This window comes from Streptomyces sp. NPDC050732 (genome assembly GCF_040654255.1).
GTDB lineage: Bacteria > Actinomycetota > Actinomycetes > Streptomycetales > Streptomycetaceae > Streptomyces.
In genome coordinates, this window is record NZ_JBFAHP010000012.1 from 1 (window position 1) to 193650 (window position 193650).

175 protein-coding genes, 14 tRNA genes, 1 other RNA gene, 1 pseudogene and 2 riboswitches are annotated in these 193650 nt (G+C 71.4%); of the genes and pseudogenes, 88 read left to right on the plus strand and 103 right to left on the minus strand.

Annotated features, from left to right (window positions below; translation table 11 throughout):
• On the minus strand, window positions 1–1752 hold a 1752-nt coding region (locus tag AB0H82_RS13000; RefSeq protein WP_362992214.1), incomplete at its 3' end, for a BTAD domain-containing putative transcriptional regulator.
• 128 nt (window positions 1753–1880) lie between these two features.
• A complete protein-coding gene (locus tag AB0H82_RS13005) occupies window positions 1881–3968 on the minus strand; it encodes an asparagine synthase-related protein (protein ID WP_362991899.1) in 2088 nt (695 codons plus the stop codon).
• A gap of 823 nt (window positions 3969–4791) precedes the next feature.
• Here AB0H82_RS13005 and AB0H82_RS13010 point away from each other — a divergent pair.
• From AB0H82_RS13010 to AB0H82_RS13025, 4 genes are all read left to right on the plus strand, one after another.
• A complete protein-coding gene (locus AB0H82_RS13010; protein WP_362991901.1) occupies window positions 4792–6237 on the plus strand; it encodes an MFS transporter in 1446 nt (481 codons plus the stop codon).
• 174 nt (window positions 6238–6411) lie between these two features.
• The gene (gene lhgO / locus AB0H82_RS13015) at window positions 6412–7626 is read left to right on the plus strand and encodes an L-2-hydroxyglutarate oxidase (RefSeq protein WP_362991903.1); all 1215 of its coding nucleotides are present in this window, start codon (window positions 6412–6414) and stop codon (window positions 7624–7626) included.
• An 82-nt stretch (window positions 7627–7708) separates the two neighbouring features.
• Entirely contained in the window at window positions 7709–8527 is an 819-nt protein-coding gene (gene trmB, locus AB0H82_RS13020; protein WP_362992216.1) for a tRNA (guanosine(46)-N7)-methyltransferase TrmB, read from the plus strand.
• A gap of 43 nt (window positions 8528–8570) precedes the next feature.
• Complete coding sequence (locus tag AB0H82_RS13025) at window positions 8571–9917, plus strand: PrsW family intramembrane metalloprotease (RefSeq protein ID WP_362991905.1); 1347 nt, start codon at window positions 8571–8573, stop codon at window positions 9915–9917.
• A gap of 10 nt (window positions 9918–9927) precedes the next feature.
• Here the strand turns inward: AB0H82_RS13025 and AB0H82_RS13030 are convergent, their stop codons facing one another.
• The 4 genes from AB0H82_RS13030 to AB0H82_RS13045 all read right to left on the minus strand — a co-directional run bounded on the left by AB0H82_RS13030 (window position 9928) and on the right by AB0H82_RS13045 (window position 13829).
• Window positions 9928–10872 carry an aldo/keto reductase gene (locus AB0H82_RS13030; protein ID WP_362991907.1) on the minus strand — a complete coding sequence of 315 codons (945 nt, stop codon included), beginning with the start codon at window positions 10870–10872 and terminating at the stop codon, window positions 9928–9930.
• 62 nt (window positions 10873–10934) lie between these two features.
• A complete protein-coding gene (locus tag AB0H82_RS13035; RefSeq protein WP_362991909.1) occupies window positions 10935–11984 on the minus strand; it encodes a M23 family metallopeptidase in 1050 nt (349 codons plus the stop codon).
• A gap of 47 nt (window positions 11985–12031) precedes the next feature.
• Window positions 12032–12179: riboswitch (cyclic di-AMP (ydaO/yuaA leader) on the minus strand.
• A 221-nt stretch (window positions 12180–12400) separates the two neighbouring features.
• Complete coding sequence (locus AB0H82_RS13040) at window positions 12401–13486, minus strand: PP2C family protein-serine/threonine phosphatase (RefSeq protein WP_362991911.1); 1086 nt, start codon at window positions 13484–13486, stop codon at window positions 12401–12403.
• A gap of 269 nt (window positions 13487–13755) precedes the next feature.
• Window positions 13756–13829 (minus strand) — tRNA-Met (locus AB0H82_RS13045).
• 144 nt (window positions 13830–13973) lie between these two features.
• Between AB0H82_RS13045 and AB0H82_RS13050 the strand changes: the two genes are divergently transcribed.
• Complete coding sequence (locus AB0H82_RS13050) at window positions 13974–14519, plus strand: YceI family protein (protein WP_362991913.1); 546 nt, start codon at window positions 13974–13976, stop codon at window positions 14517–14519.
• Between the two features lie 57 nt (window positions 14520–14576).
• Here the strand turns inward: AB0H82_RS13050 and AB0H82_RS13055 are convergent.
• The 5 genes from AB0H82_RS13055 to AB0H82_RS13075 form a co-directional block, all read right to left on the minus strand.
• A tRNA-Lys gene (locus AB0H82_RS13055) sits at window positions 14577–14649 on the minus strand.
• A 146-nt stretch (window positions 14650–14795) separates the two neighbouring features.
• The gene (locus tag AB0H82_RS13060; protein ID WP_362991915.1) at window positions 14796–16889 is read right to left on the minus strand and encodes a LamG domain-containing protein; all 2094 of its coding nucleotides are present in this window, start codon (window positions 16887–16889) and stop codon (window positions 14796–14798) included.
• A 191-nt stretch (window positions 16890–17080) separates the two neighbouring features.
• The gene (locus AB0H82_RS13065; protein WP_362991917.1) at window positions 17081–19390 is read right to left on the minus strand and encodes a DEAD/DEAH box helicase; all 2310 of its coding nucleotides are present in this window, start codon (window positions 19388–19390) and stop codon (window positions 17081–17083) included.
• Window positions 19391–19614: 224 nt separating this feature from the next.
• Window positions 19615–20163, minus strand: a complete 549-nt coding sequence (locus AB0H82_RS13070; RefSeq protein ID WP_362991919.1) for a hypothetical protein — start codon at window positions 20161–20163, stop codon at window positions 19615–19617.
• Window positions 20164–20376: 213 nt separating this feature from the next.
• Entirely contained in the window at window positions 20377–20727 is a 351-nt protein-coding gene (locus AB0H82_RS13075; protein ID WP_362991921.1) for a metallopeptidase family protein, read from the minus strand.
• Between the two features lie 71 nt (window positions 20728–20798).
• Between AB0H82_RS13075 and AB0H82_RS13080 the strand changes: the two genes are divergently transcribed.
• The 4 genes from AB0H82_RS13080 (at window position 20799) to AB0H82_RS13095 (ending at window position 22714) form a co-directional block, all read left to right on the plus strand.
• Window positions 20799–22349, plus strand: a complete 1551-nt coding sequence (locus AB0H82_RS13080; protein ID WP_362991923.1) for a metallophosphoesterase — start codon at window positions 20799–20801, stop codon at window positions 22347–22349.
• Between the two features lie 80 nt (window positions 22350–22429).
• Window positions 22430–22502, plus strand: a tRNA-Glu gene (locus AB0H82_RS13085).
• 39 nt (window positions 22503–22541) lie between these two features.
• A tRNA-Asp gene (locus AB0H82_RS13090) sits at window positions 22542–22616 on the plus strand.
• A gap of 24 nt (window positions 22617–22640) precedes the next feature.
• A tRNA-Phe gene (locus AB0H82_RS13095) sits at window positions 22641–22714 on the plus strand.
• 497 nt (window positions 22715–23211) lie between these two features.
• Here AB0H82_RS13095 and AB0H82_RS13100 read toward each other — a convergent pair.
• The 4 genes from AB0H82_RS13100 to AB0H82_RS13115 all read right to left on the minus strand — a co-directional run bounded on the left by AB0H82_RS13100 (window position 23212) and on the right by AB0H82_RS13115 (window position 26589).
• Window positions 23212–24354, minus strand: a complete 1143-nt coding sequence (locus AB0H82_RS13100; protein WP_362991925.1) for an ABC transporter permease — start codon at window positions 24352–24354, stop codon at window positions 23212–23214.
• A 38-nt stretch (window positions 24355–24392) separates the two neighbouring features.
• A complete protein-coding gene (locus tag AB0H82_RS13105; RefSeq protein WP_362991927.1) occupies window positions 24393–25268 on the minus strand; it encodes a cytochrome c biogenesis CcdA family protein in 876 nt (291 codons plus the stop codon).
• Window positions 25265–26083 carry a DsbA family protein gene (locus AB0H82_RS13110; RefSeq protein WP_362991928.1) on the minus strand — a complete coding sequence of 273 codons (819 nt, stop codon included), beginning with the start codon at window positions 26081–26083 and terminating at the stop codon, window positions 25265–25267. The genes AB0H82_RS13105 and AB0H82_RS13110 overlap by 4 nt, the downstream gene beginning before the upstream one ends.
• Window positions 26084–26211: 128 nt before the next feature.
• Window positions 26212–26589 carry a hypothetical protein gene (locus AB0H82_RS13115; protein WP_362991930.1) on the minus strand — a complete coding sequence of 126 codons (378 nt, stop codon included), beginning with the start codon at window positions 26587–26589 and terminating at the stop codon, window positions 26212–26214.
• 83 nt (window positions 26590–26672) lie between these two features.
• On the opposite strand from AB0H82_RS13115, the gene hrpA reads away from it, so the two are divergent.
• The 3 genes from hrpA (at window position 26673) to AB0H82_RS13130 (ending at window position 31313) form a co-directional block, all read left to right on the plus strand.
• Complete coding sequence (hrpA, locus tag AB0H82_RS13120) at window positions 26673–30662, plus strand: ATP-dependent RNA helicase HrpA (protein ID WP_362991932.1); 3990 nt, start codon at window positions 26673–26675, stop codon at window positions 30660–30662.
• Between the two features lie 94 nt (window positions 30663–30756).
• A tRNA-Asp gene (locus tag AB0H82_RS13125) sits at window positions 30757–30831 on the plus strand.
• Window positions 30832–31040: 209 nt separating this feature from the next.
• On the plus strand, window positions 31041–31313 hold the full coding sequence (locus AB0H82_RS13130) for a DUF6274 family protein (protein WP_362991934.1): 273 nt from the start codon (window positions 31041–31043) through the stop codon (window positions 31311–31313).
• A gap of 432 nt (window positions 31314–31745) precedes the next feature.
• On the opposite strand, the gene bldC is transcribed toward AB0H82_RS13130, so the two are convergent.
• Together bldC and AB0H82_RS13140 are read right to left on the minus strand one after the other, a co-directional pair.
• Window positions 31746–31952, minus strand: a complete 207-nt coding sequence (bldC, locus tag AB0H82_RS13135) for a developmental transcriptional regulator BldC (RefSeq protein ID WP_003949541.1) — start codon at window positions 31950–31952, stop codon at window positions 31746–31748.
• A 490-nt stretch (window positions 31953–32442) separates the two neighbouring features.
• Window positions 32443–33276 (minus strand): hypothetical protein, encoded by an 834-nt coding sequence (locus AB0H82_RS13140; RefSeq protein WP_362991936.1) that lies wholly within the window; start codon window positions 33274–33276, stop codon window positions 32443–32445.
• Between the two features lie 152 nt (window positions 33277–33428).
• Here AB0H82_RS13140 and AB0H82_RS13145 point away from each other — a divergent pair, with 152 nt between their 5' ends.
• A complete protein-coding gene (locus tag AB0H82_RS13145; RefSeq protein WP_362991938.1) occupies window positions 33429–34505 on the plus strand; it encodes a Glu/Leu/Phe/Val dehydrogenase dimerization domain-containing protein in 1077 nt (358 codons plus the stop codon).
• A 295-nt stretch (window positions 34506–34800) separates the two neighbouring features.
• The gene (locus AB0H82_RS13150) at window positions 34801–35058 is read left to right on the plus strand and encodes a DUF3073 domain-containing protein (RefSeq protein WP_344522176.1); all 258 of its coding nucleotides are present in this window, start codon (window positions 34801–34803) and stop codon (window positions 35056–35058) included.
• 117 nt (window positions 35059–35175) lie between these two features.
• Here AB0H82_RS13150 and purM read toward each other — a convergent pair whose 3' ends face one another.
• Complete coding sequence (gene purM / locus AB0H82_RS13155) at window positions 35176–36249, minus strand: phosphoribosylformylglycinamidine cyclo-ligase (RefSeq protein ID WP_362991940.1); 1074 nt, start codon at window positions 36247–36249, stop codon at window positions 35176–35178.
• Between the two features lie 36 nt (window positions 36250–36285).
• Window positions 36286–37812: an amidophosphoribosyltransferase gene (gene purF, locus AB0H82_RS13160; RefSeq protein WP_362991942.1), complete on the minus strand. Its 1527-nt coding sequence runs from the start codon at window positions 37810–37812 to the stop codon at window positions 36286–36288.
• Between the two features lie 208 nt (window positions 37813–38020).
• Here purF and AB0H82_RS13165 point away from each other — a divergent pair, with 208 nt between their 5' ends.
• On the plus strand, window positions 38021–39457 hold the full coding sequence (locus tag AB0H82_RS13165) for a sulfatase-like hydrolase/transferase (protein WP_362991944.1): 1437 nt from the start codon (window positions 38021–38023) through the stop codon (window positions 39455–39457).
• A 35-nt stretch (window positions 39458–39492) separates the two neighbouring features.
• Here the strand turns inward: AB0H82_RS13165 and AB0H82_RS13170 are convergent, their stop codons facing one another.
• From AB0H82_RS13170 to purS, 8 genes are all read right to left on the minus strand, one after another.
• A complete protein-coding gene (locus tag AB0H82_RS13170) occupies window positions 39493–40365 on the minus strand; it encodes an META domain-containing protein (protein WP_362991946.1) in 873 nt (290 codons plus the stop codon).
• A 67-nt stretch (window positions 40366–40432) separates the two neighbouring features.
• Window positions 40433–41233 (minus strand): sterol carrier family protein, encoded by an 801-nt coding sequence (locus AB0H82_RS13175; RefSeq protein ID WP_362991948.1) that lies wholly within the window; start codon window positions 41231–41233, stop codon window positions 40433–40435.
• A gap of 10 nt (window positions 41234–41243) precedes the next feature.
• Window positions 41244–41882 carry a TetR/AcrR family transcriptional regulator gene (locus tag AB0H82_RS13180; protein WP_362991950.1) on the minus strand — a complete coding sequence of 213 codons (639 nt, stop codon included), beginning with the start codon at window positions 41880–41882 and terminating at the stop codon, window positions 41244–41246.
• A 5-nt stretch (window positions 41883–41887) separates the two neighbouring features.
• The gene (locus tag AB0H82_RS13185) at window positions 41888–42727 is read right to left on the minus strand and encodes a M23 family metallopeptidase (protein WP_362991952.1); all 840 of its coding nucleotides are present in this window, start codon (window positions 42725–42727) and stop codon (window positions 41888–41890) included.
• 40 nt (window positions 42728–42767) lie between these two features.
• Entirely contained in the window at window positions 42768–43274 is a 507-nt protein-coding gene (locus AB0H82_RS13190; RefSeq protein WP_362991954.1) for a helix-turn-helix domain-containing protein, read from the minus strand.
• A gap of 115 nt (window positions 43275–43389) precedes the next feature.
• Window positions 43390–45639, minus strand: a complete 2250-nt coding sequence (gene purL, locus AB0H82_RS13195; RefSeq protein WP_362991956.1) for a phosphoribosylformylglycinamidine synthase subunit PurL — start codon at window positions 45637–45639, stop codon at window positions 43390–43392.
• A complete protein-coding gene (gene purQ, locus AB0H82_RS13200) occupies window positions 45636–46316 on the minus strand; it encodes a phosphoribosylformylglycinamidine synthase subunit PurQ (protein ID WP_362991958.1) in 681 nt (226 codons plus the stop codon). Before purQ ends, purL begins: the two co-directional genes overlap by 4 nt.
• A complete protein-coding gene (gene purS, locus AB0H82_RS13205) occupies window positions 46313–46594 on the minus strand; it encodes a phosphoribosylformylglycinamidine synthase subunit PurS (RefSeq protein ID WP_362991960.1) in 282 nt (93 codons plus the stop codon). Before purS ends, purQ begins: the two co-directional genes overlap by 4 nt.
• 332 nt (window positions 46595–46926) lie before the next feature.
• Between purS and AB0H82_RS13210 the strand changes: the two genes are divergently transcribed.
• The 8 genes from AB0H82_RS13210 (at window position 46927) to AB0H82_RS13245 (ending at window position 51508) form a co-directional block, all read left to right on the plus strand.
• Window positions 46927–47244 (plus strand): Lsr2 family protein, encoded by a 318-nt coding sequence (locus AB0H82_RS13210; RefSeq protein WP_362991962.1) that lies wholly within the window; start codon window positions 46927–46929, stop codon window positions 47242–47244.
• 123 nt (window positions 47245–47367) lie between these two features.
• A tRNA-Gly gene (locus AB0H82_RS13215) sits at window positions 47368–47439 on the plus strand.
• Window positions 47440–47518: 79 nt separating this feature from the next.
• Window positions 47519–47594: transfer RNA gene (locus AB0H82_RS13220), tRNA-Gly, on the plus strand.
• A 140-nt stretch (window positions 47595–47734) separates the two neighbouring features.
• Window positions 47735–48724, plus strand: a complete 990-nt coding sequence (locus AB0H82_RS13225; protein ID WP_362991964.1) for an ABC transporter ATP-binding protein — start codon at window positions 47735–47737, stop codon at window positions 48722–48724.
• Entirely contained in the window at window positions 48721–49500 is a 780-nt protein-coding gene (locus AB0H82_RS13230; protein ID WP_362991966.1) for an ABC transporter permease, read from the plus strand. Before AB0H82_RS13225 ends, AB0H82_RS13230 begins: the two co-directional genes overlap by 4 nt.
• Window positions 49501–49523: 23 nt before the next feature.
• The gene (locus AB0H82_RS13235) at window positions 49524–50804 is read left to right on the plus strand and encodes a histidine kinase (protein ID WP_362991968.1); all 1281 of its coding nucleotides are present in this window, start codon (window positions 49524–49526) and stop codon (window positions 50802–50804) included.
• Window positions 50801–51409, plus strand: a complete 609-nt coding sequence (locus AB0H82_RS13240) for a response regulator transcription factor (protein ID WP_362991970.1) — start codon at window positions 50801–50803, stop codon at window positions 51407–51409. The genes AB0H82_RS13235 and AB0H82_RS13240 overlap by 4 nt, the downstream gene beginning before the upstream one ends.
• Before the next feature lie 23 nt (window positions 51410–51432).
• Window positions 51433–51508: transfer RNA gene (locus AB0H82_RS13245), tRNA-Gly, on the plus strand.
• Between the two features lie 58 nt (window positions 51509–51566).
• Here AB0H82_RS13245 and AB0H82_RS13250 read toward each other — a convergent pair.
• The 6 genes from AB0H82_RS13250 to ffs all read right to left on the minus strand — a co-directional run bounded on the left by AB0H82_RS13250 (window position 51567) and on the right by ffs (window position 60372).
• Entirely contained in the window at window positions 51567–52463 is an 897-nt protein-coding gene (locus tag AB0H82_RS13250; protein WP_362991972.1) for a phosphoribosylaminoimidazolesuccinocarboxamide synthase, read from the minus strand.
• 130 nt (window positions 52464–52593) lie between these two features.
• On the minus strand, window positions 52594–54075 hold the full coding sequence (locus tag AB0H82_RS13255) for a N,N-dimethylformamidase beta subunit family domain-containing protein (RefSeq protein ID WP_362991974.1): 1482 nt from the start codon (window positions 54073–54075) through the stop codon (window positions 52594–52596).
• Between the two features lie 350 nt (window positions 54076–54425).
• Complete coding sequence (locus AB0H82_RS13260; protein WP_362991976.1) at window positions 54426–56240, minus strand: hypothetical protein; 1815 nt, start codon at window positions 56238–56240, stop codon at window positions 54426–54428.
• A 338-nt stretch (window positions 56241–56578) separates the two neighbouring features.
• A complete protein-coding gene (purD, locus tag AB0H82_RS13265) occupies window positions 56579–57832 on the minus strand; it encodes a phosphoribosylamine--glycine ligase (RefSeq protein ID WP_362991978.1) in 1254 nt (417 codons plus the stop codon).
• A gap of 108 nt (window positions 57833–57940) precedes the next feature.
• Window positions 57941–60229, minus strand: coding sequence for a DNA polymerase III subunit gamma and tau (locus tag AB0H82_RS13270; protein ID WP_362991980.1), 2289 nt, complete (start codon window positions 60227–60229; stop codon window positions 57941–57943).
• Window positions 60230–60273: 44 nt separating this feature from the next.
• Window positions 60274–60372: signal recognition particle sRNA small type (gene ffs, locus AB0H82_RS13275), an RNA gene on the minus strand.
• A gap of 120 nt (window positions 60373–60492) precedes the next feature.
• Between ffs and AB0H82_RS13280 the strand changes: the two genes are divergently transcribed.
• Window positions 60493–60577, plus strand: a tRNA-Ser gene (locus AB0H82_RS13280).
• Window positions 60578–60645: 68 nt separating this feature from the next.
• Here AB0H82_RS13280 and AB0H82_RS13285 read toward each other — a convergent pair.
• From AB0H82_RS13285 to AB0H82_RS13330, 10 genes are all read right to left on the minus strand, one after another.
• Window positions 60646–61434, minus strand: coding sequence for a hypothetical protein (locus AB0H82_RS13285; protein WP_362991982.1), 789 nt, complete (start codon window positions 61432–61434; stop codon window positions 60646–60648).
• 184 nt (window positions 61435–61618) lie between these two features.
• Complete coding sequence (locus AB0H82_RS13290) at window positions 61619–61879, minus strand: hypothetical protein (protein WP_362991984.1); 261 nt, start codon at window positions 61877–61879, stop codon at window positions 61619–61621.
• Window positions 61866–62093 carry a hypothetical protein gene (locus AB0H82_RS13295; RefSeq protein WP_362991986.1) on the minus strand — a complete coding sequence of 76 codons (228 nt, stop codon included), beginning with the start codon at window positions 62091–62093 and terminating at the stop codon, window positions 61866–61868. Before AB0H82_RS13295 ends, AB0H82_RS13290 begins: the two co-directional genes overlap by 14 nt.
• A 28-nt stretch (window positions 62094–62121) precedes the next feature.
• Window positions 62122–62976 carry a peptidoglycan-binding protein gene (locus tag AB0H82_RS13300; protein ID WP_362991988.1) on the minus strand — a complete coding sequence of 285 codons (855 nt, stop codon included), beginning with the start codon at window positions 62974–62976 and terminating at the stop codon, window positions 62122–62124.
• 39 nt (window positions 62977–63015) lie between these two features.
• Complete coding sequence (locus tag AB0H82_RS13305; RefSeq protein ID WP_362991990.1) at window positions 63016–63651, minus strand: hypothetical protein; 636 nt, start codon at window positions 63649–63651, stop codon at window positions 63016–63018.
• Between the two features lie 54 nt (window positions 63652–63705).
• A complete protein-coding gene (locus tag AB0H82_RS13310) occupies window positions 63706–63879 on the minus strand; it encodes a hypothetical protein (protein ID WP_362991992.1) in 174 nt (57 codons plus the stop codon).
• Window positions 63876–66257 carry a hypothetical protein gene (locus AB0H82_RS13315; RefSeq protein WP_362991994.1) on the minus strand — a complete coding sequence of 794 codons (2382 nt, stop codon included), beginning with the start codon at window positions 66255–66257 and terminating at the stop codon, window positions 63876–63878. Before AB0H82_RS13315 ends, AB0H82_RS13310 begins: the two co-directional genes overlap by 4 nt.
• On the minus strand, window positions 66244–67068 hold the full coding sequence (locus AB0H82_RS13320) for a hypothetical protein (RefSeq protein ID WP_362991996.1): 825 nt from the start codon (window positions 67066–67068) through the stop codon (window positions 66244–66246). Before AB0H82_RS13320 ends, AB0H82_RS13315 begins: the two co-directional genes overlap by 14 nt.
• Before the next feature lie 45 nt (window positions 67069–67113).
• A complete protein-coding gene (locus AB0H82_RS13325) occupies window positions 67114–68226 on the minus strand; it encodes a hypothetical protein (RefSeq protein ID WP_362991998.1) in 1113 nt (370 codons plus the stop codon).
• Window positions 68227–68299: 73 nt separating this feature from the next.
• Window positions 68300–68854 (minus strand): hypothetical protein, encoded by a 555-nt coding sequence (locus tag AB0H82_RS13330; protein ID WP_362992000.1) that lies wholly within the window; start codon window positions 68852–68854, stop codon window positions 68300–68302.
• 27 nt (window positions 68855–68881) lie between these two features.
• Between AB0H82_RS13330 and AB0H82_RS13335 the strand changes: the two genes are divergently transcribed.
• On the plus strand, window positions 68882–69460 hold the full coding sequence (locus AB0H82_RS13335) for a hypothetical protein (RefSeq protein WP_362992002.1): 579 nt from the start codon (window positions 68882–68884) through the stop codon (window positions 69458–69460).
• Between the two features lie 26 nt (window positions 69461–69486).
• Here the strand turns inward: AB0H82_RS13335 and AB0H82_RS13340 are convergent, their stop codons facing one another.
• The 7 genes from AB0H82_RS13340 to AB0H82_RS13370 form a co-directional block, all read right to left on the minus strand.
• Window positions 69487–69885, minus strand: a complete 399-nt coding sequence (locus AB0H82_RS13340) for a hypothetical protein (protein WP_362992004.1) — start codon at window positions 69883–69885, stop codon at window positions 69487–69489.
• Between the two features lie 8 nt (window positions 69886–69893).
• Window positions 69894–70184, minus strand: coding sequence for a hypothetical protein (locus AB0H82_RS13345; protein WP_362992006.1), 291 nt, complete (start codon window positions 70182–70184; stop codon window positions 69894–69896).
• Window positions 70185–70331: 147 nt separating this feature from the next.
• Window positions 70332–70913: a phage tail protein gene (locus AB0H82_RS13350; protein ID WP_362992008.1), complete on the minus strand. Its 582-nt coding sequence runs from the start codon at window positions 70911–70913 to the stop codon at window positions 70332–70334.
• Window positions 70914–71021: 108 nt separating this feature from the next.
• Window positions 71022–71423, minus strand: a complete 402-nt coding sequence (locus AB0H82_RS13355) for a hypothetical protein (RefSeq protein ID WP_362992010.1) — start codon at window positions 71421–71423, stop codon at window positions 71022–71024.
• A 233-nt stretch (window positions 71424–71656) separates the two neighbouring features.
• A complete protein-coding gene (locus AB0H82_RS13360) occupies window positions 71657–71854 on the minus strand; it encodes a helix-turn-helix domain-containing protein (protein ID WP_362992012.1) in 198 nt (65 codons plus the stop codon).
• Window positions 71851–72396 carry a hypothetical protein gene (locus AB0H82_RS13365; RefSeq protein WP_362992014.1) on the minus strand — a complete coding sequence of 182 codons (546 nt, stop codon included), beginning with the start codon at window positions 72394–72396 and terminating at the stop codon, window positions 71851–71853. Before AB0H82_RS13365 ends, AB0H82_RS13360 begins: the two co-directional genes overlap by 4 nt.
• Window positions 72396–72803: a WhiB family transcriptional regulator gene (locus tag AB0H82_RS13370; RefSeq protein ID WP_362992016.1), complete on the minus strand. Its 408-nt coding sequence runs from the start codon at window positions 72801–72803 to the stop codon at window positions 72396–72398. The genes AB0H82_RS13365 and AB0H82_RS13370 overlap by 1 nt, the downstream gene beginning before the upstream one ends.
• Before the next feature lie 297 nt (window positions 72804–73100).
• On the opposite strand from AB0H82_RS13370, the gene AB0H82_RS13375 reads away from it, so the two are divergent.
• The 6 genes from AB0H82_RS13375 to AB0H82_RS13400 all read left to right on the plus strand — a co-directional run bounded on the left by AB0H82_RS13375 (window position 73101) and on the right by AB0H82_RS13400 (window position 77803).
• Complete coding sequence (locus AB0H82_RS13375) at window positions 73101–73457, plus strand: helix-turn-helix domain-containing protein (protein WP_362992218.1); 357 nt, start codon at window positions 73101–73103, stop codon at window positions 73455–73457.
• A 54-nt stretch (window positions 73458–73511) separates the two neighbouring features.
• Entirely contained in the window at window positions 73512–74129 is a 618-nt protein-coding gene (locus AB0H82_RS13380) for a hypothetical protein (protein ID WP_362992018.1), read from the plus strand.
• 107 nt (window positions 74130–74236) lie between these two features.
• Window positions 74237–75691 (plus strand): FG-GAP-like repeat-containing protein, encoded by a 1455-nt coding sequence (locus AB0H82_RS13385; RefSeq protein WP_362992020.1) that lies wholly within the window; start codon window positions 74237–74239, stop codon window positions 75689–75691.
• Window positions 75692–75749: 58 nt separating this feature from the next.
• Window positions 75750–76466 carry a hypothetical protein gene (locus AB0H82_RS13390; protein WP_362992021.1) on the plus strand — a complete coding sequence of 239 codons (717 nt, stop codon included), beginning with the start codon at window positions 75750–75752 and terminating at the stop codon, window positions 76464–76466.
• 45 nt (window positions 76467–76511) lie between these two features.
• Window positions 76512–77288, plus strand: a complete 777-nt coding sequence (locus AB0H82_RS13395; RefSeq protein ID WP_362992022.1) for an ankyrin repeat domain-containing protein — start codon at window positions 76512–76514, stop codon at window positions 77286–77288.
• Window positions 77285–77803 carry a GNAT family N-acetyltransferase gene (locus AB0H82_RS13400; RefSeq protein ID WP_362992024.1) on the plus strand — a complete coding sequence of 173 codons (519 nt, stop codon included), beginning with the start codon at window positions 77285–77287 and terminating at the stop codon, window positions 77801–77803. The genes AB0H82_RS13395 and AB0H82_RS13400 overlap by 4 nt, the downstream gene beginning before the upstream one ends.
• On the opposite strand, the gene AB0H82_RS13405 is transcribed toward AB0H82_RS13400, so the two are convergent.
• A complete protein-coding gene (locus AB0H82_RS13405) occupies window positions 77789–78385 on the minus strand; it encodes a GNAT family N-acetyltransferase (RefSeq protein WP_362992026.1) in 597 nt (198 codons plus the stop codon). The genes AB0H82_RS13400 and AB0H82_RS13405 overlap by 15 nt on opposite strands.
• A gap of 76 nt (window positions 78386–78461) precedes the next feature.
• Window positions 78462–80063, minus strand: a complete 1602-nt coding sequence (locus tag AB0H82_RS13410) for an ABC-F family ATP-binding cassette domain-containing protein (RefSeq protein ID WP_362992028.1) — start codon at window positions 80061–80063, stop codon at window positions 78462–78464.
• Window positions 80064–80305: 242 nt separating this feature from the next.
• Between AB0H82_RS13410 and AB0H82_RS13415 the strand changes: the two genes are divergently transcribed.
• The 5 genes from AB0H82_RS13415 (at window position 80306) to AB0H82_RS13435 (ending at window position 82898) form a co-directional block, all read left to right on the plus strand.
• The gene (locus AB0H82_RS13415) at window positions 80306–80911 is read left to right on the plus strand and encodes an HhH-GPD-type base excision DNA repair protein (protein ID WP_362992030.1); all 606 of its coding nucleotides are present in this window, start codon (window positions 80306–80308) and stop codon (window positions 80909–80911) included.
• A 95-nt stretch (window positions 80912–81006) separates the two neighbouring features.
• On the plus strand, window positions 81007–81342 hold the full coding sequence (locus tag AB0H82_RS13420) for a hypothetical protein (RefSeq protein ID WP_362992032.1): 336 nt from the start codon (window positions 81007–81009) through the stop codon (window positions 81340–81342).
• 71 nt (window positions 81343–81413) lie between these two features.
• Window positions 81414–81578, plus strand: a complete 165-nt coding sequence (locus AB0H82_RS13425; RefSeq protein WP_362992034.1) for a hypothetical protein — start codon at window positions 81414–81416, stop codon at window positions 81576–81578.
• Between the two features lie 250 nt (window positions 81579–81828).
• Window positions 81829–82125, plus strand: coding sequence for a type II toxin-antitoxin system VapB family antitoxin (locus AB0H82_RS13430; protein ID WP_003955420.1), 297 nt, complete (start codon window positions 81829–81831; stop codon window positions 82123–82125).
• Window positions 82126–82244: 119 nt separating this feature from the next.
• On the plus strand, window positions 82245–82898 hold the full coding sequence (locus AB0H82_RS13435) for a LytR C-terminal domain-containing protein (RefSeq protein WP_362992036.1): 654 nt from the start codon (window positions 82245–82247) through the stop codon (window positions 82896–82898).
• Between the two features lie 43 nt (window positions 82899–82941).
• Here the strand turns inward: AB0H82_RS13435 and upp are convergent, their stop codons facing one another.
• Window positions 82942–83577, minus strand: a complete 636-nt coding sequence (gene upp, locus AB0H82_RS13440) for a uracil phosphoribosyltransferase (RefSeq protein WP_362992038.1) — start codon at window positions 83575–83577, stop codon at window positions 82942–82944.
• A gap of 145 nt (window positions 83578–83722) precedes the next feature.
• Here upp and AB0H82_RS13445 point away from each other — a divergent pair, with 145 nt between their 5' ends.
• From AB0H82_RS13445 to AB0H82_RS13485, 9 genes are all read left to right on the plus strand, one after another.
• Complete coding sequence (locus tag AB0H82_RS13445) at window positions 83723–83893, plus strand: hypothetical protein (protein ID WP_362992040.1); 171 nt, start codon at window positions 83723–83725, stop codon at window positions 83891–83893.
• Between the two features lie 203 nt (window positions 83894–84096).
• Window positions 84097–84651 (plus strand): hypothetical protein, encoded by a 555-nt coding sequence (locus AB0H82_RS13450; RefSeq protein ID WP_362992042.1) that lies wholly within the window; start codon window positions 84097–84099, stop codon window positions 84649–84651.
• A gap of 72 nt (window positions 84652–84723) precedes the next feature.
• Complete coding sequence (tadA, locus tag AB0H82_RS13455) at window positions 84724–85155, plus strand: tRNA adenosine(34) deaminase TadA (RefSeq protein ID WP_362992220.1); 432 nt, start codon at window positions 84724–84726, stop codon at window positions 85153–85155.
• Between the two features lie 59 nt (window positions 85156–85214).
• Window positions 85215–85302: transfer RNA gene (locus tag AB0H82_RS13460), tRNA-Ser, on the plus strand.
• Between the two features lie 372 nt (window positions 85303–85674).
• Window positions 85675–85854 (plus strand): hypothetical protein, encoded by a 180-nt coding sequence (locus AB0H82_RS13465; protein WP_150169725.1) that lies wholly within the window; start codon window positions 85675–85677, stop codon window positions 85852–85854.
• Between the two features lie 55 nt (window positions 85855–85909).
• Window positions 85910–86203 carry a Dabb family protein gene (locus tag AB0H82_RS13470; protein WP_362992044.1) on the plus strand — a complete coding sequence of 98 codons (294 nt, stop codon included), beginning with the start codon at window positions 85910–85912 and terminating at the stop codon, window positions 86201–86203.
• 243 nt (window positions 86204–86446) lie between these two features.
• Window positions 86447–87289 (plus strand): RNA polymerase sigma factor SigF, encoded by an 843-nt coding sequence (locus AB0H82_RS13475; protein WP_362992046.1) that lies wholly within the window; start codon window positions 86447–86449, stop codon window positions 87287–87289.
• Window positions 87290–87533: 244 nt separating this feature from the next.
• The gene (locus tag AB0H82_RS13480; RefSeq protein WP_362992048.1) at window positions 87534–88397 is read left to right on the plus strand and encodes an RNA polymerase sigma factor SigF; all 864 of its coding nucleotides are present in this window, start codon (window positions 87534–87536) and stop codon (window positions 88395–88397) included.
• Between the two features lie 81 nt (window positions 88398–88478).
• On the plus strand, window positions 88479–89270 hold the full coding sequence (locus AB0H82_RS13485) for a hypothetical protein (RefSeq protein ID WP_362992050.1): 792 nt from the start codon (window positions 88479–88481) through the stop codon (window positions 89268–89270).
• A 269-nt stretch (window positions 89271–89539) separates the two neighbouring features.
• On the opposite strand, the gene AB0H82_RS13490 is transcribed toward AB0H82_RS13485, so the two are convergent.
• Entirely contained in the window at window positions 89540–89740 is a 201-nt protein-coding gene (locus tag AB0H82_RS13490) for a hypothetical protein (protein WP_362992052.1), read from the minus strand.
• A 175-nt stretch (window positions 89741–89915) separates the two neighbouring features.
• Here AB0H82_RS13490 and AB0H82_RS13495 point away from each other — a divergent pair, with 175 nt between their 5' ends.
• The 4 genes from AB0H82_RS13495 (at window position 89916) to AB0H82_RS13510 (ending at window position 94758) form a co-directional block, all read left to right on the plus strand.
• Complete coding sequence (locus AB0H82_RS13495) at window positions 89916–90419, plus strand: MarR family transcriptional regulator (protein ID WP_362992054.1); 504 nt, start codon at window positions 89916–89918, stop codon at window positions 90417–90419.
• A gap of 13 nt (window positions 90420–90432) precedes the next feature.
• Window positions 90433–93015, plus strand: coding sequence for an MFS transporter (locus AB0H82_RS13500; protein WP_362992056.1), 2583 nt, complete (start codon window positions 90433–90435; stop codon window positions 93013–93015).
• A 256-nt stretch (window positions 93016–93271) separates the two neighbouring features.
• Complete coding sequence (locus tag AB0H82_RS13505; protein WP_362992058.1) at window positions 93272–94093, plus strand: YceI family protein; 822 nt, start codon at window positions 93272–93274, stop codon at window positions 94091–94093.
• Between the two features lie 158 nt (window positions 94094–94251).
• Entirely contained in the window at window positions 94252–94758 is a 507-nt protein-coding gene (locus tag AB0H82_RS13510) for a DUF4232 domain-containing protein (RefSeq protein ID WP_362992060.1), read from the plus strand.
• Between the two features lie 133 nt (window positions 94759–94891).
• Here the strand turns inward: AB0H82_RS13510 and AB0H82_RS13515 are convergent, their stop codons facing one another.
• The 10 genes from AB0H82_RS13515 to AB0H82_RS13560 form a co-directional block, all read right to left on the minus strand.
• Window positions 94892–95668 carry a TetR/AcrR family transcriptional regulator gene (locus AB0H82_RS13515; RefSeq protein ID WP_362992062.1) on the minus strand — a complete coding sequence of 259 codons (777 nt, stop codon included), beginning with the start codon at window positions 95666–95668 and terminating at the stop codon, window positions 94892–94894.
• A 106-nt stretch (window positions 95669–95774) separates the two neighbouring features.
• Window positions 95775–97277 carry a DHA2 family efflux MFS transporter permease subunit gene (locus AB0H82_RS13520; RefSeq protein ID WP_362992064.1) on the minus strand — a complete coding sequence of 501 codons (1503 nt, stop codon included), beginning with the start codon at window positions 97275–97277 and terminating at the stop codon, window positions 95775–95777.
• Between the two features lie 93 nt (window positions 97278–97370).
• Entirely contained in the window at window positions 97371–99494 is a 2124-nt protein-coding gene (locus AB0H82_RS13525; RefSeq protein WP_362992066.1) for a glycosyltransferase family 39 protein, read from the minus strand.
• Window positions 99491–100786, minus strand: coding sequence for a bifunctional glycosyltransferase family 2/GtrA family protein (locus AB0H82_RS13530; RefSeq protein ID WP_362992068.1), 1296 nt, complete (start codon window positions 100784–100786; stop codon window positions 99491–99493). The genes AB0H82_RS13525 and AB0H82_RS13530 overlap by 4 nt, the downstream gene beginning before the upstream one ends.
• Window positions 100787–100812: 26 nt before the next feature.
• Entirely contained in the window at window positions 100813–102384 is a 1572-nt protein-coding gene (locus tag AB0H82_RS13535) for a HAMP domain-containing sensor histidine kinase (protein WP_362992070.1), read from the minus strand.
• Window positions 102381–103130: a response regulator transcription factor gene (locus AB0H82_RS13540; protein WP_362992072.1), complete on the minus strand. Its 750-nt coding sequence runs from the start codon at window positions 103128–103130 to the stop codon at window positions 102381–102383. Before AB0H82_RS13540 ends, AB0H82_RS13535 begins: the two co-directional genes overlap by 4 nt.
• Window positions 103131–103248: 118 nt before the next feature.
• Window positions 103249–103596, minus strand: a complete 348-nt coding sequence (locus AB0H82_RS13545; protein ID WP_362992074.1) for an antibiotic biosynthesis monooxygenase — start codon at window positions 103594–103596, stop codon at window positions 103249–103251.
• Between the two features lie 225 nt (window positions 103597–103821).
• The gene (locus tag AB0H82_RS13550) at window positions 103822–104703 is read right to left on the minus strand and encodes a DUF2797 domain-containing protein (protein ID WP_362992076.1); all 882 of its coding nucleotides are present in this window, start codon (window positions 104701–104703) and stop codon (window positions 103822–103824) included.
• A 93-nt stretch (window positions 104704–104796) separates the two neighbouring features.
• A tRNA-Arg gene (locus AB0H82_RS13555) sits at window positions 104797–104869 on the minus strand.
• 204 nt (window positions 104870–105073) lie between these two features.
• Window positions 105074–105164: transfer RNA gene (locus AB0H82_RS13560), tRNA-Ser, on the minus strand.
• 231 nt (window positions 105165–105395) lie between these two features.
• On the opposite strand from AB0H82_RS13560, the gene AB0H82_RS13565 reads away from it, so the two are divergent.
• From AB0H82_RS13565 to AB0H82_RS13575, 3 genes and pseudogenes are all read left to right on the plus strand, one after another.
• A complete protein-coding gene (locus AB0H82_RS13565; RefSeq protein ID WP_362992078.1) occupies window positions 105396–105827 on the plus strand; it encodes an SSI family serine proteinase inhibitor in 432 nt (143 codons plus the stop codon).
• A gap of 178 nt (window positions 105828–106005) precedes the next feature.
• Window positions 106006–110430 (plus strand): PAS domain-containing protein, encoded by a 4425-nt coding sequence (locus AB0H82_RS13570; RefSeq protein WP_362992080.1) that lies wholly within the window; start codon window positions 106006–106008, stop codon window positions 110428–110430.
• Window positions 110431–110478: 48 nt separating this feature from the next.
• Window positions 110479–111244: pseudogene (locus AB0H82_RS13575) on the plus strand (hypothetical protein); the annotation flags it as partial.
• Here AB0H82_RS13575 and AB0H82_RS13580 read toward each other — a convergent pair.
• From AB0H82_RS13580 to AB0H82_RS13610, 7 genes are all read right to left on the minus strand, one after another.
• Window positions 111231–112880 carry a long-chain fatty acid--CoA ligase gene (locus AB0H82_RS13580; protein ID WP_362992082.1) on the minus strand — a complete coding sequence of 550 codons (1650 nt, stop codon included), beginning with the start codon at window positions 112878–112880 and terminating at the stop codon, window positions 111231–111233. The pseudogene AB0H82_RS13575 and the gene AB0H82_RS13580 overlap by 14 nt on opposite strands.
• 141 nt (window positions 112881–113021) lie before the next feature.
• Window positions 113022–113603: a SigE family RNA polymerase sigma factor gene (locus AB0H82_RS13585; protein ID WP_362992084.1), complete on the minus strand. Its 582-nt coding sequence runs from the start codon at window positions 113601–113603 to the stop codon at window positions 113022–113024.
• A gap of 183 nt (window positions 113604–113786) precedes the next feature.
• Window positions 113787–114623 carry a glycoside hydrolase domain-containing protein gene (locus AB0H82_RS13590; protein ID WP_362992085.1) on the minus strand — a complete coding sequence of 279 codons (837 nt, stop codon included), beginning with the start codon at window positions 114621–114623 and terminating at the stop codon, window positions 113787–113789.
• 52 nt (window positions 114624–114675) lie between these two features.
• On the minus strand, window positions 114676–115842 hold the full coding sequence (locus tag AB0H82_RS13595) for a lipid-transfer protein (RefSeq protein WP_362992087.1): 1167 nt from the start codon (window positions 115840–115842) through the stop codon (window positions 114676–114678).
• A complete protein-coding gene (locus AB0H82_RS13600) occupies window positions 115839–116246 on the minus strand; it encodes a MaoC family dehydratase (RefSeq protein ID WP_362992222.1) in 408 nt (135 codons plus the stop codon). Before AB0H82_RS13600 ends, AB0H82_RS13595 begins: the two co-directional genes overlap by 4 nt.
• A 105-nt stretch (window positions 116247–116351) precedes the next feature.
• On the minus strand, window positions 116352–117278 hold the full coding sequence (locus tag AB0H82_RS13605) for a bifunctional MaoC family dehydratase N-terminal/OB-fold nucleic acid binding domain-containing protein (RefSeq protein ID WP_362992089.1): 927 nt from the start codon (window positions 117276–117278) through the stop codon (window positions 116352–116354).
• Window positions 117279–117593: 315 nt separating this feature from the next.
• Window positions 117594–117905 carry a hypothetical protein gene (locus AB0H82_RS13610; protein ID WP_362992091.1) on the minus strand — a complete coding sequence of 104 codons (312 nt, stop codon included), beginning with the start codon at window positions 117903–117905 and terminating at the stop codon, window positions 117594–117596.
• Window positions 117906–118313: 408 nt separating this feature from the next.
• On the opposite strand from AB0H82_RS13610, the gene AB0H82_RS13615 reads away from it, so the two are divergent.
• Together AB0H82_RS13615 and AB0H82_RS13620 are read left to right on the plus strand one after the other, a co-directional pair.
• Window positions 118314–119246: a bifunctional DNA primase/polymerase gene (locus tag AB0H82_RS13615; protein WP_362992093.1), complete on the plus strand. Its 933-nt coding sequence runs from the start codon at window positions 118314–118316 to the stop codon at window positions 119244–119246.
• A gap of 285 nt (window positions 119247–119531) precedes the next feature.
• On the plus strand, window positions 119532–120785 hold the full coding sequence (locus AB0H82_RS13620; RefSeq protein ID WP_362992095.1) for a hypothetical protein: 1254 nt from the start codon (window positions 119532–119534) through the stop codon (window positions 120783–120785).
• A gap of 95 nt (window positions 120786–120880) precedes the next feature.
• Here AB0H82_RS13620 and AB0H82_RS13625 read toward each other — a convergent pair.
• A tRNA-Ser gene (locus AB0H82_RS13625) sits at window positions 120881–120965 on the minus strand.
• Between the two features lie 54 nt (window positions 120966–121019).
• Window positions 121020–122471, minus strand: coding sequence for a trypsin-like peptidase domain-containing protein (locus tag AB0H82_RS13630; protein ID WP_362992097.1), 1452 nt, complete (start codon window positions 122469–122471; stop codon window positions 121020–121022).
• A gap of 219 nt (window positions 122472–122690) precedes the next feature.
• On the opposite strand from AB0H82_RS13630, the gene AB0H82_RS13635 reads away from it, so the two are divergent.
• The 3 genes from AB0H82_RS13635 to AB0H82_RS13645 all read left to right on the plus strand — a co-directional run bounded on the left by AB0H82_RS13635 (window position 122691) and on the right by AB0H82_RS13645 (window position 125305).
• The gene (locus AB0H82_RS13635) at window positions 122691–123530 is read left to right on the plus strand and encodes a glycerophosphodiester phosphodiesterase (protein WP_362992099.1); all 840 of its coding nucleotides are present in this window, start codon (window positions 122691–122693) and stop codon (window positions 123528–123530) included.
• A gap of 53 nt (window positions 123531–123583) precedes the next feature.
• Entirely contained in the window at window positions 123584–124201 is a 618-nt protein-coding gene (locus tag AB0H82_RS13640) for an ATP-binding protein (protein WP_362992101.1), read from the plus strand.
• Between the two features lie 123 nt (window positions 124202–124324).
• Window positions 124325–125305 carry a DUF5926 family protein gene (locus AB0H82_RS13645; RefSeq protein WP_362992103.1) on the plus strand — a complete coding sequence of 327 codons (981 nt, stop codon included), beginning with the start codon at window positions 124325–124327 and terminating at the stop codon, window positions 125303–125305.
• 240 nt (window positions 125306–125545) lie between these two features.
• Here the strand turns inward: AB0H82_RS13645 and AB0H82_RS13650 are convergent, their stop codons facing one another.
• Both AB0H82_RS13650 and AB0H82_RS13655 read right to left on the minus strand, forming a co-directional pair.
• A complete protein-coding gene (locus tag AB0H82_RS13650) occupies window positions 125546–126097 on the minus strand; it encodes a hypothetical protein (RefSeq protein ID WP_362992105.1) in 552 nt (183 codons plus the stop codon).
• Between the two features lie 55 nt (window positions 126098–126152).
• Window positions 126153–126830 carry a bifunctional DNA primase/polymerase gene (locus AB0H82_RS13655; RefSeq protein WP_362992107.1) on the minus strand — a complete coding sequence of 226 codons (678 nt, stop codon included), beginning with the start codon at window positions 126828–126830 and terminating at the stop codon, window positions 126153–126155.
• Between the two features lie 453 nt (window positions 126831–127283).
• Between AB0H82_RS13655 and AB0H82_RS13660 the strand changes: the two genes are divergently transcribed.
• Both AB0H82_RS13660 and AB0H82_RS13665 read left to right on the plus strand, forming a co-directional pair.
• Window positions 127284–128819, plus strand: coding sequence for a PP2C family protein-serine/threonine phosphatase (locus AB0H82_RS13660; RefSeq protein WP_362992109.1), 1536 nt, complete (start codon window positions 127284–127286; stop codon window positions 128817–128819).
• A 100-nt stretch (window positions 128820–128919) separates the two neighbouring features.
• Window positions 128920–130383 (plus strand): aminopeptidase P family protein, encoded by a 1464-nt coding sequence (locus tag AB0H82_RS13665; protein WP_362992111.1) that lies wholly within the window; start codon window positions 128920–128922, stop codon window positions 130381–130383.
• Window positions 130384–130459: 76 nt separating this feature from the next.
• On the opposite strand, the gene AB0H82_RS13670 is transcribed toward AB0H82_RS13665, so the two are convergent.
• Window positions 130460–130993 carry a carboxymuconolactone decarboxylase family protein gene (locus AB0H82_RS13670; RefSeq protein ID WP_362992113.1) on the minus strand — a complete coding sequence of 178 codons (534 nt, stop codon included), beginning with the start codon at window positions 130991–130993 and terminating at the stop codon, window positions 130460–130462.
• A gap of 41 nt (window positions 130994–131034) precedes the next feature.
• Here AB0H82_RS13670 and AB0H82_RS13675 point away from each other — a divergent pair, with 41 nt between their 5' ends.
• Entirely contained in the window at window positions 131035–132540 is a 1506-nt protein-coding gene (locus AB0H82_RS13675) for a PLP-dependent aminotransferase family protein (protein WP_362992114.1), read from the plus strand.
• Here the strand turns inward: AB0H82_RS13675 and AB0H82_RS13680 are convergent.
• Complete coding sequence (locus AB0H82_RS13680) at window positions 132503–132964, minus strand: ATP-binding protein (RefSeq protein WP_362992115.1); 462 nt, start codon at window positions 132962–132964, stop codon at window positions 132503–132505. The two genes, AB0H82_RS13675 and AB0H82_RS13680, sit on opposite strands and share 38 nt — an antisense overlap.
• Window positions 132965–133214: 250 nt before the next feature.
• Here AB0H82_RS13680 and AB0H82_RS13685 point away from each other — a divergent pair, with 250 nt between their 5' ends.
• The 9 genes from AB0H82_RS13685 (at window position 133215) to AB0H82_RS13725 (ending at window position 143210) form a co-directional block, all read left to right on the plus strand.
• Window positions 133215–134111, plus strand: a complete 897-nt coding sequence (locus AB0H82_RS13685) for a hypothetical protein (RefSeq protein WP_362992117.1) — start codon at window positions 133215–133217, stop codon at window positions 134109–134111.
• Window positions 134112–134254: 143 nt separating this feature from the next.
• Window positions 134255–134977 (plus strand): YcnI family protein, encoded by a 723-nt coding sequence (locus tag AB0H82_RS13690; RefSeq protein ID WP_362992119.1) that lies wholly within the window; start codon window positions 134255–134257, stop codon window positions 134975–134977.
• Between the two features lie 90 nt (window positions 134978–135067).
• Window positions 135068–135754, plus strand: a complete 687-nt coding sequence (locus AB0H82_RS13695) for an SCO family protein (RefSeq protein ID WP_362992121.1) — start codon at window positions 135068–135070, stop codon at window positions 135752–135754.
• 41 nt (window positions 135755–135795) lie between these two features.
• Window positions 135796–136248 carry a copper chaperone PCu(A)C gene (locus AB0H82_RS13700; RefSeq protein ID WP_362992224.1) on the plus strand — a complete coding sequence of 151 codons (453 nt, stop codon included), beginning with the start codon at window positions 135796–135798 and terminating at the stop codon, window positions 136246–136248.
• 14 nt (window positions 136249–136262) lie between these two features.
• Window positions 136263–138242 (plus strand): copper resistance protein CopC, encoded by a 1980-nt coding sequence (locus AB0H82_RS13705; protein WP_362992123.1) that lies wholly within the window; start codon window positions 136263–136265, stop codon window positions 138240–138242.
• 14 nt (window positions 138243–138256) lie between these two features.
• Window positions 138257–139501, plus strand: a complete 1245-nt coding sequence (gene efeB, locus AB0H82_RS13710) for an iron uptake transporter deferrochelatase/peroxidase subunit (protein ID WP_362992125.1) — start codon at window positions 138257–138259, stop codon at window positions 139499–139501.
• 57 nt (window positions 139502–139558) lie between these two features.
• A complete protein-coding gene (gene pheA / locus AB0H82_RS13715; protein WP_362992127.1) occupies window positions 139559–140494 on the plus strand; it encodes a prephenate dehydratase in 936 nt (311 codons plus the stop codon).
• Between the two features lie 617 nt (window positions 140495–141111).
• A complete protein-coding gene (gene serS / locus AB0H82_RS13720) occupies window positions 141112–142389 on the plus strand; it encodes a serine--tRNA ligase (RefSeq protein WP_362992129.1) in 1278 nt (425 codons plus the stop codon).
• On the plus strand, window positions 142386–143210 hold the full coding sequence (locus tag AB0H82_RS13725) for an HAD family hydrolase (RefSeq protein WP_362992131.1): 825 nt from the start codon (window positions 142386–142388) through the stop codon (window positions 143208–143210). Before serS ends, AB0H82_RS13725 begins: the two co-directional genes overlap by 4 nt.
• A 48-nt stretch (window positions 143211–143258) precedes the next feature.
• Here AB0H82_RS13725 and AB0H82_RS13730 read toward each other — a convergent pair whose 3' ends face one another.
• Genes AB0H82_RS13730 through AB0H82_RS13745 form a run of 4 tightly spaced genes read right to left on the minus strand, consistent with a single transcriptional unit; the run spans window position 143259 to window position 146798 of the window.
• A complete protein-coding gene (locus tag AB0H82_RS13730) occupies window positions 143259–143978 on the minus strand; it encodes an ABC transporter permease (protein WP_362992133.1) in 720 nt (239 codons plus the stop codon).
• Window positions 143979–143990: 12 nt separating this feature from the next.
• A complete protein-coding gene (locus AB0H82_RS13735; RefSeq protein WP_362992135.1) occupies window positions 143991–144902 on the minus strand; it encodes an ABC transporter ATP-binding protein in 912 nt (303 codons plus the stop codon).
• Window positions 144899–145816: an ABC transporter permease subunit gene (locus AB0H82_RS13740; protein ID WP_362992137.1), complete on the minus strand. Its 918-nt coding sequence runs from the start codon at window positions 145814–145816 to the stop codon at window positions 144899–144901. Before AB0H82_RS13740 ends, AB0H82_RS13735 begins: the two co-directional genes overlap by 4 nt.
• Window positions 145806–146798, minus strand: coding sequence for an ABC transporter ATP-binding protein (locus tag AB0H82_RS13745; RefSeq protein WP_362992226.1), 993 nt, complete (start codon window positions 146796–146798; stop codon window positions 145806–145808). Before AB0H82_RS13745 ends, AB0H82_RS13740 begins: the two co-directional genes overlap by 11 nt.
• A gap of 260 nt (window positions 146799–147058) precedes the next feature.
• On the opposite strand from AB0H82_RS13745, the gene AB0H82_RS13750 reads away from it, so the two are divergent.
• The 4 genes from AB0H82_RS13750 to AB0H82_RS13765 are packed head-to-tail and all read left to right on the plus strand — an operon-like array spanning window position 147059 to window position 151586.
• Window positions 147059–147910 carry a M24 family metallopeptidase gene (locus tag AB0H82_RS13750; protein WP_362992139.1) on the plus strand — a complete coding sequence of 284 codons (852 nt, stop codon included), beginning with the start codon at window positions 147059–147061 and terminating at the stop codon, window positions 147908–147910.
• Window positions 147907–149700: an SDR family oxidoreductase gene (locus AB0H82_RS13755; protein WP_362992141.1), complete on the plus strand. Its 1794-nt coding sequence runs from the start codon at window positions 147907–147909 to the stop codon at window positions 149698–149700. Before AB0H82_RS13750 ends, AB0H82_RS13755 begins: the two co-directional genes overlap by 4 nt.
• Window positions 149697–150602, plus strand: coding sequence for a metal-dependent hydrolase (locus AB0H82_RS13760; RefSeq protein WP_362992143.1), 906 nt, complete (start codon window positions 149697–149699; stop codon window positions 150600–150602). The genes AB0H82_RS13755 and AB0H82_RS13760 overlap by 4 nt, the downstream gene beginning before the upstream one ends.
• A 48-nt stretch (window positions 150603–150650) precedes the next feature.
• Window positions 150651–151586 (plus strand): MerR family transcriptional regulator, encoded by a 936-nt coding sequence (locus tag AB0H82_RS13765; protein ID WP_362992144.1) that lies wholly within the window; start codon window positions 150651–150653, stop codon window positions 151584–151586.
• A 125-nt stretch (window positions 151587–151711) separates the two neighbouring features.
• Here the strand turns inward: AB0H82_RS13765 and AB0H82_RS13770 are convergent, their stop codons facing one another.
• Complete coding sequence (locus tag AB0H82_RS13770; RefSeq protein ID WP_362992146.1) at window positions 151712–152623, minus strand: LLM class flavin-dependent oxidoreductase; 912 nt, start codon at window positions 152621–152623, stop codon at window positions 151712–151714.
• 120 nt (window positions 152624–152743) lie between these two features.
• Between AB0H82_RS13770 and AB0H82_RS13775 the strand changes: the two genes are divergently transcribed.
• A complete protein-coding gene (locus tag AB0H82_RS13775; RefSeq protein WP_362992148.1) occupies window positions 152744–153670 on the plus strand; it encodes a Cof-type HAD-IIB family hydrolase in 927 nt (308 codons plus the stop codon).
• Here the strand turns inward: AB0H82_RS13775 and AB0H82_RS13780 are convergent.
• From AB0H82_RS13780 to hisC, 6 genes are all read right to left on the minus strand, one after another.
• Window positions 153667–154740 carry a M23 family metallopeptidase gene (locus AB0H82_RS13780; RefSeq protein ID WP_362992149.1) on the minus strand — a complete coding sequence of 358 codons (1074 nt, stop codon included), beginning with the start codon at window positions 154738–154740 and terminating at the stop codon, window positions 153667–153669. The genes AB0H82_RS13775 and AB0H82_RS13780 overlap by 4 nt on opposite strands.
• 163 nt (window positions 154741–154903) lie before the next feature.
• Window positions 154904–156640, minus strand: a complete 1737-nt coding sequence (locus tag AB0H82_RS13785) for a GAF domain-containing protein (RefSeq protein WP_362992151.1) — start codon at window positions 156638–156640, stop codon at window positions 154904–154906.
• 78 nt (window positions 156641–156718) lie between these two features.
• Window positions 156719–160240, minus strand: a complete 3522-nt coding sequence (cydD, locus tag AB0H82_RS13790) for a thiol reductant ABC exporter subunit CydD (RefSeq protein ID WP_362992153.1) — start codon at window positions 160238–160240, stop codon at window positions 156719–156721.
• Window positions 160241–160310: 70 nt separating this feature from the next.
• A complete protein-coding gene (cydB, locus tag AB0H82_RS13795) occupies window positions 160311–161315 on the minus strand; it encodes a cytochrome d ubiquinol oxidase subunit II (protein ID WP_362992155.1) in 1005 nt (334 codons plus the stop codon).
• Window positions 161316–161340: 25 nt separating this feature from the next.
• The gene (locus tag AB0H82_RS13800) at window positions 161341–162879 is read right to left on the minus strand and encodes a cytochrome ubiquinol oxidase subunit I (RefSeq protein WP_362992157.1); all 1539 of its coding nucleotides are present in this window, start codon (window positions 162877–162879) and stop codon (window positions 161341–161343) included.
• A gap of 213 nt (window positions 162880–163092) precedes the next feature.
• Window positions 163093–164175: a histidinol-phosphate transaminase gene (hisC, locus tag AB0H82_RS13805; RefSeq protein WP_362992159.1), complete on the minus strand. Its 1083-nt coding sequence runs from the start codon at window positions 164173–164175 to the stop codon at window positions 163093–163095.
• Window positions 164176–164571: 396 nt separating this feature from the next.
• On the opposite strand from hisC, the gene AB0H82_RS13810 reads away from it, so the two are divergent.
• From AB0H82_RS13810 to AB0H82_RS13820, 3 genes are all read left to right on the plus strand, one after another.
• Window positions 164572–165693: a LacI family DNA-binding transcriptional regulator gene (locus AB0H82_RS13810; protein WP_362992161.1), complete on the plus strand. Its 1122-nt coding sequence runs from the start codon at window positions 164572–164574 to the stop codon at window positions 165691–165693.
• 242 nt (window positions 165694–165935) lie between these two features.
• A complete protein-coding gene (locus AB0H82_RS13815; protein ID WP_362992163.1) occupies window positions 165936–166991 on the plus strand; it encodes a metallophosphoesterase in 1056 nt (351 codons plus the stop codon).
• Between the two features lie 180 nt (window positions 166992–167171).
• Window positions 167172–168065, plus strand: a complete 894-nt coding sequence (locus tag AB0H82_RS13820) for a hypothetical protein (protein WP_362992165.1) — start codon at window positions 167172–167174, stop codon at window positions 168063–168065.
• A gap of 259 nt (window positions 168066–168324) precedes the next feature.
• On the opposite strand, the gene thiC is transcribed toward AB0H82_RS13820, so the two are convergent.
• Window positions 168325–170133, minus strand: a complete 1809-nt coding sequence (gene thiC, locus AB0H82_RS13825) for a phosphomethylpyrimidine synthase ThiC (protein ID WP_362992167.1) — start codon at window positions 170131–170133, stop codon at window positions 168325–168327.
• Window positions 170126–170281: riboswitch (TPP riboswitch) on the minus strand. Its footprint overlaps the gene before it by 8 nt.
• Window positions 170282–170352: 71 nt before the next feature.
• Here thiC and AB0H82_RS13830 point away from each other — a divergent pair.
• Complete coding sequence (locus AB0H82_RS13830; protein WP_362992169.1) at window positions 170353–171795, plus strand: YibE/F family protein; 1443 nt, start codon at window positions 170353–170355, stop codon at window positions 171793–171795.
• Window positions 171796–171943: 148 nt separating this feature from the next.
• Here AB0H82_RS13830 and AB0H82_RS13835 read toward each other — a convergent pair whose 3' ends face one another.
• The 4 genes from AB0H82_RS13835 to AB0H82_RS13850 all read right to left on the minus strand — a co-directional run bounded on the left by AB0H82_RS13835 (window position 171944) and on the right by AB0H82_RS13850 (window position 174250).
• Window positions 171944–172381 (minus strand): SsgA family sporulation/cell division regulator, encoded by a 438-nt coding sequence (locus tag AB0H82_RS13835; protein WP_362992171.1) that lies wholly within the window; start codon window positions 172379–172381, stop codon window positions 171944–171946.
• A 103-nt stretch (window positions 172382–172484) separates the two neighbouring features.
• Window positions 172485–173210 carry an IclR family transcriptional regulator C-terminal domain-containing protein gene (locus AB0H82_RS13840; protein ID WP_362992172.1) on the minus strand — a complete coding sequence of 242 codons (726 nt, stop codon included), beginning with the start codon at window positions 173208–173210 and terminating at the stop codon, window positions 172485–172487.
• Between the two features lie 257 nt (window positions 173211–173467).
• Window positions 173468–173689: a DUF5326 family protein gene (locus AB0H82_RS13845; RefSeq protein WP_362992174.1), complete on the minus strand. Its 222-nt coding sequence runs from the start codon at window positions 173687–173689 to the stop codon at window positions 173468–173470.
• 243 nt (window positions 173690–173932) lie between these two features.
• On the minus strand, window positions 173933–174250 hold the full coding sequence (locus AB0H82_RS13850; RefSeq protein WP_362992176.1) for a cupin domain-containing protein: 318 nt from the start codon (window positions 174248–174250) through the stop codon (window positions 173933–173935).
• Window positions 174251–174315: 65 nt separating this feature from the next.
• Here AB0H82_RS13850 and AB0H82_RS13855 point away from each other — a divergent pair, with 65 nt between their 5' ends.
• The 4 genes from AB0H82_RS13855 to AB0H82_RS13870 all read left to right on the plus strand — a co-directional run bounded on the left by AB0H82_RS13855 (window position 174316) and on the right by AB0H82_RS13870 (window position 177673).
• Window positions 174316–174696, plus strand: coding sequence for a phage holin family protein (locus AB0H82_RS13855; protein WP_362992178.1), 381 nt, complete (start codon window positions 174316–174318; stop codon window positions 174694–174696).
• 91 nt (window positions 174697–174787) lie between these two features.
• Entirely contained in the window at window positions 174788–175990 is a 1203-nt protein-coding gene (locus AB0H82_RS13860) for a cystathionine gamma-lyase (protein ID WP_362992180.1), read from the plus strand.
• A 238-nt stretch (window positions 175991–176228) separates the two neighbouring features.
• Window positions 176229–177134 carry a LysR family transcriptional regulator gene (locus AB0H82_RS13865; RefSeq protein ID WP_362992182.1) on the plus strand — a complete coding sequence of 302 codons (906 nt, stop codon included), beginning with the start codon at window positions 176229–176231 and terminating at the stop codon, window positions 177132–177134.
• Between the two features lie 59 nt (window positions 177135–177193).
• Window positions 177194–177673, plus strand: a complete 480-nt coding sequence (locus AB0H82_RS13870; RefSeq protein WP_362992184.1) for an NUDIX hydrolase — start codon at window positions 177194–177196, stop codon at window positions 177671–177673.
• A gap of 7 nt (window positions 177674–177680) precedes the next feature.
• Here the strand turns inward: AB0H82_RS13870 and AB0H82_RS13875 are convergent, their stop codons facing one another.
• Complete coding sequence (locus tag AB0H82_RS13875) at window positions 177681–179135, minus strand: globin domain-containing protein (RefSeq protein WP_362992186.1); 1455 nt, start codon at window positions 179133–179135, stop codon at window positions 177681–177683.
• Between the two features lie 401 nt (window positions 179136–179536).
• A complete protein-coding gene (locus AB0H82_RS13880) occupies window positions 179537–180169 on the minus strand; it encodes an HAD-IB family phosphatase (protein ID WP_362992188.1) in 633 nt (210 codons plus the stop codon).
• Between the two features lie 213 nt (window positions 180170–180382).
• Between AB0H82_RS13880 and AB0H82_RS13885 the strand changes: the two genes are divergently transcribed.
• Window positions 180383–181252 (plus strand): GNAT family N-acetyltransferase, encoded by an 870-nt coding sequence (locus AB0H82_RS13885; RefSeq protein ID WP_362992189.1) that lies wholly within the window; start codon window positions 180383–180385, stop codon window positions 181250–181252.
• Window positions 181253–181302: 50 nt separating this feature from the next.
• Here AB0H82_RS13885 and AB0H82_RS13890 read toward each other — a convergent pair whose 3' ends face one another.
• Both AB0H82_RS13890 and AB0H82_RS13895 read right to left on the minus strand, forming a co-directional pair.
• On the minus strand, window positions 181303–181734 hold the full coding sequence (locus tag AB0H82_RS13890) for a heme-binding protein (protein WP_362992191.1): 432 nt from the start codon (window positions 181732–181734) through the stop codon (window positions 181303–181305).
• An 82-nt stretch (window positions 181735–181816) separates the two neighbouring features.
• Window positions 181817–183025: an MFS transporter gene (locus tag AB0H82_RS13895; protein WP_362992193.1), complete on the minus strand. Its 1209-nt coding sequence runs from the start codon at window positions 183023–183025 to the stop codon at window positions 181817–181819.
• A gap of 139 nt (window positions 183026–183164) precedes the next feature.
• On the opposite strand from AB0H82_RS13895, the gene AB0H82_RS13900 reads away from it, so the two are divergent.
• The gene (locus AB0H82_RS13900) at window positions 183165–183623 is read left to right on the plus strand and encodes a MarR family transcriptional regulator (RefSeq protein WP_362992195.1); all 459 of its coding nucleotides are present in this window, start codon (window positions 183165–183167) and stop codon (window positions 183621–183623) included.
• 62 nt (window positions 183624–183685) lie between these two features.
• Complete coding sequence (locus AB0H82_RS13905) at window positions 183686–184138, plus strand: GNAT family N-acetyltransferase (protein WP_362992197.1); 453 nt, start codon at window positions 183686–183688, stop codon at window positions 184136–184138.
• 111 nt (window positions 184139–184249) lie between these two features.
• Here the strand turns inward: AB0H82_RS13905 and AB0H82_RS13910 are convergent, their stop codons facing one another.
• The 3 genes from AB0H82_RS13910 to AB0H82_RS13920 form a co-directional block, all read right to left on the minus strand.
• On the minus strand, window positions 184250–185626 hold the full coding sequence (locus tag AB0H82_RS13910) for a serine hydrolase domain-containing protein (protein ID WP_362992198.1): 1377 nt from the start codon (window positions 185624–185626) through the stop codon (window positions 184250–184252).
• A 58-nt stretch (window positions 185627–185684) separates the two neighbouring features.
• Window positions 185685–186149: a carboxymuconolactone decarboxylase family protein gene (locus tag AB0H82_RS13915; protein WP_362992200.1), complete on the minus strand. Its 465-nt coding sequence runs from the start codon at window positions 186147–186149 to the stop codon at window positions 185685–185687.
• Window positions 186150–186213: 64 nt separating this feature from the next.
• Window positions 186214–186705, minus strand: a complete 492-nt coding sequence (locus tag AB0H82_RS13920; RefSeq protein WP_362992202.1) for a MerR family transcriptional regulator — start codon at window positions 186703–186705, stop codon at window positions 186214–186216.
• Between the two features lie 71 nt (window positions 186706–186776).
• Between AB0H82_RS13920 and AB0H82_RS13925 the strand changes: the two genes are divergently transcribed.
• Together AB0H82_RS13925 and AB0H82_RS13930 are read left to right on the plus strand one after the other, a co-directional pair.
• Window positions 186777–187730, plus strand: a complete 954-nt coding sequence (locus tag AB0H82_RS13925) for an SDR family NAD(P)-dependent oxidoreductase (RefSeq protein WP_362992204.1) — start codon at window positions 186777–186779, stop codon at window positions 187728–187730.
• Between the two features lie 155 nt (window positions 187731–187885).
• The gene (locus AB0H82_RS13930) at window positions 187886–188620 is read left to right on the plus strand and encodes a dienelactone hydrolase family protein (RefSeq protein WP_362992206.1); all 735 of its coding nucleotides are present in this window, start codon (window positions 187886–187888) and stop codon (window positions 188618–188620) included.
• A gap of 1 nt (window position 188621) precedes the next feature.
• Here the strand turns inward: AB0H82_RS13930 and AB0H82_RS13935 are convergent, their stop codons facing one another.
• The 3 genes from AB0H82_RS13935 to dnaB all read right to left on the minus strand — a co-directional run bounded on the left by AB0H82_RS13935 (window position 188622) and on the right by dnaB (window position 191676).
• Window positions 188622–189500: an alpha/beta hydrolase gene (locus AB0H82_RS13935; protein WP_362992208.1), complete on the minus strand. Its 879-nt coding sequence runs from the start codon at window positions 189498–189500 to the stop codon at window positions 188622–188624.
• The gene (locus AB0H82_RS13940) at window positions 189497–190105 is read right to left on the minus strand and encodes a WHG domain-containing protein (protein ID WP_362992210.1); all 609 of its coding nucleotides are present in this window, start codon (window positions 190103–190105) and stop codon (window positions 189497–189499) included. Before AB0H82_RS13940 ends, AB0H82_RS13935 begins: the two co-directional genes overlap by 4 nt.
• A gap of 95 nt (window positions 190106–190200) precedes the next feature.
• Window positions 190201–191676 carry a replicative DNA helicase gene (gene dnaB / locus AB0H82_RS13945; protein WP_030780096.1) on the minus strand — a complete coding sequence of 492 codons (1476 nt, stop codon included), beginning with the start codon at window positions 191674–191676 and terminating at the stop codon, window positions 190201–190203.
• Window positions 191677–192136: 460 nt separating this feature from the next.
• On the opposite strand from dnaB, the gene AB0H82_RS13950 reads away from it, so the two are divergent.
• The gene (locus tag AB0H82_RS13950; protein ID WP_362992212.1) at window positions 192137–193474 is read left to right on the plus strand and encodes an MATE family efflux transporter; all 1338 of its coding nucleotides are present in this window, start codon (window positions 192137–192139) and stop codon (window positions 193472–193474) included.
• Window positions 193475–193650 lie beyond the last annotated feature (176 nt).

Here is a 193650-nt window from a genome sequence, read left to right on the forward strand (position 1 = left end):
GTCCCAGCTGCCCGCGAAGACGGACGCCTCGCGCAGCACGGTCCGCTCGGCGTCGTCCAGGAGGTCCCAGGACCAGTCGACGACGGCTCGCAGGGTCTGCTGGCGGGGCAGGGCCGTGCGGGCGCCGCTGGTGAGGAGGCGGAAGCGGTCGTCGAGGCGGTCGGCGATCTGGCGCGGGGTGAGCAGCCGCAGGCGGGCGGCGGCCAGCTCGATGGCGAGCGGCAGTCCGTCGAGTCGGCGGCAGATCTCGGCGACGGCCGCCGCGTCCTCCTCGGGGTCGAAGCCGGGCCGCACCGCCGTGGCCCGCTCGGTGAAGAGCCGGTGGGCGGGGTCGGGCGGGAGCGGCTCCACGGGGCGCACCGACTCGCCCGGCACGCCGAGGGGTTCGCGGCTGGTGGCGAGGATGGTGAGGCCGGGGCAGTGGGTGAGGAGGGCCTCGGCGAGCTCGGCGGCGGCACCGATGACGTGTTCGCAGTTGTCGAGGAGCAGGAGCAGGCTGCGCGGAGCGCAGTACTCGACGAGCAGGGCGATCGGGTCGTCCTGCGGGGCGGACAGTTCGCTGGTCATGAGCACGGTCTCGCGCAGACCGAGCGCGCTGACGACAGCGCCGGGCACCGCCTCCGGGTGGTCGAGCGGGGCGAGCTCGGCCAGCCATGCCTGCGGATGCCCGGCGGCGGCTTCCTCGGCGAGGCGGGTCTTGCCGGAGCCGCCCGGTCCTGTGAGGGTGACGAGGCGGGCCCTGTGCAAGTCCGAACGGATGGCCGCGAGTTCGGGTTCCCGGCCGACGAAGGATGTCAAGCGGGTGCGGATGTTCCCGTTCTGCTCGGTCCTGCCCGAGTGCCGGTGTGACGGTGACGGCTGTGACGGCGACGGCTGTGACGGCGACGGCTCGGGTGCCGCCGGTCTCTGGTCCGCCTGGGCTGGTCGCTCCGGCTGCCGCGGTGGGTGCGGCTGCTGTGACCACTGGGGCTGCTGAGGCTGCTGAGGCTGGGCCTGAGGCTGCTGGGGCTGCCCCACCGATCGCTCCGGTGTCTGCGACCCCGCCAGCAACTCCGCGTGCAGCGCCCGCAGCTCCGGCCCCGGGTCGGCGCCGAGTCCGTCGGCGAGGGACCGGCGCGCGTCCTCGTAGGCGGCGAGGGCGTCCGCCCCGCGCCCGGCGTCGCGCAGGGCGCGGATCAGCAGGGCGCGCAGTGTTTCGTCGTACGGCTGGGCGGTGGTCAGTTCCCGCAGCTCCGGTACGACGTCGGGGGCGCGGCCCAGGAGCAGGTCCGCCTCGATCCGCGCGCGGACGGCCTCGGCGCGCAGGGCCTCGGGGCGGGCCGCGGTGGTGCGGTCGGGCAGGTCGGCGAGGGCGGGGCCGCGCCACAGGGCGAGGGCGTCGCGCAGGGTGCGGGCGGCGAGGGCCGGCTCTTCGCGGTCCAGGGCCGCCCTGCCCTCGCGCGTGAGCTCCTCGAAGCGGTGCAGGTCGACGTCGGCGGGGGCGACGGCGAGGCGGTAGCCCCCGGGGGCCGACGCGACGGCGTCCTTGCCGAGTGCGCGGCGCAGACGGCCGACGAGGGCCTGCAGGGCGGCGGGGGCGTCGGCCGGCGGGTCGTCGGCCCAGACCTCGTCGATGAGGGTGCCGACGGTGGCCGTGCGGTTCGCGTGGAGCGCGAGGGCGGCGAGGAGGGCGCGCAGCCGCTGGCCCCCCACGGGCAGGGGGGCGCCTTGGTCGTCGTACGCCTCGGTGGCGCCCAGGATTCGGTACCGCACCACGTCATTCTCCCCGTACGGATGCGCGGGGGCGCGTGGTTTCTTTTCCGGCGCATGTCTCGGCGCACGTCTCGGCTTCCGGCGCACGTCGCCGGGCTCCGGACCGGGGCGAGTGCCCCCGCGTCCCGCTACCGCCCCGCTCCTAGGGCGCCCCTTTCCGGAACCACACTCCCCGTAGGGACGGCCCGCTGCCGTGCTGGAGTCCCCGTCCAGCACGTTCCTCTTCGCGACAGCAGTCGGCGCAGCCACAGTTCGGTGGAGACCAGGTCGGCCAGGCCGTCCAGCGGGAGCGGTTCCCCTTCGGCGGCCGCGCGCAGGGCCTTGCGGACGACGCGGGCCTCGACCAGGCCCGCCTGGGCGAGGAGCGGGGTGTCGAAGAGGGCGATGAGGTCGTCCACCGCCAGGCGGAGTCCGGTGCGGGCGGCGACCGCGTTCGAGGAGTGGGACGGGGTGCCCCAGCCGGCCGGCAGGTCGGCGACTCCGGCGCCTTCCAGGACGGTGCGCAGGATGGCGGCGCGCGCGCCGGGCTGCACGCGGAGGGCCTCGGGGAGTGCGCGGCAGGCGCGGACGACCTGGTTGTCGAGGAAGGGCGCGTGCAGGCGCTGGAAGCGCACCTCGGCCGCCTGTTCCAGGACGCGCAGGTCCGCGGCGTGCCGGGCGAGGGCCGCTCGCGCGCGGAACTCGCCGGGGCGCTGGCCGGGGCCGCCCGCACGCAGGGTGGTGTCCTGCAGACGAACCGATACTTCAGCGAGGGCCTCACCGGTGAGCCAGCGAGCGGCGGGTCCGGGCCTGGCCCACGCGAGGGCGGCGAGCGACGCCCCGACCGCCCCGCCCGGTTCGTCGAAGCGGCGGTGCAGCAGCCGGTCGGCGAGCGAGTCGACGCCGGCCCGGTGCGGCATGCGGGCGAGCTTGCGGGCGGCGCCGTACACGCGCGCGGGGACCAGCACCGACCCCCCGTCGGCCTTCGCCAGTGCCGCGACGGGGCGCACCATGTGGCGCCGTCTGCGGTCCATGAGGAGGTCGGCGAGGCGGGCGGGGTGGGCGTCGAGGACCTGCCGGGCGCCGTGGCCCGTGAAGTGGTCGGCGCTGCCCGAGGAGAGCCGCGCGCGGTGGCGCTGGGCGGTCACCAGGGTGGAGCTCGGCTCGTCCGTCAGCGGTCCTTCGAGGTCGGCGTAGGGCAGTGCTTCCTCGCCCGCGGCGACGACCACGTGGTGCAGGCGGGGGTTGGCCGCGATGGCGCCGGCCCGCTCCAGTTCGGCCTCGCGGCCGTTGACGGCCAGGTCGTTGAAGGTGACGGCGAGGAGGCGCTCGCCCGCGCCCGTGCCGTGCCCGAGGACCGTGCCGGGCATCCCGGGCAGACCGGCCGCGAGGAGAGCGAGGGTGCCCGAAGCGGGTCCTCCGGAGAGGTCGGCTCCGATGCCGGGCACCGGCATGCCACGCGCCGCGCGCCGTTCGGCGGGCCCCATGCCGGGCACCGGCCCCGGGTCGACGTCCATGCCCGGCACGTGGCGTGGGGCGGTGAGGCGGGCGCGTACCGCCTCGATGAGGGCGTCGCGTACGCCGTCCACGGCGCTGTCGGCGTCGGCCGTGGGCGCCGCGACGGCCAGCGAGGCCACCGGTTCGTACCCGGCGATCTCCCGTGCGCCCGCGCGCAGGATCAGCGCGTGCCCCGGTGGTACGCGTCGCACGCCCTGGTACGGGGTGGAGTCGTGCAGCGCCTCGGGGACGTCGGGGGCGGCGAGCAGTGCCGCGAGGTGGCCGATGTCCAGGTGGGCCTCGATGAGGTCGGCCAGCGGCAGCGCGGCCGTCGCGTAGGCCGTGCCGCCCGCCCAGGGGGTGAAGAAGACGGGGCGGGCGCCCGCGAGGTCGCCGGCGATCATGACGCGGCGGCCGACCTGGACGACCGCGGTGTAACTGCCGGACCAGGCGGTCAGATGGCGCAGGGCACCGCCCCGGGCGGCGAGGAGGCCGACCCGCAGCTCGTCGTCGGAGGCTCCGCAGACGCCGAGGACCGCGATGCGGGTCTGCTCGTCGGCCGTCACTGTGCGTACTTCGTCGGCCCGCCAGTCGCCGACCGCCCAGAGCGGATCCGGGTCGCCCCACAGGAGTTGGGAGCCCACGGGGTGCACGGTCTCGCCGTCGTCACCGGTGGCTCCGGCCGAGCCCACCACCGAGGGTCTCGCGGTGGTACTGCTCCACCCCACCAACCACCGCATCGCTGCCTCCACAGGCTGTGGACAGATCTGGGGGTCCCATGCTGCCACGAAGGAGGCGTGCGGGAAGGGCCGCGGGGCCGCTTGAGCGGCGGTGAATGCGCCCTGGGAGGGCGGTAGTTGAAGCCTAGAACGAAGGTGCTCTTCTTGGAGATGCCTTGGATATGCCTGGAGGGTGCCTTGAGCGTGCCTTGCGAGCGTCCTGTGCGCAGGGCGTACGCGGTCCTCACGAGGGTGGGCGCACTCCACGCTCGTGGGCGAAATGACCGTCCCTGTACAGGGATGCTTTTCGGCCAAATCGGCCTGTGATGGGCCCACGGCGGAACCGTTCGGAGGCAACACACAGCCCGGGAGGCGGTGTTCGCCTCCCGGACCGGTCCGCCGCCCGCGGGGATGGAGGCGGCGGTGTCCCCCAGCCCACTGACTCCAGCGCAGCGGGCCGACCCACGCATCGCCAATGGAAGCGCTCCCCCCATGGCCGGAGAAGAGCGCACACACGGGCGCACGGCCACACGGCGGGAGCACGCGGCGCCGTCGGCGCACCTCCGCACGGACAACAATCTCGCCATCCGGAACTGCGCCTCTTAACGCTTGGGATGCGGCGAACTACGCTGTGTGTGCTGATGTTTTCGCGGAGGCATATACCTGGAGGATCGGCCAAACGCTCTTGCGGCCGCCATTCCGGCCACCGCGCGCGGAGCCCGGGGCAGGACGCCCGGAATCGCGGCGCGCGACGGCTCGGGCCGGGCTGCCCCCGGGGGAACGCAGCACGAATGCCGTGCGGTCCAGTCACCGCCCGGCAGCCGTCTGTGTCGAGGGGTGGCGCATGTCCAGGGAGCAACGCGGGCCGAACGAAAAACTCGGCACCGTTCTCGCCCTCGCGGGAATCAGCAATGCGGGACTCGCCCGCCGGGTCAACGACCTCGGCGCACAACGCGGGTTGACGCTCCGTTACGACAAGACATCGGTGGCCCGCTGGGTGTCCAAGGGCATGGTGCCGCAGGGCGCCGCCCCGCATCTGATCGCGGCGGCCATCGGACAGAAGCTCGGCCGCCCGGTGCCGCTGCACGAGATCGGCCTCGCGGACGCCGACCCCGCGCCGGAGGTGGGCCTCGCCTTCCCCCGTGACGTGGGCGCGGCGGTGAAGTCCGCGACCGAGCTGTACCGCCTCGATCTGGCGGGCCGGCGCGCGGGCGGCGGGATCTGGCAGTCCCTGGCCGGCTCCTTCGCGGTCAGCGCGTACGCGACACCCGCGTCGCGCTGGCTGATAACCCCGGCCGACAGCTCCGTCGCACGCGACGTCTCGCGCGAGGCGCCCCGCGACGCCGTGCACGCCGACGACAGCGGCGCGCCGATGAAGGTCGGCCACAGCGACGTACTGAAGCTGCGGGAGGCCGCCGAGGACGCCCGCCGCTGGGACTCCAAGTACGGGGGCGGGGACTGGCGTTCCTCGATGGTCCCGGAGTGCCTGCGCGTCGAGGCGGCGCCCCTGCTGCTCGGCTCGTACTCCGACGAGGTCGGACGCGCCCTCTTCGGAGCGTCGGCCGAGCTGACCCGGCTCGCCGGGTGGATGGCCTTCGACACCGGCCAGCAGGAAGCCGCCCAGCGCTACTACATCCAGGCGCTGCGGCTCGCGCGCGCGGCGGCCGACGTCCCCCTGGGGGGGTACGTCCTGGCGTCCATGTCCCTCCAGGCGACGTACCGCGGCTTCGGGGACGAGGGGGTCGACCTCGCGCAGGCCGCCCTGGAGCGGAACAGGGGCCTGGCGACCGCCCGCACCATGAGCTTCTTCCGCCTCGTCGAGGCACGGGCACACGCGCGTGCCAACGACGCGCAGGCCGCGGGGGCGGCGCTGCGGGCCGCCGAAGGGTGGCTTGAGCGGGCCAGGGACGGCGACCACGACCCCACCTGGCTCGGCTTCTACTCGTACGACCGCTTCGCCGCCGACGCCGCCGAGTGCTACCGCGACCTGAAGGCGCCGCGGCAGGTGCGGCGCTTCACGGAGCAGGCGCTGTCCCGCCCCACGGAGGAGTTCGTGCGGTCGCACGGCTTACGCCTCGTGGTGTCGGCGGTCGCCGAGCTGGAGTCCGGGAACCTCGACGCGGCGTGCGAGCAGGGGACGCGGGCGCTGGAGGTCGCCGGACGGATCTCGTCCGCGAGGACCACGGAGTACGTGAAGGACCTCCTCCACCGCCTGGAGCCGTACGGGGACGAGCCGCGGGTGGTCGAGCTCCGCGAGCGGGCCCGGCCCTTGCTGGTGGCCCCGGCGTAGGCGGGACTCCCGCCGCCCGCGATGCCCGCGTGTCCGGGGTGCCCGCGGCGCGGGGTGAACCAGCGGCTGAGGCCGGGTGAACCGGCGCGGAGCGGTGGGGAAGCATCCGGCGCCCGGGGTTTGGCGGCGTTGTCAGTGGCGCAGGGCAGTATCTGTGGAGGGAGGTGAGGCGCGGTGAAGAAGGTCGCGTACGACTGCGACGTGCTGGTGATCGGCGGCGGCATCGTCGGGCTCGCGACGGCGTATGCGCTCACGCGCGGCGCTCCCGGCACCACGGTCACGGTCCTGGAGAAGGAGCCGGGCCCCGCCCGCCACCAGACGGGCCGCAACAGCGGCGTGATCCACAGCGGGATCTACTACCGCCCGGGCTCGCTCAAGGCGAGGTACGCGGTCCGCGGCGCCGCCGAGATGGTCAAGTTCTGCGCGGAGTACGGCATAGCGCACGAGGTCACCGGCAAGCTGATCGTCGCCACGGAGCGGGACGAGCTGCCCCGCCTGCACGCCCTCGTCCAGCGCGGCAGGGAGAACGGCATCCCGGTGCGCGAGCTGGGCCCCGCCCAGATAGTCGAGTACGAGCCGGAGGTCCGCGGCCTCGCCGCCATCCACGTCGGGACGACGGGGATCTGCGACTACAGCGCGGTGGCGCGGCACCTGGCCGACGCCTCCGGTGCCGAGATCCGGTACGGCGCGGCCGGTGAGGCCGTCCGCATCGACCGCCGCCCCGACCGCGGCGTCGCGGTCCGCACCGCCGACGGCTCCGTCGTCCGCGGCAAGGTCCTGGTCAACTGCGGAGGGCTGCACTGCGACGAGATCGCGCGGCTCACCGGCGACGACCCGGCCATGCGGATCGTCCCGTTCCGCGGGGAGTACTTCGAGCTGGCCCGCCCCGAGCTGGTGCGCGGCCTCGTCTATCCCGTGCCCGACCCGGCCTTCCCCTTCCTCGGCGTCCACCTCACCCGGGGCATCGACGGCGGCGTCCACGTCGGCCCGAACGCGGTCCCCGCGCTCGCCCGCGAGGGGTACGACTGGTCGGTCATCCGCCCCCGCGAGCTCGCCGGCACCCTCGGCTGGCCCGGCTCCTGGCACCTGGCCCGCCGCCACTGGCGGTACGGGGCGGGTGAGCTGCGCCGCTCCGCCTCCAAGTCCGCCTTCACCGACGCGGTGCGCAGGCTGCTGCCCGCGGTCCGCCCCGCCGACCTGGTCCCGGCCCCCGCGGGCGTCCGCGCCCAGGCCGTCCTGCGGGACGGCACACTGGTCGACGACTTCCTGATCCGGGAGGGACCCCGCACGGTCCACGTGCTGAACGCGCCCTCGCCGGCCGCGACGGCGTCCCTCCCCGTGGGCAGGGAGGTCGCCCGCCGGGCGCTGGGCGTGCTCCGGGGCGAGTGAGGCCCCCGGGGCCCGGTCGCGGGGCGCGACCCCACCCCCGCCCGCCCCGTAAAATTGCCGCACTGTGTCTGACTCTTCCCGTATCCCCGACGCCTCCGGCGGCCCCGGCAGCTCCGATGTCCCCCGGTCCGGCGGCCGGGCGCAGGCCGCGCCGCGGTTTCCCGGCGGTCCCTCGCCCGACCCCGCGGGCTCGCACCACGAGCGGCGGATCCGCAGCTTCCAGCCACGCCGCAGCCGGGTGACCACCAGCCAGGAGGACGCGCTGCGCCGCCTCTGGCCCCAGTGGGGCCTGGACATCGACGGGCTGCGCACGCTGGACCTCGCCGAGCTCTTCGGGGACGGCGAGACGCCGTCCGCCAAGCCCGTCGTCCTGGAGATCGGCTTCGGCATGGGCGAGGCCACCGCCCAGATGGCCGCCGCCGACCCGGACACCGGCATCCTCGCCGTCGACGTGCACACGCCGGGACAGGGCAACCTCCTCGCCCTCGCCGAGCGGGGCGGCCTGACCAACGTCCGCGTGGCCAACGGCGACGCGATCATCCTGCTCCGCGAGATGCTGGCGCCCGCCTCGCTCGACGGCCTCCGCGTCTACTTCCCTGACCCCTGGCCCAAGGCCCGCCACCACAAGCGCCGCCTCATCCAGCCGGAGTTCCTGACGCTCGCCGCGCCCTCCCTCAAGCCCGGCGCGCTGCTGCACTGCGCGACGGACTGGGAGCCGTACGCCGAGCAGATGCTGGAGGTGCTCACCGCGCACCCGGACTTCGAGAACACCCAAGCCGACGGCGGATACGCGCCGCGCCCCGACTTCCGCCCCCGCACCCGCTTCGAGGGCCAAGGCCTGGACAAGGGGCACGTCGTCCACGACCTGCTGTTCCGCCGCGTCGCCCCGTCGCAGGACTGAGGCACCGTCGCGGCCGCCCGCCACCCTCGTTAGGGTCGACGACGTGGCCATCAGTCCTCCGTATCCGATACCCCCCGAGGCGCCCGCCCCGGGGGCGCTGCGCCGCGTCCACTGGTGGCAGCGGCGCGCGATACGCGTGGCCGCGCTCGTCACCCTGCTCGCCCTCTCCGGCCTGGTGATCCTGGCCCTGGTCAGGGAGCAGACCGGCACCGAGGGCTTCCTGGTCGGGCTCGGCCTCGCGACCGTGCCGGTGCCGCTGCTCGTCGCCGCGTTCCGCTGGCTGGACCGGGTGGCACCGGGCCCCTGGCGGAACCTCCTCTTCTCCTTCTCCTGGGGCGCCTGCGCGGCCGCGCTCATAGCGATCGTCGCGAACAGCTTCGCGATCCGCTGGATAGCCACCGCCACCGCCGACCCCAGCAGCGCCGACACCCTCGGCGCCACCGTCATCGCCCCGGTCGTCGAGGAGAGCGCAAAGGCCGCGGCCGTCCTGCTCGTCTTCCTCTTCCGCAGACGCGACTTCACCGGCATCGTCGACGGCATCGTCATCGCCGGGGTGACCGCGACCGGGTTCGCGTTCACCGAGAACATCCTCTATCTGGGCAACGCCTTCGTCACCGACCAGCTCAGCCGCGAGAGCGGCCTCGCGTCGGTGACGGCCGCGACCTTCTTCGTCCGCGTCGTCATGTCCCCGTTCGCCCACCCGCTGTTCACCGTCCTGACGGGCATCGGCTTCGGCATCGCCGCGCTCTCGGCCGACCGCGGGCACCTGCGCCGCGTGCTGCTCCCGCTCACCGGACTACTGCTCGCGATGGGCGTGCACGCGCTGTGGAACGGCTCGACGGTCTTCGGGCAGTACGGCTTCTTCGCCGTGTACGCCCTCTTCATGCTCCCGGCGTTCGGCCTGCTGACCTGGCTGGCGATCTGGACCCGGCAGCGCGAACTTCGCATGATCCGCAACGAGCTGCCCGTCTACACGGCGGCGGGCTGGCTCACGCCGCCCGAGCCGTACGCGCTCGGCTCGATGCGCGCCCGCTCACTGGCCCGCGACTACGCCTCGTACACCTGGGGTAAGGCCGCGGCCCGCACGGTCACGGAGTACCAGACGTACGCGACGTCGCTCGCGTTCCTGCGCCACCGGGGCCGCCTCGGGCGGGCCGGGGCCGACTTCGTCGTACGCGAGCGGGAACTTCTCGAAAAGCTCTGGGAGCGCCGCGAACCGGCCCGCCCCGCGCTGGCGTACGCGGCCGGGGCGACGGCGCCGGTGAGGCCCCCGATGCCGTACGCGCCGTACGGCCCCGGCCCCTCCCCGTACGGCCCTCCCCCGTACGGGCAGCCGCAGCCCCACCCGGCGTACGGCTACCCGGCGTACAACCCCTACCGCGACGCCTGACCGCCGGGCGTCAGGCGGACGCGGCGGTCAGCGCCGCGACCTCCGCCTCCGTCAGCTCCAGGTCGCCGACCGCGAGCAGGGCGGGCAGCTGCTCCACCGTGCGCGCGGAGGCGATCGGCGCCGCGACGGTCGGCTGTGCCGCGAGCCAGGCGAGCGCCACGGTCGCGACCTGGGCGCCCCGCGCCCCGGCGATCTCGTCGAGCGCGGCGAGGACACGGTCGCCCCGCTCGCTCCCCACGTACTCCTCGACCCGGCCGCTCCGCGCGCTCTCCACCTTGGCGCCCTTGCGGTACTTGCCGGTGAGGAAGCCGGACGCGAGCGCGTAGTACGGGACGGCCGCGAGGCCGGAGCGGGAGGCGACCTCCTGGAGCGGGCCCTCGTAGGTGTCGCGGGAGACGAGGTTGTAGTGCGGCTGGAGCGCGACATACCGCGCGAGGCCCTCGCGGTCGGAGAAGTCGAGGGACTCCTGGAGCCGCTCGGGGGTGATGTTGGAGGCCGCGATCGCCCGCACCTTGCCGTCCCGCACCAGCCCGTCGAGCGTTCCGATGATCTCCTCGACGGGGACCGACGGGTCGTCGTAGTGGGTGTAGTAGAGGTCGATGTAATCGGTGCCGAGGCGGCGCAGCGAGGCGTCGACCGCGCCCTTGACGGTGGTCGCGGAGAGGCCCTTGTACTCGGGGTGGGCGCCGGCCTTCGTGGCGATGACGACGTCGGAGCGGTTGCCGCGCTCGGCCAGCCACTCGCCGATGAGGTTCTCGGACTCGCCGCCCCGGTTGCCCTCCACCCAGGCCGAGTAGACGTCGGCGGTGTCGATGAAGTTGCCGCCGGCCGCGGTGTAGGCGTCGAGGACGTCGAAGGACGCCGTCCGGTCGGCGGTCCAGCCGAAGACGTTGCCGCCGAGGGAGAGCGGGAACACTTCGAGGTCGGAAGAGCCAAGCTGGCGAAGAGAAGTCATACGTCCCTCAACACCGCCACCGGAAACCGAATTCCGTTCACCGGGCCGGCAGCGGGGTCACGTCAGGGGTTCAGGCCCTTGCTCCGCAGCCAGCCGAGCGGGTCGATCCCGGAGCCGCCGGGCGTGTGGACCTCCAGGTGGAGGTGCGGACCGGTGACGTTGCCCGTCGCGCCGACGCGGCCGATGACGTCGCCCGTGTTGACCTTCTGGCCCGCGCTGACGTTGAGCGAGGACTGGTGGCAGTACCAGACCTCCGTGCCGTCCTCCAGTTCGAGCACGGTGCGGTAGCCGTACGCGCCCGCCCAGCCGGCCTCCTTGACGGTGCCGGTGTGCACGGCCTTGAGGGGGGTACCCGTGGGAGCGGCGAAGTCCAGACCCGTGTGGTGCCCGGAGGACCACATGGAACCGGCGTCACCGAAGTGCGACGTGAGGGTGTACGAGGAGGTGGGGATGGCGTAGCTCTTGGCGAGCTTGGCCAGGCGCTCGGCCTCGGCCTTCGCCTTCCGGGCCTCCTCTTCCTTCTTCTTCTTGGCCGCGGCCTCGGCGTCCGCCGCCTTCTCGGCCGCCTTCTGCTGGTCGGCCGCCTCTTCGGCGGCCTTCTTGACCGCGGCCTCCTCGGCCGCCGTCCGCACGGCGGTGTCCGCCTGCTCCTGCTGGTTCTCGGCCTGCTGCATGATGCGGGCGCGCAGCGCCTCGCCCGCGTCGGTGGTGCCCTGCTGGGCGTCGGCGGTGCTGACACCGGCGGCGGTGAGCGGGGCGGCGGCCACGGCCGTGGTCGTCTCCGGCGTGTCGTCGGACATCAGGGACCCGACGCCCGGCAGGGACTCGGCGGCCGGCAGCGAGTCCGCGACGGCGCCCACGCCCGGCAGGTCGGGCAGGGATATGGAGACCGGCGGCTTGCCGTCCTGCGCGGTGGCGATGCCGCCCGCGCCGACAGCGGCGATGACGCCCACGCCGAGCACGGTGGAGCTGCGGGCGAGCCCGCCGCCGCTCTTCTTGTGCACGCGGTGCCTGCCGCGGACGGGACGGATGGACTCCTCGGTGGGGTTCCACTCCTCGAAGGATTCGAGGGGGCCCTCGTCGTACGAGCCGAAGTCGTCGTCATTCGGCACGTACACGGCTCGGGGGGCAGGCCGGTTGGACGCCACTGGGGCGCGCTCCTTTCCTTCCTTCTCGCCTACCGGGTTAGCTGACGGGTTCGGAGCAGGAAGGTCTCCTACGAACACCTGGCACGGAGGCACAGCTGCCCGATTCACCCCAAGTTGGTGGTTCCCCGGCTCCCTTGCGGGATTAGGCGCGTGCGCGCGGAGCCGTCTCTAGTGACGGCTGGGACGACCGCGCTGCGTTATCGAACGTTAATAGACAGGGGGTCCGTATTCCAAGCCGTTCGGGTTGATCGTTAACGCTCATCGGCCGTACGTACCGGGACACGAGGGTGCGGACCGGGTCGAGTTGGCCCCCGATCTTCAAACACCGGAGCTTTACATTTCCTTGATCGTGTGTCAGTTGTTATGCGGAGTGGTGCACTTCAGTCACCGGTGGTGACCTCCGGATCGCCGGTGGCGGGCCGCCGCACCGCGAGCAGCGCCATGTCATCCGTCATGGCGCCCCCCGTGTGCCGCCGCACCTCCCCCGCGAGGGCGGCGAGCAGCGCGTGCGGGCCGCCCCGGCCCGGGAAGATCCGCCCGCCGAGCCGCGCCGCGGGATCGTAGAACTCCCCCGCCGCGTCGCGCGCCTCCGACAGGCCGTCCGTGTAGAAGAGCAGCGTCGCGCCGGGCGGGAACTCCGACTCGTCCGCCCGGTCCGGCCAGACCCCCAGGTCGCCCATGCCGAGCGGCAGCGCGGGCTCGCTCGCCGACATGACGCACAGCCGCCCGTCGCCGCGCAGCAGCAGCGGCGGCGGGTGCCCGCGGTTGATCAGGCGTACGGAACCCTCGCCGTGCCGGATCTCCGCGAGGACGGCGGTGGTGAACCCCTCGAACGCGTCGAGACCGTCGCGCCGGGTCCCCTCGCGCGCCAGCGCCCGCTCCAGGCGCTGCGCCACCGCCTCCAGGGTGGCCTCCTGCTCGGCGGCCTCCCGGAAGGCACCGATGACGACGGCGACCGCCGCGACCGCGCCCATGCCCTTTCCGCGTACGTCGCCGACGATGAGCCGCACGCCGTGCGGGGTGTCCTGCACCGCGTACAGATCGCCCCCGATGAACGCGTCCGCCTGCGCGGCCTCGTACCGTGCCGCGATGTCGAGCCCGCCGATGCGCGGGTCCGGCGCGGGCAGCACGGCGCGCTGGGTGGCCTCGGAGATGGAGCGGGCGATGGCGAGCCGGTCGTTGCCGCGGCGCACGACACGGTTGATCACGATCGCGAGGGCGGCGACGGTCGCCACGGTGACCACTTCGGTGACGACCTCGACATGGCTGCTGACGCCGTTGCCGTAGTGCAGGAAGAGGACGGCGCCGGTGGCCGCCGCGCCGGTCAGGACGGTACTGAGCAGCGAGTAGAAGGGAGCGGCGATCAGCGGGGCGGCCGTGAAGAGCGGGGCGGCGGTGAACTCCGGCGGGGTCGCGGCGTCGTAGCAGACCCCGACGATGAGCAGCAGGAGCGGCAGGACCCGCACGAAGGCACGCTCGGGACCGGTGGCACCCCTGGCCCCCTTGGCCCCCCTGACCCTCCCGTCGTCGGGTCCTCCTCGCTGCCCCACCGCTTGTCTCCCGCCGACTCCGCGCCCATGACCGCGCTCCACCCAGGGTTCCCGCAGCGGGAGGAGGCTGCGACCTGGTGCGGGCCGGGCGGGTGACGTCACACCCGCGCCCGAACGAAACACCCGGGCCCGGAAAACACCCAGGGCCCGGAACCATGTTCTGGTTCCGGGCCCTGGGTCTTCAGTAGCGGGGACAGGATTTGAACCTGCGACCTCTGGGTTATGAGCCCAGCGAGCTACCGAGCTGCTCCACCCCGCGTCGGTAAACCCAACAGTACGCCATCCGGAGGGGTGCGTCGAACCACTTGACTCAGGGTGGGCCGCCGCTTGAGCAGCCCGAAGGGGTGCGGACCCCGGCGGTATGTTCGTGCCTCCACGACCCATCCACGGGAGTGACCAGGCAATGCCAACCATCAGCAAGCTCAGCGAACTGAGCGGCGAGTACGTCCTCGACACCGCCCGCACCCGGCTCGGCTTCGTCGCCCGGCACTCGGTCGGACCCCAGGTCCGCGGGCACTTCGAGGAGTTCGAGGGCAGTGCGCAGCTCGACGGCGACGATCCCTCGAAGTCCGGCATCCACCTCACGATCCAGGCGAAGAGCCTCCAGAGCCACAACAAGTTCCGCGACGACCCGGTACGCGCGAAGTTCCTGGACGCGGCGAACCACCCCGTCATCACCTTCGCCTCGACCGCGGTGGAGCAGGTCGACGGGACCACCTTCGAGGTGACCGGCGACCTGACGCTGCGCGGCACGACCAAGCCGCTCACCCTGACCGTCGAGACGACCGGCGGCGAGAACGACGCGCGGGGCGAGCTGCGCGTCGGCTTCAAGGGCAGCGTCCTGATCAACCGCAAGGACTGGGGCGCGACCGCGAACGCCGCGGACGTGCTGTTCGTCAGCCCGAAGGTGACGGTCGAGTTCGAGATCTCGGCACTCCGCCGCCCCTGACGGCCCACAACACACCGAAAGCCCAGCCGGAGACCTCTCCGAGCTGGGCTTTCCCTGTAGACCGTGTGGGACTCGAACCCACAACCAATGGATTAAAAGTCCACTGCTCTGCCAATTGAGCTAACGGTCCTCGTCGGTGCACCCCCGAGCATAGCGGGACGGGGCCCGCCAGCCGATCGGGTATCGCCGTCGAGGACCGGCGCGGTTACGGAACAAGAGGTTCCGTAACCTGCGGAAGCCTCCCGCGGAAGCTTCCGCAGGAGCTCCTGCGGCACGTCAACTCGACACGCGCAGCCTCGCCACCTCCTGCTCGCCGAGCACGCCCGCGTAGGCGTGCACGTCGTCCACGGCCCCGTGCAGGTACTCGCCCCGGCCGTCCGCCGTCGCGGCCCGGCCGACCTGGAGCCCGCCCGTGGCCTTCCACGCGTGGTGGAACGGCGCACGGGCCAGCACCGTGCCGTCGACGTACAGCAGCACCTCGTCGGCCCCGTCGTCGTACACCACAGCCAGGTGCTGCGCGTCACCCGGCGAGGCCCAGTCGTTCTCCGCCTTGAGCGTCGTCGTCTCCGCTCCCGCCCGGTCCTCGTGAGCCAGGGCCAGCTCCCATATCTGCCGCTGCGGCGTGTACCGCAGCGTGGCGAGGTCGTTGTGCTCGCCCGGCAGGGAAAGGACCGTCATCGTCCGGTCCGCGGCGGCCGGGTCGATCCGCACATGTGCGGCCAGCGAGAAACTGTCGCCGGTGTCCACGACCGGGGCGCCGGTCGCGGCGAAGTCACCGTCGCCGTCGAGGAGCAGCTCCCCCTCGCCCACCATCGCCGGGTTCCCAGGACCGCACGCCGGGTCCAGCGGGTCGCACGTCTGGTCGTCGCGGCGGATCTTCGCGTCCCCGCCCAACCGCAACGGCTGCCCGCCGTCCTCCTCGGGGCTCGCTCCCCCGGGCGCCTGGTCGAGCCGCCAGTGCCCCGCACGCACGGCCGCGCGCTCCGCGAGCTGCGCCGCTTCCGCCGGGACGACGACCCGGTTCCACGCGCGTACGTCGGCGATCCGGCCGGCCCAGTTCCCGCCCTGCCCGGACTCGCCCAGGGCCCGGCCGATCTGCGCGTCACCGGTTCCGCGGGGTGCCGGAGCGTTCTCCGCCTTGTCGACGAGGCGGCCGTTCACATACAGCCGGGCCGTCTTCTCCGCCGGGTCGTACACACCCGTCAGCTGCGCCCACTCCCCGCTCTCCGGAGTGCCGCCCTTCGCCCGTACGACAGCGCCTTCCGGCCCGCCCAGCGCGAAGGACCAAGCCCCGTCGCCGTCGGTCCCCAGCCGGTAGGCCGCCGCTCCGTCCCCGTCCTGGCTCACCGCGGCCATGCCCCGGCCCACCTCGTCCGGCCGTACCCAGGCGCTCACCGCGAAGGCCCCGCCGGTGTCCACGGCGGGGGCGCCCGGCGACAGATACGCGTCGGCCGAACCGTCCAGCCGCGCCGCCGACCCCACTGCCGTACGAGCCGGCCCTTCGGCGCCGAAGGTGACACCGGAACCCGCCCTGGCGGGCTTGCCGCCCGATTCGGCAGCGCCTTCGGAAGACCCCGCCGGGTCGGCGAGCTTCCAGTGGGCGGCCGGTGCGCTGCCCTTCTTCACGCGGAACCGGTAGCTCGTCGGCGCGCTCCTGTTCCCGGCACGGTCCTGCGCCTGGACGCTGACCGTCATCGGGCCTTCCCGCTCCGGCAGCCAGCTGAATTCGGCAGGCCCGCCCGGCCGTTCGGGCTCGACGGTCTTCGGCGTCCCCCCGATGAAGCTGTAGACGTAGGCCACGGTGTCGTCGGAGTCCGAGTCGACCGTGAACGTGCCGCGCACGCCGACCCCGTCGTGCCACACGTCGTCGTTCGGATACTGCGGCGACGCCACCGAAGGCTTCGCGGGCGCCTCGTTGTCGTACACGAACTCGCAGCCGCCAGGGGCCCCCTCAGCGCTCCACGGCCCCCACGCCGTACCGTCGAAGGCCCGCACCCGCCAGCTCACCTCGGTGAGCGCCGGCAGATCTTCGGGAACGGTCCAGCTGAACGACGAGCCACTCCTCTTGGACGTCGTCGACGCGGAGCGCACCTGCCGCTCCCCGTCCCCGCCCTGCCAGGACACCTCGAACTCCGCGGAGACCGGCTGCGCGTCCGGATCGCGGAGCACCGCTCTCAGCTGCGGCCGGGTACGGACATAGGGTCTCTCGGCGCCGGCGGCGCACTCCTTGTCACCGGTCTTCAGATCCGCCCGCGCCGGTTGCTCCGGCGCCCGGTTCTCCGCCGCCCCGGCCGCCCACGGTGTGGCGACGACGGCTGACGAGGCGAGTGCGGCAGCGACTGCGCAGCGCACGAAGGCATGACGAACCACGGGGTCCCCTCCCAGTCGGCCCGGCTCCCCACCGGACCACCATTTCCAACGTGCCCGAAGGTAACAGCGAGTACTGACATCGGTACGCGCTTTATGGCGGGGCGGTGCGGACACGCCGAAGGGCCCGCCCGACGCGTACGTCGGGCGGGCCCTTCGGTCAGAGTGATCTGGCTACAGATCCTGGCTGGAGATCAGCCGTTGCGCTTCCAGCGCGGCTTGTCGTCGCGGCGGCCGAACGAACCCGTGCCGGAGCCGGTGCGGTCGTCGCGGCGGTTGTACGACGGGCGGTCGTGGCCGCCGGGGCGGAAGCCGCCCGAGCCGCCGGAGGGGCGGTCGTCGCGACGGTCGCGGTTGAACGGACGGTCGCTGCCGCGGTGGCCGCCGGAGGGGCGGTCGTCGCGGCGGAAGCCGCCACCACGGTTGTCGTCACGACGGTCACGGTTGAAGCCGCCACCGCGGTTGTCGTCACGACGGTCGCGGTTGAAGCCACCACCGCGGTTGTCGTCACGGCGCTCGAACGAACGGCCGCCACGGTCGCCGCCGGACGGACGGTCGTCGCGACGGAAGCCGCCACCACGGTTGTCGTCACGACGGTCACGGTTGAAGCCACCGCCACGGTTGTCGTCACGGCGCTCGAACGAACGGCCGCCACGGTCGCCGCCGGACGGACGGTCGTCACGGCGGAAGCCGCCACCACGGTTGTCGTCACGACGGTCACGGTTGAAGCCGCCACCGCGGTTGTCGTCGCGGCGGTCGCGGTTGAAGCCACCGCCACGGTTGTCGCGGCGCTCGTAGTTGCCGCGCTCGTCACGCTGCGGGCGGCGGTTCTCGTAAGAGGAGGAACGCTCCTCGCGGACCGGGCGCTCGGAGCGCTCGGCGACCGGCTGCTCGGGGACCGACACGGCGGCCTCCACGACCGCCTCGGCGGCGGCAGCGGCCTCGGCGATCGCGGTCTCCGGGTCCTCGCCGCGCTCACGGGCGGCACGCGCGGTGAGGCGGTCGGCCTCCTCGCGCAGCTCGGCGGCGCGGCGCGTGGCGCGCTCCAGCTCCTTGGTGAGCTCCTTGACCTCGCGCTCGGCCTGGGTCGCGGCGTTGCCCGCGGAGTCGGCCTGCACCTCGGTCATCGAGCGGGCGCCGGTGATCTCGGCGACCTCCGGGTCGAAGGTGCCGCCGCCGTTGATGATGTGGCGCGTGGCGTCGACGCCCGCGTCCTCCATCAGGCGGAAGATCTGGCGGCGCTGGTGCGGGAGGGAGAGCGAGACGACCGTGCCGCTGCGGCCGGCTCGGGCCGTACGGCCCGAGCGGTGCAGGTAGTCCTTGTGGTCGCCGGCCGGGTCCACGTTCAGGACCAGGTCGATGCCGTCGACGTGGATGCCGCGGGCGGCGACGTCGGTGGCGACAAGGGCGTTGACGTAGCCCTTCTTGAAGTCCTCCAGGACGCGCGTCCGAGCGCCCTGCGTCATGCCGCCGTGCAGCGCGTCGGCCTTCACGCCGGAGTCGCAGAGCTGCTCGGCGATGCGGTCGGCGCCCAGCTGGGTGCGGACGAAGATGATCGTGCGGCCCTTGCGCGCGGCGATGGCGGCCGTGACGGGCGCCTTGTCGCGGGGCTTCACGATGAGGATGTGGTGCGTCATGGTCGTGACGTTGCCCTGGGCGCTGTCGACCTCGTGCGTCACCGGGTTGGTCAGGTAGCGCTTGACCAGCGTGGAGATCTCGTTCTCCATCGTGGCCGAGAACAGCATGCGCTGGCCGCCGGACGGCACCTGGTCGAGCAGCTCGGTGACCTCGGGCAGGAAGCCCAGGTCGGACATCTGGTCGGCCTCGTCGAGCACCGCGATCTGGGTGTTCTCCAGCGAGCAGGCGCCGCGGCTGATGATGTCGCGCAGGCGGCCCGGGGTGGCGACGAGGATGTCGACGCCGCGCTCCAGGGCGTAGATCTGGTTGCCCATCGACGTGCCGCCGCAGACGACCTTCATCTTCAGGCCGAGGACGTCGCCGTAGGGCTGGAGGGCGTCCGCGACCTGCATCGCGAGCTCGCGGGTCGGGGTGAGGATGACGCCGCGGGGCTTCTTCTTCTCGGTGCGGCCGCCCTCGGCGAGGGTCGCCAGCATCGGCAGGCCGAAGGAGAGGGTCTTGCCGGAGCCGGTACGGCCGCGGCCCAGGATGTCCTTGCCGGCCAGGGCGTCCGGGATGGTCGCGGCCTGGATCGGGAAGGGCGTGGTGACGCCGTTCTGCGCGAGCTTGCGGACGATGCCCTCGGGCAGACCGAGGTCCGCGAAGGTCATCTCGGGCTCGGCGTCAGCGTCGGCGTCGGCGTCGGCGTCGACAGCCGCCTCGGAGACGTCGGAGGCGTCAGAGGCCTGGGGGGCCTCGGAGGTGACCTCGGTGAGGTCCTGAGCCTCGGCGGACTCGACGATCTCGGCGGCGGCCACTACGGCCGCGTCGTTCTCGACGATCTCGTTCTCGGGCAGGACGGCGTGGTCAGAACTGAAAATGGACATGCGAAATGCGAAACCTTCCGGAGTCTCGGCACGCGCCCGTCAACTCCGTGATTTCGCAATGGACCGCCTCGATGCGGTCAGCCACGGCAAGGGAGAGTACGCGCCACGCGGCGCTCTTCTGTGTCGGCGCCGGGCAAATGGGATCAAACGATCTACCACCATACGCACCCCCCACCCCATATGGCAAACCGCCCCCGCGAAACCCCCTCTCACCTGCGCATTCTTCAGTGAGGGCCTGCCTGGGGCGACGGCTCGCGCTCCGGGATCTCCGCGTTCCGCCGCTGGAGCTGGGCCCCCTGCCCCGACCCCTCCGAGGACGACGGCTCCGGAGTGGTCGGATCCGGCGTCGGGGTGGGGGTGGGCTTCGGCGGATCCGGTGTCGCGCTGGTCCGCGTCGGGACCGGCTTCGGCCGGGTCGTGGTCGGCTGCCCCGGCCTGCCCGGCTTCGGCGGCTTCTCGGAGGCCGCCGCCGATGAGGACTCCGAGGGCTTCGCGTCCCCCGCCGCCCCGGCCCGGTCCGCACGCGAGGACCCGCCCTTGCCCTTCTTCTTGCCCTTGTGCCGCCCGCGGCCCGGCCCGTGCTCGTCCCCGGACGCCGCGTCACCGCTCTGCGTCACGGGGTCGCCGCCGGGCGCGGCCGCCCCGCTGCGCTGCCCCGCGGAACGGTCGGGCGCCGGAGCGTTTCCGTCGTCACCGATGCTCATGCAGCCCGCGGTCGCCGCTACGGCCACCGCGACCGCGGCCCAACGGACGGGAACGTACAACTGGCGCACGGCCGAGCACCTCCTGAGGCGCGAGAGCCTGTGTCGTCACCCCGGTCGGATCAGTGGGCGTCGTCCGGTGCGTGCCAGGCGGCGACCACCCGGCCGGGGTTATGACACAGGCTCTGGGAATCGAGACGCCCTGCCCAACTCCCGCGGCACGCAAGAGGACACGGACCCCGACCCCGGTCCGCCCGGCCCCGCACATCAGGGCGGCGCCCTCGCTCACCCGTACCCGAGCGCGTGCAGCCGGGCGTCGTCGATGCCGAAGTGGTGGGCCACCTCGTGCACCACGGTGATCTCCGTCTCGGCGACCACCTCCTCGCGCGACCCGCACATCCGGAGCGTCGGCCCCCGGTAGATCGTGATGCGGTCCGGCAGCACCCCGGCGTACCACTCGCCGCGATCGGTCAGCGGAGTCCCCTCGTACAGCCCGAGCAGCTCGGGGTCGTCGGACGGCGGCTCGTCCTCGACGAACACGGCCACGTTGTCCATCAGGCGTGTCAACTCCGGTGGAATCCGGTCGAGAGCCTCGCCGACCAGTTCCTCGAACTCCTCGCGCGTCATCTCCAGCACACCCCCATTGTCGGCCACGCCGTCCGCCCCGTCCCGGCATACCCGTACCCGCACTTGGGCATACGGGACCAATGGCACGCGGCTTCACAGTCGTTCTCCAGGGCGTACGACGGGCGGGCGGCGCCCTCGTGGGCCACTACCGCGCTCACCGCACCCACCCCACGACCGAGCTGATCAGCCCCCCGCACCCCTACGCCCGCGCCCTGGGCCTGATCACGGTCGTCGTCCTGGGCGCCTGGCTCGGCCTGCTCATCGTCGGCAGCGTGCGCGCGCCCGTCGGCCCGATGGACACCCGCATGACGCTCCGCCCGTCCGTCTCCGGCGGCACGAAGATCAACGTCTCGCCGCTCGGCGCCCTGGAGCTCCGCTCCCACGTGGCACCCATCCGCCTGGACGTCGACGTGGACCGCCTCGACCCGGTGCGCGCCCAGGCCCTGGTCGACCACCCCGAACGGCTCTCCGGCCTCCAGGAGGAGGTCACGGACGACGTCGGCCACGGCACGCTCGACCTCGCCGTACGCTCCTGCGTCGCCGTCGTCTCGGGCGCCACGGCCCTCGGCCTCGCCGTCTACCGCCGCCCGCGCCGCGCCCTCGCCGCGGGCGGTCTCGCCCTCGCCCTGCTCGCCGCGTCGGGGGCGGCCGCGTACGCCACCTGGAACCCGAAGTCCGTCCTGGAGCCGAAATTTTCAGGACTGCTCAGCAGCGCCCCCTCCGTCGTCGGCAACGCCCGCAGCATCGTCAGCGAATTCGACGTGTACCAGCAGGAGTTGGCACGCCTGGTCACCAACGTGACGAAGCTCTACGACGTGACGTCCACGCTTCCCGCGTACCAGCCGGACCCCACCACCATGCGGGTCCTGCACGTCTCGGACATCCACCTGAACCCGGCGAGCTGGAAGATCATTTCTTCCCTCGTCACCCAGTACGACATCGACGTCATCGTCGACTCGGGCGACACCATGGACCACGGCTCGGCCACTGAGAACGGCTTCCTCGACCCGATCGAGGACCTCGGCGCGCCCTACGTGTGGGTACGCGGCAACCACGACTCGCTCACCACCCAGCGCTACCTGGAGCGCTTCAAGAACGTCCACGTCCTCGACGAGGGCAGGGCCGCGACCGTCGCCGGCCTGCGCTTCGCCGGCATCGGCGACCCGCAGTACACGCCCGACCGCTCGGAGAAGGCCGAGGGCGACTCCGTGGAGCACATGGCGGGCATACGTCTCGCCTCCGCCCTGCGCGCCGAGCGGGCGGCCGGCACGCCGGTCGACGTGGCCGTCGCGCACAACCCGACGGCGGCGCGCGAGACGGACGGCGAGGTTCCGCTGGTCCTCGCGGGCCATGTCCACCACCAGGAGATGGAGGTCATGGACGGGGGGACGCGGCTGCGCATCGAGGGGTCGACGGGCGGCAGCGGGCTGCGCGCGGTCGAGGGCAAGTACCCCGACCCGGTCGAGGCGTCCGTCCTCTACCTGGACCGTACGACCAAGCGGCTGCAGGCCTGGGACGAGATCAAACTGGGCGGGCTCGGCCTCACGAAGGCCGAGGTCAGCCGCCACCTGCCCAAGGAGAACCGGCCCGGCGCACCCTCCTCGCCGGCCTCCCCGAGCCCCTCCGGCTAAACCGTTTTGGCGATAGCTCCCCGCATCCCATATGCTTCTCACGTCCCCGACGCGCTGCAAAGCGCCCAGGCGGGCCCTTAGCCCTCATCGTCTAGTGGCCCAGGACGCCGCCCTTTCAAGGCGGTAGCACGGGTTCGAATCCCGTTGGGGGCACGCAACACCTTGTGCGAGACTGGTGCTCGCACAAAGCTTGGTCCTGTGGAGCAGTTTGGAGTGCTCGCCACCCTGTCAAGGTGGAGGCCGCGGGTTCAAATCCCGTCAGGACCGCTTGCGATTCCACGCGGATCGCGTGGCTGGGTAGCTCAGTTGGTACGAGCGATCGCCTGAAAAGCGATAGGTCGCCGGTTCGATCCCGGCCCCAGCCACCTCTTCCAGAAGCCCCGCCCTTCCCGGCGGGGCTTCTGCCGTTTCCCCCCTCGCGCTCTCCCCCTCCCCCGGCTCCAAACAGGCCCGCCGCTCCGCGGCGGATGTATCCCACCCACCCACCCGTTCGCCCCGCACCGTCCAGCGGGAGTAGGGGCGGGTGGGTGGGGGGTGCCCTGCGGCGGCCTGCGGGAGTAGGGGCAGGTGGGCGGGGGGCCCTGCGGCGGCCTGCGGGAGTAAGGGCAGGTGGGTGGGGGGTGCCCTGTGACGGCCCGCGGGAGTGGGGGCGGGTGGTGGGAGTCCCCCACTGGGCCGCAGGCGCACGCGCTCGCGAGGGGACGTGGGGGTATGTGCGAACGGAGCACCGAGCCGGCTGTGGCGCCTTTGGACTTGAGGCGTGGCGCAGGGATGGCGAGTACGCACATACCCCCGCGGCCCCGCCCCACAGACGAAGCAAAGGCGCAGACCCCCGCCCCCAGACGGGCGTAAGGCTGAAGCGCTACCCCGCATGAGCGGGAGAAGACGCGCGGCCGCCCGGGTGGCGATGGCGCCAGACCCAGAAGACCGCGCTGGAGAGCAGCGCCCAGCCCCCCAGCACCAAGAACGGAAACGCGTGCTGGTGACCGCCGAAGTACACCGCCGTGTGCTGCGCGTTGACCGACGCCCCCGGCGGCAGCCACTGCCCGATGTGTCCGAGGACGGACGGAAGCAGCGGCCAGGACACCGCACCGCCCGACGACGGATTGCCGAGGAGCACCATCAGGCCCCACGTCGGCAGCATCGCCCACCGCCCGAACATCGTGTTGAACATCGAGAAGACCATCCCCGACGCGAACATCGTCAGCGCCAGGATCAGCCAGGACTCCACGAAGGGCAGCCGTACCGCCCCCAGCCACCAGTCCACGACCGCCGCGATGACGAACGCGCCCAGCAGGGCGTACAGCACCGTGAACCCGATCCGCTCCGCCGGATTCAGCCCGCGCGCGTGCACGCTCAGCTGAATGGCCCCCACGAAGCCGATGATCACGGCCGCCAGCGAGATGTAGAAGATGGCGAGCCCTCGCGGGTCGCCTTCCTGCAGCGGCTTGATGTCCTTCACCGCCACCGGCACACCGACCTTCTCGCCCACCTTGGGCGCGGTCTCCGCGAGCACCTGCGCGACGGACGCCCCGGACGCCCCGGACACGTCCAGCGTCACCTTGTCCCCGCCCCCGCTCCCGTCCCCGCCCCCGTCCCCGCCGCCGCGGGCCACGTCGAGGACCGCGAAGACCTTCTGTTCCTCCACGTCCCGCAGCGCCGCCGCCCGGCTGTCGTACCGGCGCACCTCCAGCGACGCGTTCAGCGCCTTCTCCATGCCGTCGAGGAACGCCTTGCCCCGCTTCGAGTCCGGCGCGTCGACCACCGCGGTGGGGATGTGGTGCGGGGTCGGGTTCGCCATGGAGTACGTGTACGAACCGGCGAAGAGCCCGGCTGCGGCCGCCAGGATGAAGACCAGCACGATCGCAGGCAGGAAGGGCGACTTCTTGAACGCGTCCCACCGCTCACTTCGGCTGGGAACACGCCCATGCGCTCCATGCGCGCCGTGCGCGCCCTGCTGAGGCTGCTCCCGCTGCTCCCGCTGCTCAGGCTCGTGATCAGGCATACGAACACGCTAAACCAAACACCCCATAAGCAGCCTTCTCACTCAGCAGGTGAAGCAGGCGGCGAATCCGGCGAAACGGACTCCCGGTCTCGCGTGTCACGCCTCCGCCACCCCCGCACCCCGAGCACCACACCCACCACCACGACCACACCGACCAGCAGCACCACGTCCGGCACCGCACGGCCGACCCCGCCCGCCCACTGCTCCACGGCGAACGAGTCGTCCACGTCCAGCAGACCGGGCAGCGCGGTCGTCCCGTCGTAGGCGAGGAACAGCGCCCCGAGCGCGACGAAGAACAGCCCCGACAGCAGCGACGTCGTGTGCAGCTCGAATCGCCCGATGCGGAACGTCCGGCCCCGCAGCCACCTGCGCCGCCCCAGGTCGAACCGCTCCCAGAGCAGCGCGAGCAGGAAGAGCGGCACGGCCATCCCCAGCGCGTACACGGCGAGCAGCAGCCCTCCGTAGACCGGGCTTCCGCTCACCGCCGCCACCGTCAGGACGCTGCCGAGGATCGGCCCCGCGCAGAACCCTGCGAGCCCGTACACCGCCCCCAGCGCGTACACGGAGAAGGCGGTGGTGGGCCGGATGCGGCCCGACAGCTCGGCCATCCTCCGCGAGGCGAACCCCATGCCGAGGATCTGCAGCACGCCGAGGCCGACGATCAGCCATCCGGCGGCGAGCACGAGCTGGTCGCGGTGGCCGAAGAAGAACCGTCCGGCGTAGGAGCCGGCCGCGCCGAGCGGCACGAGGGTCGTCGCGAGTCCGGCGTAGAAGATGCCGGTCCGCGCGACGAGGCGCGAGGCGGAGTCGATCGAGTAGGCGAAGAAGGCGGGCAGCAGGAGCGCGCTGCACGGGCTCACCAGGGCGAGCAGTCCGCCCAGGAACGCGGCGAAGTACCCGACGTCGGCGGTCACTCGGAGCCGCCCTTGCCCGCGTCGGCCTTGCCCTCGCCCTTCCCCTCGCCCGCCGGAGCCTTGCCCTTCGCCTGCCTGGCCGCCGCCTCGATCGCCTGGTCGAAGACCTGGTCCGGCTGGGCGCCCGAGACGGGCCGCCCGTTGATCAGGAAGGACGGCGTCGAGGCGGCGCCGAGGCCGTACGCCTCCTCCTGGTCCTTCTTCACCGCGGCCTCGGCGGCGTCGCTGTCCAGGTCCTTCACGAACCGGCCGACGTCCTTGACCCCGGCCTCCTTCGCCAGCTCCGTCAGCCGTCCCTCGCCGAAGCCCTTCTCCTTGGCGCCCTCGGCGTACGCGGCCTCGTGGAACTGCCAGAAGCGGCCCTGCCGCCCCGCCGCCCACGCGCCGCGCGCGGCCCGCTCGGAGTCCTCGCCGAAGATCGGGAAGTTGCGCCATTCGATGCGCAGGGTGCCCTCGTCGACGTACTTCTTCACGAGGCCGGGCTCGGTGTCGCGGGCGAACTTGCCGCAGAAGCCGCACTTGAAGTCGGCGTACTCGACCATCACGACGGGCGCGTCCGCGCGCCCCCGCGCGAGCGGATCCTTCGCGTCGCGCCGGGCGAGCTTCTCCAGCTCGGGGTAGACGCCGGCCTCCTGCTCCGCGGAGGGCGCGGCACCCGCGGCCGCCTCCTTCACGGTGCCGCCACCGGAGTCCGGCTTGGTCGCGGTGTACGAGGCGACGCCGAGCAGCACCGCTGCGACGGCGACACCCGCGCCGATGGCGATGTTGCGGCTCTTCTTGTTGTCGCTGTTGTCGTTGTTGACGTTCTTGGGCATGGCTGTGCTCTCTCGTGTCCTGCGTACGTCTCGTACGTCTCGTACGTCTCGTACGTCTCGTACGTCTCGTACGTCTCGTACGTGTTGTGTGTCGTGCGTCGTTGTAGGGCCCCTGCGTCAGGGGCCTCCTACACGCGCAGGACCGAGAGATCTATCGGTGAGGGCGGGGTGAGCGCGGGCGGCGCGCGGCCCGGTGTCTCCAGGAGCACGGCCTGGTCGGCGCCCCACGAGCCGGACCCCGCGCGGGCGTCGTACAGCGCGGGCAGCAGTTCGTACGCCGCTCCGGGGCGCTGCGGGGTGCCCGGTGCCTGGTCGGCGTCCCGGTCGGCGCCCTTGCCGCAGCCGGGCGGGCCCTGCGTGTCGGCGGCGACGGCCGCCACGGCACCCGCGGGCTCGGCCACCGGCTGCTGCGCGGCGGACGCGGGCCCGCAGAACATGCCGAGGCCGAGCACGACGAGGAAGACCACCGCGAGGGGGCTCCAGGGCGCGCGCGTACGGGTCGGCATGCCCGGAATCGTACGTGCCGGGCGGTGCCCCACCGGAAATCGGTTCGCCACCGCCGAGTCGCGGGTGAGATCCTTGACGGCGTATGTCTACGCAGCCCGCCCTCACCCTCGACGCCCTCGCCTCCCGCCTCTCCGAGCTCTCGCTGCGCGACGAGCACCGGATCGGCAGGCGGCTGGAGGGTGCGCGCCGGATCCGCAAGCCCGAGGCCCGTGCCGCCGTCCTCGCCGAGATTGCGGCGGATGTCGACAAGGGCGCGGCGCGGATGGCCGAGCGGGGCAGCCGGCTGCCCACGATCACGTATCCGCAAGAGCTGCCGGTCAGCCAGAAGAAGGACGACATCGCCGAGGCGATCCGCGACCACCAGGTCGTGATCGTCGCGGGTGAGACCGGCTCGGGCAAGACCACTCAGATCCCCAAGATCTGCATGGAGCTCGGCCGGGGCGTGCGCGGCATGATCGGGCACACGCAGCCGCGCCGCATCGCGGCCCGCACGGTGGCGGAGCGTGTCGCCGACGAGCTGGACACGCCGCTCGGCGAGGCCGTCGGCTGGAAGGTCCGCTTCACCGACCAGGTCGGCGCGGACACGTTCGTGAAGCTGATGACGGACGGCATCCTGCTGGCCGAGATCCAGACGGACCGCGAGCTGCGCGCGTACGACACGATCATCATCGACGAGGCGCACGAGCGGTCGCTCAACATCGACTTCCTGCTGGGGTATCTCGCCCAGCTGCTGCCGAAGCGCCCGGACCTGAAGGTCGTCATCACCTCGGCGACGATCGACCCCGAGCGGTTCTCGCGGCACTTCGGGGACGCCCCGATCGTGGAGGTCTCCGGCCGCACGTATCCCGTCGAGGTCCGTTACCGCCCCCTCCTCGAAGAGGAGGGGGACGACTCCGACCGCGACCAGATCACCGCGATCACGGACGCCGTGGAGGAGCTGCAGGCGGAGGGGAAGGGCGACATTCTCGTCTTCCTCTCCGGAGAGCGCGAGATCCGCGACACGGCGGACGCGCTGAACAAGAAGAACTACCGGTTCACGGAAGTGCTGCCGCTGTACGCCCGGCTGTCGCACGCCGAGCAGCACCGCGTGTTCCAGCAGCACACGGGAAGACGCATCGTCCTCGCGACGAACGTCGCCGAGACCTCCCTGACGGTCCCCGGCATCAAGTACGTGATCGACCCGGGCATGGCCCGCATCTCCCGCTACAGCCACCGCACGAAGGTGCAGCGGCTGCCCATCGAGGCGATCAGCCAGGCCAGCGCCAACCAGCGCAAGGGCCGCTGCGGCCGTACGTCGGACGGCATCTGCATCCGCCTCTACAGCGAGGACGACTTCCTCTCCCGCCCCGAGTTCACGGACGCGGAGATCCTCCGGACGAACCTCGCCTCGGTCATCCTGCAGATGACGGCGGCCGGCCTCGGCGACATCGAGAAGTTCCCCTTCATCGACCCGCCGGACCACCGCAACATCCGCGACGGCGTCCAGCTCCTCCAGGAGCTGGGTGCGCTGGACCCCGCCCAGAAGGACCCGAAGAAGCGGCTCACCCCGCAGGGGCGCAAGCTCAGCCAGCTGCCCGTCGACCCGCGCCTGGCCCGGATGGTCCTGGAGGCCGATAAGAACGGCTGCGTGCGCGAGGTCATGGTGATCGCGGCCGCGCTCTCCATCCAGGACCCGCGCGAGCGCCCGGCCGACAAGCAGACGCAGGCCGACCAGCAGCACGCCCGCTTCAAGGACGAGACGAGCGACTTCCTCGCCTTCCTCAACCTGTGGCGGTACGTCCGCGAGCAGCAGAAGACGCTCGGCTCATCGGCCTTCCGCCGTATGTGCAAGCGGGAGTACCTGAACTACCTCCGCATCCGCGAATGGCAGGACATCTATTCGCAGTTGCGTACGGTCGCGAAGCAGATGGGCATCAGCCTCAACGAGGACGACGCCCCCGAGCAGCACGTCCACATCTCGCTCCTGTCCGGCCTGCTCTCCCACATCGGGATGAAGGACGTGAAGGAGTCGAAGGAGAGCGGCAGGTCCGCCAAGGACGGCGACCCCAAGCAGCGCGGCGGGCGCAACGAATACATCGGCGCGCGCAACGCGAAGTTCGCGGTCTTCCCGGGTTCGGCGCTCTTCAAGAAGCCCCCGCGCTTCATCATGTCGGCCGAGCTGGTCGAGACCTCCCGGCTGTGGGCGCGGGTCAACGCGAGGATCGAGCCGGAGTGGGTCGAGCCGCTCGCCCAGCACCTCCTGAAGCGGACGTACAGCGAACCGCACTGGGAGAAGGACCAGGCCGCGGTCATGGCGATCGAGAAGGTCACGCTCTACGGCGTCCCGATCGTCACCGACCGCAAGGTGAACTACGGCCGCATCGACCCCGAGGTCTCCCGCGACCTGTTCATCCGCAACGCGCTGGTGGAGGGCGACTGGCGCACGCACCACAAGTTCTTCGCCGCCAACCGCAAGCTCCTCACCGAGGTGGAGGAGCTGGAGCACCGCGCGCGGCGCCGCGACATCCTCGTCGACGACGAGACGCTCTTCGACTTCTACGACCAGCGGGTGCCCGCGGACGTCGTGTCCGGGGCGCACTTCGACTCCTGGTGGAAGAAGAAGCAGCGGGAAGAGCCCGAACTGCTCGACTTCGAGCGGTCGATGCTGATCAACGAGAAGGCGGGGGACGTCTCCAAGGAGGACTACCCCGACTCGTGGCGTCAGGGGCAGCTGAAGTTCAGGGTGACGTACCAGTTCGAGCCGGGCGCGGACGCGGACGGCGTGACCGTCCACATCCCGCTCCAGGTCCTGAACCAGGTCACGGACGAGGGCTTCGACTGGCAGATTCCGGGGCTGCGCGAGGACGTGGTCGTCGAGCTGATCCGCTCCCTGCCGAAGCCGATCCGCCGGAACTACGTCCCCGCGCCGAACTTCGCGAAGGCGTTCCTGGAGCGTGCCGTGCCGTTGCAGGAGCCGCTGCACGTCACGCTGGCGCGCGAGCTCCAGCGGATGGTCGGCGTGCCGGTCACGCCGGACGCCTTCGACCTGACGCGGGTCCCCGACCACTTGAAGATCACGTTCCGCATCGTCGACGAGCGGCGCAAGAAGCTCGCCGAGGACAAGGACCTCGAAGCGCTGAAGCTGCGGCTGAAGCCGAAGGCCCGCAAGGCGCTCTCGCAGGCCGCCGCGGCGACGGCGGAGCGCACGGGCGGCTCCGCGGTGGAGCGCACGGGCCTGACGGACTGGAGCATCGGCACCCTCCAGCGCGTCTTCGAGACGCGCCGCGCCGGCCAGCCGGTGAAGGCGTATCCGGCGCTCGTCGACGACGGTGACACCGTTTCCGTACGCCTCTTCGACACCGAGGCGGAGCAGCAGCAGGCCATGTGGCGCGGCACCCGGCGCCTCATCCTGCGCAACATCCCGGTGAATCCGGCCAAGTTCGCCTCCGACAAGCTGACGAACCAGCAGAAACTCGCCCTGTCCGCCAATCCGCACGGCTCCATGCAGGCCCTCTTCGACGACTGCGCGACGGCCGCCGCGGACAAGCTGATGGCGGACTTCGGCGGGCCCGTCTGGGACGAGGAGTCGTACCGCAAGCTCTTCGACAAGGTGCGCGCGGAGATCGTCGACACGACCGTGCGCGCGGTCGGCCAGGTCCAGCAGGTCCTCGCCGCCTGGCAGGCCTGTGAGCGCCGCCTGAAGTCGACGAAGAGCCCGGCGCTCCTCCCCAACCTCGCGGACGTGCGGGAGCAGCTGAACTCCCTCATCAAGCCGGGCTTCGTGACGGAGACGGGGCTGCGCCGGCTGCCGGACCTGATGCGCTACATGGTGGCGGCGGACCGGCGCCTCCAGCAGATGCCGACCAACGTCCAGCGGGACACCTCGCGCATGGAGAAGGTCCGCGAGATGCGCGACGAATACCTGTGGCTGCTCGAACAGCTGCCGCAGGGCAGGCCCGTGCCGCAGGAGGCCCTGGACATCCGCTGGATGATCGAGGAGCTCCGCGTCAGCTACTTCGCGCACGCGCTGGGCACGGCGTACCCCGTCTCGGACAAGCGGATCGTGAAGGCGATCGACGCGCTGGCCCCGTGATCACCCGGGTACGCAGGGTGAGTTCGACCGCCGGGCCAGCACTGCTGTAGAGTCCTGTCTCGCAGCACAGCGCGCAAGCAAGTGCAGCGAGCAAGGTCCTGTGGAGCAGTTTGGAGTGCTCGCCACCCTGTCAAGGTGGAGGCCGCGGGTTCAAATCCCGTCAGGACCGCAGTAGAGACATGAGGGCCGCACCCAATGGGATGCGGCCCTCAGTCGTGTACGAGCAGTAGACATGAGGGCCGTACCCATCGGGTGCGGCCCTCGGTCGTGTTCGGCGGGCGCGTGGCGGGTCCGTGCCCGGGCGGCTTGACGGAGTCACATTCCGCCGGTACTCCGGACAGCAGGGGGGCCGGCGGGAGGCTCCCCAGGAGGTGACGCATGTCCGCTTCTTCGGCGTCCGCGCGGCACGAGACGCGCGCCCTGCTGCGCGCCCACCTCGCGGCGGCCACCGGCTACCGCCACGTGACCCGGCACTGCCCGATCTGCCACCGGCTGCTGAGACTCGCCCTGGAGGCCCCTCAGCGCGCTTCAGGCGAGCCCGAGGACCCCGAGGAGGGTTTCGTGCGGGAGAGCACCGCAGAAGCCGTGGCGGCCACAGACGACCCGGACGGCCCTCCCGGCACATGCCCGAAAGCGCAAGAGCCCCTCTAGCGCAGGGGAGTTGCCCACAACAAGATTCATGACGTGTGACGGGTGTCACCGAACTGGTTTAAGGAACCCCGGAACTTACACCCTTCCTACAACCAGCCAATTTAATATGTGCAATTGCACCACCCCCCAAGGCGCTCCCCGGGCATCCCTCCGACATCCCCCCGATGCCCCCCGAGTACCCCCAGGGCCGCCCACCTGCGCATCCTCGGCGCACACCTCGGCACACAAAAAAGATCGCGCTGGACCCGGCGGAGTCCAGCGCGATCGAACGACTCACCCATGTGTGTCAGGCGTGGCTCCCGTTGGGGCGGGACCCTCGTCGCGTGTAGCCATATGTCGGACGTACGGCCAGGTTGGGGGACCTGACAGCAGTGGTGCTCTTCGCCCGGGTTGTACGAGTTACTGCTGGTTGAGCGGTACTTCTGGCGTACGTCAGGCCTCGCTGCGCTGCTGCGGAATGCCCGCGAGCAGTGCGCGGACCTCAGCCTCGCGGTAACGGCGGTGTCCGCCGAGCGTGCGAATCGACGTGAGCTTGCCAGCCTTGGCCCAGCGCGTCACCGTCTTCGGGTCGACGCGGAACATCGTGGCGACCTCAGCCGGGGTCAGCAGCGGCTCGGCATCAGGGGTGCGAGCGGTCATGAGCGGCCTCCTCGGGAGAACCGAACCTTCTCGGTTCATTCCTCTAAATTCTGCACCTTGACCCGCGTTGCCCGAAATGGCGGACGCGAGTCGAGTCGGTTATAGGACGAACGGCTTGTCCTCGGCACTACAACTACACCATCCGTCCAGCCGCGTCGGCCAAACCGATGGAATTGCCCTCCCAGGTGTTCATCACCGACGGAAGCCGATGGACCATGCCATAGCGGACAGTCACGCCACAGTGACGATCAGTCACAGAGCGATCAGGAGTCAACAGACCCCCCATAGAGTGCAATGCTGAGCAATCCGCCCTTACTTGGGCGGAACGAGCCCTCCCCGGACTCGTTGTCCTATTTTGGCATGAGGAGGGGTGATGGGCGCAAGAGCCCCGAAAGTGCGGTCCATCACGCTTGAGGCAAAGGCCCGTATCGGGACCTACGTCCCGGCCCCGGGAGGCAGCCGGGCGACAGTGGCGGAAAACCGCCGCACCTCAGTTCGCGAACTGTAGGTCCCTGACCGCCCGCCACCGCTCCACGAGCCTCGCATACGCCTCGCCGGCCACCTCGCCGTCGCCGTCGCGCAGCGCCTCGATCCCCTCGGCCACATCCGCCGCGGAGTGGTCCTCGCCGAGTTCGTCGGCCGGCACCGCGTGCACGAGGCCTCCGTAGTCGAGTTCGACCAGGGAGCGCGGGTGGAACTCCTCCAGCCACCGGCCGACGTCCAGGAGCCCGTCGACGAGCGGCCCCTCGCCCAGCGCCTCCCGCAGCGTCTTCAGGCCGCGCGCGACCCGGCGCCGCGCCTGCACCATCGGGGTGCGGTAGCGCAGCACGGGCGGGTCGGCCTTCGTGTAGCTCCGCTCGTCGTCGGAGACGAGCACGAACCAGTGCAGCGGCACCTGCCACGTCGACGTACGGATCCAGGGGCGCGCGTCGGGGTTGCGGGCCAGCCACCGTTCGTAGTCCGCGGCCGTCTGGCGGCGCAGCACCGGAGGGAGCACCGCGTCGAGGACCGGCGCGGGCAGCTGCCCGGCCAGCTCCCCCATGGCCTGCCAGCCGCGCAGCCGGGTCCGCCAGGGGCAGACGCACAGCACCCCGTCGGCCTCCACGACGAACGCGTCGCCGCTCTCGTGCACCGGCACGGGCACGGGCGGCGTCGGCAGCAGGTCGGCGAGCGAGCGGCGGAGCTCGTCCTGGTACGAGGGAAGGTCCCGGCGGCGGGCGTAGCGCGCCCAGTGGCCGCGCTCCGGTTCCGGGAAGGCGGCCAGCGGCTCGTACACACGCAGATAGGACGCGTACGGGACCGTCACCGATGACACCTTGGGCACGGCTGCTCTCTCCCCCACGGGTGAACTCGAAAACGTGATCCTCGACTCCGGGCGGTCAAGGTCGGTGGACAGCCTTTAGTCTCATGCCCATCGGGCCCCGCCACCCGTACGGGAGCCCGCCCAACCGCGCCACTTGACCGGGAGTCACCACAGTGACCGAAGCAGACAACGGCGTCCTGCACACCCTGTTCCACTCGGATCAGGGAGGCCACGAGCAAGTAGTGCTCTGCCAGGACCGTGCCAGCGGCCTCAAGGCCGTCATCGCCATCCACAGCACCGCCCTGGGCCCCGCCCTCGGCGGCACCCGCTTCTATCCGTACGCGACCGAGGAAGAGGCCGTCGCCGACGTCCTGAACCTGTCGCGCGGCATGTCGTACAAGAACGCCATGGCCGGGCTCGACCACGGCGGCGGCAAGGCAGTGATCATCGGTGACCCCGAGCAGATCAAGAGCGAGGACCTGCTCCTCGCCTTCGGCCGCTTCGTCGCCTCCCTCGGCGGCCGGTACGTGACGGCCTGCGACGTCGGTACGTACGTGGCGGACATGGACGTCGTGGCGCGCGAGTGCCGCTGGACCACCGGGCGCTCCCCGGAGAACGGCGGCGCGGGCGACTCCTCCGTGCTCACCGCCTTCGGTGTCTTCCAGGGCATGCGTGCCAGCGCCGAGCACCTGTGGGGCGATCCTTCGCTGCGCGGCCGCAAGGTCGGTGTCGCGGGCGTCGGCAAGGTGGGCCACCACCTCGTCGAGCACCTCCTGGAGGACGGCGCCGACGTCGTGATCACGGACGTCCGTGAGGAGTCGGTGAACCGGATCCTGCACAAGCACCCGTCGGTGACGGCGGTGGCGGACACCGAGGCGCTCATCCGGACCGAAGGCCTCGACATCTACGCGCCCTGCGCGCTCGGCGGCGCGCTCAACGACGACTCCGTGCCGGTCCTGACCGCGAAGGTGGTGTGCGGCGCCGCCAACAACCAGCTGGCGCACCCCGGAGTGGAGAAGGACCTCGCCGACCGGTCGATCCTCTACGCGCCGGACTACGTGGTGAACGCCGGTGGCGTCATCCAGGTCGCCGACGAGCTCCGCGGCTTCGACTTCGACCGGTGCAAGGCAAAGGCGTCGAAGATCTTCGACACCACGCTCGCCATATTCACTCGCGCAAAGGAAGACGGCATTCCGCCGGCCGCCGCGGCCGACAGGATCGCCGAGCAGCGGATGTCCGACGCGCGCTGAAGGGCGTGCCGAGAGGCATGAAAGGGCCCCGCCGGCGCACTGGGAGAGACAAGACTCACCCCCGTCGGCGGGTCGCCCGGCAAGAAGAGGTTAAAATCGCAGTTGACCAGCGAGGACGGGGCTCCTCGAAGGTTGTGCGCCGAGGCGCGTCCTGCGGGCGACGTACCGTATGGCCGCAGGAGCAGGTACCGTGGAAGCCCTACGGACCGGTCTCTCCACGGAGAGTCCGTTCCAGATCATGAACGCGTGTCAAGACTCTGGGGCCGTCGAGCCCCGTATCCGAGGGGGTCGAGCCATGGGGCGCGGCCGGGCAAAGGCCAAGCAGACGAAGGTCGCCCGCCAGCTGAAGTACAGCAGCGGCGGGACTGACCTGTCGCGTCTGGCCAATGAGCTGGGCGCTTCGACTTCGCAACAGCCGCCGAATGGCGAGCCGTTCGAAGACGACGACGAGGAAGACGACCCGTACGCCCAGTACGCGGATCTGTATAACGACGACGAGGACGACGACTCTGCCGAAGAGTCCGGCCCCTCGTCTCAGCGCCGCGGCGCTTGACCTCGTTGCTTAAGCACCATTTATTGCCTACGCAGTATTCGCAGTTCTCATAGCAACTGCACTTCACCCGGTCCGGGGGCACCACCCCGGGCCGGGTTTTGTGCTGCTCCGCAGTTCCTACTTCGCGTAGTCGCCGATGAGCTCGGCGCCGGTCGCGTGGTCACCGCGGTCGGTGATCTCACCGGCGACCCAGGCCTCCACGCCGCGGTCCGCGAGGGTGGTGAGCGCCGCGTCCGCCGACTCCTCGGGGACGATCGCGATCATGCCGACGCCCATGTTCAGCGTCTTCTCCAGCTCCAGGCGCTCGACCTGTCCGGTCCTGCCGACCACGTCGAAGACCGCGCCCGGCGTCCACGTCCCGCGGTCGACGATCGCGTGCAGGCCGTCGGGGATCACCCGGGCGAGGTTGGCCGCGAGGCCACCGCCCGTGATGTGGCTGAAGGCGTGGACGTCGGTGGTGCGGGTGAGCGCCAGGCAGTCCAGGGAGTAGATCTTGGTGGGCTCCAGGAGCTCCTCGCCGAGCGTCCGGCCGAACTCCTCGATCCGGCGGTCCAGCGCCCAGCCCGCGCGGTCGAAGACCACATGCCGCACGAGCGAGTACCCGTTCGAGTGAAGACCCGAGGACGCCATGGCGATGACCGCGTCACCCTTACGGATGCGATCCGGGCCGAGCAGGCGGTCGGCCTCGACCGCGCCCGTGCCGGCGCCCGCGACGTCGAAGTCGTCCGGGCCGAGCAGGCCCGGGTGCTCCGCCGTCTCGCCGCCGACGAGCGAGCAGCCCGCGAGGACACAGCCCTCGGCGATGCCCTTCACGATGGCGGCGACGCGCTCGGGGTGGACCTTGCCGACGCAGATGTAGTCGGTCATGAAGAGCGGCTCGGCGCCGCACACGACGATGTCGTCCATGACCATCGCGACGAGGTCGTGGCCGATGGTGTCGTACACGCCCAGCTGCCGGGCGATGTCGACCTTCGTGCCGACGCCGTCGGTCGCGGAGGCGAGCAGGGGGCGCTCGAAGCGCTTGAGCGCGGAGGCGTCGAAGAGCCCGGCGAAGCCGCCGAGGCCGCCGAGGCCCGCGACCTCCGGGCGCTGGGTCTTCTTGACCCACTCCTTCATCAGCTCGACGGCGCGGTCGCCCGCCTCGATGTCGACGCCCGCGCTTGCGTAGCTGGCACCAGTGGTCTCAGACATGACGGTGAGAACTTTCGTGTCGTACTGCGTGGGGTCTTACGGGCGACGGATCGCGTCGGCGGCAGCGGTGCTCGCCGGGCCCGCGGCCAGTTCCGTCTCCAGGAGCTGCTTGCCGAGCAGCTCGGGGTCGGGCAGGTCCATCGGGTACTCGCCGTCGAAGCAGGCGCGGCAGAGGTTCGGCTTGTCGATGGTCGTGGCCTCGATCATGCCGTCGATGGAGATGTACGAGAGGGAGTCGGCGCCGAGCGACGTGCCGATCTCCTCGATGGTCATGCCGTTGGCGATGAGCTCGGCGCGCGTCGCGAAGTCGATGCCGAAGAAGCACGGCCACTTCACGGGCGGGGACGAGATCCGGATGTGGACCTCGGCGGCGCCGGCCTCGCGGAGCATCTTGACCAGGGCGCGCTGGGTGTTGCCGCGGACGATCGAGTCGTCGACGACCACCAGCTTCTTGCCCTTGATGACTTCCTTGAGGGGGTTCAGCTTGAGACGGATGCCGAGCTGGCGGATCGTCTGCGAGGGCTGGATGAAGGTCCGGCCGACATAGGCGTTCTTGACGAGGCCCGCGCCGAAGGGGATGCCGGAGGCTTCCGCGTACCCGATCGCGGCGGGGGTGCCGGATTCGGGGGTCGCTATGACGAGGTCGGCCTCGACGGGAGCTTCCTTGGCGAGTTTCCGGCCCATCTCGACACGCGAGAGGTAGACGTTCCGGCCCGCGATGTCCGTGTCCGGGCGCGCGAGGTAGACGTACTCGAAGACACAGCCCTTGGGCTTCGCTTCCGCGAATCGGGAGGTTCGCAGTCCGTTCTCGTCGATCGCGACGAACTCGCCGGGCTCGATCTCGCGGACGTAGCTGGCGCCGCAGATGTCGAGCGCCGCGGACTCCGAGGCGACGACCCAGCCGCGCTCCAGGCGGCCGAGGACCAGCGGGCGGATGCCCTGCGGGTCACGGGCCGCGTACAGCGTGCCCTCGTCCATGAAGATGAGGGAGAAGGCGCCCTGAACCTGCGGGAGGATCCTCATGGCGGCGTCTTCGATGGTCAGCGGCTTGCCGTCGCCGTCCACCTGGCCCGCGAGGAGAGCCGTCACCAGGTCGGTGTCGTTGGTCGCGGCGACCTGGGTCGCGCGGCCGTTCTCCTTCGGGAGTTCGGCGACCAGCTCGGCGAGCTGGGCCGTGTTGACGAGGTTGCCGTTGTGCCCGAGCGCGATGGAGCCGTGCGCGGTGGCACGGAACGTCGGCTGGGCGTTCTCCCAGACGGAGGCACCGGTGGTCGAGTAGCGGGCGTGACCGACCGCGATGTGACCCTGGAGCGAGCCGAGAGAGGTTTCGTCGAAGACCTGGGAAACGAGGCCCATGTCCTTGAAGACGAGGATCTGGGAGCCGTTGCTGACCGCGATTCCCGCGGATTCCTGGCCCCGATGCTGGAGGGCGTAGAGCCCGAAGTAAGTGAGCTTTGCGACCTCTTCGCCCGGAGCCCAGACACCGAAGACGCCGCAAGCGTCCTGGGGGCCCTTCTCGCCGGGAAGCAGATCGTGATTGAGTCGACCGTCACCACGTGGCACGCCACCGAGTGTAGGCGAGATCGACCACTGGTCCGAATTGGGGATACGACCCCGGCACGGAGGGTGAGCGCGGCCCGTCCGCCGCGCGAGTGCTTCAGTCGTACGACAGGGCTGTGAACTGCGACGACGGCTTTGTGAACAGGGGCGGCCGCGCGTTGACGCCCCTTCCGGCACCCCGCGAGGCTCCTGATCCATGCAGCCTCATGGATTGTCACGGTCTTCTCGGTTGTCCCGGCGCTCCTTCGCCGGCGGGGTGGCGGGCGCCGCCGTCGGCGTGGGTGCCGCGGGCGCCGCGACGCGGGCCGACGCCGCGCCCGGCGCCCCCGCCACGGCCCCCGCCGAGCGGCCCTTCACGGCCGCGCGCGGGCGGCACTCCCGGCGGCCCAACATCCTGTTCATCCTCGGCGACGACCTCGGTTGGGCCGATCTCTCCGCCTACGGATCGCCGCACATAAGAACCCCGAACCTGGACCGCCTGGCCCGCCAGGGCGTGCGGTTCACGGACGCCTACTCCGGGTCCGCGACCTGCTCTCCGACCCGCTTCAGTCTGTACACGGGGCGCTACCCGGGGCGTACGAAGGGCGGGCTCGCGGAACCGATCGCCGACAAGTCCGTGGGCCTCGACCCGACCCACCCCACACTCGCCTCGCTGCTGCGCGACGCCGGATACGCGACCGCGCTGATCGGCAAGTGGCACTGCGGCTACCTGCCCGACTACTCCCCCACCCGGTCCGGCTGGGACGAGTTCTTCGGGAACTTCGGCGGGGCCCTGGAGTACTACTCGAAGCTGGGGCTCGGCGGCGAATACGACCTCTACGAAGGCGGTGTCCGGGAGGGCGACGCCGAGTACAAGGACCTGCGGTACTACACGCGCATCCTGACCGAGCGGGCGAGCGAGTATGTCCGGCGGGACCACGGCGAACGCCCCTGGCTGCTCAACCTCAACTTCACCACCCCGCACTGGCCGTGGATCGCGGACGGGGACGAGGAGCAGAGCGCGGAGATCGTGCGGAGGATCAAGGCGGGCGAGAAGGGCGCGCTGTGGCACCAGGACGGCGGCTCCGTGGAGAAGTACACGGAGATGGTCGAGGACTTGGACCGCTCGGTCGGCGAAGTGCTGCGCGCGCTGCGGAAGTCCGGGCAGGAGCGGGACACGCTGGTGTTCTTCGCCTCCGACAACGGCGGTGAGCGCTTCTCGTACAACTGGCCGCTGTCCGGGAACAAGGGCTCGCTGAAGGAGGGCGGCATCCGGGTGCCGACCATCGTGCGGTGGCCGGCCCGGATCGACGGCGGGCAGGTCAGCGACGAGCCCGTCTACACGCCGGACTGGACGGCGACGCTCCTGGAGGTCGCCGGGGCCCGGCCGCACCCGGCGTACCCGCTGGACGGGACGAGCCTCGCCCCCTACCTCCTGAAGGGGCAGGCCGTCGCCGAGCGCGAGCTGTTCTGGCGGGTGCGCGGGGAGCGGGCGCTGCGCCGCGGGAAGTGGAAGTACTACCGCGGCAAGGGTGGCGCGGACCAGCTCTTCGACCTCGCGGCCGACCGGCGTGAGCAGGCCGACCGGGCCGCGGGCGAGCCGGAGCTCCTGGCCGAGTTGCGGGCGGCGTGGGAGCGGACGGACGGGGAGCTGCTGGCGTACGGCTGAAGCACCGGGGCCGTGCGGTTACTTCGGCCGTGTGACTACTTCGCCGGCTTCCCGGTGTCGTCCTTCTGGTCCGCGTTCGCCCTGATCACCGTGCCGTCGGCGGCGGTGATCTTCAGGTTGCCCCGCTCCACCTCGTAGCGTGCCGTGCCGTCGAAGATCTTCAGGAGCTTGCGTTCCGTGGTCATCGCCTCGCCCTGGCACAGCTTCCGGGTGGTGGCGGGGGCGCCGAAGGTGATGCGGCCGTCCTTCGCCTCGGCCTTGGCGGTGACGGAGTTGCAGCCGAGGCTGCCGCGGACCTTGCCGTCCTCGCCGAAGGTCAGGTGGACCTTGTCGGCCACGTCCTTCGGCAGGGACGCGGTGGTCTCGGCGTCGCCGACGGCGTCGACCCGCCACTTGGTGCCGGTGAGCGGGGCGTCGGGCTCGGCGGGCTGCGAGGTGAAGGCCACGCGGTCTCCCTTGGCGGTGGTGAGGGTCATGCGGTCGCCGGCGACCTTCGCGGTGAACTTCTGCTCGCCGAGGGTGCGCAGGGCGTTCTTCTCGAACGTCATGCGGCCGTCGTCCGCGCAGGCCCGCTTCGTCGTCAGCGGCTGCCCGAACTCCACGGTCCCGTCCTTGATCGTCACGTCGGCGCCGACCGAGTTGCAGCCGAAGCTGCCGCCGGCCCGCCCGTTCTCGCCGATCTTGAGGTGGGCGTCCCCCGGCGCGTCGTGCTTCTTGCCGCCCAGGGTGAGGCTCTCGACGTTCCAGCGGACGCCGGTGAGAGCCGCCTCGCTCTCCCCGGAGCTCTCCACGGAACGGCCGCCGGAGTCGCCTTCGGAGCCGGCCCCGGACTCGGTGCCGCATGCGGTGAGCAGCAGCCCGGCGGAGGCCAGCGCGGTCAGGGTGAGGGTCAGTCGCTGCGTGTGCATGACGATGTGACGGGACAAGTGGGGGAGTCGGTTCCATCCTTGTCCCCCGCCCGCGCCCCCACGTGCCTCAGCCCATGATCGGCAGCAGCCCCGACAGGTCCGCGCGCTCGCCGCTCGCGCTGACCCGTGCCGCGTCGAGCGCCGTCGCCCAGTCGGTGCGGCCGGTCGCGAGGCGGATCCAGGTGAGCGGGTCGGTCTCGACGACGTTGGGCGGGGTGCCGCGGGTGTGCCGGGGGCCCTCCACGCACTGCACGACCGCGTACGGCGGGACGCGCACCTCGGTCGACGCGCCCGGCGCCTTCACCGCGAGGGCGTCCGCGAGCAGCCGGGCGCAGGCGGCCAGGGCCTGGCGGTCGTACGGGACGTCGAGGCCCGGCACCGCGTCGTTCAAGTCGTCGGTGTGGACGGTCAGTTCGACGGTCCGGGTGACCAGGAAGTCGCCGAGGGTCATGGCGCCGAAGCGGGACGGCACGAGCCGCTCGTCGGGCGCCGCGGCCAGGGACTCCTCGATGCCGGCGCGCGTGCGCGTGAAGAGGTCGTCCAGGTCGGCGCCCGCGCTCTCGGCGATGGCGCGGGTGTCCTCGTCGACCTGGGCCGCCGCGGTGACGGTGGCGAACGGCCAGTCCATGAGCGGGACTTCGTGCTTCTCCGGCTCGGGCAGGCCGAGGTAGCGGTGGACGGTGCCGAGGACCATCGCGATGTGGGCCGCCAGTTCGTGCACGGTCCAGTCGCCGAGCCGGGTGGGGCGGGCCAGCTGCTCGGGGGTCAGGGTGCCCACCGCGTCCCGCACGTTCCCGAACTGGGCGAGGACGGCGGTGCGGATCTTGGCGGAGTCGTACGAGCGCGTGCGCTTCTTGGCCGGTGGCATGGGGCCGAGCCTAAGCGTTTTCGGGGTACCCCTGAAGTCCCTTTTCCACCAGATCGAAGGCGCGCTCGGCGGCCTCGGCGCAGTCCTTCGCGATCTCGTCGACCGGGTCGCCGGCGAGGGTGCGCTCGTGGTTCTGCATGATGAGCGCGTTCCGGGCGCCGATCAGCTGGGCGGCGGCGACCCGGGCGAGGAGCATGTCGCCGGTCTCCTCGGCGAGCTCGTCGGCGAGGAGCTGGACGCTGCGCATGTGGAAGATCACCACGCGGTGCGCGAGCGTCGGCGTCTCCTTGATGAGCTGGCGCACCTTGAGGGCGCGCGGGTCGCCGCTGAGGCCGATCGACGGGTCGCGGCCGGGGACCTGCGCCAGGAACTGGCGGCGCGCCGCCGCGACCGCGGACTCGCCGGGGCGCCGCTCGCGCACCGCGCGGGCCGGGTCCTCCGCGTGCTCCTCCATCGGGCCGACGATCACGTCTTCTTTGCTGCCGAAGTAGTTGAAGACGGTCATCTTCGATACGTCGGCCGCCTCGGCGATCTCCGCCACGGAGACGTGGTCGAAGCCCCGCTCGGAGCAGAGGTCCACAGCGACCTGCCAGATCCGCGCGGCGGTCTGCCGCTTCTTGCGCGCGCGCAGCCCCAGCTCCTCAGTCATGCAGGTCACGGTACCGGGGTAGTCTCTTCCCGCACGGTGAACGTCTCGCGGTTGCGGGGCACGCCGATCCCCCGCCAGCTGAACGGCACGCCCCGCGCGGTCTCCGGGTCGGGTCCGTCCATCAACTGGAAGTGGACGTGCGGCTCGGTGGAGTTGCCGGAGTTCCCGCAGCCGCCGATCCGCTGCCCGAGGGCGACCTTGTCGCCCGCCCGGACCGCGAGCGAGCCCTGCTGGACGTGCGCGTACAGGGCGTACGTCCCGTCGCCGAGGTCGAGGACGACGTGGTTGCCGATGACGCGGCGGGCCCCGCCGAGCGTCCTGCCGACGCCTTCGACCAGCCAGAAGTACAGCACTCCGAGGAGGGAGCTGCGGCTCAGGTGGTCGCGCTGGCCGTCCTCGGCGTGCACGACGGTCGCGTCGGCCACCGCGTACAGCGGCTCGCCGAAGGCGGGGTAGGCCCGGCCGTGCCGGGCGACGGGCCAGAACCAGACGGGGCGGGGGCGTGCGGGTCCGTCCTCCGGCTCGGCCGTGATGTCGATGGCGTATGTCTGTGCCAGGTAGTGCGTGCCGTGGCTCGGCACCTTGTCGGCGGGGCTGTTGAGCGCGGACCAGCGGCCGGCGACCGGGGGTGCGACCTCCACGGGGGCCGGGGGATCCGCTTCGATCCGCCGGCGGGCGGAGCGGGACAGCGTGGCGCTGACGGCGATCGCGGCGATCGCGGGCAGCCAGCTCAGCCAGTAGTCGTACGGCAGGTCCGTGAAGATCCTGACGACGAACTGGCCGAAGAACACGACCCACAGCATCCGATGGAGCACCGCGCCGAACTTGCGCAGGCCTATGGACATGACTCTCCCCCTCGTACAGCGGTATGCGGCTGAATGTCGGTCAGGTCACCGGGCGCGCGGCGGTGAGCACCACGAGCAGCGGCACCACCCGCCCGGCGGGGACCTCGTAACGGCCGCGTTCGGTGGTGTGCAGCCAGCCCGCGCCGGTCAGTTGGCGCAGGTGGTGGTAGATCTGGCCGGTCGTGCCGACGTCGTCGAGCGCGGCCAGCTCGGCGGCGGTGCGCAGGCCGCCGAGGATCTCCCGCAGCAGCCGCAGCCGCACGGGGTTGCCGAGGGCGGCGAACGACTCGGCGGCCTCGGTCCAGTCGCCCTCGAACACCGTCTCGGTGAGCAGGCCGTACTGCCAGTCGTACCGATGTCCGGTCGGCACCCGCACCGAGCCGGTGAACAGGACGGCGCCGTCCGCCTCCTGCGTCACGGGGTGCCGCGCCTTCAGTGCGTCGAGGGCCCAGAAATCGCCCTCTCCCACGGGGGGCGCGGCCGGACCCGCGCTCTCCAGTTCCGCCATGCGCCGTTCGAGCTCGGCGACGCGCTCTTCAAGATCCACGCCTACGACGTTACGTAATTACGTAATTTCTGGCAACCCTCCACGTGACCCGGAAACGACGAAACCCCCGTCCGGACCGGGTCCGGACGGGGGCTGTCGTGTCAGCCGAGGTGGATCAGGCGAAGAGCCCCGGCAGGGTCTCCTCGTGGGCCTCGCGCAGCTCGCTCAGCGGCAGCGTGAACTCGCCCTGCACGTCGACGGCGTCACCGTCGACGACACCGATGCGCCGCACGGGCAGACCCCGCGCCCCGCACATGTCGGTGAAGCGCAGCTCCTCGCTCCGCGGCACGGAGACGACCGCGCGCCCCGCCGACTCGGAGAAGAGGAAGGTGAACGCGTCCAGGCCGTCCGGCACGACGAGCCGGGCACCGCGGCCGCCCCGCAGGCAGGACTCGGTGACGGCCTGCACGAGACCGCCGTCCGACAGGTCGTGCGCGGCGTCGATCATGCCGTCGCGCGAGGCCGAGATCAGGATCTCGGCGAGCAGCTTCTCGCGCGCCAGGTCGACCTTGGGCGGAAGACCGCCGAGGTGTCCGTGGACCACCTGCGACCATGCCGAGCCGCCGAACTCCTCGTGCGTCTCGCCGAGCAGGTAGAGGAGCTGGCCCTCTTCCTTGAACGCCATCGGCGTACGCCGTGCGACGTCGTCGATCACACCGAGGACGGCGACGACCGGCGTCGGGTGGATCGCCGCCTCACCGGTCTGGTTGTACAGCGAGACGTTGCCGCCGGTGACCGGGGTGCCGAGCTCCAGGCAGCCGTCGGCGAGGCCGCGGACGGCCTCCGCGAACTGCCACATGACGTCCGGGTCCTCGGGCGAACCGAAGTTCAGGCAGTCCGAGATCGCCAGGGGCTTGGCGCCGGACGCGGCGACGTTGCGGTACGACTCGGCGAGCGCGAGCTGCGCGCCCGTGTACGGGTCGAGCTTCGCGTACCGGCCGTTGCCGTCGGTGGCGATGGCGACGCCGAGGCCCGTCTCCTCGTTGATCCGGATCATGCCGGAGTCCTCGGGCTGCGCGAGCACGGTGTTGCCCTGCACGAAGCGGTCGTACTGGTCGGTGACCCAGGACTTGGCGGCCTGGTTCGGGGCGGCGACGAGCTTGAGGACCTGCTCGCGCAGTTCGTCCCCGTTCGCCGGGCGGGCCAGCTTGTTCGCGTCGTCGGCCTGGAGGGCGTCCTGCCAGGACGGGCGGGCGTACGGACGTTCGTAGACCGGGCCGTCGTGCGCGACCGTGCGCGGGTCGACGTCGACGATCTTCTCGCCGTGCCAGAAGATCTCCAGGCGGTCGCCGTCGGTCACCTCACCGACGACGGTGGCGATGACGTCCCACTTGTCGCAGATCTCCAGGAAGCGGTCGACCTTGTCGGGCTCGACCACGGCGCACATGCGTTCCTGCGACTCGCTCATGAGGATTTCCTCGGGAGTGAGCGTGGAGTCGCGCAGCGGCACGTCGTCCAGCTCGACGCGCATGCCGCCGGAGCCGTTGGACGCCAACTCGCTGGTGGCGCAGGAGAGTCCGGCCGCGCCCAGGTCCTGGATGCCGACGACGAGCTTCTCGGCGAAGGCCTCCAGGGTGCACTCGATGAGGAGCTTCTCCTGGAAGGGGTCGCCGACCTGGACGGCGGGACGCTTCGACGGCTTGGTGTCGTCGAAGGTCTCACTCGCGAGAATCGAGGCGCCGCCGATGCCGTCGCCGCCCGTGCGGGCGCCGTACAGGATGACCTTGTTGCCGGGGCCCGACGCCTTCGCGAGGTGGATGTCCTCGTGCCGCATGACGCCGATGGCACCGGCGTTCACGAGGGGGTTGCCCTGGTAGCAGGCGTCGAAGACCAGCTCGCCGCCGATGTTGGGCAGGCCCAGGCAGTTGCCGTAGCCGCCGATGCCCGCGACGACTCCGGGGAGCACGCGCTTGGTGTCGGGGTGGTTCGCGTCGCCCATGCGCAGCGGGTCCACGACCGCGACCGGGCGCGCGCCCATCGCGATGATGTCGCGGACGATGCCGCCGACGCCGGTGGCCGCGCCCTGGTAGGGCTCGACGTACGACGGGTGGTTGTGCGACTCGACCTTGAAGGTGACCGCGTAACCCTGGCCGACGTCGACGACGCCCGCGTTCTCGCCGATGCCGACGAGCATCGCGTCGTTGGCCGGCACCTTCTCGCCGAACTGGCGCAGGTGGACCTTGCTGCTCTTGTACGAGCAGTGCTCGGACCACATGACGGAGTACATGGCGAGCTCGGCGCCGGTCGGGCGGCGGCCGAGGATCTCGCGGACGCGGTCGTACTCGTCCTCCTTCAGGCCCAGCTCGGCCCAGGGCAGCTTGACGTCGGGCGTCTCGGCCGCGTGCTTGACGGTGTCCAGAGTCATGCGTTGACCAGCTTCTTCAGGATCGAGGTGAAGAATCCGAGGCCGTCGGTGCGGCCGGTCCCGACCAGCGGCTCCACGGCGTGCTCGGGGTGCGGCATGAGGCCGACGACGTTGCCCGCCTCGTTGGTGATGCCGGCGATGTCGCGGAGCGAACCGTTGGGGTTGCCGTCCAGGTACCGGAAGGCGACGCGGCCCTCGGCCTCCAGCATGTCCAGGGTCCGCTCGTCGGCGGTGTACTGCCCGTCGATGTTCTTGAGCGGGATCCGGATCTCCTGCCCCGCCGTGTAGTCGGCGGTCCAGGCGGTCTCCGCGTTCTCCACGCGCAGCTTCTGCTCGCGGCAGATGAAGTGCAGGTGGTTGTTGCGCAGCATCGCGCCCGGCAGGAGGTGCGTCTCGGTGAGCACCTGGAAGCCGTTGCAGATGCCGAGGACCGGCATGCCGGCCTTCGCCTGCTCGATGACGGACTCCATCACCGGCGAGAAACGGGAGATGGCGCCGGCCCGCAGATAGTCGCCGTAGGAGAAGCCGCCGGGCAGCACCACGGCGTCGACCTGCTTGAGGTCCTTGTCCTTGTGCCACAGCGGCACGGCTTCGGCGCCGGCCACGCGGACGGCGCGCTGGGTGTCGCGGTCGTCGAGGGTTCCCGGGAAAGTGACGACTCCAATTCGAGCAGTCACTTCGCGGCCTCCTCGGCCTTCTGCGTCTCCTTGGCCTCTTCGACCTTTACGACGAAGTCCTCGATCACGGTGTTGGCGAGGAAGGTTTCCGCCAACTCGTGGATACGGGCGAGGGCCGACTCGTCGACGGGCCCGTCGACCTCAAGTTCGAAGCGCTTTCCCTGACGTACGTCGGAGATGCCCTGGAAACCGAGGCGCGGCAGTGCACGCTGCACCGCCTGGCCCTGGGGGTCGAGGATCTCCGGCTTGAGCATGACGTCGACTACGACGCGTGCCACTGGCACTCCCGGTGTGTGGTGCTGGCGTGTGCTGCTTGCACTGTGCTGAGCAGGTCTGCTGAGCAGGTTCCTTCAGACTACCGGCACAAAATTTCTACTCGCGTAGATTCGTAGCAACCTACGAGATGACGGTCACGTTCCGGGGTGCAAGCAGGTTTCGAACCGGGAACCTTCACGATGAATCCATGAAAGATCTAGCCACGCAATGCAGCAATACAATGCCGGGCACTGTACAAAGGAATTGGCAATAGCCGATACTTTGCCCAAAACATCCGTGCAGTCGGCATCACCGCATGTCAACGCGGTAGAGCCGCGCGAAGGGACCGATATTCGTGGCGCAACGTGTCGTGGTCACTCTCTTTGACGACATCGACGGCGGGGAAGCGGCGGAAACGGTCGCGTTCGGTCTTGACGGCAAGTCGTACGAGATCGACCTCAATCAAACCAATGCCAAGAAACTGCGCACGGCTCTGGCGCCGTACCTGGAGGCCGCCCGCAAGCAGTCGAAGTCCGGCGCCGTCTTCCGGCACACGGCGGTCTCCCCCGATCCGTCGGCGGTCCGCGCCTGGGCGCGCTCGCACCGGATGGACGTCCCGCCCCGGGGCCGCATCCCCAAGAAGGTGTACGAGGCCTTCGAAGCCGCCAACTGAACACCCGCCGCACGCCGTCCGGAGCCCCTCGCCGGCACCGACTTGCGCTGCACCCCTCCCGGTCGGCTAAAGTCTGGAGCACGCCGAGGGGCGAGGCCGAAAGGCCGGACCTCACGGAGTCTTGCGGGTGTAGTTCAGTAGTAGAACATCCCCCTTCCAGGGGGAAGGCGCAGTGTGCAATTCCTGTCACCCGCTCTGCATCGCTCACCGACCGGTCCGCCGGTTGCGGTAAGCTGGTGCCCGCGCCGGTCGGTGAAAGCCGATCGGAGGCCATGCGAACGTAGCTCAGTTGGTAGAGCGCAACCTTGCCAAGGTTGAGGTCGCGAGTTCGAACCTCGTCGTTCGCTCCATGTGAGAAGGCCCCGGTCATGCGACCGGGGCCTTCTTCGTATCCCCCGCCACCCATCTCCGAGGTGCTTCTGACATTTGTCATGCGGGCCGGTGACAGCGCGCACTGCCGACGGCTCCGCGGCCGGGAGACGCTCGACACATGACTGACCAAGTGATCGACGTGACCGACCTGCGGCGCGTGTATGGGGGAGATTTCGAGGCGGTACGGGGGATCTCCTTCGCCGTGGGACGCGGCGAGCTCTTCGCGCTGCTCGGCACCAACGGCGCCGGCAAGACGTCCACCGTCGAACTCCTCGAAGGGCTCGCGGCACCGGCCGCCGGACGGGTGCGGGTGCTCGGGCACGACCCGTACACCGAGCGGAGCGCGGTGCGCCCGCGCATCGGCGTCATGCTTCAAGAGGGCGGCTTCCCCGCGGAGTTGACCGTCGCGGAGACCGCGCGGATGTGGGCGGGATGCACCAGCGGGGCCCGGCCCGTCGGCGAGGCCCTGGAGCTCGTCGGGCTCGCCGAGCGGACCCGGGTCCGCGTGAAACAGCTCTCCGGCGGCGAGAAGCGGCGCCTCGACCTGGCCATGGCGCTCCTCGGCCGGCCCGAGGTGCTCTTCCTCGACGAGCCCACCACCGGACTCGACGCGGAAGGACGGCGCGAGACCTGGCAGCTGGTCAGGGAACTGCGCGACAACGGCACGACCGTGCTGCTCACCACGCACTACCTCGAAGAGGCCGAGAGCCTCGCCGACCGGCTCGCGATCCTGCACGAGGGCCGGATCGCCGCCGAGGGAACCGTCGCCGACGTGGTGGCCGAGCAGCCCTCCCACATCTCCTTCGAACTGCCCGCCGGGTACTTCGTGGGCGACCTGCCGCCGCTCGCCGGACTCGGCGTGACCGGGCACGAGACGGACGGCCGCCGCGTCCGGCTGCGCACCGGAGAGCTGCAACGGGCCGCCACCGGACTGCTGTTGTGGGCCCGTGACGCACGGGTCGAACTGACCGCGCTGGACGTGCGCGCGGCCACGCTGGAGGAGGCGTTCCTGCGGATCGCGCGGGACGCGCAGAGCGGAACGGGCGGGACGGGCAGGACCGGCGAGGCCGGCGAGCCGCGCCTCGGCGACAAGGAGATGGCGGCATGAGCACGGCGACCCTGACGACCCCGGCACGCCGGATGCAGGCACTGGCGCGCGCCGAGATGACGCTGTTCGGGCGGAACAAGGCGATGCTGTTCGCGGCGCTGTTCGTACCGATGGTGATCCCTCTCAGCATGCGGCAGGCGGCCGAGGGCATGGACCTTAAGGGCACCGGGCTCGACGTCGGCACCGTCGTCCTGCCCAGCGCGCTCGGCTTCTCCCTGCTGTTCGCCGTGTACTCCGCGCTGACCGCCGTCTACGCCGCCCGGCGCGAGGAGCTCGTGCTCAAGCGGCTGCGCACCGGCGAGCTCCGGGACCCCGAGATCCTCGCGGGCGCCGCGCTGCCGTCGGTCCTCATCGGCGTCGTGCAGTGCCTCGTGCTCTCCGTGGGCTGCGCGGTGCTCCTGGACGCCGGGGCGCCGAGCGCGCCGCACCTCGTCGTGCTCGGCGTCGCCGCGGGCCTCGTGATGTTCACCGCGCTTGCGGCCGTCACCGGAAGCTTCAGCAGGACCACCGAGTCCGCGCAGGTCATGAGCATGCCGCTGATCTTCGTGTCGATGATCGGCTCCGGCCTCTTCATCCCGTTGGAGGTCATGCCCGACGAGGTCGCCTCGGTCTGCGAACTGCTCCCGCTCTCCCCCGTCGTCGAGCTGATCCGCGGCGGCTGGGCCGGCACCCTCTCCGCCGGGGACGCGCTGGGCGCCACCGCCACCGCGGTGGCCTGGACCGCACTCGCGGTGTTTGCTGTACGGCGATGGTTCCGCTGGGAACCCCGGCATTGAACCCCGGCATTGAGGGAGGAGCCATGGTGATCGACCGCATGCGGGCCTGGCAGCGTGACTGGCACGGGCGCAGCAAGATCGAGAAGGTCGAGCTCCAGAGCCTCGCCATGTGGCACGCCATGCCGTGGATCTTCTTCCTCAGCTGGCTCTCGGTGCCGCTCGGCCTGAGCCTGCGCCCGGAGCTCGCCGCACAGCTCCTCGGCTGGTCGCTGATCGTGCTGGCGGCCGCGCAGTGCCTGCACGTCAACCGCACCCTGCGCCGGTCGATCGACCACTATCTCCGGCGGGCGCCCCTGCCGCGCCGCGACCTCGCCGTGGCCGCCGCCCTCATGGGCGCCACCCTGGGACTCGCCGTCGGCCTCCAGGCCGTGGACGGCGTGGACGGCGGAATGCTGGGCCTCACCACCCTGTACGTGACGATGCCGTTCGCCCAGGCGCTGGCCTTCTCCGTGAGCGTCCGGGGGTTCCTGGCCCGGATGGCGCTGGTCGACGCCGCGGCCGTGGCCGCCTTCGCGGCCGGCGGAGCCCGCGGCGGGCAGCTCGCCGTGGTCGGCGGCCTCATCGCCTTCGCGGGCGTCCTGGCGCTGGTCTCCACGCGCTGCGGCGCCTGGACGCTCTCCGTGATGTGGGAGGGCGACCGGGCCCGCGAGGTCGAGGCGCGGCTCGCGGTCGCCGAGGAGCGGCTGCGGTTCGGCAGGGACCTGCACGACGTGATGGGCCGCAACCTCGCCGTCATCGCGCTCAAGAGCGAGCTCGCGGTGCAGCTCGCACGCCGGGGGCGGCCCGAGGCGGTGGACCAGATGGTCGAGGTGCAGCGGATCGCGCAGGAGTCGCAGCGGGAGGTGCGCGAAGTCGTACGGGGATATCGCGAGGTCGACCTCGCGGTGGAACTCGCCGGTGCGCAGGGGGTGTTGGAGGCGGCCGGGATCGTGTGCCGGGTGACCGGGTCCACGGCGGAACTGCCCGCCTCGGTGCAGTCGGCCCTCGGATGGGTCGTGCGGGAGGCGGCGACGAACGTGCTGCGGCACGGTGACGCGGGACGCTGTGACATCACGCTGGCGGTGGACGAGGGGCGGGCGACGCTGGTGGTGGAGAACGACGGAGCGCCGGAGGCCGCGCAGGAAGGGCGGGGGTCCGGTCTCGCGGGGCTGCGGGAGCGGCTGGCCGCGGTGGACGGAGTACTGGACTCCGCGTCCGGCGCGGGCCTGTTCCGGCTCACCGTGGAGATCCCCCTGCCGCCGCCCGCGGCGAAGGACCCGGTGCCGGACCACGAGCGGAGCCGGAGCCAGGGGGTGGCCGCGTGAGTCTGCGCGTGCTGCTCGCCGATGACGAGCACCTGATCCGCGGGGCGCTCGCCGCGCTGCTCGCCCTGGAGGACGATCTCGTCGTGGTCGCCGAGGCCGCGTCCGGACCCGAGGCGCTCGCCATGGCGCGGGCCCACCGGCCCGATGTCGCCGTGCTCGATCTGCAGATGCCGGGCGCCGACGGTGTGAGTGTCGCCACATCGCTGCGGGACGAACTCCCGCACTGCCGCACCATGATCGTGACGAGTCACGGCAGACCGGGACATCTCAAGCGGGCCCTCGCCGTGGGGGTGCGCGGCTTCGTGCCGAAGACCGTGAGCGCCCAGCGGCTCGCCGAGATCATCCGTACCGTGCACTCCGGAAACCGTTACGTGGACCCGGAGTTGGCGGCCGACGCGATCTCCGCAGGGGACTCGCCGCTGACCGCCCGCGAGGCCGAGGTGCTCGAACTCGCCGCCGACGGGGCGCCCGTCGCGGAGATCGCCGAGCGCGCCGCGCTCTCCCAGGGAACCGTCCGCAACTACCTGTCGTCGGCGGCCACCAAGATCGGGGCGGAGAATCGTCATGCCGCGGTGCGTCTCGCACGCGAGCGAGGTTGGGTATAGTTGGTCTCGCGCTTCGGCGCAACGCGGACGTAGCTCAGTTGGTAGAGCGCAACCTTGCCAAGGTTGAGGTCGCCAGTTCGAACCTGGTCGTCCGCTCCAGATGAAAGGCCCCGGTCGTATCGACCGGGGCCTTCTTCGTGCGCCGGCTACGCGTCGGTCACCAGGACGTGCCGGTCAGCCGCTCGTACGCCTCGATGTACTTGCCGCGTGTGGCGTCCACCACATCCTGCGGCAGCGCCGGCGGCGGCTGCTCGCTCTTGCGGTCCCAGCCCGACGCCGGGGAGGTCAGCCAGTCCCGCACGAACTGCTTGTCGTACGACGGCTGGGCGCGGCCCGGCTCCCACTGGTCCGCGGGCCAGAAGCGCGAGGAGTCCGGCGTCAGGACCTCGTCGCCGAGGATGAGCGCCTCCCCGTCGAAGCCGAACTCGAACTTCGTGTCGGCGAGGATCAGGCCGCGGTCGCGCGCGATGTCCCGCGCCCGGCTGTAGACGGCGAGGGTCGTCTGGCGCAGCCGCGCCGCGGTGTCCGCGCCGACCTGGCGGGCGACTTCCTCGTACGACACGTTCTCGTCGTGCTCGCCGACCGCGGCCTTCGCGGCGGGCGTGAAGATCGGCGCGGGCAGCTCCGAGCCGTCGACCAGGCCCTCGGGGAGGGCGAGGCCGCAGACGGTGCGGGTGGCGTTGTACTCCAGGAGGCCCGAGCCCGTCAGATAGCCGCGGGCGACGCACTCGACCGGGACCATCTGCAGGGGCTTGCAGACGAGCGTGCGGCCCTCCCAGTCGGCGGGCGCGCCCTGCGGCACGTCCGTCGAGATCACGTGGTTCGGGACGAGGTCAGCGAGCTGGTCGAACCACCACAGGGAGAGCCGGGTGAGGACGCGGCCCTTGTCGGGGATCTCCGAGGGCAGTACCCAGTCATAGGCGGAGAGCCGGTCGCTGGCGACCATGACGAGCTCGCCCGCCTCGTTCTGGTACAGCTCGCGCACCTTGCCGGTGTGGAGGTGGACCAGACCCGGCACCTCAAGCGGCTCGGGCTTTTCTACGAATCCGGACACGGTTCCCTCCCGTGGTTCTGGCCAAGTGAGGTCGATTCTCCCGTATGGGAGGCGTGGTTTTGGCCATGGGGCGAGCGGGGTTGTGCGGTGGCGCGCACCGGTGCCGGGCCCGCCGCGCGCGGCGGCGGGGTCAGTCGCGCTTGCAGATGCGGTCCAGGAGGTTGGCGGTGGCGCGCTGGATGCGCGTGTCCACATGGCCGGGGCGGTCCAGCGCCGGGGACCAGGCGAAGGTGCCTGACGCGAAGACCAGGGCGCCGGACGGGGCGCGGTAGAGCGACGACTCCTGGTGGCGGGTGACGCCCTCGGTGTCCTCGTACGGCGAGTGGGCGAGCAGGATGCGGCCCTGGTGCTGGGGGAGCGCGGTGCGCGGAAAATAGCGGTCGGCCTCGCCGGCGACCAGGCCCTCGATCTCGTCGTTCTCGTGCGCCCCGGTGGCCTCCCACAGCCAGTGGTCGGCGTTGCGGACGACGAGGGGGCGCGGCTCGGGGACGCGGCCCGCGTACTGGATGCCGAGCAGCTGCTGCTCCGCCTTGTCCTGCTCGCGCCAGAGGGCCGGCCGCCCAGGACCGCGGCGCTTGCGGCAGGTGAGGAGGCGGTCCTCGACGCCGGACGCGGACGGGCCCAGCTCCACCTGCCAGTACATGGTGTTGGCGGAGAGGAAGACCAGGGAGGTGCCGTGCTCGCGGGCCAGCTCGGTGGTGCGGCGCATGCTCGGCGACCAGTACTCGTCGTGGCCGGGGAAGACCAGGCCCCGGTACCGGGTGGGGTCGATGCGGCCCGCGTGCAGGTCGCGGGCGTCGGCGTACGCCAGGTCGTAGCCGTACCGCTCGGCCCAGCGGATGAAGTCGTAGGCGTGGCCGACGTGCAGGGGCAGGCCCGCGCCCGCGTACGGCCGGTCGAAGGAGACCGTGACGGCGGCCTCGCTCTCGCCGAGGAGGCCGCCCTCCTCGTCCCACGCGTGGTAGAGGCTGGCGCCCGTGCGGCCGTCCTCCGGATAGAGGTTGTACGCCTGCCAGGTGATGTCCGGCAGGAGCAGCAGGAGGTCGGCGGGGTGGCTGTCGCGGACCGTGAAGGGGACGTGCGAGCGATACCCGTCGGCGGTGGTGAGGACCGCCACGTACGCCCCGATGCTCCAGTAGCTCGGGATCTGCAGCCGCCAGGAGAGCCACCAGTGGTGGCAGGAGACCGTGCGGTCCGCGGTCAGCGGGGCGGGCTGGACGATGCCGGAGAGGCGGGGGCTGGTGGTGATCTTCGAGGCGCCGTCGCCTCCGTAGTGCCCGATGCGGTAGATGTCGACGCTGAACTGCTGGGGCGGGTCCACGGTGACGTGGAAGTCGATCGCCTCGCCCGGGGCGGCGGCGCCGGTGGAGGTGAACCCCTTGATCTGGCGGTGCACGTCGTCGGCGGTGAGCGGGCCGCCGGTGCGCGGCTCCGGGATGTTCGCCGCGCCGGGGGCCGGGGCATGGTCGACGTACCAGGGCACGACCTGGCCCGTGTCGTCGAAGTAGTGCTCGGATCCGCGCAGCCAGGGCAGCGGGCCCTGGCCGAAAGGATCCGACACGGCGTGCGCCAGCGCGCCCGATTCCCAGCGGCGGATCGGCTCCGACTTCATGTGTGCCCCTCCCTCGCTCCCCCGAGCCTGCGGCGCCTCACGGTGCATTCGGTCCGGCGGCCACTCCCAGCACATCACATTACGCACGCGCCCCGTCACCGTTCGTCGCGAATTGGTGTGAACGGAGCGTGATACTCCGGGTGGGTCGACGGGCGGGGTGGCGCCAGGGGTGGCGTTGAGGTGGCGGGGTGCGGCGGTCAGCGGCGGGTGGGGGGGCAGGTCAGCTGTGCCGGGGCGCTGGTTCGGGGTCGGAGGGCCCGTAACGGGTGCGAGCGGCGCGCGGCGGGGCGCGCGGGGCGGCGGGCGCCGGGGGGCCGTGGGCGTCCGGAGTACGGGGCGGTGGTACCGGGTCAGACGAGGCGGACCGGTTTCTCGGGGCGGATGCCCAGGCGGGTGAGCCAGTCCCGCAGCGGGGACGGGTCGCCGTCCTCGACGAGGCTCAGGACGCGCGGCGCGAGGTCCGCCGCGCGCTCGCCGTCGACCAGCAGGGCGGGCCCGTCGAGCCAGTCGAGACCGGGGGCGGCCCCTGCGGTGTCCACCGCCGCACAGCACACCATCGCCGTCACGTGGTCGGCGAGGAGCTCGCGGCCCGTGCGCGGCGGCTGGAGCGGGAAGAGCGGCAGCGCGCCGTCGTCCCAGAGGGCCTCGTCCGGGCCCTGGCCGGTGGGGGCCGGGCGGGGCGGGGCCGCGGCCTCCTCGCGGGCGAGCTCGGCGGTGAGGCCCGCGGCGAGCAGCCCGCCGAGGCTGTGATCGTCGACGTCGTCGGGCTCGTCGTCCGCCGGGAAGAGGGACGCGGCGTGCTCGGGTGAGCCGGGGGCGAGCCGGTGCCGAGGGGTCTTCGGCGCCGGGCCGACACCCGCCGGATCGTCACTCTGCGTGCTGCCCGGGCCAGGCGTCGTGAGGTGTTCGAGGACGCGGCCGAGCGTCGGCCCGTCGGGGTCCGGGGCCGTCGGGTCGGCGGAGTGGCCGACGCCGAGGGAGTCCAGGACGCGGTGCAGCCGGGCGGCGTCCATGCGCCATTTCCGGTCGACGACCTCGTCCGGATACTCCTGCCACGCCACCGGCGCCCAGTCCGGCCCCGCCTCCGCAGGGCCGCCGTGGAAGAGCCGGGCCGCCAGCAGCGACGCCGCCTCGTCCACCGAACCGGGCTCCTCCAGAAGGTCGCAGGCGGGACGCTCGCCCAGGCGTGAGGCGAAGCCCTCCGCGAGGCGGTCCCTGCGGGACAGCTCGGTGAGCGCGGATACCACGCCCGCGTCGAGCCGGGAGGGCCAGCGGCCCATGCGCCAGGCGGGCAGCGCGACCCGGGTGAGGAGGCGGTCCCAGCCCGCGTACGCGAGGCCGACCTGTTCCTGGGCGACGATCCGCACTCCGTAGTCCACGGCCTGGGCGCGCTCGGCGGCGGCCGCGGCGACGCCCCGCTCCATCTCGGCGGCGTGCACCCGGCACTGGCGCAGCAGGAGCCGGGCGATCCGGCCGATCCCGGCGAGCACCACGCGCGAGACGGGGTCGCGGCCCGGGGCCGTGGCGACCGCGACCGCCGCGTCGAGCCCGCGCACGAAGCGGCGGGCGGCGGCTATGTCGGGGTGCGCCGAGGGCCCTGTCCCCGCCACGACGGGGGCGAGCACCGCGCGCAGCTCACCGACCCGCATCCACCACAGGAACGGGGAGCCGATGACGAGCACGGGGGCGGCGGACGACGGGCGCCGCGGGGCGTACGGCCGCTCCCCGCGGTCCCGCGCGGGCGCGCCGCCGTGCGCGGGGTGGGTGCGGTCCTCCAGCCAGCTGTCGCAGTCCGGGGTGAGCGCTATCGCCGAGGGCGCGGGCACGTCCAGGCGGTCGGCGAGGTCCCGCACCAGGCGGTACAGGTCGGGGGCGGACTCCTCGGTGATCGGCACCGTCGGGCTCAGGGCGGGCCTGGCCCGCGCGACGACCAGGCCGACACCGGCCGCGACGAGCAGCACGAGCACGGCCACGCCGCACACGACCCAGCGGACGGCATCCCAACGCCCGCCGCCCGCATGGCCCGTGGCCCCGGCCGCGAGCAGCACGACGGCGACGGCCGCGGGCAGCAGGGCGACGGCCAGTGCCCGGCTGCGCAGCCGCAGCACGGCGAGGGCCCGGGAGCGCGCGGCCTGCGCGCCCACCTCCACACCCGTACCTGACACGACCGATGGCACCCCCTGCTGCCTATTGCTCGGCCGCCGGCCGGGGCCGACGGCACACATCAACGGCGTTCGTGTAGCTCACTCCCCCACTGTGGCACCCGCCACCGACATCGCAATGCCGGTGGTCTGTTTGGCTCTGGGCGCCTTGAACGCTTTCGCCGCACCCTAGTTGGGGCGCCCGCCATCGTCAGCCGGATGGGCCACCGGTCACTCGATGGAATGGCTTTGGCTAAAGCTGGCTGCTGAGAAGGCCCCGGATCCAGTGTCAGATCCGGGGCCCGAGTCGGCGGAAGTGGCCGAAAGTCACGCAGGAGTGGGCGGGAGGTACGGGAGGTGGGTCACGCCTCCGCGGCCGCCTTCGCCGCGATGTCCGTGCGGTGCTGGGAGCCGTCGAGGCGGATGCGGGACAGCGCGGCGTACGCGCGCTCCCGCGCCTCGGTGAGGTCGGTGCCCGTCGCCGTCACGGACAGCACGCGGCCGCCCGCGCTGACGACCGCGTCGCCGTCGTGCTTCGTCCCCGCGTGCAGGACGTACGCGTCCGGGGCGTCCTGCGCCGCGACCTCGTCCAGACCCTCGATGGGGTCGCCCGTGCGCGGCGTGCCGGGGTAGTTGTGCGAGGCGACGACCACGGTGACCGCGGCGTCGTCGCTCCAGCGCAGCGGGGGCAGGTCGGCGAGGTTGCCGGTCGCGGCGGCCATCAGGAGGCCGGCGAGCGGGGTCCTGAGGCGGGCGAGGACGACCTGCGTCTCGGGGTCCCCGAAGCGGGCGTTGAACTCGATGACGCGCACGCCGCGGCTCGTGATCGCCAGGCCCGCGTACAGCAGCCCCGAGAACGGGGTGCCGCGGCGCCGCAGCTCGTCCACGGTCGGCTGGAGCACGCTGCTCATGACGTCGTCGACGAGCTTCGGGTCGGCCCACGGGAGGGGCGAGTACGCGCCCATGCCGCCGGTGTTCGGGCCCTCGTCGCCGTCGAGCGCCCGCTTGAAGTCCTGGGCGGGCTGGAGCGGGACGACGGTCTCGCCGTCGGTGACCGCGAAGAGGGAGACCTCCGGGCCGTCCAGGAACTCCTCAATGACGACGCGGTCGCAGGCGAGGGCGTGCGCGCGGGCCACGTCGACGTCGTCGGTGACGACGACGCCCTTGCCCGCGGCCAGCCCGTCGTCCTTGACGACGTACGGAGCCCCGAAGGCGTCGAGGGCCTCGTCGACCTCCGCCGGGGTCGTGCAGACGTACGACCTGGCGGTCGGCACGCTCGCGCCCGCCATCACGTCCTTGGCGAACGCCTTGGAGCCCTCCAGTTGGGCAGCCTCCTTGGACGGCCCGAAGCACGGGATGCCCGCCGCGCGCACGGCGTCGGCGACGCCCGCGACGAGGGGGGCCTCCGGGCCGACGACGACGAGCGCCGCGTCCAGCTCCTGGGCGAGGGACGCCACGGCGGCGCCGTCGAGGGCGTCGACCCGGTGCAGCTCGGCCACGTCTGCGATGCCGGCGTTGCCGGGGGCGCAGTGCAGCTCGGAGACGTCGGGGTCGAGGGACAGAGAGCGGCACAGGGCGTGTTCGCGGGCACCACTGCCGATGACGAGGACCTTCACGGTGGTCAGCCTAGCTGGGGGGCGGGGCGGCTTTGTACGGCCCACCCACCGCGGGCCGCGGAGCCTTTTGTACGTTCCTCCAGACACCGCCCCCGTTCGCCCCGCGCGCTATTCGTTCGGGTACTCGTCGACCACCGTCGCGCCCAGCTCTCGGACGATCAGGTCGTGGCCCGAGAGGGCCGACTCCACGAGGTCCGGGTCGTCGTCCTCGGGGACGTCGTCCTCCGGGGACACGTGTTCCGGGGCCGGAGTGGGGGCGGACGCGCGGGAAGGCGGGGTCGCCTCCGGGGTGGGCGGGGGCGGTGACTGGGGGGCCGGGGCCGCCGGGGGCGGTGTCGGCTGCTGCGGGGGTGCGGCGGGGCGGGACGTCATGGAGGCGCCGCCGCCGAAGTTCCCCGCGGCGGGCGGGGGTGCGGAGCCTCCGGACGGGTCGACGATCGCCTCGACCTTCCACTGCACGCCGAACTGCTCGGAGAGCGCCTGCCGCAGCACGTCCTCGCTGCCGCTGCTCGCGAAGTTGTCCCGCGCGCCCGCGTTGACGAAGCCGATCTGGAGGGTCGTCCCGTCGAACCCCGCCACCTGCGCGTTCTGGCTGAGGAGGATCCAGGTGAAGCGGCGGCGGTTCTTCACCGCCTCCAGGATGTTCGGCCACAGGGTGCGCGGGTCGGGTCCGCCGGCGGGGGGCGCGGCCGCCATGGGGGCGGGCGCCTGGGGGGCCGCGGGTGCGGAGGGCTGCGGGGCGGGGGCCTGCGGGGCCGGGGAAGGGGCCGCGGGGGTGCTGGCTCCCGCGGAGGCCGCGGTCGGCCAGCCGCCCGGGCGGGACGCCGCGGGCTGGGCGGGTGCCGCGGCCGTCGGGCCGCTGCCGGGTGCCGATGCCGTCGGCCAGCCCCCGGGCCGCCGCTCAGCGGGAGGAGCGGATACCTGTGCCGGCTCGGGTGCGTGGGAAGGCTGCTGGGCCTGGGGCTGGGCCTGGGGGGCCTGGGGCGGCTGCGCGGGCTGGGCACCCGCGTCGGGAGCCGGGCCGCCGCCGCCCTGCCCCTGGGGTGCCGCCCCCGCCCCACGCACGGCCGCACGCGCGGCGGCAGGTCCGCCTCCCGGCGGGACAGGCGCGGCCCCGCCCACCGGCATGGCGGGCATGGCGGGCATGGCGCTCCCGGGCTGCTGCACGCCCGCGTGGGCCTCGGGCCCGGGGACGTAACCCATCGCGGGGCCGGGGCCCTGGCCACCGGCGACGAAGTTCCCGCCGCGCTCCAGGCGTTCCAGGCGGGCCATCATCGAGCGCTCGTCGTCATAGGCCGCGGGGAGCAGCACGCGGGCGCAGATCAGCTCCAGCTGGAGCCGCGGCGAGGTGGCGCCGCGCATCTCCGTGAGGCCTTCGTTGACGATGTCGGCGGCGCGGCTGAGCTCGGCGCCGCCGAAGACGCCGGCCTGCGCCTGCATGCGCTCGACGACGTCGGCCGGGGCGTCGATCAGCCCCTTCTCGGCGGCGTCCGGCACGGCGGCGAGGATCACGAGGTCCCGCAGCCGCTCCAGGAGGTCGGCGACGAAGCGCCGCGGGTCGTTGCCGTTCTCGATGACGCGGTCGACGACCTCGAAGGCCGCCGCTCCGTCCCCGGAGGCGAAGGCCTCGACGACGGAGTCGAGCAGCGAACCGTCCGTGTAGCCGAGGAGGGAGGTCGCCATGGCGTACGTCACACCGTCGTCGGCGGCGCTGGCGAGGAGCTGGTCCATGACGGACATGGAGTCACGCACGGAGCCGGCGCCGGCCCGCACGACCAGCGGGAAGACACCGTCCTCGACGGCCATCTCCTCGCGCCCGCAGACCTCGGCGAGATAGTCCCGGAGCGTGCCGGGGGGCACGAGCCGGAACGGGTAGTGGTGGGTGCGCGACCGGATCGTGCCGATGACCTTCTCGGGCTCCGTCGTCGCGAAGATGAACTTGAGGTGCTCCGGGGGCTCCTCGACCACCTTCAGGAGGGCGTTGAAACCCGCCGAGGTGACCATGTGGGCCTCGTCGATGATGTAGATCTTGTACCGGCTGGACGCGGGGCCGAAGAAGGCCTTCTCGCGCAGGTCACGGGCGTCGTCCACACCACCGTGCGACGCGGCGTCGATCTCGATGACGTCGATCGATCCCGGGCCGTTCCTCGCCAGGTCGCGGCAGGACTGGCACTCGCCGCAGGGCGTGGGAGTGGGACCTTGCTCACAGTTCAGACAGCGGGCCAGGATGCGCGCGCTCGTCGTCTTGCCGCAGCCGCGCGGGCCACTGAACAGGTACGCGTGATTGACCCGGTTGTTCCGCAGCGCCTGCTGCAGCGGGTCTGTCACATGCTCCTGCCCGATGACCTCGGCGAAAGACTCCGGGCGATAACGGCGGTACAACGCGAGAGACGACACGCATACGAGGTTATAGGCGACCACTGACAACCCGGACCGCCCCAACGCAAAGCGCCCCTCACGCACCCGCCAGAGCCGACCTACCCTTGCTGCCTTCCGGCCCTGGGGGAGTTCAGTCAGATAGCGCCACGTGAGGGGCTGACGCCCACCCTAGCGGATCCGGGGCCGCGGAGGCGACGCCGGGAGGCACCCTTCCGACCTCGGGAAGCCGCCGAGTGGATCGTGTTCGCGAGCACTCCCCAACGTCTTGTATTGTTTGCGGCGGAGGATTCGCCTAGTGGCCTAGGGCGCACGCTTGGAAAGCGTGTTGGGGGCAACCCCTCACGAGTTCGAATCTCGTATCCTCCGCACCCGCCCGCAAGGGCAGACGAAGGCCCCGACCGGTTCGCCGGTCGGGGCCTTCGTCGTTGTTCGTCTCAGTCTCCGTCTCTGTCGGCGCTGCGGGACGAGCGGCGATGTGTCAGGGCCGTCGCGCATGCCACCGCGGGTGCGGCCACAGTGGGGACGATCCACCACGGGATGCCCGTCCACACCGCGGGGAGGCCCACGCCGAAACAGATCGCGGGGGTGGTGACGAGCAGCCACTTGCCGTACGGGTTCCAGGTGAGGGGTCCGTGGGTGCGGGGTCTGGTCAGGCGTGCCGCGCCGAGTACGAAGGTCTGGGCCGCCGTGAGTCCGGCGAGTGTGCCGATGGCGGCGTTCATCTGGACCTCGTCGCGGGGTGCCGCTGCGGTGTCCTGCCGTACGTCGCCCTTGGTGAGCGCCACGATGTCGCGGCGCCACACGGTGGCCCGCACGCGGTCGCCGGGTTCCAGTCGGCGCAGGAGCGGTCCCGGGTCTCCGAAGGACACGGTTGTCCGCCAGGTGTCCCGGTCGGTCAGGGTCGCCTCGTAGGAGGTGCTCTTGCCTGCGGTCTTGTTCACCGTCTTCTCCACGGTGAGGTGCCAGGTGCTCAGGCAGTCCGTCCGGCCCTGTTCTCGCTCGCGGGAGGAGCACGGTTCGGCCGCGCGGTAGTCCCGGTAGCGGTCGCTGTCGGCGGGCAGCCACCGGCCGAACGCCCAGCAGCAGGCCGCCGCCGACAGCAGGGAGAGCAGGATCAGCAGCCCGCCCGTGAACCGTGTCCGGGCCGGCGGGCGGTCGCCGGCCCGGGCGCGGCTCTGCGGCCCGCCCGCGCTGTGTGTCTCGGCCCTCGCCCGTGTCGTCACCACTGCCTCCTCCGCGCTACCTTCCAGGCCACCTTTCAGCAGCAGGAAGCGGGCGGACAACGAGGTCGGACGGCAGTCCGGGCGGGGCGGCGGCTGCCGTGTTCCAGCAACCGCGTGAAGGCCCCGCCCCGGCCGCTCAGTCGCTCGGGCGCTCGGGTGCTCGGGTGCTCGGGCGCTCAGTGCGTCATCTGCCGCCCGCCTGCCACAGCGTGACCGCCAGGGCCGTGCAGGAGGTGATGGCCGCCAGGGAGGGCAGCGGCCAGCGGGCGCGTTCCAGGGTGTCCAGGCGGTCCTCGTGTTCCGAGAGGGTCTTGTCGGTCTGGTCGGCCCGTTGCAGGAGGAGGGCCAGGTCGCCCCTGGTGGTGGCGAAACCCACGTCTACGGAGCGGCGCAGTCTCTCCAACTCCAGGGGGATGCTGACGCTCCCGGTGTCAGTTCCGGGCATCGTGTGCCCCGTTTCTCCGCAGCCACGGAGGCAGCAGCTCCTCCACGGCCGGGACGGTCATCAGCCGGCTCAGTGCCGTGGCGAAGGCCACCAGGCCCGCGAGTGCCGGGACATCGGCGATGCCCGGGTCCGTCGCGAGGAGTGGCAGCGCGGCGAGGAGGGTGAAGAGGGTCTGTACAGCGGTGCGCAGGCCTCTGCGTGTGGCGTCATTCATGGTCGTGCGTCCTCCCAGGACTCGGTGGTCAGAGCCGCGGGACGCGCAGTCGGTCCCAGCTGGTCCGGCCCGGGATGCCGTCCGCGTCCCCGCCCCGGTAGCCGAGCTTGTGCTGCCATACGGCGTACGAGGCGCGGTCGGCCTCGGTCCAGACCGGGCCGGGCCCGACCTCGTACCGTCCGCAGCCCTCCTTGACCAGGCGTCGCCCGACCGCCGTGCACAGCGCGCTGTGCCGTCCGATCGTGAAGAACGCCGCACCGGGGAACGGTTCGTACGTCGTGTTGTCGTCGCCCGGGGGTTCGGAGCCGAGGCGCGTCGCCACCCGGCCGCGCATCACCGGCATCGAGAACGTCGGGTCGATCTTCCGGCGGGTCCACTCCTTGTGGCCGATGACGCTCGCGCCCGTCCAGCCGTGTGCCCGGCACAGGGCCGCGGACAAGCGCTCCACCGTGTCGAGCTGGGCGGAGGGGAACGGGTCGCGGCCGTTGCCGAGGTTCTCGATCTCGAAGCCGTAGAAGCGGGCGTTGCCGTCCACGGCGTCGGGGCCCGGCCTGGACGGCGGCACCTTCGACCTGCGTACCGCGTCGAGCACCGCGGTCGAACCGTGGCCGGCGTGGTTGGTGCGGCCGTAGCCGACCAGGTGGAGCGTGCCGTCCTTGGTGATCAGGCCGATGCAGAGCGGTCCGGGCAGGGCGGACATGCCCTTGCGGCAGAGCGCGAGGCTGTCGGTGCCCGCGGTGTGGTGCAGCATGACGCCGTGCACCGGGCCCCAGGCACCCTTGTGGTTGCGGTTGTGCGTCCTCCAGTTGCCGTGTTCTCTCATGCGGACGCCCTCGCCGCGCAGGGCGCGGACGAGGGCGTCGGGGGTCAGAGGCGTGGCCATGGGGCCTCCTCGCAGCGGGATCGGTGATCGGGCCGGATGTCAGTTCATGGGTGTGATCGTGAGGAAGCGGTTGGTGAGGCTCGTCGAGGTGGCGGTGGTGCGGAAGGCGCCCGTGACGGTGTGGGCGGCGCCCGCGGTGAGGCCGGAGACCGGGAACTGGATGCTCGCCGAGACCTGGTTCGTGCCGCCCACGACGGCCGCGCGGGAGTCCGCGGCGGCGGCGACGACCCTCGTGCCCTGCTTCACGGAGGCCGAGAAGTAGCTCAGGCCCGCCGCGCTGTTGTTGAACCGGGCGCCGACCGTGATGAGCGCGGTGCCGGCCGGCGGGGCGATGAACGAGACGGCCAGGGGGTCGGTGGCGCCGGTGAGCGTCTCGACGTACGTGGCCGAGCTCGTCGTACCGGTCAGCGTGCTGAACCAGTGCACCGGGCCGGGGACGAGCGGCGCCCACTGCTTGGCGGCGGTGAAGTGGTAGTAGCGGCCGGGGTTGTTGAGCCAGGCGACCATTCCCGGGAGCGGGTCGGTGACCTTCGCGTCGCGGGCCGCGGCGTCGGCGAACCGCAGCACGGTGCGGCCGTCGACAGCCTCGGCGAGGGACTGCAGGTGGACGGGGATGTCGGCGTTGTCGGTGGGCTGCGGGTAGGGCAGGCTGCCGAGCGGGGTGAGAGCGACCATGGGTTCGGATTCCTCCTGAGAGCAGGGCGGGCGGTTGGAGCGGCCGGGCCTCGGTCAGCCGTCGAGCGGCGGCGGCAGCGTCTCGCTCGGGTCCATCCCCTCGTCGTCCGCCGCCACGAGGGGGTCGTCGATCTGGACGGGACCGGGCGGGGGCACGTACGCGTCGGTGGCCGTCAGCGGCTCGGTGGGCGGCGCCACGTCTCCGACAGGGATCTCGGGCTCGTTCATTCCGTCGCTCCCGGTGTCGTGAGAAGCGTCCGGTAGCTGATCGCCGCCGTGGTGAGCGGTGCGAGCGTCGCGTACTCGGCGGTGAGCCGTTGGTACGTCCGCTGCTTGCCGTAGGCGGGGTCGACCGGGCCGTCGGGAGTGAGGCCGTCGTCGGCGGGGACGCCGTTGTAGGCGGTGCCGCGCAGGGTGAGGGTCTGCTGCGGCGCGCTGCCGGCGGCGTGCGCGGTGCGGATGCCCACCACCCAGGCGAGGGTGTCCAGTTCGGCGCCCGCGGAGTCGACCACCCGCACGACGTCGCCGAGTTGGATGCGCGGGTCGTGCAGGACCTCGACCTCGCCGAGGAGCGGCACGGGGTAGCGGCCCGCGGTGAGCATGGCGTTCGAGAGGGCGGAGGCGCTCGTGGACGTCTGGACCCAGTCGGCGGAGGGTGCCGTGTACTGCTGCTTGCCGTAGTGCTGCTGGCTGGTGGTGTTCCACCGGGCGTACGAGCGCTGCTTGGGATCGGCCGAGCGTTTGATCGGGACGATGCGCACGGAGGGCTTGCCGTCCTTGGTCACCGTCCACACGCTGGTCGTACCGCGGTTGGAGAACCGTACGAAGTACGTGGGTCCCTCGCGCCAGCAGCTCACCGATACCTTGCCCTTGACCGCCGTGCCGCCGGTCTTCGCGGTGCCGAAGCGCACCCGGTGGCCGTCGTTGACGACGCTGTCGTCCGTGATCACGAGCGGGCCGATGTCGTTCTCGTCCTCGGCCATGGCGTACTGCACGACGACGGCGGTGTTCGGTTTGATCTCGCGTACGACCGTGTCGTCCACGACCTCCCCGGCCAGGGCCTTGATGCCGTTCCAGTCCTGGTAGGGCTGCTCGCAGTGGTTGCGGCAGGCGTCGATCTCCTCGGTGACGGTGAGCGAGGCGATGTCCCTGCGTGTGGTGACGGTGAGGTCGGGGGCGGCCGGCACCTTGGTGAACCGCGAGGGGCCGCGCCAGCGGAAGACGCCCTGCTCGTCGAATTCGGCGGTGGACATGCTGGCCCGCGCGATCTCCGTGATCACGTCCCACTGGGAGCCGGACACCTTGGGGATGTCGTAGAGCGGCAGTTCCGGGAGGTCGAGGACGGCGCCCTTCCGCCACCAGCCGGGCGGCTCCCACGCCGTGCTCGTGAAGCTGTCGACGTCGGGCAGGAACCGGTCCGTCACCTGGAGGCACTCCACGGCCATGTCGGTGGTCAGATCGATCCGGTTCAGCTCGGAGATCGGCTGGAGGGCGCCCGCCTCCGGAAAGGTGTACTTGCCGCCCACGCGGAACGCGCCGTCGGGCGCGGTGAGGCGCGGCTGCACGGTCGGGGCGACGGTCGTCCCGGTCGACCTGGTGTCCACCAGGAAGCCGAGGTGCCAGACCCCGCGCAGGGACGCCAGTTTGTCGATGGTCCAGATCACCGCGCCCGCGCCGCCGTCCTTGGTGCCGGAGGTCATGGTGACGACACCCGTGGAGATGTCGAAGGAGCCCTTGATGAAGCCGGTCTTCGTGCCGCTCTGGTCGAACACGGTCGAGATCTCGACCAGGTTGCCGCGCGTGAGCGCCGTGTTGACCCAGCACTCCACCAGGAACACCTTGCCGGGCACGACGAACCGTGAGCGCGGCATCCAGGAGGCGGTGAGCCCGGCGGCCTTCGGCATCAGGGCGATCTCGTGGGGCGCGCCCTCCTGGACCCAGTCGTACGTGGTGGGGCTCGGCAGGGTCTCCGGCTGGCCGTACGTCGAGTTGAAGCCGCCGTGCAGGGAGGCGTAGAGCACGGTGAACGGGTTCTCGTCCGCCGTGTCGTCCTTGTCGACGAGCGGGGCGCGCGGCGGCGGGCAGGTGTGGATGCCGCCCTGGCGGAGGAGTTCGTCCACGCACCAGGTGGCGGTGGCGACCGGCCGGCCGTAGTAGTAGCCGTGGTACGGGCGGGGCAGCGAGGCGGGGCCGCGCAGCCGCTCGGCGCCGTCCAGGGCCTGCACGGTGACGGTGTCGCTGCCGGACGCGGCGGTGCGGGAGCGGACGGTGCCGCGGAAGGCGGGCAGGGTGCGGCCGCCCGCGCCCGCCGTGTGGACGACGGACTGCCCCGGCCGTACGGCGTCGCCCGTCGCCCGGTCCGCCCAGGCGGAGTAGAGGCGCGGGGCGGGGATGTCGTCCGCGCCGCCGAGGAGCAGTTCCAGCTGGGCGGAGGCGCTGCCGGAGAAGGCGCGCATCGCCTCGGGCAGGTCGGTGGCGTACGCGCGCTCGACCTTCCACGACTGGACCTGGCGGCCGAGCTCCTTGCCGCCGAGGCGGGTGGAGTGGGCGGGGACGCGCTCGGGGGAGGTGAGGGCCTTGTCGAGTGCCTCGTCAGAGGGCTGCACGGCGCACCTCCACGAGATCGATGCTGATGTTGCGGTACGGCAGCGGCCGCGCCGGGACGTCGCTGTACGCGGTGACGGCCATGGCCGGGCAGCCGTCGCCGAGGGCGTGCGCGACGGGGGCGTCGCCGAGGGTGAGGCAGGCGCCCGCGAGCCCGAACAGGCCGGTGGCGCCCGGCCGTGCGACCGGGGTGGCGAAGGCGGCGCCTGCGGGCGCGGTCGCGGTGACGGAGGTGCCGGTGGCGTGGCTGGTGCTGAGGTACGTGCCGTCCACGGCCTTCCAGTCCAGCTGGGCGGTCGCGGTGGCCGGGTCCCAGCCGGCCGGGAGCAGCCACGAGGCCTGCATGCCCGGCACCACCGGCCACCCCGCCCACGTGCCGTGCACCCAGCCGACGGCGGCGGCCGGGTCCTGGCAGTCGGCGGTGGTGACGGCGTCGGCGTTGCGGGTGAGCGCGATGTCGCCGTTCATGGTGAACCAGTGGTCCCAGCCGCCGGATACGTCCGACTGCCCTGCGGCCTGGTAGGGGTCGAGGAGGTTGACGGAGACGGGGTCGAGCACGACGAGCGGGCCGCGGCCGGTGCCGACGCGGCGGGCGAGCCGGGCGAGGTGCTGGGCGTCGGCGGGCTCCAGTGCGTCGAAGGAGAGCTTGAGGCGGCGGACGGTGCGGGCGGGGGCGAAGGTGGTGACGCGCCCTTCGAGCGCCTTGAACTCGGTGACGTCGAGCTCTGCGGTGCGCTCCCAACTCTTCGCCGCCTGGTGGATCTCGCGGAGCCGGCCGGGGGCTCCGATCCACAGGTTCCTGGCCATGGCCATGGAGTCCTCCTGTTCTGTCGTGGGTCGCGGGGCGGGCGGCCGCGGCTAGCGGCGGGCGAGGGCGCGCTGTCCTGCGAAGACGGCGCGGGCGATGGTCTGCGAGTCCACGTCGACGTGGACGGGCCGCTCCGCGAGCCGCTCCATGGCGTCGGCAAGGCGGCGCAGGGCGGCGCTGTTGCCGCCGCCGCGGCTGAGCATGCGTTCCAGCTTGGAGAGCGGGATGACGGCTTCGGACTCGCCGGCCTCGCCGATGAGGGCGAGGGTGCCGCCGTTGCGGGCCTGGACGACACCGCCCTGGGCGAGGTGCGGGACGGGCACGTGGAGGCGCGGGAAGCCGAAGGACTTGCCGCCCCACTTGGGCACCCAGCTGGGGATGGAGATCTTGATGCCGGCGAGGACGCCGAACACGCCGTTCAGGGCGGTGGCGAGCCCCTTGATCGGGGTCAGGATCACATTCCCGAGCCCTTTGACCAGCGGCTTGATGAAGTCGACGGCCGTGCGCGTGCCGGACTTGATGCCCTTCCACGCGGCGTCCATGCCGCGCTTCAGGGCGGCGGTCACCTTGTCCATGTTCACGAACTGGGCGATCAGCGGGGCGGCGAGCGTCATGATCAGCCCGAAGGGGCTGGCCGCCATGGCGAGGTTGAGCCCCTTCTGCGCGGTGCTCGCCCCCTTGAGCCCCTTCCCGAGGCCGTTCATCGACTTCCCGCCCTTGTCGGCGTTCTTGCCGGCCTTGCCGACGGACTTCTCCACGGCGTCGGCCTGGCGCTTCACGTCTCGCAGGGCGTTCTTGGTCCGGTCGGCGGAGCCGCGCAGCTTGTCGAGCGAGCTCTTGAACTTGTCGGACCCTTTCCTGGCCTTTTCGAGGGATCCGTCGGCGGTACGGAGACCGGTGTTCAGTTTCCGTACGGCACTGTCGCCGTTGTTGGCGGACGTACGGAGCCTGCCGATGGCGGTGGAGGCGGTGCCGGTCGACTTGCCGAGCTTTCCGACGGCGGTGGATGCGGTGCCGCTCACTTTTCCCAGCTTGCCGACCGGGTTGTCGGCGGAGCCGGTCGACTTCCCCAACTTCCCGATTTGCGTGGCGGCTTGACTCGCCGCGCTCCGCATGCGGCCGAGCTGGGTGGCCGCGGTTCCTATGGACTTGTTCAATGCCATGGGTGTCTACTCCTCCGGATCTCTGCTCCTCTGGATGACCGCTTCTCTGGAAGCCCGCTCCTTGCGCGCCGGGTCAGAAGCGGGCATTGAGCCGGGTGATCTCGTCGTTCAGTTGCTGAACGGTGGCGCGGGCCTGAGTGGCCTCGCGGCGCAGCGCTTCGACCTGGCTGCTCCGAAGCCCTTCGAGCTGACGGCCCTGCCGGTCACTGGTCTGCCGGAGAGCGGAGAGATCGGCCTTGCGGTTGATCTTGCGGTTGAGCTCGCGGGTGACATCGGTGACGCGCTGATCCACGCGGTCGGCCTTGGTGGCCGCGTCCACGGCCTTCTGCTTGGCCTGTTCACCGGCGCGCTTGAGCGACAGGGGATCCTCTCCATTGCGCTCAAGGCGCTTCTTTTCGAGGTGCGAGAGCAAATCCCATTCAAGGTTGATCAGTTTCGCGCCGGCGGAAAAGAGAGTGGCCTCACCCGATACGCCCGTGACTGATCCTGCGGCCCCGGTCGCCGCACCGGCCGCGCCTACCGTCTCGGCCTTGGCCCAGCCGTGCTCGAACTTCGTCGTGAACTCCTGGATCTGGCTCTCAAGGTCTGCCACCCTCTCCTTGAGTGGCTTTACAGAACCATCACTCATGTCCTTTACCTCCCGAAAGGTTGTTAAATGGCTGAAGCTTCTTCAGAGCTCTTCTCCGGCCGCGGCAGGTCCGAATTCGACGTCCCGCCCGCGCTGACCGGGCGCCCGTTGCTCGCGGAGGCGTGGGGCAGGCGCCTCGGGAGGTCGTTCGACGTCGAAGGCGAACGTACGGTGGGGAACATGGTCCGGCGGGAATACATCGGCGGTTCGGGATGGGGGGCGGAGCGGTCCCACATCGTAATTCCACCGCAATACACTCGGCTCGCCATCACCAATGGCATTCACAAACCGAAGCGCTGGAACATATCCATCGGCAAACTTTCGACGGCACCCGGGATACAGACCGAAAACGCGGGAACCAACTCACGCGTCTTCGCCCACCACGGGGGTGAGACCGAGGCGAAGGTCGACTTTGAAGGACACGGAGCCGTGTGGTTCTACAGCTTCCAGTGGGCCGGGGGCCGGGAACTCATCTCCCACACCGACAAGTTCCGCGGAGCGGTCGTCATCCCGGGTCCCGGCCTCGTCGCTGTGGGCGGCGCCCACCTGGGTGAGCCCGGGTGGGGCACCCTGCCGCCCTGGAAGATGACCCTGCGCCCGGCGTGACCGCCCGCTCCCCGTCAGGAGAAGCGTCAGGAGAAGAAGGCGGCCAGCTGGTCGGCCGTCGGCTTGGCGTCGGCAGGGGCGGGCGGCTGTTCGTCCTCGGCGTCCGGGAGAAGGCCCGCTCCCGGGCGCGGCAGGGGCTTCGGCGGGTCCAGGGGATCCGCGTCCTCGTCCTGGTTGACCGTCGCGAACATCCAGTTGGCGTCGGCCAGTTGGTCCACCACGTGCGCCAGCAGATAGTCGCCGACCGACCACTCCGCCGCCTCGCCCTCCGTCTCCCTGGCCACCGCCCCGTCCCGCGGCAGGTGGCGGATCAGGACCGCGAGGCGGCGGGAGGAGAGGCTGCCTCGGTGCCAGTCCAGGAGGTCGAGGCCGTAGAAGCGGAGCAGATCGGCTTCCAGGGCCTCGGCGTGTTCCTCCACGAACACGCCGAGGCTCAGCCTTCCCCCAGGCCGAGCCCGGTCTCCTTGCCGTACGCCTCCAGGATCGCCGCGATGTCCTGCATCGTGACGTCGTGCCGCCCGAAGCGGGCGAACTGCTCGTCGCCCAGGAGGAGTTCGAGCAGGCCGTCCACGTCGTTGTCGTCGAGGTCGCGGAGCTTGCGCGCGGTGGTGCGGGTGAGTTCGGTCGGCAGCTCGAAGCTGTCGGAGTCGAGCTCGAAGGTCCAGGCACGGCCGAGCGCTTCGAGGCGCTGGGCGCGGGCGGCGTTGACGTTGAAGCCGGACACGGGTGTCTCCTTCGGCAGGGCGACGCCCGGCCGTGCTGGGGGCACGGGCCGGGCGTCGCTCGGATCCTATGCGGTCGCGCGCAAGCGCAACCGGCGATTTCGCGCAATCAATCAGACGCCGTGCGGGGCGAGTTGCGCCCGGCCCGCCTACGAGTAGGACGCGGCCAGTTCCTTGATGCGGAAGCTCGCCAGCGGCGCGTTGTCGTCCTTGGCGAGCGCCGTGAAGGTCACGCCCAGCTTCACCGCGCCGGTGCGGGTCATCGCGATCTCCTCGGTCTCGGTGACCTGACCACGCGGGATCACGAAGCGGTACTTGGCCGTGCCGTCCGTGAACTCGATGCCGAGCGCGCGCTCGTCCGGGGCCGGGCTGTTGGCCAGGTCGTACGTGAACTCCTTGAGGTCACCGACCGCCGTGCCGACCTTGACCTCGCCGCCGCCCATGAAGAAGGACAGGGTGTCCTTGTTCAGCTGCAGCAGCTGGAACTTCACGGTCAGGTCGCGGTCGGAGTAGATGAACCGCGCCGGGCTCACCGACTGCCAGGTGTCGACCGGGTCGATCTTGTCCTTCTTGTTGAACTTGATGCCGTCGGTCGTGGTGTAGCCGAGGTCCGTCCACTTGGTGGTGTCCCAGTCGACGGTGGCGCTGGCCGGGGCGTCGGTGCCGGCCGGCGCGATGAGGACGCGTCCGCTGCCTGCGACGCGGATCTGCTTGCCGTTGTTGCCTGCCATGAGTACTCCTCGGGTGGTTGTACGACTGGTGGTACGACGAAGGCCCCGCCGGGGTCGGCAGGGCCTGGCTGTGCGCGAGGGGCCGCGACGGAATCGCGGGGTGCGGCGTTACGCGGGGCGGACGGAGATCCGTACCGTCGACAGGTAGCGGCTGCCCGCCGGGCGGTTGTAGTCGGGCAGCCAGCGCGGCCCGTCCGCCTCGGTGACGTCGGTGACGACGGCCCCGCCGTACGAGGTGCCGGTCAGTTCCAGCACACAGGCACGGGCGGCGAGGGAGATGCCGTGCGCGGTGGACTTGTCAGGACCGTAGACCTCGATGTCGAGCAGCGGCTGGTCGAGATGCTTGTCGTCGATCCACGCGCCGCCGACGCGGGAGACGAGGACGGCCTTCTGAGTGCCGTCGAACCCGGCGGGCGGCTTGTTGTCGACGACCGAACCGGCGAGCTCCGCACGGTTCTTGAGGAAGTCGACGACGAGCCGTTCCGCGTCGGGGAAGGTCAGGATGGACACATGGACACTCCCTGTCGTGAGGGCAACACAAAGAGGGCAACACAAAGCGGCAGGTCCGCCGCCCCCGGTGGGGGCGCAGCTCTGCCGCTGCTTCAAGTGTGATCCAGGGGTCCGTATCCCGCAACCGATGTCGGTGGGGGGCGGGTTGGGCCTGGTGGGAGTACGTGAAGAGGGCCCCGCACCAATCGGTGCGGGGCCCTCTTCTTCGTACACGACGACGCCTCTGCCTATGCCTATGCCTGCGGCCGTGCCCCCCGTACTCCTCGGACGAAGCGCTCGGCGGCGAACACGTCCTCCAGGCGGTACATCGCCCGCCGCCCCTGCCGGCCCGCGGCCTTCAGATGGCCGAGCTGCACCCACTTGCGGATGGTGGCGGGCGAGACGTCGGCCTCGGTGGCTGCGAGGTCTCCCGAGATCAGCGGTGTGCTCATGCCGTCTCCTCCTCCTCGTCCAGTACGTGCCGGCAGGGCGGGTTCACGCACATCGCGACGCCGCGTTCGGGAAGGGCGCGCAGCGACACGGAGCCGCAGGCCGGGCAGCGGCCGGGCAGCCTGACGAGCTGCTCGGGGTCCCCGAGGGCGCGGGCGCAGCGACGGGACATGCGGCGGGTCTCCTCCTCGACGTGGGCCGCCAGGTCGGGCATGTCCCGTACGGCGTCGAGGAGTTCGGCGAGCCGGCGCAGGCGTACCTGCACCGGGGCGGCGGCGATGCGGCGCAGGCCGAGCCGGTCCCGTACGGCCTCCTCCAGTTCGACCACGCCGTCGCCGATGTCGCGGAGGGCGTCGGAGACGTAGAGGCGGACCGGCGCGACGGCGGACGCGGCCGGGCCGCCGCCCCGCACCTCGCGGAACGTCCGTCCCGTGCCGGGCGCCAGCTCCTCCAGGAGCAGGGGGTAGCGGCGCCGCAGGGAGTCCAGCCAGAGTGCCGCGCGTTCGACCGCGGTGCTCGCACTCGCACTCGTACTCGCACTCATCACGACCTCCCCCGGGCGGACTTGCGCGGCTTGACCTCGCGGCCGTTGCGCCAGAGGCGCCCGCCGCTGACCCCGTCGAACCAGGTGTGCGACGGATCGACGATGGCCTCGCACTCGCGGCGGATCGGGCACTGATTGCAGGCGCGCAATACCGGCGCCGCTTCGGCGGGGGTGCGGGTGAAGACGTACTGCTGTGGGAGATCCACGCAGGCGGCGTTTCGGCGCCAGTCGAGCGCTTCGCCCGAACGATCCCGGCTGTCCCGGGTGCCTCGTGTGTCAGGAAACGCGCTGTTCAGAGCAGGTGCGAGGAGAACAGTCCGATGAGACATGCGCAGCCCCTCCGCGGGTATGCGAACATTAGTTCGATGTCGTGGATGCGTGATCAGAGTTCCACGCTGCGTGCGCATGCGCAACTAAAAACGGAGGGGTGTGGGACTGCGGGAAGGAGTGAGGAGTGGCTGAAAACGCGTGTGCCTGCGCGGGATCTTCACAAGAACGTGCGAGCGCGCGCATATTTCGGTGCGCGCGCGATCGGTACGCTCGCCCTGCGACGAGGGGAGAGCGACGACATGGTGTCCAGCCCACGGGCCAGCGCCCGCAGCGACCAGGTGTACCGACCGGGTCCCGGCCACGACCAGGCCCGCGAGAGTGGCCGGAACCGAGCGGACGAACTGGAGGAGTTCGCCGAGTGGATCGAGGGCGTGATGCGGGAGCGCGGCTACGACATCGACAGCCCGCGCGGCGGCGGCAAGTCGAAGCTCGCGGACGACGCCGGCGTGCACCGGGCCGCGGTCAGCCGCCTCATCCAGCGGCAGAGCATGCCCGACCTGGAGACGATGCGACGCCTCGCGACGGTGCTCGGAGTCCCCTTGCGGGACATGCTGATCCGCTCCGGCCGACTGTCCGAGAACGACCTGCCGGTCGCGGCCGCGCGGGGCGGTGACACCGACGCCCCCCGACTGCTCAGCCCCGAGGAAGCGGCCCGGAGAATGGGGGTGCCTCCAGAGCTGCGGGCGGTCTTCGTGAGAGTGACGAAGGCGTTCCTGCCGCAGGTCGAGTAGTCGAACAGCACAGGGCCGACTTACGCAGCCCGGGGGCGCAGAGGGAGTGCGAACATGCCGACTGACGAAGCGGAGGGGCCGTCCGGAGGCGCAGGCCGTCGCGGAGCGGGACACCATGGCGTCGCTGATCAGACGACCGCGGCGGAGGAACTGGCCTTCCTCGTCGGCGGGCTGCTGATCGAACTCGGTTCGAAGATCCAGGAGGCCGGGATCGACGGCGTACGGATCCTCACCGAGGAGGAGGCGCAGCAGACCCAGTTGCGCTGGTTCCGCGAGGGCTGGACGGAACACGCCCGCGCGACGGAGCACGCGCGGGTGGCGGACGCGGAGCCCAGGGGTGCGTCCGGGTCCGGTACTGGGACCGGCACCGGCACCGGCACCGGGTTCAGGGACGGGCAGGCGGCCGGCCATGACGACACCGGCACCGACGCCTGTACCGGCGCCGGTACTCCCGCCGACGCCGACGCCGATGCCGAAGTGGGGCCGTCGCCCGCCTCCTCCGCCCGCCTCCTCCACTTCCCCGCGGACCCCCGAGGCACCCACCCCCTCCCCATCGTGGGCACGGACGAGGCCCGCGGAGCGCGGGACCTGATGGCGCACCGGCCGCGCAGGCGCCGCGAGGAGGCACCGAAGCGTCCGCGCCCGGGGCCCGGCCCCGACGACCAGGACTGAGCTCCCGCCCCGTACAACCTCAGCGTCCGTACGAAGGTCTCCTGTGCGCCGAAGCGCCACGCTCAAGGGCCCACCGGCACCCTTTTCAACACCTGGAGAACCGCCACATGCCCAAAATGTTCCGTACGGTCCTGGCCGGTGCCGCCACGGCCGCCCTGACCGGATCCCTGCTCGCCGCCACATCGGCGACGGCCGGCGCCGCGCCCGCCGACAGGCCGGACGAGGTACGCGCCGACTTCAACGGCGACGGCTACGGTGACCTCGCGGTCTCCGCGCCCCTCGCCACCGTCTCGGGCAGGTCCAACGCCGGTTACGTCGCCGTCGTGTACGGCACCGCGAACGGCCTCGACATTACCAAGCGCACCCGGATCAGCCAGGCCACCACCGGCATACCCGGCACCCCGGAGAGCGGCGACCACTTCGGGGACCGGATGACCACCGGCGACCTCGACGACGACGGTTACACGGACCTGGTCGTCGGCGTGCACGGCGAACGCATCGGCAGCGGCGACGAGTTCGGCACGCTCACCGTGGTCTGGGGCGGTGCGGACGGCCTGAAGACGGCGACCGACATCAGCTCGCCGCTGCCCGACAACCGCAACGAACTCGGCTGGTCCGTCGCCACCGGCGACTTCGACGGCGACGGCGTGACCGACCTCGCGGCCGCCAACAACTCCATGCCGGAGCTGAACATCTTCAGGGGCCCCGTCTCCCGGACCGGCAAGGCGGCGGCGCTCACCGGCGTCGACACGTCCGAGGAGACCGGTATCGACACCGACAGGATCGTCACCGGCGACGTCAACGGCGACGCCGCCACCGACCTGCTGATCATGGGCCAGGAGGAGAGCGGTGCCGGCTACCGCACCCGCGGCGTCCTCTACAAGGGTGGTACGACGCTGAAGCCGGCCGGCAAGGTCGCGGGCGGCTACGCCGCGACGATCGCCGACGTGAACAAGGACGGCTACGGCGACATCGTCACCGGCAACTTCATGGAGAAGTCGGCCGACGAGCCGAACGGCGGACCCGGCGGCGCGGTCACCGTGACGTACGGCAGCGCGACAGGACCGAGCACCCGCACCCCGGTCCGCATCACCCAGGACACGGCGGGCGTCCCCGGCGCCGCCGAGGAGGGCGACGCCTTCGGCTGGAGCCTGTCCGCGGGCGACACCAACGGCGACGGCTACGCGGACATCGCGGTCGGCGTGCCCTCCGAGACGCTGGGCAGCGCGAAGAAGGCCGGTTCGGTCGTCGTCCTGCGCGGCTCGTCGAACGGCCTCACCGGCACGGGCGCGAAGGCGTTCTCGCAGGACACCGCGGGCGTGCCCGGCACCGCCGAGTCCCACGACTTCTTCGGGGCCTCCGTGCGCCTCGCGGACAGCGATGGCAACGGCCGCGCCGAGCTCGTGGCGGGCGCGTACGGCGAGAACGACGGCGCCGGTTCCGTCTGGCTCTTCAGGACCACCGCGTCCGGCACCACCGCGACCGGCGCCAAGTCGGTCAGCGGCCCGGGACTCGGCGGCCCGGCGGGCCTCTCGTACTTCGGCGACGTACTCGAAGGCTGACGGTCACGTATCCTCCCCATTTTGTTCGGACAAGCGGGACGAAGGGGGTGGGGAGCCGGTGTCGCTGGTCTCGCGCCTGGCCGGCCGGCGCGGGGAGGCGCTGCTCCGGGAGTGGCGGAACGTCGTCGTGGCGCCGTTCCGCGCGCTCCGGGAGCGCGGCCCGCTGGGCGTCTCGCTGGCCGTCCTCGCCACCCTCGCCGTGATCGGACTGCACGAGTTCCAGCAGACCGGCACGGGTGCCGATGTGGTGCGTGTGGTCAGTGAGGTGCGGGCGGACCAGCCTCTCTGGCTCTCCCTGCTGCGTACACCCGTCTCCGTGTTCGTGCCCGCGGTGGACCTGCCCGCGTGGGGCGGGCTGCCCCGCCTGTTCCTGGCGTTCGCGCTCGCCGAGCTGCTCTTCGGGCGCGTCCGCACACTGGTGGTGGCGTACGCCGTCACGCTCGCCGGGACCCTCTCGGCGCGCGTGATGATCGCCCTGGGACCCGACCTGCTCGGGCTTCCCGCCGACGCCGCGCACACCGTGGACACCGGTGCCTCCGCGGCGATCGTCGGCCTCTTCGCCTATACGGCCGTGGCGCTGCGGGCGCCGGTCCTCTTCCTCGCCGCCGTGGTCCCGACGGTGGCCGGGTCGCTGGCCGAGCCGAATCTCGCGGGCCGCGAACACCTGGTGGCCGTGGCCGCCGCGGTGCTCATCGCCGCCGTCCTGCACCGGTCCGGGTGGGCCGGGCGGGCCGTTGGGCCGGGCGGGGAACCGGCCGTTGTCAGTGCCCGCTGACACAATCGACGGCAGTCGATCAGAGGGTCGGGCAGGAGGTCGGACATGGCAGTTCTCGACGCGGAGGACCCGTTGGCCATCGCGGTGACCGGAGCGATCCGTTCCGGCGACGTGAGCGCCCTGCGGCGCCTCCTCGACGCGCATCCGGGTCTCGCCACCACGGGGATCAGACAGGACGGCGAGGCCGCGGGCACCCGCAGCCTGCTGCACATCGCCACGGACTGGCCCGGGCACTTCCCCGCAGGACCCGAGGTCATCGCTGTCCTGGTCGCGGCGGGCGCCGACCCGGCCGCCCGGTTCGTCGGGGCGCACAGCGAGACACCCCTGCACTGGGCCGCGAGCAACGACGACGTCGCGGCGCTCGACGCCCTCGTCACGGCGGGCGCGGACATCGAGGCGACCGGGGGCGTGATCGCGGGCGGCACACCGCTGGCCGACGCGCGCGCGTTCGGCCAGTGGCGGGCGGCCCGGCGGCTCCTGGAACACGGGGCGCGGACGACCTTGCAGGACGCGGCGACGCTCGGCCTCCTCGACCGCGTGACGGCCCTCGTCGAAGGCGAGTCCGAGGGGACGGGGGCGGGGGCGGGGGCGGGCCCCGACCCGGACGCCATCACCAGCGCCTTCTGGGGCGCCTGCCACGGCGGCCAGTTGGCCACCGCACGCTATCTGGCGGACCGGGGAGCCGACCTCGACTGGATCGGATACGACGGCATGACACCGCTGGACATCGCCGTCGAGTCCGGCGCCGACGACATCGCACGGTGGCTGCGCGACCAAGGCGCAAGGCATCACAGCGATTCGGCTCCCCGGCAGACACCATGACCGACGGGCCCCGGACCGGCGTGCTCACCACCGCCCGCCTGACCCTGCGCCCCATAGAGCGGGCCGACGTCCCGTCGGTCTCCCGGCTCTGGACGGACCGCGAGGTGCGCCGCCATCTGGGCGGCCCCGTGGCCGAGGACGTGGTGCGCGAGCGCGAGCGGCGCTGCGTGGGGGCGCCGGGCGTCTTCTCCGTCGTACGGACGCGGGATTCCGCGGTGGTCGGCCTGGTGTCCGTGGAGCCCGCGGCACGGCAGGGGCGGACCGAGGTCTCGTACCAACTGCTGCCCGAGCACTGGGGGTCCGGCTACGCCCGCGAGGCGGTGGCCGCCGTGGTGGCCACCGTCGTGACCGGGGACATCGTGACCGGGGACGTCGTCGCCGTGACCCAGGAGGCCAACTCCCGCTCCCGGCGGTTGCTCGAAGCGCTCGGCGCGGAGCCGGTCGAGCGGTTCGTCGAGTGGGGCGAGCCGCAGGTCCTCTACGCCTTCACAGCACCTGGGTCAGCGCGAAGGTGAGGGTGAGGGTGACGCAGGGCGCGGCTGCGGTTCCGTCGGGGCCGCGTAGCAGCGCAGGGTGACCTGTTGGTCCGGGCCCCACTCCTGCTCCACTTCGGACAGGAGCTGCCATCCCATGCGTTCGTAGAGCGCCGCGGCCGACGTGTCGGTGGAGACGACGTCCAGGACCGGATGCAGCCCGCGCGCCCGCGCCTCCCGCACGGCTCGCTCCATCAGCAGGGCGCCGATGCCGTGGCCGCGCGCGTCCGGCGCGACGAAGAGGCGGCTGACGACCGCCGCCCCGGCGGCCCCCGCGCCCGCGCGCTCGCCCCACAGGCCGGGCGCCTCGTCGCCCTCTCCCGGGCGGGACAGCCCGACGTGACCCACGACCCGCCCGTCGAGCTCGGCCACCCAGGCCCCGAGCGCACCGGCCCCCTCCAGCCAGTCGGCGGGCCTCGCGGGCCAGTTGACGGGGTAGCCGTCCGCCTTGTGCACGCCCGCGAGCACACCGACGCACGCCTCCAGGTCGCGCTGACCGGAGCGTTCCCTGAGCCGGAGCACCGGGTGGCCGTCGGCCGCGTCGGCGGCACGGTCTCGTTTCATCGCAGCATCAAACCACAGGGGCCGGTACGGCACGGGGCTCCTGCTCAAGTCGCCTCCCCGCCATGGGCGTTGCCCCTCAGGCGAGTGTGACCAGCTCCTTGTAGTCGGCGCTCCACAGGTCCTCGTCGCCGTCCGGCAGCAGCAGCACCCGGTCAGGACGCAGCGCGTCGATCGCGCCCTCGTCGTGCGTGACCATCACGATGGCCCCCGGGTACGTGCCGACGGCGGCGAGCACCTCGTCCCGCGACGCCGGATCGAGGTTGTTCGTCGGCTCGTCGAGCAGCAGGACGTTCGCGCCCGAGTGGACGAGCCCGGCCAGCGCGAGCCGCGTCTTCTCACCGCCGGAGAGGACCGCGGCGGGCTTGTCCGCGTCGTCCCCGCCGAACAGGAATGAGCCAAGGACTCGCCGCACCTCCCCGTCCGTCAGCTGCGGCGCCGCGTCCGCGAGGTTCTCCCGGACGGTCCTCGCCCCGTCCAGCGTGTCGTGCTCCTGCGCGAAGTACCCGAGCCGCAGCCCCGGACCCGCGACAACCCGCCCTTCGTCCGGCAGTTCACGCCCGGCCAGCAACCGGAGCAGCGTCGTCTTCCCCGCGCCGTTGAGCCCGAGGACGACCAGCCGACTGCCCCGGTCGACCGCGAGGTCGACGCCCGTGAGGACGCGGTGCGGCCCGTACGCCTTGGTCAGGGCGACCGCGCCGAGCGGCATCCGGCCGCACGGCGCGGGCTCGGGCAGCCGGATCCGCGCCACCTTCTCGCCCCGCCGCACCGGCTCCGTCCCTGCGAGCATCCGCTCGGCCCGCCGGTCCATGTTCTTCGCGGCGGTGGCCGTGGCGACGTGGGAGCGCATCTTGTCCGCCTGGGCGCGCAGCGAGGCCGCCTTCCGTTCGGCGTTGGCGCGCTCCCGCACACGCCGTCGCTCGTCCGCCGCGCGCTGCGCGAGATAGGTGTGCCAGCCGGTGTTGTGCACGTCGATGGCCGCGCGCGTCGGGTCCAGGTGGAAGACGCGGTTGACGGTGTCGGCGAGCAGCCCGGTGTCGTGGCTGATGAGGACGAGGCCGCCCGGATAGCCCGCGAGGTAGCCGCGCAGCCAGGCCACCGAGTCGGCGTCCAGGTGGTTGGTCGGCTCGTCGAGGAGCAGGGTGTCGTGCTGCGAGAAGAGGATCCGCGCGAGCTCGACGCGGCGCCGCTGGCCGCCCGACAGATCGCCGACGGGCTGGTGCAGGGCGCGCTCGGGCAGCCCGAGCCCGGCGGCGACCCGTGCGGCCTCCGCCTCCGCGGCGTAGCCGCCCCGCGCCTGGAACCGGTCGTCCGCGCGGGCGTACGCCGCCATGGCCCGCTCCTGCGCCGCGGGGCCCTCGGCCGCCGCCATCGCGGCCTCGGCGGTACGCAGCGCGGTGACCGCCTCGTCCAGGCCGCGCGCGGACAGGATGCGGTCGGTGACGGTGACGGCGGGGTCGGCGGCGCCCGGGTCCTGGGCGAGGTGGCCGACGGATCCCGCGCGGGTGACGGTGCCTTCGGCGGGGGCCGCGAGGCCCGCGAGGATCTTCATCAGAGTGGTCTTGCCGGCGCCGTTGCGACCGACCAGGCCGACGCGGTCGCCCGGGGCGATGTGGAAGGAGACGCCGGACAGCAGCAGGCGGGCACCGGCGCGCACGTCGGCGCCTCGTACGGTGATCATGAGGTAACGCTCCGCAATAGCGAATGGACACACGGGTGGCGTGGAGGCGTGTGTCCTGGCTAGGAAATGCGGGGCGTAGACATGCCTTCCACGCTAACGAACCCCCTGACGGGGCCGCATCCGGATTTTCGCCGCGCGAAGCCGACCCGCCTCTCCCTTGCCCCCGAGGCCTCCGGGTTCCGCCCGCACTGCCCCGGCCCGCCCGTACTGCGACCGGCTCGACCGCGAGAGATCATCGAGCCATGGACGTGACGCCCGTGACCCTTCACCTCGCCCAGGAGCCGGCCGCCGACGAGCTCCTCGGCCGCAGTCCGCTGGCAGCGCTGGTCGGAATGCTCCTGGACCAGCAGGTCCCCATGGAGTGGGCGTTCGCGGGTCCGCACACGATCGCCGAGCGCCTGGGCGCGGATGACCTGGACGCCCATGAGATCGCGGCGTACGACCCCGAGGCCTTCGCCGCGATCCTCTCCACGAAACCGGCCGTGCACCGCTATCCGGGCTCGATGGCCAAGCGGATCCAGCAGCTCTGCCAGTACCTGGTCGACCACTACGAGGGCGATCCCACGGCCCTCTGGCGCGACGCGGCCACCGGCGACGAACTCCTCAAGCGCCTGAACGACCTCCCCGGCTTCGGAAAGCAGAAGGCCCAGATCTTCCTCGCCCTCCTCGGCAAACAGCTGGGCGTACACCCCAAGGGCTGGCGCGAGGCCGCGGGCGACTACGGCGCCCCCAAGGCGTACCGCTCGGTCGCGGACATCACGGGCCCGGAATCCCTCAAGAAGGTCCGCGCCCACAAACAGGAGCTGAAGGCCGCGGCGAAGGCCGCGAAGGCCGCGAAGGCGAAGTAGCGGCACGGACGCCCCGAAACCCGCGGCCGTAGTCCAAGCGGGCGTATCTCGGCGTACGACGGTCCGTGCGCGGCGCGGACGGGGACATGCCCTGCATGAGCGTTCCGGATCCGCCACGCCTCCGCCCCACGTGGCCCCGTGCACTGCTCACCCTGCTCGCGCTCCTCCTCGCCACGCTCGCCACCGCCCCCACCGCCCAGGCGGGCCCGCCTCCCCCGGCCGCCCTCGCCGCGGAGATCGGCGGCGAGGTCCAGCAGGACGCCACCGAGACGGCGCTGCGCCTCCCCACCCGGCACGCCACACGCCTGCCCACCGCGCGCCCCCATGCCACGGCCCCCACCCCGGCCCGGCGCGGCACGCCGTCCGTCGCGCGCCCCGGCGGCCTCCACCCCCACGTCCCGACCCCGCGCACAGCGGTCCTGCGCTGCTGACGGGAAGGCACCCGCCCTCCCTCCCCCACCAGCACCAGCATCCGCACCAGCGCAGACCGAAGGACGTACCCATGCCCATGGACCCCTACGCGGCCCTGCAAGCCCTCCTCCGCGCCGAAGCCGCGCGCACCGCACCCCACGGCCCCGCACCCGCCGAGCACGACGAAGACCGCCGTCAGCAGGACCCTCAGCAACAGCAACAGCAGCGCCGGCGCCGACGCTCCAGCGACGCCTGACACCCTGCGCCGACGCTCCCTGCCGCACCGCCCGAACGTGCGCTTCCGCCTGTCACTCCCACGGTTGGCGGAGACTCGTTCGGGCGGTTCGCATGACCCGGCATGGACGGAATCGGCCGGCTCCCGCTCGCTTCGACCCCTGTTCCGGCTGACGTGTTTCCGTTTTGAGGCGATTTAAGGCGGCATTTCCCAGGCTCGCACTCCGTCGCCATGGCTGCGCCCGGAGAGCCTTGCCCGGTAGGCTTTCCGTGTGATCTTCAAGCGCATCGGAAACGGCCGGCCGTACCCCGACCACGGCCGGGAAAGCACCCGGCAGTGGGCGGACGTCGCGCCGCGCCCGGTCCGCCTCGATCAGCTCGTGACGACCAAGGGCCAGCTCGACCTGGAGACGCTGCTCGCCGAGGACTCCACGTTCTACGGCGACCTCTTCGCGCACGTCGTGAAGTGGCAGGGCGACCTCTATCTGGAGGACGGCCTGCACCGCGCGGTCCGCGCCGCGCTCCAGCAGCGCCAGGTCCTCCACGCCCGCGTGCTCGAACTGGGCTGACACGCCCGCCCCTCCGCCCGAGCGGCCCCCGGGGCCGCATTGGCCCTTTCGGGTTGCGCTGGGCACCGGGCAATGATCATTTAGTAGGCATCGCCGCCCCGCCGCACTACGCTGCGCCCATGAGCATGCTCACTCCCCCCGACATGGGCGGCCCGTACCGCATCACGGGGGACAAGTACCCACGGATGCGCCGCCCGAGCGGTCGCCGCAGGATCGCGCTCGCGGTCGTCGCGGCCACCGTGGTGGTGGGGCTGATCGGCTGGGGCACCCTGCAGCTCATCGACGTCTTCACGGGGGGCGACAAGGCGTCGGCCACGGCCCGCGCGAGCGGCGACTGCGACCGCGACGGCGCACCGGCCGGGCCCGCCCGGGCCGCGAAGCCGAAGCCGCTGCCCCGTCCCGGCCAGATCACCGTCAACGTCTTCAACGCCACGCCCCGCGCCGGCCTCGCCAAGAACACCGCCGACGAGCTCAAGAAGCGCGGCTTCACCATCGGCAAGGTCGGGAACGCGACCAAGGAGTACGACAAGAAGGTCAAGGGCACCGGGCTGCTGCTCGGCGCCAGGACGGCCGCCGACACCGCGTTCCCCGTCCTCGGCACGCAGCTCGCCGGCGCCGAGCGCAAGGCCGACGGCCGCAAGGGCGGCGAGGTCGACCTGGTCCTCGGCACGCAGTTCAAGAACCTGGCAAAAAAGGAGGACGCCGACAAGGCCCTGGCCGCACTGGCCAAGCCCGAGCCGACGTCCAAGCCGTCCGGCAGGAAGAACTGCTAGGAAGAACCGCTGAGAAGAGCTGCTGGGAAGACCTGCTGGGAAGCTACTCCGCCGTCCCGTACATCCGGTCGCCCGCGTCGCCGAGGCCCGGCACGATGTAGCCCTGCTCGTTGAGCCGCTCGTCGACCGAGGCCGTCACGACCGTCACCGGCGTCCCCGCCAGCTCGCGCTCCATGATCTCGACGCCCTCGGGGGCGGCGAGGAGCACCACGGCGGTCACGTCGTCGGCGCCGCGCTTGATGAGCTCCCGGATCGCCGCGACGAGCGTGCCGCCGGTGGCGAGCATCGGGTCGAGGACGTACACCTGACGCCCGGAGAGGTCCTCCGGCATGCGCGTCGCGTACGTGGAGGCCTCCAGGGTCTCCTCGTTGCGGATCATGCCGAGGAAGCCGACCTCGGCGGTCGGCAGGAGCCGGACCATGCCGTCGAGCATGCCGAGACCGGCGCGCAGGATCGGCACCACCAGCGGACGCGGGTGCGACAGCTTCACGCCGGTCGTCCCGGTCACCGGGGTCTGGATGTCGACCTGCTCGGTGCGCACGTCCCGGGTGGCCTCGTACGCGAGCAGGGTGACCAGCTCGTCGGCGAGGCGCCGGAAGGTCGGGGAGTCGGTGCGCCTGTCGCGCAGCGTGGTGAGTTTGTGCGCCACCAGCGGGTGGTCGACGACGTGGATCCGCATGGCATCAACAGTAACCGGGCGCGGGGCCACTCCCTCCTCTTCGGCGCCTCGCCCGCACCTCGCCGGTAGCTCACCGGCACCTCACCGGCATCAATGCCGCCGACAGAGGGAAGGTGGGGACGTACGGACTGAGGTGGTGTGGCCCATGGTGGAGCGCAAACCGGAAGACGAGACCGACGCCGAGCGTCGCAGGCGGCGCGCCCAGTTCCTGCGCGAACGCGCCGAGGCCATCGAGCTCCGCGACCGGGTGAAGCCGCGCCGCGCCCGGGCGGCACGCATGCGACAGCAGATGCGCATGCGCACGTTCCGCTGGTAGCCGACCGCCCGGCGACGGGCCCGTGGGAGCCGGGGAAAAGCGCGACGCGGAACACAGCGGCCGGAAGACCTCTCCTGACGGCGCCGTTTCTGCCACGATTCCGAATGGGCGGGGCTTGGCACCAGCACTCCCCGCTCCCCGACCTCGCCGGGGGGACCCCAAACCGCCAACCGGCACTGCCTATGACCAGTGGGAGAGTCACGGTGTACTTCGCCGCACTGCTCGCGCGCACCGAAGACGGGTGGGAAGCGAGCGACACGGAGCTCGACGATGTGGAGACCCTGTCGGATCTGGCCGATCTGGCGCGTGAAACCGCAGCCGAATACGAGGACGACACAGTGCTCGTCTTCATCGAACAGGAAGACGCGTGGTTCGGCGTCGTCCGCGTGGACGGGGAGGAAGACCCCCGTATCTACGTCTCGGACGCGGCCGCGGCCGCCCGCAGCTCGTACGGGGAGATCCTGCTCACCGCCGAGATGCTCGGCCGCGACCCCGACGACGAGGGGACCGTCGACCTGGACGCCCTCGATCTCGACGGCACGGAGGACGGCGAACCGGAGGCGTCCGACGCCGAGCCGGACGCCGACGACGACGCTCCCGGTACGTCGGGAGTGCCGTCCGGGCCGCTCGGGGACACGGAGATCCTCGCCGACCTCGGCGTGCCGGAAAAGGATCTGCTCGGTCTGGAGGCCGGCGACGCGCTCAACGACATCGCCGACGTCCTCGGCGCCGCGGAGGTGCTGGAGACCGTCCGCTAGGTTCCCCGTGTGACCGACCCGACCCAGCACATCACCGAGAACGATCCCGTACGCGACCGCTGGCGGGCGCCCATGCGGCTCGCTCTGGCCCAGGCCGAGCTCGCCGTCGAGGGCGGTGACGTCCCCGTCGGCGCCGTCGTGCTGTCCCCGGACGGCACGACGGTGCTCGCGGTGGGGCACAACGAACGCGAGGCGGCCGGCGACCCCACCGCGCACGCGGAGGTGCTGGCGCTGCGCAGGGCCGCCGCCGAGACCGGCGAGTGGCGGCTGACCGGCTGCACGCTCGTCGTGACGCTGGAGCCGTGCACGATGTGCGCGGGCGCGCTCGTGCAGTCCCGTGTGGACCGGGTCGTCTACGGAGCGCGGGACGAGAAGGCCGGAGCGGCGGGCTCCCTCTGGGACGTGGTGCGCGACAGGAGGCTCAACCACCGCCCCGAGGTCATCCACGGTGTTCTCGCGGACGAGTGCGCCGCCCAGCTGACGGACTTCTTCCGCAAGCGCTGACCCGGGGCTTCGCGGAACGGATTTCTGTCCGCGGCCCACTTTGGGCTAGAGTTCCTCTCGGTAGCGTGTCCGAGCGGCCGAAGGAGCTCGCCTCGAAAGCGAGTGAAGGGTAACCCCCTTCCGTGGGTTCAAATCCCACCGCTACCGCTCTTTGCACGAAGGGCCCGACCAGCTGAGCTGGCCGGGCCCTTCGTCGTTTCCCAGGAGGTATGGGCGGGGGAAGCGGCATCGGGGGGACAGCCGCTTCCCCCGACGAGAACCGGGCCCTCAAGTCGGCGCCGCCGTCGGGGGGGAAGCGGACGGCGCGGACCCCGCAGTGGGGCCGGTCCCTCGCCCCGCGGACTCCTGCCAGATCCGCCGGGCTCACCACCCATCCTGCGTCCGGCGCCACCCGTGGAGCGCGGGCAAAGGGCCCCTGCTGTTGGGCCGTTGGTCCCTAAAAGCCCCGTCAGGGCCGTCCGGGTTAGACTCGCCGCCGTCACAGGGGTCACACGGGGCACGGCAAGGGGAGGCCAGATCGTGGCAGTGCAGTGGAAGAAGCTCGGCCTCTTCGCGGTGGTCGTCTTCGTGCTCTACGTGATCATCACCGACCCCGCCAAAGCCGCCGACTACGTGCAGATAGGGTTCGAAGGCATTTCGAGCGCCGCTCAGAGCATCGGTGACTTCATGACGTGGGTCGCCAACGGAGGCAAGGACTGAGCGGCCGTCCGGGCGGCCGGTGCCGCCCGGCTCCAGCCCTCTCCAAGGAGTGCCCGTGATCCGCCATCTGGTCCTCTTCAAGCTCAACGACGGTGTGCGGCGCGACGAGCCGCGCGTGGTCGAGGGCGTCAAGGCCTTCCGCGCCCTCGGCGAGCAGATCCCGGAGCTCACGTTCTGGGAGTGCGACTGGAACATCACCGACCGCCCCATCGCGTACGACTTCGCCATCAACTCGGCGGTCGAGGACACCGAAGCGCTGAAGCGGTACATCGAGCACCCGGCCCACCAGGCGGGCGTCGCGCTGTGGCGCGAGTTCGCCACGTGGGTGATCGCGGACTACGAGTTCTGAGCCACCCGCCCCGCCGCCCCGCCCGCCGAACGGCCCCGCACCGCAACGGTGCGGGGCCGTTCCGCGTCGTACGACCCAACTTGCCCTCAACACGGAGTTATCAGGTGCTTGCACACAGTGCACATGTCTTGTGATGCTATGACCGCTTTTGACGGATGAGTTGACCGAGGTCGACCGAGCGTCGACCGAGCTTGACTGTGCCTGACCGACAGTGGCTGACCGACAGTGCCTGTCTGAGAAGGGGTGGCGTTGACCGTGCCGGCCAGTACTGCACCCGAAGCGCCGCCCGCGAGGACCGCCCAGAGCTCCGGCTCCGGAAGCACCCGGGGCGCCGACACCCGCGCCCTGACCCAGGTGCTCTTCGGCCAACTCAAGGAGCTGGAGCCGGGCAGCCCCGAGCACGGCAGGGTGCGCGGCGCCCTCATCGAGGCCAACCTGCCGCTCGTGCGGTACGCGGCCGCCCGCTTCCGCAGCCGCAACGAGCCGATGGAGGACGTCGTCCAGGTCGGCACCATCGGGCTCATCAACGCCATCGACCGGTTCGACCCGGAGCGCGGGGTGCAGTTCCCGACCTTCGCGATGCCGACCGTGGTCGGTGAGATCAAGCGGTACTTCCGCGACAACGTCCGCACGGTCCACGTGCCGCGCCGGCTGCACGAGCTGTGGGTGCAGGTGACGGGGGCCACCGAGGACCTCACCACCGCCTTCGGACGCTCGCCGACGACCTCGGAGATCGCCGAGCGGCTGCGCATCACCGAGGACGAGGTGCTCGCCTGCATCGAGGCAGGACGCTCGTACCACGCGACGTCGCTGGAGGCGGCCCAGGAGGGCGACGGACTGCCCGGCCTGCTCGACCGGCTCGGCTACGAGGATCCCGCGCTCGACGGCGTCGAGCACCGCGATCTCGTGCGCCACCTCCTGGTCCAACTGCCCGAGCGCGAACAGCGGATCCTTCTCCTGCGCTACTACAGCAATCTGACGCAGTCACAGATCAGCGCCGAATTGGGCGTTTCCCAGATGCATGTGTCGAGACTGCTCGCCAGAAGCTTCGCACGCCTTCGGTCCGCAAATCGGATCGAGGCGTAACCGTATCGAGTGGAGTGCCGTCGGAGCTCTTCCCGACGGCACTCTTTGCTGAAAAGGCGCAGACCCCCTCTTTCCTGCACGGATGTCACCCTTGTTTGTCGACAAGTAACTACAGCGCGTTGCCGACATGTGACATTCTGCTGGAACCGCGTTTGCCGTAGCCCCACCTCCGGTATTCAGGTGGAGGCTGCGTTCCTCCGACGGGAGCGCCCGCCGCGACCGTCCGCGACCTCAAGGGGGTGGCATGTCCGCAGACCAGGGCAGCTCGAAGGTGCTCACGCTCACGCTCACCAAGAGCCCGAGCGAATCCGCGCCCGACGCGCTTCACAGCTCACCGGCTTCGGAAGCCATCGACACCCGGACACTGTCCCGCTCCCTCTTCCTGCGGCTCGCCACGCTCGCCCAGGACAGCCCGGAGCGCGTCTATGTACGGGACACGCTCATCGAGCTCAACCTCCCGCTCGTGCGGTACGCCGCGGCCCGCTTCCGCAGCCGCAACGAACCGATGGAGGACATCGTCCAGGTCGGCACCATCGGCCTGATCAAGGCGATCGACCGTTTCGACTGCGAACGGGGCGTGGAATTCCCCACGTTCGCGATGCCGACGGTCGTCGGTGAGATCAAGCGCTTCTTCCGGGACACCAGTTGGTCGGTGCGCGTGCCGCGCCGCCTCCAGGAGCTGCGGCTCGCGCTCACGAAGACCAGCGACGAGCTCGCCCAGCGGCTCGACCGCTCGCCGACCGTGCCCGAACTCGCCCTGGCGCTCGGCGTCTCGGAGGAGGACGTCGTCGACGGCCTCGCCGTCGGCAACGCGTACACGGCGTCCTCCCTCGACTCCCCGGCCCCCGAGGACGACGGCGGCGAGGGCTCCCTCGCGGACCGCCTCGGGTACGAGGACTCGGCCCTGGAGGGCGTGGAGTACCGCGAGTCCCTCAAGCCGCTCCTCGCCAAACTCCCGCCGCGCGAGCGCCGCATCATCATGCTGCGCTTCTTCGCCAACATGACGCAGTCGCAGATCGGCGAGGAGGTCGGCATCTCGCAGATGCACGTCTCCCGGCTCCTGACCCGGACGCTCGCGCAGCTGCGCGAGGGCCTCATCTCGGACTGATCCCGACCGCCGACCGGCCCCGCCGTGACCGGTGTTGCTGACGGGGTTCCTCATTGACGGGCCGTCAGCCACACTGGCGCGATGCGACGTGGTGTGCGGAACCTGCTCGGTGCGGGGGTCGCCGCGCTGTGCCTCGGCGGGCTGCTCTCCGCCTGCGGCGGCGACAGCGGCGACGGCTATGTGGCGACCGGGGCGGCGGGCTCCTCCCCGGGAGGCGCCCGGGCCCCCGACAAGCCGGTGGGCCCGACCTCCGATGTACGGCTGATCCCTCTTGAGGAAGCGGAGGCAGCCGACAGGATGAGGGGTGGGGGTGGTCGCGGCGGCGGCTCGGAGGGGGAGTCGCCGGGCGGTGCCCCCAGGAGGGCGGGACGGGACTCCTCCGTGACCCCGTCGACGGGGCGGCGCCCCGGGCCCTCGGGGGCTCCCGACGGGAACTCCCCGGGTACGCCGGACGCACCTGCTGCACCAGGTGGGCAGGGTACGCCGGGTACGCCTGGCGCCCCGGACTCTCCGGGTACCCCGGGTACCCCGGATGCCCCAGGCACCCCGGACGCGCCGCCGAGTGGGCCCGCGAAGCTCAGCTTCGGTGATCCTGAGCGCGAGCCCGCGGACAAGCGCTGGTGCGACAAGGTGACCGTCGTCTTCCGCAACACCGGTGGCTCACCGGTCCGTTCGGGAACGGTCACCTTCGGTACGCATATCATCGGCGCGCTCGGCGTCGACTGGGCCACGATCGAGTCGACCGTGCAGTTGCCGGTGCCGATCGGCCCCGGGCAGAAGAAGGAGAAGTCCTGGCCGGTGTGCGTGGACGCGTGGCGGGTGCCGCTCGGCATGCATGTCGAGACGCGGGACGTCTCGGTCAAGTGGGCCTAGCGGGGCCCTGCCGGGGTGGGGCGGGATCGATTCCTGTGCGGGTGCGCCGTGGTTGCTCGCGCAGTTCCCCGCGCCTCTAGGGGGTGCCGCCGTGCGGACAAGGCCCAGGGCGGGTCCCTCAGGGGCGCGGGGAACTGCGCGGCCAGCTCACGCGCACCCGCAGGGAACGACACCCGAACCCCCCGCAGGGGGGCGGCGGCTCGCGGCAAGCGGAAAGGTGGGGGCGCCCGTGTCGCTCAGGGCGCCCCCACCCTCGTAAAAACGCCGAGTTACCTGAGCGCGAGCCAAGCCACGCCCGCCACCACCACGATCGCGAGAACGACGCCCACGATCAGGCCGACGCGCGGCCCCGAAGACGCCGCGGCCTGCTGCTGGCGGCCCTGCGGGGCCTCGTCGACGAAGGCGCGGAACATCTGCGTGCTGCCGGCCGGGTCGGGGTTGCCGGGGTTGCCCTGGGGGTTGTGTGCCATGGGGCAGGACACTAGCGAACTCACGGCCATCGACCCAACCCCCTCTGGCCAGGGACTTTACGCACGGGGTCCCAACGCTTTGCCGACTCTTTAGTGCGATGGGCCCGTTTTAGTTTGCCTGCAGCAACCAACTGCTCCTATCGTTGCCCTAAGCAACAAATATTGAGGAGGTGCCGTGGCCGCGCAGCGACAGTACGAGGAGCTGGCCCGACAGCTCAGCGCCATCGGTGCCGTGAAGCGTGGCCTCGGCCGGGGCCTGCCCCACGACTGCCCGGCCGGATCCGCCGCCGTACTCATCCTGCTCGACCGCCACGGCGCGATGCGGATGAGCAGGCTCGCGGAGCTGCTCGCCGTCGACATGTCGGTGACCAGCCGGCACGTCGCCCACGTCGCGGAGAAGGAGTGGATCGTCCGCGATCCCGACCCCGCGGACAAGCGGTCCCGGATCCTGCGGCTCACCGCCGAGGGCAAGGCCAAGGTGGACGAGCTCTCCGAGCTCTCCATCCGGACGCTCACCCACTACCTGCACGACTGGACCGACGACGAGGTCGTCCAGCTCAGCACGCTGCTCGCGCGTCTGCGCGACAGCTTCGGGGACTGCCGCGCGGCTTCGGCCCGGCTGTCCCTCTCCCCCCACGACGTACAGACCACGTCGGAGACCACCCGTACACCCGCGTAAGAAAAGGAATTCCATGGCAACAACCACACCAGCCGGTGTGCGGGGCAGCCATGCCAAGCACGGAGCACATCACGGTCACCACGGTGAGAACGCTCCGATGACGCACCGGCAGATCATGGAAGCGCTGTCCGGGCTGCTGCTCGGCATGTTCGTGGCGATCCTCTCGTCGACGATCGTCTCCAACGCCCTGCCCGAAATCATCGGCGACCTCGGCGGCGGCCAGTCCGCCTACACCTGGGTCGTCACCGCGTCGCTGCTCGCGATGACCGCGACGACGCCCCTGTGGGGCAAGCTGTCCGACCTCTTCAGCAAGAAGGCGCTCGTACAGATAGCCCTGATCATCTACGTCGGCGGATCGATCGTCGCCGGTCTCTCGCAGAGCGCAGGGATGCTGATCGCCTGCCGCGTTGTGCAGGGCATCGGCGTGGGTGGCCTCTCCGCCCTCGCGCAGATCGTGATGGCCGCGATGATCTCCCCGCGCGAGCGCGGCCGGTACTCCGGCTACCTCGGCGCGACCTTCGCCGTCGCCACCGTCGGCGGCCCGCTGCTCGGCGGTGTCATCACCGACACCTCGTGGCTCGGCTGGCGCTGGTGCTTCTACGTCGGCGTGCCCTTCGCGATCATCGCGCTGATCGTCCTCCAGAAGACCCTGAAGCTCCCCGTCGTCAAGCGCGACGTCAAGGTCGACTGGGCCGGCGCCTTCTTCATCAGCGCCGCCGTCTGCCTGCTGCTCGTCTGGGTCACCTTCGCCGGTGACAAGTACGACTGGATGTCGTGGCAGACCGCCGCCATGGTCGGTGGTTCGGTCGTGCTCGCGCTGATCTTCGTGCTCGTCGAGTCCAAGGCGACCGAACCGATCATTCCGCTGCGGCTCTTCCGCAACCGCACCATCACGCTCGCCTCGCTCGCCTCGCTCTTCGTGGGTGTCGCGATGTTCGCGGGCACGGTGTTCTTCAGCCAGTACTTCCAGCTGGCGCGGGGCGAGTCCCCGACGATGTCCGGCGTGATGACGATTCCGATGATCGGTGGTCTGTTCATCTCCTCCACCGTGTCCGGTCAGGTCATCACCAAGACCGGCAAGTGGAAGGCCTGGCTGGTCAGCGGTGGTGTGCTGGTGACGGCGGGCCTCGGCCTGCTCGGCACCATCCGGTACGACACCGAGTACTGGCACATCGCGATCTTCATGGCCCTGATGGGTCTCGGCATCGGCATGATGATGCAGAACCTGGTCCTCTGCACCCAGAACCAGGTCGCCCCCGAGGACCTCGGCTCCGCCAGCTCCACCGTCACCTTCTTCCGCTCCCTGGGCGGTGCGATGGGTGTCTCGGCGCTCGGCGCGATCATGGCGACGCGCATCACCGACTACGTCAAGGACGGCATCACCGACCTCGGCCCCAAGGCCGCGGCGCAGTTCGGCCACGGCGGTACCGGTGGCGGCGGCATCCCCGACCTGGACAAGATCCCGGAGCCGTTCCGCACGGTGATGGAGAGCGCGTACGGGCACGGCATCGCCGATGTCTTCCTGATCGCCGCGCCGATGGCGCTGATCGCCTTCCTGATCACGCTGTTCATCAAGGAGGTTCCGCTGCGGACGTCGGGCGGGCTCGCCCAGGCCGCCGGTGAGACGGCGGACGCCACGGCTCCGGCCGCCTCCCCGGCCACCGCTCCGGCCTCCGCCTCGGCGGCTGCCGCCGAGCAGCCCGTGCTCGCCTCCGTCACCTCCGGCGCGTCCGTCGCCTCGGACACCGAAACCGGTCCCGAGGGCACGCAGCGGCTCGCCGCCGTGGCGTCCACCGCGGAAGCCGGTTCCGGTTCCGGTCTGCCGCCGGTCACGAACGGCGTCCCGGTGCACGGCTTCGTCCGCGGCGCCGAGAGCGCGCCCGTTCCGCAGGCCGCCGTCACGCTGATCTCCCTCGGGGGACGGCAGCTCGGCCGGTCGGTCGCGCAGGGCGACGGTGCCTACACCGTCGACGCCCCGGGCGCGGGATCGTACGTGCTCATCGCCTCCGCCGACGGTTTCCAGCCGCAGGCCTCGACCGTGGTCGTGGGCGAGGAAGCGCTGTCGTACGACATCCTCCTCAGCGGCACCAGCGGGCTCAGCGGCCTCGTGCGCGACGCCGACAGCAAGCTGCCCGTCAGCGGTGCGATGGTCATCGTGACCGACGTGCGCGGTGACGTCCTCGCCACCGGGCTCTCCGGCGAGCAGGGCGAGTTCACCTTCGCCGAGCTGGTCCCCGGCACCGTCACCATCGCGGTGAACGCCGCCGGACACCGGCCGCTGGCGCTGCCCGTCGAGGTCGGCGGCACCGGGGTCACCCGGGTCGAGGTCGAGCTCAACTCCGGCGCGCGGGTGCTCGGCACGGTGCGCGCGGGCGGCGGCCCGCTGAACGACGCGCGGGTCACGCTCGTCGACGCCGCGGGCAACGTCGTCGCCACCGCCACCACCGGTGCGGACGGGGCGTACGCCTTCACCGACCTGGACAGCGGGGAGTACACGGTCATCGCGACCGGGTACCCGCCGGTGGCCACGGGCCTGACGGTGGCCGGCAGCGGCGTCGAGGGCCACGACATCGAACTCGCCCACCCGGGCGAGTGACCGACCCCGGCCCGTGGCCGCGGACACGCTTCGAGCGGAGGCGTGGCGGCGGCCCCGGGCCGGTCGTGGGGAAAGGCCCCCGGGCCGGCGGTGGCATTCATGGCAGGGGACGGCCAGCCACCGCCGCCGGGGGCCGCCCGCATTCTGCGCGGCCCGCGCGGCCTGTGTGGCCTTCTATGCAGCGTGAACGAACGTGAGCTGGGACTGACTGTGAGGCTTCCGATGAGATCGGAAGCCCGGCAAGGAGTAAAACGGGATGGGACTCAACGCTCGGATCCGTACGCGTGACGGGTGGGCCGTGCCCCACGCCGTCGTCACGGTGACCGACATGACCGGAGCACAGGTGCTGCGGGCGGACGCGGACGCGGAGGGCGTCGTGCGGGACGGGACGGCGCTCGCGGCCGGGCCGTACACCGTCATCGTCACCGCCGTCGGCTACGCGCCGGTCGCCTCCACCGCGCTCGTCACGGCCAGCGGCCGTGCCGAGGTCGGCAACGTCGTCCTCGCCCGGCAGGGCGGCACGGAGCTGCCCCCGCCCGGGGCGTGGACCGTCGACCCCGCGCACTCGACCGTGGGCGCCGTCGCCCAGCACCTCGGGATCACCAGCGTGCACGGGCGGTTCCTGGAGTTCGGCGGGCGCATCGAGATCGCCGAGGACGTCGAGAAGTCGCGGGTCGAGGCGGTCATCCGGGCGGCCTCGATCGACACGGGGAACGGCATGCGGGACGGTCACCTGAAGTCGCCCGACTTCCTGGACGTCGAGCAGTACCCGGAGATCACGTACCGGTCGAACGGGCTGAGCCCCGTGGGTCCCGACCGGTGGACGGTCCACGGCGAGCTGGGCATGCACGGGGTCGTGCGCCCCGTCGACCTGGAGCTCAGCTACCTCGGCACCGGGGCGGACCCGTGGGGCGGTACACGCGCCGCCTTCCGTGCCACGGCGGAACTGCGCCGCGAGGACTTCGCCATGAACTACAACCAGGTGGTCCAGGCGGGCATCTCGGCGATCGGGACGACGCTGCGGGTGGAGCTGGACATCCAGGCCGTGCAGGGAGAGGGCCTGCCGCAGACGGGCTGAGGACTGCTGAGGGCTGCCGACGAGCCACCTGAGAGGCGTCCGTGACCGGTCGCGTTTTGGGTGGCCCGGCCCGGACGCCTCGATGGGCAATAAGGGCAGCGCCTGTGACAGAACGAAGACGGCGCGGAGGACCGGCCGTAACTCGGTGCGGACTACAAATGGTTACGACCACCCGCACGGAGGCGGGCAACAAGCAGTCGGGTTCCGGCGGGGACACCGAGACCCAGGCGGGCGCGGGCGGCGCGAAGCCCGGCGCCAAAGTCGCGTTCTGCAAGACGTCGGACCTGGCCGTCGCCGCACAGGACGCCGCCCCCGACGAGAACACCGGCCGCATCGACATCACCATGACCAACCGGGGTTCGACCACCTGCTCGGCGACGGGCTTCCCTGGCGTCGACATCAAGGACGCCGACCACACCTCCAGCCCGATCGAGCGGGGCCGGGCCCAGCCCCGGGTCACCACCCTCAAGCCGGGCGACGCCGCCGTCCTCAACCTCGCCTACGAGATCGACAACAGCGGCGAGAGCCCCCAGTCACCGACCCACATCCTGGTGACGCCCCCGAACGAGACCCACACCGTGACCCTGAAGTGGCCCGCGGACGCCGGCGCCATCAAGGGCTCCTACACCGACATACGGGTCTACCCGACCCACACGACCAGGTAGCCCGGGGCCGTGCCCCCGCAGGACGTCGCGGGGCAAACGGGTGGGCGGGTGGGAAACATCCGCCGCGAAGCGGCGGGCTCGGTGCTCCTACCCCGCCGGGACGGCGCAGGGCTCCCCGCCCGCCCCCGCCGGGTCAGCCGTTCCTGGAGAGGAGGGACTCGATGCCCGCGATCATCAGGTCGAGGGCGATCGTGAAGTCCCGTTCCCACATCTCCTCGACCGTGTCCCCCTCCCGCGCCGCCATCAGTTCGTCCGCGCTCTCCAGCAGCCCGTGCGAGGCCAGCTCGTCGCGGACCGTACCGGCCGCCTCCCGGTAGTACTCCTCCTGGGTCATCCCCGCCTCCGCGCACCGCGAGATGTAGTGGCCCTCGATGGTGCCGAAGCCGTACACGAACTGGAAGACCGCCGAGATCGCCCCGTTCTGCGTGTAGGCGGGCAGCCCGGTGTTGCGCACCGCGTTCTGGATGGCGAGGGCGAACGCCAGCCAGTTGGGGCCGATGTTGAGGAAGCGGCCGACCAGCGGTGACACCCAGGGGTGCCGGATCAGCGCCGCCCGGTACTCGCCGGCCAGCGCGCGCAGTTGTTCGCGCCAGGTCTCGGGCGACGCCTCCGTGCCGGGGAGCCGCATCTCGCCGCACACCGAGTCGAGGGCGAGCTCCAGGAGGTCGTCCTTGGTGTCGACGTACCAATAGACGGACATCGCCGTGACGTTCAGCTCCCCGGCGAGTCTGCGCATGGAGAACTTGTCGAGCCCCTCCGCGTCCAGGAGCCGGACCGTGGCCTGGGTGATGCGTTCCCGGTCGAGGCCGTTCGGCTGGTCGCCCTTGCGGCCGCCGCCGCGGGGTGTCCTGGCCTGCAGCCAGACACTGGTCCGCGCCGTGCTCTTCGTGCGGCCGGCTGCCTTCGCCATGGCGCACCTTCCTCGTTGGTCCTCGGGCCCGGAGCCGTTGACTCCGGGAGGGGCGACGTGGGGAGGGCGGCCCGTCCGGAACCGGGCGGTCACCCTCCCCCTGATGCTATGCCGCCGTCCTGCCCACGGAGTCTGCCCTCTCCGCCCTGCGCAGCAACGCCGCCGCCAGCATGCCGCCGACGAGCACCGCCGCCGCGCCCACCAGTTGACTCGTCTCCAGTCCCGAGGAGAACGCGTCGGCGATCCGCTCGCGTTCGCCCGTCGACTTCGCCGCGGCCATGGCCGCCGGGAACGACGCGGCGGAGACCGCGACGAGCGACGCGAAACGGGAGTTGAGGACCGCGCCGAGCACGGCGACGCCCAGGCCGTTGCCGAACTCCGCGAGCGTGCCGTTGATGCCCGCGCCCACGCCCGCCTTCTCCGGCGGGATGGCGCTCATGATGGCGTTGGCCATCGCCGGCATGGCGAGCGCGATGCCGGCACCCATCACGATCAGGCCGAACAGCAGGCCGTTGTAGTTGTCGCCGCCGAGCACCGCTATGGCCGCGAGGCCCGCGGCGAGCAGGCTCATGCCGGACAGGATCGTGACGGGTGTGCCGAGCTTGGCGTGCAGCTTCGCACCGATGCCCGCCAGGTTCAGGGCCACGATGGTCACCGCGAGCGGCGCCGTGCGCAGCCCCGCCTCCAACGGCTCGTACCCGAGCACGAACTGCAGGTGCTGGGTGAGGAGGAAGAGCGAACCGCTCAGGCCGAAGGCGACGAGGATGGCGCCCGCCACCGCACCGATGAAGCGCTGGTTGCGGAAGAAGTGCATGTCCAGCATCGGATACGGGGTGCGCAGCTCCCAGAGCGCGAACGCGCCGAGCACCAGTACGCCGACCGTGGCGGAGACCAGGACCTGCGCCGACGTCCAGCCGTGCTCGGGACCGGAGATGATCGCGTAGACCACCGCGGCCATGCCGACCGTCGAGAGCAGCGCGCCGAGCAGGTCGGGGCGGTCGCCCTGGGGGTTCTTGGACTCGGGGACCAGCTTCAGGACCGCGACCAGGCCGAGCAGCGCCACGGGGATGTTGATCAGGAAGATCGAGCCCCACCAGAAGTGGTCGAGCATGAAGCCGCCGAGCAGCGGTCCCGCCGCGAACCCGAGGGAGTTGATGGTGGCCCAGAGGCCGATCGCCTTGACGCGCTCCGTGTCGTCGAAGATCTGCACGACGACCGCGAGGGTGGTGGTCATCAGCAGCGCGCCGCCGATGCCCATGCCCGCGCGGGCGGCGATGAGCTGTGAGGAGCTCTGGGCGAGCCCGGCCGCCAGCGAGCCGATGCCGAACAGGGCGAGGCCCGCGGCCAGCATCTTCTTGCGGCCGTAGCGGTCGGCGGCGCTGCCCGCGGTGAGCAGCAGGCCGGACTGGACCAGCGAGTACGCGTTGATCATCCACTGGATGTCGGACGTGGACGCGTCCAGTTCCCGGGTGAGGGAGGGGATCGCGACGCTCAGGACGGTGTTGTCCAGGAGCACGGTGAGCTGCGCCAGGCAGATGACGCCGAGGATCAGCCAGCGCTGCGGGTGCCTCTGCGAGGCGGTGGGGTTCTCGGCGGCCGTTGCCGTCATCTGCCCTCCCTTTCCGGAAATTCCGTTCTACGGTGTACGAGGCGGTGCTGCGACGTACACCGTAGAACGGCTCCCGTACGGCGTACAAGGGAATTACGCCGAAGAGGTGGCCGGGGACGTCAGGGACGTCAGGTCATAGAACGTGGCGCTTCCCACGGTGACCTTCTTGTACGTCGACTCGACCCAGGAGGTGATCGCGGAGGAGGTGCTCGCGGAGGAGGTGCCGTTGCCGTCGGCCGGTCCGCCTCCGCCGCCCGTGCCGCTCGCGATGAAGTAGTGGATGTCCCCGTCCGCCACGTACTTCTTGAACTGCGCGAGCGTCGGTGACGGGTCGCTGCCGTTGAAGCCGCCGATCGCCATCACGGGCTCGCCGGTGGCCAGTTGGTAGCCGGCCGCGTTCTGGGAGCCGATGGCGGCCGCGGCCCAGGTGTAATTCTCGGCGTCCGCCGCCAGGAGCTTCCTCGCCCCGGCGGAGACCCGCGCGCCGTTCAGCAGACCGCCCATGCCGCCACCGCCGCCACCGGCGCCGCGCTCGCCCGTGCCGCCCCGGCCGGCCCCCGGCGCGGACGCCCCCTGAGGCATGCCGCTCGCCCGCTGACCGGCGGCCGTACCCGGTCCACCGGGCCCACCCGGGCCACCCGGGCTCCCCGGCCCCCCGCCGGCCCGTGGGCCACCCATACCGCCCACGCCACCCGCCGACGCCGGCCCCGCCGTCACGATCGACCCCGTGTGCGCGCTGTCCACCGTCGACAGGGTGTACGCGACCGGGCCCGCAAGGGAGGCGAGCAGGCTGACGCCGAGCGCGGCGAGGACAGGCCCGCGGCCCAGGCGGCTCGCCACCATCAGCCCCACCGCCCCGGCGGCCCCCGCGACGAGCACCGCCCACCGCAGCCACGGCAGGTGGTCCGGGACCCGGCCGAGCAGGACGTACGCCCAGACCGTTGTGGACACGACCGTCGCCCCGAGCACCGCCCGCGCCCACCGCGCGGCCCGCTCCTCCCACAGGACCGTGGCGCCCATGCCGACGAGCGCGGCGATGCAGGGGGCCAGGGCCACCGTGTAGTACTGGTGGAAGATCCCCGCCATGAAGCTGAAGACCGCGGCCGTCATCAGGAGCGAACCGCCCCACGCCACGAACGCCGCGCGTGCGGTGTCCGTGCGGCGCGCCCTGCGGGTGAGGACGAGACCCGCCGCGAGCAGGATCAGCGCGGCCGGCAGCAGCCACGAGATCTGGGCACCGATCTCGGAGTCGAACATCCGGCCGATGCCGGTCTCGCCCCACCGGCCGCCACCCCCGCCAGAACCGCCGCCGGGGCCGCCGCCCCCGCCCACGCTGCCGGTCTCCTCGCCGTTGATGCGGCCGAGGCCGTTGTAGCCGAACGTCAGCTCAAGGAAGGAGTTGTTCTGCGAGCCGCCGATGTACGGCCGCGAGGACGCGGGCCACAGTTCGACGATCGCCACCCACCAGCCGCCCGCGGCCGCCATCGCACCCGCTGACAGGGCGAGTTGGGCGAACCTCTTGCGCGGACGAACCGGCGCGCACACCGCGTAGAGCACCGCGAGCGGCGGCAGGATCAGGAACGCCTGCAGCGTCTTGGTGAGGAAGGCGAAGCCCACGGCGACGCCCGCCCACACCAGCCACTTGGTGCGGCCGTCCTCCAGGGCGCGCAGGACGCAGTGGACCGTGACGGTCATCAGGAGGGCGAGCAGCGCGTCCGGGTTGTTGAAGCGGAACATCAGCGCGGCGACGGGCGTGAGCGCGAGGGCCGCGCCCGCGATCAGCCCGGCGGCGGCACTGAAGCGGCGCCGCACCGCCGCGTACAGCACACCGACCGTCGCGACACCCATCAGGACCTGCGGGACCAGTACCGCCCAGGAGTTGAGGCCGAAGAGCCGCACGGAGAGCGCCATCGGCCACAGCGCCGCCGGGGGCTTGTCGACGGTGATCGCGTTGCCCGCGTCGAGGGAGCCGAAGAAGAAGGCCTGCCAGTTCTGGCTGCCCGCCTGGGCGGCGGCGGAGTAGAAGGAGTTGGCGTAACCGGACGCGCTGAGGTTCCAGAGGTAGAGGACCGCGGTGGCGAGCAGCAGCCCGATGAGGGCGGGGCGCGCCCAGCGAGGGTCGTCCACCCTGCCGCGCCACAGCCGGCCGGGCAGCGCGCCGCCCGGCCACCGGTACGCGGACCCTGCGGCGGCGGTGGTGGTGGTCGTCGTCGTCATCGTGCGTTCCTCGGCTCGCCTGAGGGGGTGCCGTGGGCGGGGGTGTCGTGGGCGGGGGCGTCCGGGAACACCCACGCCCGCAGCAGCAGGAAGCGCAGCACCGTCGCCGCGAGGTTCGCCGCGACCAGGACCGCGAGCTCCGTGGAGTGCGCGGGCTCGCCGGAGGCCGCACCGAGCGCCGCGAGGGAGCCGCTGGTGAGGGCGAGGCCGATGGCGAAGACGACGAGTCCCTGTGCCTGGTGGCGGACCGCGCGAGCCCTGCCACGCACCCCGAAGGTGAGCCTCCGGTTCGCCGCCGTGTTGGCCACCGCCGACACGAGGAGGGCGAGCGCGTTGGCCGCCTGCGACCCCGTGAACGTACGGAAGCCGCTGTAGAGGAGGAGGTAGCAGACGGTCGAGAGCGCGCCGACCGCGCAGAAGCCGACGAGCTGGCGGGTGAGGCCGCCAGGGACGCCGGTGAGCCGTCGGTCCCGCGGATCGTCGCCGAAGGGCCGGGCGAGACGGTCGAGCGGCAGCGCGCCGACCGCGAGCGCGCGGCCCACCCGCCACACGCCCTTGAGGTCGTCCGCGGCCGTCCGCACCAGGTGGACCGTCGAGTCCGGGTCGTCGATCCAGTCGACCGGCACCTCGTGGATGCGCAGCCCGGCGCGCTCGGCGAGGACCAGCATCTCGGTGTCGAAGAACCAGCCGGTGTCCTCCACCAGCGGCAGCAGCACCCGCGCCACATCGCCGCGGATCGCCTTGAACCCGCACTGGGCGTCGGAGAAACGGGCGTGCAGCGAGCCGCGCAGGATGAGGTTGTACGCACGGGAGATCAGCTCGCGCTTGGGGCCGCGCACCACCCGTGAACCGCCCGCGAGCCGCGAGCCGATCGCCAGGTCCGAGTGGCCCGAGATCAGCGGGGCGACCAGCGGCAGCAGAGCGTTGAGGTCGGTGGAGAGATCGACGTCCATGTACGCGAGGACCGGCGCGTCGGAGGCCGACCAGACGGCGCGCAGGGCCCGGCCGCGGCCCTTCTGGTCGAGGCGTACGTGCCGCACCTCCCGGGCGGAGGCGGCGAGTTCGGCGGCGACGCGCGGGGTGCGGTCCGTGGAGGCGTTGTCCGCGATCGTGATGCGGAAGGGGTAGGGGAAGGTGCGGGCGAGGTGGTCGCGCAGCCGCAGGACGCACGGCCCGAGGTCCTTCTCCTCGTTGTGGACCGGGATCACGACGTCCAGGACGGGCACGCAGCGCCAGGTGACGGGGAGGTGGTCCCGCGACGGCAGGGTCCCCGGGGAAGTGTCGGTTGGCATGCGGCCGACACTCGTCAAGTGGTCTGTCAGGGGTGTGTGGTGAGGCTGTGGCCCGCCTGTGAGCCCTCTTGCTCAGGCACGGCTTCCTCGGCCTCGGACACCTCCGGGAGCGTGACGGCGAACAGCGTGCGCCCCGGCTCGCTCTCGACCGTCACCGTGCCCCCGTGGGCGGTCACGATGGCCCGGACGAGGGCCAGGCCGAGGCCCGTGGAGCCCGCGTGCCGGGAGCGGGAGGCGTCGCCGCGGGCGAACCGCTCGAAGACCGAGGGCAGGAGGGTTGACGGAATGCCGGGCCCGTCGTCCTGGACCTCCAGGCGCACTTGGGGCCCGGCCCGCCGCACGCGGGCGGTGACCGTCGTGCCGGGCGGGGTGTGCGTGCGGGCGTTGGAGAGGAGGTTGACGACGACCTGGTGCAGGCGCGCGGTGTCGGCGCGCACCGGGGCGGGCTCGGCGGGAAGTTCGAGGCGCCAGTGGTGATCGGGCCCCGCGGCCCGCGCGTCGCTGACGGCATCGACCACGAGCGGTGCGAGATCACTGCTCCGGTACGAGAGCGGCTGCTCCGCGTCGAGTCGCGCGAGCAGCAGCAGGTCCTCGACGAGCCCGGTCATCCGCTCGGCCTCGGACTCGATCCGGCCGAGCGCGTGCCGCGTGTCGGGCCCGGTGGCCTCCCGGCCGCGGCGCGTCAGCTCGGCGTACCCGCGGATCGAGGCGAGCGGCGTCCGCAGCTCGTGGCTGGCGTCCGCGACGAACTGACGTACCCGCGTCTCGCTGCGCTGGCGCGCGTCGAGCGCCGAGTGGACGTGGTCGAGCATGCGGTTGAGCGCGGCGCCCACCTGCCCGACCTCCGTGCGCGGGTCGGCGTCGGGCGCACGCTCGTGCAGGGCCACCTCGCCGCTGTGCAGGGGCAGTTCGGCGACGCGGGTGGCGGTGCTCGCGATGCGGCGCAGCGGGCGCAGCGCGACGCCGACCATGGCGGCACCGGCCAGCGACGCGGCGGCCAGCCCGGCCGCGGTGACGCAGACCTCGACGACGATCAGCGTGTTGAGGGTGTTCCGCACCTCGGCGGTCGGCAGCCCGACGAGGAAGTCGCCCTTGTGGCCGGTCGCGTACGTCACGCGGTACTCGCCGAGCCGGGGGACGTCCACGTTGTGCGGCTGCCCGTCCCTCGGTACGCCGGCGAGCGCCGCGACCTGCTCGGCGTCCAGCCGCGTCGCGTCCGGCACCGTGCCGCCGCCGTCATCCTCAGTGCTGACAAGGGCACGTCCTACGGAGTCTGCGTGCACCTCGGCGCCGAGCGCCCCGATCTCCTGCGGGCCCCGGGTGACGAAGTCCAGCGGATCGCCGTTCGTGCCCGGTCCTGCACCCGGCCCCAACGGCAGCTTGTCGCCACCACCCGGCGCGACGGCGGGCCCCGCCGCCCGCTGCGCGACCCCGCCGATCGAACCGTCCAACTGCTCGTAAAGATGCGACTTGAGGGCGATGGCGGTGACGACACCGATGACCGCGCACACCACCGCGATCAGCGCGACGGCGGAGAGGACGAGCCGCGTCCGGAGGGTGCGCGGCCGCTGCCGCCGTTCACGAGCCGGACGTCTCATGCGGAGACGGGCACCGCGGCCTTGATCAGGTAGCCCGCCCCGCGCCGCGTGTGGATCATCGGCTCCCGGCCCGCGTCGATCTTCCTGCGCAGATACGAGATGTAGAGCTCGACGACGTTGGCCTGGCCCCCGAAGTCGTAGTTCCACACGCGGTCGAGGATCTGCGCCTTGCTGAGCACGCGCCGCGGATTGCGCATGAGGTAGCGCAGCAGTTCGAACTCGGTGGCGGTGAGATGGATGCTGTCGCCGCCCCGCGTCACCTCGTGGCTGTCCTCGTCGAGGGTCAGGTCGCCCACGACCAGCGTCGACTCGCTGCGCCGGTCGGCGGCACCGGCCCGCCGGATGAGGCCGCGCAGCCGCGCCACGACCTCCTCCAGGCTGAACGGCTTGGTCACGTAGTCGTCGCCGCCGGCCGTGAGCCCGGCGATGCGGTCCTCCACCGCGTCCTTCGCGGTGAGGAACAGCACGGGCACGCTCGGCATCTCGCGGCGCAGCCTGCCGAGCAGGGAGAGCCCGTCCATGTCGGGCAGCATCATGTCGAGCACCACGGCGTCGGGGCGGAACGCGCGCGCGGCCCGCACCGCGCCCGCGCCGTCGACCGCGCTGCGGATCTGCCAGCCCTCGTATCGCAGGGCCATGGACAACAGCTCGGTGAGCGACACCTCGTCGTCCACGACGAGCACGCGGACGGGGCTCCCGTCCGGCCTGAGCAGTTCGGTACGCGCCTGAGGCGTGGTCGTGGTCATGCCCCACACCCTGCGACGCGCCCCTGAGAGCACTCTTGCGCGAACCTGTGAATTCCCTGAGAAACGGCGGGGCCCTCAGGCACCCCAGAAGTCCCGCCCGGCACCGGCACCGGCCTCACTATGGCTCCCGCACGAAGCCGTGGCTCCTCTCGACCTTGGCGACGTGGAGGACGTACGACTCGTACCAGTCCTCGCGCCCGCGGCGCTGCGCCGCGCGGTGCTCCAGGTTGCTCCGCCAGGCCTTGATGGAGTCCTCGTCGCGGAAGTACGAAACAGTGATGCCCAGGCCGCCGGGTGTGCGGGCCGACTCGGTGCCGAGGAAGCCGGGTACGTCCGCGACGAGTTCGTCCATGCGGTCGGCGGTCTCGCCGTAGCCGTTGTCCCCCTCGGTGCGCACGGAGGAGAAGACGACGGAGTAGTAGGGCGGTTCGAAGGGCCCGACAGGGCCTGTGGCGTGATCACTCATGCCGCCACACTCGGGCCCGCACCACACCCGCGTCCACCCTTTTCGGCCCGCCCTTGCCCAACGGTCGACCGGACTTGACCCTTCGGTCAGCGAGCCGGTCGACCATGGTCAGCACACGGGCCGTACAACGGGACGATGAGAGTTCCCCCTCCGGCCGGCCGGAGGGGTGCCCCGAGTGCCCCGAGTGCTCCGCCGGCCGGCCGGCAATCGGGGGCCTGTGACAGCTCAGAAAAGCCCGTCCTGCTCGACGCCCCCGCCACCCGCGCCCTCCACCGCCCGCACCGGCACCGTGACGCCCGCCCCCGCGCCGGCCGCCACCAGCTCCCACCCCACGAGCACCCGCGTGTCCACCACCAGCGCGCCGCCGTCCGCGGTCTCCAGATGCAGGTCGGGCCCTGCCGCGGCGACGAGCCGCCCCGCGACCGCCCCACCGTCGACCAGCTCCCGCACGACCCCGCCCCCCGGCGCGGGCCCACCGCGCGCACCGAGCCCGAACGCCTCCGAGTGGTCGACGGCCTCGAAGGCCACCTGTTCCAACGCCTCGGCCCACCCGTCGAGCGCCACGGCCCGCCGGTACAGCTCGCCCAGTTCCCCCGCGCGCTCCGGCCGGCCGGGGAGCGCAGCCCGCACCCCGCGTTTACGGGCGTACGGCACCCGGTCAGGCACCCCGAGCGCCGCCCGCAACAGCTCCTCCGTACGCCGTGCCGCCATCAGCGGCCCCCGCCCCAGCCAGCAGAACGCCACCGCGCCCTGCTCCAGGAGCCGCACGGCACCCCGCTCCTCCGCGGTGATCCCGACCTTCACCAGACCGGCACCGAACCACGCGAGATAGACCCGGTACGTACGCGGATCGTCGGGCACGCCGTCCGCCGCCACCGAGAACGCCCGGTCGAGCCGCGCACACTCCGCGCACCGCGCCTGCGTGGCCCTACCCGGCACGACGGCCCGCAGCGGACACGGATTCCCCCGCGCCCCCACGCACCGCCGCTCGCCCACGGCCCGGAACCCGATGTCCGTCCCGTACGCGAGAGCGCTGCGCCGGCCGCCCGCCCACCGCAGCTCGGGCTTCCCGTCCGGCCACCCGAGCCCCGCGCACCGCCACTCCATCCCCGCGACTCCCTCTCCGATCCCCTTCGACCCTCTTCGTTCCCCAGCAACGCGAAAGGCCCCCGGATCATCTCCGGGGGCCTTTCGACTGTGTGCACTCGGCAGGATTCGAACCTGCAACCTTCTGATCCGTAGTCAGATGCTCTATCCGTTAAGCTACGAGTGCTTGTTTTTTCTTTTGTTTCCGTCTCCGCTCCCCGGCCCTTCGGCCCGCTCGCGGCGACAGGAAGAACATTACATGACTGCCGCCGCCATGTGAAATCCGTTGGCCGGACCCCTTGTGAGCTGCGGAAACATCCCTCAGCGCGGCAGTGCAGTCACTACGCGACGAAGCCCCGGTCCAGAGGGACCGGGGCTTCGGATCATGCTGCGGAGGCGGAGGGATTTGAACCCTCGATGGGCTTTAAGGCCCAAACCGCATTAGCAGTGCGGCGCCATAGACCGGACTAGGCGACGCCTCCAGCTTGCACACCTGCGCGAGCGCGGGGGGTGCGTGCAGATGATGACACAGCCGAGCGGTCTGTCACCAATCGCGGACTCCACGGTACTAGTCGCGCGGCCCGCGGGGCAAAGCGTTTCACCGCACCGCAACGTAGCGCGGCGTACGGCGTTAGAGCGGTAGAGCCACCCGTCCCGTCGGACTCCGGCCGTCCCGCGCCGGACTCCGACCGTCCTGTTCAGAGGAGCCCGCCATGCTGCGTCGTCTCGCCCTCACCGCCGCCGCCTCCGCCGCCGCACTGTCCGCCCTGCCTGCCCTGCCCGCCGCGGCCCACGCCTCGACGCTCCCCACGACGCCGATCGACCGGCTCACCGTGACGGTCACCGGCATGGGAGGCGAGGGCGACGGGACGTACCGGCTGAACTGCCACCCGGCCGGCGGCACGCATCCGCAGGCAAAGGAGGCGTGCGCGAGGCTCGACGAGATCAGCGTCTACGGAAAAGACCTCTTCGCCCCGGTACCGCCCGGCACGATGTGCACGATGCAGTACGGCGGGCCCGCCACCGCACGCATCACGGGCACTTGGCACGGACGGCCCGTCAACGCGACGTACGACCGCAGCAACGGCTGCGAGATCGGCCGGTGGAACACTCTCGTGCCGGTGCTGCCCGCGGCCTCCGCGTGACCAGGCAGTACCGCCCCAGTACCGAAAACTCACATCTTCTGCGTGCGACCTCCCTCTCATCCGGCGTCGCGCGCACAACCACTCCCCGTAGACTCCCTCCCGTGACACGCCACGGGCCGAGGGGCAAAATGGCCTGAGCGAGTCGGCAAGCAGCGGTAACCAGGGAGGAAGCGTCGTCGTGAGCAGCAGGCCATCCCGAGGCGCTGCTCGCCTCGCAGCCATACTCGACGCGCTCCCTGACGCGCTCGTCCTCGTCAACGCCAACGGCACGGTGGTGAACGCCAACGCCATCGCGCTGGAGGCGTTCGAGACCCCCGGCACCGCCCTCGTGGGGCGCGGCCTGCTCGACCTGCTGCCGGAGTTCGACTCCCGGCTCATCCCCGGGTCCATGCGGCGCCCGGACACCATCGACGAGCGCGGGCGCACCAAGCCGACGCGGATGACCGCCCGGCGCACGGACGGCAGCGAGTTCCCCGTCGAAGTCACGAGTTCTCCGCTTGAGGACGGCAGGGACGCCTACGACCAGTACGGGTACACCGGCGACGAGCTGCTGATGCTCGTCGTGCGGGACCTGTCGGGCACCGTGGACACCGAGGCCGAGCTGGCGCGTTCGCAGCGGCAGACCGAGATGATCCTGCGCGCCGCGGCCGAGGGCGTCGTCGGCACGGACACCGACGGCCGGGTCGTCCTCGTCAACCCGGCCGCCGCCCAGATACTGGGCTTCCGGGCCAGCGACCTCGGCGGGCAGGAACTGCACGCGCTGGTCCTGCACTCGCGCGCCGACGGCGAGCCGTTCCCGTACGAGGAGTCCCCGCTCGCCGACACCCTGCGCTCCGGCCGCAAGCACCGGGTGCGCGGGCAGGTCCTGTGGTCCAAGAGCGGCGCCAAGGTGCCGGTCGACCTCACGACGTCGCCGGTGCGCGACGGGGACCAACTGGTCGGCGCGGTGATGACGTTCACCGACCGCAGGCCCTACGACGAGCTCAACGAGAAGTACGAGGCCGCCCTCGCCCGGCACGCGGAGGAGCTCCGCGCCGCCGCCGACGAGCGCGCCGCCGAGATCAAGGCCGCGGAGGAGCAGCGGGCCGAGGAGCTCGCCGCCGAACAGGAGCGGTACGCGGCGCTCGCCGAGCGCGAGAAGGACCGCTTCGAAGAGCTGGCCGAACGCGAGAAGGCGCGGTACGACGCGCTGTCCGCGCGCCACGAACAGCTGCTCGCCGTGCTCGGCTCGTCCCTGCGCGGCCCCCTGGACGAGCTGCGCCGCGAGCTGAACGCGCTCGCCTCGGACGACGCGGGCCAGCTGTGGCCCGAGGCCAACCAGGTTCTGCACCACCTGTCGGCCGGTTACGCCCGGATGACCACCCTCGTCGACAACGTCCTCGGCTTCCAGCGGCTCGACGCGGGCGCCGAACAACTCTCCCGTACGACGGTCATGCTCGACGCGGTCGTCGCCGCCGGCGTGGAGGGCGCGGTCGAGCTGATCGGGCCCGGGCGCGCCCAGTTCGCGGTGCACGCACCGCCGATCGAGCTGGTGGCCGACGCGGAACGGCTCGCCACGGCGGTCGCCCACCTCGTCGCTGACGTGGTGGGGATCGACGCGACCGGCAACTCGCGCGCGGGTGGCTATGCGGGCGGTTACGTCGACTCGACCGTCGTCGTCGCCGCGGCACAGCGCGGCGAGGTCGTCCGCATCGAGGTGCGGGGCCCGTACAGCGGGGGAGACCCGGTGCACGAGCCGATCGTGCGAGGCATCGTGCGGGCCCACGGAGGCGTCCTGCAGACGCACGAGGTGCCGGGCATGGGCGGCAGTGCGTACGTCCTTGAGGTGCCGATCGGGGAGGTGCCGGCCGGGGAGACGCCGGCCGGGGCGGCCTCTACGGAGAAGGTGCCTTCGGGCTCTGTGGCCTCTTCGGGTTCGGTGGCTTCCGGGGGTGCCGCTCCGGGCAGTGCGGTGGTGGTGCCCGGACAGGCGTCGGCCGCTTCCGGTGGCGGGCGCCGGCGGGCTCGGCGCCCCTCGGTGGACTCCTTCCTGGAGAGTGCGACTTCGAGCACGGAAGCCGATACGGACGGCTCCGGAGCCGCTGGTGCGCAGAGTGCCGCGCCGAGCGGCGGTACGGGGCGGCGCAGGGGCCGGCGTGCGGCGGAGGCATCTTCTCCGGAGACGCTCGGCGGAGCGGTGGCCACGGAACCGGTGAGCGGCCCCGGCGTGGGGACGCAGGCCACGGAGACGGCCAGTGGCGGTACCGGACGGCGACGTGGTCGGCCGAGTGCCGCTGAGGGCACCGAAGGTGCCGTGATGACGGCGGCCGAACACGCGGCCGGGTCCGCCGCGCTGGGCGAGACGGTGCCGCCGCAGGGCGTGCCCGTTCCCGACGGGCCGACGGGCCGCCGCGCCCGGCGCGCCGGCGAGCAGCACGCGCTGCCCGCGCTGGCCTCGGGGCCCGCTGAGACTTCCGGGACCGTCCCTGGTACCGAGCTGGCCGCGGTGGAGGCCGGACCCGGTGACGCCGCGCGGCCCACGGGACGGCGGGCGCGGCGTGCGCTGGCCGCCGCCAGGGAGCGTGCCGCCGCCGAGGAGGCGAACAACGGCCGCGTCTTCGCGCTGCCGCCCGCCACGGCCGACCGCGCGCCGGGCCCGGACACCGGAGGCCAGGATCACGCGGCTGTCCAGGGGGATGTCCAGGGGGACACCGACACCGGGCACCATGCCGCGGCCGTACGCGGCGGCGACGACCACACCCCGCCGCAGCCTCACCCGACGCAGGCCCCGACGGGGCGCCGCGCGCGCCAGGCGGCTCCTGGGAGCAGCCCTGCGGCTCCGGGGGCACCTGCTCAGGGAACGCCCGCCCAGGGAACGCCCGCCCAGGGCGTGCCCTCTCAGGGTGGCCAGGCTCCGAGGGCTCCGCAGCCGGGCGGTCGTCCCGCCGCGGCCGATCCGGGTCCGCTCCCCGCGCCGCAGCCGTGGCCGGACGGCACCACTCCGGCGCAGGGCGTCCCGACGCCGGCCCACGGTGCCGCGCTCCCGCCCGAGCGCGGCGCACAGGCCCGGGCGGCCCAGCCGCTGCCCGCTGAGGCCGCGCCCGCCGCGCCCGGTGACCCCAACTCGACGCAGGGGCGTGCGATCAGCGTGCGTACCCTCGGGCAGGGCGTGCCGTTCGGCCAGCAGATCGTGGAGCAGCAGCGCGGTCCGCAAGGTGGGCCCCAGGGTGGGCCGCAAGGTACACCTCAGGGTGGACCTCAGGGCGGCGGCCCCGCCGTACCCGGCCAGGGCCAGCAGCCGCCACGCAACGCCCGCGTCCCCGAGTCGCCCCAGCCCCCGCAGCCCCCGCTGCCGCCTCAGGCGCCCCACACCGGACCCGGACAGTCGACGCCACCGGCAACAGCGGCCGGCGCCGGTCCCATGCCCGCACCCCAGGGCCCGGGCCCGGGCCCGGAGGCCTCGCCCGCCGACCCGCAGCAGCCCCTGACACCGGGACAGACACCGGCTCACGCACCGGGTCAGACACCTGCCCACGTACCGGGTCAGGCCCCTGCTCAGCCCCAGGCTGCCGCCGCGCAGTCGCACACGCTCGGCGGCTCCGGGCGCAGGCGCAGGCTGGCCACGCCACCCGAGCCGGCGGCCGACGGGCGCCCCGAGGCCTCGGCGCGCCCGCACCCCCTGCCCCAGCCGCAGCCGCAGCCCCACACCCCGTCCCACCCGCAGCCGTCGGCTCCGGCGCATCCGCAGTCCCGTATCGGGTCCACCACCGAGGGGGCCGGTCGTTCATACGCGATCGGCGCCCCGGACGAGAACGCCGACGAAGGGCCGGAGCCGCTGGACGGACCCGGCGGTGCCGTCGAGGTCGCGAACCGGCCCCAGCCGCAGCCGATGGACGACGAGCTGCCTCCGGAGCCGCTGGACAACCCGCGCCGTCTCCTGGTGTGGCCCGCGCCCGACGCCACCACCCAGCAGGCGCTCAGCGACCGCGGCTACCGCCCGGTGATCGTGCACTCGCGCGAGGAGGTCGACGCGCAGATCGCGGCGTTCCCCGCGGCTCTCTTCGTGGATCCGCTGACCGGCCCGATCACGCGCACGGCGCTGCAGTCGCTGCGTCAGGCCGCCGTCGCCGCCGAGGTGCCCGTGCTCGTGACGGCGGGTCTCGGCCAGGCGACGCGCGAGGCGGCGTACGGCGCCGACCCCGCCGTACTCCTGAAGGCCCTCGCTCCGCGCGACAGCGAGCAGCACCCGTCACGCGTCCTGCTCATCGAGGAGCACGAGGAGATCGCGCTCGCCCTGACGGCCACTCTGGAGCGGCGCGGCATGCAGGTCGCGCGGGCCGAGAGCGACGCGGACGCGGTGACGCTCGCGGCGCAGATGCGGCCGAACCTCGTGGTGATGGACCTGCTGCAGGTACGTCGCCGCAGGGCCGGGATCGTCGACTGGCTGCGCGCGAACGGCCAGTTGAACCGCACTCCGCTGGTCGTCTACACCGCCGCAGTCGACGAGACGGAGCTGCCGAAGCTCGCGGCGGGCGAGTCCGTGCTGTTCCTGGCGGAGCGCTCCACGAGCACCGAGGTGCAGAGCCGGATCGTGGACCTGCTGGCGAAGATCGGCACGAACTGAGGTCTACGGTGACGTACCTCAGGCCGTGATCCGCCGCACCGCCGCCTTCTCGGCGACCGGGTCGACCGCCGCAAACTCGTCGCGGCGCTCTCCGGGTCGTCCTGGTGGCCTCCGCCGCGACGGTCGTGCCGCTGGTCGCCGAGCGGGCGCCCGCGCGCCGGCGGGCCAGCCATGTCGCGGCGCTGATGGCCGGCCTCTGCACGGGCATCGTCGCGGCCCGCGTCCTCGGTGGCCTCGTCGGCCAGGCCTTCGGCCGGCGTTACGTCTTCGTGGGCGCCGCCGTCCTCACGGCACTGCTCGGCCTGGCCTCCGCCGCCGTGCTGCCCGCCGAGCTGCGGCGCGCCTGCGTACGCAAGGGCGGGATGTACGGCGCGTGGAGTGCCCTGTGGACCTCGCTGGCCCTGCTGCTCACCGGCAGCGGCGGCGAAGGGCACGGCTATGGCATGCCGACCGCCACCGCGGGTCTCTTCGGCCTGTTCGGTCTCGCCGCCGCCGTCGTGGCACCGCTCGCGGGCGGCCTGGTCGACCGCTTCGGCGCGGCCAAGGTGGTCTCGTCCGCGTACGGCACGGCCGCTGCGTCGGTGCCGCTGTTCTGGCTGGGCGGCGGGGCGCTCTGGGCCCTGTGCGCGGCGGCGGTCGTCCTCCACATGGCGCTGGCCGCCAACCAGACACTCGCGCTGACGACCACCTCGCGGGCACCGCGTTCACCCACTGGGGGTGGACGGGCGTGTGCGCGGTCGCCGCCCTCTGGCTCGCACTCGGCTGGGCGACGACCGCGATACCGGGCGGCCGGCGACCCGTCAAAGCCGCGTGACGTCCAGCTCACCGTCCGCGTACTGCCTGCGCAGCACCTTCTTGTCGAACTTGCCGACGCTCGTCTTCGGGACCGCGGGGATGACCGCCCAGCGCTCCGGCAGCTGCCACTTGGCGACGTGCTCCGCGAGGAAGTCGCGGAGGGCGGCGTAGTCGGCGGTCGCGTGCTCCTTCAGCACGACGGTGGCGAGCGGGCGTTCACCCCACTTGTCGTCCGGGACGGCCACGACGGCGGCCTCGGCGACTTCCGGGTGGGACATGAGGGCGTTCTCCAGCTCGACCGACGAGATCCATTCGCCGCCCGACTTGATGACGTCCTTGGCGCGGTCGGTGAGGGTGAGGAAGCCGTCCGCGGTGATCACGCCGACATCGCCGGTCTTCAGCCAGCCGTCCTCGCTGAACTTGTCGTCGGGCCGCAGCATCTCGCCGCCCGCGCCGCCGTAGTAGGCGCCCGCGATCCAGGGTCCGCGCACCTCCAGCTCACCGGCGGACTCGCCGTCCCACGGAAGGTGTTCACCGCCGGGGCCGACCAGCCGGCCCTCGACGCCGGCGGGGAAGCGGCCCTGCGTGAGCCGGTAGCCGAACTCCTCGTCGGTGCCGATGGCGTGGGCCGGCGGGCGGGCGATCGTGCCGAGCGGGGACGTCTCGGTCATGCCCCAGGCGTGACAGACGCGCATGCCGAACTGGTCGAAGGCCTCCATCAGGGCGGGCGGACAGGCCGAGCCGCCGATGGTGACCTGGCCCAGCGAGCTGACGTCACGCGGCTTCGCGGTGAGCTCGGCGAGGAGGCCCTGCCAGATGGTGGGGACGGCGGCCGCGTGCGTGGGCCGCTCCGACTCGATCATCTCGGCGAGCGGGGCGGGTTGCAGGAAGCGGTCCGGCATCAGCATGTTGACGCCGGTCATGAGGGTGGCGTGCGGCAGTCCCCACGCGTTGACGTGGAACTGCGGGACGACGACCAGCGACGTGTCCGCGTCCGTGAGGCCCATCGACTGCGCCATGTTGACCTGCATCGAGTGCAGGTAGATGGAGCGGTGGGAGTAGACGACACCCTTGGGGTCGCCGGTCGTGCCGGAGGTGTAGCACATGGCGGCGGCGGCACGCTCGTCGAGCTCGGGCCAGTCGTAGGCGGTGGGCTTCCCCGCGATCAGTTCCTCGTACTCGTGCACCCGCGCGTGCGAACCATCGAGAAGGGAGCGGTCACCCGGGCCCGACACCACCAGGTGCTCGACGCTCGCCAACTGCGGGAGGAGCGGCGCGAGCAGGCCGAGGAGGGAGCCGTTGACGATGATGACGCGGTCGGCGGCGTGGTTGACGATCCACACCAGCTGGTCGGCGGGCAGCCGCAGGTTGAGGGTGTGCAGGATGGCGCCCATGCAGGGCACCGCGAAGTAGGCCTCGACGTGCTCCGCGTTGTTCCACATGAAGGTGGCGACGCGCTCGTCGTCCGTGACGCCGAGGTCCTCGCGCAGGGCGTGGGCGAGCTGGGCCGAGCGCTCGCCTATCTCGCGGTAGCTGCGGCGCTGCGGTTCGCCCTCGCCGGTCCAGGTCGTGACCTGGGATGTCCCGTGCACGGTCATCCCGTGCCGGAGGATGCGGGTGACAGTCAGCGGTACGTCCTGCATCGTGCTCAGCACGGCGTCCTCCTGGGGCGACAGCGCCTGCGCGGCAGTACGGGCTGCGCGCGGCAGTAAGGGTTGGCGCTGATTCTGCGCGCATACCACTTGGTATGTCACTACTCCAGAGGATGATCGATCATCCGCTCCCACTGCCTCCGCTCAGCGGACCGGCGTGAGTTCCGGGTCCTCGCGGAGCTTGCCGAGCGCGCGGGACACCGCGCTCTTGACCGTGCCGACGGACACCCCGAGCACCTCGGCGGTCTGCACCTCGCTCAGGTCCTCGTAGTACCTGAGGACGACCATCGCCCGCTGCCGCGCCGGCAGCTTCATGATCGCGCGCCACATCGCGTCGCGGAGCACCTGCTGTTCGGCCGGGTCCCCGCCCGGGGTCACGTCCGGCTCCGGCAGCTCGTCGCACGCGAACTCGTCGACCTTCCGCTTGCGCCACTGCGAGGTGCGCGTGTTCAGCAGGGCCCGGCGCACATAGCCGTCGAGCGCGCGGTGGTCCTCGATCCGGTCCCACGCCACATACGTCTTGGTCAGCGCGGTCTGCAGCAGGTCCTCGGCATCGCTCGGGTTCGCGGTCAGCGAGCGGGCGGTGCGCAGCAGTACGGGCTGGCGGGCCCGTACGTAGGACGCGAACGACGGGTACGTGCAGGGCCCGGTGGCCCGCGTCGGACCCGTGCCCCGCGTCGCGGCCGTGGAAGCGCTGGTGCACACGGACACCATGGATGCGGTCATGGCTCCACGCTAGAAGCGCCCCCTACTTCAGCGGATCGGCCGGAGGTCCCGAAGCCGTGTCCGCCTCAGGTTGTACGAGGGGTGTTGTCTACACCTCCTACAGGTGGAGGAGGCGGAGCACGTCTCTGAGGGTTCGCCCCTGAGAGCCGCCCGGGCGAGCTGCTCGCCCGGGCGGCCGGCCGGCTAGCCGATGCGCGCCACCGGGGCGTGCACGAGGTTGCGGTCGATCACCAGCGTGCGCCCGCCGTGCCGCTCCTTCACGTTCCCCGCGTACTGGTGGATGCGCCGCGCCGGGCGCCACGCGTTGCTGCTCAGCGAGGGCTCCCGGTACAGGTGCGGCTTGGTCCGCCAGCGCGCGAACCACATCACCGACGGCAGGTCGCCCACGCCAGCCCGCCGTGCCACCTCCATGTGCCGCACGCCGGAGTCGGCACTGCTGTAGAAGCCGGGGACGTAGCCCTGTCTGCGCACTTCGCGGTTCCAGGAGCGGACGAAGGAGAGCGTGGTGTCCGCGCAGCTCTTGTTGCGGTAGGCGTACGCCTCCATGTCCAGGTAGAGCGGGCTGTCCTGCCGGATGCCGACGGCCTTCGCCGCGCGTACCGCGTCACGCCCCTCCTGCTGCCCCTGGCTCCAGGGGTGCCGTCCGATGCGTACGTTCTTCTTGTTCCTCGCGACGACACACGGCGACTGCGACCCGACGTACAGCGGGAGCACCCGCCAGCCCATCCGCTGCACCGCGCGCATCCAGGCGTGGTTGAGCTGCGGCTGCCGCTTGCAGGCCCGGCCGCGGCCTCCGTAGTACACGCCGACGGCGCCGTACTTGGACTGGCGCCAGCGCCGCATCGTGTCCGTGGACGGGGTGTGGCAGGTGTCGAAGGCCCAGCCGCGGAAGGTCGACACCTTCACGGACGCCCCACGGGCGGGCCGGTCGGAGGCGGCGCCCGGTGGCGAGGCGGTCAGGTCCACGGCCAGGGCCGTCAGGACGAGGACGAATCCAATGATCATCGTTCGAAGACGCATACGCCGAGTGAAAGGGGCCGGGCCCGATCCGCGGCCGGGACACGCGCCGCGTTCAGCCGTCCGACCGCAGAATCAACCCCGATGTGGGAACGCCCGTGCCCGCCGTGACCAGAGTGCGCGCGGCACCCTGTATCTGATTCACGGAGGTGCCGCGCACCTGCCGGACGGCCTCCGCTATGCCGTTCATGCCGTGGAGATACGCCTCCCCCAGCTGTCCGCCGTGCGTGTTCAGGGGCAGCCGCTCCTCGGCGACGAAGCCCGCGGCCTCGCCGGGCGGGCAGAAGCCGAACTCCTCCAGCTGCATCAGCACGAACGGTGTGAAGTGGTCGTAGAGCACCCCGACGTCGATGTCCCCCGGCGCCAGCCCCGAGGTGCGCCACAGCTGCTTCGCCACCACGCCCATCTCGGGCAGCCCTGTCAGGTCGTCGCGGTAGAAGCTGGTCATCTGCTCCTGCGCCCGGCCCGCGCCCTGGGCCGCCGCCGCGATCACGGCGGGTGGACGCGGGAGGTCCCGGGCCCGCTCCACGCTCGTGACGACGATCGCCTGGCCGCCGTCCGTCTCCTGGCAGCAGTCCAGGAGCCGCAGGGGCTCGACGATCCAGCGGGACGCGGCATGGTCCGCGAGCGTGATCGGCTTCCCGTGGAAATACGCCGCGGGGTTGGTGGCCGCGTACTTCCGGTCCATGACGGCCACATGACCGAAGGCCTCCGGCGTCAGACCGTACGCGTGGAGATAGCGCTGGGCCGCCATCGCCACCCAGGACGCGGGGGTCAGCAGTCCGAACGGCAGGGCCCAGCCGAGCGCCGCGCCCTCGGCGGACGGCTCGCGATGCTGCACCCCGGAGCCGAATCTCCGCCCCGACCGTTCGTTGAACGCGCGGTAGCAGACGACGACCTCCGCCACTCCGGAGGCCACCGCGAGGGCCGCCTGCTGGACGGTGGCGCAGGCCGCCCCGCCGCCGTAGTGGACGCGGGAGAAGAAGGACAGCTCCCCGATTCCGGCCGCCTGGGCGACCGTGATCTCCGGGCTGGTGTCCATGGTGAAGGTGACCATGCCGTCGACGTCGGCCGGGGTGAGCCCGGCGTCGTCGAGCGCGGCGCCCACCGCCTCCACGGCCAGCTTGAGCTCGCTGCGCCCCGAGTCCTTGGAGAACTCCGTCGCCCCGATGCCGACGACGGCGGCCTTTCCGCCGAGGCTGTCGCGCGTGCGGACACTCATGCGGTGCCTCCCGCGGGGACGGTGACCGTGACCGTGCCGGTCACGTGCTTGCCGATGCCATTGGTCCCGACGACTGCGACGACGGCCGTGTCGCCGTCGGGCGCGGCCTGGACGTCCTCGACGGTCCCGGTCAGCACCATGGTGTCTCCCGGGTAGTTGGGCGCCCCCAGGCGTATCGCCACCTTGCGCAGCACGGCGGTGGGGCCGAAGTGGTCGGTGATGTACCGCCCGACGAGGCCGTTGGTCGTAAGGATGTTCATGAAGACGTCGGGGGAGCCCTTCGCCCGCGCGAGCTCCGCGTCGTGGTGCACGTCCTGGTAGTCGCGGGACGCGATGGCCCCGGCGACGATGAGCGTCCGGGTGATCGGGATCTCCAGCGGCGGCAGCTCCTCACCCTTCGTCACACCGGACTCCTTCTTCACACCGGCCTCCTTCGTCACACCGGCCTCCTTCTTCATGACGGCGCCCCACAGGAAGTGCCGGTGCACGGGATGGTCGTGAAGTCCACGTCAGCCACCGCCTTCCGGCGCGCCCCCGGAGGCCGCCACGCCCTCGACGGCCCGGAACACCGGCAGCTCCAGCTCCGCGTCCACCCGCTGGAACGCGAGCCGCACCGGCATCCCGATCCGCACCTGGTCGTACGGCACCCCGGTCACGTTGCTCACGATGCGCACGCCCTCCGCCAGCTCGACGAGCGCCACGGCGTAGGGGGGATCGAAGGCGGGGAAGGGCGGGTGGTGCATGACGACGTACGAATAGACCGTGCCGTCGCCGCTCGCCTCGACCGTGTCCCACTCCGGCGAACCGCAGGCGTTGCAGCCGGGGAGCCAGGGGAAGCGGAGCGTGGCGCAGCCGCCGCAGCGCTGGATCAGCAGGCGGTGCTCGGCGACGCCCTCCCAGAAGCCGGCGTTGTCCCGGTTCACGACCGGGCGGGGGCGCTTGCCCTTCGGTTTCCGCTTCGCCGGGGCGTACTTGAGGATGCGGAAGCGGTGTGTGCCCGCGAGCCGGCCGCCCGCGCGGACGTCCATGCGTGTCGTGACGAAGTGCCCCGTGCCCAGCTTGGTCGTCTTGCGCTCCGACACCGACTCGATCACCGCGTCGAAGGTGATCTCGTCGCCGGGCCGTAGCGCCCGCAGATACTCCTGCTCGCAGTCGGTGGCGACCACCGAGGTGTACCCGGCGCCGTCGAGGAGGGCGAACAACGCGTCGTACGCCTCCGAGCGGCCCTCGTGGCCGGAAAGCCCTCCCATCGTCCAGACCTGCAGCATCGTCGGGGGCGCCACCGGGTCCGCGCCCCTGTACGCGGGGTGCGTGTCCCCCATCGCCTCGCACCAGTGCCTGATCATGGGTTCGTTGACCGGGTCCTTGCCGAGGCCCGCCTCCGCCGCAGGCCTGCCCTCGAACGCCTTCAACTCCTCGTACGCGATGTCCTTCACCGCTGCCCCCGCCCCCGAACGTCTTGATCTGCGCGGCCCTGTTCATCCGCTCCAGCTCGCCCTCGTCCCCGAGACCGCCCGGCGAACCGGCTCGCACGAGCCCCGTTTCGCCCACCAAACGCCCGTACCGACAAGGGTTTCTGACTGTCCGTCAGCTAACGGCCGCTGTCAAGGGGCCACCCACCGCCAAGCTCCACGGAGAAGCCCCCTCCGGACACGCCTGTGCGGCGGCACCGAAGCGCCGCCGCACAAGAGCGTCACACCCCACAGCTCGCACCCCGGGAGCCGTCCCGAGCGGCTCCAGGGGGCGTCGGCTCACCAGAGCTGGGCGAAGTTGACCGCGATGTTGTCGTTCGACTGATCGAGCGCCGTGAAACCGGAGCCGTTCACCTGGGCGGTGTTGTTCTGGTTGGAGGCCCCGTTGCCGATGGCCTGCTGCTGCGTCGTGGTCGAGTTGCCACCGTTGTCATCACCCACGCCACTGCCGTTCACGGTCGCCACACCCGCGTTGGATCCGTTGTTCGCGAAGGCTCCGTTGTCGGCCGCAGCGACGCCCGAGAAGAGCGCGGCAGCCAGCGGCACGGCTGCGGCGGCGGCGATGATGCGGGCGCTACGGATACTTGCCATGTCTGTTCCTCCAGTGCAGGAGGTACGCGCCGGCCGAGGCCTGGCGTACCCGGAAGTACGGCTTGGTCCAAGGCGGTTGGCCGACCACCCCGGAGTGTGCTGCACGACGTCGCGGGTCCAGAGTTGCCCACCGAATCCCCGGCGAACCACCCCGGAAGAGCTGATTCCCCCGCAAGCGTGAGGACATATCGATAAACACTCCTCGCGCCCCACCGGTCTGCTCGGAGGCCCGCGGAGCCCCTGCCGAATCGGGGCCCGGACCAGACATCGCACGAGGTGAAGCGTTCCGGCAGCCTTCTCCGCGGAGGCCGCGCAGGGGGGCGGCGCCCCCTCTACGAACACCCCGTCCGGCCCAATCCCGGCCCGCTTCCCCTTCCCTTCTTCGAACAGGCGTACGAAAATGAGGGCATGGCCACCACCGACCGCCATGCCACCACCCTCGCGCTCGCCCACGCCCTGTCGGCCGCCGAACGCGGCCTCGCGGTGATCCCGCTGTCCCGCACCAAGCTCCCCGCCCTGCGCTCCCCCCACCACGAAGATCCCCGGCCCACCCTCTGCCACGGCGGATGCGGACGCCTCGGACACGGCGTGCACGACGCGACGACCGACCCCCGGCGCATCCGCGAACTCTTCGCCGCCGCCCCCTGGGCCACCGGCTACGGGATCGCCTGCGGGTTGCCGCCCCACCACCTGATCGGCATCGACCTGGACACCAAGTCCGGTACGGACGCCTCGGCGGCCCTGCGCGAACTGGCGCTGCGCCACCTCTTCACGATCCCCGACACCGTCGTCGTGATCACGCCCAGCGGCGGCCGCCACATCTGGCTGGCCGGACCACCCGACACCGTGGTCCCCAATTCGGCGGGGCGGCTCGCCCCCGGCATCGACGTCCGGGGCGCCGGCGGCTACCTCGTCGGCCCGGGCTCCCGCACCGAGCACGGCCTCTACAGCACCGCGCCCGGCACCGCCCACCTGCCCCCCGCGCACTGCCCCCCGGCTCTGCTGCGCCTGCTCACGCCCCCGCCCCGCACCCACCAGCACGCACCCGCACACCGCCCGGCCGACAGCTCACCGGCCGGACACCCCGACGCGGACCCCCAACGCGGCCAGGGGCTGGTGCAGTTCGTCCTCGCGGCGCACGAGGGCCAGCGCAACACCCGCCTCTTCTGGGCCGCCTGCCGCGCCTACGAGAACGGCATCGGCGAGACCCTGGCCCCCCAACTCGCCGACGCCGCCCTCCACGTCGGCCTCACCGAACGCGAGGCCCTCTCGACCATCGCCTCGGCGGCCCGCCTCACCGGCCCCGCACATGAACCGCCCTCCTACGGAGGGCATGCATAGGGGCATGGGTAAGGGGCGCCCTCAATGGAGAACGCCCCTTACCCCCAGCATTCAGGCAGACGTTGGCGACGGTTGTGTGACGAGCTGAAGTCTCACTCGTTCAGCTCATCGCCGGGCAGTCTTCTCTCGGGCCCCGGCTTCGCGCAAGAAGCGGAGTTACGCACCATTCACGCACGTAGGCTCGTTCTGCTGGTCGTCGTCTGCCTCGCCACCCTGGCGTTCACCGTGCCCGCGCCGCCCCAGTGGCCCGGTGGTGCGAAGTGCCGTGACACGACGCTGGTCGGGGTGGCGCATCAGGACGACGACCTGCTGTTCATCAACCCCGCGATCGCCGAGGATTTCGACCGGGGGAATTGCCTCCGCGTCGTGTACGTGACAGCGGGTGACGCCCACCTGGAGTGGGCGGAAGGGTATGTCCTACGCCGCGAGATGGGCGTACAGCAGGCGTACAGCGCTCTCGCGGGCCGGCCGATGCGGCCCGGTGCGCCCAGCCCCTGGAAAGCCTCACCCGTGCGGGCCGGCGGGCGGACGCTGCACAGTGTCCACCTGGACAACGGACCGCTGCGGCCGGACATCCGACTGGTCTTCCTGCGGCTGCCCGACGGCGGCTGGAGCAGAGAGGCCGCGCGGCGTCAGAGCCTGCTGGCTCTTTTCCAGTCCAGAATCCGCTCGCTCGGCGCGGTGGACGGGTCCGCGCAGTACACGGAACCGGCTCTGATCAGCACCCTGGCTGCCCTCATCGAGCGTTTCCGGCCCTGCGACGTACGCACGCTGGACTTCGCCAACACCGCACTGAAGTCGTCCGGCAAGGAGTGGGCCGACCACAGCGATCACGCGGTCACCGGCCGGTACCTCCGCCTGGCGACCCTGCGGGCGCGCCCGGCGCGGCAAACGCCTCGCCTGACGGCATACGAGGGATACGGAAGCGGCTCGTCGCGCCCGCCCAATCTCGGCGCCGTTCAGTCGGCCCGGAAGACCGCCGTTTTCGAGCATTACTACATCCATGACGAGAGGCGGGTGAGCGACTGCCCCAGGCAGTACTGCGTACCCACCAGAAGAGCGGCGGGGCAGTACACGCGATGGCTCGAACGCCGTTACGCGCGCCGAGCGCCCGCACCCCGGCCCGGCACCGTCGTCTCCTGGATCGGCTCCACGGCCGCCCGCTTCACCGCATCCGAGCTCTGCCTGACCGGTGACCGCGGCGAAGTCCGCACCGAGCCCTGCGTCGGCACGGTCCATCAGCTCTGGCGCATCGCGGACGGGGAGCTGTGGACCGGAAGCGGGAGCGGGGTCGGCCGTCGCTGTGCGCGCGTCCGCGGCGGGGCGGTCGTGCTCGTCCCCTGCACCGGCGGATCGCCCCGGTGGATGATCACGCGGCGGGGACAGTTGCGCACCGGCGGGGTCTGCCTCACCCAGGACGACCTGCTGCGACCACGCCCCCGGCTACGCTCCGCCACCTGCACGACGGCAGATCCGGGCCAGCGGTGGTTCGTCCGCGGTCCTCAACCGCCCACCGACAGGCTGCCGTTCCGCACGTAGCTCGATGAGAGCCTTGACCGCGAGGCACCGAGCACGAAAAGGGGTGCCCTTCGGATAAGGGCACCCCTCTCACCAGCGCATACGCTGACCTGCTGCGGTGGGTGTGGGATTTGAACCCACGGTGGCGTGAACCACGACGGTTTTCAAGACCGTTCCCTTAGGCCGCTCGGGCAACCCACCCCGCGCCGTCCGCCGGAAACGGGATCAGGACCGCGCGGGGACAAGACTAGCGGGTCAGCTGTCTCCCTTGCGCTGGCCCAGGGTCACGTCGACCGTGTGCTCCTTGCCGTCGCGCTCGTATGTGAGCTTGACCGTGTCGCCCGGCTTGTGGGTCCAGATCTGGCCGATCAGGGTCGGGCCGCTGTCGATCACCGTGTCGTCCAGCTTCGTGATGACGTCGCCGGGCTTGAGGCCCGCCTTGTCCGCCGGGCCGTTCGGGGTGATCGGTTCCGCGCCGCCCGTGGCCTCCTGGGAGATCGTCGCGCCGTTCGTGCCCTCCTGCTGGAGGGAGACCGATGCGCCGATGACGGGGTAGACGGGCTGGCCGGTCTTGATCAGCTGCTGGGCGACCTGCTTCGCCTGGTTGACCGGGATCGCAAAGCCCAGGCCGATGGAGCCGGACTGGCCCGAGCCGCCGAGGCCGCCGCTCTCGGCCGGCTTGATCGCGGAGTTGATGCCGATGACCGCGCCGCGCGAGTCGAGCAGCGGGCCGCCGGAGTTGCCCGGGTTGATGGAGGCGTCGGTCTGCAGGGCGCTCATGTACGAGCTCTTGCCGCTCTGGCCGCCGTCGCTGGAGGTCACCGGGCGGTTCTTGGCGCTGATGATGCCGGTGGTGACGGTGTTCGACAGGCCGAAGGGGGCGCCGATCGCGATGGTCGAGTCGCCGACGGCCACGCGGTCGGAGTTGCCGAGCTTGAGCGGCCGCAGACCGTCAGGGGCGCTCTTGAGCTTGATGACCGCCACGTCGTAGCCCTCGGCGCGGCCGACGACCTCGGCGGCGTACTTCTTGCCGTTCGAGAACGTCACCTGGAGCTTGCCGCCCTCGGCCGCCGACGCCACCACGTGATTGTTGGTGAGGATGTGGCCCTGCGTGTCGTAGACGAAGCCGGTGCCCGTGCCGCCCTCGCCGCCGCCGCTCTGCGCCTCGATGGTGACGACGCTCGGCAGTGCCTTGTTCGCGATGTCGGCGACCGAACCGGGCTCGCGCTTGAGGTCGGCGGGGGTGTCGGGGGCGGACACCGTGGTCGAGCTGGTGTCGCTGTCGTTCCGCTCGGCGGCCCAGTAGCCGACGCCGCCGCCGATGCCGCCCGCGATCAGGGCAGCCGCGAGCACCGCGGCGACCAGGCCGCCGCGCCGGCCGCCGGGCTTGGGCTCCTGCGGGTGGTACGAGGCGCCCCAGCCGGACCCGGAGCCACCACCCGTGGCGTACGACGGCATGGCGGGCGGCTGCGGAGGCGGCCAGTCCGCGGCACCGGAAGCGCTCTGGGGGGCGCCTTGCGGGGCGTGCGCGGGAGCTGAATACGCCCCCTCGTGCCCCGGCTGCCCGGCCGGCGTGCCGGACCCGGCGGCGGACCTGGAGGCGGACCCGGCTGCACTGGAGTCGGCGGGAACAGCGGGAGCGTCCACCGGCGCGGGGGGCGTGGACGGGGCCTGGGGTACCTCGTTGCCCTCGTTCTCGGTGCTCACAGCTCTTCTCCTCGGTCCATGCTGTCGTCACGTACGTTCTCGGTCACGGCCAGGGGTGTGCCGACTGTGCAGTTGTCAGCTTTTCCCATGGGCTGTCAGGGCACCATAAGCCGATCCTGTGTGTTCGGCGTCCCGGCGGGGTGTCGTCCGGCGGAGGTGTCGTCCGGCGAGGTGTCGTCCGCCGAGCCGACGGGTACCCCGTGATGGCACCATGACGCGGTGACCCTCGCACGACAGCACCAGATTCAGGTCATTGCCCACCGCGGCGCCTCCGAGGATGCCCCCGAGCACACGCTGGCCGCCTACAAGAAGGCGGTCGAGGACGGTGCCGACGCCCTCGAATGCGATGTACGGCTGACCGCCGACGGCCATCTCGTGTGCGTCCACGACCGCCGCGTGAACCGCACGTCGAACGGGCGCGGCGCCGTCTCCGCCCTCGAACTCGCCGACCTCGCCGCCCTGGACTTCGGCTCCTGGAAGAGGCAGCACGGCGAGGCCGACGAGGACCCGGACTGGGAGGGCGGTTCCGCGGGCGAGGACACCTCCGTGCTGACCCTGGAGCGGCTCCTGGAGCTGGTGGCCGAAAGTAATGCCTCCGGACGACGGGTGCGGCTGGCCATCGAGACCAAGCACCCCACGCGCTGGGCGGGCCAGGTGGAGGAGCGCCTGCTGCTCCTGCTCAAGCGCTTCGGCCTGGACGCGCCGCCCGCCGAGGGTCCTTCGCCGGTACGGGTCATGAGCTTCTCGGCGCGTTCGCTGCACCGCGTACGGGCCGCTTCGCCGACGCTGCCGACCGTCTACCTGATGCAGTTCGTCTCGCCGCGCCACCGCGACGGCCGCCTTCCGCAGGGTGTGCGCATCGCCGGTCCCGCCATGCGGATCGTGCGCAACCACCCGTCGTACGTGGCGAAGCTGAAACGCGCGGGGCACGAGGTGCACGTGTGGACCGTGAACGAGCCGGGGGATGTCGAACTCTGTGCCGAACTGGGCGTCGACGCGATCATCACCAACCGCCCCAAACAAGTTCTGTCCCAACTGGACCGGCTGGGACTCCGGTAACTCCGGTTACAGGGAGTGCACCGGCGCGTTCGGTACGTATTCGATCGTCACGAGTGCGTCACCGGGCGGGGATTGGCCGGTTTCCGGTCCAGTCCAATGGGGCATCCACACCGTGGCGTGGGGCGAAGGAGGTCTCGGGGGTGGCGTTGGTGGTGGCACGGGAGGTGCCCACGTCGTCGAGCATGGCCGTACCCCATGGCCCTGCGGGCGTGGGGGAAGCAAGACACCGTATGCGCGATCAGCTGCGCATGAGCGGGGTCTCGGAGTCGGTCGTCGACGATGCCGTACTGATCCTGTCGGAGTTGCTCAGCAATGCCTGCCGGCACGGCAGGCCGCTGGGCCGCGGGATGGTCGGCGACGGGGATGTGCGGGCGGCCTGGCACGTCGACAAGGCGGGCCGGCTGACGGTCGAGGTGACGGACGGCGGCGGTCCGACCCGTCCGGCCCCGGCCACCCCGTCGGTCACGGCGCACGGCGGCCGCGGGCTCAACATCATCACGGCGCTCGCCGACGCCTGGGGGGTCCGTGACGACGTGCACGGCGAGGTCACCGTCTGGGCCGTCGTCCAAGCCGCGCACCACCGCGAGGATTTCGCTACGCGCGTCGCCGCCCCGTCGGCGGCCGCGATATCCGAGCTCGCCTTCGTGGACCCCTTCGACGAGCTGGACTGAATGCGCTACGGGCTTCGGCGAGCCGGACCGAACCCCCGACGCGCTTCGGCGGGCCGGACTCGATCCGCGAACGGCTAGGCTCGCGCCCGTACGCAAGAGAGCCGCAGCCGGGAGACACCCAAGATGGCCAAGAAGCGCCCCCAGCCCAAGGGCAAGCAGCAGCCGCAGCTCAAGGGCGGCCCCGGAGACGGGGAGATCCCCGTCGTCGGCGCCCGTGAACCCTGCCCCTGCGGTTCGGGCCGCCGCTACAAGGCCTGTCACGGCCGGGCCGCCGCGCACGCGGTGACCGAGCTGGTGCAGCGCCCCTTCGAAGGCCTGCCCGGCGAGTGCGACTGGGTCGCGCTGCGCGAGCTGGTCCCCGCCGCCACGGTCGAGCTGACGCTCAAGGGCGGCCTTCCCGAGGGCATCCCCTCGGTCTCCCTCGCCACCGTGCTGCCGATGGCCTGGCCCGCGCTGCGCCGCGACGACGGCTCGGTCCTGATCGGCCTGCAGAACGACACCGCGTCCGGTGACATCAGCCGCGATCTCGCCGACACCCTGCAGCGCGCCCTGGAGGCCGAGCCGGGCACGCCGGTGAAGGGCCGCCGCGCTCCGGCCGACGGTCCCCGGCTGCAGGATCTGCTCGACCCGGAAGGCGCGTTCGAACCGGTCGTGCACCCCGGCTTCGAGTTCTGGGTGCCGGACGCGGACAACGCCACCCCGGAGGTGGCCGCCTCCCTGGAGCGGGCGAACGACGCCGCCATCCCGACGGCGAAGCTGACCGGTGTCGACGCCGCGTACTGGTGCGAGACCCCGGAGAAGAACCACCTCCGCTGGGTCATGCCGCACCCCGAGGAGAAGCTTCTCGACGCGCTGGCCCGCCTGCACGCGGCCGGCACGTCGAGCCTCGGCGAGGGCACGCGCCTGGTCGGCTCCTTCCGGGCGCACGGCCTGACCGTGCCGGTGTGGGACCTGCCGACCGGGGTCTCCGCCGCGGACGTCGAGAAGCCCGCCGCGGAGTTCGCGGAGCGGCTGGCGGCGGCCCTCGCCTCGGACGCCCCGCTGACCGCGGACGAACGCCGGGCGCGCGGCGGCCTCACCAACCGCCAGGTGACGCTCAGCTGACGCAGGATGCCCGACTGTCCGTGCCGTACCGACTGACCCACCAGTCAGTCGGTACGACACGAAGTGGAATGCAGGGCTCCGGTCGCGGCTCCCTGGAGTCACGGTGAAATCCCTGTCCGGATAACTGGGATCGAATTTGCCAGGAGCCGATCTCTTGTTACCGTTCAGGTAGCCCGGTTGCTGGTGCATCCCCCGTCGCCAGCAACCGGGCCCTTTTGCGCCCGGGGACCGGTTCAGGACTCAACTGTCCTGCGGCGATGCCGAGTTGCTTCCCGCCCGCAGCAGCAGTCCTTCCGCCTCGCCCGCCGCGTACTCCGCCACCGCCGAGTACGCCGTCGCAGCGCCCGTCGACCGCTCGCGCGGGGTCTCGCACGCTGCCGGTTCGTCCCCCGCCGCCACCTCGCAGTACAGCTGCACGGTGCGCGCGTCCGGGCCCATCAGGGTCAGGACCGCGGTCAGCTCCTCGCCGGTGGCATTGCGGTAATAGGTACGCGCCCAGGTGTCCCGGCCCAGCGTGAGGACACAGGTCTGTGCTTCGAGGCCGTCGGGCGAGGAGAGTTCGGGGCCGCACCGGGCGGCGGTGGTCGCTCCGCGGTCCGCGGGCGACGAGGACTCCGGGCCCGTCTCCGTCGCCCGACGCTGCCCCGAAGAGGCGTTCGAAGGAGTGGGTGAGGGGGAGGGGAGGGGCGACTTCGCGTCACCGTCGCCCACCGGTCCCGCGGACGCGCCCGCGAGCGGCAGGAGGGCCGTGACGGCCACGACGCCCAGGAGCACGAGCAGGCGGGGTTGCATGAGCCGAAGATAACGACAGTGGGCGCACGGCCTGCTCGCCGCGCGCCCAATTCCGCTACATCTCGGGGGCGCTCACACCCGTACGAGTGAGCGCGTCCACCACGGCGTCCACCACCGCTTCGACGTCCGGCACCCAGGGGGCGGCGGAGCCGGGCAGCGGGGCCCGCTCCCAGCGCACCCGGCCCTGTCCCGTGTCGGAGGGCGGCAGGGCGAGATAGCCGCCCTCGCCGTGGAAGCGGAGCGAGCCAGGGACGCGGTCCTTGGCATAGAGGAGCTCGCCCAACTGGGCCATGGAGTACGGCGCGACGAGCAGCTGGAGTCTGGCCTCGGTGGCGATCACCGGGCCGAGCCTGATGCCGGCCTCGTCGAGCGCGGCGAGGGCGCGTGCGCCCGCGTCGAGGGGGAGGCTCACGGCGCACGGGGCGCGGCCTCCGGTGGCGAGTACGACGGGTGCGCCGGGTCGGTTGGTCCACCACCAGCGGACCATCCGCTCGTCGGTGGTGGCGGCGAGGAGGCCGGGGTCGAGGGGGTGCGCGCCCGGTACCGCGCAGTCGGGGTCGGGGCAGGCGCACCGGCTGCCGTCGCGCCGGTCGAGACCGACTCCGGGCAGTACGGGCCACCGCCATGCGGTCGCGAAGGTCAGAGCCGCGCCGAGCTGTCCGGCACTCCGGCCGGGCTTCCTTCCGATTCGCCAGGACAGGAGCCTGCGTCGCCTTCCGAGGATCTCGCGCATGAGCGCTCGTTCCTTTCCGTTGCACGCCGGCGTTAGCCGGGGAGACTGCGGGCCACATCACACCATGTGTGGATCACTTCGCTGTACGTACGAGCTGGCACATCCGACCCCAGCCTGTGGCATGGGGAACCACTCTGAACCGAGCGTTGACGTGGCGTGGGGTGGCGGCGCCTGGCGTTTGCCGTCCCGCGATATTGCTTGCCGCCTCCGCCACGGGAGGATGGGGCACGGTCGTCGTGAATGAGGACGCCCGGGTCCTTGGTCAGGTTCCGGACGGACCCCAACTGCCCCTGGCCATCACTGAGTACGTACCCAGCGCGACCACTGCAACGCTCTACCGAACAACGTCAGTCGACCCTAATATGCCCTAACCCGGCGCTTTTTTCAGCCAACTTAACAAGATCTTTTACTGTGCTCCCGAATACCTCGGACACCAGGAATCCCAGCAGGACAATGCTGGACATCCCCTCACCAGGGCGTGTACATCTGGAGACATTGCTAGCGGCGCATAATGACATGGGGGTTTGCGATGCTATCGAGCATTACGCACCGGCCGGAAAGCCGTCAGCCATGAACGCCCCGCACCTCCCGAAAGTGGCTGGAATCGATTCAACAGTTCCGCCACCGGCCCACACTGTCGCGCCCGGCGCGCAGGCCCCGCCCGCCGCAGCGTCCACGGAGGGCACTTCCCTACCGAGCGCGCCCTGCGCCGTGCTCCAGGACCGGCTCGCCGGCTGGGTCTCCGACCTGACCACGCTGCACGAACTCACCGAGCGGCTCGTCCGCACGGGCACCCTCGACGAGGCGCTGCGGGAGCTCCTGCGCGCCGGTGCCGCCCTGGTGGGCGCGCGCCGCGGACTCGCCGTCGTCGAACCCGGCGACGGCCTCGGACCCGACACCACCATCGGCCTCGGCCTGGCCCGCGCCGACCTCGGGCACATCGAGACGGTGCCGCGCGCCGCCACCGCGTACGGCAGGATCCTGGACGCCCCCGAGGGCCGGCCGGGTGCCGTGCCGCAGGAGATCGCGCAGCCCGACCTGCTCGCCGATGAGGGCCTCGACCCGCTCCACCGCGAGGTCGCCCACCGCCTCGGCTACGCCGCCAGTTACGCGCTCCCCCTCGCCACCGAGACGGCGGGCCGGATCGGCGCAGCCACCTGGCTGTACGACGAGCCCGCCGAGCCGGACGAGCGCAGACGCCACCTCGTCGGGCTGTACGCCCGGCAGGCCACCGAGCACGTGGCACGGCTGCTCGAACTGGACCGCGCCCGCACGACCGACGCCACCCTGCGCGAGGAGCTCATGCCGTCGCGGCTGCCCCGGGTCGCCGGGGTGCAGCTCGCCGCCCGGCACCGCACGGGGCCGCGCGGCGGCGGCGACTGGCACGACGCGCTGCCGCTGCCCGACGCGGCGCTGGGCCTGGCGGTGGGCTCCGTGACCGGGTCGGGGCCGAGCGCGGTGGCCGCGATGGGACGGCTGCGGGCCTCCCTGCGGGCGTACGCCGTGATGGAGGGCGAGGACCCCGTCGCCGTCCTCTCCGACCTGGAGCTGCTGCTGCGGCTGACCGAGCCCGCGCGGTCGGCGACCGCCCTCTTCGCGTACTGCGAGCCCGCCCTGCGCAAGGTGGTGCTCGCCGGGGCGGGCCACAGCCCGCCGCTGATCATCGGGGAGCGCCGCACGGAGTTCGTGGAGACCTCCCTGTCCGCGCCGCTCGGCATGCTCGCCTGCTGGGAGGCGCCGAGCGTGGAGCTCAGCCCCGAGCCGGGAGAAACGGTGCTTCTGTACACCGACGGGCTTCTGCACCGCACCGGCGAGCCGATGGACCGGGCCTTCGCGCGGCTGCACGCGGCGGCGGCGAGCGTGCCGAGGGCCATCAGGGACGACCCCGGGGCGATCGCCGACCACGTGCTGCACGCCGTCCTGCCCGACGGGCTCGACGCCGTGGACAGTGAGGAGGACGTGGTGCTGCTCGCGGCCCGTTTCGAGTGAGGCCACGGGCACTCTAGGTAAGTGGCCTTCCGGCCCTGGGACCCCTTCCGTACGCCCGTACGATGGAGGACGGCCCAGTGTCGTACATAGGAGGCAGATCGTGTCGGAGGCGCTCAACCCGGAGAACCCGGAAGAGACCGAAGAAGAGCCGATCAAGCAGCGCAAGAACGGCCTGTACCCGGGCGTTTCCGATGAGCTCGCCGAGAACATGAAGTCCGGCTGGGCCGACACCGAGCTGCACGACCTGCAGCCGATCGCGCAGGCCGAGCACACCGCCGCCCGCCGTGCCGCGCTCTCCGCGCGCTTCCCGGGCGAGCGCCTGGTGATCCCCGCGGGCAACCTGAAGACCCGTTCGAACGACACCGAGTACGCCTTCCGCGCCTCCGTCGAGTACGCGTACCTGTCGGGCAACCAGACCGAGGACGGCGTCCTCGTCATGGAGCCGAAGAGCGACGGCGGCCACGACGCGACCATCTACCTCCTGCCGCGCTCCGACCGCGAGAACGGCGAGTTCTGGCTGGACGGGCAGGGCGAGCTCTGGGTCGGCCGCAGGCACTCCCTCACCGAGGCCGAGAAGCTGTACGGCATCCCCGCGTCCGACGTGCGCGAGCTGGCCGGCAAGCTGCGCGAGGCGACCGGCCCCGTCCGCGTCGTGCGCGGCTACGACGCCGGCATCGAGGCGGCCCTGACCGACAAGGTCACCGCCGAGCGCGACGAGGAGCTGCGCGTCTTCCTCTCCGAGGCCCGCCTGGTCAAGGACGAGTTCGAGATCGGCGAGCTGCAGAAGGCCTGCGACTCGACCGCCCGCGGCTTCGAGGACGTCGTGAAGGTCCTCGACAAGGCCGAGGCCACCAGCGAGCGCTACATCGAAGGCACGTTCTTCCTGCGCGCCCGCGTCGAGGGCAACGACATCGGCTACGGCTCCATCTGTGCCGCGGGCCCGCACGCGACCACGCTGCACTGGGTGCGCAACGACGGCGCCGTCCGCTCCGGAGACCTGCTCCTGCTCGACGCGGGCGTGGAGACGCACACGTACTACACCGCGGACATCACGCGGACGCTGCCGATCAACGGCCGCTACAACGAACTGCAGAAGAAAATCTACGACGCGGTGTACGAGGCCCAGGAGGCCGGCATCGCGGCGGTGAAGCCGGGCGCCAAGTACCGCGACTTCCACGACGCCGCGCAGCGCGTGCTCGCCGAGAAGCTCGTCGAGTGGGGCCTCGTCGAGGGCCCGGTCGAGCGCGTCCTGGAGCTGGGCCTGCAGCGCCGTTGGACACTGCACGGCACCGGCCACATGCTCGGCATGGACGTCCACGACTGCGCCGCCGCGCGCACCGAGACGTACGTGGACGGCACGCTGGAGCCCGGCATGTGCCTGACGGTCGAGCCCGGTCTGTACTTCCAGGCGGACGACCTGACCGTGCCGGAGGAGTACCGCGGCATCGGCGTCCGGATCGAGGACGACATCCTCGTCACGGAGGACGGCAACAAGAACCTGTCGGCCGCTCTGCCGCGCACGTCCGACGAGGTCGAGGCGTGGATGGCGCGACTCAAGGGCTGACCCGCACACGCGGGACGAAGGGCCGGTTGCCTCCGGGGGCCGGCCCTTCGGCGTTCCTCCGGCCCTTCGGCGTTCCTCAGTGGGCCGCCCGCTCGTCCTCGCCCGCGACCTTGGCGGTGCTCAGGGCGATGCGGTTCCAGGTGTTGATGGCGAAGATCAGGGCGAGGACACGGGCCAGTTCGGACTCGTCGAAGTGCCGAGTGGCCTCTACGTAGACATCGTCCGGGACGCCGCCCCGGGAGACGAGCGTGACCGACTCGGTCAGGGCGAGGGCCGCCTGCTCCTTCGCGGTGAAGAAGTTACGGGCCTCGCGCCACACGCCGACCATGTGAAGCCGTGCCTCGTCCTCGCCGGCCTTGCGGGCGTCGGAGGTGTGCATGTGGAGGCAGTAGGCGCAGCCGTTGAGGAGCGAGGCGCGGATCTGGATCAGTTCGACCAGGGCCGGGTCGAGGCCGTCGCGGGCGGCGGCGTCGAAGCCGATGAGTGCCTTGAAGGCCTTGGGGGCGGCCTTGGCGAAGTTGAGGCGGGGGGTGTGCTCGTGGTCCTGCGGAGTGGCGGCGGGGGTGGCGGTCGCGGTCTGCGTGGCGTTCGTGTTGTTCGTCATGACCATGAAACTACGGGCCGGAAAGACCTCGCGTAGGGTGCATTCCCATGCCGGAATCATGGGTCAATTTGGCGGAGCGCATCGGCAGTGACCTGCACGTGGACCTCTCCGGTCCCGGCAGTCGCCGCGCCGTTCTCATCCGTGCGCTGCGGGAGGCCGTGCGCGAGGGGCGGCTCCCCCCTGGCACCCGGCTGCCGCCCTACCGTTCGCTCGCCGCCGACCTCGGCCTGGCCCGCAACACGGTCGCCGACGCCTATGCGGAACTGGTCGCCGAGGGCTGGCTGACGGCGCGGCAGGGCTCGGGGACGCGGGTGGCCGAGCGGGCCGCGCCGCCCAAGCGCCCGCGCAGGCCGAAGCCCGCTCCGGCACGCCCCGCCGCACCCGCGTACGACCTGCGCCAGGGCACGCCGGACGCCGCCTCCTTCCCGCGCACGGCGTGGCTCGCGGCCGCCCGGCGCGCTCTTGCCGCCGCGCCCAACGAGGCCTTCGGGCCCGGCGATCCGCGCGGCCGTGTCGAGCTGCGCCGGGCGCTCGCCGACTATCTGGCGCGGGCCCGCGGGGTGCGCGCCGACCCCGGACGGATCGTGGTCTGCTCCGGGTTCGCGCACGCCCTTCGGCTGCTGTTCGCGGGGTCGCGCGGGGCGGGCGGCGGGGTGCTGCGGGGGCCCTTCGCCATGGAGTCGTACGGGCTCGGGTTCCACCGGGAGATCCTGGCGGGCGCGGGCGTGCGGACCGTGCCGCTGGGCCTGGACGAACAGGGCGCCCGGGTCGAGGAGTTGACCGAGGGCCCGCGGGTGCGGGGCGTACTGCTCACGCCCGCGCACCAGTTCCCGACCGGCGGCCCGCTCCACGCCGCCCGGCGCGCGGCGGTCGTCGACTGGGCCCGTAGCAGCGGCGGTCTCATCCTGGAGGATGACTACGACGGCGAGTTCCGCTACGACCGTGAGCCGGTCGGCGCCGTACAGGGCCTGGATCCCGAACGGGTCGTCTACCTCGGCTCGGTCAGCAAGAGCCTCTCCCCCGCCGTGCGCATCGGCTGGATGGTGCTGCCCGAGCAGCTCGTCGACGGCGTGCTCGCCGCCAAGGGGGAGCGGGAGGCGTGGGCGAGCGTCCTCGACCAGCTCACGCTCGCCGAGTTCATCTCCTCCGGTCAGTACGACCGGCACATCCGCCGGATGCGGCAGCGCTACCGGCACCGTCGCGACCGGCTCGTCACCGCTCTCGCCGAGCGCGCCCCGCACATCACGGCCACCGGCATCGCGGCGGGCCTGCACGCGGTGCTGCGGCTGCCGCCGGGGACGGAGGCGTCCGCGGTCAAGGCGGCGGCCTGGCAGGGGGTCGCGCTCGACGGACTCGCCGCGTTCCGTCACCCGGGGGCGACGATGCCTGCCCGGGACGGTCTCGTCGTCGGGTACTCGACGCCTACGGAGCACGCGTACGGCGCCGCGGTGGAGGCATTGCTGCGGGCGCTGCCACCGGCCGACGGGGAGCTGCCGCCCGCCGACGGGGAAGGCCTCACGCCGTCATCAGCGGCGCGTCCTCCCGCCACTTGAGGATCTTGTCGAAGCTGATCACCGCACCGCTCCTGCCCGGCTTGTTGCCGAGGTGGACATGGTCGGCGAGTTCTCTGATCAGGCACAGGCCCCGGCCGTGCTCGTCCGTCTCCGCGGCGGACGGCCGGGGCGCGGGACAGCCGCGCGCCGTGCCGGGAAAACCGGGCCCGGAGTCGTCCACCTCGATGCGGCACTTCTCGCCGTCCAGGTAGGCCGTGACGCGGTAGCCGCCCGGTGCGGCCCCGGGAGCGCCCGCGCCGCCGTGCTCGACGGCGTTGGCGCACGCTTCGCTGAGGGCGACCGACAGGTCGTAGGAGACGTCGGGGTCCACGCCCGCCGTCTCCATCGTGCCGATCAGCAGCCGGCGGGCGAGCGGAACGCTCGCGGCGTCGCGCCGCAAATGGAGAGACCACCAGATGCTCATGCTCCAGCCTCCTGGCCGCGGCTCGACATACCGATACGTATTGCCGCGCGCGCCCCCGAATAAGCGCCCGAAGGACGTGAGACCGCCCATACGGCGGACGCGCGCCCCCCGTCAGCCGGTGTAGGACGGCGGGGCAGAACACGGCGCTCGCACCGCCTCAGGCCCACCAGAGCCACACCCATCACCTGGAACAGGACCTTCCGGACCTGCCGTACGCATGGGGTGGGCCCAGTGCGATGATGGCCCGGCCATGACTGCCCCCCACCAGCGCGAGACGCGCGACGGAGCCGACCTCCGGCTGCTGAGGGCCGCGACGTTCGCCGCGGTCTGCGTCGTGCTGTCCGCCGGGGGCCATGTGCTCGCTTCCTGTGTCGCCGTCCCGCTGTGGACGCTCGGCGCGGGCTTCCTCGTCGTCCTCGCGGTCGCGCTGCCGCTCGCCGGGCGGGCCCGTTCGCTGCCCGGCATCGCCGCGCTGCTCGCGACGGGACAGCTCGCTCTGCACGCCCTGTTCGGCCTCGGCCAGCACGGCACGGCCGCGGCGACCACGGTGCACGGTGACGCGTCCCTGGTGGAGCGGGCCGCACGCCTGGTCTGCGGTGCGGGCGCCGCGACGATCACGCCCGCGCAGGCCCACCGGATCCTCACCACCGCCGGGCTCGGCCCCGGCGGCGCCGGCGCTTCCGGAGCGGGCCAGTCCGCCGGGCATCAGCACGGCCGGTCCGCCGCCGCGGCCGCGGACACCGCCCTTGACTCGGTCGCGACCGGCGCGTCGCACACCGGTGGCATGGGGTCGATGGGCGCGATGGCGCTCGTGCCGTCCCTGCCCATGCTCGTCGCGCACATCCTCGCGGCCCTCGCCGCCGGCTGGCTGCTCCGCAGCGGCGACCTCGCGCTGCTCCGCCTCGTCCGGCTCGCCAACGGGGCGCAGGGTGTCGCGGAAGGAGCGCTCGTACGCTCCCTGCGCTCGGCTCTCACTCTCGTGCGCGCCCTGCGGGCGGGTCTGCCCGGCGCGCCCGAGACGACCGGTCCGCGGCCGCCGCGCACCGCGCTGCTCGCGCCGCCGAAGCCGCGCACGGTCGCGCTGGAGGACGCGGTGATCAGGCGTGGGCCCCCGGCCGGGGCCCACGACGTCGAACTCGCCGCCTGACGCGACACACTCCACACCGCTGCACGGAGAACGCTCCGCACCGCAGTACGGAGGGGTCGCTCGGCGCGCACGCGCGCGTGCCCGACGCGGCCGCGCTCACCCCTCGTACTGATCACCACTGACGAAAGTGGAGTGTTCCTGTCATGAAGATGTCCCGTATCGCCGCTGCCGGCACCGTCTCCGCCGCCGCTGTCATCGTGCTCTCGGCCCCCGCGTTCGCGCACGTCAGCGTCTCCCCGGAGGGCCAGGCCGCCAAGGGCGGATACGCCACGGTCAACTTCAAGGTGCCGAACGAGATGGACGACGCCTCGACCACCAAGCTTGAGGTCTCCTTCCCGGCCGACCACCCGCTCGCCTCCGTGATGACGCAGCCCGTCCCCGGCTGGACCGCGAAGGTCACCAAGAGCAAGCTCGACAAGCCGCTGGAGATCCACGGCGAGAAGATCGACGAGGCCGTCACCAAGGTCACCTGGACGGCCGACGGCAAGGGCATCCAGCCCGGCACCTTCCAGAAGTTCCCGGTCTCCATGGGCCAGCTGCCCGAGGACGCCGACGAACTCGTCTTCAAGGCCGTCCAGACGTACGACAACAAGGAAGTCGTCCGCTGGATCGAGCCGCAGCAGAAAGGCCAGGAGGAGCCCGAGCACCCGGCGCCCGCCCTCCCGCTGACCGCCGCGTCCGACGGCCACGGTGGCGCCGCCGGCACCGCGAAGTCGGACGACAAGTCGCACGACACGGCGAGCGCGTCGTCCGACTCCGACAGCAGCGACACGACCGCCCGCGTCCTCGGCATCGTCGGCATCGTCGTCGGTGCGGCGGGTGTCGCGTTCGGCGTGCTCGCGGGCCGCCGTCGCGTCACCGGCTGACCCACCGGCCGAGCCACCCGCGGGGCGCACCGGCGCGGCGCACAGCCGCCCCGGTGCGCCCCGGCCCCCTCACATCTGGGACATTTTCGTATGCGCACCAAGAGCTCGAAGAGCTATGCGAAGAGCACCGACAAGAAGCTCGCCGCCGCTGCCCTGCTGGCCGTGGCCGCCCTCACCCTGACCGCGTGCGGCAGTGGTGACGACAACAAGAAGCCGGTCGCCGAGGTCTCCGTGGAGACCGACTCGGGCAAGGCCGCCACGGTCCTGGACAAGCCGTACAAGAAGCCGGACCTCGTCCTCACCGACACGCACGGCAAGAAGTACGACCTGCGCGAGGAGACCAAGGGCAGGCCGACGCTCATCTACTTCGGCTACACGCACTGCCCCGACGTCTGCCCGCTGACGATGAACAACATCGCGGTCGCCAGGAAGGCCCTGCCCAAGGCCGACCAGGACAAGCTGAAGGTCGTCTTCGTGACCACCGACCCCGAGCGTGACACCCCCGCCGAGCTCGGCAAGTGGCTCAAGGGCGTGGACGCCGACTTCATCGGCCTGACGGGCGACTTCGACACCATCCAGGCCGGTGCCCGCCAGCTCGCCATCAACGTCGAGCCGTCCAAGAAGGACAAGAAGGGCAAGATCATCTCGATGCACGGCACGCAGGTCTTCGCCTTCTCCCCGAAGAGCGACGCGGGATACGTCCTGTACAGCGACAAGGCCACCGCGGCCGACTACACCAAGGACCTGCCCAAGATCGTCAAGGGACAGAACCCGTGAACCACCGCACCACCCGGCACCGCGCCCTCGCCGCCGGGGCCATGGCGCTGACCGCCGCCCTCGCTCTGGCGGGCTGCGGCGACGACTCGGGCTCCGGCTCCGGGGACACCGCGAAGAAGCCCGAGCTGAAGGTCAGCGGGGCCTACGTCCCCGAGCCCACCATGGACGACATGGCGGCGGGCTTCTTCACGCTGACGAACAAGGGCAGCGCCGACCGGCTCACCTCCGCCACCAGCGACATCGCCGGTTCCGTCACGCTGCACAGCACCGAGGGCGGCGCGATGAAGGAGGAGAAGTCCTTCGCCGTGCCCGCAAACGGCGAGCTCGACTTCGCGAGCGGCGGCAACCACCTGATGCTCGAAAAGCTCAAGCGCAAGCCCAAGCAGGGCGAGAAGATCGCCATGACCCTGCACTTCCAGAAGTCGGACCCGATCACCGTCGAGGTCCCGGTCAAGGAAGCGACGTACAGCCCCAAGCAGCACAAGTCGCACTGAGGGACGGATCGTTGATGCAGACCATCGCTCCCCGCTCCAGGGCCGTTGCCCGGGCCGGTACAGCTCCCCGCCTCTGGCGGCTCCTTCTGGTGCTCCTCGCCGCGACCGGCGTCTTCCTCGCCGGTGCCGGGCCCACGTCCGCGCATGCCGCGCTGACCGGCAGCGACCCGAAGCAGGGAGCGGTGGTCGACAAGGCCCCCGACCAGGTCAAGCTCACCTTCTCGGAGAAGGTCGCCATGTCGGACGGCTCGGTGCGGGTGCTCGACCCGTCCGGCAAGCGGGCCGACACCAGGAAGACGACGGACCTGGGCGCCAACACGTACGGCGTGAAGCTGCGTCCTGGCCTGCCCGACGGCACCTTCACCGTCGCCTACCAAGTGGTCTCCGCCGACAGCCACCCCGTCGCCGGTGCCTTCACCTTCTCCATCGGCGCGCCCTCCGACACCAAGGTCGCACTGCCCGACCAGGAGGCCGGCGGCGGCCTGGTCGGCCTGCTCTACGACATCGTGCGCTACTTCTCGTACGCCGGGTTCATCCTGCTCGTCGGCGGTGCCGCCTTCGTCCTCGGCTGCTGGCCGCGGGGCGCCGGGGCGCGGCCCGTGCAGCGGATCGTGACGTCCGGCTGGGTCGCGCTCACCGCCTCCACGCTCATCCTGCTGCTCCTGCGCGCCCCCTACACCGGCTCCGGGAAGCTCGCCGACGCCTTCGACATGGGCAAGCTCGGCGACGTCCTCAACACCAAGACGGGCGCCGCGCTGGTCTCCCGGCTGCTGCTGCTCGCCGCCGCCGCGCTGTTCATCGCGGTGCTCTTCGGCGCGTACGAGAAGCGGGAGGACCCGAAGGAGAAGAAGGACCTCACCTTCGGGCTCGCCATCGGCGGCACCGTCGTCGCCATCGGCATCGCGGCGACGTGGGCGATGGCCGAGCACGCCTCGACCGGCATCCAGGCGGGCATCGCGATGCCCGTCGACGTGCTGCACCTGCTGGCCGTCTCCGCCTGGCTCGGCGGACTCGCGACGCTGCTCGTCGCACTCTTCCGCACGACCGCCGTGGACGCGTCGGCCGTGCAGCGGTTCTCGACCGTGGCGTTCACCAGCGTCGTCGTGCTGGCGGCGACCGGCACCTACCAGTCGTGGCGGCAGGTCGGCTCGTGGTCGGCGCTGACCGGCACGTCGTACGGGCAGCTGCTCCTCGTCAAGATCGGCCTCGTCGTCGTCCTGGTGGGCGTCGCCTCCGTGTCGCGGCGGTGGACGGGACGGATCGCCGCCGAGGCGGGCGGCATGGCTCCGGAGAGCGCGGCCGCCGTGGTCGTCGAGCAGCGCGCGAAGCAGTCGGCGAAGCAGGCATCGAAGCAGACGGCGAAGACGGTGCAGAAGAAGCCGGTCACGGTACCGGCCTCCTCCGGAGACGCGGGCGACGACCCCAAGCGCTCCGCCCAGCTCGCGCGCCAGCAGGCCGCCATGGACAGCGCCCGCGAGAAGCGCGTCCGCGACGCCGACCCGCACCGCTCGGGCCTGCGCCGCTCGGTGCTCACCGAGGCCGGCATCGCCGTCGTCCTGCTGGCCGTGACGACCATCCTCACCACCACCGAGCCCGGCCGCACCGAGGAGGAGGCCGCCAACGCCACCGCCGCGGCGGCGACGCAGCGCTCGGGGCCACTCAAGCTCAAGGTGCCCTTCGACACGGGCGGCACCGACGGCAAGGGCGCCGTGCAGCTGGACCTCGACCCCGGCCGCGGCGGCAGCAACACCCTGCACCTGTATGTGAAGCGTCCGAACGGCAGCGCCTTCGACGTCCCCGAGGTGAAGCTCTCCTTCACCCTCGAATCGAAGGACGTCGGTCCGCTGCCCGTCGCCCCGGACCGCATCGCCACAGGACACTGGACCGCGAACGGCGTGCAGATCCCGATGGCAGGCAAGTGGAAGATCGCGGTGACGGTGCGGACCTCCGACATCGACCAGGTCACCGTGAAGAAGAACGCGCAGATCGGCTGAACGGAACAACCACCATGGCGGACAACGGGATTTCCAGGCGGCGGCTGCTCGGCACCGCCGGCGCGACGGGCCTCGCGCTCGGCGCGGCGGGCGGCGCCGTCGGCTACGCGGCGGCCCCGGACGCCTCGGCGGACTCCGCCGGCGCGTCACGGACGGAGCTCGCCTCCCTGGGCGCCGAACAGGTGATGTTTCACGGGAAACATCAGCCCGGCATCACCACGCCCCTCCAGGCCCGCGGCCACCTGGTCGCCTTCGACCTCGCGGCGGGCGCGGGCCACAAGGAGGCGGCGGCCCTGCTGCGCCGCTGGTCGGCGACGGCCGAGCGGCTGATGGCGGGCGAGCCGGCCGGCGGGGCGGACACGGCGGTCGCCCGGGACGCGGGCCCGTCCTCGCTGTCCGTCACGTTCGGCTTCGGTGCCTCCTTCTTCTCCCGTACGGGCCTGGAGAAGCGGCGCCCGGCCGCCCTGGCCCCGCTGCCCGACTTCTCCTCGGACCACCTCGACAAGGCGCGCAGCAACGGCGACCTGTGGGTGCAGATCGGCGCCAACGACTCGCTCGTCGCCTTCCACGCGCTGCGTGCCATCCAGCGGGAGGCGGCCGGGACCGCGCGCGTGCGCTGGCAGATGAACGGCTTCAACCGCTCGCCGGGCGCCACCGCGCGGCCCATGACGACCCGCAACCTGATGGGTCAGGTCGACGGCACGAACAACCCCAAGCCGACGGAGAAGGACTTCGACGAGCGGATCTTCGTGCCGGGCGACGGCGACCCCGCCTGGATGGCGGGCGGCTCCTACGTAGTGGTGCGCCGTATCCGGATGCTCCTCGACGACTGGGAGAAGCTGGACCTGAAGGCGCAGGAAGCGGTGATAGGACGGCACAAGTCGGACGGCTCACCGCTCACCGGCGGTACGGAGACGACCGAGCCGAAGCTCGACGCGACCGGCCCGGACGGCAAGGTCGTCATCCCGCTCGACGCGCACGCCCGCATCACCCGGCCCGACCAGAACGGCGGCGCCGCGATGCTGCGCCGCCCGTTCTCGTACCACGACGGCTTCGACGCCAAGGGTGAGCCCGACGCGGGGCTGCTCTTCGTCTGCTGGCAGGCGGACCCGATGCGCGGCTTCGTCCCGGTGCAGCGCAAGCTCGACCGGGGCGACGCCCTGTCGGAGTTCATCCGGCACGAGGCGAGCGGCCTCTTCGCGGTGCCTGGCGGGGCGGCGAAGGGCGAGTACGTGGGGCAGCGGCTGCTGGAAGCGTAGGACGCCGCTCTGTGAGACGCGTGAGCCGCGCCACGTCGGGCCCATTAGGGTGACGGTATGTCGGCCACGCGCTATACGTACCTGGGCCCCGAAGGCACCTTCACCGAGGCGGCTCTCCGCACACTGCCCGAGGCGGCCGCCCGGGAGCTCGTCCCGATGGTCTCCGTGCCCGCCGCGCTGGACGCGGTCCGCGGCGGCGAGGCGGCGGCGGCGCTGGTGCCGATCGAGAACTCGGTCGAGGGCGGCGTCACCACCACCGTCGACGAACTCGCCAAGGGCGACCCGCTGATGATCTACCGCGAGGTCGTGCTGCCGATCGCCTTCGCGCTGCTCGTCCGCCCCGGCACGAAGCTCAAGGACATCAAGACGGTGACGGGCCACCCCGTGGCGCAGCCGCAGGTCCGCAACTGGCTGGCCGCGCACCTGCCCGACGCCCTGTGGGAGTCGGCGGCGTCGAACGCGGACGGCGCCCGGCTGGTCCAGGAGGGCCGCTTCGACGCGGCCTTCGCGGGTGAGTTCGCGGCGGCGACGTACGGCCTGGAACCGCTGGTCAGCGAGATCCACGACGCGGCGAACGCCGAGACCCGCTTCGTGCTGGTCGGCCGCCCGGCCCGCCCCGCCGCGCCGACGGGCGCCGACAAGACCTCCGTCGTCATCTGGCTGGGCGACGACCACCCCGGTGCCCTGCTCGAACTCCTCCAGGAGTTCGCCGTGCGGGGCGTCAACCTCATGCGCATCGAGTCACGGCCGACGGGCCAGGGAATCGGCAACTACTGCTTCTCGGTGGACGCCGAGGGGCACATCACGGATCGCCGGGTCGGCGAGGCCCTGATGGGGCTCAAGCGGATCTGCCCGCAGGTGCGCTTCCTCGGCTCGTATCCGCGGGCCGGAGTGTCGACAGAGGACGTCAGGGCGCTGCGGCCCGGCACGACGGACAGCGAGTTCATCGCGGCGTCGGACTGGCTGGCGCACTGCCAGGACGGCCGTTTCTAGCCAGCCCCACGCCGGTTTCCGGGGCGTCTCGGCATCCCTTCCTGCGGTCCTACCTGCAGATTTACGTTGTCCACAGAAGTTATCCACAGGCACGCGTCTCGACCTGGGGACAAGTCGACAACGAAGCGCGACATGGTCGACAAATCGGCTCACAGCCCCCAAGTCCGTCCACAGGCCCGCACGTCACCCCTCGTCCACTCTTTTCTATTGATCAACTCTTTAGAGCGAGGCATTTCCACTCGAAAGAGGGTGTGCGGGTGGTTTGGGAAGGGATTCCCTGGACGCGTGAAGCCCTTTGAAAACGGCCCCTCCCGGCGTCCACAGATCTTTCGCACACCCTGTGGATAACCGTCCGGAAGGGCTGGTTCCTGTGGACAACCACGGTGGAGGGGCGGCCCAAGTCCCGCCTCCCACAAGGGGTTCCGGTCAAGGCCGTGGACGCGCTCTGCCCCCTTTCGGGGAATAGTGCCCTTTTTATTGACCGGGGGTCGGCCCGCTCGGGACGGAGCTTTTCCGGCCGCCTCGAACCGGAAATTCACATTCCGGCAAACCGGGCATAACGTACACAATGGAATATGGAGTCGTTGGCCGGAAGCACGCAACGGTAGCCTTGAGGGGTGATTGACCTTCGCCTGCTCCGTGAGGACCCCGACCGTGTTCGCGCCTCCCAGCGCGCCCGTGGAGAGGACGTCGCGCTTGTCGACGCCCTGCTCTCCGCCGACGAGCGCCGCAGGTCGTCCGGCCTCCGCTTCGACGAGCTCCGCTCCGAGCAGAAGGCGCTCGGCAAGCTGATCCCCAAGGCCGCGCCCGAGGAGAAGCAGGAGCTCCTGAAGAAGGCGGGCGAGCTCTCCGCCGCGGTCAAGGCCGCCGACGCCGCCCAGCACGAGGCCGACGAGGAGACCAAGCGCCTCCTGGGGCAGCTGGGCAACCTCGTCCACCCGGACGTCCCGGTCGGCGGCGAGGAGGACTTCGTCGTCCTCGACACGATCGGCACCCCCCGCGACTTCGCGGCCGAGGGCTTCGAGCCGAAGGACCACCTGGAGCTCGGCGAGGCGCTCGGCGCCATCGACGTCGAGCGCGGCGCGAAGGTCTCCGGCTCGCGCTTCTACTACCTCACCGGTGTCGGCGCCCTGCTGGAGCTCGCCCTGGTGAACGCCGCGATCGCGCAGGCCACCGAGGCCGGGTTCATCCCGATGCTGACGCCCGCCCTGGTCCGCCCGCGCGCCATGGAGGGCACCGGCTTCCTCGGCCAGGCCGCGGAGAACGTGTACCACCTGGAGAAGGACGACTACTACCTGGTCGGCACCTCCGAGGTCGCGCTCGCCGGCTACCACATGGACGAGATCATCGACGCCGACAAGCTCCCCTTGCGGTACGCGGGCTTCTCGCCCTGCTTCCGCCGCGAGGCCGGCACGTACGGCAAGGACACCCGCGGCATCTTCCGCGTCCACCAGTTCGACAAGGTCGAGATGTTCTCGTACGTCGACCCGGACGACGCGGAGAACGAGCACAAGCGCCTCCTGGAGTGGGAGAAGCAGTGGCTGACCGGCCTCGGCCTGCCCTTCCAGGTGATCGACGTGGCGACGGGCGACCTCGGCGCCTCGGCCTCCCGCAAGTTCGACTGCGAGGCCTGGATCCCCACCCAGGGCAAGTACCGCGAGCTGACCTCGGCCTCCAACTGCGACGGCTTCCAGGCCCGCCGCCTCTCGGTGCGCATGCGTGACGGCAAGAAGATCCAGCCGCTCGCGACGCTGAACGGCACGCTGTGCGCCGTCCCGCGCACCATCGTGGCCCTCCTGGAGAACCACCAGCAGGCCGACGGCTCCGTGGTGGTGCCCGAGGTGCTCCGCCCGTACCTCGGGGGACGAGAGATCCTGGAGCCCATCGCCAAGTGAGCCACCCTGCTCCGGTCACGCCCGCCTTCCCGTACAAGCTGGTCGCGACCGACCTCGACGGGACGCTGCTGCGCCCCGACGACACGGTTTCGGAACGGACGCGCCAGGCGCTCACCGCGGCCACCGCGGCGGGCGCGGCGCACATCATCGTCACCGGCCGTGCGGTGCCCTGGACCCGCCACATCCTCGACGACCTCGGCTACGACGGCCTCGCGGTGTGCGGCCAGGGCGCGCAGGTCTACCACGCGGGAGAGCACCGCCTGCTCACCTCGGTAACGCTCGACCGGCAGCTTGCGGGCCTGGCGCTCGCCAAGATCGAGGCGGAGATCGGGCCGCTCGCCCTCGCGGCGAGCCGCGACGGCCTCGACGGCGAGGTCATCGTCGGCCCGGGGTACGCGGTCCAGGACGGCCCGCTCCCGGCCGTCCCCTTCACGGACGTCGCCGACCTGTGGTCCGCTCCGCTGAACAAGGTCTACATCCAGCACCCCGGCCTGAGCGACGACGCGCTCGCCGAGGTGGCGCGCAAGGTCGCGGGCGACCTGGTCGGCGTGACCATGGCGGGCGAGGGCATCGTCGAGCTCTTGCCCCTCGGCCTCTCCAAGGCCACGGGCCTCTCCCTGGCGGCGCGCCGACTGGGTGCGAAGGCCGTGGACACGATCGCCTTCGGCGACATGCCGAACGACATCCCGATGTTCGCCTGGTCCGCTCACGGCGTCGCCATGGCCAACGCCCATGACGAGCTCAAGGCGGTGGCGGACGAGGTGACGACGTCGAACGAGGCGGACGGCATCGCGGTGGTGCTGGAGCGCCTCCTCGGCTGACGCGGCCCGTGACCGCGCCCCGGGTCCCGCCCGGGGCGCCCGCCCTGCCTACTCCTCCCCGGCCAGCGTCAGCGACCTGAGCTTCTGTCCCGCGTACCAGGTGGCGAGCGCGGTGACCGCGACCAGCAGGACCGCCGCGGCCGGCAGGCCGACGTCCGAGGTGATCAGGTCGCCGTCGCCGACCTTCTGGGCCACGGCGAGGGACCACTGCTGCACGCTGAGCGTGCGGGCCCCGGAGACCAGCGACCCGAAGAGGGCCTCCCACACCAGGGCGTAGACGAGCCCGAAGACCACGGCGTGCCGGGTGACCGTGCCGAGCAGCAGGAAGATCGCGGCGTACGTGATGGAGGCGACCAGCGCCGCGACGGTGTAGGCGATGGCGATCTGCTGGCCGTTGCCGTTCAGGATCATCCCCGAGATGAAGGTGGGGATCGCGGAGAACGCCATGGTCACGGCGATGGCGACGATCAGCTTGGTGAAGATGATCGTGGGGCGCCCGACCGGCTTGGAGAGCAGGTAGACGACCGATCCGTCGTCGATCTCCGGGCCGATGGCGCCCGTGCCCGCGATGACGCCGATGATCGGCACCATGGTGGCGAGCGCGAAGCCGCCCAGGACGTCGACGGCCACTTGGTCGTCGGCACCGCTGAAGCCGCGTACGGCGGCGGAGATGACGATCAGCAGGACGGGCAGGGCGAAGAGGATCAGAGCCCGGCGGCGGCCGAGCAGGGCCCGGTAGGTGAGCCGGGCGACTGTGGGGTTGTACACGATGGCTCCCTTTCAGGCCGCGACGAGGTAGGAGAAGACCGACTCAAGGGATTCGTCCGAGGGCGAGACCGTCAGGAGCCGGATGCCGTGCTCGCGGGCGACCCGGGGCAGCAGCGTCGTGAACCGGCCGAAGTCGACCGCCTGAATGCGCAACGCGCCCTCCTTGAGGTCGACTTCGATGCCGGCCGTCGAGGGATCGGCGATCAGCGCGGCGGCCAGCGCACGGTCGTCGCTGGAGCGGACCAGATAGCGGTGGGGCCGGTCGGTCATCAGCCGGCGGATGCGGCGGAAGTCACCGCTCGCCGCGTGCCGTCCGGCGACGATCACCTCGATGTGCGAGGCCAGTTGCTCGACCTCTTCGAGGATGTGCGAGGAGAACAGGACCGTGCGGCCCTCGTCCCCCATGGCCCGCAGGAGCTCCATCAGCTGCATGCGCTGGCGCGGGTCCATGCCGTTGAAGGGCTCGTCGAGCAGCAGTACGGCCGGGTCGTGGACGAGGGCGGAGGCCATCTTCACGCGCTGGCGCATGCCCTTGGAGTACGTGGAGATCTTCCGGTCCTGCGCGTACTCCATCTCGACCGTGGCCAGCGCCTTCTTCGCGGCCCGCTCGTCCAGTCCGTGCAGTTCGGCGTTGGCGACGACGAATTCGCGGCCCGTGAGGAAGTCGTACATGCCCTCGCGCTCGGGGACGATGCCGATGTTCTTGTAGCTCTGTTCGTTCCGCCAGATCGGCCGGTCGTCGAGGGTGACGCTGCCTGTGGAGGGGGCCAGGAAGCCGCCCATCATGTTGATGAGGGTCGACTTGCCCGCGCCGTTCGGACCGAGGAGTCCGGTGACGCCGGGGCCGATGTTCATGGTGATGTCGTTGACCGCCACCACGTTCCCGAACCAGCGGGAGGTGTGGTCGATGTTGATCGTGCTCACAGCCCGACCTTTCGGTAGCGGCGCATCAGGGCGCCGTAGCAGCCCGCGATGAGGCCGAGGACGACGACTACGTAGACAATGCCGACGCCGGACGAGGGGCCGTTCCCTCCGGGGAAGGCGGACGTCGCGCCGAGGAAGGCGGTCTGCACGCCGTCGATGAGCGTGATCGGCGAGAAGAGTCCGAGCCAGGCGATGGCGTCGTAGCTGCCCTGTTCGTAGGCGATCGCCTGCACGGTCGACACCGCGCCGTAGGTGATGGTCAGGACGGCGATGACGGCGGCGATGCCGAAGCCGCGGCGGGGAGTGACCGCCGAGATGACGAGTGCGATGCCGGAGAAGAGCAGGGAGAGCAGCGCCACGGAGACGAGTCCCTGGGCGAATCCCTTGCTCTGGTCGGCGAAGTCGAGCTTGGCGAGCAGCGCCCCTACGTAGAGCACGAGGAGGGGGGCAGCCGTGAGGACGAAGAGGGCCGAGGTCATCGCGGCGAACTTCGCCACTACGTAGTCACCGCGCTCGATGGGCCGGGAGAAGTAGAGCGGCACGGTTTTGAAGCGCAGGTCCCGGGACACGGTCTGCGGGGCCTGGGCGGCCAGGAAGAGACTGATGACGGCCTGCAGCACGATCGCGTAGCGCGTGTAGTCGAGGGGGAGGTCCTTGGCCTTGGTGGCCACGGCGACCGCCACCATGATCGCCGCGGGCAGGCACATCACCGCGAAGAGGATCATCGGCAGGACCTTGGACTTGGCGGAGCGTCCGAGGCCGTAGGCGCCGCGCAGGCTCTGGGAGAAGAGCGAGCGGCGGGCGTAGGCGCGGCCGAGGCGCGGTCCTTCGTAGTTCCGGTAGCCGATGTTGTGGATCCGGGTGGACTCGGAAGCCCGGGCGGGATCGGGGATGCGGGTGGACTCAGTGCTCATCGCGCCGGCCTCCTGTCTGCTGGGCGGCCGCGGCGACGGGCTCCGGCCGGGACGCGTCCTGGTCCTTGAAGACCTCCGCGATGTGGTGCCTGCGCTGTTCCATGCGGATCAGGCCGAGGCCGAGGTCGGCGACGAGGTCGCGCACGATGTCGTACGTCTCCTCGCCCTCCGCGGTGAGCAGGATCGTGTGTCCCGCGCCGGGCAGTTCGCCGCCGGTCTCCGTGCCGATGTCGCGGGCCCGCAGCGCGTCCCGCAACGCCCGGGTGCCGTCGGGGTGTTCGTCGCTGTCCGTGACCTCGACGGCGAGCGTCGTGGTGGTCTGGGTGAAGTCGGTGGTGGAGCTGGACCGCAGGAGCTTGCCGCCGTCGATGACGACGACGTGGTCGCAGGTGCGCTCCAGCTCGCCGAGCAGGTGCGAGGTCACCAGGACCGAGATGCCGAAGTCGGTGTGGACGCGGCGGATCAGGGCGAGCATCTCGTCGCGGCCGACCGGGTCGAGGCCGTTCGTCGGCTCGTCCAGGAAGACGAGACGGGGGTCGTGGACGAGGGCCTGGGCGAGCTTCACCCGCTGCTTCATGCCGGTCGAGTAGCCGCCCATGGGGCGGTACCGCTCTTCGTAGAGCCCGACGTGGCGCAGGGTGTCCGCGGTGCGCTCGCGGGCCGCGGCGGGCGGGAGGCCCGACATGCGCGCCATGTGGACGACGAACTCGGTGGCCGAGACGTCGGGCGGCAGGCAGTCGTGCTCCGGCATGTACCCGACGCGCTCGCGGATCTCGCCGCCGCGGGTGGCGACGTCGAGGCCGAGCACGGCGGCCCGGCCCTCCGTGGCGGGGGACAGACCCAGCAGGATCTTGATCAGTGTGGACTTGCCGGCTCCATTGGCTCCGACGAGTCCGGTCACACCGGGCCCGATGTCCATGGAGAGCCGGTCAAGCGCGGTCACCCTCGGGAACCGCTTGCTCAGGCTTTCGGTCGCGATCACAGTCACGTTTCGACGGTAGTGGCGCAGACCACACCGGCGCGTCAGACCATGGGCCTGCCCTGCCCTCACTCTGGAGTATTACGGGCCCGTAGGGGTCGTCCGGAAGTCGCCCCCTGGGGGATCTCCCGGACCTGTCCCGCAGGGTCGGGCAGAACTATTGACGTAGCCGCCGGGCATTGTCACATTCGTCAGTGTCAAGTTACGACCGCGTACGGCGATGGACCGGACACGGGTGGACCGGACTCGGGACGGACGGTGGCATGACCTCAGCAGTGGCAGGTGAACTCTCCGCGGAGCTGCGGGGGTTCAGGGAAGTGCAGACCCTCGCGTACGCCTGCGCGGAGGCGGTCGCGGCACAGCTCAGGCCGGGTGTGACGGAGCGCGAGGCCGCGCGGATGCAGCGCGAGTGGCTGCGCGAGCGGGGTGTGCGGGACTGGTTCCACCTGCCGTTCGCCTGGTTCGGGGACCGCACGGCGTTCGTGAACTTCCGGGTGCCGCTGCAGTTCTTCCCGACCAACCGCAAGCTGGAGCCGGGGATGCCGTTCATCCTCGACATGGCCCCGGTGTACAAGGGATTCACGGCCGACATCGGCTATTCCGGATGCCTCGGTCTCAACCCCGTGCACGACAAGCTCCTCGCCGATCTGGAGGCGCACCGCGAGCTGATCCTGCGCGAGGTGCGCGAGCGCCGCCCGCTGCGGGAGATCTATGAGGACGTGGACCGGCTCATGGTCCGCCAGGGCTATGCCAACCGCCATCGCGCCTATCCCTTCGGCGTCATCGCGCACAAGGTCGACCGCGTGAAGGAGCGCCGGCTCACCCCGCACCTCTTCGGGTTCGGCACACAGTCGCTGAAGGGACTGGCGAGCGACGCCCTGCGCGGCCACCGGGACGGCTGGTCCCCGCTGTGGTCGCCCTACAAATTCTCCGACCACCCGCCCCGGAAGGGGCTCTGGGCGGTCGAACCGCACCTCGGTTTCAGGGGTACGGGCGCGAAGTTCGAGGAGATCCTGGTCGTCACCGACTCCAAGGATCCCGAACAGAGCGCGTTCTGGCTGGACGACGACCTGCCGCATGTGCGGCGCTGGGCTGAGGAGAGGGCCGCCGCATGACGACGGGAGACATCGCCAAGGGCACCGGCACGGGCCTGCGGGACGCACGCGAGCGCTGGGTGCGCACGGGCGGGGTGGAGCTGTGCGTCGCCGAGCTCGGCGACCCCGACCGGCCCACGGTCCTGCTGGTGCACGGCTATCCGGACTCCAAGGAGGTGTGGTCCGAGGTCGCCGAGCGCCTCGCGGACCGCTTCCACGTCGTGCTGTACGACGTCCGCGGACACGGCAGGTCGACCGCGCCGCGGCCGCTGCGCGGCGGCTTCACCCTGGAGAAGCTGACCGACGACTTCGTGGCGGTCATCGACGCGGTCAGCCCGGCCAAGCCGGTGCACGTGGTCGGGCACGACTGGGGTTCGGTGCAGTCCTGGGAGTTCGTCACGGTCAAGCGGACGGAGGGCCGCATCGCGTCGTTCACGTCGATGTCGGGCCCGTCGCTCGACCACTTCGGCCACTGGATCAAGAACCGCATGTCCAGGCCCACGCCCCGCAAGGTGGGCCAGCTGCTCGGCCAGGGCGCCAAGTCCTGGTACGTGTACATGCTGCACACCCCCGTGCTCCCCGAGCTCGCCTGGCGCGGCCCGCTCGGCAAGCAGTGGCCGAAGATCCTCCAGCGCGTCGAGAAGCTCCCGGCGGGAGACTATCCGACGCCGTCGCTGCCCCAGGACGCCGCGCACGGCGCCTGGCTCTACCGCGACAACATCCGCGCGAGGCTGCGCAGGCCCCGCTCCGACGCGTACGCGCACGCGCCCGTGCAGCTCATCACGCCCTCCGAAGATGCCTTCCTCTCCGAGCGGCTCTACGACGAGCTGGAGCTGTGGGCCCCGCAGCTGGTCCGCCGCACCCTGACGGCCAAGCACTGGGTGCCGCGCACCCGCCCCGACCAGCTGTCGGCCTGGATCGGCGACTTCGTCACGGCGAACGAGGACGGCGTGCCCGCCAAGGGCAGCGCGGCCACCGGGAAGTACGCCGACCGGTTCGCCGGCCGACTCGTCCTGATCACCGGGGCGGGCAGCGGCATCGGGCGGGCCACCGCCTTCGCGTTCGCCGAGGCGGGCGCCCGCGTGGTGGCCGTCGACCGGGACGCGGAGAGCGCGGCACGCACCGCGGAGATGTCCCGCCTGATAGGCGCCCCGGACGCCTGGGGAGAGACGGTCGACGTCTCCGACGAGCAGGCCATGGAGAAGCTCGCCGAGCGGGTCGCCACGGAGTACGGCGTGGTGGACGTCCTGGTGAACAACGCCGGTATCGGGCTCGCCGGCTCCTTCCTCGACACCACGGCCGAGGACTGGAAGAAGGTCCTCGACGTCAACCTGTGGGGGGTGATCCACGGCTGCCGGCTCTTCGGCAAGCAGATGGCCGAGCGCGGCCAGGGCGGCCACATAGTCAATACCGCGTCGGCGGCGGCGTACCAGCCCTCCAAGACCCTGCCCGCCTACAGCACCTCCAAGGCGGCGGTCCTGATGCTCAGCGAGTGCCTGCGCGCGGAACTCGCCGACCAGGGCATCGGTGTCTCCGCGATCTGCCCGGGCTTCGTGAACACGAACATCACGACGACGTCCCGCTTCGTCGGCGTCGGCGCCGACGAGGAGAAGCGCCGCCAGAAGAGGTCCGCCCGGCTGTACGGCCTGCGCAACTACCCGCCGGAGAAGGTCGCCGACGCGGTCCTGCACGCCGTCGTCAAGAACCAGGCGGTGGTTCCGGTCACCCCCGAGGCCCGCGGCGCCCGCTTCATGTCCCGCCTCAGCCCCAAGGCCCTGCGTGCGATAGCCCGATTGGAGCCGCCGCTGTGAGCACGGAGGAGCACTACACGATCGTTCCGCGCCGGGTCTCGTTCGACTGGGACGGGACACCACTGCACTGGATACCGGACGAGCCGACGGCCACCCACGTCATCAACGTCCTGCATCTGCTGCTCCCCGCGGGGGAGCGGTGGTTCGTGAAGGTCTTCAAGGAAGGCCTGCCACTGATCACCGACCCGGTGCTGCGGGGGGACGTCAAGGGGTTCATGGGTCAGGAGGCCACGCACAGCGTGCAGCACGCGCACGTGCTCGACCACCTGGCGGCGCAGCACCTCGACACCGCCGACTTCACCCGGTACGTCGACTTCCTCTTCGAGAAACTCCTCGGCGAGAGGCAGCCGTTGGGGGTTCCGGTATCAACCCGCGAGTGGCTGCGGTTCAGGCTGTCGATCATCGCCGCGATCGAGCAGTTCACGGCAGTCCTGGGGAACTGGGTCCTGCACGCGGAAGGCCTCGACCGCGCCGGGTCCGACGAGGTGATGCTCGACCTGCTGCGCTGGCACGGCGCGGAGGAGGTGGAGCACCGGGCGGTGGCCTTCGACATGTTCCAGCACTGCGGCGGGCGGGGCCTGCCCCGGTATGCCCGCCGGGTCGCGGGCATGACGGTCACGGCGCCCGTGATGCTGTACCTGTGGATCTGGGGCACGGCCTATCTGATCCGTCACGACCCTCAACTCGCGGGCCTGCGGTATTCACTGGCCGAGCACAACAGGGCGGTCCGCAAGGGCCTGCTGCCCACCTGGCGCGAGATCGGCACGGCCGTACCCCGCTACCTGCGGCGGTCGTACCATCCGTCGCAGGAAGGCTCGTTGCGCAAGGCCGTCGAGTATCTGGCGCAGTCGCCCGCGGCACGGGCGGCGGCGGGCGCGATCGGCCGGACAGCCACTGCCTAGCGGTCCCGTCGCGGGCCCCGGCAAGAGTCATCACGGAGGACGGGCAGCGTGGAGTACCGCATCGAGGACCTGGCGCACCACAGCGGGGCGACGGTCCGCACGATCCGCGCCTATCAGGACCGGGGGCTGCTTCCCCGCCCGGAGCGACGCGGCCGGTCCAATGTGTACGGGGACCCGCACCTGGCACGGCTGCGGCAGATCGCGGACCTGCTCGACCGCGGGTACACCCTGGCCTCCATCAAGGAGCTCCTGGAGGCCTGGGACGCGGGGCGGGGCCTCGGCGGTGTGCTTGGCCTCGCCGTGGAGGTCGACGGGCCGTGGACGGACGAGAAGGCCGACCGGATCACCCGTGCGGAGCTCGACGCGGCCTTCGGCGGTACTTCGGACGAGGCGGCGGTGGCCGACGCGGTCGCCCTCGGCGTGCTGGAACCGATGCCGGGGTGCGAGGACGAGTTCCTGGTGCCGAGCCCTCAAGAGCTGGCGGTCGCCGTCGAGTTGCATGCCGCGGGCGTTCCGTTGACGGCGATTTCGGGCCATTTGCGGGAGTTGAGGGTGCAGGTCGAGCACATAGCATCCCGTTTCCTGGAGTTCACGACGGAGCACGTCTTCGCCCGCTATCTCGGAAATCATCCGCCGACCGAGGCGGATGCGGCCGAGGCCGCGGAGCTCGTGCGCAGGCTCAGGCCGCTCGCCCAGCAGTCGGTCGACGCCGAACTGGCGCGCGCGATGCGCCTGTTCGCGACCCGGCACCTTCGCCAGCACCTCGACCCCGACGAGCCGACGCCGCAGGCGGACGAGCCCCAGCTGGTGCCGGTGCCCGGCGCCACAATGCGGGCCGTGCAGGCCCTGGTTGGCGAGGAGCACGCGGCGGCGTTCATCGCGGCGGCCACCGAAAGGGAGGTTCAGACAAGGACGTTGGACGCACTTGCCTCAACTGGTCCGAAAGTCGGGCATGTTGCTCAAATGCCGCCCACCGCCCACTAGTTGTCCACAGAATTACCAACTGGCCTGTGGATAACCCGACTTGGCTGTGGATCAAACCTTCGGGCCTGAATCCCTCGGTGAAAAGCTGGTGGCCGGAGATCGAGTGCGCGGGAAACTGATCGCCGTCAGCCGAGCTGGCGGACAGCCTCCGTGGCGATCCGCTCGAACACGGCCTGGTCCGCGGCGAAGTCGGAGCCGGGGATCGGCCAGTGGATCGCGAGCTCCGTGAAGCCGAGCTCCTGGTGGCGGCCTGCGAAGTCCACGAAGGCGTCGAGGGACTCCAGCGGGCGGTTGCGGTCGGGGGTGAAGCCGGTCAGCAGGATCTTGTCCAGTTCGGCCACGTCCCGGCCGATGTCCGCGCAGGCCTTGCCGAGCTTGTCGACCTGGTTCCGGATCGCCTCCCGGGACTGCTCGGGAGTGCCGGACTCGAAGAGCTTCGGGTCCCCCGTGGTCACCCACGCCTGCCCGTGCCGGGCCGCGAGCTTCAGACCGCGCGGGCCGGTGGCCGCGACGGCGAAGGGCAGCCTCGGCCGCTGCACGCAGCCCGGGATGTCGCGGGCCTCCCGCGCCGAGTAGAAGGTGCCCTCGTACGTCACCGAGTCCTCGGTCAGCAGCCGGTCGAGCAGCGGCACGAACTCGCCGAACCTGTCGGCGCGCTCACGCGGCGTCCAGGGCTCCTCACCGCTCTTCAGCAGCGTCGTGGCGTCGAACCCGTTGCCACCGGCGCCGATGCCGAGCGTGATCCGGCCGCCGGAGATGTCGTCGAGCGAGATGAGTTCCTTGGCGAGGGTCACCGGGTGCCGGAAGTTGGGCGACGTGACGAGCGTGCCCAGGCGCAGCCGCTCGGTGGCCGTCGCGGCGGCGGTCAGGGTGGGCACCGCGCCGAACCACGGGCCGTCGCGGAAGGTGCGCCAGGCCAGGTGGTCGTACGTGTACGCGGCGTGGAAGCCGAGCTCCTCGGCCCGCATCCACTGGTCGCGGCCGCCCTCCTGCCAGCGTCGTACGGGAAGAATCACGGTGCTCAGGCGCAAACTCATGCCTCAGAGCTTACGGCGGGGCGGACAGGGCCCGAGGCGGGCGGGCTACGGCCTGAGCGGCCCGCCGGGCCGCACCCGGAGCACTCAAATGTGCGCCCCACCGCACGGCCGTGCGCGCATATGCGGGACAATCGACGGGTGACCTCAGCTACCCCAGGGCCCCAGATCCCGGCTTCCACCGCACCCGCAGTCGGCGGCCCGGCCGCGCCGCGACCACGGCCCCGGCTGATCGCGACGGACCTGGACGGCACCCTGCTCCGCGACGACAAGACAGTTTCGGACCGTACGGTCGCCGCGCTCGCGGCCGCCGAGGAGGCGGGCATCGAGGTCTTCTTCGTGACCGGCCGCCCGGCCCGCTGGATGGACGTCGTCAGCGCCCATGTCCACGGTCACGGCCTCGCCATCTGCGGCAACGGCGCCGCGGTGGTCGACCTGCACGGCGGCCCCGGCACCCACAGCTTCGTCAAGATCCGCGAGCTGGCACGGGAGTGCGCCCTCGACGTCGTCCGCAGACTGCGCGCCGCGGCACCGAGCACGTCCTTCGCGATCGAGCGGACCGGGGGGCTCCACCACGAGGAGACTTATCCGCCGCTGCACATGGAGCCGGGTGAAAGCGTCGCGCCCGCCGAGAAACTGCTGGCCGAGACCCTGGCGGACTCCGCCGTCGCCGTGCAGCCCGTCCTGAAGGTCCTCGCCTTCCACCCCGGCCTCGCCCCGGACGAGTTCCTGGTGCTCGCCCGCGCGGCCATCGGCGACCGGGCCACGGTCACCCGTTCCAGCCCGAGCGCCCTCCTGGAGATCAGCGGCCCCGGGGTCTCCAAGGCAAGCACCCTGGAGCTGTGCTGTGCCGAGCGCGGCATCACCCCGGCGGAAGTCGTCGCCTTCGGAGACATGCCCAACGACATCGAGATGCTCGCGTGGGCGGGCACGTCGTACGCGATGGGCAACGCCCACCCGGACGTCATCGCCGCGGCCTCCGGGCGCACGGTCGCCAACAACGACGACGGTGTCGCTGTCGTGATCGAGCAGATCCTGGCGGACCGCTAGAGCCTGACGCCGCGCCGGGCCAGCCACTTCCGCGGGTCGACCCCCGAGCCCAGGTGCGGCGTGAGCCGCGTCTCGAAGTGCAGATGCGGCCCGGTCGAGTTGCCGGTCGTGCCGGCCTGGCCGACCCACTGGCCGGCGCGCACGCGGTCCCCCTGGTCGACGGTGACGGCCGCGAGGTGCGCGTACTGCGTGAAGTACCCGCCCTTGTGCCGCACCACGACCTCGATGCCGAAGCCCCCGCCGCACGACACGCTCTCCACCCGGCCCGCCCCCACCGACCGCACGGGCGCCCCGATGCCGACCGCGAAGTCCTGCCCGGTGTGCCGGCCGGCCCAGCGGCCGCCGACGCTGTCGAATCCCGCGGAGAGTTCGTACGTCTCCACGGGCGTGACCCACGCGCGCGTGGCGGGCTTTCTCCGCTGGTGCAGACGTACGGCACCGCGGCACTTCCCCGCCGCGACCGACCGGTCGGCCTCGCCCTGGAGGCTCCACCGCGCCGTCTCCAGCTTCCGCTCGATGCCGCGCTTCAGCTTCGCCAGGCGTGCGGTGCGCCGAACCCACGAGCGCCTGGCACGGTCCGCCCTGCCCTTGGCGGCGGCGAGACCGGCCACCGCCCGCCGGGTCTTGGTGACGGCGCTGTTGACGGCAAGGTCGGCGTGCCACAGGGCGCGCCTGCCGCGCATCACGGCGTCGGGGCTGTCGGCGAGGAGCAGCTGCGCCGTGTAGGGGAGACCTCCGCCGGTGCGGTACTGGGCTCTGGCCATCCTGCCGAGGTCGTCATGGAGCACCGCCACGTGGCGCCGCTCCTTGGAGAGGAGTCGGTCCAGTTTCCGGACCTTCGCCTTCTGGAGGCGTGCTGCCCGATGGCCCTCTTCGTAGCGGGCGGTCGCGGTGGAGGCCTCTTCGTAGAGCCGTGCCACGTCGGCGCTCGCACTCGGTCCCTCGGAGGCCGCGACGGGCGGCACGGGCCCGAGCAGCGCGCACAGCAGCACCGGCACGCAGAACATCCGCACCCGCAGGAGCGGGTGCGGACGACGGCGGCGGCTGGGACACCGGCGGCTCGGACACATGTCACGGATCGTTGCCCGCCCCGGTGGCGCGGATCCTGCGCGACTCGTGCAGTCGGGGGGCGCGGTGCCCCGTACGGACCAGGCGCATACCGCCGAACAGGCTCCCCCTGCGTCCGCCGAACAGGCCCCTCCCCCCACCGCCGAACAGACCCTTCCCGCACGGTCAGTACGGTGCCTCCCACACCACCGTCGTACCGCCGCCGTCCTCACCGATCCCCGGCCCGTACCAGCTGTCGCCGCCGAGCGACTCCGCGCGCCGCTTGAGGTTCTTCAGGCCGCTGCGCCGACCGCCCTTCGCGATGCCCACGCCGTCGTCGGCGACGGTCAGGCGTACGCCCTGCTGCCCGTCCGGGAGGACCACCGTCGAGTCGACCACGACGTCGATGCGGGCCGCGTGGGCGTGCCGGAAAGCGTTGGACAGTGCTTCCCGCAGCGCGGCGATGAGGTTCTTTCCGGTCAGTTCGCCGACCACCGTGTCGACCGGCCCCACGAAGTGGTGCGAGGGCTTGAAGCCGAGGGGGACGGCGGCCATGTTGATCTCGCGCAGGACGCGGGTGCGCAGCCCCGACGGAGCTTCGGCGGGCCCCTGCTGGAGCGCGAAGATCGCCGTGCGGATCTCCTGGATCGTCACGTCCAGTTCGTCGACCGCCCTGCCGACGCCGACCTGCACCTCCGGGACGACCGACCTGCGCTGGGCGCTCTCCAGCATCATCCCGGTGGCGAACAGGCGCTGGATGACGAGGTCGTGCAGGTCCCTGGCGATCCGGTCGCGGTCCTCGTAGACCGCGAGCCGCTCCCGGTCCCGCTGGGCCTCGGCCATCATCAGCGCGAGCGCGGCCTGCGAGGCGAACTGGGTGGCGAGGGTCCGCTCGGCCTCGCTGAAAGGACGTGCCCCCCGCGCGCGGGGCGTCACCAGCGTCCCGAGGACCCGGCCGTCGCTCTGCAGCGGCAGCATCATGACGGGGCCGTAGGCGCGGGCGAGTTCGGTCATGACGCGTGGGTCGCTCGCCGCGTCGTCGATGAACACGGACTCCCCTTCGAGGAGGTCGGCGACGATGCGGCTCTCCGGAGGGACGACCATGCCGAGCGCCCCGGTCGGTTCGTCCGAGGAGACCGCGACGATCTCCATGCCGCCCTCCTCGTCGGGCAGCAGCACGATGCCCGCGGCGGAGTCCGCGAGGTGCCTGGCCTGCTCCGCGACGACCGCGAGCGCCTCCTCCGCGTCGCTGCCCGCCAGCAGGGCGGTGGTGACCGCCACGGAGCCGTCGATCCAGCGTTCGCGCTGCTTGGCGGCTTCGTAGAGGCGTGCGTTCCCGATGGCGATGCCGGCCTCCGTCGCGAGTACGCGGACCATGTGCACGTCGTAGTCGTTGAACTCGGCGCCGTCCCGCTTCTCCGTCAGATAGAGGTTGCCGAAGATCTCGCCCTGGACGCGGATGGGGACGCCGAGGAAGGTCCGCATCGGCGGGTGGTGGCGCGGGAAGCCGCAGGAGCGCGGGTCTACGGAGAGGTCGGCCAGGCGCAGCGTCCTCGGCTGGTGGATGAGCGCGCCCAGCAGCCCTTTGTGGCCGTCGGGCAGGTGCCCGATCCTCTCGGCGGTCTCCTCGTCGATGCCGTGGTAGACGAAGTCGGAGAGTCCCTCGCCGTCCTCGGCGACGACACCGATCGCGGCGTAGCGGGCGTCCGCGAGCTCGGCGGCGGTCTCGCAGATGCGGTCCAGAGTGGTGTGCAGTTCCAGCCCGGTGCCGACCGACCGCATGGCTTCGAGCAGTTGCGGCACCCGGGACGTCAGCTCGGGCGAGAGCCCTTGGAGGGTGCGGGTCGCCCGCGCCGCCGCCCGCACCGAGTCCGGTGTGCCGTCGGGGAGCGGGGAGTCGGCGGAGGCCGAGGGTGCTGACATGCCTTTGAGCCTAGTAAGTCCTATTTGCAGGGGAAAGTCGAGGTCACCTGCGCCGGGCCACCCCGGAATCCGCCGCCCTCACCCCGCCACCAGCAGATCCGCCGCCCGCTCCACCTCCAGCATCCGCCGCAGCGGCCCCTCCTCCGCGGCGAGCTCCGCGTACGTGCCGCGCTGCGCCACCCGCCCGCCGTCCAGCACGAGCACCTCGTCCACGGCGTCGAGCCCGGCAAGCCGGTGCGTGATGAGCAGCGTCGTGCGCCCCTCGGTCGCGGCCAGCAGGTCGGCGGTCAGGGCGTCGGCGGTCGGCAGGTCGAGGTGTTCGGCGGGCTCGTCCAGGACGAGGACGGGGAAGTCGGCGAGCAGCGCGCGGGCCAGCGCGAGGCGCTGTCGCTGTCCTCCGGAGAGGCGGGCTCCGTGCTCGCCGACGAGCGTGTCGAGCCCGTCGGGCAGGGAGTCGACCCAGCCGTCGAGCCGCGCACGCTCCAGGGCGGCACGCAGTTCGCTGTCGGTGGCGTCCTTCTTGGCGAGCAGCAGGTTCTCGCGCACCGAGCTGTCGAAGATGTGGGCGTCCTGGGCGCACAGCCCGACCATGCCGCGCACCGTGTCGCCGTCCAGCGCGGCCGCGTCCGTGCCGCCGAGCGTGTACGTCCCTTCGTACGCCCCGAGGAACCGCAGCAGCACCTGCGCGAGCGTCGTCTTGCCGGCCCCGGACGGGCCGACCACGGCGATCCGCCGCCCCCGGTCCAGCGTCAGGCCCACGCCCGCTAGCGCGGGCGCGTCGGCGGACTGTCCTTCGTAGCGGGCGCGCAGCCCTTCGACGCGCAGCGGGAAAGGCGTACGAGGGGCCTCTGCGGGCACGGCGGGCTCGGGGACCGGCACGGGTGCGTCGAGGACTTCGTAGACCCGCTCGGCGCTCTTCCTGACCCGCTGGCGGTACTGCACGGCGAGCGGCAGCCCCATTACCGCCTCGAAGGCGGCGAGCGGCGTGAGGACGACCGCGGCGAGGGCCACGCCGCTCAGCCGCCCGTCGTGAACGGCCTGCACGCCGACGAGCGCGGCGGCGGCCACGGTGAGCCCGGTGACGAGGGCCCCGAGCCCGTCGCCGAGCGCGGTGGCGGTGGCGCCCCGCGAGGCGATCCGCGTCAGCTCGGCGTCGGCCTCCGCGGCCTTGGCCGTACGCCGCCGCAGCGCGCCGGCGACGGTCAACTCCGCGGTCCCTGTGAGGAGATCGGCCACGCGGGTGGCGAGTCTCCCGCGCGCGGGTGCCAGCTTCCGCTCCGCGCGGCTGGCCACGGCGCCGCTCACGAGCGGCACACCGACCCCCGCCGCGAGCAGCCCCGCGGCGAGCACGGCGCCCGCCTCGGGCAGCAGCCAGGAGGTGAAGCCGACGGCTCCCGCGCCGACGACGGCCGCGGCCGACGCGGGGAGCAGCCAGCGCAGCCAGTAGTCCTGCAAGGCGTCGACATCGGCGACCAGACGGGAGAGGAGGTCGCCGCGCCGGGCCCCGCGCAGACCGGCAGGGGAGAGCCGCTCCAGGCGCCGGTAGACGGCGACCCGGGTGTCGGCGAGCATCCGCAGCACGGCGTCGTGCGAGACGAGGCGCTCGGCGTACCGGAAGACGGCGCGGCCGATGCCGAAGGCGCGGGTCGCCGTCACGGCGATCATCAGGTACATCACCGGGGGCTGCTCCGAGGCCCGCGATATCAACCACCCTGACGTGGCCATGAGGCCGACGGCACTGGCGAGCGCGAGGCTCCCCAGGAGCAGCGCCAACTGCCCTCGCCGGGCCCGCGCGGCGTGCCGGACCCGGGCCAGCACCCTGCCCCGCGGACGGCCGGCCTCGGCACCGGCCTCGGCGTCACTCACGGGCTGGGCGGCCACTTGGCCGCCGTGATGGTCTCCCGTACCGCCGGACGGTACGGGTCGGCGCGCCTCCGGAAGCGCGGAAGCCGCGGCAGCGACAGCGGCGTCCAGCCGTACGACACGGTCGGCGACGGCCAGCAGCGCCGGCCGATGCACGACCAGCAGCACGGTCCGCCCGACGGCCAGCCGGCGAACCGCCTCGACGACCTCCGCCTCGGTGCCGCCGTCCAGGGCCGCCGTCGGCTCGTCGAGCAGCACCACGGGCCGGTCGGCGAGGAACGCCCGCGCCAGCGCGAGGCGTTGCCGCTGCCCCGCCGACAGCCCGGCGCCGTCCTCCCCCAGCACGGTCCGCGCCCCGGCGGGCAGCGCGTCCACGAACTCCAGGGCGCCCGCCTCGCGCAGAGCCTCACGCAGCTGCGCGTCGTCCGCCTCCGGCCGCGCGAGCCGTACGTTCTCCGCGATGGTCCCGGCGAAGAGGTGCGGCCGCTGCGGCACCCACGCGATCCGCTCGCGCCAGCGTGCGGGCGAGACCTCCGCCAGGTCGACGCCCCCGACCCGCACCCGCCCCTCGGTGGGCGGGACGAACCCGAGCACCACGTCGAGCAGCGTCGACTTGCCGGCCCCGCTCGGCCCGACGAGCGCCACGGTCTCCCCGGGCGCCACCTCGAAGGACGCCCCGGAGACGGCGTCCGACGTCCGTCCCGGATACCGGACCGTCACGCCTTCCACGCTCAGGACGCCCGCGGGCGCCGCCCCCGTCCCGGCGGCCGGCACCGGGGTCTCCAGGACCTCGAAGATCTCCTCGGCGGCCGAGAGCCCCTCCGCCGCCGCGTGGTACTGCGCGCCGACCTGCCGCAGCGGAAGGTAGGCCTCGGGGGCGAGGACGAGGACGACGAGACCGTCGTACAACTCCATCTCGCCGTGGACGAGCCGCATGCCGATGGTCACCGCGACCAGCGCGACCGAGATCGTCGCGAGCAGTTCGAGGGCGAACGACGACAGGAAGGCGATGCGCAGCGTCCGCATCGTGGCCTGCCGGTACTCGCCGGTGATCTTGCGTATCGACTCGGCCTGCGCCTTGGCGCGGCCGAAGACCTTCAGCGTCGGGAGGCCCGCCACCACGTCGAGGAAGTGGCCCGAGAGGCGCGAGAGGAGGCGCCACTGGCGGTCCATGCGGTTCTGTGTGGCCCAGCCGATCAGGATCATGAAGACCGGGATCAGGGGCAGCGTCACGACGATGATCGCCGCCGACACCCAGTCCTCGGTGACGATGCGGGCCAGCACCGCCACCGGCACGACCACCGCGAGCCCCAACTGCGGCAGGTAGCGCGAGAAGTAGTCGTCGAGCGCGTCCACGCCACGGGTCGCGAGGGAGACGAGCGAGCCGGTCCGCCGGCCCGTCAGCCACCCCGGCCCGAGCTCGCCTGCACGCTCCAACAGCCGCCCCCGCAGCTCCGACTTGACCGCCGCACTGGCCCGGTGCGCGGCGAGTTCAGTGAGCCAGGAGACCAGCCCCCGCCCCACCGCCACCAGGGCCAGCAACATCAGCGGAGTGAACAGGTCGTCTACGGAGTGGCCCTTTTGGAAGGCGCCCACCACGATCTCGGCGATGAGCATCGCCTGCCCGACCACCAAGCCGGCCCCGAGCAGCCCCAGCCCCACCACAGCGACCAGGAAGAAGCGAGTGGCGCGGGCGTACCGCAGCAGACGCGGGTCGATTGGTTTCACGTGAAACACACCCTCCGAAGGACGGGGGACGGGGGAGCCGGGGCGACAGCGGACTCAGCGCGGGGCATCCGCGAGGGACTCAGTGCGCGGCATCCGCGATGTGCTGCGTCCCGATGCGCTTGCGGAACACCCAGTACGTCCAGGACTGGTAGAGCAGCACGACAGGCGTCGCGATGCCCGCGCACCACGTCATGATCTTCAGGGTGTACGGACTCGACGAGGCGTTGGTGACCGTGAGGCTCCACTCCTCGTTCAGCGACGACGGCATGACGTTCGGGAAGAGCGTCAGGAAGAGCATCGCGACGGCCGCCGCGATCGTGATCCCGGACAGCGCGAACGACCATCCCTCTCGCCCGATCTTGATGGCCACGATGGCGCCGACCAGGGCGACCACGGCCACGACCATCGCGATCAGGCTCTTGCCGTCGCCCTTGTCGGCCTGCGTCCAGAGCAGGAACCCGAGCGCGAGCACGGCCGTGACGAGGCCCAGGCCCAGCGCCGTCTTCCGCGCCCGCACCCGGATGTCGCCCACCGTCTTGAGCGAGGCGAACACCGCGCCGTGGAAGGTGAACAGCGTCAGGGTGACCAGGCCGCCGAGGAGCGCGTACGGGTTGAGCAGGTCCACGAAGCCGCCCACGTACTCCTTGTGGGCGTCGATCTTCACGCCGCGCACGATGTTGCCGAAGGCGACGCCCCACAGCAGCGCCGGGATCAGCGAGGTCCAGAAGATCGCGTGCTCCCAGTTGGTCTGCCAGCGCTCCTCGGGCCGCTTGGCGCGGTACTCGAAGGCGACACCGCGGACGATCAGGCAGATCAGGATGATCAGGAGCGGCAGGTAGAAGCCGGAGAAGAGCGTCGCGTACCACTCGGGGAAGGCGGCGAAGGTCGCACCGCCCGCCGTGAGCAGCCACACTTCGTTGCCGTCCCAGACGGGGCCGATGGTGTTGATGAGGACCCGCTTCTCGACCCGGTCGCGGGCGAGCAGCTTGGTCAGGATGCCTATCCCGAAGTCGAAGCCCTCCAGGAAGAAGTAGCCGATCCACAGGACCGCGATCAGTACGAACCAGACGTCGTGAAGTTCCATGTCCTCGTCGCTCCTTCCTTCCGCTTCAGTAAGAGAAGGCCATGGGCCGGTCGGCGTCGGAGTCGGAATCGGAGTCCTTGCCCGATCCGGGTCCGCTGATCCTGGTGGGCGGGTTGAGGTCCGCCTCGGTCAGCTCGGGCGGTCCCGACCTGACGTACTTGAGCAGCAGCTTCACCTCGATCACGGCGAGGATCGCGTAGATGAGCGTGAACCCGATCAGCGAGGTGAGCACCTCGCCCTGGGAGACCCCGGGCGAGACCGCGTCCCTCGTGCGGAGGACGCCGTAGACCACCCAGGGCTGTCGCCCCGTCTCGGTGAAGATCCAGCCCCAGGCGGTGCCGATGAGGGGGAAGATCAGCGTCCACTGCGAGAGCCGCCACCACCACGTGCCGAGCTTCGGCGCGAGTTCCTTGTTCTTGGTGAGCATCAGCTTGGGTATCTCGTCCGCGCCGGTGCGGTGTTCCGGCGCGAGCCAGAACTTCTTCCGCGTCAGCCAGAGGCCCGCGGTGCACAGCGCCATCGAGACCCCGCCGAAGCCGATCATCCAGCGGTACGACCAGTAGGCGGTGGGGATGTTGGGCCGGTAGTCGCCGGGCCCGAACTTGTCCTGCGCTTCCTTGTTGAGGTCGTTGATGCCGGGGATCTCGGCGCTGAAGTTGTTCTTGGCGAGGAAGGAGAGGACGCCGGGGACCTCGATGGCGACCTTGTTGTGGCCCTCGGCGACATCTCCGTACGCGAAGAGCGAGAACGGTGCCGGCTTCTCGGTCTCCCACAGCGCCTCGGCCGCCGACATCTTCATCGGCTGCTGCTCGTACATGACCTTGCCGAGGGTGTCGGCGCTGACGACGGTGAGCAGCGTGCCGACGAACGCGGTGACCAGGCCGAGCCGCAGCGACATCCGCATGGTGCGGATGTGCTGCTTCTTGCGCAGGTGGAAGATGGCGATGCCGGTCATGAAGGCGCCGCCGACCAGGATGGCCGCCGAGATGACGTGGAAGAAGTTGACGAGCGTCGTCTCCTGGAAGAGCACCTTCGAGAAGTCGGTGAGCTCCGCACGCTTAGTGCCGTCCCGCTCCACGATCTTGTAGCCGACCGGGTGCTGCATAAAGGCGTTGGCGGCGATGATGAAGTACGCCGACAGGACGGTGCCGATGGAGACGATCCAGATCGTGGCGCAGTGCAGCTTCTTCGGCAGCTTGTCCCAGCCGAAGATCCACAGGCCGATGAAGGTCGACTCGAAGAAGAAGGCGATCAGCGCCTCGAAGGCGAGCGGCGCCCCGAAGACGTCACCGACGAAGCGGGAGTAGTCGGACCAGTTCATGCCGAACTGGAACTCCTGCACGATGCCGGTGACGACACCCATCGCAATGTTGATCAGGAACAGCTTTCCCCAGAACTTGGTCGCCCTGAGGTAGTGCTCCTTGCCCGTCCGTACCCATGCCGTCTCAAGGATCGCCGTGAGGGCGGCGAGGGAGATCGTCAGGGGGACGAACAGGAAGTGGTAGACGGTCGTGATGCCGAACTGCCATCGCGCCAGAGTTTCCGGCGCCAGAGCCAGGTCCACTGCGTCTCTCCTTACTCACCGTGCCCACAGCGACCGGTCGCCCCTTTTGTCCCACCCATCTCGGGGCGAAGCGGGGCACGCTTGTGAACGCGTTCACATTCACAAGCATTATGTCGTACTGGCTGCCGAAACCCGAAAGGGGGTCCCCCTTACCGACGGGAACGCGAAAAGAAGGCCCCGGGCACCTGCCCGGGGCCTTCCACCACAGCGATCTCAGAGCTCCTTGCGGAAAGCCTCCGCCGCCTGCAGGAAGATGTCGTTGGCCTCGGTCTCGCCGATCGTGGCCCGCATCCCCTCGCCCGCGAACGGCCGCACGACCACGCCGGCCTTCTCGCACGCCGCCGCGAAGTCCGCCGTACGGTCGCCGAGCCGCAGCCACACGAAGTTCGCCTGCGTCTCAGGCACCGTCCAGCCCTGGCCCCGCAGCGCCTCGACCACGCGCGAGCGCTCCGCGACCAGCGCGCCGACCCGGCCCATCAGCTCGTCCTCGGCCCGCAGCGACGCCACCGCCGCGTCCTGCGCGAGCTGGCTCACACCGAAGGGCACCGCCGTCTTGCGCAGCGCGGCGGCCACCGGCTCGTGGGCGACCGCGAAACCGACGCGCAGGCCCGCGAGGCCGTACGCCTTGGAGAACGTACGGAGCACACAGACGTTCGGGCGGTCGCGGTAGATCTCGATGCCGTCCGGCACCTCGGGGTCACGGATGAACTCGCGGTACGCCTCGTCGAGCACGACCAGGACGTCGCCCGGCACCCGGTCGAGGAACCGCTCCAGCTCGGCCCTGCGGACGACGGTGCCCGTGGGGTTGTTGGGGTTGCAGACAAAGATGAGGCGAGTGCGGTCGGTGATGGCGTCGGCCATCGCGTCGAGGTCGTGCACCTCGCCGTCCGTCAACGGAACCCGCACCGACGTGGCGCCACTGACCTGCGTGATGATCGGGTACGCCTCGAAGGACCGCCACGCGTAGATGACCTCGTCGCCCGGGCCCGACGTGGACTGGAGCAGCTGCTGGGCGACGCCGACGGAACCGGTGCCGGTGGCGATGTGCGAGGCGGGCACCCCGAAGCGGTCGGCCAGCTCGCTCATCAGGGCCGTGCACGCCATGTCGGGGTAGCGGTTGAAGGACCCGGCGGCGGCGAGCGCGCTCTCCATGACGCCGGGGAGCGGCGGGTAGGGGTTCTCGTTCGAGGACAGCTTGTAGGCCGCGGGACCGTCGGCCGCCGCCGCGGGCTTGCCCGGCTTGTAGGTGGGGATCCCCTCCAGCTCGGCGCGCAGCCTCGGGTTCGTCTCGCTCACCGCAGTCCTCCTCTTAGCCAGTCACACCAGTTCGAATACTGCTTACCTTATGAGGATTCGGCGCCGCTGCGAATGGCCTTCCGACATCGGCTCACGGGCGGTCCCGCTCCAGCCGGCGCAGGCGCGCGAAGCGGGGGGGAGCGCCCCCTGCTCCGCCTCGCGCCGGTGGCTCGCTCCGTGGCGCGCATCCCCCGTGAAGGTGAGTTGAGACCTCTTCGAGACCTGACTCATTCGGCAGGCCCGTGCGCGACGATCAGGTGCAGCTACCTGTGGATCTCGCCAACTGCCTTTGCTTCCAAGGTCATTGACCCCATGGGGCCATGCAGAAACGTGCCTGTCAACGCGTGCATATGCGCCCCTGCTACCCACCCCCATGAGCCCTACTATCGGCTCGCCATGACAGCAGCAGGGAAGCACCAGGTGAGCCGAGCGGAGACCGCGCGCCGGGGCAACCGGCAGAGTCGAGCGGGGATCAGAGACGTCGCCGCCGCCGCCGGTGTCTCCATCACGACTGTCTCCGACGCCCTCAACGGCAAGGGTCGGCTCCCCGACGCCACCCGACGCCACGTCCGCGAGGTCGCAGAGCGGTTGGGCTACCGCCCCTCCGCGGCGGCCCGAACCCTCCGTACCGGCAAGTCGGGCCTCATCGGCCTGACCGTGACGACATACGGGGATGAACCTTTCACCTTCACCGAATTCGCCTACTTCGCCGAGATGGCCAGAGCCGCCACATCGGCCGCACTCGCCCGGGGCTACGCCCTGGTGATCCTGCCCGCCACCTCGCGCCGCAGCCCCGTCGACGTGTGGTCGAACGTCGCACTCGACGGCACCGTCGTCGTCGACCCCTCCGACCACGACCCGGTGGTCAGCGAGCTGGTCCGGCAGGGCCTGCCGGTCGTCTCCGACGGCCGCCCGGCAGGCTCGCTCCCGGTCACCGCCTGGGTCGACAACGACCACGAGGCCGCGGTCCTGGAGATCCTCGACCACCTCGCGGCCGCCGGTGCCCGCCGGATCGGCCTCCTCACCGGCACCACCACGGACACCTACACCCACCTGTCCACCACCGCGTACCTGCGCTGGTGCGAGCGCGTCGGGCAGGACCCGGTCTACGAGTCCTATCCCGCCCACGACCCGTGCGCGGGCGCCGTCGCCGCCGACCGGCTGCTCGCCAGGCCCGACCGCCCCGACGCCGTGTACGGCCTCTTCGACCCCAACGGCACCGACCTGCTCGCCGCCGCCCGGCGGTACGGCCTGCGCGTCCCCGACGACCTGCTGCTCGTCTGCTGCAGCGAGTCCACGGTGTACGCCACCACGGAACCGCCCATCACCACGCTCTCCCTCAAACCGCGCCGCATCGGCACGGCCGTCGTGCAGCTCCTCATCGACGCCATCGAGGGCCTCGACACGGGCCGGCCCGTCGAGCAGGTGATACCGACCGAACTGATCGTGCGCACCTCGTCCGAGCGACGTCCGCCCCGCACGACGGTCAGTCCGCCACGCTCGTCAGGCTCCGGCTGACCGCTCGCTCTCTCGTACGCGGACCTGGGCAGAGGTCGGCTTCCTCCCCGCCACCAGCGGGGAAACCTCTGCCCAATTCGGGAGAAATCCGCAATGAACCGGGGTCCGGCACCGATTCACCACCCCTGGTGCACCACACAGCGGGAGCCGCATTCCTATGATGGGCGGACGACACCGCGGGCCGCAGCGACCAAGCAGTCCGATCTCGGTGCAGATGCGGCGCAATGGTGGTGGAGGGGTCGATGACTCAGGGGGCCGGTCAGGGACCCGAGGTGCGGACGGCGACGCTGCGCGACTTCCGCGTACCCGCGTACATCCATGAGACGACCGGCCCCGCCGCGGGAGGTCCTGGATCGCCCGGCGAGGCGCCGGACGAGGGGTACACCCCCACCCAGCGCGACCTGCCGGTCATCAACCGCGGGGACACCGTCCAGGTGCAGGTCATGCCGGAGCCCCCGCAGCCGCGGGCGAGCGACGAGCACGGCCCGCTGTTCGTCGTCGGCGATGTGCACGGCTATCTGGACGAGCTCGTCGCGGCCCTCCAGGAGCAGGGCCTCGTCGACGCCGAGGGCAACTGGTCCGCGGGGAACGCGCGCCTGTGGTTCCTCGGCGACTTCACCGACCGGGGGCCCGACGGCATCGGCGTCATCGACCTCGTGATGCGCCTTTCCGCCGAGGCCGCCGCCGCCGGCGGCTACTGCAAGGCGCTCATGGGCAACCACGAGCTGCTCCTGCTCGGCGCCAAGCGCTTCGGCGACACCCCCGTGAACTCCGGCGCGGGCACCGCCACCTTCCAGGCCGCCTGGCTCCTGAACGGCGGGCAGAAGACCGACATGGAGCGCCTGGAGGACCACCACCTGCAGTGGATGGCCCGTCTCGACGCGATGGAGGAGGCCGACGGCCACCTCCTCGTGCACTCCGACACAACCGCCTATCTGGATTACGGCGACTCGATCGAGGCGGTGAACGACACCATCCGGGAGACCCTCACGCGCAACGACGCGGACGAATGCTGGGACCTCTTCCGCAAGTTCACCAAGCGCTTCGCCTTCCGCGACGAGTCGGGCCCCTCGGCCGTACGGGAACTTCTCGACATGTACGGCGGCACGCGCATCGTCCACGGCCACAGCCCCATCCCCTACCTCCTGGGTGACGTCGGCTCCGAGGACGAGTCGGACGGCGGCGGTCCGGTCATCGAGGGCCCGCACGTCTACGCCGACGGCCTCGCCATCGCCATGGACGGCGGAGTGACCATGGCCGGAAAGCTGCTGGTCCAGCAACTCCCCCTGGGTATCTGAGCGCTATCCGGGCAGACGCCCCTCTACACGATCACGCTGGCCAGGGGGGCAATTTCCGGAAACCCCCTGTCACCGCGTGCCGTCACGGCTCTACCATCGGCTTATCCGTAGCAGGCTCCCCTCCGTTTCTGCCCAACGGCTCGTAGCCATGCGAGCCTCAGCCCTACGGAGCATCGGGGGATGCACATGAACAGCGCTCCACACCTGCTCAATGAGGACCGCCCCGAGTACGAGCGGATCCTCGATGAGGCGCTGCGCACCGCACCTGACCGTCCCGAACTCGCCGCAGTGGGCCAGCGGCTCAACACCGAACAACTGCGCACCATGGCCCTGAACGCGACAGCACTGATCACGGCCGCGGCCGCGGCCGAGTACGCGCACTACGTGAAGGTTCGCGAGGAGTTGCGCGAACCTCGACCGTCGTCCACGTCGATCCGCGAAGGGAATGGACAGAGCGCCGCGGAGTCGGGCTCCGGCGGCGTCAGCCTCGCCACCACGATGGGCGAGGTCGCCGAACCAGCGGCAGCGGGAGCCGGGGCGATCGCCGTCGTCGCGGTCCTCGCACCCGTCCTCGCGGGGGCGGCCGCCGCGATATTCCTGCTCGTCGGCTACATCCTGAAGATGCTCACCCCCGAGCCCGCCTTCGCGGACACCCTGCTCACCGCGGGATGGCTGTTCGGCGCGCTCACCGCGGGGGGCATCCTGGTCGCCGCGGTCGGCCTCCTGCTGACCGCCCTGCGCAACGGCTCCACCTCGCTCCCGGCAGCACTGCACGGCGAACGGAACGAGGAGTTGACCCGCGCCAGGGAAAACTGGAGCCGGGCGCTCCTGGAGCGGGGCGTCGTGCCGTTCCTGCGGGAGGCCCTGACGGAACCGGGCGGGGCCTCCGCGGCCCGCACACCGTCGACGAACTCAGGGGTCTCCGGGGCGAATGGCCGCATGCCTCAACTCGGCTATCACCGGCCGGGGTTCAGCAGCCCGGACGGCGGCCCGACCGCGGGGCCGCGTCCGAGCTTCTCCAGCCCCGACTTCTCCAGCCCCGATTTCGGCGGGCCCGACCACAAGCCGGAGTAACGAGGCCGGGGCCGGGCCGGGGCCAGGCCATGAGGCGCGACACCGCCTCGGCGCGCCGCTGTCGGCGAGCGGCGGCGCAAGCCGAAGGCGTACCGACAGGTGGGTGGGACCGACACGTCCGCGACCGCCCCGTCCACACGGACGGGGCCGCCCACGACGTCCACCGACAACCGGCAACCATGCCGACGACAGTGCACGCGCGGGAGCAGGGCAGTGGCCGGCACGGCCGAAAAGCCGGCACACGCCTTGCTCCCGCGGCTCAGTCGGCGATCGGCAGGTAGACCCGGTTGCCCGCCGCGGCGAACTCCTTGGACTTCTGCTCCATGCCCGCCGCGATGTCATCCGAGTCCAGATCACCGCCGTGCTGGCGACGGATGTCCTGGGAGATCTTCATCGAACAGAACTTCGGCCCGCACATCGAGCAGAAGTGTGCTGTCTTCGCGGGCTCGGCCGGCAGCGTCTCGTCGTGGAACTCCCGTGCCGTGACCGGGTCGAGGGCGAGATTGAACTGGTCCTCCCAGCGGAACTCGAAGCGCGCGTCCGAGAGCGCGTCGTCCCAGTCCTGGGCGCCGGGGTGCCCCTTGGCGAGGTCCGCCGCGTGCGCCGCGATCTTGTACGTGATGACACCGGTCTTCACGTCGTCGCGGTTGGGCAGGCCCAGGTGCTCCTTGGGCGTGACGTAACAGAGCATCGCCGTGCCCCACCAGCCGATCATCGCGGCGCCGATGCCGGAGGTGATGTGGTCGTAGGCGGGCGCGATGTCCGTGGTCAGCGGGCCGAGCGTGTAGAACGGCGCCTCCTCGCAGATCTCCTGCTGGAGGTCGATGTTCTCCTTGATCTTGTGCATCGGGACGTGACCGGGGCCCTCGATCATCGTCTGTACGTTATGACGCTTGGCGATCGTGTTGAGTTCCCCGAGGGTCCGCAACTCGGCGAACTGCGCCTCGTCGTTGGCGTCCGCGATCGAACCGGGCCGCAGGCCGTCGCCGAGCGAGTACGTCACGTCGTACGCCGCGAGGATCTCGCAGAGCTCCTCGAAGTGCTCGTAGAGGAAGCTCTCCTTGTGGTGCGCGAGGCACCAGGCGGCCATGATCGAGCCGCCGCGCGAGACGATGCCGGTCTTGCGGCGCGCGGTGAGCGGAACGTACGGAAGTCGTACGCCCGCGTGCACCGTCATGTAGTCCACGCCCTGCTCGGCCTGTTCGATGACCGTGTCCTTGTAGATCTCCCAGGACAGCTCCTCGGCCTTGCCGTCGACCTTCTCCAGGGCCTGGTAGAGCGGCACGGTGCCGATCGGCACGGGGGAGTTGCGCAGGACCCACTCGCGGGTCGTGTGGATGTTGCGGCCGGTGGACAGGTCCATGACCGTGTCGGCGCCCCACTGGGTCGCCCAGGTCATCTTGTCCACCTCCTCCTCGATGGAGGAAGTGACCGCGGAGTTGCCGATGTTGGCGTTCACCTTCACCAGGAACTTCTTGCCGATGATCATCGGCTCGATCTCCGGGTGGTTGACATTGGCGGGGATCACCGCGCGCCCCGCGGCGACCTCTGTCCGGACGATCTCCGGGTCCATGTTCTCGCGGATCCCGATGAACTCCATCTCGGGCGTGATCTCGCCGCGGCGGGCGTACGCCAGCTGCGTCACCGCCTGCCCCTGACGGCCGCGGCGCGGCTGGCGGGGGCGGCCGGGGAAGACCGCGTCGAGGTTCTTGAGTCCGCCGCGGGGCGAGGTGTGCTTGATGCCGTCGTCCTCGGGACGGGGCGGGCGGCCCACGTACTCCTCGGTGTCGCCGCGGGCGATGATCCAGTTCTCCCGCAGCGGCGGCAGTCCGCGGCGGACGTCGGTCTCGGCCGACGGGTCGGTGTACGGGCCCGAAGTGTCGTACAGGGTCACGGCCTTGCCGTTGGTGAGGTGCACCTGGCGGACCGGCACCCGCAGGTCGGGGCGCGAACCCTCGACATACGCCTTGTGCCAGCCGATGGACTTCCCGGCCCCGTCAGCCGCGACTGTGCTCTCAGAGTGCTCGTCGCTGCTGGAGGCAGGCGTGCGTGCGTCCGATGTGGTCATGAGACCTACTCCCTACGCCGGCATTACCCGGTAACAGGTTCGGCGGTCGACGCAGCGAATCCCGTACGTTTCGTGCACTCTTCGTGCCGTTTCGTACGGAGGTCAGCGCCCTCTCAGCCCGGTGCTCCGAGCTCCCGCGATTGCAAAGGTGGCTCCACGCTAGCGTCATGTCGGCCGCGCTGAACAGAGGGCCCCCTCCGTTCTTGCGATGATCGGTCAGTGACCACCACACAGCCGCCGCCTCCGCCGCCCCCGCAGCCGCCCTCCTCCGGGATGCCTCCTGAGGGGCATGGACATGGGTCCGGACACGGAAATGGGTCCGGGTCCGGGCACGGGCATTCCCACAGCCACGGCCCGGCCGCGCCCGTCTCCAAGCATCTGCGCAAGGTCATCGCCGCGGTCCTGATCCCCTTCGCCACCGCGGTCGTCGTGGGGCTCATGGTGCTGTGGCCCGGCGGCACGCCCTCGCACGAGCGGACCGGCGTCGGTTTCGACCGGCAGACGCAGTCGGCGAAGGTGACGAAGGTGCAGGAGCTGCCCTGCAAGGACCTCAGCCCCTCACAGCCCCCGCCGACCGGCGACACCTCCACCCCGGAGGGCCAGTCCGCGCAGTCCCGGGCCGAGGGCACCTGCAAGAAGGCGACGATCGAGGTGAGCAGCGGCAAGGACAAGGGCCGCACCTTCATTGAGTTCATCCAGCCGGACTCGCCCCGGCAACTCCGCAAGGGCCAGGAGGTGGTGGTCGCCTACGAGCCCAAGGCGCCCGAAGGCCTGCAGTACTCGGTCACCGATGTGAACCGCAAGATCCCGATGGCGCTGCTCGCCGGCATCTTCGCGCTCGCCGTCGTCGTGGTGGGACGGCTGCGCGGCGTGATGGCCCTGGTCGCGCTCGCCATCAGCTTCATGGTGCTCACGTTCTTCATCCTGCCGGCGATCCTGCAAGGTTCGAATCCGCTGGTGGTGGCGGTGATCGGGGCGAGCGCCATCATGCTGATCGCGCTCTATCTCTGCCACGGCCTCACGGCTCGCACATCGGTCGCGGTACTCGGCACGCTCATCTCCCTCCTGCTGATCGGGCTGCTCGGCTCGCTCTTCATCGGCTGGGCCGCCCTCACCGGCAACACGGACGACAACACCGGCCTCATCCACGGCCTGTACCCGTCCATCGACATGAGCGGCCTCCTGCTCGCGGGCGTCATCATCGGCTCGCTCGGCGTACTCGACGACGTCACGGTCACCCAGACCTCCGCGGTCTGGGAACTGCACCAGGCCAACCCGACGATGGGCTGGCGCGGCCTCTACCGCGCGGGCATCCGCATCGGCCGCGACCACATCGCCTCGGTCGTCAACACCCTCGTCCTCGCCTATGCGGGCGCCGCGCTGCCCCTGCTGCTGCTCTTCTCGATCGCTCAGTCCAGCGTGGGCACGGTGGCCAACAGCGAGTTGGTCGCCGAGGAGATCGTGCGCACCCTCATCGGCTCGATCGGCCTGGTCGCCTCGGTACCGGTGACGACCGCGCTGGCCGCCCTGGTCGTCTCGGCGGACCGCACGTCCGGTATCGGTGCGGGCGTCGGCGCCACCGGTGCCGGCTCCGGTGGCGAGGGCCGTGGGACTGGAGCCCGGCCTTCCCGCGGCGGGAAGGGGCGCCGCCGCAAGCGGTGACCGCGGCGCCGACAGCCCCGGCTGCGATCCATACCGTCGATGCGGTGGGTGCGGTCGATGCGGTCGATGCGGTCGATGCGGTGGGTGTAGTCGATGCCGTGAAATGCACCAAAATGCCTATGGCTCTCCTCCCGTTGACGACGCCGAATCAGCCCGCGTTCTGCTCCTCCGCGAGGATCCGGTCGAGTGCCTCGTCGAGGTGCGTCTCGAAGTCGGCGAGCGCCCGCTCCTGCCCGAGCGGCACCAACTTGTCCGTGCGGTCGAGGAAGGCGAGCAGCGGTGGGATGCCCACCCGGAACAGCGCCCGATCCGCACCGACCTGAAGCCTGATGAGGGCCTCGTCGAGCAGGCCGGAATCGGTCGGCTCGACACGCACGTCTCCGTCCCCGCACGGCCTCCCCACTCCGTCGATCAACAGCTCCCGCCCGAAGGCCCAGGTCACCGGCGTGTCCCCCGGCAGGTGAAACGTCAGCCGCACGGCATAGGGATCGTCGATCTCATAGCGCAGCTCCACCGGGATACGGAACGACAGCTCCTCGGAAACGAGGAAGCTCATCATGACCTCTGCCTGCACCGTCTCGCCCATCGCGCGCTACCCCGTCGCTTCTCCATCAACTGGCCAGGGACCAACTCCCTGGCACCAAGGGAATCTTGCTCAACGTGCGCATCAGATCACAAGGAGTGAGTTTTCAGATGCTGATAGAGAAGGCGAGTGTCCCTAGTAGCTTTCCGACCTCCCGTTGCAACTGGTGGGCTGCGGGCAGCAACCGGTCGGCTTGGCTGGAGGGAACAGAAATGGCCATGGTCGCCGCGGTGTCACCCGCTGTGATCGGGATCGCCGCGCAGACCGTCCCGAGGGCGTACTCCTGACGCTCCACGACGGGCCGCATCCGCTCCCTCGATTCGAGCCGCCGCTTGAACGTGTGGTCGTCCCGGACCGAGTAGCGCGTGATCGACTGGACCGGGTAGCGGTCGAGGTGGTCCTGTCGCGCGTCGTCGTCGAGCTGACCGAGGAGACACTGACCGATCGCGTGGGCATGTCCTGTCTCCCGGAAGTCCGCCCACTCCTCCACGGCGGGATTGCCCGGGGTGTCGGCGACGGCGACGATTTCGATCTCGCCCTCCCGGTAGACGGCGAAGTACACGGGGACGCCGATGGTGTCGCGCCAGTGCGCCAGGGAGTCGTCGATCCTGCCGCGCCGGTTCTGCTGGGCTCCGCTGCTGCTCAGCCGCTCGGCGGCCTCGCCCAGGACGAACAACCCCTTCTCCCGGCGCAGATAGCCCTCGTGGGTCAGGGTGCGCAGCAGGTGATACGCGGTGGGAAGGGCGAGCCCGGCCTCACGCGCCAACTGCTTGGCGGGAGCGCCGTTTTGATGCGAGGCGGCGGCTTCCAGCAGTCGTATAGCCCGCTGCACGGAGCCGATGAGGGTCGGCCCGGCGGCTCCAGGGGCTCCGGGGGCCGCCTCTGCGGCGTCTGTTCCGTCTGTTCCGTCTGTGAAGTCGTCAACCGGTGAAGTGGTGGGGTCGACCGCGGCCAAGGTTCGCTCCCTAAGCGTGCGCCCGTTACGCGGAGACCGACCCCCGCGTCGGAATCCGGACTCTAATCCTCGGCCATCGCCCCATGCCGTCCCACCGGGAAACTTCCCCCGGCCGGGGGAACCGTTGCGAAAAGTCACCAGTCGGTGCGCGATGACGAGGAGCCGGATATGAACTTCCGTACGACGTAGATGAGTCCACCGACCAGCGCTACGAATATCAGCGCCTTGAAGAGCAGACTGACCACGAATCCGACAACGCTCGCTATCAGGCCGCCGAACACGACGAGTGCGATGACCGGCACGGCCACCCACTTCACCCACCACGGCATTCCCGCAAAGATCTCCTTCGCTGCCATCGTCCTTACCTCTCTCCGCTCTGTCCGCACTTCCGCGCTCTTCGCATCGGTGCGGTTCCATCGGCGCGGTTCCTGAAAACTCTGCAGGTTCCCGGCTTCTCGCATTCGATGCTAGGGCGCCGAAGGCCTCCACGGAGGCCTCGGAGCCCTTGTCCTCCCCTGATCCGACCCTGAGGGAACCCCGAGGTCGCAGCCCTGAAGAGGTCAGCCTCCGGAGGGAGCCAGCCCGTCGGCCGGCGGGAGTCAGGCCTCCGGGGGAGAGAAGACGACGAGCACGCGCAGGTCCTCGCTGATGTGGTGGAACTTGTGGGCGACACCGGCCGGCACATAGATGACGCTGCCCCGCGCCACCTGCGTGGTCTCCATGCCGACGGTGATCGAGGCCCGGCCGCTGACGACCATGTAGACCTCGTCCTGCCCGTGCGGCTGCTGTGGATCGGCCTCCCCGGCGTTGAGCGCGTACAGCCCGACCGACATGTTCCGCTCACGCAGGAACTGCAGGTAGGCGCCGTCGTTGGCGGCGCGCTCCGCCTCCAGCTCGTCCAGTCGGAATGCCTTCATCGCCCTCGTACACCCCTCGCTCGTGAGCCGGCCCTTCCCGGCCCATGTCTGCCACGATCAGACACATGAAGAATTTCGTAGTCAAGACGATCGCCAACGCCGCGGCCTTGGCCGTCGCCGTATGGGTGCTCGACAAGATCACCCTGACCGGCGACAGCACGGGCAAGAAGGTGGGCACGCTCATCGTCGTCGCCCTGCTCTTCGGGCTGGTGAACTTCCTGGTCAAGCCGGTGGTGAAGGTCCTCACCTTCCCGCTGTTCATCCTGACGCTCGGCCTGATCACCCTTGTGGTCAACGCCCTGATGCTGCTGCTCACCTCGTGGCTGGCCGACAAGTTCGACGTCAGCTTCCATGTCGAGGGCTTCTGGACCGCCGTCCTGGGCGGCCTGATCATCTCGATCGTGTCCTGGGCCCTGAACGTCGTCCTCCCCGACGACAAGGACTGACCGAGGCCTTCCGGATGTGGCCGAGAATGGTGGAGGCGGCGGGCCAAGGCCTGCTCGGCCCTGTACGTGCAGCAGTGGAAAGGCGGGCGGCATGACGGAATCAGGACCTATAGGCGGGCCTGTGGGCGATGGCTCGGAGGGCGGCCGGGGCGCTTCGGCGGGCATCGGCGACGGCACGCGCGCGGTCCGGGTCGGGCTGCCCGAACCGGTGAAGCACGAGCCGACGCTGCCCGGCCCGGTGTTCGCCGCGCACTTCCACCTGCCGGGCGATCCCACGGGCGGTTACGCCTACGGCCGCGACGAGAACCCCACCTGGACGCACCTGGAGCGCGCGATCGGCGAGCTCGAAGCGCCGGACTCCGGCGCGGACGTCGAAACGCTGGTCTTCGCCTCCGGCATGGCCGCGATCTCGGCGGTGCTGTTCTCGCAGCTTCGTGCCGGCGACGCGGTCGTCCTGCCGGATGACGGCTACCAGGTCCTCCCCCTCGTCCGCGAACAGCTCACGGCGTACGGCATCGAGGTGCGCACCGCTCCGACCGGCGAAGACGCCCAGCTCGACGTCCTGGGCGGGGCGAAGCTGCTGTGGATCGAGACGCCGTCCAACCCCGGACTCGACGTGTGCGACGTTCGGCGGCTCGCCGACGCGGCACACGCGCGTGGCGTGCTGGTGGCGGTCGACAACACCCTGGCGACGCCGCTCGGCCAGCGCCCCCTCGAACTCGGCGCCGACTTCGCGGTGGCCAGCGGCACCAAGATGCTCACGGGCCACGGCGACATCCTCCTCGGGTACGTGGCCGGCCGCGACGCGGAGCTGATCGCTTCCGTACGCCGCTGGCGCAAGATCGTCGGGGCGATCCCGGGGCCGATGGAGGCCTGGCTCGCCCACCGCTCGCTGGCCACGCTGCAGCTGCGCGCCGACCGGCAGAACGCGAACGCACTGGCCCTCGCCGAGGCGCTGCGAGGCCGCTCCGAGGTGTCGGGGCTGCGCTATCCCGGGCTGGCCGACGACCCGTCGTACAAGATCGCCTCGCGGCAGATGCGGCGCTTCGGGTGCGTGGTCTCCTTCACGCTGCCCACGCGCGCGCGTGCCGAGCGTTTCCTCGAAGCCCTGCGCCTGGTGGACGACGCGACGAGCTTCGGCGGTGTGCGGTCCACTGCCGAGCGCCGCGGACGATGGGGCGGGGACGCCGTTCCGGAGGGTTTCATTCGCTTGTCCGCGGGAGCCGAGGACACTGATGACCTTGTGGCGGATGTGCTGCGTGCGCTGGACGAGTCGGCCGGATCCACGGACTGACCGCGCCCGACACGGGCCCGCAGCACGCCTCCTGTACGACAGGCCGCACCCCGGCTACGTACAACGAACGGTCCGAGCCTCCCCCCTCGTGGCTCGGACCGTTCCGGTTCCGCGCGCGAGGAACCGCGCCAACAAGGCTAGTTGACTCTGTGTCAGTGTCCAATCACCGTAGCGACAGAGTCCTATCGACATATTTATAGTGAGCGGGCCCTGGGGCACGAAGGGGAGGAACGTCACTATGGACCTGGCCCTGCTGCGCACCTTCGTGACGGTGCACCGGGCCGGGTCCTTCACGCGTGCGGCGGCGCTGCTCGGGCTCTCCCAGCCCGCCGTCACCTCCCAGATCCGGACGCTGGAACGGCAGTTGGGGCGGCCGCTCTTCCTGCGCCAGGCCCGTGGCGTGACCCCCACGACCATCGGCGACGAACTCGCCCACAAGGCCGCACCCCATCTGGACGCCCTCATGGAGATCGCCGAGGCCGGACTGGACGAGGACTCGTCGGTACGCACCCTGCACCTCGCCGGACCGCCCGAGTTCACCGCGGAACGCGCTCTGCCCGCGCTCACCGCCCTGAGCGGCCAGGAGGGCCGCAGCCACGCCCTGCGCGTCTCGTTCGGCAACGCCGAGGAGGTGCTGGAGGGGCTCTCCGCCGGGCACCACGACCTGGCCATCACCACCGTCCGGCCGCGCGGCCCGCTGCTCACCGCGACACCGCTCTGCGACGAGGAGCACGTCCTGGTCGCGGGGGAGCCCTGGGCGGCCCGTCTCGCACCCGGCAGACCGCGCCGCCGGGCATCGCTGCCGCTGGAGAACCTTCCGGTGGTCGAGGTCCATGAGTCGCTGCCGTTCGTCTCCCGCTACTGGGCCGCTGTCTTCGACGGCCGCCCCGTGGCGTCGGGCGCCGTCATCGTGCCGGACCTGCGCGCCGTCCTCTCCTGCGTGGTCTCGGGCGCGGGCCTCGCCGTGCTGCCCCGCTACCTGTGTGCCGCGGCCCTGGAGCGCGGCGACATCGTGACGCTCCTCGACCCTGCGGTGCCTCCTTTGCGCACGTACTTCTTGGCGGTGCGCACCGGGACACTCGCCATGCCGCACATCGCGCGGGCGCACGAGTGGCTGTTGCGCACTGCCGCCGGCTGGGCTTGATGGGGGGCGCGGCTGGTCCACGATGTTTCACGTGGAACAGTCCGGGCCACATTTCCCCCATGACCGTCCGACCCGTGGTCAAGCGCACCGCACGCGCCGTCCTGCTGGACGGCGACGACCTGATCCTGATCAAGCGCACCAAACCCGGTGTCGATCCGTACTGGCTCACCCCGGGCGGCGGCGTGGAGGCGGAGGACGCCTCCGTCGTCGACGCGCTCCACCGTGAGGTCCACGAGGAGCTCGGCGCCAAGATCACCGATGTCGTGCCCTGTTTCGTCGACACCGTGGAGCACATCGCCGAGGACGGCGCGGCCGGCGTGAAGGTGCAGCACTTCTTCGTCTGCCGCCTGGAGTCCATGGACCCCGCCCTGCGGCACGGCCCCGAGATCGAGGAGCCGTGCGGCGAGTACGAGATCGTGCACGTGCCCTTCACACGGGTCGGCATCGCCTCGGTCCATCTCGTACCGCTGTCGCTCCGGCACTACCTCGACGGCAACATCGAGGGCGTACGCGCGATGCACGCCCCCGACCTGGGCTAGCGCCTGCCTAGTCCGACGCCACCAGTTCCTCGACGGAGTCGTGGCGGATCCGGCCCTCGGGGATGCCGATGTCCCGCAGGGCGTCCACTCCGTTGCGGATCATGCCGGGTGGTCCCGAGAGATACGCGTCGTACTCGTTCCACGGGCCGTACTCCCGCACCGCGTCCGGCAGTTGCGCCCGCTGGTCCACGATCGGGCGAACGGCCAGCCAGGGGTGGGACTGCTGGAGCCGCAGCATCGTGTCGATGTCGTACAGATCGTGATCGGTGCGTGCGCCGTAGAAGACCTCGACGGGGCGCCGCCTGCCGTGCTCGGCGACGTCCTCGACGAGCGCCTTGATGGGCGCGATGCCCGTGCCGCCGCCCAGACAGAGCAGGCCGCTGTCGGTGGTGTGGTCGACGGTCATCGAGCCGGTGGGCGGGCCGAGCCGCAGGATGTCACCGGGGCGGGCGTGGTGCACGAGGGCGTTGGACACCCAGCCGGCCGGGACGGCCTTGACGTGGAAGGACAGCAGCCCGTCGGAGCGGGGGGCCGACGCGAAGGAGTAGTGCCGCCAGACCCGCGGCCACCAGGGGGTCTCCAGGCTGGTGTACTGCCCGGCGAGGAAGGGGTACGGCTGGTCGGGCCGGACGGTGACGACCGCGATGTCCGGGGTTCTCAGGTCGTGCGATACGACCTCGCCGAACCACCAGGCGGGGGCGCGCAGTTCGTCCTCCGCGGCCGCGTCGATCATGACCTGGGAGATCGTCGTGTACGTCCGGACCCAGGCGGCCTCGGTCTCCTCGTCCCAGCCGGCGCCCGCGTACCGGCTCAGCGCGCCGATCAGGCACTCACCGACGGCCGGATAGTGCTCAGGACGGGTGCCGTACTTGCGGTGGCCGCGCCCGAGATTCTTCAGATACGAGACGAGGACGTCGGTGTGGTCGATGTGCTCGGCCGCGGTCAGCAGGGCCTTGAGGATCCGGTCCCGCTGGGCGTCCATCGCCGCGGGGAAGAGAGCGCGGAGGTCGGGGTGCCGGGTGAAGAGGAGGGCGTAGAAGTACGAGGTGACCTTGTCGGCGACAGGGCCTATCTCCGCCATCGTGCGCTGCACCAGGACGGCGTCGGGGGACGCGGCCTGCGGCGGCTTCGCCCGTGGGGCGGAGATCGGGGGCGAGGTGTTCTGGGCCTGGGGAGCCGGGGTGTCCGGAGTCGGGACCTCCAGGGGCAGGGCCTCCGGGGTCGTTGCCCGGGGAGGCGGGGCCTGCTGCGCCGGTAGGGCGGCGGAGACCGCAGAGGCGCCTGAGACGGCCGGGGCTGCGGATATTCGCTCGTCCGCCGGCTCCTCGACGGGCGCCGCGGAGGTGCCGGAGGGCTGCCTGTCCTCGTCCTCCGGCCGCTTCGACGGCCTGCGCGGGGTAAACCAGCCCCCCTCGCCGCCGGAAGTACCGTCATCCGCCGACGCGGTGGTCGGAGCGTCCATGCTGTGCCTCGCCTCGAACATCTCTCGGTCGGTCTGCGCACTTCCTGCCGGAAGCTGCCTGTGTTCCCCGCTCTGCCTCGATGGCCGGTACGGCCACATTGAACCCCGTGCACCCGGACCCTACGGACAAGTAGGTCGAGAATGTGACATTGCCCGCAGCCGCCTCACCGCAGCTTCCCATTCGACATCACCGCGCCAGGCGCATAACAGGAAGTACGGGCTCTCGATCTCTCTGCCCCGTTAGGCTTCATTTACCTGCGCGCGTCCCCCCGGAGTGCGCAGAGACGCACCGGCCCGAACCTTGATCGACCATACCGGCAGCGGCCGGACGCACAAGTCCCTCTCCCCTTGGCCCGGAACTTGGCCCGGAATTCATCGGCCCTGCCTGCCAATTGCCTCAATTACCGGCCGTGCCGGACCAATTCGTACGCCTTACGCAGATCCCGCCCGACATAGGAGTGGGTGGCGAGGCTCACCAGCCGTTCATCCGCATTGATCGCCACAGAAACAGGCACCACGCCGAACAACTCCAGGTCGGAAAGCGAGTCGCCGTACGCGACGCAATCGCTCCGCCCCACCCCGAACTCTTCACAGAGCCGGTCCGCGATCTTCACCTTGGCCGCCGCGTTGAGAATGCCCGTCGGATCGACGGGCTGGGTGAACGGCACGGCGGGAAAACGCGAACCGTGCGCGGCATGCGCACCCCACCCGATGAGCCGCTCCACGAAGAACGACGGCGAGAGGGAGACCACCGCGCAGTAGTCACCGCCCTCTCGGATCTCGGCCCAGGTCTCCTGGATGCCGGAGAGCCAGGGTGCCCCGTCGAAGGCCGACGTCACCTGCGCCTCCGTGAGCTCCGCCCACAACGCGTGCACACGCACCGCGTACTCCGGCGAACCGATGTGCCCCGCCACGAACTCCCGCTCCAGCTCCGCGATCTCGGCATCCAAGCCGAGCTGTCGCGATATCTCCACGGGGGCCGCCGTGCCGTGCAGCAGCGTCCCGTCCAGGTCGAAGAGGTGTAGGCGTGCCATGTGGGCCGAGGCTAGTGCCCACGGCTGGTTCTGCCCTCGGATGCCCCTCGATGCTCTGCGTGGCCACCATGTTTCACGTGAAACGTCGCCGCCCTTCCTGCCGCTTCCTCCGGCACCTATCCACCGTGGCCGATGACGAGGTGTCCAAAAGCAACGTGCTTCTGCCCACAAACGGGTGGACGCCGAGGTTGTACGTCAGACAGCCTGACCCGCGTGTCGACACCTTCCCTCTCCGCACTGCCCATCCGCCGACTGACCCCCCGCGACCTCAAGGCCTGCGCCGACCTGTCCGAGGACCGGGGCTGGCCCCGTGAAGAACACAAGTGGGGTCTGCTGCTGTCGGCCGGAACGGGTTACGGCATCGACGACCCCGACGGCGACAGCCTCATCGGTGCCTATGTAGTGACCCAGTACGGCCCTCTCCAGCGCCCTGCCCTCGCGGCGATCGGCATGGTCCTCGTCGCCGAGCGGTACGCCCGCCGGGGCATCGGCCGCCGCCTGATGCAGTACGCCATCGAGGAGGCGGCCACCACCCCGCTGACCCTCCACGCGACACCGAACGGCCGCCCGCTCTACGAGCAGCTCGGCTTCAAGGTGATCGGCCGGGCCGAGATGGTCAAGGGGCACTTCACCGCGGTGGGGCCCGCGCCCGACATCGCCACCAGGCCGGCCACCGCGGAGGACCTCGGCGCCATCCTCCGGCTCGACACCGAGGTGTTCGGCCATGACCGCATGCATGTGATCACCCGGCTCCCCGCCTTCACCGACCAGCTGCGGGTCGCGGAAGCCGGCGGCGAGATCATCGGCTACGCGGGGGCTTGGCCCAACATGGAGACCCAGGTCGTCGGGCCGCTCGTCGCGCGGGACACCGAGACCGCGAAGGCCCTCATCGCCTCGCTCGGCGCCGGTACCGACCGCCCTCTGCGCACCGACATCGACGTACGGCACACCGAACTTCTGGCCTGGGTGAAGGAGAACGGCCTTGAGTCCATCGCCTTCAACGCCGTGATGGCGTACGGCACGCCGGAACTGCCCGGCGACTGGACGCGCCGCTTCGCACCGCTGACGGTCGCGGCGGGCTGATTCGACCGACGAGCGCGCACGTCACACGTTGATGTACGCGCGTTATGCCCCTACGCGAGGGCCTCAGCAGCCGCCGTAGCGAAGCCGTGGTCCTGCTGCGGGGCGCCGCCGCCGACGCCGATGGCACCGATCAGGCGGCCGTCGCGGTGGACCGGCACCCCGCCCGCGATGAAGAGCAGCGGACGGTCGAGGGCGGTGGGCAGGGTGTGGAAGAGGCCACCGGGCTGGACCGTGTCGACGAGGTCTGCGGTCGAGGCGTCCAACTGGAGGGCGGTGTAAGCCTTGCGGGTGCTGGTCTCGCCGGAGATCAGCACGGCCCGGTCGTCGCGCCGGAAGGCGAGGAGGTGGCCTCCCGCGTCGAGGACGGTGACGCTGACCCTGACCCCGGCCTCCTCGGCCGCACGGCGGGCCGTGGTGACGAGTGCCTCGGCGTCCTCGATGGTGAGCGGGGCGACAGCGGTGGTGGTCTTGGTGGTGCTCATGAGGGGTTTTCTCCTTGCGGGTGGTGTTGGGGGGGGGAGAGCAGTGGCTGGGGGTGAGGACTGATCCGGGGGCGGGGATAGCTCAGTGATGGACGGGCGTGCGCTGCTCTACCGGTACCGCGCCTGTCACGACCACGCTCGGGCCTCCGGAGCGGCGCTCCAGGGCCGCCGAGACGAGGGCCAGGACGAGGGCGGAAGCGGCGAGTACCGCACCGACCCAGTTCGGGGCGGTGTAGCCGAGGCCGGCGGAGATGACGAGGCCACCGAGCCAGGCCGACAGCGCGTTGCCCAGGTTGAAGGCGCCGATGTTGACCGCGGAGGCGAGCGTCGGAGCACCGGATGCGTAGTCCAGGACCCGCTTCTGCAGGGGCGGCACGGTCGCGAAGCCCAGGGCGCCGATCAGCAGGATGGTGACGGCGGCCGTGATCTTGTTGTGCGCCGTGAGGGTGAACAGGGCGAGCACGAGGGCGAGGGAGCCCAGCGCCGCGTACAGCATCGGCATCAGCGCGCGGTCCGCGAACCGTCCCCCGACGAGGTTGCCGCCGACCATGCCGAGCCCGAAGAGGACGAGCAGCCAGGTCACGGAGGAGTCCGCGTAACCGGCGACGTCCGTCATCATCGGCGTGATGTAGGTGATGGCCGCGAAGACACCGCCGAAGCCCAGGACCGTCATCGCCATGGCGAGCAGCACCTGTACGTTGCGGAAGGCGCCCACCTCGTCGCGCAGCCGCACGCCTTCCGGCTTGGGCAGATCCGGCACGAGCTTGGCGATGCCGAAGAGACCGAGGACGCCGAGGGCGGCGACGATCACGAAGGTGACGCGCCAGCCAATGGCCTGGCCGACGAGCGTGCCGAGCGGAACACCGACCACGTTGGCCACGGTGAGACCCGAGAACATCATGGCGATCGCGCCCGCCTTCTTCTCGGGAGCGACCAGTTCGGCCGCGACGACCGAGCCGATGCCGAAGAAGGCGCCGTGGGCGAGTGACGCGACGACGCGACCGGCCAGCATCACGCCGAAGACCGGGGCCACGGCGGAGAGCAGGTTGCCGACGACGAAGAGGCCCATCAGCAGCATCAGCATCCGCTTGCGCGGGATACGGGTGCCGAGGGCGGTCATCAGGGGAGCGCCGAGCACCACGCCGAGGGCGTACCCGGTCACGAGGAAGCCTGCGGTGGGAATGGAGACACCGAAGTCACCCGCGACCTCGGGAAGCAGTCCCATGATCACGAATTCGGTGGTCCCGATTCCGAAGGCCCCGATCGCGAGGGCCAGAAGCGCGAGAGGCATGGATCTACCTTCCAAACGATTGCAGGTGCGCTTAACGTGCGTCCACAATAGTTGCACACGCGGGCTAGTTGCAACCGCTGGATATTGCACTGGTGGACTATCCTGGGTGCAGCCGCTCCGGGACGGAGGAACAAGAGCCATGACAGCGACCGACCCCGCACTCACCGCGCTCGCCCAAAGCTGGTGCGCCCTCTCCTTGCTCCACGGGAAGATCGAGGCCCACGTCGAGCGTGCCCTCCAGACCAAGCACGGCCTCAGCGTGCGGGAGTACAGCCTTCTCGACGTCCTCAACCGCCAGCACGACGGCGAAGGCGGCCATCTGCAGATGAAGCAGGTCGCCGACGCCGTGGTGCTCAGCCAGAGCGCGACCACCCGCCTGGTGACCCGGCTTGAGGAGCGCGGCCTGCTGTCCCGCTACCTGTGCCCCACCGACCGCCGCGGCATCTACACGGACGTCAGCGAGTCCGGCGCCGCGCTGCTCGCCGAGGCGCGCCCCACCAACGACGCAGCCCTGCGGGAGGCGCTCGACGAGGCCGCCCGGAATCCCGAGCTCGCCCCGCTGGTCAAGGCCGTCGAGACACTGCGCGTACCGGCGTGAGGCCGCGGGCAACGTTCTCCACACGGCCTCCGCGGCTGCGGCCATGCGCATAGGCTGTGGCCATGGGAGATCTTGAGATACGCCCTGCTGTCGCCGCGGATCTGCCCGCCATCGTGGGCATGCTCGCCGATGACCCCCTGGGCGCCACGCGCGAGTCGCCGGACGACCTCACCCCGTACATGACGGCGTTCGAGCGGCTGGCCGGCGACCCGAACCAGCACCTGGTCGTCGCCGAGCGCGAGGGCCGTGTCGTCGGCACACTCCAGCTCACGATCGTTCCGGGTCTCTCCCGGAAGGGGGCCACCCGCTCGATCATCGAGGGAGTGCGTGTCCACACCGACGAGCGCGGCAGTGGCCTCGGCACGCGGTTCATCGAGTGGGCCGTCGAGGAATCCCGGCGCCAGGGCTGCCAGTTGGTGCAGCTGACCTCCGACGCCACGCGCACCGACGCCCACCGTTTCTACGAGCGGCTCGGCTTCTCGGCGTCGCACGTGGGCTTCAAGCTGCAGCTCTGAGGCTGCTCCTGCGGTTGGCGCGAGGGCCTGTTTCACGTGAAGTACTCAGGGCCTGTTTCACGTGAAACGCCTCGCTGTTTCACGTGAAACAGGCCCTCGCGCCGTCCAGAGCTAGAAGCCGCGCCACCCCTGCGGGTCCACCCCGCCCGGCACCGGCGCCCCCTCGTCGTACGGCTTGCGTGTGAAGACGAACGAACCCAGGTCGAGGTGGCTCACCGAGCCGTCCGGCCGCCGTACCGCCCGCAACAGCTCACCGGCGTAGTACCCGTTGAGCCCCGTCCACGTACCGTCGCCGTTGGGCCGGAACCGGGCCTGGCGCCCCTGGCCGGACAGCGGACCGAGCTCCACTCCACCGTCGGCTGCCAGGCGGAGGACGAGCACCTGAGTCCCCCAGTACCAGGGGCCCGCCAACTCCAGCACCCTCTTCTCGACTTCGGGGAGCGGCCGCCACGGCTCCGGGATGCGCGGCTCCGCGTCGGCCACGATCTTCACCAGGTCCACGGCCAGCGCCGCCACCGGCGGCCCCGACGTGCAGTTGGCGAGCGCGACCGCTGCGATGCCGTCCGCCTCGCTCACCCACAGGGCGGCGAGGAAGCCGGGCAGCGACCCTCCGTGCCCGGCCAGGCTGCCCCTCTCCCACCGCAGCAGATCCACGCCCAGGCCGTACGCCCTGTCCCATTCCCCCATGGGCAGCGGAGCCGACGGTGTCCGCATCTCCCGTACGGAATCCACGCTGAGAACCCGGTCGTCGCCCTTCACCAGGAAGGATCCGAAGCGCACCAGATCCGCCGTCGTGGACCACAACTGGCCGGCCGGAGCCATCAGCCCCAGATCTTCGACGGGCTCCGGCATCATCACGTCCGCCCAGGGATGCACGGCCCAACCACCGGCATGCGGGTCCTGCGGCTGAGCACTCGTGCGAGTCAACCCGAGCGGCTCCAGCACTTCGCGGCGCAGCACCTCCTCCCACGGGGCGCCCCGCAAGGCCTCCACCAGCGAACCGAGCAGCGTATAGCCGGGGTTGGAGTAGTGGAAGCGTCGGCCGACGGGGTGCTTGAAGGGGTCGTCCCCCAGGACATCGGTGAGCTCCGGGCGGGTCGATCCCGGGGTGCGCTCCCACCACTCACCAGGGGTCTCGGCCGCCAGCCCGCCGGTGTGCGCGAGGAGTTCGGCGATCGTGGCCTCCCCCGCGCCGGTGCCCGGCAGGTGCTTCTCCAGCGGATCGCCGAGGTCCAGCACACCCTCGTCGCGCAACCGCATGACCAGGACGGCGGTGAAGGTCTTGGTGATCGAACCGATGCGGTACTGGACGTTCTCGTCCGGCTCGTGCCCGTCCACCATGCTGCGGCCGCCGCTCCACACCAACGCACCGTCCCGGGCCACCGCGGCGGCCAGTGACGGGGTCCGGCCCTCCACCTGCGCGGTGGCGACGCGGTGCAGCAGGGCTCGGCGGGTGGAGGGGAGCAACTCTTCGTGAGGTGTCGTCATGGGACCAGTTCACCCGGGAGACGCGCATGCGTCGAGCGAATTCGAGGGCGTCGGCCCATCAGCTCTCCCAGGGCTGTGCCCCTGCGATCCGTCGCGTCGTGATGTTGATCCGGTTGAACATGTTGGCCGCTCCGATGGCGAGGACGAGCGCCGCCAGCTCCCGCTCGGTGAAGTGTTTCGCGGCCTCGTCCCAGATCGCTTTCGGCACCGGGTCGGGCCGGTCGGCGAGGCGGGTGGCGGCCTCCGCGAGGGCGAGGGCGGAGCGTTCCGCAGCGGTGAAGCAGGGAGTGTTCCGCCAGGCGGCCACCGCTGAGCGCTGCTCGACGGTGGCACCCGCCGCGGCGGCACTGCGTGCGTTCCCGGCCACGCAGACGCTGCTTCCGTTGATCTGGCTCACGCGCAGCTGCACCAGCTCGATGGTCGCCTGGGGCAGACCCTGCTTCCTGATGACCTTCGACAGGGTCAGCAAGGCCTTCATGGCCTCAGGGATGAGCAGGGCGGGGTGCTGCATACGAGCCTGCATTGAGTTTTCTCCTCAAGCGTCTGCCCGGCGCCGCTGTCTGCCGCGGAGGCGTCGTGGTGGTCCGTCACTGCACCGACGAATCGCGACGCGGGAGTGTGAGCGGCGCGGGCGACCAGAGCCCGGCGGCCGTCCCGTCACGCAGGTGCTGCTCGTAGGTGACGACCTTGCCGTGGATGACGTCCAGACAGGCGTCGAGGTCGTCGATCTTCGCGCGTACGGCACGCTCGTGCTCCTGGAGCAGTGCGAGGCGGTCCGGTTCGTTTCCCGGCCCCGAGCGTACGAGCGCCGCGAACCTCCTGATCGTGGCGATCGGCATGCCCGAGTCCCGCAGCCGCCCGCACAGCTGGAGCCAGTCCACGTCCGCCTGGTCATAGACGCGTCGGCCACCGCCGGAGCGCGGGATCTCACGCAGGAAGAGCCCTTCACGCTCGAAGAACCGCAGGGCGTGCACGCTCAGGCCGGTCGCCTCTGCGACCTTCCCGATGGACAGCCCACCCGTGCCCCGGCCCACCTCATCGGGCCTTCCCCCGGGCGCATGGCCCGCATCCCCGCTCATGCCCCGACCGTACCCGGCCCCTGTCCCACGGCCTTGACCTAGCTCGCGCTCTAGGTTTTAGCGTCGCCGGCATGATCACCGAACAGCAGAAGACCGGCTCCGGATTCAACGCCCTCAGCACGGCCGACGACGTCCTCGCAGGCAAGGACCTGGCAGGAATCACCGCTCTGGTGACCGGCGGATACTCCGGTCTCGGCCTCGCGACCACTCACGCACTCGTCCGCGCGGGCGCGCACGTCGTCGTCCCCGCCCGCCACCCCGAGACCGCCGAGAACGCTCTGCGCGGCACTCCCCGGACAGAGGTGCACGCCCTCGACCTCGCGGATCCGGAGAGTGTCCGCGTCTTCGCCGATCGCTTCCTGGAAACCGGCCGCTCCCTCGACCTCCTCATCAACGGCGCCGGCGTGATGGCCTGCCCCGAGACACGCGTCGGCCCCGGCTGGGAAGCGCACTTCGCCGTCAACCACCTCGGGCACTTCGCACTGACCCACCGCCTGCGCCCGGCCTTCGCGCCTGGCGGGGCCCGCGTCGTGGCCGTCACCTCCTCCGGTCACTTCCTGTCCGACATCCGCTGGGCGGACCCGCACTTCCGCACGGGCTACGACCGATGGCTGGCCTACGCCCAGTCCAAGACCGCCAACGCCCTCTTCGCCCTGCACCTCGACCGCCTCGGTTCCGACCGCGGCCTGCACGCCTTCGCCGTACACCCCGGCAGCATCCTCACCCCGCTGCAACGCCACATCCCCCGCGAGGAGTGGCTCACGCAGGGCTGGGTGACTCCGGACGGCACACCGGCAGCCGGCTTCAAGACCCCCGAGCAGGGCGCGGCGACAGCCCTGTGGGCGGCGACCTCACCTCTCCTGGACGGCCGCGGCGGGGCGTACTGCCAGGACTGCGACATCGCCGAGTCGGCCACCACCGACGACATGCTGATCGGCGGCGTCAAGCCCTGGGCCGTCGACCCGGACGCGGCAACCCGCCTCTGGGACCTGTCCTGCGAACTCACCGGACTCAGCGCCTTCTGATCAGTTCCTGATCGGTTTCGGATCGGTGAGCAGATCGGTGAGGGCCACGCATCAGAGCCCTCCATAGTGCCCGTCCCAGGCCCGATACCCACACTGTTCTGCCGACGGAAGATATGTGCCCGACCGGGCCTCGACGATCACTACAGTCCGGTCCCATGACAACGGTCCCAATGGTCACAACGCGCACGGTCGAATATCCGGCAGACGGTCTGACGATGGTCGGGCACCTCGCCCTCCCCGCCGGAGTCGACCGCAGGCCCGCGGTCCTGATCGGCCCCGAGGGGACGGGTCTGAACGACTTCCAGCGCCGCCGGGCAGACGCCCTCGCCGAGCTGGGATACGTGGCACTGGCCTTCGACATCAACGGCGGGCGCTGGTTCACCGACCCGGAGGAGATGCTGGCGCACGCGATGCCCCTGCTCGCCTCCCCGGACCGGATGCGGGAGATCGGCCACGCCGCCCTCGATGTGCTGCGTGCCGAACCCCGGACCGACCCCGACCGGATCGCCGCCATCGGCTACGGCACCGGGGGCGCGATCGCCCTGGAACTCGGCCGCGACGGCGTCGACCTGCGCGTGATCGGGACGGTCAACGCACTGACCACGGGCCGTCCGGGCGAGGCGGCGCACATCCGTTGCCCCGTGTGGGCCGGGGTCGGGTCGGAGGACCCGATCATGCCCGCCGAGCAACGGGACGCCTTCGCCGCCGAGATGCAGGCCGCGGGCATCGACTGGCGCATCGTGGTCTACGGCGGAGCCTTGCACGCCTTCCACCACCCGCCGGTCGACCAGGCCGTCCTCCCCGGCGTCGGTCACCACCCGCGACACGCGCAACGGGCCTGGCGCGACATCGTCGGCCTGCTCGCCGAGTGCCTGCCCCTGACGGAGTGAGTCAGGGCCGGGCGAAGGTGTGGAGGGCCTTCCGCAGGCACGCGGCGAACTCGGCGGGGTGCGTGGTCAGACCGGTGTGCCCACCTGGGAAGCGCTGAAGTTCGATGCCGAAACGCTCGGCCAGCAGTGCGGCCGGGCGGTACGGCAACTCGCCGCGCGAGTCCTGACCGCAGGCGAGCACAAGGCGGTCCGACAGTGCTTCCAGCCGGTGGAGGTCCGGGACGTAGGACATGAAGCTCGGCACGATGCGTCCGACGAAGTACGGCAGGTTGGCCATCGTCTGCTCGGCCCGCGCCGCTGCTTGCGGCGGAAGTTTCACCTCCGCCTCCGCCTCCGCTTCCGTCCCCGTCTCGGCCTTCGGCTCACTGGTGTTGTCGTCCTTCTTCAGACCCGCTGCGAACACAGCCATAGCCGGCATGAGCCCCTGAGTGCGGAACGTCTCCTGCACGCGTGCGATGAGCACGCGGTGCTCGGGAGCGTCCGGCAGGACCTCCACCATCGGCGGCTCATGTGCCACGACCCGTTCGACGCATTCGGGATGAGCTGTGACCAGGTGCAGGGCGACGATCGCGCCCGAGCTGACGCCGAGTACGCGAGCGGGTTCAGCGGGCGACAGCAACTCCAGCATCCGGAAGGCGTCATCGGCGTGGTCGGCCACTCGCTGCTCGGCCTCGGGGTCGTCCAGCGTGCTTCGGGACATGCCGCGCGGATCGTAGGTCGCGACGGTGTACTCCGTGGCCAGGTCGTCGACGATGCCGTCGAACGAAGCCGCGCCACCCGTCCCACCGGGGATCAGCAGCAGGAGCGGGCCCCGGCCACGCACTTCGTAGTGGAGGGTCGCGCCCTTCACGCGCAGCCTGCCGATGGTCGGCGTGGTCATGAGGAGTCTCCTTCTCCGAACATGGGCTCTTGGGGCGGAGGCCAGTGCTCCAGGAGGGTGTGCAGGGCATCGAGCGCGCGGACCCAGGACTGCTGCGGCGAACGCTCGTGCGCGAACCCACCCGCCGCCTCCAGGGCGACGAACCCGTGGAACGTGCTGCGCAGCAACCGGACCGCGTCGGTCAGGTCGGGCTCGGCCAGGCCGTAACCGCGCAGCATGCCGTACGTCAGCTCGACCGCGCGCCGCGGTCCGGGCGCCTTCGCGGCCAGCTCGGGGTCGATCCGGATCGAGGTCTGCGTCGCCGCGTAGCGACCCGGATGTTCACGGGCGTACTCCCGCCAGGCGTCGGCGAACGCGACCAGCGCGTCCCTGCCCGCCAGTCCGGCGGTAGCCTCAGCGATGCGAATGGTCTTCTCGTCCGCCGCCAGCAGCGCGATCCGGCCACGCAGATCCTCCAGACCGCGGACGTGCGTGTAGAGGCTCGCGTCCTTCACGCCCAGCCGCCGCGCCACCTGCGACATCGTCACCTGGTCGAGCCCGACGTCGTCCGCCAGCTCAGCGCCCGCGATCGTCACCCGCTCCGCCGTCAGCCCGGCCCGCGCCATGCCCACCCTCCTCACATCCTTGAGACCCTAGTTCTATCCTAGGACTCCTAGGAAAGCCAGGCAGGAAGAGGCCCAATAGGCGGTTCAGCGCGGGATCAGGTCTGTGCCATGTCCACGAAGCGCGAGTAGTGGCCCTGGAAGGCGACGGTGATCGTCGCCGTGGGGCCGTTACGGTGCTTGCCGACGATGATGTCCGCCTCGCCCGCGCGAGGCGACTCCTTCTCGTACGCGTCTTCGCGGTGCAGCAGGATCACCATGTCCGCGTCCTGCTCGATCGAGCCGGATTCACGCAGGTCGGAGACCATGGGCTTCTTGTCGGTGCGCTGCTCGGGGCCACGGTTCAGCTGCGAGAGCGCGATCACCGGCAGCTCCAGCTCCTTGGCCAGGAGCTTCAGGTTTCGCGACATGTCCGAGACTTCCTGCTGGCGGCTCTCGGCCCGCTTGGAACCGCCGGACTGCATCAGCTGCAGATAGTCGATGACGACGAGCTTCAGGTCATTGCGCTGCTTGAGGCGTCGGCACTTCGCGCGGATCTCCATCATCGACAGGTTCGGCGAGTCGTCGATGTAGAGGGGGGCGGCCGAGACGTCCGGCATGCGTCGGGCGAGGCGCGTCCAGTCCTCGTCCGTCATGGTGCCGGAGCGCATGTGGTGCAGGGCCACACGGGCCTCGGCGGACAGCAGGCGCATCGCGATCTCGTTGCGCCCCATTTCGAGCGAGAAGATCACGCTCGGCATGTTGTGCTTGATCGAACAGGCGCGCGCGAAGTCCAGGGCCAGCGTCGACTTACCCATGGCGGGTCGGGCCGCGATGATGATCATCTGGCCGGGGTGCAGGCCGTTGGTGAGCTGGTCGAGGTCGGTGAAGCCGGTGGGCACACCGGTCATCTCCCCCGAGCGCGAGCCGATCGCCTCGATCTCGTCGAGAGCGCCCTCCATGATGTCGCCGAGCGGCAGATAGTCCTCGGTGGTGCGCTGCTCGGTGACCGCGTAGATCTCGGCCTGGGCGCTGTTGACGATCTCGTCGACGTCGCCGTCGGCCGCGTATCCCATCTGGGTGATGCGGGTGCCGGCCTCGACGAGCCGGCGCAGCACCGCGCGCTCGTGGACGATCTCCGCGTAGTACTCGGCGTTCGCCGCCGTCGGGACCGTCTGGACCAGGGTGTGCAGATACGATGCGCCGCCGACCTTGGTGATCTCACCGCGCTTGGTGAGCTCGGCCGCCACGGTGATCGGGTCGGCCGGCTCGCCCTTCGCGTAGAGGTCGAGGATCGAGGCGTAGATCGTCTCGTGCGCCGGACGGTAGAAGTCGTGGCCCTTGAGGACCTCGACGACATCGGCGATGGCGTCCTTGGAGAGCAGCATGCCGCCGAGCACCGACTGCTCCGCGTCGAGATCCTGCGGGGGGACGCGCTCGAACGACGAACCCCCGCCGTCCCAGCCGCCCTCACGGCCGCGCTCGTGCTGCTCGTCGCGGCCCCGGCCTCCGTCGCGGCGCTGGCGGGAGACGGGCAGACGGTCACTGGGACCGCTGTCGGCCCAGGGGTCGTCCAAAGGCTCGGAGATACTCACCGGGCCACCTCCTCCCGTCCGCCGCGCGGACCTCGCCGTGCCCCTCTTTCCTAAGGCACGACACTGACAAATAAGGGGGCCCAACTCCGGTTCTGACGCGTCGGTTTTACGGGGTTTCCGAGGTCGTACGACGAGGCGGGCGCCGGACCACGGTAGGCCTGTGGGCACCGTCAGCCAATCTGGTTATCCACAGGCGGTGTGGATGACGGGCCCGATGCTGTGGAGAACTCCGCCAAACCTGTGCACGGGCCGGTGGACAGCCCTGTGAACAAGCACTCAGCCAGTTTAAGAAAGCGCCTCTGACCTGCATCTTTCCCATCCACCGGCTGTGCAGAAGAAAAACTTTCCCACTCGGACCAAGATCGTCGCAAAACGCGTACGAGCGGGCGCCGAGCCCCAACTCAGGTAAGGGTCTAAAGAACATTGCATCTCTTACCTGTGGAAGATTACATTGGTGTCCATGACACAGGCTCCCGCGGCGCCCAAGGCCGCTCGGCGACGGCACGACCGAGAGATCATCGCGCTCGCCGTACCCGCCTTCGGCGCGCTCGTCGCCGAGCCCCTCTTCGTCCTGGCCGACAGCGCCATCGTCGGGCGCCTCGGCACCGCCCAGCTCGCCGGTCTCGGTGTCGCCTCGGCACTCCTCACCACCGCGGTGAGCATCTTCGTCTTTCTCGCGTACGCCACCACGGGCGTCGTCGCCCGCAGGGTCGGCGCAGGCGACCTCCAGTCCGCCATCCGGCAGGGCATGGACGGTATCTGGCTCGCCCTGCTCCTCGGAGCCGCGGTCATCGCTGTGGTCCTGCCCACGGCACCCGCCCTGGTGGATCTGTTCGGCGCCTCGGAGACCGCGGCCCCCTACGCCATCACCTATCTGCGGATCTCCTCGCTCGGCATCCCGGCCATGCTCGTCGTGCTCGCCGCCACCGGTGTGCTCCGCGGCCTCCAGGACACCAAGACCCCGCTGTACGTCGCGATCGGGGGCTTCGTCGCCAACGCCGTCCTGAACGTCGGTCTGGTCTACGGCGCCGACCTCGGCATCGCCGGCTCCGCCTGGGGCACCGTCATCGCCCAGTGCGGCATGGCCGCCGTCTACCTCTTCGTCGTCGTCCGCGGTGCCAAGCAGCACGGCGCCTCGCTCCGGCCCGACGCCGCCGGGATCCGGGCCTGCGCCCAAGCCGGTGCGCCACTTCTGGTCCGCACGCTCTCGCTGCGGGCCATCCTGATGATCGCGACCGCGGTGGCGGCCCGCCTCGGCGATTCCGACATCGCCGCCCACCAGATCGTGCTGTCCCTGTGGAGTTTGCTGGCCTTCGCGCTCGACGCCATCGCCATCGCAGGTCAGGCGATCATCGGCCGCTATCTGGGCGCCGGGGACCGGGACGGCGCACGCGCCGTCTGCCGTCGGATGGTGCAGTGGGGCATCGCCTCAGGTGTCGTGCTCGGCCTGCTCGTCGTGCTCGCACGGCCGTTGTTCATTCCGCTCTTCACCAGCGACGCCACCGTCCAGGACACAGCGCTGCCCGCCCTCGTCGTGGTCGCCCTCGCTCAGCCGATCTGCGGCATCGTCTTCGTCCTCGACGGCGTCCTGATGGGCGCGGGCGACGGACCGTACCTCGCCTGGGCAATGATCGTCACGCTGGCGGTCTTCACCCCCGTCGCCCTGCTCGTCCCCACGTTCGGCGGCGGCCTGACCGCGCTGTGGGGAGCGATGACCCTGATGATGGCGGTACGCATGGTGACCTTGTGGCTGCGCTCCCGCTCCGGCCGCTGGATCGTCACGGGCGCCACGCGCTGAGCGTTTCACGTGAAACAGCCCGAGCACTGTCTCGGGAAGCACGTTGGGGGGGCCCCCCCACGGGGGGGGGGGCCCCATGGGGGGGGGGGGGGGGTACCTTGGGTACTCGTTGGGGGGGGGGGGGCCCCTTCCCCCCGGCCCCGCCCCTGCCTTAGTACGCGGGTGGGTGAGCGGGT

What these genes read in the sequence shown, in the direction of transcription:
- AB0H82_RS13005 (WP_362991899.1), bottom strand. Translation starts at nt 3,968, where the DNA reads ATGCGGTGGTTGGTGGGGTGGAGCAGTACCACCGCGAGACCCTCGGTG.
- AB0H82_RS13010 (WP_362991901.1), top strand. Translation starts at nt 4,792, where the DNA reads ATGTCCAGGGAGCAACGCGGGCCGAACGAAAAACTCGGCACCGTTCTC.
- AB0H82_RS13030 (WP_362991907.1), bottom strand. Translation starts at nt 10,872, where the DNA reads ATGACTTCTCTTCGCCAGCTTGGCTCTTCCGACCTCGAAGTGTTCCCG.
- AB0H82_RS13050 (WP_362991913.1), top strand. Translation starts at nt 13,974, where the DNA reads ATGCCAACCATCAGCAAGCTCAGCGAACTGAGCGGCGAGTACGTCCTC.
- AB0H82_RS13065 (WP_362991917.1), bottom strand. Translation starts at nt 19,390, where the DNA reads ATGTCCATTTTCAGTTCTGACCACGCCGTCCTGCCCGAGAACGAGATC.
- AB0H82_RS13080 (WP_362991923.1), top strand. Translation starts at nt 20,799, where the DNA reads ATGGCACGCGGCTTCACAGTCGTTCTCCAGGGCGTACGACGGGCGGGC.
- AB0H82_RS13100 (WP_362991925.1), bottom strand. Translation starts at nt 24,354, where the DNA reads ATGCCTGATCACGAGCCTGAGCAGCGGGAGCAGCGGGAGCAGCCTCAG.
- AB0H82_RS13110 (WP_362991928.1), bottom strand. Translation starts at nt 26,083, where the DNA reads ATGCCCAAGAACGTCAACAACGACAACAGCGACAACAAGAAGAGCCGC.
- AB0H82_RS13115 (WP_362991930.1), bottom strand. Translation starts at nt 26,589, where the DNA reads ATGCCGACCCGTACGCGCGCGCCCTGGAGCCCCCTCGCGGTGGTCTTC.
- hrpA (WP_362991932.1), top strand. Translation starts at nt 26,673, where the DNA reads ATGTCTACGCAGCCCGCCCTCACCCTCGACGCCCTCGCCTCCCGCCTC.
- AB0H82_RS13130 (WP_362991934.1), top strand. Translation starts at nt 31,041, where the DNA reads ATGTCCGCTTCTTCGGCGTCCGCGCGGCACGAGACGCGCGCCCTGCTG.
- bldC (WP_003949541.1), bottom strand. Translation starts at nt 31,952, where the DNA reads ATGACCGCTCGCACCCCTGATGCCGAGCCGCTGCTGACCCCGGCTGAG.
- AB0H82_RS13150 (WP_344522176.1), top strand. Translation starts at nt 34,801, where the DNA reads ATGGGGCGCGGCCGGGCAAAGGCCAAGCAGACGAAGGTCGCCCGCCAG.
- purM (WP_362991940.1), bottom strand. Translation starts at nt 36,249, where the DNA reads ATGTCTGAGACCACTGGTGCCAGCTACGCAAGCGCGGGCGTCGACATC.
- AB0H82_RS13170 (WP_362991946.1), bottom strand. Translation starts at nt 40,365, where the DNA reads ATGCACACGCAGCGACTGACCCTCACCCTGACCGCGCTGGCCTCCGCC.
- AB0H82_RS13175 (WP_362991948.1), bottom strand. Translation starts at nt 41,233, where the DNA reads ATGCCACCGGCCAAGAAGCGCACGCGCTCGTACGACTCCGCCAAGATC.
- AB0H82_RS13180 (WP_362991950.1), bottom strand. Translation starts at nt 41,882, where the DNA reads ATGACTGAGGAGCTGGGGCTGCGCGCGCGCAAGAAGCGGCAGACCGCC.
- AB0H82_RS13185 (WP_362991952.1), bottom strand. Translation starts at nt 42,727, where the DNA reads ATGTCCATAGGCCTGCGCAAGTTCGGCGCGGTGCTCCATCGGATGCTG.
- purL (WP_362991956.1), bottom strand. Translation starts at nt 45,639, where the DNA reads ATGACTCTGGACACCGTCAAGCACGCGGCCGAGACGCCCGACGTCAAG.
- AB0H82_RS13225 (WP_362991964.1), top strand. Translation starts at nt 47,735, where the DNA reads ATGACTGACCAAGTGATCGACGTGACCGACCTGCGGCGCGTGTATGGG.
- AB0H82_RS13230 (WP_362991966.1), top strand. Translation starts at nt 48,721, where the DNA reads ATGAGCACGGCGACCCTGACGACCCCGGCACGCCGGATGCAGGCACTG.
- AB0H82_RS13235 (WP_362991968.1), top strand. Translation starts at nt 49,524, where the DNA reads ATGGTGATCGACCGCATGCGGGCCTGGCAGCGTGACTGGCACGGGCGC.
- AB0H82_RS13255 (WP_362991974.1), bottom strand. Translation starts at nt 54,075, where the DNA reads ATGAAGTCGGAGCCGATCCGCCGCTGGGAATCGGGCGCGCTGGCGCAC.
- AB0H82_RS13290 (WP_362991984.1), bottom strand. Translation starts at nt 61,879, where the DNA reads ATGCCCGGAACTGACACCGGGAGCGTCAGCATCCCCCTGGAGTTGGAG.
- AB0H82_RS13295 (WP_362991986.1), bottom strand. Translation starts at nt 62,093, where the DNA reads ATGAATGACGCCACACGCAGAGGCCTGCGCACCGCTGTACAGACCCTC.
- AB0H82_RS13300 (WP_362991988.1), bottom strand. Translation starts at nt 62,976, where the DNA reads ATGGCCACGCCTCTGACCCCCGACGCCCTCGTCCGCGCCCTGCGCGGC.
- AB0H82_RS13305 (WP_362991990.1), bottom strand. Translation starts at nt 63,651, where the DNA reads ATGGTCGCTCTCACCCCGCTCGGCAGCCTGCCCTACCCGCAGCCCACC.
- AB0H82_RS13310 (WP_362991992.1), bottom strand. Translation starts at nt 63,879, where the DNA reads ATGAACGAGCCCGAGATCCCTGTCGGAGACGTGGCGCCGCCCACCGAG.
- AB0H82_RS13320 (WP_362991996.1), bottom strand. Translation starts at nt 67,068, where the DNA reads ATGGCCATGGCCAGGAACCTGTGGATCGGAGCCCCCGGCCGGCTCCGC.
- AB0H82_RS13325 (WP_362991998.1), bottom strand. Translation starts at nt 68,226, where the DNA reads ATGGCATTGAACAAGTCCATAGGAACCGCGGCCACCCAGCTCGGCCGC.
- AB0H82_RS13330 (WP_362992000.1), bottom strand. Translation starts at nt 68,854, where the DNA reads ATGAGTGATGGTTCTGTAAAGCCACTCAAGGAGAGGGTGGCAGACCTT.
- AB0H82_RS13335 (WP_362992002.1), top strand. Translation starts at nt 68,882, where the DNA reads ATGGCTGAAGCTTCTTCAGAGCTCTTCTCCGGCCGCGGCAGGTCCGAA.
- AB0H82_RS13350 (WP_362992008.1), bottom strand. Translation starts at nt 70,913, where the DNA reads ATGGCAGGCAACAACGGCAAGCAGATCCGCGTCGCAGGCAGCGGACGC.
- AB0H82_RS13360 (WP_362992012.1), bottom strand. Translation starts at nt 71,854, where the DNA reads ATGAGCACACCGCTGATCTCGGGAGACCTCGCAGCCACCGAGGCCGAC.
- AB0H82_RS13365 (WP_362992014.1), bottom strand. Translation starts at nt 72,396, where the DNA reads ATGAGTGCGAGTACGAGTGCGAGTGCGAGCACCGCGGTCGAACGCGCG.
- AB0H82_RS13370 (WP_362992016.1), bottom strand. Translation starts at nt 72,803, where the DNA reads ATGCGCACGCAGCGTGGAACTCTGATCACGCATCCACGACATCGAACT.
- AB0H82_RS13375 (WP_362992218.1), top strand. Translation starts at nt 73,101, where the DNA reads ATGCGGGAGCGCGGCTACGACATCGACAGCCCGCGCGGCGGCGGCAAG.
- AB0H82_RS13380 (WP_362992018.1), top strand. Translation starts at nt 73,512, where the DNA reads ATGCCGACTGACGAAGCGGAGGGGCCGTCCGGAGGCGCAGGCCGTCGC.
- AB0H82_RS13385 (WP_362992020.1), top strand. Translation starts at nt 74,237, where the DNA reads ATGCCCAAAATGTTCCGTACGGTCCTGGCCGGTGCCGCCACGGCCGCC.
- AB0H82_RS13395 (WP_362992022.1), top strand. Translation starts at nt 76,512, where the DNA reads ATGGCAGTTCTCGACGCGGAGGACCCGTTGGCCATCGCGGTGACCGGA.
- AB0H82_RS13400 (WP_362992024.1), top strand. Translation starts at nt 77,285, where the DNA reads ATGACCGACGGGCCCCGGACCGGCGTGCTCACCACCGCCCGCCTGACC.
- AB0H82_RS13405 (WP_362992026.1), bottom strand. Translation starts at nt 78,385, where the DNA reads ATGAAACGAGACCGTGCCGCCGACGCGGCCGACGGCCACCCGGTGCTC.
- AB0H82_RS13410 (WP_362992028.1), bottom strand. Translation starts at nt 80,063, where the DNA reads ATGATCACCGTACGAGGCGCCGACGTGCGCGCCGGTGCCCGCCTGCTG.
- AB0H82_RS13415 (WP_362992030.1), top strand. Translation starts at nt 80,306, where the DNA reads ATGGACGTGACGCCCGTGACCCTTCACCTCGCCCAGGAGCCGGCCGCC.
- AB0H82_RS13420 (WP_362992032.1), top strand. Translation starts at nt 81,007, where the DNA reads ATGAGCGTTCCGGATCCGCCACGCCTCCGCCCCACGTGGCCCCGTGCA.
- AB0H82_RS13425 (WP_362992034.1), top strand. Translation starts at nt 81,414, where the DNA reads ATGCCCATGGACCCCTACGCGGCCCTGCAAGCCCTCCTCCGCGCCGAA.
- AB0H82_RS13435 (WP_362992036.1), top strand. Translation starts at nt 82,245, where the DNA reads ATGAGCATGCTCACTCCCCCCGACATGGGCGGCCCGTACCGCATCACG.
- upp (WP_362992038.1), bottom strand. Translation starts at nt 83,577, where the DNA reads ATGCGGATCCACGTCGTCGACCACCCGCTGGTGGCGCACAAACTCACC.
- AB0H82_RS13445 (WP_362992040.1), top strand. Translation starts at nt 83,723, where the DNA reads ATGGTGGAGCGCAAACCGGAAGACGAGACCGACGCCGAGCGTCGCAGG.
- tadA (WP_362992220.1), top strand. Translation starts at nt 84,724, where the DNA reads ATGCGGCTCGCTCTGGCCCAGGCCGAGCTCGCCGTCGAGGGCGGTGAC.
- AB0H82_RS13480 (WP_362992048.1), top strand. Translation starts at nt 87,534, where the DNA reads ATGTCCGCAGACCAGGGCAGCTCGAAGGTGCTCACGCTCACGCTCACC.
- AB0H82_RS13485 (WP_362992050.1), top strand. Translation starts at nt 88,479, where the DNA reads ATGCGACGTGGTGTGCGGAACCTGCTCGGTGCGGGGGTCGCCGCGCTG.
- AB0H82_RS13490 (WP_362992052.1), bottom strand. Translation starts at nt 89,740, where the DNA reads ATGGCACACAACCCCCAGGGCAACCCCGGCAACCCCGACCCGGCCGGC.
- AB0H82_RS13500 (WP_362992056.1), top strand. Translation starts at nt 90,433, where the DNA reads ATGGCAACAACCACACCAGCCGGTGTGCGGGGCAGCCATGCCAAGCAC.
- AB0H82_RS13505 (WP_362992058.1), top strand. Translation starts at nt 93,272, where the DNA reads ATGGGACTCAACGCTCGGATCCGTACGCGTGACGGGTGGGCCGTGCCC.
- AB0H82_RS13510 (WP_362992060.1), top strand. Translation starts at nt 94,252, where the DNA reads ATGGTTACGACCACCCGCACGGAGGCGGGCAACAAGCAGTCGGGTTCC.
- AB0H82_RS13515 (WP_362992062.1), bottom strand. Translation starts at nt 95,668, where the DNA reads ATGGCGAAGGCAGCCGGCCGCACGAAGAGCACGGCGCGGACCAGTGTC.
- AB0H82_RS13520 (WP_362992064.1), bottom strand. Translation starts at nt 97,277, where the DNA reads ATGACGGCAACGGCCGCCGAGAACCCCACCGCCTCGCAGAGGCACCCG.
- AB0H82_RS13525 (WP_362992066.1), bottom strand. Translation starts at nt 99,494, where the DNA reads ATGACGACGACGACCACCACCACCGCCGCCGCAGGGTCCGCGTACCGG.
- AB0H82_RS13530 (WP_362992068.1), bottom strand. Translation starts at nt 100,786, where the DNA reads ATGCCAACCGACACTTCCCCGGGGACCCTGCCGTCGCGGGACCACCTC.
- AB0H82_RS13535 (WP_362992070.1), bottom strand. Translation starts at nt 102,384, where the DNA reads ATGAGACGTCCGGCTCGTGAACGGCGGCAGCGGCCGCGCACCCTCCGG.
- AB0H82_RS13540 (WP_362992072.1), bottom strand. Translation starts at nt 103,130, where the DNA reads ATGACCACGACCACGCCTCAGGCGCGTACCGAACTGCTCAGGCCGGAC.
- AB0H82_RS13545 (WP_362992074.1), bottom strand. Translation starts at nt 103,596, where the DNA reads ATGAGTGATCACGCCACAGGCCCTGTCGGGCCCTTCGAACCGCCCTAC.
- AB0H82_RS13550 (WP_362992076.1), bottom strand. Translation starts at nt 104,703, where the DNA reads ATGGAGTGGCGGTGCGCGGGGCTCGGGTGGCCGGACGGGAAGCCCGAG.
- AB0H82_RS13565 (WP_362992078.1), top strand. Translation starts at nt 105,396, where the DNA reads ATGCTGCGTCGTCTCGCCCTCACCGCCGCCGCCTCCGCCGCCGCACTG.
- AB0H82_RS13585 (WP_362992084.1), bottom strand. Translation starts at nt 113,603, where the DNA reads ATGACCGCATCCATGGTGTCCGTGTGCACCAGCGCTTCCACGGCCGCG.
- AB0H82_RS13590 (WP_362992085.1), bottom strand. Translation starts at nt 114,623, where the DNA reads ATGCGTCTTCGAACGATGATCATTGGATTCGTCCTCGTCCTGACGGCC.
- AB0H82_RS13595 (WP_362992087.1), bottom strand. Translation starts at nt 115,842, where the DNA reads ATGAGTGTCCGCACGCGCGACAGCCTCGGCGGAAAGGCCGCCGTCGTC.
- AB0H82_RS13610 (WP_362992091.1), bottom strand. Translation starts at nt 117,905, where the DNA reads ATGGCAAGTATCCGTAGCGCCCGCATCATCGCCGCCGCCGCAGCCGTG.
- AB0H82_RS13615 (WP_362992093.1), top strand. Translation starts at nt 118,314, where the DNA reads ATGGCCACCACCGACCGCCATGCCACCACCCTCGCGCTCGCCCACGCC.
- AB0H82_RS13645 (WP_362992103.1), top strand. Translation starts at nt 124,325, where the DNA reads ATGGCCAAGAAGCGCCCCCAGCCCAAGGGCAAGCAGCAGCCGCAGCTC.
- AB0H82_RS13650 (WP_362992105.1), bottom strand. Translation starts at nt 126,097, where the DNA reads ATGCAACCCCGCCTGCTCGTGCTCCTGGGCGTCGTGGCCGTCACGGCC.
- AB0H82_RS13655 (WP_362992107.1), bottom strand. Translation starts at nt 126,830, where the DNA reads ATGCGCGAGATCCTCGGAAGGCGACGCAGGCTCCTGTCCTGGCGAATC.
- AB0H82_RS13660 (WP_362992109.1), top strand. Translation starts at nt 127,284, where the DNA reads ATGCTGGACATCCCCTCACCAGGGCGTGTACATCTGGAGACATTGCTA.
- AB0H82_RS13670 (WP_362992113.1), bottom strand. Translation starts at nt 130,993, where the DNA reads ATGGTCATGACGAACAACACGAACGCCACGCAGACCGCGACCGCCACC.
- AB0H82_RS13675 (WP_362992114.1), top strand. Translation starts at nt 131,035, where the DNA reads ATGCCGGAATCATGGGTCAATTTGGCGGAGCGCATCGGCAGTGACCTG.
- AB0H82_RS13680 (WP_362992115.1), bottom strand. Translation starts at nt 132,964, where the DNA reads ATGAGCATCTGGTGGTCTCTCCATTTGCGGCGCGACGCCGCGAGCGTT.
- AB0H82_RS13685 (WP_362992117.1), top strand. Translation starts at nt 133,215, where the DNA reads ATGACTGCCCCCCACCAGCGCGAGACGCGCGACGGAGCCGACCTCCGG.
- AB0H82_RS13690 (WP_362992119.1), top strand. Translation starts at nt 134,255, where the DNA reads ATGAAGATGTCCCGTATCGCCGCTGCCGGCACCGTCTCCGCCGCCGCT.
- AB0H82_RS13695 (WP_362992121.1), top strand. Translation starts at nt 135,068, where the DNA reads ATGCGCACCAAGAGCTCGAAGAGCTATGCGAAGAGCACCGACAAGAAG.
- AB0H82_RS13700 (WP_362992224.1), top strand. Translation starts at nt 135,796, where the DNA reads ATGGCGCTGACCGCCGCCCTCGCTCTGGCGGGCTGCGGCGACGACTCG.
- AB0H82_RS13705 (WP_362992123.1), top strand. Translation starts at nt 136,263, where the DNA reads ATGCAGACCATCGCTCCCCGCTCCAGGGCCGTTGCCCGGGCCGGTACA.
- efeB (WP_362992125.1), top strand. Translation starts at nt 138,257, where the DNA reads ATGGCGGACAACGGGATTTCCAGGCGGCGGCTGCTCGGCACCGCCGGC.
- pheA (WP_362992127.1), top strand. Translation starts at nt 139,559, where the DNA reads ATGTCGGCCACGCGCTATACGTACCTGGGCCCCGAAGGCACCTTCACC.
- AB0H82_RS13740 (WP_362992137.1), bottom strand. Translation starts at nt 145,816, where the DNA reads ATGAGCACTGAGTCCACCCGCATCCCCGATCCCGCCCGGGCTTCCGAG.
- AB0H82_RS13750 (WP_362992139.1), top strand. Translation starts at nt 147,059, where the DNA reads ATGACCTCAGCAGTGGCAGGTGAACTCTCCGCGGAGCTGCGGGGGTTC.
- AB0H82_RS13755 (WP_362992141.1), top strand. Translation starts at nt 147,907, where the DNA reads ATGACGACGGGAGACATCGCCAAGGGCACCGGCACGGGCCTGCGGGAC.
- AB0H82_RS13770 (WP_362992146.1), bottom strand. Translation starts at nt 152,623, where the DNA reads ATGAGTTTGCGCCTGAGCACCGTGATTCTTCCCGTACGACGCTGGCAG.
- AB0H82_RS13775 (WP_362992148.1), top strand. Translation starts at nt 152,744, where the DNA reads ATGCGGGACAATCGACGGGTGACCTCAGCTACCCCAGGGCCCCAGATC.
- AB0H82_RS13780 (WP_362992149.1), bottom strand. Translation starts at nt 154,740, where the DNA reads ATGTGTCCGAGCCGCCGGTGTCCCAGCCGCCGCCGTCGTCCGCACCCG.
- AB0H82_RS13785 (WP_362992151.1), bottom strand. Translation starts at nt 156,640, where the DNA reads ATGTCAGCACCCTCGGCCTCCGCCGACTCCCCGCTCCCCGACGGCACA.
- cydB (WP_362992155.1), bottom strand. Translation starts at nt 161,315, where the DNA reads ATGGAACTTCACGACGTCTGGTTCGTACTGATCGCGGTCCTGTGGATC.
- AB0H82_RS13810 (WP_362992161.1), top strand. Translation starts at nt 164,572, where the DNA reads ATGACAGCAGCAGGGAAGCACCAGGTGAGCCGAGCGGAGACCGCGCGC.
- AB0H82_RS13815 (WP_362992163.1), top strand. Translation starts at nt 165,936, where the DNA reads ATGACTCAGGGGGCCGGTCAGGGACCCGAGGTGCGGACGGCGACGCTG.
- AB0H82_RS13820 (WP_362992165.1), top strand. Translation starts at nt 167,172, where the DNA reads ATGCACATGAACAGCGCTCCACACCTGCTCAATGAGGACCGCCCCGAG.
- thiC (WP_362992167.1), bottom strand. Translation starts at nt 170,133, where the DNA reads ATGACCACATCGGACGCACGCACGCCTGCCTCCAGCAGCGACGAGCAC.
- AB0H82_RS13835 (WP_362992171.1), bottom strand. Translation starts at nt 172,381, where the DNA reads ATGGGCGAGACGGTGCAGGCAGAGGTCATGATGAGCTTCCTCGTTTCC.
- AB0H82_RS13845 (WP_362992174.1), bottom strand. Translation starts at nt 173,689, where the DNA reads ATGGCAGCGAAGGAGATCTTTGCGGGAATGCCGTGGTGGGTGAAGTGG.
- AB0H82_RS13850 (WP_362992176.1), bottom strand. Translation starts at nt 174,250, where the DNA reads ATGAAGGCATTCCGACTGGACGAGCTGGAGGCGGAGCGCGCCGCCAAC.
- AB0H82_RS13855 (WP_362992178.1), top strand. Translation starts at nt 174,316, where the DNA reads ATGAAGAATTTCGTAGTCAAGACGATCGCCAACGCCGCGGCCTTGGCC.
- AB0H82_RS13860 (WP_362992180.1), top strand. Translation starts at nt 174,788, where the DNA reads ATGACGGAATCAGGACCTATAGGCGGGCCTGTGGGCGATGGCTCGGAG.
- AB0H82_RS13865 (WP_362992182.1), top strand. Translation starts at nt 176,229, where the DNA reads ATGGACCTGGCCCTGCTGCGCACCTTCGTGACGGTGCACCGGGCCGGG.
- AB0H82_RS13870 (WP_362992184.1), top strand. Translation starts at nt 177,194, where the DNA reads ATGACCGTCCGACCCGTGGTCAAGCGCACCGCACGCGCCGTCCTGCTG.
- AB0H82_RS13875 (WP_362992186.1), bottom strand. Translation starts at nt 179,135, where the DNA reads ATGGACGCTCCGACCACCGCGTCGGCGGATGACGGTACTTCCGGCGGC.
- AB0H82_RS13880 (WP_362992188.1), bottom strand. Translation starts at nt 180,169, where the DNA reads ATGGCACGCCTACACCTCTTCGACCTGGACGGGACGCTGCTGCACGGC.
- AB0H82_RS13890 (WP_362992191.1), bottom strand. Translation starts at nt 181,734, where the DNA reads ATGAGCACCACCAAGACCACCACCGCTGTCGCCCCGCTCACCATCGAG.
- AB0H82_RS13895 (WP_362992193.1), bottom strand. Translation starts at nt 183,025, where the DNA reads ATGCCTCTCGCGCTTCTGGCCCTCGCGATCGGGGCCTTCGGAATCGGG.
- AB0H82_RS13900 (WP_362992195.1), top strand. Translation starts at nt 183,165, where the DNA reads ATGACAGCGACCGACCCCGCACTCACCGCGCTCGCCCAAAGCTGGTGC.
- AB0H82_RS13905 (WP_362992197.1), top strand. Translation starts at nt 183,686, where the DNA reads ATGGGAGATCTTGAGATACGCCCTGCTGTCGCCGCGGATCTGCCCGCC.
- AB0H82_RS13910 (WP_362992198.1), bottom strand. Translation starts at nt 185,626, where the DNA reads ATGACGACACCTCACGAAGAGTTGCTCCCCTCCACCCGCCGAGCCCTG.
- AB0H82_RS13915 (WP_362992200.1), bottom strand. Translation starts at nt 186,149, where the DNA reads ATGCAGGCTCGTATGCAGCACCCCGCCCTGCTCATCCCTGAGGCCATG.
- AB0H82_RS13920 (WP_362992202.1), bottom strand. Translation starts at nt 186,705, where the DNA reads ATGAGCGGGGATGCGGGCCATGCGCCCGGGGGAAGGCCCGATGAGGTG.
- AB0H82_RS13925 (WP_362992204.1), top strand. Translation starts at nt 186,777, where the DNA reads ATGATCACCGAACAGCAGAAGACCGGCTCCGGATTCAACGCCCTCAGC.
- AB0H82_RS13930 (WP_362992206.1), top strand. Translation starts at nt 187,886, where the DNA reads ATGACAACGGTCCCAATGGTCACAACGCGCACGGTCGAATATCCGGCA.
- AB0H82_RS13935 (WP_362992208.1), bottom strand. Translation starts at nt 189,500, where the DNA reads ATGACCACGCCGACCATCGGCAGGCTGCGCGTGAAGGGCGCGACCCTC.
- AB0H82_RS13940 (WP_362992210.1), bottom strand. Translation starts at nt 190,105, where the DNA reads ATGGCGCGGGCCGGGCTGACGGCGGAGCGGGTGACGATCGCGGGCGCT.
- AB0H82_RS13950 (WP_362992212.1), top strand. Translation starts at nt 192,137, where the DNA reads ATGACACAGGCTCCCGCGGCGCCCAAGGCCGCTCGGCGACGGCACGAC.